The 172,431-nt window shown below is 36.9% G+C and carries 157 protein-coding genes, 5 pseudogenes and 2 other annotated features; of the genes and pseudogenes, 21 read left to right on the top strand and 141 right to left on the bottom strand.

Features of this window, described 5'->3' with window-relative positions; all coding sequences use genetic code 11:
• The 9 genes from HMPREF2542_RS06355 to HMPREF2542_RS06315 form a co-directional block, all read right to left on the bottom strand.
• A partial coding sequence (locus HMPREF2542_RS06355) for a mucin-binding protein (RefSeq protein WP_261674384.1) occupies window positions 1–2,472 on the bottom strand: 2,472 nt, incomplete at its 3' end.
• 335 nt (window positions 2,473–2,807) lie between these two features.
• Entirely contained in the window at window positions 2,808–3,101 is a 294-nt protein-coding gene (rpmA, locus tag HMPREF2542_RS06350; RefSeq protein ID WP_003032879.1) for a 50S ribosomal protein L27, read from the bottom strand.
• 17 nt (window positions 3,102–3,118) lie between these two features.
• Window positions 3,119–3,463, bottom strand: a complete 345-nt coding sequence (locus HMPREF2542_RS06345) for a ribosomal-processing cysteine protease Prp (RefSeq protein ID WP_049480524.1) — start codon at window positions 3,461–3,463, stop codon at window positions 3,119–3,121.
• Window positions 3,464–3,478: 15 nt separating this feature from the next.
• Window positions 3,479–3,793: a 50S ribosomal protein L21 gene (gene rplU, locus HMPREF2542_RS06340; protein ID WP_003068805.1), complete on the bottom strand. Its 315-nt coding sequence runs from the start codon at window positions 3,791–3,793 to the stop codon at window positions 3,479–3,481.
• Between the two features lie 35 nt (window positions 3,794–3,828).
• Window positions 3,829–3,918 (bottom strand) — a sequence feature (ribosomal protein L21 leader region).
• Between the two features lie 109 nt (window positions 3,919–4,027).
• Entirely contained in the window at window positions 4,028–5,242 is a 1,215-nt protein-coding gene (thiI, locus tag HMPREF2542_RS06335; protein ID WP_049480526.1) for a tRNA uracil 4-sulfurtransferase ThiI, read from the bottom strand.
• 4 nt (window positions 5,243–5,246) lie between these two features.
• Window positions 5,247–6,389, bottom strand: coding sequence for a cysteine desulfurase family protein (locus tag HMPREF2542_RS06330; RefSeq protein ID WP_058669601.1), 1,143 nt, complete (start codon window positions 6,387–6,389; stop codon window positions 5,247–5,249).
• 123 nt (window positions 6,390–6,512) lie between these two features.
• Window positions 6,513–8,435: a fructose-bisphosphatase class III gene (locus HMPREF2542_RS06325; protein WP_058669602.1), complete on the bottom strand. Its 1,923-nt coding sequence runs from the start codon at window positions 8,433–8,435 to the stop codon at window positions 6,513–6,515.
• Between the two features lie 31 nt (window positions 8,436–8,466).
• Complete coding sequence (locus HMPREF2542_RS06320) at window positions 8,467–9,291, bottom strand: pyruvate, water dikinase regulatory protein (protein WP_003068798.1); 825 nt, start codon at window positions 9,289–9,291, stop codon at window positions 8,467–8,469.
• 13 nt (window positions 9,292–9,304) lie between these two features.
• Window positions 9,305–9,934 carry a CBS domain-containing protein gene (locus tag HMPREF2542_RS06315; RefSeq protein ID WP_070484566.1) on the bottom strand — a complete coding sequence of 210 codons (630 nt, stop codon included), beginning with the start codon at window positions 9,932–9,934 and terminating at the stop codon, window positions 9,305–9,307.
• 181 nt (window positions 9,935–10,115) lie between these two features.
• On the opposite strand from HMPREF2542_RS06315, the gene ppdK reads away from it, so the two are divergent.
• Both ppdK and HMPREF2542_RS06305 read left to right on the top strand, forming a co-directional pair.
• On the top strand, window positions 10,116–12,725 hold the full coding sequence (ppdK, locus tag HMPREF2542_RS06310) for a pyruvate, phosphate dikinase (RefSeq protein WP_058669603.1): 2,610 nt from the start codon (window positions 10,116–10,118) through the stop codon (window positions 12,723–12,725).
• Between the two features lie 201 nt (window positions 12,726–12,926).
• Window positions 12,927–13,349 (top strand): DUF6556 family protein, encoded by a 423-nt coding sequence (locus tag HMPREF2542_RS06305; RefSeq protein ID WP_003068792.1) that lies wholly within the window; start codon window positions 12,927–12,929, stop codon window positions 13,347–13,349.
• A gap of 406 nt (window positions 13,350–13,755) precedes the next feature.
• On the opposite strand, the gene HMPREF2542_RS06300 is transcribed toward HMPREF2542_RS06305, so the two are convergent.
• The 7 genes from HMPREF2542_RS06300 to lepA form a co-directional block, all read right to left on the bottom strand.
• Window positions 13,756–14,826 carry an ABC transporter substrate-binding protein gene (locus tag HMPREF2542_RS06300; protein ID WP_058669604.1) on the bottom strand — a complete coding sequence of 357 codons (1,071 nt, stop codon included), beginning with the start codon at window positions 14,824–14,826 and terminating at the stop codon, window positions 13,756–13,758.
• Window positions 14,823–15,596 (bottom strand): ABC transporter permease, encoded by a 774-nt coding sequence (locus tag HMPREF2542_RS06295; RefSeq protein WP_003068790.1) that lies wholly within the window; start codon window positions 15,594–15,596, stop codon window positions 14,823–14,825. The genes HMPREF2542_RS06300 and HMPREF2542_RS06295 overlap by 4 nt, the downstream gene beginning before the upstream one ends.
• Complete coding sequence (locus HMPREF2542_RS06290) at window positions 15,593–16,399, bottom strand: ABC transporter permease (protein WP_058669605.1); 807 nt, start codon at window positions 16,397–16,399, stop codon at window positions 15,593–15,595. The genes HMPREF2542_RS06295 and HMPREF2542_RS06290 overlap by 4 nt, the downstream gene beginning before the upstream one ends.
• Window positions 16,380–17,537 carry an ABC transporter ATP-binding protein gene (locus tag HMPREF2542_RS06285; RefSeq protein WP_006269898.1) on the bottom strand — a complete coding sequence of 386 codons (1,158 nt, stop codon included), beginning with the start codon at window positions 17,535–17,537 and terminating at the stop codon, window positions 16,380–16,382. Before HMPREF2542_RS06285 ends, HMPREF2542_RS06290 begins: the two co-directional genes overlap by 20 nt.
• 98 nt (window positions 17,538–17,635) lie before the next feature.
• On the bottom strand, window positions 17,636–18,538 hold the full coding sequence (murB, locus tag HMPREF2542_RS06280; protein WP_003068787.1) for a UDP-N-acetylmuramate dehydrogenase: 903 nt from the start codon (window positions 18,536–18,538) through the stop codon (window positions 17,636–17,638).
• Window positions 18,539–18,785: 247 nt separating this feature from the next.
• Window positions 18,786–19,415, bottom strand: coding sequence for a hypothetical protein (locus HMPREF2542_RS06275; RefSeq protein WP_058669606.1), 630 nt, complete (start codon window positions 19,413–19,415; stop codon window positions 18,786–18,788).
• A gap of 222 nt (window positions 19,416–19,637) precedes the next feature.
• On the bottom strand, window positions 19,638–21,461 hold the full coding sequence (lepA, locus tag HMPREF2542_RS06270; protein ID WP_058669607.1) for a translation elongation factor 4: 1,824 nt from the start codon (window positions 21,459–21,461) through the stop codon (window positions 19,638–19,640).
• A 136-nt stretch (window positions 21,462–21,597) separates the two neighbouring features.
• Here lepA and HMPREF2542_RS06265 point away from each other — a divergent pair, with 136 nt between their 5' ends.
• Window positions 21,598–22,413 carry a Cof-type HAD-IIB family hydrolase gene (locus tag HMPREF2542_RS06265; RefSeq protein ID WP_058669608.1) on the top strand — a complete coding sequence of 272 codons (816 nt, stop codon included), beginning with the start codon at window positions 21,598–21,600 and terminating at the stop codon, window positions 22,411–22,413.
• Between the two features lie 136 nt (window positions 22,414–22,549).
• Complete coding sequence (gene pepT / locus HMPREF2542_RS06260; RefSeq protein WP_049481019.1) at window positions 22,550–23,773, top strand: peptidase T; 1,224 nt, start codon at window positions 22,550–22,552, stop codon at window positions 23,771–23,773.
• A gap of 53 nt (window positions 23,774–23,826) precedes the next feature.
• On the opposite strand, the gene HMPREF2542_RS06255 is transcribed toward pepT, so the two are convergent.
• Window positions 23,827–24,507: a YoaK family protein gene (locus HMPREF2542_RS06255; RefSeq protein WP_006270713.1), complete on the bottom strand. Its 681-nt coding sequence runs from the start codon at window positions 24,505–24,507 to the stop codon at window positions 23,827–23,829.
• A gap of 39 nt (window positions 24,508–24,546) precedes the next feature.
• Complete coding sequence (udk, locus tag HMPREF2542_RS06250) at window positions 24,547–25,182, bottom strand: uridine kinase (RefSeq protein WP_003068781.1); 636 nt, start codon at window positions 25,180–25,182, stop codon at window positions 24,547–24,549.
• Between the two features lie 104 nt (window positions 25,183–25,286).
• Between udk and HMPREF2542_RS06245 the strand changes: the two genes are divergently transcribed.
• Both HMPREF2542_RS06245 and HMPREF2542_RS06240 read left to right on the top strand, forming a co-directional pair.
• A complete protein-coding gene (locus HMPREF2542_RS06245) occupies window positions 25,287–26,276 on the top strand; it encodes a Gfo/Idh/MocA family protein (RefSeq protein ID WP_058669609.1) in 990 nt (329 codons plus the stop codon).
• Complete coding sequence (locus HMPREF2542_RS06240; protein ID WP_058669610.1) at window positions 26,263–27,348, top strand: DEAD/DEAH box helicase; 1,086 nt, start codon at window positions 26,263–26,265, stop codon at window positions 27,346–27,348. The genes HMPREF2542_RS06245 and HMPREF2542_RS06240 overlap by 14 nt, the downstream gene beginning before the upstream one ends.
• A gap of 476 nt (window positions 27,349–27,824) precedes the next feature.
• Here the strand turns inward: HMPREF2542_RS06240 and rplT are convergent, their stop codons facing one another.
• The 5 genes from rplT to HMPREF2542_RS06215 form a co-directional block, all read right to left on the bottom strand.
• Entirely contained in the window at window positions 27,825–28,184 is a 360-nt protein-coding gene (gene rplT / locus HMPREF2542_RS06235; RefSeq protein ID WP_000124830.1) for a 50S ribosomal protein L20, read from the bottom strand.
• Between the two features lie 46 nt (window positions 28,185–28,230).
• Window positions 28,231–28,431, bottom strand: coding sequence for a 50S ribosomal protein L35 (gene rpmI / locus HMPREF2542_RS06230; RefSeq protein ID WP_003080688.1), 201 nt, complete (start codon window positions 28,429–28,431; stop codon window positions 28,231–28,233).
• Window positions 28,432–28,464: 33 nt separating this feature from the next.
• Window positions 28,465–28,995, bottom strand: coding sequence for a translation initiation factor IF-3 (infC, locus tag HMPREF2542_RS06225; RefSeq protein WP_003025051.1), 531 nt, complete (start codon window positions 28,993–28,995; stop codon window positions 28,465–28,467).
• Between the two features lie 15 nt (window positions 28,996–29,010).
• Window positions 29,011–29,140, bottom strand: a sequence feature (ribosomal protein L20 leader region).
• A gap of 26 nt (window positions 29,141–29,166) precedes the next feature.
• Complete coding sequence (gene cmk / locus HMPREF2542_RS06220) at window positions 29,167–29,844, bottom strand: (d)CMP kinase (RefSeq protein ID WP_006270676.1); 678 nt, start codon at window positions 29,842–29,844, stop codon at window positions 29,167–29,169.
• A gap of 9 nt (window positions 29,845–29,853) precedes the next feature.
• Entirely contained in the window at window positions 29,854–30,306 is a 453-nt protein-coding gene (locus HMPREF2542_RS06215; protein WP_049477168.1) for an SAG1386/EF1546 family surface-associated protein, read from the bottom strand.
• Between the two features lie 45 nt (window positions 30,307–30,351).
• Between HMPREF2542_RS06215 and HMPREF2542_RS06210 the strand changes: the two genes are divergently transcribed.
• Window positions 30,352–30,549 carry a ferredoxin gene (locus tag HMPREF2542_RS06210; protein ID WP_102989258.1) on the top strand — a complete coding sequence of 66 codons (198 nt, stop codon included), beginning with the start codon at window positions 30,352–30,354 and terminating at the stop codon, window positions 30,547–30,549.
• Here HMPREF2542_RS06210 and HMPREF2542_RS06205 read toward each other — a convergent pair.
• The 6 genes from HMPREF2542_RS06205 to cdaA form a co-directional block, all read right to left on the bottom strand.
• On the bottom strand, window positions 30,536–31,030 hold the full coding sequence (locus HMPREF2542_RS06205) for an EbsA family protein (RefSeq protein WP_006270717.1): 495 nt from the start codon (window positions 31,028–31,030) through the stop codon (window positions 30,536–30,538). The genes HMPREF2542_RS06210 and HMPREF2542_RS06205 overlap by 14 nt on opposite strands.
• A 187-nt stretch (window positions 31,031–31,217) precedes the next feature.
• Complete coding sequence (locus tag HMPREF2542_RS06195) at window positions 31,218–32,330, bottom strand: glycerate kinase (RefSeq protein WP_058669611.1); 1,113 nt, start codon at window positions 32,328–32,330, stop codon at window positions 31,218–31,220.
• Window positions 32,331–32,333: 3 nt separating this feature from the next.
• A complete protein-coding gene (gene serB / locus HMPREF2542_RS06190) occupies window positions 32,334–32,969 on the bottom strand; it encodes a phosphoserine phosphatase SerB (protein WP_058669612.1) in 636 nt (211 codons plus the stop codon).
• A 106-nt stretch (window positions 32,970–33,075) separates the two neighbouring features.
• A complete protein-coding gene (glmM, locus tag HMPREF2542_RS06185; protein ID WP_058669613.1) occupies window positions 33,076–34,428 on the bottom strand; it encodes a phosphoglucosamine mutase in 1,353 nt (450 codons plus the stop codon).
• Window positions 34,429–34,452: 24 nt separating this feature from the next.
• Window positions 34,453–35,181 (bottom strand): CdaR family protein, encoded by a 729-nt coding sequence (locus HMPREF2542_RS06180; protein ID WP_006267682.1) that lies wholly within the window; start codon window positions 35,179–35,181, stop codon window positions 34,453–34,455.
• Window positions 35,168–36,025, bottom strand: a complete 858-nt coding sequence (cdaA, locus tag HMPREF2542_RS06175) for a diadenylate cyclase CdaA (protein WP_003068760.1) — start codon at window positions 36,023–36,025, stop codon at window positions 35,168–35,170. The genes HMPREF2542_RS06180 and cdaA overlap by 14 nt, the downstream gene beginning before the upstream one ends.
• A gap of 106 nt (window positions 36,026–36,131) precedes the next feature.
• Here cdaA and murT point away from each other — a divergent pair, with 106 nt between their 5' ends.
• The 3 genes from murT to HMPREF2542_RS09580 are packed head-to-tail and all read left to right on the top strand — an operon-like array spanning window position 36,132 to window position 38,535.
• Entirely contained in the window at window positions 36,132–37,475 is a 1,344-nt protein-coding gene (gene murT, locus HMPREF2542_RS06170) for a lipid II isoglutaminyl synthase subunit MurT (RefSeq protein ID WP_070484564.1), read from the top strand.
• Window positions 37,475–38,260, top strand: coding sequence for a lipid II isoglutaminyl synthase subunit GatD (gene gatD, locus HMPREF2542_RS06165; RefSeq protein ID WP_006270691.1), 786 nt, complete (start codon window positions 37,475–37,477; stop codon window positions 38,258–38,260). The genes murT and gatD overlap by 1 nt, the downstream gene beginning before the upstream one ends.
• Before the next feature lie 17 nt (window positions 38,261–38,277).
• Window positions 38,278–38,535, top strand: a complete 258-nt coding sequence (locus HMPREF2542_RS09580) for a LapA family protein (protein WP_006267878.1) — start codon at window positions 38,278–38,280, stop codon at window positions 38,533–38,535.
• On the opposite strand, the gene HMPREF2542_RS06160 is transcribed toward HMPREF2542_RS09580, so the two are convergent.
• The 9 genes from HMPREF2542_RS06160 to HMPREF2542_RS06120 all read right to left on the bottom strand — a co-directional run bounded on the left by HMPREF2542_RS06160 (window position 38,428) and on the right by HMPREF2542_RS06120 (window position 49,992).
• Window positions 38,428–39,735, bottom strand: a complete 1,308-nt coding sequence (locus HMPREF2542_RS06160; RefSeq protein WP_315940802.1) for an MFS transporter — start codon at window positions 39,733–39,735, stop codon at window positions 38,428–38,430. The two genes, HMPREF2542_RS09580 and HMPREF2542_RS06160, sit on opposite strands and share 108 nt — an antisense overlap.
• 78 nt (window positions 39,736–39,813) lie before the next feature.
• On the bottom strand, window positions 39,814–40,677 hold the full coding sequence (locus HMPREF2542_RS06155; RefSeq protein ID WP_058669617.1) for an Rgg family transcriptional regulator: 864 nt from the start codon (window positions 40,675–40,677) through the stop codon (window positions 39,814–39,816).
• A gap of 539 nt (window positions 40,678–41,216) precedes the next feature.
• Window positions 41,217–43,112: an ABC-F family ATP-binding cassette domain-containing protein gene (locus HMPREF2542_RS06150; RefSeq protein WP_070484561.1), complete on the bottom strand. Its 1,896-nt coding sequence runs from the start codon at window positions 43,110–43,112 to the stop codon at window positions 41,217–41,219.
• Window positions 43,113–43,185: 73 nt separating this feature from the next.
• Complete coding sequence (locus HMPREF2542_RS06145; protein ID WP_070484558.1) at window positions 43,186–43,551, bottom strand: hypothetical protein; 366 nt, start codon at window positions 43,549–43,551, stop codon at window positions 43,186–43,188.
• Window position 43,552: 1 nt separating this feature from the next.
• Window positions 43,553–44,257: a matrixin family metalloprotease gene (locus HMPREF2542_RS06140; protein ID WP_049492071.1), complete on the bottom strand. Its 705-nt coding sequence runs from the start codon at window positions 44,255–44,257 to the stop codon at window positions 43,553–43,555.
• 144 nt (window positions 44,258–44,401) lie between these two features.
• Entirely contained in the window at window positions 44,402–45,193 is a 792-nt protein-coding gene (locus HMPREF2542_RS06135; RefSeq protein WP_058669620.1) for an alpha/beta hydrolase, read from the bottom strand.
• A 95-nt stretch (window positions 45,194–45,288) separates the two neighbouring features.
• The gene (locus HMPREF2542_RS06130) at window positions 45,289–46,950 is read right to left on the bottom strand and encodes a ribonuclease J (RefSeq protein WP_058669621.1); all 1,662 of its coding nucleotides are present in this window, start codon (window positions 46,948–46,950) and stop codon (window positions 45,289–45,291) included.
• A gap of 697 nt (window positions 46,951–47,647) precedes the next feature.
• On the bottom strand, window positions 47,648–48,934 hold the full coding sequence (locus HMPREF2542_RS06125; RefSeq protein WP_003068743.1) for a peptidase U32 family protein: 1,287 nt from the start codon (window positions 48,932–48,934) through the stop codon (window positions 47,648–47,650).
• Between the two features lie 128 nt (window positions 48,935–49,062).
• Window positions 49,063–49,992: a peptidase U32 family protein gene (locus HMPREF2542_RS06120; RefSeq protein ID WP_058670387.1), complete on the bottom strand. Its 930-nt coding sequence runs from the start codon at window positions 49,990–49,992 to the stop codon at window positions 49,063–49,065.
• Between the two features lie 138 nt (window positions 49,993–50,130).
• On the opposite strand from HMPREF2542_RS06120, the gene HMPREF2542_RS06115 reads away from it, so the two are divergent.
• A complete protein-coding gene (locus HMPREF2542_RS06115) occupies window positions 50,131–50,418 on the top strand; it encodes a DUF3270 domain-containing protein (RefSeq protein WP_020997851.1) in 288 nt (95 codons plus the stop codon).
• Window positions 50,419–50,507: 89 nt separating this feature from the next.
• On the opposite strand, the gene HMPREF2542_RS06110 is transcribed toward HMPREF2542_RS06115, so the two are convergent.
• The 8 genes from HMPREF2542_RS06110 to HMPREF2542_RS06075 all read right to left on the bottom strand — a co-directional run bounded on the left by HMPREF2542_RS06110 (window position 50,508) and on the right by HMPREF2542_RS06075 (window position 56,720).
• Window positions 50,508–50,981 carry a YtxH domain-containing protein gene (locus HMPREF2542_RS06110; RefSeq protein ID WP_020997852.1) on the bottom strand — a complete coding sequence of 158 codons (474 nt, stop codon included), beginning with the start codon at window positions 50,979–50,981 and terminating at the stop codon, window positions 50,508–50,510.
• A 15-nt stretch (window positions 50,982–50,996) separates the two neighbouring features.
• Complete coding sequence (locus tag HMPREF2542_RS06105) at window positions 50,997–51,380, bottom strand: DUF948 domain-containing protein (protein WP_020997853.1); 384 nt, start codon at window positions 51,378–51,380, stop codon at window positions 50,997–50,999.
• Window positions 51,381–51,397: 17 nt separating this feature from the next.
• Window positions 51,398–52,171, bottom strand: a complete 774-nt coding sequence (gene lgt / locus HMPREF2542_RS06100; protein WP_070484555.1) for a prolipoprotein diacylglyceryl transferase — start codon at window positions 52,169–52,171, stop codon at window positions 51,398–51,400.
• The gene (gene hprK / locus HMPREF2542_RS06095) at window positions 52,164–53,096 is read right to left on the bottom strand and encodes an HPr(Ser) kinase/phosphatase (RefSeq protein ID WP_003068730.1); all 933 of its coding nucleotides are present in this window, start codon (window positions 53,094–53,096) and stop codon (window positions 52,164–52,166) included. The genes lgt and hprK overlap by 8 nt, the downstream gene beginning before the upstream one ends.
• A 110-nt stretch (window positions 53,097–53,206) precedes the next feature.
• Window positions 53,207–53,728, bottom strand: a complete 522-nt coding sequence (locus HMPREF2542_RS06090; RefSeq protein ID WP_070484553.1) for an NUDIX hydrolase — start codon at window positions 53,726–53,728, stop codon at window positions 53,207–53,209.
• A 49-nt stretch (window positions 53,729–53,777) separates the two neighbouring features.
• A complete protein-coding gene (locus tag HMPREF2542_RS06085; RefSeq protein WP_037591159.1) occupies window positions 53,778–54,050 on the bottom strand; it encodes a PspC domain-containing protein in 273 nt (90 codons plus the stop codon).
• Window positions 54,051–54,154: 104 nt separating this feature from the next.
• On the bottom strand, window positions 54,155–54,604 hold the full coding sequence (locus tag HMPREF2542_RS06080) for a SprT family protein (RefSeq protein ID WP_070484549.1): 450 nt from the start codon (window positions 54,602–54,604) through the stop codon (window positions 54,155–54,157).
• Window positions 54,591–56,720, bottom strand: a complete 2,130-nt coding sequence (locus tag HMPREF2542_RS06075) for a Tex family protein (RefSeq protein ID WP_070484546.1) — start codon at window positions 56,718–56,720, stop codon at window positions 54,591–54,593. The genes HMPREF2542_RS06080 and HMPREF2542_RS06075 overlap by 14 nt, the downstream gene beginning before the upstream one ends.
• A 120-nt stretch (window positions 56,721–56,840) precedes the next feature.
• On the opposite strand from HMPREF2542_RS06075, the gene HMPREF2542_RS09795 reads away from it, so the two are divergent.
• The 5 genes from HMPREF2542_RS09795 (at window position 56,841) to zwf (ending at window position 61,709) form a co-directional block, all read left to right on the top strand.
• Window positions 56,841–56,981, top strand: a complete 141-nt coding sequence (locus HMPREF2542_RS09795) for an SPJ_0845 family protein (RefSeq protein ID WP_102989260.1) — start codon at window positions 56,841–56,843, stop codon at window positions 56,979–56,981.
• Window positions 56,978–57,883: a permease gene (locus HMPREF2542_RS06070; RefSeq protein WP_049492056.1), complete on the top strand. Its 906-nt coding sequence runs from the start codon at window positions 56,978–56,980 to the stop codon at window positions 57,881–57,883. The genes HMPREF2542_RS09795 and HMPREF2542_RS06070 overlap by 4 nt, the downstream gene beginning before the upstream one ends.
• A complete protein-coding gene (locus tag HMPREF2542_RS06065; protein ID WP_049492054.1) occupies window positions 57,880–58,695 on the top strand; it encodes a TIGR03943 family putative permease subunit in 816 nt (271 codons plus the stop codon). The genes HMPREF2542_RS06070 and HMPREF2542_RS06065 overlap by 4 nt, the downstream gene beginning before the upstream one ends.
• A gap of 114 nt (window positions 58,696–58,809) precedes the next feature.
• On the top strand, window positions 58,810–60,174 hold the full coding sequence (locus HMPREF2542_RS06060) for an MFS transporter (RefSeq protein WP_070484542.1): 1,365 nt from the start codon (window positions 58,810–58,812) through the stop codon (window positions 60,172–60,174).
• 47 nt (window positions 60,175–60,221) lie between these two features.
• Window positions 60,222–61,709, top strand: a complete 1,488-nt coding sequence (gene zwf / locus HMPREF2542_RS06055) for a glucose-6-phosphate dehydrogenase (protein ID WP_006270712.1) — start codon at window positions 60,222–60,224, stop codon at window positions 61,707–61,709.
• 52 nt (window positions 61,710–61,761) lie between these two features.
• Here the strand turns inward: zwf and ftsY are convergent, their stop codons facing one another.
• The 13 genes and pseudogenes from ftsY to ccpA form a co-directional block, all read right to left on the bottom strand.
• Window positions 61,762–63,261 (bottom strand): signal recognition particle-docking protein FtsY, encoded by a 1,500-nt coding sequence (gene ftsY, locus HMPREF2542_RS06050; protein ID WP_058669625.1) that lies wholly within the window; start codon window positions 63,259–63,261, stop codon window positions 61,762–61,764.
• A gap of 12 nt (window positions 63,262–63,273) precedes the next feature.
• A complete protein-coding gene (locus HMPREF2542_RS06045; RefSeq protein WP_003068700.1) occupies window positions 63,274–64,086 on the bottom strand; it encodes a Cof-type HAD-IIB family hydrolase in 813 nt (270 codons plus the stop codon).
• Entirely contained in the window at window positions 64,086–64,880 is a 795-nt protein-coding gene (locus tag HMPREF2542_RS06040; RefSeq protein ID WP_003025135.1) for a Cof-type HAD-IIB family hydrolase, read from the bottom strand. Before HMPREF2542_RS06040 ends, HMPREF2542_RS06045 begins: the two co-directional genes overlap by 1 nt.
• A gap of 1 nt (window position 64,881) precedes the next feature.
• Complete coding sequence (gene smc / locus HMPREF2542_RS06035; RefSeq protein ID WP_058669626.1) at window positions 64,882–68,415, bottom strand: chromosome segregation protein SMC; 3,534 nt, start codon at window positions 68,413–68,415, stop codon at window positions 64,882–64,884.
• Complete coding sequence (gene rnc, locus HMPREF2542_RS06030) at window positions 68,406–69,104, bottom strand: ribonuclease III (protein WP_003068697.1); 699 nt, start codon at window positions 69,102–69,104, stop codon at window positions 68,406–68,408. The genes smc and rnc overlap by 10 nt, the downstream gene beginning before the upstream one ends.
• 135 nt (window positions 69,105–69,239) lie before the next feature.
• Window positions 69,240–69,553 (bottom strand): annotated as a pseudogene (locus tag HMPREF2542_RS10000) (DUF454 family protein).
• Window positions 69,554–69,586: 33 nt separating this feature from the next.
• Window positions 69,587–70,390 carry an MBL fold metallo-hydrolase gene (locus HMPREF2542_RS06025; protein WP_003068695.1) on the bottom strand — a complete coding sequence of 268 codons (804 nt, stop codon included), beginning with the start codon at window positions 70,388–70,390 and terminating at the stop codon, window positions 69,587–69,589.
• Window position 70,391: 1 nt separating this feature from the next.
• On the bottom strand, window positions 70,392–71,744 hold the full coding sequence (vicK, locus tag HMPREF2542_RS06020) for a cell wall metabolism sensor histidine kinase VicK (protein ID WP_037596825.1): 1,353 nt from the start codon (window positions 71,742–71,744) through the stop codon (window positions 70,392–70,394).
• Entirely contained in the window at window positions 71,737–72,438 is a 702-nt protein-coding gene (gene yycF / locus HMPREF2542_RS06015; protein WP_003035055.1) for a response regulator YycF, read from the bottom strand. Before yycF ends, vicK begins: the two co-directional genes overlap by 8 nt.
• Before the next feature lie 300 nt (window positions 72,439–72,738).
• Window positions 72,739–73,071: a hypothetical protein gene (locus HMPREF2542_RS06010; RefSeq protein ID WP_049481080.1), complete on the bottom strand. Its 333-nt coding sequence runs from the start codon at window positions 73,069–73,071 to the stop codon at window positions 72,739–72,741.
• Window positions 73,072–73,097: 26 nt separating this feature from the next.
• Window positions 73,098–74,411 (bottom strand): glycosyltransferase family 4 protein, encoded by a 1,314-nt coding sequence (locus tag HMPREF2542_RS06005; protein WP_058669627.1) that lies wholly within the window; start codon window positions 74,409–74,411, stop codon window positions 73,098–73,100.
• A gap of 1 nt (window position 74,412) precedes the next feature.
• Window positions 74,413–75,411: an LTA glycolipid anchor biosynthesis glycosyltransferase, IagA/BgsA family gene (locus tag HMPREF2542_RS06000; RefSeq protein ID WP_003068685.1), complete on the bottom strand. Its 999-nt coding sequence runs from the start codon at window positions 75,409–75,411 to the stop codon at window positions 74,413–74,415.
• Between the two features lie 91 nt (window positions 75,412–75,502).
• Entirely contained in the window at window positions 75,503–76,507 is a 1,005-nt protein-coding gene (ccpA, locus tag HMPREF2542_RS05995) for a catabolite control protein A (RefSeq protein WP_039677205.1), read from the bottom strand.
• A 264-nt stretch (window positions 76,508–76,771) separates the two neighbouring features.
• On the opposite strand from ccpA, the gene HMPREF2542_RS05990 reads away from it, so the two are divergent.
• Window positions 76,772–77,854 (top strand): M24 family metallopeptidase, encoded by a 1,083-nt coding sequence (locus HMPREF2542_RS05990; protein ID WP_003068682.1) that lies wholly within the window; start codon window positions 76,772–76,774, stop codon window positions 77,852–77,854.
• 522 nt (window positions 77,855–78,376) lie between these two features.
• Here the strand turns inward: HMPREF2542_RS05990 and HMPREF2542_RS05985 are convergent.
• From HMPREF2542_RS05985 to HMPREF2542_RS05835, 32 genes are all read right to left on the bottom strand, one after another.
• Window positions 78,377–78,958 carry a class I SAM-dependent methyltransferase gene (locus tag HMPREF2542_RS05985; protein WP_058669628.1) on the bottom strand — a complete coding sequence of 194 codons (582 nt, stop codon included), beginning with the start codon at window positions 78,956–78,958 and terminating at the stop codon, window positions 78,377–78,379.
• Between the two features lie 258 nt (window positions 78,959–79,216).
• Window positions 79,217–80,236 carry a UDP-glucose 4-epimerase GalE gene (galE, locus tag HMPREF2542_RS05980; protein WP_058669629.1) on the bottom strand — a complete coding sequence of 340 codons (1,020 nt, stop codon included), beginning with the start codon at window positions 80,234–80,236 and terminating at the stop codon, window positions 79,217–79,219.
• Between the two features lie 34 nt (window positions 80,237–80,270).
• Window positions 80,271–81,317 carry a dTDP-glucose 4,6-dehydratase gene (gene rfbB, locus HMPREF2542_RS05975; protein ID WP_058669630.1) on the bottom strand — a complete coding sequence of 349 codons (1,047 nt, stop codon included), beginning with the start codon at window positions 81,315–81,317 and terminating at the stop codon, window positions 80,271–80,273.
• 31 nt (window positions 81,318–81,348) lie between these two features.
• A complete protein-coding gene (locus HMPREF2542_RS05970; protein ID WP_020997880.1) occupies window positions 81,349–81,942 on the bottom strand; it encodes a dTDP-4-dehydrorhamnose 3,5-epimerase family protein in 594 nt (197 codons plus the stop codon).
• Window positions 81,943–81,945: 3 nt separating this feature from the next.
• Window positions 81,946–82,815 carry a glucose-1-phosphate thymidylyltransferase RfbA gene (rfbA, locus tag HMPREF2542_RS05965; RefSeq protein ID WP_003040344.1) on the bottom strand — a complete coding sequence of 290 codons (870 nt, stop codon included), beginning with the start codon at window positions 82,813–82,815 and terminating at the stop codon, window positions 81,946–81,948.
• Between the two features lie 142 nt (window positions 82,816–82,957).
• A complete protein-coding gene (locus HMPREF2542_RS05960) occupies window positions 82,958–83,428 on the bottom strand; it encodes an 8-oxo-dGTP diphosphatase (RefSeq protein ID WP_058669631.1) in 471 nt (156 codons plus the stop codon).
• Complete coding sequence (locus HMPREF2542_RS05955; protein ID WP_049477197.1) at window positions 83,429–84,526, bottom strand: NAD(P)/FAD-dependent oxidoreductase; 1,098 nt, start codon at window positions 84,524–84,526, stop codon at window positions 83,429–83,431.
• Between the two features lie 12 nt (window positions 84,527–84,538).
• The gene (locus HMPREF2542_RS05950) at window positions 84,539–85,336 is read right to left on the bottom strand and encodes a Nif3-like dinuclear metal center hexameric protein (protein WP_058669632.1); all 798 of its coding nucleotides are present in this window, start codon (window positions 85,334–85,336) and stop codon (window positions 84,539–84,541) included.
• On the bottom strand, window positions 85,323–86,012 hold the full coding sequence (locus HMPREF2542_RS05945; protein ID WP_003068665.1) for a tRNA (adenine(22)-N(1))-methyltransferase: 690 nt from the start codon (window positions 86,010–86,012) through the stop codon (window positions 85,323–85,325). Before HMPREF2542_RS05945 ends, HMPREF2542_RS05950 begins: the two co-directional genes overlap by 14 nt.
• Before the next feature lie 343 nt (window positions 86,013–86,355).
• Window positions 86,356–88,818, bottom strand: a complete 2,463-nt coding sequence (locus tag HMPREF2542_RS05940) for an alkaline phosphatase family protein (RefSeq protein WP_058669633.1) — start codon at window positions 88,816–88,818, stop codon at window positions 86,356–86,358.
• A gap of 114 nt (window positions 88,819–88,932) precedes the next feature.
• Window positions 88,933–90,693, bottom strand: coding sequence for a rhamnan synthesis F family protein (locus HMPREF2542_RS05935; protein WP_058669634.1), 1,761 nt, complete (start codon window positions 90,691–90,693; stop codon window positions 88,933–88,935).
• Window positions 90,690–92,441 carry a glycosyltransferase family 4 protein gene (locus tag HMPREF2542_RS05930; protein ID WP_058670388.1) on the bottom strand — a complete coding sequence of 584 codons (1,752 nt, stop codon included), beginning with the start codon at window positions 92,439–92,441 and terminating at the stop codon, window positions 90,690–90,692. Before HMPREF2542_RS05930 ends, HMPREF2542_RS05935 begins: the two co-directional genes overlap by 4 nt.
• 25 nt (window positions 92,442–92,466) lie before the next feature.
• A complete protein-coding gene (locus tag HMPREF2542_RS05925) occupies window positions 92,467–93,687 on the bottom strand; it encodes an ABC transporter ATP-binding protein (RefSeq protein ID WP_058669635.1) in 1,221 nt (406 codons plus the stop codon).
• A complete protein-coding gene (locus HMPREF2542_RS05920) occupies window positions 93,687–94,493 on the bottom strand; it encodes an ABC transporter permease (RefSeq protein ID WP_083278803.1) in 807 nt (268 codons plus the stop codon). Before HMPREF2542_RS05920 ends, HMPREF2542_RS05925 begins: the two co-directional genes overlap by 1 nt.
• A gap of 2 nt (window positions 94,494–94,495) precedes the next feature.
• Complete coding sequence (locus HMPREF2542_RS05915) at window positions 94,496–95,431, bottom strand: glycosyltransferase family 2 protein (RefSeq protein WP_058669637.1); 936 nt, start codon at window positions 95,429–95,431, stop codon at window positions 94,496–94,498.
• Window positions 95,428–96,576: a beta 1-4 rhamnosyltransferase Cps2T gene (cps2T, locus tag HMPREF2542_RS05910; protein ID WP_058669638.1), complete on the bottom strand. Its 1,149-nt coding sequence runs from the start codon at window positions 96,574–96,576 to the stop codon at window positions 95,428–95,430. Before cps2T ends, HMPREF2542_RS05915 begins: the two co-directional genes overlap by 4 nt.
• Window positions 96,577–96,678: 102 nt before the next feature.
• A complete protein-coding gene (gene rfbD, locus HMPREF2542_RS05905) occupies window positions 96,679–97,530 on the bottom strand; it encodes a dTDP-4-dehydrorhamnose reductase (protein ID WP_058669639.1) in 852 nt (283 codons plus the stop codon).
• Window positions 97,531–97,604: 74 nt separating this feature from the next.
• A complete protein-coding gene (locus HMPREF2542_RS05900; RefSeq protein ID WP_058669640.1) occupies window positions 97,605–98,531 on the bottom strand; it encodes a glycosyltransferase family 2 protein in 927 nt (308 codons plus the stop codon).
• A 102-nt stretch (window positions 98,532–98,633) separates the two neighbouring features.
• Window positions 98,634–99,284: an excalibur calcium-binding domain-containing protein gene (locus tag HMPREF2542_RS05895; RefSeq protein WP_058669641.1), complete on the bottom strand. Its 651-nt coding sequence runs from the start codon at window positions 99,282–99,284 to the stop codon at window positions 98,634–98,636.
• Between the two features lie 25 nt (window positions 99,285–99,309).
• A complete protein-coding gene (locus HMPREF2542_RS05890; protein ID WP_049477209.1) occupies window positions 99,310–100,854 on the bottom strand; it encodes a DUF2142 domain-containing protein in 1,545 nt (514 codons plus the stop codon).
• Between the two features lie 42 nt (window positions 100,855–100,896).
• A complete protein-coding gene (locus tag HMPREF2542_RS05885) occupies window positions 100,897–101,901 on the bottom strand; it encodes a glycosyltransferase family 2 protein (RefSeq protein WP_058669642.1) in 1,005 nt (334 codons plus the stop codon).
• A complete protein-coding gene (locus HMPREF2542_RS05880; RefSeq protein WP_058669643.1) occupies window positions 101,891–103,174 on the bottom strand; it encodes a lipopolysaccharide biosynthesis protein in 1,284 nt (427 codons plus the stop codon). Before HMPREF2542_RS05880 ends, HMPREF2542_RS05885 begins: the two co-directional genes overlap by 11 nt.
• Window positions 103,158–103,499 carry a DUF2304 domain-containing protein gene (locus HMPREF2542_RS05875; protein WP_049477212.1) on the bottom strand — a complete coding sequence of 114 codons (342 nt, stop codon included), beginning with the start codon at window positions 103,497–103,499 and terminating at the stop codon, window positions 103,158–103,160. The genes HMPREF2542_RS05880 and HMPREF2542_RS05875 overlap by 17 nt, the downstream gene beginning before the upstream one ends.
• A 7-nt stretch (window positions 103,500–103,506) precedes the next feature.
• Window positions 103,507–104,202 (bottom strand): glycosyltransferase family 2 protein, encoded by a 696-nt coding sequence (locus HMPREF2542_RS05870; RefSeq protein WP_049477213.1) that lies wholly within the window; start codon window positions 104,200–104,202, stop codon window positions 103,507–103,509.
• Window positions 104,203–104,529: 327 nt separating this feature from the next.
• The gene (locus HMPREF2542_RS05865) at window positions 104,530–105,015 is read right to left on the bottom strand and encodes an acyl-CoA thioesterase (RefSeq protein WP_058669644.1); all 486 of its coding nucleotides are present in this window, start codon (window positions 105,013–105,015) and stop codon (window positions 104,530–104,532) included.
• Between the two features lie 455 nt (window positions 105,016–105,470).
• Window positions 105,471–105,977, bottom strand: a complete 507-nt coding sequence (locus HMPREF2542_RS05860; protein ID WP_058669645.1) for a hypothetical protein — start codon at window positions 105,975–105,977, stop codon at window positions 105,471–105,473.
• 116 nt (window positions 105,978–106,093) lie between these two features.
• Window positions 106,094–107,815, bottom strand: coding sequence for a recombinase family protein (locus HMPREF2542_RS05855; RefSeq protein WP_070484536.1), 1,722 nt, complete (start codon window positions 107,813–107,815; stop codon window positions 106,094–106,096).
• A gap of 87 nt (window positions 107,816–107,902) precedes the next feature.
• The gene (locus tag HMPREF2542_RS09790; protein WP_009568435.1) at window positions 107,903–108,067 is read right to left on the bottom strand and encodes a hypothetical protein; all 165 of its coding nucleotides are present in this window, start codon (window positions 108,065–108,067) and stop codon (window positions 107,903–107,905) included.
• 486 nt (window positions 108,068–108,553) lie between these two features.
• Complete coding sequence (locus tag HMPREF2542_RS05850; protein WP_007516616.1) at window positions 108,554–108,964, bottom strand: sigma-70 RNA polymerase sigma factor region 4 domain-containing protein; 411 nt, start codon at window positions 108,962–108,964, stop codon at window positions 108,554–108,556.
• A gap of 301 nt (window positions 108,965–109,265) precedes the next feature.
• The gene (locus HMPREF2542_RS05845; protein WP_070484533.1) at window positions 109,266–109,895 is read right to left on the bottom strand and encodes an ABC-2 transporter permease; all 630 of its coding nucleotides are present in this window, start codon (window positions 109,893–109,895) and stop codon (window positions 109,266–109,268) included.
• The gene (locus HMPREF2542_RS05840; RefSeq protein WP_004804320.1) at window positions 109,895–110,743 is read right to left on the bottom strand and encodes an ABC transporter ATP-binding protein; all 849 of its coding nucleotides are present in this window, start codon (window positions 110,741–110,743) and stop codon (window positions 109,895–109,897) included. Before HMPREF2542_RS05840 ends, HMPREF2542_RS05845 begins: the two co-directional genes overlap by 1 nt.
• Complete coding sequence (locus HMPREF2542_RS05835) at window positions 110,736–111,116, bottom strand: GntR family transcriptional regulator (RefSeq protein WP_004804317.1); 381 nt, start codon at window positions 111,114–111,116, stop codon at window positions 110,736–110,738. Before HMPREF2542_RS05835 ends, HMPREF2542_RS05840 begins: the two co-directional genes overlap by 8 nt.
• A gap of 367 nt (window positions 111,117–111,483) precedes the next feature.
• Between HMPREF2542_RS05835 and HMPREF2542_RS05830 the strand changes: the two genes are divergently transcribed.
• Window positions 111,484–111,834, top strand: a complete 351-nt coding sequence (locus tag HMPREF2542_RS05830) for a plasmid mobilization protein (RefSeq protein WP_020998773.1) — start codon at window positions 111,484–111,486, stop codon at window positions 111,832–111,834.
• Between the two features lie 5 nt (window positions 111,835–111,839).
• A complete protein-coding gene (locus HMPREF2542_RS05825; protein WP_009568430.1) occupies window positions 111,840–113,171 on the top strand; it encodes a relaxase/mobilization nuclease domain-containing protein in 1,332 nt (443 codons plus the stop codon).
• A 20-nt stretch (window positions 113,172–113,191) separates the two neighbouring features.
• Here the strand turns inward: HMPREF2542_RS05825 and HMPREF2542_RS05820 are convergent, their stop codons facing one another.
• The 45 genes and pseudogenes from HMPREF2542_RS05820 to HMPREF2542_RS05600 all read right to left on the bottom strand — a co-directional run bounded on the left by HMPREF2542_RS05820 (window position 113,192) and on the right by HMPREF2542_RS05600 (window position 163,079).
• Window positions 113,192–116,965 carry a YobI family P-loop NTPase gene (locus HMPREF2542_RS05820; RefSeq protein ID WP_222562114.1) on the bottom strand — a complete coding sequence of 1,258 codons (3,774 nt, stop codon included), beginning with the start codon at window positions 116,963–116,965 and terminating at the stop codon, window positions 113,192–113,194.
• Between the two features lie 9 nt (window positions 116,966–116,974).
• Complete coding sequence (locus HMPREF2542_RS05815; RefSeq protein ID WP_009568426.1) at window positions 116,975–117,181, bottom strand: helix-turn-helix domain-containing protein; 207 nt, start codon at window positions 117,179–117,181, stop codon at window positions 116,975–116,977.
• A 124-nt stretch (window positions 117,182–117,305) separates the two neighbouring features.
• The gene (locus HMPREF2542_RS05810) at window positions 117,306–117,965 is read right to left on the bottom strand and encodes a DNA-binding protein (RefSeq protein ID WP_070484530.1); all 660 of its coding nucleotides are present in this window, start codon (window positions 117,963–117,965) and stop codon (window positions 117,306–117,308) included.
• Between the two features lie 42 nt (window positions 117,966–118,007).
• Complete coding sequence (locus HMPREF2542_RS05805; RefSeq protein ID WP_070484528.1) at window positions 118,008–126,731, bottom strand: helicase-related protein; 8,724 nt, start codon at window positions 126,729–126,731, stop codon at window positions 118,008–118,010.
• 85 nt (window positions 126,732–126,816) lie between these two features.
• Window positions 126,817–128,235 carry an AlbA family DNA-binding domain-containing protein gene (locus HMPREF2542_RS05800; RefSeq protein ID WP_070484572.1) on the bottom strand — a complete coding sequence of 473 codons (1,419 nt, stop codon included), beginning with the start codon at window positions 128,233–128,235 and terminating at the stop codon, window positions 126,817–126,819.
• A 17-nt stretch (window positions 128,236–128,252) separates the two neighbouring features.
• The gene (locus tag HMPREF2542_RS05795) at window positions 128,253–128,432 is read right to left on the bottom strand and encodes an AbrB/MazE/SpoVT family DNA-binding domain-containing protein (protein WP_006627217.1); all 180 of its coding nucleotides are present in this window, start codon (window positions 128,430–128,432) and stop codon (window positions 128,253–128,255) included.
• 79 nt (window positions 128,433–128,511) lie between these two features.
• Window positions 128,512–130,218, bottom strand: coding sequence for a DNA topoisomerase 3 (locus HMPREF2542_RS05790; RefSeq protein WP_070484525.1), 1,707 nt, complete (start codon window positions 130,216–130,218; stop codon window positions 128,512–128,514).
• A gap of 94 nt (window positions 130,219–130,312) precedes the next feature.
• Complete coding sequence (locus tag HMPREF2542_RS05785; protein ID WP_070484522.1) at window positions 130,313–131,806, bottom strand: CD1107 family mobile element protein; 1,494 nt, start codon at window positions 131,804–131,806, stop codon at window positions 130,313–130,315.
• A complete protein-coding gene (locus HMPREF2542_RS05780; RefSeq protein ID WP_009568420.1) occupies window positions 131,781–132,020 on the bottom strand; it encodes a hypothetical protein in 240 nt (79 codons plus the stop codon). The genes HMPREF2542_RS05785 and HMPREF2542_RS05780 overlap by 26 nt, the downstream gene beginning before the upstream one ends.
• A 12-nt stretch (window positions 132,021–132,032) precedes the next feature.
• Complete coding sequence (locus tag HMPREF2542_RS05775) at window positions 132,033–134,165, bottom strand: CHAP domain-containing protein (RefSeq protein ID WP_020998780.1); 2,133 nt, start codon at window positions 134,163–134,165, stop codon at window positions 132,033–132,035.
• 3 nt (window positions 134,166–134,168) lie between these two features.
• Window positions 134,169–136,598, bottom strand: coding sequence for a VirB4-like conjugal transfer ATPase, CD1110 family (locus HMPREF2542_RS05770; RefSeq protein WP_041823205.1), 2,430 nt, complete (start codon window positions 136,596–136,598; stop codon window positions 134,169–134,171).
• On the bottom strand, window positions 136,510–136,899 hold the full coding sequence (locus HMPREF2542_RS05765; RefSeq protein WP_011860787.1) for a PrgI family protein: 390 nt from the start codon (window positions 136,897–136,899) through the stop codon (window positions 136,510–136,512). Before HMPREF2542_RS05765 ends, HMPREF2542_RS05770 begins: the two co-directional genes overlap by 89 nt.
• Before the next feature lie 3 nt (window positions 136,900–136,902).
• On the bottom strand, window positions 136,903–137,166 hold the full coding sequence (locus HMPREF2542_RS05760) for a conjugal transfer protein (RefSeq protein ID WP_070484519.1): 264 nt from the start codon (window positions 137,164–137,166) through the stop codon (window positions 136,903–136,905).
• A 17-nt stretch (window positions 137,167–137,183) separates the two neighbouring features.
• Window positions 137,184–138,047, bottom strand: coding sequence for a VirB6/TrbL-like conjugal transfer protein, CD1112 family (locus tag HMPREF2542_RS05755; protein ID WP_070484516.1), 864 nt, complete (start codon window positions 138,045–138,047; stop codon window positions 137,184–137,186).
• Window positions 138,048–138,066: 19 nt separating this feature from the next.
• Window positions 138,067–138,282 (bottom strand): Maff2 family mobile element protein, encoded by a 216-nt coding sequence (locus tag HMPREF2542_RS05750; RefSeq protein WP_003042805.1) that lies wholly within the window; start codon window positions 138,280–138,282, stop codon window positions 138,067–138,069.
• Window positions 138,283–138,285: 3 nt separating this feature from the next.
• The gene (locus HMPREF2542_RS05745) at window positions 138,286–138,597 is read right to left on the bottom strand and encodes a single-stranded DNA-binding protein (protein WP_070484513.1); all 312 of its coding nucleotides are present in this window, start codon (window positions 138,595–138,597) and stop codon (window positions 138,286–138,288) included.
• A gap of 163 nt (window positions 138,598–138,760) precedes the next feature.
• Window positions 138,761–140,227, bottom strand: a pseudogene (locus HMPREF2542_RS05735) (VirD4-like conjugal transfer protein, CD1115 family); the annotation flags it as partial.
• A gap of 143 nt (window positions 140,228–140,370) precedes the next feature.
• Window positions 140,371–140,988, bottom strand: coding sequence for an SAP domain-containing protein (locus HMPREF2542_RS05730; protein WP_003030821.1), 618 nt, complete (start codon window positions 140,986–140,988; stop codon window positions 140,371–140,373).
• Between the two features lie 12 nt (window positions 140,989–141,000).
• Complete coding sequence (locus HMPREF2542_RS05725) at window positions 141,001–141,420, bottom strand: nuclear transport factor 2 family protein (RefSeq protein WP_003030827.1); 420 nt, start codon at window positions 141,418–141,420, stop codon at window positions 141,001–141,003.
• Window positions 141,421–141,481: 61 nt separating this feature from the next.
• Window positions 141,482–142,942, bottom strand: a complete 1,461-nt coding sequence (gene mobQ, locus HMPREF2542_RS05720) for a MobQ family relaxase (protein ID WP_049476796.1) — start codon at window positions 142,940–142,942, stop codon at window positions 141,482–141,484.
• A 244-nt stretch (window positions 142,943–143,186) separates the two neighbouring features.
• Window positions 143,187–143,504: a DUF3847 domain-containing protein gene (locus HMPREF2542_RS05715; RefSeq protein WP_004804145.1), complete on the bottom strand. Its 318-nt coding sequence runs from the start codon at window positions 143,502–143,504 to the stop codon at window positions 143,187–143,189.
• Between the two features lie 169 nt (window positions 143,505–143,673).
• The gene (locus tag HMPREF2542_RS05710; RefSeq protein WP_003030991.1) at window positions 143,674–144,045 is read right to left on the bottom strand and encodes an EXLDI protein; all 372 of its coding nucleotides are present in this window, start codon (window positions 144,043–144,045) and stop codon (window positions 143,674–143,676) included.
• Between the two features lie 55 nt (window positions 144,046–144,100).
• A pseudogene (locus HMPREF2542_RS05705) lies at window positions 144,101–144,420 on the bottom strand (TfoX/Sxy family protein).
• Window positions 144,421–144,440: 20 nt separating this feature from the next.
• Window positions 144,441–144,869, bottom strand: a complete 429-nt coding sequence (locus tag HMPREF2542_RS05700; RefSeq protein WP_003031522.1) for a VOC family protein — start codon at window positions 144,867–144,869, stop codon at window positions 144,441–144,443.
• Between the two features lie 96 nt (window positions 144,870–144,965).
• Window positions 144,966–145,157 carry a transposon-encoded TnpW family protein gene (locus HMPREF2542_RS05695; protein WP_003031519.1) on the bottom strand — a complete coding sequence of 64 codons (192 nt, stop codon included), beginning with the start codon at window positions 145,155–145,157 and terminating at the stop codon, window positions 144,966–144,968.
• Between the two features lie 80 nt (window positions 145,158–145,237).
• Window positions 145,238–147,076, bottom strand: a complete 1,839-nt coding sequence (locus tag HMPREF2542_RS05690; protein WP_070484510.1) for a DUF4368 domain-containing protein — start codon at window positions 147,074–147,076, stop codon at window positions 145,238–145,240.
• Window positions 147,077–147,135: 59 nt separating this feature from the next.
• Window positions 147,136–147,465, bottom strand: a pseudogene (locus tag HMPREF2542_RS05685) (type IV secretory system conjugative DNA transfer family protein); the annotation flags it as partial.
• Window positions 147,462–147,947 (bottom strand): PcfB family protein, encoded by a 486-nt coding sequence (locus HMPREF2542_RS05680; protein ID WP_020998783.1) that lies wholly within the window; start codon window positions 147,945–147,947, stop codon window positions 147,462–147,464. The gene HMPREF2542_RS05680 and the pseudogene HMPREF2542_RS05685, both read right to left, overlap by 4 nt.
• On the bottom strand, window positions 147,947–148,984 hold the full coding sequence (locus HMPREF2542_RS05675; RefSeq protein ID WP_070484505.1) for a DUF6017 domain-containing protein: 1,038 nt from the start codon (window positions 148,982–148,984) through the stop codon (window positions 147,947–147,949). The genes HMPREF2542_RS05680 and HMPREF2542_RS05675 overlap by 1 nt, the downstream gene beginning before the upstream one ends.
• A gap of 76 nt (window positions 148,985–149,060) precedes the next feature.
• A complete protein-coding gene (locus HMPREF2542_RS05670) occupies window positions 149,061–149,342 on the bottom strand; it encodes a CD1845 family protein (RefSeq protein ID WP_020998785.1) in 282 nt (93 codons plus the stop codon).
• An 18-nt stretch (window positions 149,343–149,360) separates the two neighbouring features.
• The gene (rlmD, locus tag HMPREF2542_RS05665; RefSeq protein WP_070484502.1) at window positions 149,361–150,992 is read right to left on the bottom strand and encodes a 23S rRNA (uracil(1939)-C(5))-methyltransferase RlmD; all 1,632 of its coding nucleotides are present in this window, start codon (window positions 150,990–150,992) and stop codon (window positions 149,361–149,363) included.
• Between the two features lie 73 nt (window positions 150,993–151,065).
• Complete coding sequence (locus HMPREF2542_RS05660) at window positions 151,066–152,400, bottom strand: LCP family protein (RefSeq protein WP_058669671.1); 1,335 nt, start codon at window positions 152,398–152,400, stop codon at window positions 151,066–151,068.
• A 12-nt stretch (window positions 152,401–152,412) separates the two neighbouring features.
• Entirely contained in the window at window positions 152,413–153,246 is an 834-nt protein-coding gene (gene pheA, locus HMPREF2542_RS05655; RefSeq protein WP_070484499.1) for a prephenate dehydratase, read from the bottom strand.
• Window positions 153,243–153,719, bottom strand: a complete 477-nt coding sequence (locus HMPREF2542_RS05650) for a shikimate kinase (RefSeq protein ID WP_003073063.1) — start codon at window positions 153,717–153,719, stop codon at window positions 153,243–153,245. The genes pheA and HMPREF2542_RS05650 overlap by 4 nt, the downstream gene beginning before the upstream one ends.
• Window positions 153,712–154,995, bottom strand: coding sequence for a 3-phosphoshikimate 1-carboxyvinyltransferase (gene aroA / locus HMPREF2542_RS05645; protein WP_070484495.1), 1,284 nt, complete (start codon window positions 154,993–154,995; stop codon window positions 153,712–153,714). The genes HMPREF2542_RS05650 and aroA overlap by 8 nt, the downstream gene beginning before the upstream one ends.
• 171 nt (window positions 154,996–155,166) lie before the next feature.
• Window positions 155,167–155,268, bottom strand: a pseudogene (locus HMPREF2542_RS10145) (L-lactate dehydrogenase); the annotation flags it as partial.
• Window positions 155,269–155,439: 171 nt separating this feature from the next.
• Window positions 155,440–155,778: a YlbF/YmcA family competence regulator gene (locus HMPREF2542_RS05640; protein ID WP_003073067.1), complete on the bottom strand. Its 339-nt coding sequence runs from the start codon at window positions 155,776–155,778 to the stop codon at window positions 155,440–155,442.
• Between the two features lie 11 nt (window positions 155,779–155,789).
• Entirely contained in the window at window positions 155,790–156,896 is a 1,107-nt protein-coding gene (locus HMPREF2542_RS05635; RefSeq protein WP_070484492.1) for a prephenate dehydrogenase, read from the bottom strand.
• 10 nt (window positions 156,897–156,906) lie between these two features.
• Window positions 156,907–157,287, bottom strand: coding sequence for a DUF1634 domain-containing protein (locus HMPREF2542_RS05630; RefSeq protein ID WP_003068576.1), 381 nt, complete (start codon window positions 157,285–157,287; stop codon window positions 156,907–156,909).
• Window positions 157,284–158,120 carry a sulfite exporter TauE/SafE family protein gene (locus tag HMPREF2542_RS05625; protein ID WP_048800618.1) on the bottom strand — a complete coding sequence of 279 codons (837 nt, stop codon included), beginning with the start codon at window positions 158,118–158,120 and terminating at the stop codon, window positions 157,284–157,286. Before HMPREF2542_RS05625 ends, HMPREF2542_RS05630 begins: the two co-directional genes overlap by 4 nt.
• Complete coding sequence (aroC, locus tag HMPREF2542_RS05620; protein WP_058669677.1) at window positions 158,120–159,286, bottom strand: chorismate synthase; 1,167 nt, start codon at window positions 159,284–159,286, stop codon at window positions 158,120–158,122. The genes HMPREF2542_RS05625 and aroC overlap by 1 nt, the downstream gene beginning before the upstream one ends.
• A 33-nt stretch (window positions 159,287–159,319) precedes the next feature.
• Window positions 159,320–160,387, bottom strand: a complete 1,068-nt coding sequence (aroB, locus tag HMPREF2542_RS05615) for a 3-dehydroquinate synthase (RefSeq protein ID WP_058669678.1) — start codon at window positions 160,385–160,387, stop codon at window positions 159,320–159,322.
• A 10-nt stretch (window positions 160,388–160,397) separates the two neighbouring features.
• Window positions 160,398–161,252: a shikimate dehydrogenase gene (locus tag HMPREF2542_RS05610; RefSeq protein ID WP_058669679.1), complete on the bottom strand. Its 855-nt coding sequence runs from the start codon at window positions 161,250–161,252 to the stop codon at window positions 160,398–160,400.
• Window positions 161,242–161,919, bottom strand: coding sequence for a type I 3-dehydroquinate dehydratase (gene aroD, locus HMPREF2542_RS05605; RefSeq protein ID WP_058669680.1), 678 nt, complete (start codon window positions 161,917–161,919; stop codon window positions 161,242–161,244). Before aroD ends, HMPREF2542_RS05610 begins: the two co-directional genes overlap by 11 nt.
• Complete coding sequence (locus HMPREF2542_RS05600) at window positions 161,916–163,079, bottom strand: class I SAM-dependent rRNA methyltransferase (RefSeq protein WP_039677255.1); 1,164 nt, start codon at window positions 163,077–163,079, stop codon at window positions 161,916–161,918. The genes aroD and HMPREF2542_RS05600 overlap by 4 nt, the downstream gene beginning before the upstream one ends.
• A 245-nt stretch (window positions 163,080–163,324) precedes the next feature.
• Here HMPREF2542_RS05600 and HMPREF2542_RS05595 point away from each other — a divergent pair, with 245 nt between their 5' ends.
• Window positions 163,325–165,496: an LTA synthase family protein gene (locus tag HMPREF2542_RS05595; RefSeq protein WP_020997944.1), complete on the top strand. Its 2,172-nt coding sequence runs from the start codon at window positions 163,325–163,327 to the stop codon at window positions 165,494–165,496.
• Between the two features lie 61 nt (window positions 165,497–165,557).
• On the opposite strand, the gene HMPREF2542_RS05590 is transcribed toward HMPREF2542_RS05595, so the two are convergent.
• The 4 genes from HMPREF2542_RS05590 to rpiA form a co-directional block, all read right to left on the bottom strand.
• On the bottom strand, window positions 165,558–166,313 hold the full coding sequence (locus HMPREF2542_RS05590) for a hypothetical protein (RefSeq protein ID WP_037596626.1): 756 nt from the start codon (window positions 166,311–166,313) through the stop codon (window positions 165,558–165,560).
• Window positions 166,313–167,023: a purine-nucleoside phosphorylase gene (gene deoD, locus HMPREF2542_RS05585; protein WP_020997945.1), complete on the bottom strand. Its 711-nt coding sequence runs from the start codon at window positions 167,021–167,023 to the stop codon at window positions 166,313–166,315. Before deoD ends, HMPREF2542_RS05590 begins: the two co-directional genes overlap by 1 nt.
• A 181-nt stretch (window positions 167,024–167,204) precedes the next feature.
• Window positions 167,205–168,014 carry a purine-nucleoside phosphorylase gene (locus HMPREF2542_RS05580; RefSeq protein ID WP_058669681.1) on the bottom strand — a complete coding sequence of 270 codons (810 nt, stop codon included), beginning with the start codon at window positions 168,012–168,014 and terminating at the stop codon, window positions 167,205–167,207.
• A gap of 222 nt (window positions 168,015–168,236) precedes the next feature.
• Window positions 168,237–168,920, bottom strand: coding sequence for a ribose-5-phosphate isomerase RpiA (gene rpiA / locus HMPREF2542_RS05575; RefSeq protein WP_003068551.1), 684 nt, complete (start codon window positions 168,918–168,920; stop codon window positions 168,237–168,239).
• 347 nt (window positions 168,921–169,267) lie between these two features.
• Between rpiA and mnmE the strand changes: the two genes are divergently transcribed.
• Window positions 169,268–170,641, top strand: a complete 1,374-nt coding sequence (mnmE, locus tag HMPREF2542_RS05570; protein ID WP_070484489.1) for a tRNA uridine-5-carboxymethylaminomethyl(34) synthesis GTPase MnmE — start codon at window positions 169,268–169,270, stop codon at window positions 170,639–170,641.
• Window positions 170,642–170,842: 201 nt separating this feature from the next.
• Here mnmE and HMPREF2542_RS05565 read toward each other — a convergent pair.
• On the bottom strand, window positions 170,843–172,431 hold a 1,589-nt coding region (locus tag HMPREF2542_RS05565; RefSeq protein ID WP_186822133.1), incomplete at its 5' end, for a GBS Bsp-like repeat-containing protein.

The following is a 172,431-nucleotide window of genomic DNA, read 5'->3' as shown; positions in this document are numbered from 1 at the left end:
CTTATCAGCTGTATAACCTGTAATCGTTGGGGAGGTTACTGCTGCGAACGTTCCTGTAACCGGAGACCAAGCTCCAGTTGTAACATTTGTAACTAAATCGGTAGTTGCTGTTCTGGTGAATTTTAATTCAGTAGTATGAGTTGGAGCTGCTGTAGCACCATCTTTTGCATAAATATATTTAATGGTTTCTTTAACTGTCTTAGTCTGAGTTTCAGTTTTAACTTTATGTTTTAAATGAACTTCAAAGGTTTGAAGCTTATCATTATATTTTACGCCATCTGCTGGATAATTATCTGAAACTAATTCATAATTTTTATCCGTATATTTTTTAATTGTTTCAGTTGTTCTGTATGGATCCGTTGTATTATAATCGCCAGTTAATTCTTTTGTTTCAAGAACTTTATGATTGTCATCATCATCAATATAAGTCACCTTAGCGTTAGATTTATTAACAGTATAGACGTAATAAAAGACTTGATCAGTATTAGTAAATGCGATAGATTTATCAACAGTCAGTTGCGTACCGGATACTGAACTAATTGGATTAGAAGTTCTTACAAGTGTATAACCAGGTATATTTTGCGGTTTAGCAGTAAAATTAGGTGACTGCGCATGTAATGGACCTCCTGGATAACCATATTGGTAAGTTTGTGTTGCAATTTGGTTCCCAGCTGTATCTACATACTGTACAGTTATCTTTGTTTGACCTTCTGAACGTGCGGTTGATGGTCTAGTAACATGGTTAATGTTTTCTGATTTAATTTCCTTTTCTGTTCCGTCATCTTCTACACTATAACTTTTTGAAGTACTTGTAATTTTATTATTGATAGATGAATCAGCAAAGGTAATCCGTGTTGAGTGTGCAGTCCCTTGAATCACACTCATCTTTTTCAAAATTTCACTAATTTTTTTATTAGTTTCATCTGTCCTATCAATTTCTTGGTATTGATCACCATGTTGAGCAAAATCATCTTTCGGCCAAATATCATGATAAGTTGTTGCACCATCACCAATCATTTTCCCTAAGTTAGTGGCAATAGTGTAGGTACCATCGCCATTATCAATGACAACTGAAGAATTTTTTCCTGCTTTCTTTAATGCCTTTAAAATATCTGCATCTGTTGATTTAGGTGGAAGAGTAATTAACTTATTTTCATTTTCATTAGTAATTGGTATAGATGTAGATGTATCATTCTTAACAAGGTATTTACCATCTTCACTAATGGCTAAAGTACTAGTGATGCGATGAGGCTCTGGCTTTATTTTAATAATCTTTGAACCATTTTCTGGCTTTATGCGATGAATTGTTATAATATCACCAGTAGGGATTTTAGTATTTCCAGGTTGTTTTCCATCGCTAGATAACATATTGTTATAATAGTTTGCATCACCAGTTGAGGTTCCTATTTTCATGGAATTTGCTGCATCACTAGAAAGGTTATGATAAACCGCGAAAGGAGCTTGAGCTTTTTCAAAGATTCTAGGCTTAGGTTTAAAAGTAAAAGTTGATCCGTTAATGTTCAATACAATATTATTTTTACTTTTTTGAGCTGTAAATTTGGCACCATTTGCAGCACTAAAATTAACATTAACCGTTTTTTCTTGCCCCTTTGAAAGTGATGCAAATTCACTATTCAATGTAATCTCATAAGCAAGATCGTCTTTTTTAGAAAAATCAAATTTGATAGTTCCAACACCAGGAATCGTTTCTGCTGTCCCAGAGCCAAGATTTGCATAATAAGCAGCATAAGCATTATTTTCCAGTTTAACTGGAATCCGAATCTTATCTCCAGCTTTCAGCGTTCCATCCTGCTTAATTTTAAAATTCATTTGAATTTTATCTAGAGAAATTTCCTGACCCGATAAATCTTTCGACGCCCCCGCATTCATAACTGTTCCGTCTTTCGTCGTAACTGTTACTGAAAAGTTTGAAATATGAGAAGAAGATTCTGCGACACTTCTACGGGTACGTGCTGCTCGTGTTTTAGGTATTGTGCTTTCAACAATTGTTTCGTCAGACTTTGGCGCTGTGTTTTCAGGAGTTGTTCTCTCAATATTTGGAGTTTTAGCTGATTTTGAAGATTCTCCATTTGTTGACAAACTACCATCGCTTGACATTGATGAATTCTCTGACGGAGCACTTTCTGTACTAGAATTTTGAAATTCTGAGGCAGTCTGAGTACTACTCACGCTTGTATTTTCTACTCTTGAAAAACTACTAGCTGAAGAAGCTTCTGTTACCGTTGATGATGTAGTAGTAGATACTTTTTCTGTCTTTGCATCCTCTGTGGGAGCAGAGACACTTGTAACTTGACCGCTAGTACTGTTTTGCTCTTCAGCATAAGTCGTTTGACTTCCTCCTACAATTCCATAAAGAGCTAGAGTAGCAATAGCAATGGAAACCAGACCGACATTCTTCTTCCGCAAAGAGAATTTATCTCGTTTCCCATTATAAAGTTTAAAACTTTTCACCTTGTGCATTCCTTTCGTCGTGAAATATTCATACAATTTTTTATTTAGGAAATGGATTGGTAACAAACTATATAAAACTGTTATCAATCCTTAAAAAATTGAATAAACCTACATATTATATTATACTTTGCTATTCCGAATAATTCAACTAATATTATTATAAAATACATAAAAAACATATAAAAAATGTAGTCAAAACAAAGATAGCTGCAAAAAATTTACAGCTATCTTAGAATATAGATAATTTATAATTATTTTATGTATACTTTCTCTTCTTTTCAGATTACCAGCTTCAAAAGAAAGGCCCACACCATAGGTGTAAGGGTCTTTACATTTTATTTCGCGATTGGATAAACAGAAACCTGTTTTTTATCGCGACCTTTGCGTTCAAAGCGTACAACGCCTTCTACTTTCGCGAACAATGTATCGTCTCCACCGCGGCCAACGTTAACACCTGGGTAGATGTGAGTACCGCGTTGACGGTAAAGGATAGATCCTCCAGTTACAGTTTGTCCGTCAGCTGCTTTAGCTCCAAGACGTTTTGCTTGTGAATCACGTCCGTTTGACGTTGAACCTCCACCTTTTTTGTGGGCGAAAAGTTGCAAGTTTGCAAGATTCATTTTTAACATAGTGTTTTTCCTCCGTGTTAGTTTTCTGTGATAACTCTGGTTTGGACGAACTCAGATGAGTCTTCTGATAAGTTTGCCATTCCCAAGAAGAATGATTCAAAGAAAAGTTGAGTCATTTCTCTTTGGTGTGGCGGAATATCCATCGGTATTTCTACTCGTAAAAATCCGCCTTCTTCTTCGTTTAATTCTAAGATTGGTTCGTAACCTGCAAATTTTTCAATTGAATTGATGAAATTTATGGCAAGCGTAGAAACCGATGCACACACGACATCAAAGCCGTATTCGCCACTTTCGGCGTGTCCAGTAATTTCCGCACTCCTCAGCTCGCCATCTTCGGCTTTCTCAAAGACTGCCTGTATCATGTGTTCTCCTATAAATTAAGCGTTGATTGCGTTGATGACAACTTTAGTATATGGTTGACGGTGACCTTGTTTGCGGTGGCTACCTTTTTTAGGTTTGTACTTGTAAGTAACAACTTTCTTTTGTTTTCCTTGTTTTTCAACAGTTCCAACTACAGTAGCTCCAGCAACAATTGGAGTTCCGACAACAGTTTTATCACCACCAACAAGAACAACTTCGTTAAAAGTCACTTCTTGACCAGCTTCAACATCCAATTTTTCAACGTAGATAGCTTGACCAACTTCAACTTTAACTTGTTTTCCGCCAGTTTTAACGATTGCGTATGTGCTCATTATGCACCTCCTATGATTTTTTGGGGTTTCCCCGTATTTTTGTGAAGACTCGCCTAGCATCGTGGGACGAACCACTTAATACTCACTAAATGCGAGCTACGATGTTCGAGCGGTTGCACAGGAATGTGCATAGTCAACTCTATAAGTATAGCACTTCCAGAATAGTTTGACAAGTATTTTTTATCAAAAGGTAGCTATCTAATGAATTTTTAAGCAAGGGCAAAACAATTTTCGCTACAACAATTCCTCAATTAGCTCATCCACTTCGTCAATCTCTGCTTCCGGTGTGATTTCTGTAATCACAATGCCTGCCACAGCACGTTCTACCAAGTTTTTGACATCCATACGTGCCTCATATTGCTCGGCATTTTTTATCTTTGGATTGGTTTTCGGACGGTCTGGTGCAAAAATGGTGCAACAATCTTCAAAGGGTTGAATCGAGATATTAAATGTATCAATCTTTTCAGCAATGTCAATGATTTCTAGTTTATCCATAGTCACGACTGGACGAATAATTGGAGTATTGGTGACAGCATTGATTGCTTGCATACTCTCTAGCGTTTGGCTGGCAACTTGACCAAGACTTTCTCCGTTGATGATAACGAGCCCACCGCGTTCTTCACGAATGCGATCCGTGATCCGCATCATAAAACGACGAGTTAAGGTCATAAGATAAGCTTCTGGTGCTTTTGCTTTGATTTCTTCTTGAATTTCCGTAAATGGCACTTCAATAAATTGGATATTACCACCAAATTTGGTTAACTTGCGTGTCAAATTCTGCGCCTTTTTAAGAGCACCTGGACTTGTATAAGGCGGGCTCGCAAAGTGAACCGCTTCAATATCCACTCCACGTTTAAGGGCTAGATAGCCCGCAACCGGGGAGTCAATTCCGCCTGACAGCATCAACATCCCTTTTCCAGATGTCCCAACAGGAAGCCCACCTGCTCCACGGATTGTTTCATAAGACAGATAAGCTGCTTCCTCACGTATTTCCACTTGTAGGATAATATCCGGCGCTTTCATCTTGACTTGAACATGTGGGATGGCATCAAACACGGCATTTCCAAGAGTTTGATTCAGCTCACGGCTATCCAATTCAAAATTGTGGTCGCTACGTTTGCTGGCAATCTTAAACGTCATTCCCTCTTTATAAATTTCTTTCATAATTGTCTGTACCGCTTCAATCAAAGCAGGAACAGACTTCTCAACTTTATAAGACGGAGAAAAATTTTGAAGCCCAAAAATTTGTTTGAGGGATTCTGCGACTGGTTGATAAGCCGTTCCATGAAGATAGACATGTGCGCGATCTCGATCTGCTTTCACATGAACCTCTGGATAAATAGACAGGACTGCTTGCATATTGCGTTTCAATTTGTTAATGAAGCGCATTCGATTTTTTCCTTTAGTTGAAAGCTCGCCGTAGCGAACCATAATTTCTGAATACTCCATTTGTTTACCTTACTTTTCTAGTTTTTTCATAAATGATTTTGAACGTTGTTAGAAATTGCTCAATCTGACTCATATCATTATCTGCATCCAGACTAATCCGAACAGCAGTTTGAGCTAGGGATTTTTTAACACCCATGGCTATCAAAGTTCCAGCTGGTTTGCCCGCTTTAGAGGAACAAGCACTCGTAGTAGAGATATAAATGTCATACTCTTCAAAAGCATGAACTACCACTTCACCTCGTACGCCTTTAATTCCGAAAGTCAAAATATGGGGCGCAAAATTTTCTATTCCTGAAAAAATTGTTACATCAGGGTATTTAGCTAGCTCTTCTAGAATAATCTCTTTCATCTTGGAGGTTCGTGTGGTGAACGTTTCCAAATTTTCCATAGACAAGCGCAAGGCTTTTGCAGTTGCTGCAATACCCGCCAAATTTTCAGTCGTAGATCGCTTATCTGATTCTTGACCACCACCATTCAACAGCGGACAAATTTTCTTGCCAGATTTGATATAGACAAATCCAACACCACGTAAACCATGAAATTTATGGCTAGAAAACGTCGCAAAGTCCACGCGATCAGTTAAATAATTTTCTGTTGAAATCTTGGCTATGGCTTGAACCGCATCCACATGAAAAGAAACTGTTGGCCTGTCCGCTAAAAGCTTTGAAATAGCTTTAATCGGCTGAACAGAACCGATTTCATTGTTGATAGCCATGACAGAAACTAGAGTAGTATCTGGTCGGATAAGGTCTGCTAATTTTTCAACCTCTACAAAACCTTTGTTATCGACAGGTGCAAAGTCTATTTCAAATCCTTGCTCTTTCAGCCAGAGTGCGGATTCTTTCACTGCTGGATGCTCAATAGCAGATACAATGACATGCTTGCCATAGCGTGCTTTTTCAAAAGCCACACCCTTGATAACCCAATTATCTCCTTCTGTCCCTCCAGACGTAAAAAAAATCTCCTGAGAAGATTTACCTAAAAGACCTGCAATCTGCTTGCGTGATGCATCTAACAAGCGCGTTGCTTGACTACCCAAACTATGAAGACTGGAAGGGTTCCCCCAGATTTTTGAAGCAACTTCTGTATAAGTAGCCAAAGCCTCTGGGTAAGGCTTTGTAGTTGCCGAATTATCTAAATAAATCATCTTAAACCTCTATATTTCAATACCCTTATTGTAACATGAAAAAGAAATAGGAACAACAGAGAAAGTCGTAAATAAAAGCTCTCTAAGCGGAAAACTTAGAGAGATGATAACTATATTATTTTCTTAATAGTCATAAAATTCATGTAAAAGAACAGATAATTCCTGTTGTTGTTCAATGAGAATTTTTCCGATTGTCGTTGATTTTATCAAGGTTCGTTCGCGAACGTGCTCAATTACTCTCTTCAAGGAAGATAAATCTAAAGCTTCCTCAATCATTTTTTGGACGTTTTGGAAAGGTTGATGCGTCACAATTTGGAAACCATAAGAATTATTAAGCAAGGAATAGCCAGCAATCCCTGTTTTCTTTTGATAAGCTTCGCACAAACCACCATCAATAACGAACAGCATTCCTTCACCTCGAATCGGCGATTCTCCCTTCAGCGTTTTCACAGGTGTATGCCCATTTACAATCCTAGAATGTTCTGAAAAAAGCCCAAATTCTTCTAAAATTAACTTGCAGATATTGGCAGAATTCCGATAAGAAAAATAAGGATTTTCTTTTTCAACGTGCGTCTGTTTATCCTCGATAAAATAACGTTCTAGAGTTGTCATTTTGTCTTTACCAAACAAAGGAGACAACTTTCCATTCCAACAGTACCAGATAAGATCAGTTGAGAAATCGTTCTGAATTTCTGGATTTTTAGAACTTTCCCGAATATGGTATTCAAAAAAGTCGAGCAATTCTTTACCAGCATAGCGGATTTGATTGATTTGCAAAGGTTGAAAGTCTCCTGATGTCTCTAGAGGAATACAGCCATGAAACAGGAGATGGTTGTTATAAATCTTATACATGGAACCCTTGTTCATCAAAAAAGAAATTTGGTTCTTGAGCTGAATAGAATGCTGGAATGAATCCAGCAAAGTAGCAACCACTTCTTCTTCTTCATCCGTTAATTCCTCTGGCTTTTGGGGATTAATCGTTTGAAAACAAGTATTAGCTAAGAAATGCTTCTTCTCTTCTATCATGACACTCTCTTCCCAGTAATCAATCTTATCCAGAGTAAGGTGTTGAGACATATTAAATTCTGGTCGTCTTTTGATGAGCTGATTTTCCAATTTAAACTGGATAATCGCTAAAGCTTGGTGAATCTTCTCCAACTGAAGAATTTCCTCAGGAGAATAATCGTCACTTCTTTTTCCTAACTTAGGTTTGAATTTTGCATTTTCCGAATAAGTCTTTTCAGCAAAGAGGACGAGTGGTCTTAGATTAAGACCATAAGCTCGCTCAATATCGTAAAGATACCCGTACCTAGCAGCTATTCGTAAGAGAATGAGTAAACATTCTTTTGAGCCGAAGAAAGCCCCCATCCAGATAATGTCGTGGTTGCCCCACTGAATATCAACAGAATGATAAGCCATGAGTTCATTCATTACTTTATCCGCTGCTGCTCCGCGATCAAAAATATCACCAACTATGTGAAGATGATCAATGATTAATTGCCGAATGACCGTTGATAATGTCGAAATAAACTGACTTGCTTCACCTAAATCAATCAAATAGTTCTGAATCGTTTCAAAATAAATATTGCTATCCGGCAGATTTCTATCAGTGTAAAGCAATTCTTCAATAATGTAAGCATATTGTGGCGGCAAGGCTTTCCTTACTTTAGAGCGTGTGTATTTGGCTGCTACAAAAGCTAGCAAAGTCAACAGATTTTGAATGATTTCTCCATACCAACTTTTATCTTTCAAAGGATAAAGGAACCCATCGCTCAAAACTTCCTGAGGATACGCAATTAGTAAGGTCAGCTTGTCTTTTTCCTCTTTTGATAATTTCTCTCCAAAGCAGTCATTGATTTTTTCGTTCAGGTTTCCTGCACAGGTTCTCAAGATATAGTCAAAAGCCTCAAACTCACCATGAATATCACTAAGGTACAACTCGGTTCCCTTTGGTAAATTTAAAATGGCTTCCAGATTGATTAACTCTGTGATGACCTTTTGCTTAGAATCAAACTCTTTTAATAGAATTCGTTTGTATTGCTCCATTCGTTCACCTCATTTCAATACAATACTATATTTAATACTTATTTGAAGACAGAGATTTCAAATGTTCTTCAATAATGCAAGCCGTTTCTTCAATAGATTTATCGGTAATATTGATGATATAGGCCTGATGCTTTTGAAAAACTTTCTTGGAATAATCTAGTTCTTCATAAATTTTTTCTACATCTGTATAGCTTGTAGCTTGTGTCAAACCGAGCGCATCCAAGCGATTGCTTCTCACTTTAGCCAATTTATCCGGATCACAGACCAACCCAATCATTCTTCTTTTATCTACTTTATCTAAAACTTGTGGTAGTGGAACTTCAGGGATCAAGGGAAGATTTGATACTTTATAACCTTTATTAGCTAAATAGATACTGAGTGGAGTCTTGGAAGTTCGAGAAACTCCCAGAATCACAAGGTCTGACTCCAAAAATCCTTGCGGGTTCTTGCCGTCATCATATTTAACAGCAAATTCAATCGCAGATATTTTGTTGAAATATTCCGTATCCAAACGATGTAGAACACCTGGAACTTCAATAGGTTGAGTATCCGTTTTTTCCTTGATGATTTCAAAGAATGGATTCATCAAATCTAGATAGGATAAATGATTGACTCTACTAAATTCTCTAGCTGCTGCTGCTAAATGGCTATCTACCAAAGTGCTGATAACAACTGCATCATCTTTGATAGCATCTTGCAAAATATCTAACAATTCAGATTCCTTATTAATAAATGGGAATCGATAACTATTATTGAAAATCAAATCTGGATATTGAGCCATGACGGCTGATAATAATTTTTGGGATGTTCCTCCCAAAGAATCAGAAATAGTATAAATAGTAATCTCTTTTTTCATGAAAACTCCTTTTTTAGCGATTTACTTCAGCATTTCTTGCTTCTTGGATAATAAAGTTCAGCAAAGCCGACTTAGTAATTGTTCCTATAATGTGATCTTCATTTTGCTCCTCCACAACAGGCAATGAATCAATGGCGAAGTCCTGCAAAAGTGCAGCTGCTTCAAGAATATTCAAATCCTTATGGCAAGTCTTAATATGTGGCATTCTGGTCATGCAAACGGCTACTGGGGTCACATCAATATTGGCATTGAGGGCAGCCCTTAACAAATCCTTTCGTGATAAAATGCCTAGCAGCCGCTTCTTTTCATCTATCACATAGAGAACATCTGCATCATACATAAATAATGTGATAATAGCATCTTGAATAAAAGAATCATGTGTTACTAATACGGGGGAGGTCATCACATCCTCTACTTTCTTCTGAAAAGTATCAAAGAAAAAGAGAGTTTCCAAATCTGAACCAGAATAAGTGTAGCCAACTTTCGGGCTTGCTTTTAAAATCCCTACTAAGGTTAGAAAGGATAGATCTGAGCGTAAGGTCGCCCTAGATACATCTAACAGTTCTGATATTTTTTCCCCGCTGACTGGCTGATCCTTTTTCACAATTTCTACAATTTCTTTTTGTCGCTTTGTTAATTTCAACTGTTACTCCTTTTAAAAACTTCAATCTTTAATAATCATCATTATGTGTCATATTATAACAAATAAATTCTGATTGTCAATGATTTATGACTGATTCTTTTCTGTTGACAAATATATATGCTATATATTACAATGTATCTGTCGTTTAATATGACACATATTTAATCAATCGGAGGCAAAAATGGATAAATGGATTTATTTTTTTGATGAAGGACGTGCTAGTGATAAAGCCTTATTAGGTGGTAAAGGGGCTAATTTGGCAGAAATGACTCATTTAGGGCTCCCAGTGCCAGAAGGCTTTACCATTACAACTCAAAGTTGTCTACGTTATTTAGAAACTCCTTCTTTTTTTGAATCTATTTTAAAAGAGGAAGTTTTGAAAGCGATTACGAACTTAGAAAGCAAGACAAATAAATTTTTTATGGGCAATGAGTCCTCGCTACTGCTAGTTTCCGTTCGTAGCGGTGCAAAAATTTCTATGCCTGGTATGATGGACACCATTCTCAATCTTGGTTTAAATGACTTACGTGTTCAGACTTTAGCGGACGTAACAAATGCTAATTTCGCTTATAATTGCTATCGCCGTTTGTTGCAGATGTTTGCAGATGTCGTCTACGGCATTCCCAAAGAAGAATTTGATCGATGCTTAGAAAAAACCGAAAAGCAATTGAATAAAACAATCAATGATTTTTCAAAAGAAGAGCACCAATCACTTATCCAACAATATAAAGAGATTTATCAAGAGCACTACCAAAATTTCCCACAGAGTCCCAAAGAGCAACTCTACGCTGCTATCAAGGCTGTGTTCAAATCATGGAACAATCCACGCGCTAAAGTTTACCGCGAATTGAATCAAATTCCTCACGATTTAGGAACGGCTGTCAATGTTCAAAGCATGGTGTTTGGAAATAGCGACCAAAAAAGCGGCACAGGCGTTGTTTTCACAAGAAATCCTGCCACTGGTGAACATCATCTGTTTGGGGAATTTCTACTCAATGCTCAAGGGGAAGATGTCGTAGCTGGTATTCGAACTCCAGAACCGATTGACTCTCTTAAACGAATCTTACCACAGGCCTATGAAAACTTTTGTAACTATGCCAAGATTCTTGAAAAACATTACAAAGATATGCAGGATATTGAATTTACCATTGAAAAGGAGAAATTGTACATCCTGCAAACTCGAAATGGGAAGCGTACTGCTAAAGCAAGCTTAAAAATCGCTTTGGATCTAGTCGATGAAAAAATGATTTCAAAAGAAGAAGCTCTCCTACGAGTCAGTCCTTCTGCTATTAACCAACTGATTCACCCTATTTTTGAAGAATCTGCTTTGAAATCAGCTCATTATTTGACTCAAGGACTTCCTGCTAGTCCAGGCGCAGCAACAGGAGAAATTGTCTTTACCGCCGAGCGGGCTAAAGAACTTCATGCACTAGGAAAAAACGTTATTTTGGTTCGCCAAGAAACTTCTCCCGAGGATATTGAAGGAATGGTGGTCAGTCAAGCAATTGTGACTAGTCATGGCGGAATGACTTCTCATGCTGCCGTTGTAGCTCGTGGTATGGGCACTTGTTGTGTCGCAGGATGTGGCGAATTGTCTATCAATGAATACGATAAAACAATTGTATGCGACAAAGTGACTCTAAGAGAGGGAGACATCCTTTCTGTAGATGGCACTTCCGGCAAGCTCTACACGGGCAATATTCCAACTACTATGATTGACAATAACGACGAATTACAGTTGTTCCTTTCTTGGGCAGACGAAGTGGCTCAACTGAGCGTTCGTGCAAATGCAGAAACGATTCAAGACTTAAAAACAGCCATGCAATTTGGTGCCAAAGGAATTGGCCTTGCTCGTACAGAGCACATGTTCTTTGGTGAAAAACGAATTTTAGAAATGCGCAGATTGATTTTATCAAACGACGAAGTAGAAACAAATTCCGCTTTAAAGAAACTCTTGGCTTTCCAAGAAGAGGATTTCTATCAAATGTTTCAAACAATTCAGGATAAACCGATGATTGTCCGTTTATTGGATCCGCCTATGCATGAATTTTTGCCAAAAAATAAACCAGAAATTGAGCAATTGGCTGAAAAACTACAAATCTCTGCTGAGACATTAACACAGAAAATTGCCTCCCTGCAAGAAACAAATCCAATGTTAGGACATCGTGGTTGTCGTTTAGGAATTACACAGCCTCAAATTTATAAAATGCAGGTGGAAGCTATTTTTAACAGTGCCATTAGACTGGCAAAAGAAGGCATGGCCATTAAGCCAGAAATCATGATTCCGCTGATTGCTGAAAAATCAGAACTCGTTTATCTCAAAAAGCTACTGGTTGAGCACATTGGAACTATCTTCAACAAGCATCATATTGAACCTTTCCCTTATGAAATTGGCACCATGATTGAACTGCCACGCGCCTGCTTTATTGCAGACCAACTAGCTGAAGAAGCAGATTTCTTTAGTTTTGGTACCAATGACTTGACGCAAATGACCTATGGCTTTTCTCGTGATGATATTGGAAAATTTATCCAGCATTACAAAGACAAAGAAATTATGTCTTTTGACCCTTTCCAAACCATTGATCAAGCTGGAGTTGGGGAACTCATGAAAATAGCCATTTCAAAGGCTCGCCAAGTGAATCCCAATCTTCCAATTGGAGTTTGTGGTGAAGTCGGAGGAGATCCTGCTTCTATTCCTTTCTTCCAAGACATTGGCATTACTTATGTTTCTTGCTCCCCTTATCGTGTCCCTGCTGCACGATTAGCTGTTGCACAAGCAAATCTTTCCTAGTCCTTCCTTATAATCACACCAGCTCTTTTCATCTGTCAACAAGGGCAGAAAAGAATTGAGCTGATTTTTTAGTCCTTATAGTAGAAAACCACATTCTCTTTCGATTAATTTACACGAAATTTTCAATGTTTTAAATTTTTTTAAGACAATTTTAAACAAAGAGGGTATAATGAAGATGAGAAAGGAGATTATCAACTGACAATGGAAAATTATTCTCGAAAAAATAAAACTTCAACTACTAAAGAAGAAAAAACACCTACTCGTCATCATATCAAAAAAGGTCTCTCAGCTTTTCAGAAGACCCTTGCTACGATCGGGAGTATCCTTGGGATTATCACTGCAACGATTACCATCATGACTTTCATGAATAACAATAAATCTGATAACAAAACAAAAACTAGTCAGACGACACAAACAACCATTATCAAAGAAATTCAGAAAGAAACTACAACTGAGGCCCCTAGCTCTAACAACACAACTGCTACTAGTCAAGGAGAAACAGAAACAAGTAGCGCTAGCTCTAACACTACGCAGTCTAGCAATACATCAAGCGATACTAGCTCTAGCCAAACAAGTAGCAACAGTGCTGATAAGGATACAACATCATCAAGCTCTAGCAATTAAAAAATAACGGAAGCAAGACTACTCATCAGACCAATGTCCGAGAGTTGTTCAACTTCCGTTTTTTATATCTAATTTTACACTCAATGAAAATCACAAAACAAACTAAAACAAGTCGTAGATAAATCGAAAGTTCCCGTGGAGCTTTTGAGATTGGAGATGAAACGTCCGTGAGGATGTGTCAACAGTACAGCTTTGAGTAGCGGATAGAACTTGCGAAGTAAGTATCAAGACGATTCGCTTGTCTATCTCGAAAGAGTACTTCTGACGAAAACTTCATTTTTTATCGCCACCTTTCACAATTCCCTAGATTGTTAAGAAAGCACTCACTGCATTCACTTTATCTGCAACCTTTCATAGTTCTCGGGCTGTCAAAGCTAACGAAGTTTGAAAAGATTTTTACAGAGTATCATTTCCGATACATTTTCACCTGAAGATATAAATCATTGTAAATTCCCAGCCATTTCGCCCCTAATTGCTGATAGACTTCCAAATGCTTCATCGTTTCTTCATCTGGATAAAAGGCTCTATCTTCCTGCACTTCTTTAGGAAGCATTGCTTTGGCTAGTACATTCGGGGTAGAATAACCAACATACAAGGCATTTTTATAGGCATTTTCAGGTTTTAACATAAAGTTAATGAATTGATAGGCAGCCTTTTTATTTTTGACCGTCTTAGGAATGACAATATTATCAAACCAAAGATTGCTAGCTTCTGGCGGTACGACATAACGCAATTTCGGATTTTTATCCAGCATCTGCCGCGCCTCTCCAGAGAAACTAACACCAATGGCAGCATTATTTTGAATCATATAGCCTTTCATCTCATCAGCAACAATAGCTTTGATGTTTGGTGTTAACGTATAGAGCTTATCAACCGCCTCTTGCAATTGCTTGGTATTCTTTGAATTTAAGCTATAGCCTAATGCATTCAATCCAACGCCCATTACTTCACGCGCTCCATCAATCATCATGATAGAGTTTTTATACTCAGATCGCCACAAGTCACTCCAATGCTTAGGTGCTGTTTTGACCAATTCCGTGTTGTAAACAATGCCTAGCGTTCCCCAAAAGTATGGAATAGAGTATTGATTGCGGGGATCAAATGATTGATTTAAAAATCGTTTTCCAATATTTTCTAAGCCTTTAATCTGAGAATGATCCAACTTTTCTAGTAAGCGTTCCGACATCATTTTAGAAATCATATATTCACTGGGGATAGCAATATCGTAGGTTGTCCCGCCCTGCTTAATCTTCGTGTACATGGATTCGTTAGAATCAAAGGTTTCATATTGAACTTGGATACCGGTTTCTTTTGTAAATTTCGTCAATAATTCTGGATCAATGTAATCTCCCCAATTGTAGATGACTAATTTGTCACCAGAACCGATTTTTGTCCGACTTTCAATGTGATGGCTCAAGCCCCAGAGGATAAGGATAATAGCAACAATGCCCATTAAAAATGAATAAAGCTTTTTCATGCCGCATCCTCCTTTTCACGAGAAATAAAATAATAACCAATCACCAAAAGAATACTGAAAAGAAATACCAAAGCAGAGAGAGCATTGATTTCTAGAGAAATTCCTTGACGAGCACGCGAGTAAATCTCAACCGACAAGGTTGAAAAACCATTTCCTGTCACAAAGAACGTCACAGCAAAGTCATCTAGAGAGTAGGTGAAAGCCATAAAGTAACCGGCAATGATAGCTGGTGTCAGATAAGGCAACATGATTTCCTTGAGCATCTGAACTTGGCTTGCTCCTAAATCATAGGCCGCCTTAATCATATCATCATTCATCTCTTTTAACCGTGGCAATATCATCAAGACTACGATAGGAATTGAAAAAGCAATATGACTGGCTAAGACTGATAGAAAACCTAATTGAAATTTGACGGTTGTAAATAAAATCAAGAAACTCGCACCAATCATAACATCTGGTGCTACCATTAAAATATTATTGACCGACAAAAAGGCTTCTTGATATTTTTTTCTTGCCTGATAAATATAAATAGCACCAAACGTTCCGATTGCTGTGGCAATCAAAGAAGACAAAAAAGCCAGAAAAAAGGTTTGTGCCAAAATTAGCATCAAGCGAGTATCACTAAACATATTTTGAAAATGCGCTAGACTAAAACCTGTGAACTTGTTCATATCGTCACCAGCATTAAAGGCATAGCCAATCAAATAAAAAATCGGCAAATAAAGAATTAAGAAGACAACTGTTAAATAAATACTAGCAGTTTTTTTCATCGTTCTCTCCTTTCTTTTGTTGCCCACATGATGATAAGCATGGCTACAATCAAGACAACACCAATGGTTGAGCCCATGCCCCAATTTTGTGTAGTCAAAAAATGCTGCTCAATAGCTGTACCTAGCGTAATAACACGGTTGCCACCAATCAAACGCGTCAGCATAAAAAGACTGAGGCTGGGAATAAAGACAGACTGCACACCACTTCTCACACCATTCATGGATAAAGGAAAAACGACACGACAAAAGGTTTCCCAACGGTTGGCACCAAGATCATAGCTGGCATTGATCAGATTTTGATCCATATCCTCTAAAACATTAAAAATCGGCAATATCATAAAGGGTAGCTCAATATAACTAGCAACAAAAATAAAAGAAAAATCTGTGAACAAAATTTGTTGAGGACCAATCCCGATAAAACTTAAAAACTGATTGACTGAACCATTTTGTCCAAAAATCCCGATAAAAGCGTAAGCTTTGAGAAGTAGATTGACCCATGTCGGCAAAATAATGAGCATCAGCCAAAGCTGTTTATGCTTTAATTGTGTCAACAAAAACGCAGTAGGGTAACTAATTACCAGGGTAACAACTGTGATAATTCCTGCATACAAGACCGAATTCAAACTCATTTTAAGATAGGTTAGATTTTGCGAAGCGAAGTAGGTCTTATAATTTTCAAGAGTAAAGTGACCTTCAATATTGAAAAACGACTGCCAAACAATCATGGCAACAGGCGCTAATACAAACAATAGAATCCAAAGAATATAAGGAGCAACAAAAAGATTAGAGGTTGTTTTCTTCATCGCGCTCCTCCTCAATAGCATTGATTAAGCCTGCTTCCTGCTCTTCCATTTCGACATATTCTTCAATCCGAGCATCAAACTCTTCCTCTGTTTCATTAAGCCGCATGATATGAATATCTTCTGGTTCAAACTGCAGTCCGATCTCTTCTCCGACAATGGCCTTGCGAGTCGAATGAATCATCCATTCATTGCCCAATTCATCATAAGCGATAATCTCATAATGCACGCCACGGAAAAGCTGCGTATCAACCTTAACTTGCAGTTTTCCTTCTTCCGGAAGTGTAATCCGCAAATCTTCTGGACGAATGACCACTTCCACCTGCTCATTAGGACGCATTCCTCCGTCGACAGCTTCAAATCGTTTGCCATTAAATTCAACCAAATAGTCTTCAATCATCTTTCCTGGAAGAATATTAGATTCGCCGATAAAGGTTGCTACAAAGTGATTGATAGGTTCGTCATATATATCAACAGGTGTTCCTGACTGAACAATCTCTCCCTCATTCATAACAAAAATCCAGTCACTCATGGCCAGAGCTTCTTCTTGGTCGTGGGTGACAAAAACAAAAGTAATCCCTAAACGCTGCTGCAATTCACGTAATTCATACTGCATGTCTGTTCGCAACTTCAAATCCAGTGCAGATAAAGGCTCATCCAGCAAAACAACCCGCGGTTCATTGACAATAGCACGCGCAATAGCCACTCGTTGGCGTTGTCCACCGGACAATTTGCGAATAGAGCGTTTCTCAAAACCATCCAAACGCACCATTTTCAGGACTTCTGCAACCCGTCGCTCTATTTCTTGTTTTTCAACTTTACGCAAACGCAACGGAAATGCCACATTTTCAAAAACAGTCATGTGCGGAAAAAGGGCATAGGACTGAAACACCGTATGCACATCACGTTTGTTGGTCGGAATATCGTTGATTCGGACGCCGTCAAGAAAAACATCACCGCTGGACGCATCCAACAAGCCAGCGATGATATTTAGAATGGTTGATTTTCCTGATCCAGAAGCACCTAAAAGAGTGTAAAACTTCCCTTCTTCTAATTCAAAATTGATGTCTTTTAAGACGACTGTATTATTATCCTCAAAAACTTTTGATACGTTTTTAAATTCAATGATTGGTTTGTTCAATTGCCATAAATTCCTTCTTTTTCATAGATTGACAAATTTAAGTCTTGTCTTGACTGATTTTCTTGGAGATTGTTATCAAATTGTACTAAACTATACTTTTATTTCTCACCGATTATTCGGACTTCTCTCTCCAAAGTCACACCTGAATGAGCTTTCACTGTTTCAATCACATGTGCAATCAAATTTTCATAATCAGCAGCAGTTCCGTTATCAACATTAACCATAAAGCCAGCATGCTTTGTCGAAACTTCCACCCCACCAATGCGATAACCTTTTAAATTTGCCTCGCTAATCAATTGCCCTGCAAAATGTCCCACCGGACGTTTAAAAACAGAGCCACAAGAAGGGTACTCTAAAGGCTGCTTTAATTGACGAAGATGTGTCAAACGTTCCATTTCTTGACGAATCACACGGTGCATACCTGGTGCTAAGGCAAACTTGGCAGAAATCACCACATCACCTGTCTGTTGAACATATGAACGACGATAACCAAATTTCATATCTTGTGCACTGATATTTTTGATTTCTCCATCACGTGTCAGCACCTTACAAGAAAGTAAAATATGGGCAATTTCGCCACCATAGGCTCCGGCATTCATAAAGACAGCACCGCCAATACTCCCCGGAATCCCACAGGCAAACTCAAAACCTGTCAGACTGTGATAAAGCGCAACATGGGTCGTCTCAATCAGATTGGCACCTGCTTCTGCTTCAATGGTGTAGCCATCCACTGCAACACCATTTAATTTATCAAACATAATCACAAAACCACGAATACCACCATCACGAACGATGATATTGCTAGCATTTCCTAGTACCATCCAAGGAATCTGCTCCCGATTAGCAAATTTTACCACTCGTGCCAATTCATAACGATTTCGCGGAAAAACCAGATAATCGGCGGCTCCACCTACTTTTGTGTAAGTATATTGTTTTAAAGGTTCATCAAAACGGATATCAATTCCGTTCAATTCAGATTTTAACGTTTCTAAAGTTGACATTTTCATTTCTCTCTTAAACAAAATTCAATCTATTATATCAAATTTAGGGCATATTTACGATAGAATAAAGAAAAATATTTCCCTTACAAATCCGAAAAATGCTTGTACGTTCTTATTCGTGATTTATATGAGCTATGAAAAAAGAGCGGGGAAGCTGTCATTGCATAGAAACCAACTTCTTCTCACTCTTTTCAATTTAAGTTTAAATATCACATTCTCTCAGGTCTTAAAGTTCTCTTTAAACTTTCTATTTACGTAAACTCCATGTCTTTTCAATATAAGGAGGAAGCTTTATTAGAGTTTCTCGATTGCCTTCAAGTGCAATAAGATAAACTTTCTCGTCCTTTTTGAAAATCCAACTAACCAGATACTGCCCTGATTTCATGATGACATTTACTTGATAGGCTTCGTTACCTGCAACCGCTCCTTTTGAGCCCCAAACTCTATTTACATTTTTATTGTTTTGCCAATTATAATAAATACGATTGGCAATTGTCTGAGCTGTAAACTCTTCTCTTTCTTGAATCTTAGCTTTTTCTTTCGTGTAAGCATTCATAGTTACAATATTGTAGCCAGAACCATCCGTATATTGAATACTGTCGCCACCATCGACATCCCTAAATTTCAACCAATTTTTTGGAATGTCAATATAGCCATAATCATCCGAGCCTATACGTTGTGTTTCTTCCGTCTTCACATCGTTTTTCTTAGTAGCTGACGAACTCAAACTACCATTTGCTTTTTCCGATACTTTGCTTGAAGACGAAATTTGGCTTGATGATTTTGATTTGCTGTTTCCACTTGAATTACATGCTCCAAGACCAACACTAACTAAAATGACTAAAAATAAAAGAAGATATTTCTTTTTATGATTCATAACGACATCTCCTCCTTGCTTTATTTTAGCATATTTTTTAGTAGCAGGAAAGCGTTATTTGTATTATTTAAAATGGAGTGAAGCAGAATTAAAGATTTACAAATCTTTAATTCTGCTTCACTCCTAAAAGACTCAAACTACTACTGTTCTCTTCATTTCTTACACAGCCAACTTTAAATCCGAAAACTTTTGTATCAGCTTCTTACGCACTTTGTTAGAAAATTATTCATCATCCATGCTGAGAACGCTGAGGAAGGCTTCTTGTGGTACTTCAACAGAGCCAATCGCTTTCATCCGTTTCTTACCAGCTTTTTGTTTTTCTAGGAGTTTACGCTTCCGGGATACATCGCCACCATAACACTTGGCCAAGACATTTTTACGCAGGGCTTTAATGTCTGTCCGAGCCACGATTTTCTGTCCGATAGCAGCCTGAATGGGCACTTCAAATTGCTGGCGTGGGATAATTTTCTTTAATTTTTCGACAATCAATTTCCCACGTTCATAAGCAAATTCCTTGTGAACAATAAAGCTAAGAGCATCAACCTTGTCACCATTGAGGAGAATATCCATCTTGACAAGATTAGATTTACGATATTCTGAAATTTCATAGTCAAAACTAGCATAGCCACGAGTAGAGGACTTGAGCTTGTCAAAGAAGTCAAAGACGATTTCCGCCAGCGGGATTTGATAGATGACATTGACCCGATTTTCATCAATATAGTCCATGGTCACAAAATCACCACGCTTGCGCTGAGCCAACTCCATCACCGCTCCAACAAACTCCTGCGGCACCATAATCTGCGCCTTGACATAAGGCTCTTCAATGGAATCAATCTTAGTCGGGTCCGGAAACTCGCTCGGATTGGACACATCAAGCGAGGCACCATCTGTCATATTGACCTTATAGATAACAGACGGCGCTGTCATAATCAGATCAATATTAAACTCGCGCTCCAAGCGCTCCTGAATGACATCCATGTGTAGCAAGCCTAAAAAACCACAACGGAAACCAAAACCTAGTGCTTGCGATGTCTCTGGTTCAAATTGTAGACTAGCATCATTCAGCTGGAGTTTTTCCAGAGCCTCACGTAAGTCATTGTACTTATTGGACTCAATTGGGTAGAGACCAGCAAAAACCATCGGGTTCATCTGCTTGTAGCCATGAAGCGGTTCATCTGCTGGATGATCTGCCAAAGTCACTGTGTCACCAACCCGAGTATCTTGAACAGTCTTAATCGAAGCTGCAATATAACCAACATCCCCAGTTGCAAGAAAATCTCGTCCAACAGCTTTTGGAGTAAAAATACCCACTTCAGTTACATCAAAAGTCTTGCCATTACTCATCAACTGAATCGTATCACCTGGCTTGACCACACCGTCCATAACCCGTACTTGCAGGATTACCCCGCGATAGGCATCGTAGACGGAGTCAAAAATCAAGGCCTTAAGTGGTGCTTCTACATTTCCAGTCGGAGCTGGAACTTTCTCCACAATCTGCTCTAGAATATCTTCAATCCCGATACCGGCTTTGGCCGAAGCCAACACAGCTTCGCTTGCATCCAAACCAATGACATCTTCAATCTCTGTTCGAACTCGCTCTGGATCAGCAGCTGGAAGGTCAATTTTATTGATAACTGGTAAGATTTCCAAATCATTATCTAAGGCAAGATAAACATTGGCTAAAGTTTGTGCTTCAATACCTTGTGCTGCATCGACCACCAGAATAGCCCCTTCACAGGCTGCCAATGACCGTGATACCTCATAAGTAAAGTCCACGTGTCCCGGCGTGTCAATCAAGTGGAAGATATAGGTCTCCCCGTCCTTGGCGGTATAATTGAGTTCAATCGCATTGAGCTTAATAGTAATGCCCCGCTCCCTTTCCAAATCCATACTATCTAAAAGTTGAGCCTGCATTTCCCGGCTGGATACAGTATCCGTTGCTTCCAAAATTCGATCTGCCAAGGTTGACTTACCGTGGTCAATGTGAGCAATGATGGAGAAATTCCGAATTCGCTCCTGCCGCTTTTTTAATTCATCTACATTCATTTTTCTCTTCCTTTTCGGGTATTCTATTTATTATAACATAAGAAAGGTGACTTTTACCAGTCTTGAAAAGGCATGCCATATTCCGTTTCATTTGTGCTATAATAAAAATAAATACATTTACAGAAACGAGAATGCTATGATTAAACTAATCGCATTAGACATGGACGGCACGCTTTTAAATAGTCAAAAAGAAATTCCCCAAGCACATATTCAAGCCATTCATCAAGCTGTCGAACATGGAGTAAAGCTGGTTCTTTGTACAGGCCGCCCTCTAGTCGGAGTGAAACCTTATTATGAACAATTAGGACTGAGTGGAGATAACGAATATGTCATTATCAATAACGGCTGCTCCACTCATCAAACAAAGGATTGGAAGCTTGTTAATTGGAAAGAGCTAAGTTCGGAGGATATGCTTTATCTGGATAGAATCGCCAAGCAAACTCCTGCCCAACTAACTCTTTTTGACGAAGAACGCTATTTAGTAGTTGACGAAGAGCCAACCGACCTAGTCACCTATGACGCTAGCCTTGTATTTACAACCCCAACAGAAATCAGTCTCGAAGAAGTTATCAGCGGCAAAAATATTATATTTCAAGCTATGTTTTTAGCCCAGCCTGATGAGTTAGATACCTTTGAAAAACAATTTGGTTCGCAGATTTCTCAACGTTTCAGCGGTGTTCGCTCACAACCGGTCATTTACGAAGCCATGCCAAAGGGCACTACTAAAGCAACAGCTCTTAAGCAATTAGCTCAACATTTAGAGATTAAACCTCAAGAAATTATGGCACTTGGTGATGCCAACAACGACATTGAAATGATCCAATTTGCAGGTCTTGGCGTGGCTATGGGCAATTCTAGCGACTATATTAAAAAACTAGCCAATTATGTGACAGATACCAATGATGAGAACGGTGTCGCCACAGCTATTGAAAAGTTTATTTTTAATAACTGATAGAATGAATCATGAACTTCCTTTCAAGTTCATGATTTTTATTAAAATATATTGTCATCCGATTTTCATTATTCGTACATAGCCTTCCCTCCCAAAATATGATACACTAGTTACATCTATGCAAAAAGGAGAACTTATGAAATACCCTAATCTTTTAAACCGTTTTCTGACTTATGTTAAAGTCAATACACGCTCAGACGAGACCTCCACTACTACTCCCAGCACCCAGAGTCAAGTGGACTTTGCAACTAATATCCTTATCCCTGAGATGAAGCGGGTCGGCTTGGAAAATGTCTACTACTTACCTAACGGCTACGCCATCGGTACTCTTCCTGCAAATGACCCAAGTTTCACGCGCAAAATCGGTCTTATTTCTCACATGGACACCGCAGATTTCAACGCAGAAGGTGTCAATCCACAAATTATTGAAAATTATGATGGTGAAGTGATTCCGCTTGGGCAGTCTGGTTTTAATCTTGACCCTGCTGATTTTGCTAGTTTGAAAAAATATAAAGGACAAACCTTGATTACAACCGATGGAACGACTCTTCTTGGATCTGATGATAAATCAGGTATTGCTGAAATTATGACAGCAATTGAATATCTAGCAGGTCACCCAGAAATCAAACACGGCGAAATTCGAGTTGGTTTTGGTCCAGATGAAGAAATTGGTGTCGGAGCTGACAAGTTTGATGCGATAGATTTCGATGTAGATTTCGCTTATACGGTTGACGGTGGACCTCTCGGAGAACTTCAATTTGAAACTTTCTCTGCAGCTAGTGCAGAAATCACTTTCCAAGGACGCAATGTCCATCCAGGGACAGCAAAAGGACAAATGATCAATGCTCTGCAATTAGCTATTGACTTTCATAATCAATTACCAAATGGTGACCGCCCTGAGCTAACAGATGGCTACGAGGGCTTCTACCATCTTATGAATGTAGAAGGAACTGTTGAGGAAGCAAAAGCAAGTTATATCATTCGTGACTTTGATGCAGTAACCTTTGAAAAACGCAAAGAACTCATGCGCTCCATTACTAATAAGATGAATGAAAAACATGGTGAACGGGTTCATTTAGAACTGAAAGATCAATACTACAATATGCGCCAAGTCATTGAAAAAGACATGACACCTATCAATATTGCAAAGGCTGTTATGGAAAAACTTGACATCAAACCGATTATCGAGCCTATTCGTGGCGGAACAGACGGCTCAAAGATTTCCTTTATGGGTATTCCGACACCAAATATCTTTGCCGGCGGCGAAAACATGCATGGACGCTTTGAATACGTCAGTCTGCAAACAATGGAACGTGCCGTTGATACTATTATTGGTATTGTTTCCTACAGAGACGAGTAGCTCCCAATCAAATAGAAAAAACTTTAGCTCTCATTATGTAGAGTTAAAGTTTTTTATCTTCTGCGAATGTATTGCACCATTCTAAAGTTCAAAAATGCTAGCAAAATAATAGCCACGAGCCAGATTGTTTTCAACAAATAAAATTGTATCAAATAAGTAGAGATAATCGCTCCTATCACAAAACTTCCTAATAAAGCCACGAAGAAAATGCCTTCCGTTAAGCAAGTTTTTTCTTTTGTACGCACATAAGTACCAAAGGCTACCATTGTTTTTTTGATATTGCCCGTCATAAAGGAATTATTGTAGACAATGCCATCCACTTCACCAAAAGCCGTTGCCACCAACCCCATACAAAAACCAATCGGCGGAACAATGAAAAGATTAGACACGGTTGCTGGTAGAAATCCTGTAAGCCCACAAAACAAAATCAGTGGGAGAATGCTGGACAAGCGCCATAAAGAATTTTCAAAGCTATTTTTGAAAATGGTTAACACAAAAATGCCTAACATAAAAGCCAGCATCGTTGCCAACTTCACTTCTATTTCTCCTGTCTCATGATGAATCAATTCAACTGACAAGAACACAACGTTTCCTGTTTGACCCGCAACCAATGTCCCGCCTCTTTCAATAAATGTATAAGCGTCAATAAATCCCGCACAAAAAGTCAGCAGACAGGCAAAAAATTTCGAGCGCGAATGAAACTTCCTTTTCCTTTTTATACTTTTTATCATCATTACCTAAAAAGTCTAGCACTTCCTCACTAGACTTCCTTTCTATGACTCTCTTGCTTCCTGCAAGATTTTTTCAATTTTCGTTGTAATCAGATCAATCGCCACTGTGTTAGAAGCTCCTTCTGGAATAATTACATCCGCATAGCGCTTGGTAGGCTCGATAAATTGATGATACATAGGCTTTACCACACCTAAATATTGCTCAATGACACTATCTAAACTACGACCGCGTTCATCCATATCTCGCTTAATCCTGCGAATGATCCGAACATCATCATCTGTATCCACAAAAATCTTAATGTCCATTAAATCACGTAAGCGTTTGTCCTCTAAAACCAGAATCCCTTCTACAATGAAGACATCTTGCGGATCTTGACGATACGTTCTATCACTACGCGTATGAGCTGTATAATCATAAGTCGGAATATCTACTGGACGCCCTGCCAACAATTCCTTGATTTGCGCAATCATCAAATCTGTATCAAAAGCAAAAGGATGGTCATAGTTGGTCTTGATTCGTTCTTCAAATGTCAAATGAGATTGGTCCTTATAATAAGAATCATGCTCAATCATAGCAATCTTTTCATTTGGAAAATTTGATAGAATAGCTCTCGAAACACTCGTCTTACCACCACCAGATCCACCAGTCACGCCAATAATAATCGGTCTATTTTGCATTATTCACTCCATTTTTTATCATCTTATCTATTTTACAACAAATCATGATATAATGAAAGAGGTAAATCAAAATAAATGACAAGATAAAAAATAAGGAGAAAACGATGTTAAAACTCGGAACGATTGGAACTGGAGACATTGTTCACCAATTTGTCAAGGCTGCTCATTCGACAAAAGACTATCAACTGACTGCGGTATATTCACGGACGATTCATGCTGCTCAAGCATTTGCCAGTTATTACGAAAATGTAGATTGCTACACAGATATGGCTAATTTTTTAACTAATGATATAGACATTGTCTATATTGCAAGCCCTAATTCTCTGCATTTCCCACAAGCAAAAGCTGCTATTTTGGCAAGCAAACATGTAATTGTAGAAAAACCTGCTGTCTCACGCCCAGAAGAATGGGCTGAATTGGTAACATTAGCTCAAGAACAGCATGTATACATTTTTGAAGCAGCTCGTAACTATCATGAGCAATCATTTGATGTCATTTCAGATTTTCTCAAAAACAAAACGATTCTTGGGGCACATTTCACCTATGCGAAGTATTCTTCCAAAATGCCAGCTCTGTTAGCTGGACAAGAGCCAAACGTCTTTTCTGCTAAGTTTTCAGGCGGTGCTCTAATGGACTTAGGCATTTATCCTGTCTATGCAGCCATACGACTTTTTGGAGTACCAGAAAATGCCTATTACACCGCTCATCAATTACCAAATACTGTCGATCTAAATGGAGTAGGAAGCTTAATCTATCCAGAATTTCAAGTGACTATCCAAACCGGAAAAAATATCAATAGTTTTTTCCCTGCTGAAATTTATACAACAGACGGTACACTGACCTTAAATTCGATTGAATTCATCACTTCGGCTGTTTTTCAAGATTTAAATAAAGAGAAAAAGACTCTTGAAATTGTGCGCTCTTCTCACACCATGGCAGAAGAAGCCAAACGATTCGCTCAAGTATTGAGCGGTGAGATAGAACAAGAAATTTACCAAAACTGGCTAGACGCTGCTGCTGCCGTGCATAAAACTCTGTTTAGCATGCGACAAGATGCCGGTATTAGATTTGAGGCTGATCATGACAACAACTAATTTCCCTCAAAGTTGGCAAAACCAACTTACCAAACTTGGCTTTGAGCATTTAACTCCTATTCAAGAGCAACTCTTTTCGCCTATTACGGAAGGTGAAAATGTCCTTGGGATAAGCCCTACCGGAACTGGAAAAACACTTGCCTATCTTTTCCCCAACCTTCTAAAGCTAAAGCCCAAGAAATCCCAGCAATTACTTATCTTGGCTCCCAATACTGAGCTAGCTGGACAAATTTTCGACGTCACCAAAACATGGGCTGAACTACTTGGCTTAACAGCTCAGCTCTTTCTATCTGGCTCCAGCCAAAAACGACAAATTGAACGGTTAAAAAAAGGCCCTGAAATTCTCATCGGGACGCCAGGACGCATTTTTGAACTGATTAAACTAAAAAAAATCAAAATGATGACTGTCGATACAATCATTCTGGATGAATTTGATCAATTGCTTAGTGATTCACAATATCACTTTGTTGACAAAATTATTCACTATGTACCTCGTGAACATCAATTGATTTATATGAGTGCGACTGCTAAATTTGAGCAGGATAAAATTGCTAAAAATACAATCCAAATCAAAACAGAAAATCAACAACTTGATAATATTCGTCATTTTTATATGCAAGTTAAACAGCGCGACAAAGCTGAATGCTTGCGTAAGCTAGCTCAAGTTTCAGAATTTCGTGCGCTTGTCTTTTTCAATGCCCTATCAGACTTAGGAAGTGCTGAAGAAAAGTTGCAATATCGTCATATTCAAGCTGTGTCCTTAGCTAGTGATGTCAACATTAAATTCCGTAAGATTATCTTGGAGCAATTTAAAAACGACGAATTTACTCTCTTACTTGCCACTGACTTGGTAGCTAGAGGAATTGACATTGATTCTCTTGAGTGCGTCATCAACTATGACCTACCTCGCGACCTTGAAACCTATACACACCGTGCTGGACGGACTGGCCGTATGGGCAAAGAAGGCTATGTTATTACATTCATCACTCATCCAGAAGAATTAAAAATACTAAAAAAATATGCTCACATCCAAGAAATTATCTTAAAAGATCGTGAACTTTATGTAAAATAGAAAACTGGTTTAGAACTAAAAAATATTAAAACTTTTAGTTCATTTGAACTGCACCCCAAAAGTTAGACATAAAAAATTAACTTTTGGGGTGCAGTGTTCATTATCCCAGTTTTTTTATTATTTATAACATTAAAATACTTGAAAATTTTTAAATCAATCTACAATACTTATCAATGTTTTTAATAAATCACATCCTGTTTTTCCATTATCTAAACTCTCCTGCCAATCTCTTATCTGTTTTCGTTATCAGAATAGGTGACTAATACTTTTGACAATGTTACTCCTTGATGGCACTTAAACGAATCTACTGTTTATTAATTTCTTCATTTGTCTTTCCTTCCATAAGATCATCATGATTTTTTATTGCTCAATTTTTGGTTGATTCCATATATTATTTTTTCTCCATTATCAAATCTAATTTCCACACCACAACACTATATTAAAAAGCTGGGATAAATATCTCAGCTTTGTAATTATTATTTACCTAACTTTGCTTTAGCTGCATCTGCAAGCGCTGTGAAAGCTGCTGCATCGTTAACTGCTAAATCAGCCAACATTTTACGGTTTACTTCGATTTCAGCCAATTTCAAACCATGCATCAATTGTGAATATGAAAGTCCGTTGAGACGAGCTGCCGCATTGATACGTGTAATCCACAATTTACGGAAATCGCGTTTCTTTTGACGACGGTCACGGTATGCATAGTAGTAAGAGTTCATTACTTGTTCTTTTGCTGTGCGGAACAAGATATGTTTTGCACCATAGTAACCTTTAGCTAATTTTAAAATACGTTTACGACGTTTGCGTGATACAACGCCACCTTTAACACGTGCCATTTATATTTCCTCCAATATTTCCTAGAATAATCTACTGCAAAATCTCTTATTTAAGACCTGTCAGCATTGATTTGATACGTTTGAAATCTCCTGAATGCACCATTGCTGCTTTACGAAGATGACGACGTTGTTTTTTAGTTTTTCCGTGGAAACGGTGAGAAGTGTAAGCACGGAAACGTTTCAAGCCACCAGAACCTGTACGTTTGAAACGTTTAGCTGATGCGCGGTGTGTTTTTTGTTTTGGCATGATATTTTTCTCCTTTTTTTAACTTCTAACAGATTACTTTTTGTCAGGGATTGGCGCTAACTGCATGAACATTTGACGTCCATCCATCTTAGCTCTTTGTTCAATAATCGCAATATCCTGCGTTGCTTGAGCAAAGTCGGCTAATACTTTCGCTCCGATTTCTTTGTGAGTAATCATCCGCCCTTTAAAGCGAATAGAAACCTTCACTTTATTTCCTTTTTCAAGGAACTTGCGTGCATTACGAAGTTTTGTATCAAAGTCACCTTTGTCAATAGTTGGACTAAGACGAACTTCTTTCACAGTAACAACACTTTGTTTTTTGCGTTGCTCTTTTTGTTTTTTCTGATACTCAAACTTGAACTTTCCATAGTCCATAATTTTTGCAACAGGCGGTTTAGCTTGTGGTTGAATCAGAACAAGATCCACATTTGCATCGTCAGCAATCGCTTGCGCTTCGCTAAGTGGTTTAATGCCCAATTGCTCACCATCAAGACCGATCAAACGAACTTCACGTACACGAATTTCATCATTGATGAATAAGTCTTGTTTTGCTATGGTTTTCACCTCTTTTTTATTTTTAGAGAAAAACAAGAGCGGACTTGCTAACGCAAGTCCGCACTACATGATAGTATTTCATTTCTGAAACTTAATCCGTAGAGCCAGACAACGTTAGTCGCAAGGCGAGAAGTTCTCACTTCTGCTTTTCTCAACTTTTATATGATAACAAGTTTCGGATTATTTGTCAAGGATTTTTTTAGCTTTTTCTTCGATAAAATTCACAACTTCCACAATTCCGACACCAGTCGTATCAAAATGAATAGCATCATCTGCTGGTTTTAAAGGAGAAACTGATCGGTGGCTATCCTTATAATCACGATCTGAAATTTCTTTTTGGAGGGTTTCCAAATCAGTTGGAATACCTTTTTCAAGATTTTCTTTATAACGGCGTTGAGCTCTTTCCTCAACTGAGGCTACAAGAAAAATTTTTAACTCTGCATGAGGCAAAACAACTGTTCCAATGTCACGCCCATCCATAACAATACCACCTTGAGTAGCAATTTCTCGTTGTAAATCAACCAACTTTTCTCGTACTTCTGGAATTGCAGACACCCAAGAAACATTGTTAGTTACTTCATTTTCTCGAATTGGATGCGTCACATCTACATCTCCAACAAAAACGAGTTGCTCTCCATCTTTACCACGTCCAAAACTAACAGGATAAGTATCTAATAGCGCAACAATTTCAGACCACTTTTCCGCCGATAAATCATTTTGTAAAGCTAAGTAAGTCGCTGCACGATACATCGCACCTGTATCCAAGTAAGTGTAATCGAAATCTTTTGCAATAATTTTTGCAACTGTTGACTTTCCACTTGAAGCTGGTCCATCAATAGCAATTTGAATCTGTTTCATTCGGCACTCCTATCGAATTTTTACTACATCACCTGGATTAGCGTACCACGCACCTGTTGTCATGTGAGATGGATTTAAACGCTCTAATTCCGCAATTGAAATCCCCGCACGCGCGGCAATGGCAGCTTCTCCTTCTCCAGCCTGAACGGTAATCGTTCCTTCAGATGATTGCGGCTGACTGCTATCACTTGCTGCTTTAGAAGAAGCGGGAGCACTAGAACTTTCACTTGATTTACTAGTAGTTTTTGCAGCATTATAAAAGCCCTCCGTTGCTGCCTTCTTACTACTTCCACCAGTAGACAAATAAATCATCATTCCTACCATTACAATCACTATAACGAAAAAAATAACAGCTAAAATCGTCAACACACGATTAGCTACTACACCGTTCATTTTTTTGCTTCTCGCCAATTCTTTTTCTCCCTTGTCATAAATATCTTCTTCCCATGGTTCCTTTGCCATGACTTCCTCCTTGTATTTTTTCCAAATTCCGATTACAATATGAGTATGAAAGTTACACTCATTCCTGAACGATGCATTGCTTGTGGTCTTTGTCAAACCTATTCTGACCTATTTGATTACCATGATAATGGTATTGTCAAATTTTATCAAGATGATGAGCTTCTGGAAACGGAAGTTCCCGAAACACCTGATATTATTGAAGCGATCAAAAACTGTCCTACAAAAGCTCTTATGAAAGAGTAGTCTTTTTAGGTTGAGCATAATATAGTTCAAAATAGTCTACATGGGTTAAATTATCCACTAATTCAACTTCCCCTTTAAAATGGTCATTCAAAGCCAAAGCATTTACAAAATACTTCTTAGGCCACTTGCGCATACAAAACGTACGGCCTTTTTCTTTGCCATCAAAGAAGAGAGTAATAGAGGTCTTTGTTACCTCTATCTTACGAATCGTTGAAATTTCTATCTTTGAAGGTGTAAATGGATTTGCTGTAGTAATCCTTAAAATCCCGTCGTCATATATCGTAAAATATCGATGTATGCCAATTCCCAACAATACCATGAACAAAAAGAAAGAGAAAAGGACTAAAAACGGAACTTCTGAACTCTCAAATAAAAATGCAAAACCTATAAAAATCGGAATGACCGATAAAGACCAATAGATGATTAGAAGAGAAAGATCTGGTTGCCAATGATAACGCAACTGACCAAAAATCTTTATCATGCTTGCACCTCCTCTTCTACTAGTTTATCATAAAAAAAAGAAAAATGGGAGTGAGATTGGATAACAAAGAAAAAAATTAGGAAATCAAGATATCGTTCTATACAAACCTCTACTTTTGCAATGACTTTTATACTTTTCAAGCAAGTCATCTGCGTCATCTTTCCGATTTTTAGAAAAAAATTAAATATCATATTTTCATTCTCAATAAATTTCCGATATTTTGTGCTGTTCGGACGAGGTTTTCTTCTGCCCTATCTAAAGTAATAACTAAAGGTTCGACTTGAGAAATGATTGGAAAAGCAGCCTGAATATTCTCTACTGGGAAATCCGGTAAATCATTCCTTAGACTACCACAAATAGCAATTACAGGAATATTGATTGGCGCTCTCCTTGCTACTCCAATAGGGGCTTTACCTGACAGACTTTGCTGATCCATTCGACCTTCACCCACAATCACTAAATCAGCCTTTTTGACACGATTATCAAAATCGAGCAAGTTGAGACAAGTATCAATTCCTGATACAATTTTTCCATGTGCAAATGTCACCAGCCCTGCGGCCATACCTCCTCCAGCACCGGCACCAGCCAATGAAAAGATTGTTGGATTCGCCTGTTTATAAAACGTTGCCATAGCTTGATCTACTTGAGAAAATAACAAATCAGGCAAGCCTTTTTGACCTCCAAAAACGTATGTAGCTCCGTTTTCACCACAGAGAGGATTCATAACATCTGTCAGAATCTGAATATCCAAATTTCCTAAAATTGCAGGAACTTTATCCGCTGAAATGCGAGCCACACGATCTAAAGACGAACCCTTTGCTTGGAGCAAGTGATTATCCTTATCAAAAAATTCATAGCCCAATCCAGCTGCCATTCCAATTCCACCATCATTGGTAGCTGAACCACCTACGCCAATATAAATTTGCCTCACACCTTCTTTGGCGAGATACAAAATTAACTCTCCTAATCCTCTGGTATCAAGAGTCAAAGGGTTTCTTTTTTCTAACGGGATATTCGCCAACCCAACCAAATCAGCCATTTCAAAGAGAGCTATATCGCCTTTTCGAGCATATTTCATCGTAACCGGCTCGCCGAATGGTCCGGTTACTGTCCTTTCATATTCGGATAATTTCATTGAGGCGACTAAAGCAGCAACTGTTCCTTCACCACCATCTCCAATGGGTAGCAAGTCAAATGTTGCTTCCGGGAGCGCCTTGGAAAAACCTGCTTTTATAGCCTCTGCAACTCTTTGAGCTGATAAACTTTCTTTAAAAGAGTCCGGTGCAATTAAAATATGCATGACCTAGTCCTCACTTTCTATCTTTTCTAAAAGGCTTACAACTTGATATAAGTCAGCTTGATCGATTTGATAAGGTGCTTGCTCTCTCACAATAGGCTTGGCATTAAAAGCAATCCCAATTCCTGCTGTTAATATCGCACCATCTCCTACAGCAATGGTTTGAGCAAGAGTCAAGTTGTTTTCCTCTGCCCATTGCTTTAGCATTGCTTTTTTGACTTCTTTTGTGACAACTGTCCCTAAAACCCTACCTGTCAGCTGGCCATCTTTTACTTCCAAGTGATTAGCTTTTACATAATCTATGTCCAACTTCAATGCTAATTCATCTACTATTTCATGAAATCCACCTGATACAATACCAACCTTATAACCACGCTGATGCATTTCTTCTATCAACTGTCGAGCCCCTTTGGTAAAATGAATTTTCTTAGAAACTTGTTTAAAAATGGCCTCAGGGAGTCCTTTAAGCAGGATCACACGCTCTAGCAGAGCCGCTTCGAAATCATATTCTCCTTGCATGGCACATTTTGTAATAGCTGCAACCTGCTCACCAACTCCTACTTCAGCCCCTAGTAAATCAATTACTTCTTCTTTCACCAAAGTACTATCCACATCCATTATCAATAATCCTATGGCTCTCATATTATTCCCTCATACATTTTTGAATATATAAAAATTTGATTAACAAAACAAACTACAATATAAAGTAAAAAATCTCTGCCTATATAATAAACAGAGATTTTTTACTTTATTCAATACCAATTTCAGCGCGTACAATATCTGCAATTGTATTAACGTAATAATCAACTTCCTCATGACTTGGTGCTTCTGCCATGACTCGTAAAAGAGGCTCTGTTCCGCTTGGACGAACAAGAATACGACCATTTCCAGCCATTTCTTCTTCCATTTTTTCAATCACAGCTTTAATAGCAGGAACTTCCACGGCCTTGTCCTTCATAGTATTTTCAACACGGATATTAACCAATTTTTGCGGATAAATAGTCACTTCTGAAGCTAATTCAGATAAAGTTTTACCTGTTTCTCTCATTACTTTTGTCAATTGAACGGCTGTCAGCTGACCGTCACCCGTCGTATTATAATCCATGATAATGACATGCCCTGATTGCTCACCACCAAGATTGTAACCCGATTTGCGCATTTCTTCTACGACATAACGGTCACCAACAGCTGTAATCACTTTATTAATACCTTCACGATCCAAAGCTTTATGGAAACCTAGGTTTGACATAACAGTTGTTACGATTGTATTTTGGGCTAGTAAACCTTTTCTAGAGAGATATTTCCCAATGATGTACATGATTTTATCACCATCAACAATCTCACCATTTTCATCTACCGCAATCAAGCGATCACTATCTCCATCAAATGCCAAACCAAGTGCTGAGCCTGATTCACGAACTGTTTCTTGCAATTTTTCAGGATGTGTAGAACCTACATTTAAATTGATATTCAACCCATCTGGATTTTCTCCGATGACTGTCAATCTAGCTCCCAAATCGGCAAACACCTGGCGAGCACTTGTTGAAGCGGCACCGTTCGCTGTATCCAGAGCAACTTTCATTCCGTCTAAATCAAGACCAGTCGATACGAGATACTGCTGATATTTGCGTAGCCCTTCTGGATAATCCATCAGGGTCCCTAATCCTTCCGCACTGGGACGTGGTAAATTGTCTTCTTTAGCATCAAGAAGTGCTTCAATTTCTAACTCGCGATCATCATCTAGCTTATAACCATCTCCGCCGAAAAATTTAATACCGTTGTCAAGTGCAGGATTATGGCTAGCTGAAATCATGACCCCAGCACTTGCTTTTTCTGACTTCACCAGATAAGCCACACCTGGTGTTGCGATAACCCCAAGCTTGTAAACACGGATTCCAACCGATAAAAGTCCTGCTATTAATGCACTTTCCAGCATTTCTCCTGAAATACGTGTGTCACGTCCTACAAAGACGCGCGGCACATCTTTCTCATGTTGGCTCAATACATAGCCGCCAAATCGCCCTAATTTAAACGCCAATTCTGGCGTTAATTCCACATTTGCTTCTCCACGAACTCCGTCCGTTCCGAAATATTTTCCCATTTTTTTAAAATCCTTTCAATACTTTTATTTGGATGAGCTCGTCGAACTTGAAGACGAGCTTGATGATTTTACTGTAATTTTTATCGTTGTCTCATAAGGGGTAATCACACTCGGCAATACTGTTCCGCTAGCATCAACCGCTTGCAAAGGCACAGTTCCGGTATAATTGTTCGAAATTTTTTCACTTGTGGGAAGAGCTGCTTCTACATGATCAACTTTTTCTAAAGTATCTTCATCACTTGTGACTGTTACTTTATTATCAGCAATACTTACCCGATCAACCGTTAAACCATCTGCCAACTGAGCAGAACTAATCGTTGTTTTAACTTCAAATGTTTTACTTGCCTTCTTACCGATCTTCACCGTAATCTTAGCCGGTGTAACAGTCGCAGTCAACCCACTTGGTAAATTTTTAATAGCTAAAGGTACCTCTCTTGTTCCTTCCGTAGCTTTTGTTAAATCCGCTACAACTTTAAACTTTCGAGTACTTTCTTGCATCTCACTAGCAAGTGTCACACGATTGGAACCCGTTAACACTACTGATACTTCGGACGCAAAACCACTAATAAAATACTTTTCACTATTGTATTTAATATCAATTGGGACACTAGGCAAGGCATTCGTGTACGTTTCAGACGTAGTTTGTCTAGCACTTGAGTTATTTTGGTAATTTGTCGTTGTTGCATAAATAAATAAAACAGCAGCAAAAAAGATGGAAGAAACGATATACCAAATCTGCTTACGATTTTTCATGTTTCCAACCTCCTAGCACACGATTTTTAAATGGTGATTTTGGTTGTTCATCTGAAATCAGCACTTTCCGCAATTCTGCTTCAAATTCTTCTAAGGTCAGATCGTGTTTAAAAACTCCGTTATGTGTGATTGAAATACCTCCCGTTTCCTCCGAAACTACAAAAGTAAGGGCATCTGACACTTCTGAAAGACCGATTGCAGCACGGTGGCGCGTTCCAAATTCCTTAGAAATTCCTGTGTTTTCTGTAAGCGGAAGATAAGCACAAGAAACGGCTATTTTATTATCTCTTACAATAACAGCTCCGTCATGCAACGGTGTATTCGGAATGAAAATATTGATTAACAACTCACCTGACACATCAGCATCCAAAGGAATCCCTGTTGCGATATATTCTTGTAAGGTTCTGCTTCCTTGGATAGCAACGAGAGCCCCAATTTTCCGAGGACTCATATAATTCACTGCTTTTACGAATGCTTGTACCATTTTTTCCTCTGAGCTAATCGGTGCTGTCGAAAACAAATCTGTTGCACGCCCCAGCCTTTCCAAACCTGTACGAATCTCAGGTGTAAAAATCACAACAGCCGCAATAACTCCATAGGTAATGACTTGATTGATTAACCAAGAAACCGTTGTTAAACCAATTGCATTGGCAAGAATCTGAGCCAGTACAAAAATTAAAACCCCTCGAACGAGAATCATAATCTTAGTGCCAGCGATTGCTTTTGTAAAATAAAATAAAATCCAAGCAACTAGTGCAATATCGATGATATTGATGACAATACTCCAAGGACTAGAAAATAAACTAGACCAATATTGGAGATTGGACAATTGCTGAAAATTCATTTCCAGTGTCCTCTCTTTCTCAACCTAAAAACATTCTTAATTATTATATCACTTTTCAAGATATTTTTCTGTAACCTTCTTTACTTTTTATGATAAAATATTTCTTATGAAGATAAATACATTATTTGGCAAACTTGCAGGGAAATCCTCCCACTTTGTTTTAAGTAAATTGGGGCGCGGATCGACCTTACCCGGAAAGCTTGCTCTAAAATTTGACAACGACATTTTAAATACACTAGCTCGTGATTACGAAGTGGTGGTGATTACAGGGACAAACGGTAAAACTCTGACCACTGCTCTTACAGTTGGAATCCTCAAGGAGGCTTTTGGCGAGGTTGTGACCAATCCCAGCGGAGCCAATATGATTAGTGGAATTGCGACAACTTTCTTGACTGCAAAAAAAGGGAAATCTGGCAAAAATATCGCTGTGCTGGAAATTGATGAAGCTAGCCTCTCCCACATCTGTGATTATATCAGACCGAGCCTTTTCGTCTTTACCAATATTTTCCGTGACCAGATGGACCGCTACGGAGAGATTTACACGACCTACCAAATGATTCTCGATGCTGCAGCGAAAGTACCTGAAGCTACTGTACTGATGAATGGTGATAGCCCACTCTTTAACTCGGTCAGCTTGAAAAATCCTGTCTGCTACTATGGATTTGACACCAAAAAAGGGCAAGCTGAGTTAGCTCATTATAATACCGAGGGCATCCTCTGTCCCACGTGTCAGCATATTTTAAAATACAAGCTCAATACTTATGCCAATCTAGGCGATTATATTTGCGAGCACTGCGATTTTAAACGTCCTGAATTAGACTACAAACTGACCCAATTGACTAGCCTCCAACACAACAGTTCAGAATTTGTCATTGACGGTCAAAGTTACCACATCAACATTGGTGGTCTTTACAATATCTACAACGCTTTAGCTGCAGTTTCTGTTGCTCAGTTCTTTGGAGTCGAATCGGCTACTATCAAGGCTGGTTTTGACAAAAGTAGAGCCGTTTTCGGACGTCAGGAAACTTTCAAGATTGGCGACAAAGAATGCACGCTAGTTCTGATTAAAAATCCCGTTGGAGCTACGCAAGCTCTAGAAATGATCAAGCTTGCTCCTTATTCATTCAGTCTGTCAGTTCTCCTCAACGCCAACTACGCAGACGGCATTGATACTAGCTGGATTTGGGACGCTGATTTTGAGAAAATTTTAGACATGGATATCTCGCATATCATTGCTGGTGGCGTTCGTCATTCTGAAATTGCTCGTCGCTTGCGAGTTACTGGTTATGATGCCAAGCGAATCAATGAAGTAGCTAATTTAAGTCAAGTCTTTGAAGAAATTAAACATCAGAAAACCAGACATGCCTATATCTTAGCAACCTACACCGCCATGTTAGAATTTCGTGAATTACTTGCTTCTCATCAGGTTGTCAGAAAGGAGATGAACTAATGGTTTATACATCCCTCACTTCTCCTGAAAATCGGGATTATACTTATTATTTAAAAATTGCCCATCTCTATGGCAATCTCATGAATACCTATGGTGATAATGGTAATATTCTCATGCTCAAATATGTAGCTGAAAAGCTAGGCGCTCGCGTTCAGATTGATATTGTATCACTTGAAGATGAGTTTGATAATGATTACTATGATTTGGCATTTTTCGGCGGAGGGCAAGATTACGAGCAGACCATTGTGGCACGAGACCTGCCAACAAAAAAAGAGAGCTTGGAAGAATTTATCAATCATGACGGCGTGGTGTTAGCTATCTGTGGTGGCTTTCAGCTTCTAGGGCAATATTACATCGAAGCTTCTGGTCGGCGGATTGAGGGGCTTGGAATTATGGGACATTATACTCTCAATCAAAAAAATAACCGCTACATCGGCGACATTAAGATTCATAACGAAGAATTCAATGAGACCTACTACGGCTTTGAAAATCACCAAGGACGGACCTTCCTCTCCGATGATGAAAAACCACTGGGCAAAGTCGTCTATGGAAATGGCAACAATCAAGAAGACGGCAATGAGGGCGTCCACTATAAGAATGTCTTTGGCTCCTACTTCCACGGTCCCATCTTGTCCCGCAATGCGAACTTGGCCTACCGTCTGGTGACCACCGCTCTGAAAAACAAGTATGGCTCAGATATTGAACTAGCCGCTTATGAAGATATCCTAGCCCAAGAAATCCCAGAAGAATATGGAGATGTCAAAAGCAAGGCAGAGTTTGAATAGATAATAGGAGAATCACTATGAAAGAAAAATTACACTATATCCTGCTTTTAATTACCATTCTATTGGTGGCCAGTATTTCCTTGGCCAATATGCAGAGTGTCAATGTTAGCTTTATCCTATTTAGCTTCAAACTGCCCTTAATCATCTTGATTTTGGTCTCAGTGCTCCTAGGCTCTGTCACGACCTTTCTCATCAGCATGCTGAAAAACTTCTCGCTGAAAAAAGAGCTTAAGAAAACCAAAGAAGCACTTAAAAATTCCCATACAGAAAACTAGGCTGGAATCACTCCAGCCTAGTTTTTTTTGTATTCTCTTTTGACAGATATAGGAAAGAAAAGCCAGTCCCATCACACCCAGACCAATCAAAAGAAAGGAAAGGGTGTGGACACTCGGCAGGAGAATCATCAGAAAAGTCGCAGGAGGCATGAAAAGAATTGCCAGCGTGTAGATCGTTGAGAAAACGCGGCCTAGATACTGCTTGTCCACCTTGGTCTGAACCTGACTGAAGAAATGAATGTTGAAAACAGTCATAAAGAGCTCGCAGATAAGATTACCAGAATAAGAAAAATATGGATGAACCGGTAGCAAAGCAGAGACGCCCATTACTGCTACACCAACTCCGGTCAATAACAAGGCTACAAGAAGATTTCCCATACTAGCTCTGACCTTACTGGCTAGAATAGCTCCAACGATTGAGCCTACAGCTCCCAAACTCAGAATGGTTGCATAAGAGCCTGTCTTTCCGTAGAGCTGATTGGTGAAAGGCAGCAGGTAATTAAAGGCTGCAAAGAAAAAGTTAACTGCAGAAGCTACCAAAAGCAGAAAGAAAATTTCTTTTTGCTGACGGATATAAACTAGCCCTTCCTTGATGTCTATCAGGATATTTCCAAGATTGATGGGAGACTGCTGCTTGCTTGGCTCATGATTGGGCAGAAAATAAACCAAGGCAAAAGCCAGAAAAAAGCTCAGCGCATCCAGTTTAAGAGTCACGCGCAGATTTGCAAACTGCATCACGATAAAAGACAAAACTGGAGCTGAGACACTGATAACCTGCAAGGCCAGTTCCAGATGAGAATTGTAGGCCACGATGTCTTCCTTATCCACAATTTCTGTAATGTAGGATTTATTAGCTGGCCGAGAAAAAGCAAAGGCTATGGCCTGAACCACATTGGCAAAAATCAGCGCTCCAATCATGAGCTGGTCATTAGAGATAAAGGAAATCAGCAGACAAAGTCCAGCACAAATCAAGTCCGTTACCATCAGTACCTTACGTCTAGAAAAGCGATCCGTAATGGCCCCACCCAAAGGATTAAATAAGATAGAAGTAACTAACTCCGATATCTGATAAATGCCCAAGACAGTCTGTCCCAGAGCTCCCAAAGAAGCAAGCCAGATGCTGTTCCCATAGTCATAAAGCATATTTCCGATTTTATTGATAGCAGCCCGTGTAATCAGCTGTGCTGCATGTCTATTCATAAAAATACCTCCTTCCATTTCTGAAACTATTGTATCAGGAATAGAGGGAGGTTCTTTATTTTTCCCATATTTGGGAAATTATACTTTAACAAACTTATCGAAATGCTCTTGATAATAGGCAACTTGCTCAGGTAGTTCCAGCACTTCAAAGATATACATGGCTTCCTGCATTTGCTTGATTCCCTGCTTCTTCTGCCCCTTCTGATAAGCTGCAAAACCCTTGATATAGAGGAATACATTGCGTTCATAGAGTTTGATGCCTTTGCCAATGATTTTCTCTACGTAAGCCTCAAAATAGCTAGCCTTGTCAAAAGAACAACTTTCCAAACAGTGCTGGTAACAATTGAGCGCTAAAATCAAGACTAGTCTCTTATGGCGACCGATTTCTCTGTAGTAGTCCTCCCGCTCCATAACTTCCTTGCCCAGACGGTAGATATAGTCCACATCATAGAAACTATAGAGATTGCCAAAGAGAATCAGCTCATACATAGTCCAGTCTTCTACTTGGAAAAGATAATCAGCCACCTTATCTAAATCCTCTTGCCTCATGCGAAACTGACTGTCTCGCTGACAAATCAAGCCCTGCATCAAAATCCAATTCAGTTCATAGTAAAGAGGCGCGCTACTAGCTTTGGCCTTTTCCAACTGTTCCGCTTGCAGGTCTTGAAATCCCTTGATGTCGTTTGAGTAGTAAAGAGGGATAATCTTACCCATCATGGCCACGTGCTCATGCTGCTGGAAATTCCGTGCCTTGTCCATAAAATTTTCAAGGGTCACATGAATATTATCCAAGAGATCTAAAAATTTCGAGAGGGTCATGTCCGACTCACCCAGCTCAAAACGAGACAGCTGAGAAGTCGAGCAAACCTGACCCGCCGCTTCCTTCAAAGAATACTGTCCATTTAAACGAAAATCACGAAAAACTTTTCCTAAATCTTCCATTTGTTTACCACTTCAATTCCTTTAATTGCTGTTTCGCTTCCCTAGTCGTTCTTTCAAAACCGCTTTCACCGCCCCTTGTTCGGATTCTACTTTCGGACGAAGCTCATTTCGTCAAAATCTTCTCGGCCGAAAATCGGAAAAGGCAGATTCTGCTAAAAGAACTCGTCCGAAAATAGAAAGTTCGGGATTTGCTCTCAGACCAACCGTCCGAAAATCTGACAGAGTCATTTTGCTCCAAAATAGCTTTTCAGAAAATCTGACGGGCTGACTTTTCTTTAAAAGAACTTAGATTACATGAAGAATGCTTTCTTTTCCTCGAAAAGATCTCAGAACACATGTAAAAGTTCGTCTTTTGCTCTCAGGGAAACAATTCTTCATGAAGGATTTATCTTTTTGTCACAGAATCAGAAATTTCATATATAAAAATTCGGGTTTTACTCTTTTAGGACTGATTTCACATGTGAAATTAAGTATTTTGAGCTCTGGCAAGCTCATTTCTCACAGAAACTAGGCATTCTTACACAGGTTCTTTTTCCTTCTCACACCTTCTCCGCTAGTTCTTCCCATTCTAGCATGGCTTCTTCTTGTTTGGCGGTCAGCTGGTCGATTTGCTGCTGGCTCTCCATGAGTTCACTGGCATCATTAGTAGCCTGCATAGCTTCCTGAAGCTGACTGATCTGGCTGTCCAAGTCCTCGATTTGCGCTTCCAATTGCTCTAAGCGGCGGGCCAGCCGGCGCTGTTCTTTCTGGTTTTCCTTTTGAAGCTGATATTCATTGGCAGGGGCAAGTTTGTCAGGACTGACCTGCTCCGACTCCTCACGCAAGGCTTCCTGCTCTGCCTTTTTCTCCAGATAGTAGTCATAATCACCCAGATAAAGGGTGGAGCCTGTCTCAGAAAGCTCGATAATCTGGGTGGCTACGCGGTTGATAAAGTAACGGTCGTGGCTGACAAAGAGCAGGGTGCCGTCAAAGTCAATCAGGGCATTTTCCAGCACTTCCTTGCTGTCAATGTCCAGGTGGTTGGTCGGCTCGTCCAGGATGAGGAAGTTGTTGTTTTCCATAGACAGCTTGGCTAAGAGCAGCCGCGCCCGCTCTCCACCCGACAGCATGCCGACCGACTTCTTGACATCGTCACCTGAAAAGAGAAAGGCTCCCAAGCGATTGCGAATCTCGACCTCTGGCGTCAGTTTGAAGTCATTCCATAGCTCATCGAGAACCGTATTGCTGGGAGTCAGTTTGCTCTGGGTCTGGTCATAGTAGCCCACTTCCACATTAGCCCCCAACTGCTCCTTGCCTCTGATGAAGGGCACTTGACCGATTAGTGATTTAATCAAGGTCGTCTTTCCAATCCCATTTGGCCCGACAATAGCTACCGCATTAAACTTGTGAATGTCAAGGTTAATCGGCTCTGACAGGACTTCCTCGCCGTAGCCAATAGCTGCGTCTCCCAAGGTCAGCACAACATTTCCTGAAACCTTATCAGATCTGAAGGTCATATTAGCCGAGCGGCCACCGGTTTCCGGTCTGTCCAAACGCTCCATCTTTTCCAGCTGCTTGCGTCGAGACTGAGCCCTCTTGGTAGTGGAGGCTCGGACTAGATTGCGATTGACAAAGTCCTCTAGCGCAGCAATTTCTTTCTGTTGCTTTTCGTAATTCTTAGCTTCAGTGGCCAACTTCTGCTCCTTTTGAACCACGAAGCTAGAGTAATTTCCCACATAGCGATTCAATGAATGCTTGGTCAAATCCAGCGTGATAGTCGCAACCTTGTCTAGGAAATAGCGGTCGTGGCTGATGATGATTAAGGCACCTTTATAATTTACCAAATAATTTTCTAGCCAAGCGATGGTCTCGATATCCAAGTGGTTGGTCGGCTCGTCCAGCACTAGCAGTTCTGGCTTCTCCAACAGCATCTTAGCCAGAGCCAGACGGGTGTTCTGCCCGCCCGAAAGCTCAGAAATCTTCATCTGCCACATGGACTGGTCAAACTTAAAACCATTCAAAATAGCTCGAATATCGGCCTCGTAGGTAAAACCACCTTTCTGGCGAAAGTCCTCTGACAGCTGATCGTACTGAGTCATGAGAGCCGTCAGCTCTTCTCCTGCCAATTCTCCCATTTGCAGCTCCATCTGCCGCAACCTCTTCTCCTGCTGACGCAGGCCATCAAAGACCAGCAGCATCTCGTCGTAGATAGTATTCTCCGACTCAAAGCGGCTGTCCTGAGCTAGATAGGACAGGGAAAGATCTCGTTTTTTATTAATCTGACCAGAAGTAGGCTCTTCCTCGCCCACCAAAATCTTGAGCAGGGTTGACTTCCCAGCTCCATTTTTACCGACGAGGGCAATCCGGTCACCCTCATCCACCTGCAGGTTAATATTGTTAAAAAGAAGCTCCCCTGCAAAAGAGCGTTCAATCTTATTTGCTTGTAAAATAATCATAAACCTATTATAGCAAATTCATGGCTCAACTACCATTCTAGAAAGTAAAAATGCGGTCAAGATAAGCCGCATTTCATCTAAAAGTATGTAAAATTTCTTGATTTTGCATCACAAGGTAAACACCTAATAGAACAATCAAAGCAAAAAGTACTAATTTGATGATTCCTTTTACAAAACGGATTATCCAAAGGATCATCATAGAACCAATCAACCACATAACAGCTGAATGATTGAAAAAGCCTTGAACTGCCTGACTGTTTTCGCCAAAAAAACTTTGGATAGGAGCTGGAATATGTTCTCGCCACGCAGCTGTCACTCCAATACGATTTGCAATATCAGAGCCACTTTTCCATAACCATGCAAAAATACTAGAATTAAAGACAAACAAAAAAACTTGCTCTGGGAAATATCTAATGACTTTAAATATATTTTTTAACATTTTATGATTGATACAACTCCTTTACTGTTTGAACGTCCACTGCTTGAATACTATAAAATGAACCAGAGGATTGCATGACAGATTTTTCTTCATTGTGTTCCAATCCAATCGCATGCCCCAATTCATGTTCTGCTGTGTTTACGATTCGCTCATAAGAGTAGCCATATTGACTGTTTAATAGATAATAACGATTTAGTCGAACAGTTACATTTGTAAAACGCTTGGTCAGCAAATTGGTTTTGGATTCTGCTTCGCCTGCCGCACTGACAGTGCTATTATTCATCTCTGTAGCTACAATATTAGCTTGATTTTTATCATTTACAATCTGGAAAGTAAAGGCACCCGTTTGATTCCAAGCACGAATAGCTTCCTGATAAGCTGAGCGAAATGTTTCGTCTTGTGTCTCTATATAAACCGTAGCGCTTGCCTTATCCCACCGAACACCAGAGGCTTGATGAACATGATCGTCCGATAACCGCTTGGTTAGGTCTTTCACATTTTGCCTGACACCTAGCTGACTATCTTGTCCACTTACGTATCGATAAATTTGGTTCACATCTTGCTGAAGCCCTGTCGCAAAATTGCTTTTAGAAGGACTCACGATATACAATATTCCTACAAAAATAAGTGCTGTCGATGCAACTGTGTAAACCAATCGCCAGAGCAATCGAAATAACCTTGAAATCAATCGAAACAAAAATCTCATACTCTCCTCCTAATCTAAAAGATAAAAAGTAAGTATAATGAGATTCACTTAAAAAATTCTTAAAATAAACGGTTGTAAAAGAAATGACAAATCTCTAAAAATCATTCCCTGTCAGATATAAGAACCAAAGATACCACCACACACTTAGGATAGGCGTTCCTCTACTTCAAAACCAATTGGCAACCATTTAAGAAATTCTTCTAACTGCTTTTCCCAATAATACCACTCGTGTTTCCCTGGAGCATGATGATACGTAATATCTAAACCACACTCGCGTAATTTTTTGACGGCTATTTCATTTGCTTGATAGAGAAAATCTTGCTCTCCACACCAAGTATAGAATTTAGTTCTTTTATCTGACTTCTTTGCCATCGTTGTTAAGAAATGCTGCTCAACACCAGCTGCTTTCAAATCACCAAACACACCTTGCCAATAGCTGAGGTTCCCACCAGGTAATTCTTCCATATCTATATCATCAAGGCCTATCCCGATTGCCCCAGAAAATGACCCCGCATAAGAGAATCGATCCGTCATCAAAGCAATTTTATAAGCCCCGTAACCTCCCATAGATAAGCCAGCAATAAATGTTTTTTCACGTTTCCGGCTCATATTTGGAAAGAACCGTTGCATGATTTCAGGTAATTCTTTTGCTAATGCATCGTAATAGTTCAAACCATAAGCAGTATTAGAGTACCAGGCAAGATCTGTTGACGGCATAATGACAATTAAATTTGTATGGCGCAATAAACGCTCAATATTGGTCCGCTTTCGCCACGAATTTTCATTGCCGCCCATTCCATGCAAAAGGTAAAGAACGGGAATATCAGTGTCTGTCACCTGATTAGGAGCTACTGCATCTGCATCAGGATAGATGACATTGACACGACGCTCCATTTCTAGTACTGTTGAGTGATACTCTATTTCAAAAAATGCCATTTTATCTCCTTTTCCTATAAATGTAGGAAAGGGGCTGGAACATGTGTCCTGACCCCATTATTTTTTGCTATATAAAATGTACTAATTTAGCCAGCTTAACGTACTTCCATTACAACGGGTAAAATGGCTGGACGACGTTTGGTTTGCTCAAAGAGGTATTTCGCAAGACTGTCACGTACAGCCCCCTTCAATTCACCCCAGTCAAAATTATCTTTCGCAAGGTAATCTTCAACTGTATTATTGATTAAATCAGCACTTTCACGTAAAATATCACGACTTTTCTTGACATAAACAAATCCACGCGTGTGAACTTTTGCTTTTGAAATAATCTTCTTGTCACGACGGTTCACTGTAATAGCTACGATAAAGATACCATCTTCAGACAGAACTTTGCGGTCACGAAGAACGATATTCCCTACATCACCAATCGCATTTCCGTCAATCATGACATCGCCAGCAGGGACTGCACCGGCAAGCAAGAAATCTCCTTTTTCATATTCCATAATGCTACCGCGTTTTGGAATAAAAATGTTTTCTGGCAGCATTCCAACAGCCATTGCAGCTTTAGCATGCGCTGCTAATTCACGATATTCTCCTTGAATTGGGAACAAGAATTTTGGTTGCAAGAGATTTAACATCAGTTGCAAATCGCGCTCATTTCCATGACCAGACACCCGCAAATCTTGCGTAATCAATTTAACAACACCACCAGCTTGATAAATCATATTTTCTACGCGCGCTACCAAGGCCTCTTTTGCGATAGACGGTGTTGTAACAATGTAAATCAAATCACCTTCTTTAATTTCTACATAGCGGTGACGACCAATAGACATTTTGCGCAAGCCATTGATAGGCTCACCCATTCGACCAGTTTCCAAAATGATCAATTCATGATCTTCAAATTTAGACATTTCTTTAGGTTTAATCAGCAAACGCTCATCTACAAGTGATAATTTCTTCAAGCGAATAGCCGTCCGAACGATATTTTCAATGTCAAACCCAGTCAACACAACACGACGACCTGTCTTAGCAGCGGCTTCAAAAACCTGTTGAATACGCGAGAGATTACTTGCAACTGCTGCAACTATGACGCGTCCATTCCAATCACCAATCGTATCGGTGATTTCTTTGCCGACTTCACTTTCACTTGCCACTTGAATACTACTATCTGCATTTGCAGAATCACTAAGAAGAGCTAGAACGCCTTCTCTACCAATTTCTGCTAAACGCGCAAAATCTGTTGCATAAGACTGACTAGCCGTTTGGTCAAACTTGAAATCACCCGTATAAACAATATTTCCTTCAGACGTTTTTAAGACAATCCCTAGACTCTCTGGAATGGAGTGCGTTGTTTTAAAGAAAGATACAATGGTACCTCCAAAGTCAATCTCTGTATCTTCATCAATCACATGAAAATCATTGAATTTTTTAACCGTATCATTTCCTTTGACAAATAGCTTAGCCAGTTCAATCGTTAATTCCGATCCAAACACAGGTACCTTTGTTTCCGCCAACAAATAAGGCAGGGCACCAATCGCATCTGCATGTCCGTGTGTCAAAAAGACCCCTGCAATGTGGTCCTTATTTTCAAATAAATAGTCCATATTTGGAATGACAAAGTCCACACCAAGCTGTTCATTTTCCGGATACTTTAGTCCGACATCAAGGATAAAAATAGATTCATCCACTTCAGCGATGTAAAGATTTTTTCCATTTTCACGTACACCGCCCAAAGCAATCAATTTAATATTGCTCATTGATTCTCCTTTTCATATTTTTCTTACTAACGGCCCTTGGCTTCCCAAGTCGAATTACAGTTTTGCAAGTATTTTGCATATTTTATTTATTATACTACTTTTCATGATTTTTTTCAAAGAGGAGAGCATACAAAAAAGCTCCTAGTTACTGTATTTCTACAGAAAGCTAGGAGCCGTCTCTATTTGCTAATAAGTGATAGATAGACTTTCAGAAAATAACTTTCTGAAAAGAGATTCTTATGATGATTCCATCGTTATTTTATTAAAGAATGATTTTCTTGTCCACAATATATCAAAAACAAGTTTATTCATCTAAAACAATAGTGGTTTTTTACCAAAGCGTGAAAATCATTAAAAAGCTTTTATCGACTACATCAAATAATATTCTTCTTTATTCTTTCACTGCGTTCTCGATACGCGATGCAGTTCTACAAACCACTACATGCTATCTTCAGAAATATTATCAAATACCTCCAATTAAGAAAAACAATTAGCAAATAGAAACTAATACATCATAAACGATTTAAAATATGAACGTTCTGATACCCATTGGAATCAGTCCTTTCTTATCTTTCTTTAATTATATTGTACACCTTCTTTTTTAAAAAAGCAAGCGTTTACATTAAGATTTTTAAAATATTTTTCACAAATGAAAAGAGGTAGAAATATAATTCCAACCTCTTTTTCAAAGTGAATTTTATGCCCGAACCGTGACACTTGTTCCGTCCTCTTTGTAAAGATTTATCAGCCCCTCCTTACGACTACGTACCATGTCTCCTGGATAAACTGGATGTGGCAAGGAAATCGTCAATAGTTCCATCGGATTAGGAGCTCGATCAATTTTATTTCCATCTGAATCATGTAAATCTGTAATTACTGCATCAAAATGCCGGAAACCAGGACCATAAAATTCGACTAGGTCACCCTCATTGATGACATTTCGTTGTCGAATAGTCGCTGTTTGTGTGGCAGGGTCATAAGCCACTACTTCTGCTACAAATTTATATTGCGGAATTTTACGACGTGCTCCAAAAAGCTGTTCATTTTCAGTTGGCGTATGATAATAAAATCCTGTCGCCAATTCACGCTGCGCCACTTTCCACATCTCATCGACCAAGTCTTGCTTGATTGCTTCAAACTTTTCTGGACTTTCAAGATAAGCATCAACTGCAGCTTTATAACAATTTGAAACAGTGGATACATAGTGAATAGACTTCATACGCCCTTCAATTTTCAGGCTATCCACACCATTTTTAATCATATCAGGAATATGATCAATCATGGACATATCGACAGCCGACATGGAAAATTCTTCTGGAATTTCACCTTTTAAACTCTTGCGCTCTTGCCCAAATGGCATATCGTACAAATCATATTTCCAACGGCAAGACTGAGAACATCCCCCACGATTGGCGTCGCGCATGCTCATGTGATTTGACAAGGTACAACGTCCTGAGTAAGAAATGCACATAGCTCCATGAACAAAAGCTTCAATCTCAACATCAGTATGCTTGCGGATTTCTGCTAATTCTTCCATGGAAACTTCACGTGCCAAAACCACACGCGTTAAACCTAAATCTTTCCAAAATTCTAGCGTTTCATAGTTTGTCGCGCTAGCTTGTGTTGACAAGTGCACTTCCAAACCTGGCGCTTCTGTGCAAGCAATGGCAATCAAAGCTGGGTCTGACACGATAACGGCAGAAATTCCAATATCACGTAAAGTGCGGAACCATTCTCCAGCTCCTTCTTCATTTCCTTCATGTGTTACCATGTTCGCAGCTACATAGACTTTAGCGCCATGCTCACGAGCAAATTGAACGCCCTCTTCCATTTCTTCAAATGTAAAGTTTCCTGCACGACTACGCAAACCATAGGCTTGTCCGCCAATATAAACAGCATCCGCTCCATAACGAATGGCAACTTTCAGTTTTTCCAACGTTCCAGCAGGCGCCAGAACTTCTGGTCTTTTCAAAGTTTTTGTCATATTCTCTCTTTTCTAAATTCTAGTACTTAGCTTTTTCATTTTATAGTAAAAAGGGCTTGAAATCAAGCTAAAGATGATAGATTGTGAAAGATAAACAAGCAATCACAACTCGCAACCACCGGTCTTCTTTATTTCACCTGATCTGGATCATACTCATAAAATCCTGTATCTAGAAAACGATTTTTGGGATGCAATTGATGAACTTGCTCATCTAATAGGAAAGCCTGATCATGTGTCAATTGATTGGTTTCAATCAATTCACGCGCTTGCACAAAGAGTTTGGCAATTTCAACAAAATTGCGTCCCGGTGTATAAATCCCTTCAAGCTTCCAATGTGTGAAGCCATATTCTACCAATTCTCCAAGTTTCGTCATCATATCCAAATCATTATTCGCAAAAATATGTGTCCCATGATTGTCCTCAAAAATAGAATAATGGCTATTCGGATCACTCGGCTCTGCCAAGAATAAGTCACGCTCACGACTCTTTTCGTCATCAATATGAGTGAAATTGTAATAATTCTGCAAAAGCGGTCGCTTAGAATGATGAATGACGCTAGCACCATAGACTAGTATCTCAACAGGAATTTCTAACACTTCCTGCATTTTAAACAATTCTGCCGATGGAATTTCCCGTGCTAAAACCGCCTCAGAAGCGCCTGCTTTCTGTCCCCAGAAGTTCACCTGACGACTGCTGGCAACCATAGTCGAGGCATCATAAATCGTCTTAAACGAATAACCGTCACGTTTTAACACATAAAACACACCAGCATCTCCCACAGTAATATAATCTGCCTGAATATCCACTAAAAAATCAAGAAAAGACTTGATATGATTCATCATTTCCTGATGCATTAACGCATTGACAGCTACTGTCAGCTTTTTACCAGCTTTATGAACCAAATCTGCAATCTGGCGTAATTCCTCATAAGAAAAAGCATGGGGTAGACGAAGTCCATACTCTTTTTCACCAACATATATACGATCTATACCTACTTCTAAAAGCTCTTTTACTTGTTCAATACTCTCAGCAGTTGCTGTAATGATTATCTTTTCCATGTTAAAATTATACCACATTTTTGATTTCACTTCTATTTTTTAAATTGAAAAGCATTTTTAGCCGTTTTGTAATCGTTATGTAATATTTATCTAATTGAAATCATGGTAAAATAAGAGAGTACTGTAAGGAGAGAGAACATGACCGCAAGAAAATATCAGTCCTATCAAGAGGACTACGCTTATCTAGAACAAGAACAATATCCCCTTTATCAAGATTATATTCCTGAAGCAAAAACAAATCCAAATCTGAAAGAATTGCTATTTTTTGTCAATATTGCTACATTTTGTATCTTGACAGTTTTGTTTAGTTTTTTGTTTTTGTCAATTAAAGTAAATACATTTCTAGCCTTTACTTTGGCAATCGCTGTTAGCTTAGTGTGTATCAAAGTGCAGCAAACATTTATTCGTCGAAAAAGAAATAAATAGTTTTGGGATTGAAGTGCCTGCTTTTTCAAAGGCACTGTTTTTATTGTGATGCAAATCGATTCAGTTAAACAGATAAAAAAATTGAGGTATTAATCCTCAATTTTTTTATCTTCGTTTTCCATTTCTGTTTCCTCAGTTTCTGTCAAATCAATGACAATGTCCTCAGGAGAATCTTCTTTTTCTGCTGATTCTGGAGCAGTTTTTTTTAATTCTTCTGGTGAAATCCCTTCTGGCGCCATTTTTTCTCGCCATTCTTGAAATTTCTCTTGTGAAAACTCAACTACTTGTGTCGTCGCTTCTTTAACAGAGCCAAGAATTGTTTCACCTGTAATTTCTCCACTCTCAACCTTTTCTTTAGCTTGGTTGACAACTTCGACAGCTTGATTAGAGAAATGATTGGCTTTTTGTACTACTTGATCTTTAACATTCTCTGGATTTTCTTTGACCTCATTCATGAAATCAGAAACTTTGACTGTCACTTCTTTTCCTTTTTTACTAGTGAGGAATACAGCTGCAGCTGCTCCAGAGAGTGTTCCTAAAAGGATTGATGAAAATTTACCCATAATAAACCTTCTTTCTTATTTTTTAAATAGTTTTGTAATCATCCGTAAGATCGATAAAGTTGTGCCAGCTTTTACACTATTTTTACCTGCTGTAGCAGCTTTTTTACTCAAATGACGAGCAGAATCATTTAAATCTGAAACTGACTCTGACAAATCTGCAACTGCAGTGAAAAGTGGATCAATTGTTGTCATTTTCCCGTTAATATCATCTGCTAAAACATTCACTTTAGTTAACAATTCATTTGTCTGATAGAGTGTCACATTGACATCCGTTGTCAATACCTGAATTGTTTTTTCTGTTTCATCAACGACAGTTGAGATTTTCCTGACTAAGAAAATCGTGTAAACAATCAAAGCAATCAAAGCAAGGGCCACTAAACTATAAGCAATTTCAAGCATCTTTTTCTCCTAACTTTTTAATAATAAGGGGTATCTACTTTTTTTCTTTGGTAAATGATAAGAATAATTCCTGCGACCACTAGAACAGCAGACAACCATTGTGACACACGCAAGCCCGCAAACATGAGACTATCTGTTCGCATGCCTTCAATCACCATGCGACCTATTCCATACCAAATAAGATAAAATCCAGTCATTTCTCCACGTTTGAGGAAATTTTTCTTTCTTCTCGCAACCATCACTAAAGCAAATCCTAACAAATTCCAAACCGACTCATAAAGGAAAGTTGGTTGCCGATAATGCCCATCAATATACATTTGGTTGCGCATAAAACTTGGCAAGTAATCCAAACGTTTAACAATCGCTCCGTAAGCCTCTTGGTTGAAGAAATTGCCCCAACGCCCAAGACTTTGAGCAATCATTACACCTGGAACAGCAATATCTAAAAAGTCTAGTGTGTTAATAAATTTTTGTTGGGAGAAGAAATATAAGACAATCGCTCCAGTAATTAAACCACCATAAATAGCAATTCCCCCGTGCCAAATAGCAAAAATCTCAGCAGGATTTTTAGCATAATAGTTCCAGTCAAAAATGACATAGTAAATGCGAGCCCCAACGATCGACAGAGGAAATGCAACAAGAATAAAATCAAGAATGTCATCTGGAATAATCTTTTTCCTTGGTGCTTCTTTCATAGCTAGATAGACAGCTAAAATCAAACCTGTCACAATACAAATCGCATACCAACGAATACTAAAAGACCCTATCTTAAATGCAATTGGATTAATCATGAGCCACCTCATTTTTACTAATAAGATTGGTTAAGCGTTCCTCAAAAGTCTTCGTTGCATCAAAGCCCATTTCTTTTGCGCGGTAATTCATCGCTGCCGATTCAATCACTACCGAAATATTGCGACCCGTTTTCACAGGAATGCGGATTCTTGGAATCGCTACACCTGATACTTCAAACTCCTCACCATTGTTTCCCAAGCGGTCAAACGTTTTATTGACATCATAATTTTCCAGATAAACAGCCAACTGAACCTGTGATGAATCTTTTACAGCACTTGCCCCATAAAGGCTCATAACATCAATAATCCCAACGCCACGAATCTCAAGTAAATGGCGCAAAATTTCAGCTGGCTCACCCCAGAGAGTCATTTCATCTTTCGCGTAGATATCCACACGGTCATCTGCGACTAAACGATGCCCGCGTTTAACTAGCTCCAGTCCAGTTTCGCTTTTTCCAATTCCGCTATCACCTTGTATCAGAACACCCATGCCATAAATATCCATTAGAACGCCATGAATACTGGTTCGTTCAGCCAAACGTGAATCTAGATAGCTAGAAATTTCACCTGATAAACGACTCGTCGGTGTGCGGCTGCTGAGAACAACAATTTTATTTTCCTTTGCAGCCTTCAACATCTCATCAGGTACTTTCAGATCACGCGCCACAATCATAACAGTGTCTCGTTCAAACATTTTCCGTAAAACCTGATAGCGATTGTGAGAGGTCATCTTCATCAAGTAAGACCATTCTTTCATTCCCATTAGCTGGATACGTTCTGGTGTGTAATAGTCAAAATAACCTGTCATTTCAAGTCCAGGACGAGAAATATCAGATGTTGTAATCTCTTTTTCCAACATTTTCTCATCACCATAAACCACATTTAATCTGACTTTTTTTAATAGATCTTTGATCCTTACAGCCATATTTTTCCCCTTTGATAATTTCTTTATCTATTATAGCAAATTTTCAGACTAAAAGAGAGTTTCATCTTTGATTTTGCAAAGAAAATGGATTCAAACATCTGTAGTACCCATCAATCCTCTGACTGAATCATTTGTTCTACAATTTGTTTTTGATTTTGAAATACAGGATACCGATCCATAAAATATAGAAGCTCACTAGACTTCAACCAAATGTGACCATCCGTTTCACTCTCTTGATACCTCACCGTTTTCTCTGCCACGATGGCCTCATAAAAATCAAAATGACAGCGATCGTTAGATGACGTCACTTTCTCAATCAGTTGTAGTTCTCTAGGAATTAGACCAGTTTCTTCCCACAATTCACGATAGGCTGCGGTCATGCTATCTTCACCAGCCAGCACACTTCCCCCTGCACCAAACTCATAATAATTAGGATGAATTTCTTTTTTTGGACTGCGGTGCATTAAGAGAAATTCCCCATCTATATGACGAACAAAGACATTGACACAAAGATGGTACTTCCCTTCCGGAATCTCTTCTCCTCTGAGCAATTTATATCCAACCTTTTCCCGATACTCATCATAAGCATCCCAATATTCCATCTCTTCTCCTTCAAAAATAAGAGAGTCCATTTCCTGACCCCCTTTTTACATATATAAACAAAGTCTCGTTCTATTATAGTCACCAAAACCAACCATCTTCTTCTTTGATAGCTTCTGCTTCTTTGCGCTTACGAGGTCCTGTTCCATACATTTCTTCTTCTACATCTTCCTTGTAAGGCATCACAGCGGCTAAGATAATATAGATGATAATCCCTAAGCCAAAGTTAAAGATAGTAAATAAAACGAATAAAAAGCGAACAAGCCCAACGTCCAAACCGAATTTGTCAGACAAACCAGCCAAGACTCCTGATACAGCGCTATTTCGGCGTAATTTATAAAATTTTGTTTTCATCATCATTTAGCCTCTTTCATTGATACTAAATCTAGTGTAGCACATTTTAGTCATCACGCCATCCGTCCCTAGGCGGATTTCTGATTATTTCTCCAAAATAGTCATTAAGACTGCAACTGTCTGACAAAAATGAGTTTTCCTTGGCAACTGCCACAGCAATACTGAGCAGTATTGATCCGTCTTTTTCTATGGTACTGTGCATGACAATGCAGACATTGGTAAATAAGAATTTTTGCAGTTGGTTGTCTTGATAAAGTTGGTGCGTAGCGCAAACCGTTCACAGCTTTCAATAATTGCTTAAAATCTCGATCCTTATGTCGATAGCCTTTCTTTTCAAAATAAAGATGATAGTGACAAAGTTCATGACGAACAATTTTTCGGAAGGTTTCTAAGCCAAACTGTTCATAGATTTTAGGGTTAAAATCGAGATGACCGTCTTTTGGAAAAAAGCGTCCGCCCGTTGAGAGGAGACGCTTGTTCCAATCAGCTTCATGATGAAATTCCTTGCCAAAATCTTCCAAAGAAACTTGTCTAACATAGTTAGTTAGATTCATGTGGCGATACCAAGGAAAGATTGACCTTTTCTCTTTCTATATCCAATTTATCTACCCAAACGGTTACCAAGTCACCGACAGAGACAACTTGACTTGGATGTTTGACATAGCTGTTGCTGAGCTTCGAAATATGAATCAAGCCATCTTCATGAATACCAATATCCACAAAAGCACCAAAATCAACGACATTACGTACAACACCTTCTAATTTTTGTCCAATTTGTAAATCTCTTATATCAAGAACATCTTGACGAAGAACTGGTGCATCAAACGAATCACGTAAATCTCGACCTGGCTTGAGTAAGTCTGCAATGATGTCTTTAAGTGTTGCTTCCCCTATTCCCAAGTCGGTAACTACCTTGGCTACATCCAATGACTGTAATTTTTCCTGACCATCTTGATTCAAGTCTTTAATTGCTAGCATTTGGAATAATTTCTCAACAGCTGGATAACTCTCTGGGTGAACACTTGTATTGTCTAAAATATTGTCACTTTCGGGAATCCGTAAGAAACCTGCTGCCTGTTCAAATGCTTTAGCACCCAAGCGAGGCACTTTTTTAATATCTTCACGCGAATGAATCATACCTTCTTCTTCACGATATTTGACAATATTTTCAGAAATCGTTTTGTTCAATCCTGCTACATGAGAGAGAAGAGAAGGACTTGCAGTATTGATATTAACGCCAACCTGATTGACAACGGTATCTACAACAAAATCCAAGCTTTCAGATAATTTCTTCTGACTAACATCATGCTGGTATTGCCCAACACCGATTGATTTTGGATCAATTTTAACCAACTCTGCAAGCGGATCCTGCAAACGCCGGGCAATCGAGATAGCCGAACGTTTCTCAACAGTCAAATCAGGAAATTCATGCCGCGCTAATTCGCTAGCTGAATAAACAGATGCACCACTTTCATTTACAATAACATAGCTGACATTGGGATGAGTTTTCAGCACTTCAGCAACAAACGCTTCACTTTCTCGACTGGCTGTTCCATTTCCAATAGCGATAATTTCAACGCCAAATTGTTCAATCAAGTCTGACAGTTCTCGCTTAGAAGCTTCAATTTGTGCTGCTTTTGCTGGCGGAACAGGATAGATAACCTGAGTTGTCAGCATTTTTCCAGTTGCATCTACGACTGCTAGCTTAGCTCCTGTCCGGAAAGCTGGGTCAAAACCGAGTACTACGCGCCCTTTGAGTGGCGCAATCAAGAGCAGATGACGAAGATTGTCTGAAAATAGCTGAATAGCACCGTCTTCCGCTGTTTCAGTTAATTCTGTTCGAATTCGACGTTCCATAGCTGGAATGATTTTCTTTTTCACTGCTTGCTGGATTGCTTCATGAATGTAGTTATTTTTAATCTTAAACCGTAATTCAAAAAAGCGGATGATTTTTTCTACATTATGTTCAAAACCAACTTTAAGAACACCTAGCTTTTCACCCCGATTTAAAGCTAAGGTCCGATAACCTTGCATATCCGCAATTTTTTCAGAAAAATCATAATAAATTTGAAATACTTGCTTTTCGTCCAAATTTGCATCTTTCAAAGTTGAAACAATGCTTGAATTTTTCAGTATTTCATGATAGGTCCATGCACGCAGTTGGGCATCTTCTGAAATGGCTTCCACCAAAATATCTACAGCTCCAGATAGAACCGCTTCTGCCGTTGGAAATGCTTCACTAGTTAAACCAATGGCTTCTTCTTGAAGATTGCTAATATTTTGTAATATAAGCCGTGCCAAGGGGAAAAGTCCTGCTGCACGCGCAATCGTAGCCTTTGTCCGACGTTTTTCTTTGTAAGGAAGATAAAGTTCTTCCACATCAGCCAACTTTTCAGCTGTTTCAATAGCCGCACGTAATTTATCCGTCAGCTTTCCTTGCTCCTCGATCTTAGCTAACACTGTTTCTTTACGTTCTTTGAGATTTGTCAGGCTTTTATCCAAATCAAGAATTGCCTTGATCTCTACCTCATCTAAATTTCCTGTCATCTCTTTCCGATAACGAGCAATAAAAGGAATGGTATTGCCTTCAGCTGTCAATTCAAGAACTTTTTCAACTTGTTTTTGACTAACATTTAAACTTTGTGCGATTTCAATAATATTTGTTTCCATAAGGAATATTATACCACATTCCAAGCCTTAGTACACAAACGGATAATGATTCTCGTGACTTTATTTCACCATAATCTTCAAAATGATAGTATAATAGTAAAAAAGAAAAAGGAGGCTGCTATGGCTATTAAATTTACGCGTTCAGATGATTTAGACAAAATGTTCGAAGAATTTGCAACGTTACCTAAAATTGAAAAAGTAGAATTTCCTGATGAAAAAGAAAAAAAGATGAAAAAAGAGCAAAAGGCTAAAAAGTCATGAACTTTTTCCATCAACTGCCGCCTAGTGTGCTGCAAGCCGGTGCGATTTTCCTCTCCATTATTATTGAAGCACTGCCTTTTGTGCTGATTGGGAGCATTATTTCAGGTTTTATAGAGGTTTATATCACACCAGACAAAGTTTATCGCTATCTGCCTAAAAATAAATGGGGTCGGATTTTCTTTGGTACGTTTATCGGCTTTATTTTCCCCTCTTGCGAATGCGGAATTGTCCCTATTATCAATCGCTTTTTGGAAAAGAAAGTACCGAGTTACACGGCTGTGCCTTTTATGGTAACAGCGCCAGTTATCAATCCTATCGTTCTCTTTGCAACTTACTCTGCTTTTGGAAATTCCTTTAAAATGGCGTTACTCAGAGCTTTTGGATCTGTTGTTGTAGCAATTGTTCTAGGAATTTTCTTTGGCTTTCTCAATACTGCAAATATTCAAAAAGAAAATCGAGTTATTCGGCATGAGCATGACTTTTCTCATTTGAATCAAGCGCAGAAAGTATTTCAAGTGTTTGTGCAATCTATTGACGAATTTTTCGATACAGGTCGTTACTTAGTCTTTGGCTGTCTCTTTGCCAGCATTGTCCAAGTCTATGTACCTACACGCATTCTGACTTCCATTAGTGCAACACCACTTATGGCTATTTTACTATTGATAGTGCTTGCATTTCTTCTCTCACTTTGCAGTGAAGCAGATGCCTTTATCGGAAGCTCACTCATTTCTAGTTTTGGCTTAGCACCAGTTCTGGCTTTTCTCGTCATTGGACCAATGCTAGATGTGAAAAATATCCTCATGATGAAAAATTACCTCAAAGGACGATTCATCTGGCAATTTATTGGAATTGTTAGTTTAGTTGTCGTCATTTATTCTTGGCTTGTGGGGGTAGTGCTATGATTCGTTTTCTAATTTTAGCTGGTTATTTTGAAATTACCATGTATTTGCAACTTTCTGGCAAGCTCAATCAATACATCAATATGCATTTTTCTTATTTGGCATATATTTCAATGGTTCTTTCTTTCGTGCTAGCCATTATCCAGCTCATTGTCTGGATGAAAAAAATGAAAGTACACAGCCATCTGACGAGTCGTTCGGCAAAATTTGCTAGTATTGCTTTTCTCATCGTACCGTTGCTGGTGGCTCTCTTCTTTCCAACAGTCAGTTTAGACTCTACGACCGTTTCTGCTAAAGGTTACCATTTCCCGTTAGCTGACGGTAGTTCAAAAAACATTCAAGCTGATGAAGGCACTACCAATCAGTATCTAAAACCTGATACCAGCACTTATTTCACTAAAAGTGCTTATGAGAAAGAAATGCGAGCAGCCGCCAAAAAATATCTGAAAAAAGATACCATCTCTGTTACGAATGAAAATTATATGGAGGTCATGGAAGTTCTTTATGATTATCCAGATGAATTTGCTGGAAAACGACTAGAATTTACCGGTTTTGTTTATAATGATCCAAGTGATGCTAAAAGTCAATTTTTGTTCCGCTTTGGTATTATTCACTGTATCGCCGATTCGGGGGTTTATGGACTTCTTACAACTGGAAATACTGAACATTTTGAAAACAATACCTGGATAAGAGCAAGTGGGAAAATTACGATTCGTTACCATAAACAACTAGGACAAAGCTTGCCAATACTTGAAGTAGATAGTTTCAAAAAAGTTGAGAAGCCTAGCAATCCTTATGTCTATCGTGTCTTTTAATCCATATTGAATAAACAAAAGAAGACCTGAGAACTATTTCTCTAGGTCTCCTATTATGCTCTTTTCTGAGCAATTATGATAAAATAAGAGAGATTTATAATTTTAGGAGATACTATGTCAGAACACAACCAACCTGTTTCAAGAAAAACCTTGCTATCCATTTTTGCCACAGCACTAATTGCTTTTGCTGGAATTCTTTCTGAAACCAGTATGAATGTCACTTTTCCGCATCTTATGAAAGTGTTTCATACAGACCTTGGCACATTGCAATGGATTACGACAGGCTACTTGCTTGCTGTTTCCATTACGATTACACTCGGAGCCACACTAGCACACAACTGGTCTGAACGAAAAATTCTCTTCACTAGCCTAGTTACTTTTACATTCGGAAATGGTGTGGCGATGCTTGCTCCTAATTTTGCCCTACTAATGCTAGGGCGGATTCTACAAGGCGCTGCCACTGGAATAGCCATACCGTTAATGTTTAACTTGATTGTAGAACGGATTCCACGCAGTCAAATTGGCTTTTATATGGGACTGACTGGGCTAGTGATCAGCCTAGCACCTGCAATTGGTCCAACTTACGGCGGCTTTATGATTGGCTTGTTTGATTGGCACATGATTTACACATTCATCATGCCAGTTTCGATCATCTCGTTCATTCTAGGATTTTTCTTTTTAGAAAATACCCCCAATAAACAAAAACGTCCTTTTGAGTGGATTTCTTTCTTGCTTCTTACACTTTCACTGACTTTTTCTATTATGATGATTTCTAGCTTAGAAGAAGGTAGTTTTAATTGGAGCTTCGTCATCATCTTTTTATTATCACTTCTACTTTTCATTTGGAGAAGTTTAACAGTGGAACATCCTTTTTTAGATATTCGTATTTTGAAAAATCCAGCTATTTTACTTGGAATCATTCCGTTCTTCCTTTACCAATTTTCAAATTTATCAGCCAATTTTCTGATTCCTAATTTCTTAGTTTTAGTAAAACACGAAGCTACCTCTGCTGCTGGTTTTGCACTGCTGCCCGGAACAATGTTGGGAGCTTTCTCAGCACCTTTTTTAGGAAAATTGTATGATAACAAAGGAGCAAAACTTTCCTTATATGGTGGGAATCTTCTCTTTTTCTTAGCTATTTCCGTTTTTGCATTCTTTACGGAATCCTTAACGCTACCACTGATTATTCTTACTTATATTTTCTTTACAATCGGGCGTAATATGGCATTCAATAACACTATGGCTCTATCTGTCTCACAGATTAGCCGTGAGAAATCACCAGATGCTACAGCACTCTTTCAAACGGCTCAAACATTTGCCGGTGCTTTGGGAACAGCTATCGCTGCTATAATCGTTAATCAATCTCCTAATACAACGACCGGTGTGCATCTTGTCTTTCTACTCCTGTTCTTCCTTGTTATCCTTATTTTTTATCTCTTTTACTCTTTATTTCGAGCTATCAAAACTCAGAAATTTTAATCAATTTATGATAAAATAAATAAAATATTAGAAAACAGGTGTTCAAAATGTCTTCAAAAGTGATTATTACAATTTTTGGTGCCAGTGGAGATTTAGCAAAAAGAAAACTTTATCCTTCTCTTTTTAGATTGTATAGATCTGGTAATTTGTCTAAACATTTTGCAGTTATCGGAACTGCTCGCAGACCTTGGAGCAAGGAATATTTTGAATCTGTCGTGGTTGAGTCTATTACAGACCTCGCAGACAGCCCTGAGCAAGCGCAAGACTTTGCTAGCCATTTCTATTACCAAAGTCACGATGTCCAAGATACCGAGCATTATATTGAATTAAGAAAACTACAAAATCATCTCAATGAGCACTATCAAGCAGAACACAATAAACTTTTCTTCCTATCCATGGCTCCTCAGTTTTTTGGGACGATTGCCAAACATCTCAAATCCGAGCAAATTGTAGACGGGAAAGGATTTGAACGCTTAATTGTAGAAAAACCTTTCGGCACAGATCTTGCCTCTGCTAGCAAACTAAACGATGATTTGTTAGCAACATTTGACGAAGAGCAGATTTTCCGTATTGACCATTATCTCGGCAAGGAAATGATTCAAAGTATTTTTGCCATTCGCTTTGCTAATCTTCTTTTTGAAAATGTCTGGAATCGTGATTATATTGACAATGTACAGATTACCTTTGCGGAAAAGTTAGGCGTGGAAGAGCGCGGTGGCTATTACGATCATTCAGGTGCCCTGCGTGATATGGTGCAAAATCATACGCTTCAACTCCTGTCTTTACTTGCTATGGATAAGCCCAAAGCATTTACTAAAGATGACATTCGGGCTGAAAAAATTAAGGTTTTCAAGCACTTGCACAAATCCACCGATAATGACCTGAAAAAACTCTTCATTCGTGGTCAGTACACTTCTGGAAAAGTGGACGGAAAAAAATATATTTCCTATCGCAGTGAACCAAATGTTGAGCCAGAGTCTACCACTGAAACCTTTGTTTCTGGTGCGTTCTTTGTGGACAGCGATCGTTTCCGTGGTGTGCCATTCTTCTTTCGTACTGGAAAACGTCTCACTGCCAAAGGAACCCATGTCAACATTGTTTTCAAACAAATAGAATCTATTTTCGGCTCCTCGCTTCAACCAAATGTACTGACGATTTACATTCAGCCGACTGAAGGATTTTCACTTAGCATGAATGGCAAAGAAGTAGGCGAGCAATTTAACTTAGCTCCGCTGACACTTGATTATCGTACAGATGCAACCGCTTCTGGCGCATCACCAGAACCTTATGAGAAGCTCATCTACGATGTGCTAAACAATGACTCAACCAATTTCAGCCATTGGGACGAAGTACGTTCTAGCTGGGAATTGATTGATCGCATTGAATCCCTGTGGGCAAACAACGAAGTCCCTCTTCATCAGTACAAATCAGGTACTATGGGACCCAAAGCTAGCTTTGATCTCCTTAACCAATTTGAAGCTCATTGGAATTGGCAACCAGACGAAACCTATCGCAAAGAAGGACGATTGGGTTAACGTAAATATATGCAAAAGACTTGCAAAATGAATGAATTGCAAGTCTTTTTTCTTATACCAATCCTTCCAAGAGCCCTTTCATAAAGTTTTCAGAGTTAAATACTCCAATATCGTCAATTTTTTCTCCGAATCCAATCAGTTTAACTGGAATATCGAGTTCTTGGCGGATTGCAAGAACGACACCACCACGCGCAGTTCCATCAATTTTTGTCAAAACAATCCCCGTTACTGGCGTAATCTTTGAAAATTCCTTCGCTTGAACAAGGGCATTTTGTCCCGTCGAAGCGTCCAGAGCTAAGAAAGTTTCATGCGGCGCAACAGGATCTACCCGTTTAATAATTCGTCCAATTTTTTCCAACTCTGCCATGAGATTATCTTTGTTCTGCAAACGTCCAGCTGTATCAATCATGAGAATATCTACATTTTCATCCTTTGCTTGCTCCATGCCATCATAAACAACACTAGCTGGATCACTCTTTTCTGGACCTGTCACAACAGGAACATCTACTCGACGTCCCCATTCCACCAGTTGAGCAACAGCTCCTGCACGGAAAGTGTCTGCTGCAACTAACATAACTTTTTTGCCAGCTTGTTTATATTTATAAGCCAATTTCCCGATGGAAGTGGTCTTTCCAACTCCATTCACACCTACAAAAAGCATAACTGTCAGACCGTCTTGTAAATTAATTTTTTCGTTAAATTGACCGTCTTTTTCATAGATGTCTACTAACTTTTCGATGATGACCCGACGAAGGGCATCTGGTTTTTTAGCATTTTCAAGGCGAGCTTCTTGGCGTAATTCCTCAGTCAGATTGGAGGCAACTTGCACCCCAACATCACTCGTAATCAAGAGTTCTTCTAACTCTTCAAAAAATTCCTCATCTACAGAACGGAAAGCTGCAAAAAAAGCATTAAGGCGGGCTCCAAATCCTGTCCGCGTCTTTTTGAGACTGCGGTCATACTTTTCCTGAACCGTTTCTTCCTGAATAGATGAATTTGCATCAACTGCTTCATTAGTTGATGTTAGGCTAGAAAAGTTTTCCGAGATTGTTTCTGCACTTGCTGCATTCGCTTCGTCCAGTTGCCTCATTTTTTCTTGTTCTGCTTGTAGTCGTCTAGCTTCCACTAAACGAGCCTGTAAATCAGCAGCACCTGCTTGCTGGGTTAGAGTCTGAGAAAAAGATTTTTCTTTGTTTACGGGTTGTGAATCTGCCATTTCACTTTGCAAGGCATGGCTTTCTGGAACTTGTGAATCTCTTTCATCTGACTCTATCCTTGCTTCTGTCTCGACCATATCCGAGTCTATTTCTTCTACTTTTTCTTGAATGGTTTCAAGACGCGTTTTATCCTCAGCAAGCCGTTCTTTTAGTTCTGTCTGGAGCTTTTGTTCATCTAGATTCTCAGATTGCGCATTCTCTACAGAATCCTTTTCTGCTATTTCTAGATTCTTTCCTTGATTATCCTCTGGTACTGTTGGTACAGCTTCTTCAAGAATATTTTCAACTGGTTTTTCTTCTTTTTGGCGACCAAAAAGGCGATTAAATAACCCCATCAGATTCCTCCTTTATTTCAGTACATATTTTTCTATAGCCCAAGCAACAGCATCTTCATCATTCGTCATCGGCGTCACCACATTGGCAACTTCTTTGACTGCTGCTACTGCATTTTGCATAGCTACACCAAGCCCTGCCCATTTTATCATAGATAGGTCGTTTGCTTCATCTCCGCAAGTCATGACTTCACTTTGTTCAATTCCTAAATGACTAATCAATTTTTCTAAGCCATTTGCCTTATGAACATTCTTTGGAGACCATTCTAACAGCATATCACGTGACTTAAAAATTTCATATTTGTCAAATAAGTCAGACGAAAATTGAGCAATACCACGATCAAGTAGATCTGGTGCATAAGCTGTCACACATTTATTATAAGTTTGTTGGCTAGATAAATCTGCAAATGAAACAGACTCAAATGTTAAAGCAGGGTTACAAGTTTGATAAAGCGACTCATGATCTGACTGGATTTGGTAAACAGTCCCTTCACAAATCGCATCTAACGGCAAGCCCAACTTTTCTGTTTCCTCAAAAATACGGGTCACATCATCATAAGCAAAAACTGTTTTATCAAGAATTTCACCTGTGTTGCGTTGCACCAAACCACCATTAAAAGTAATGGTGTATTCATCCTCTTGATTAGCAACACCCAATTCGTTTAAGAAAAGTTCCATTGCTTTAAGAGGTCGACCAGTCGTTAAAACAACCTTGATTCCTTGTTCTTGTGCCAGTTTAAGAGTTGCTAAATTTCGAGCAGAAATTTTTTTGTCAGAATTTAGCAATGTTCCATCTAAGTCTAGAGCAATCAATTTTATATCTACCATTATAAGCCCTCCATATAAGTCATGACTGAATGCGCTGCATGGTGTCCGATGACCTCTTTGGCTACTTCCAAAATCTCTGGACGAGCATTTTCAGGGGCAATAGGATAACCAGAAACTTGCATCATGTGTAGGTCATTCAGATTATCTCCAAATGTCATGACCTGATCCATCTCAAGATTTAGCTTTTTCGCTAATTCAACAATAGCAACTCCTTTATCCACATAGTCTAGAACAATATCAATTGACTTATAGCCTGTTGTCATGGCTTTGACACCAGGAACGTGTTGATTAACCCAAGCTTCACCAGCAGCAACTGTTTCTTCAGAAAAGTTGGTGGTAAATTTGAAAATTTCATCTGTAATATCCTCCAAGCGAGCAACTTTTTGGATATTTTCATTATAATGAGTGCTGAAAGCTAAATAAGCTGGATCAACTGTCTCCAAGACATAACAACCTTTTTTCCCTGTCAGAAGCAATTCATTGATATTGATATATGGAGATGTTTTTAATTTCTCAAAAGCTGATAGATAAAAATCCTTAGACATTGTTGCTTCATAAAGATCTTTTCCACGAAATTCTACCAAACTACCATTCTCAGCAATGAAGATAATCTCATCTTGCACATCCTCAAATAGCTTTTCTAATGACAGCAAACCGCGTCCACTGGCTACTGCAAAATAGATACTTTTTTCTTTAAAACGAAGCAATAAGTTCTTAAGTCGAACCATGTCAAACTGACCTTTGTCATCTAAAAAGGTGCCATCCATATCTGTTGCAACTAATTTTATATTCATTTTACATACTTTCTAAATCTTTTAATTTAACGGAAACAATCTTTGACACACCAGATTCTTGCATGGTCACTCCATAGATAGAATCCGCTGCAGACATTGTTCCCTTACGATGGGTCACCACAATAAACTGGCTGTCCTTATCAAAACGATTGAGATAGTCTCCGAAACGTTTGACATTGGCTTCGTCAAGTGCAGCTTCCACCTCATCCAAAATGACAAATGGAATCGTTTTGACACGGATAATGGAGAAGAGTAATGCCAAAGCTGACAGAGCTTTTTCTCCTCCGCTCATCAGATTGAGCGACTGAATTTTCTTACCAGGTGGTTGTACTGAGATTTCTACCCCAGCGGTCAGAAGATCACCTTCGGTCAAAATCAAATCAGCTGAACCACCGCCAAACATCTGTCTGAAAGTCACCTTGAAACTCTCACGAATTGCTTCAAAAGTTGTTTTGAAGCGTTCTTTTACTTCATCATTCATTTCTTCGATGGTATCCAAAAGCAGATTTTTCGCAGAGAGTACGTCATCTCTCTGAGTATTGAGGAAATGGAGGCGTTGACTGACTTCTTCAAATTGCTCTACCGCATCAAGATTGACTGGGCCTAGTGCCCGAATAGCTTTTTCTAAGTCCTTGACCTTGGTTTCAGAAACAGCTAGATTTTCTAGTGGGTGAGACTGTTTGCTAGCTTCATCAAAAGACATTTGATAATCATCTGTCAAATTCGTCAGAAGACGACGAAGGACGTCTGCAACCTTATCTTTTTCAGCTTCTGTTTTGGCTTGTTTGCGAATTAAATCTTCATTTTGGTGGCGCACTTGTTCCAAATGACTCGTAATGTCTTCGGTTTGACCTTCCAAATCGTCCAACTCAAACTGATGACGAATGCTTGCTTGACTCAAAGCTGTCTTTTCTTGCATTGCCTTTGCTAACTGCTCTTCTAAGATAGCAATATCTACTTTTGCAACCGTCTCTTCCTTTTGCTCCATCAAGAATTGTAAAGTTGAAATCTCTTTATCCAATTCAGCTTGTTCATGAGATAAACGGGTGAGATCTGCCTGAACATAACGCTGATGACCTGTCACTTCCGTACGAGCCAAACGAAGATCAGATAAGCGTGCTGTTAATTTATCTAGACGCGCTTGAACAGCGTCTTTATCTGACTTAATCTGTTCAATTTCTGTTTCTGTTTCTGTTTTTTCCTGCTCAATCTCTGCAAGACGCCTGATTAGTGTTTCTTTTTGTTCTGCCATGTCAGGAAGCACCTCGCGAGATAGCTCGCGTTCTTGCAAAGTCAGAAGCTCAGATAAATCTTCAACTTGTTTGTGTGTTTGCTCATAGGCAAATTGAGCCTTTTGTTCGGCTAACCGTGCTTCCTCGCCATCTGTTTTTATTTCTTCCAAAAGATTCGTGGATTGAATTGACAGCGTGTGCAAATCTTCCACTCTCTTCTCTTGTTCTGCTAAGATCACATTCTTCTCAGAAAGTTCCTTTTGCAAAGCTTCCAGCTCCGGCTTGATGAAAATCGTATTGTTATTCCGATGAGCACCACCCGCATAAGAACCACCTGTTCGCAACTCTGTTCCATCCAGCGTAACAATTCGTACTTGATAACGAACTTTGCGAGCAGCTGCTCTGGCATTTTCTATCGTATCAAAAATCGCTGTCGTTCCCAGCAAGTTTTGGAAAATATGCTCTAAACTCATATCATAACGCACCAAAGATGAAGCTAGACCAAGAAAACCAGTACTCTTTTCAATGATCGCTCGATGATGATCTGGCAAATGGCGTGCTTTAATCGTTGTTAATGGCAAAAAAGTCGCCCGTCCTGTTCGATTGCGCTTCAAGAATTCTATTGCCTGTGTCGCTGCCGGCTCATCTTCAACGATGATATGCTGGCTACTTGCTCCAAGCGCAATTTCAAGTGCCGTTTGATAATGTGGGTCAAAGCTCAATTTCTCGCTGACAGCCCCAATAATTCCACCTAATCGATCTGCTTCTTGCAGCACACTTTTTACCCCAGCATAGAAATGACTGTGATTTTTTAAAATAGCTTCTAAACTACCAATGCGTGCCTTTTTATTCTTTACATCATCCATCATATCAAACATTGCTGCTTGATTTTGTTGATAATCTTCTTTCACACTTTGAACTCTCTTAAGCTGCTCCTGGTAATCTACCAACAACTGCTGAACCAACTGTCGAGCTGTTTCCAAATCTTCTAGTTGACTCTGCTCGTTTGCTTGTATATTTTTTAAATTCTCTTGTAACTTGGCAAACTCTGCTTGCTTGTTTTCAGATAATTGCAATTCATTGGCTAAACGGCTTTCCAAAGCAGTTAAGTCATTTGACAAGTCTGCTTCTTCTTGCATCAATTGGACAAATTTGCCACGTAATTTTTCAATCATCTGATCGGGATTATTCGAAAAAGTCTCAATTTCAGCTTCCAATTTATGAATAGCCTGTTGATTTTGTTCTAACTCTTTCGAAAAATCGATCAGTTGCTCATTTTTTTCCTGCCATTCTTTTTGAGCCACAGCTCGTTTTTCTTCTAGTCCCTGTAAACGTTCTTCAGTTTCTTTCCGACTGCTGGCAGCTTGACTAGACTCCAATTTTGAAACTTCAATTTGACGTTCTAAATCACTGATTAAACGTGTTAATTCCAATAGACTTGCTTGATCATCTGCCATTTGTTTTTGCAAAGCATGTCGTTTTTCTTTTAGAAGAGCATTTTCTTGCTCCAGCTGATCTCGCTTATTGTAATAAGCAGATAAATCCTGCTGAATGCCTGCTAGCTGTCCCTCCGTTGTATTCAGCCGCATTTTATTTTCGACAATCTGGGCAATCAATACATCCAAATAAAGAGTTCGCCGTTCTTCGTCTAATTTCAAAAATTGCTTAGCTACCGTAGCTTGCTTTTCAAGCGGCTTTACTTGACTATCTAGCTCAAAAATAATGTCTTCCAAACGATCCAAATTATCCTGTGTTTGAGTTAGCTTGCTTTCGGTTTCCTTACGGCGGGTCTTATATTTCGACACTCCAGCTGCTTCTTCAAAAATAGCACGGCGCTCTTCTGGCTTACTGTTGAAAATCTCTTCTACCTTTCCTTGAGAGATAATAGAAAAACTATCTCGTCCAAGTCCAGTATCCATAAACAAGTCATGAATATCTCGCAAGCGCACTTTTTTGCCATCAATTTTATACTCACTGTCTCCACTGCGATAAATATGGCGTTCTACACGAATCTCATCTGCAGCCTGCTGGATGAAACGATCTTTATTATCCAATACGACCACAACTGAAGCATAATTTAACGGCTTTCTGCTCTCCGTACCCGCAAAAATAACATCTGGCATTTTGCCACCACGAAGGCTTTTAACACTAGATTCTCCCAGCGCCCAACGCAGGCTTTCTGTGATATTAGACTTTCCTGATCCATTTGGCCCAACGACAGCAGTCACTCCTGGGTCAAAAACAACTTTAGTCTTATCTGCAAAAGATTTGAAACCTTGAATTTCAATTTCTTTTAAATACATGAATAATTTTCCTTTTCAAACGCATTTTTTGCAGCTTCCTGCTCTGCTAATTTCTTAGAGCGACCTTGCCCTTGCCCAACCACTCTGCCATCTACTGACACAGATACATCAAATTCTTTAGCATGAGCTGGACCAGACTCAGAGATAACTTGATAGACAATATCAACATCACCATTGACTTGGAGCAGTTCTTGTAGCTTGGTCTTGTAATCAATCACCTGCTCAAAGTCTCCTGCTTCCACTTTTGGAATCATGATTTGATAAAGGAATTTCTTAACGGCTTCCACATCCTTATCTAACAGAAGGGCACCTAAAAAGGCCTCAAATAAATCGCCGAGAATGGTATCACGATTGCGACCACCTGATTTTTCTTCGCCACGACCCAATTTGATAAATTGATCAAACTGACAATCTCGACTAAAGCCAGCTAAACTTTCTTCACGCACAATCGTCGAGCGGAGTTTTGATAAGTCTCCTTCTGGTTTCTTCGGATATTTTTTATACAGATATTCTGAAATCAATAATTGCAGAACAGCGTCTCCTAAAAATTCCAAGCGCTCATTATGTGAAATGTTTAAGAGGCGGTGCTCGTTAGCATAGCTAGTATGAGTAAAAGCTGTTTCCAACAACCTCTCATTTTGGAAGACAATTCCAAATTGCTTACTCAAAACTTTATGTAAATCTCTCATTTTTTCTCCTTTCAAGAAGAACTTTTTTCTTTTAAAACGAAAACAAATTCTCTATTATTATATCAAAAAAATCCTTGATACTCCAACGATACCAAGAATTTGATAGTAAAAGTTCACTAGAGATGAAATGAATTTTCATTCCTTATCTGGAATAACTTTGAATAAATAGTAAGTTATAAAAAGAGTGAGTCCCACCAAAGCAAGTTTGACTCAAATAATTAGTGCAAAGAAGATTGAAATTCCCATTAGAATATAAATAAAAATGAGAATTCTTTTTTCCGCGCATAAGCAATAACTCCTGTTTCACGAAAGTCTGCTACATAAATTTGATACAACTTAGTGTGGTACAACCATTATTCAAACCGCTTAGAACTGCGTGAAAAACAAACAACAGACAGCAGTAAAAGGAGAGCTTCAACAAGAGCAGCCCCCAAAGCAGTGAAAGCAATGAAATGATTAAATAAAAATTCACATTGACTCTCCTAAATATCAGTCAATGGAGTTGCCGTATCTGGTGAGGTATCATAAATGTGAAAATCATGCTCAACTGCCAAATCAGCCTGTGCCAATTGATTGACCATTGTAATATGAGCCAATTCTTTAGTATTATTTTCCTTGCTGAGATGTCCTAGATAGATTTTCTTTGTCCGTATCCCTAGAGTGCGAATCATAGTTTCAGCACCATCATCATTCGACAAATGCCCTTGATCAGACAAAATTCGCTGCTTTAAACTCCAAGGATAAGTACCACTGCGCAGGGTTTCAATATCATGATTTGATTCAATCAAATAGCCATCTGCATTTTCAATGATTCCTGCCATCCGATCGCTGACATAACCAGTATCCGTCAGCAAAACAAAACTTTTGTCATCTTTCATCAATCGATAGAATTGTGGTGCAACCGCATCATGACTGACCCCAAAACTTTCAATATCAATATCACCAAATGTTTTCGTTTTTCCCATTTCAAAAATATGCTTCTGACTGACATCAATCTTTCCAAGTGCTGTTTCCATAGCATTCCAAGTATCTTGATTAGCATAAATATCTAAATGATATTTCCGTGCTAAAACACCCACACCATGAATATGGTCTTTATGTTCATGCGTCACCAAAATAGCATCCAAATCCTCTGGCTTACGATCAATTTCACTCAGCAAACTGGTAATTTTCTTTCCAGATAAGCCGGCGTCAATCAGCAACTTCTTCTTTGGGGTTTCTAAATAGAAACAATTGCCAGTAGAACCTGACGCTAAAATACTGTACTTAAATCCCTTCTCGTTCATGCTACCCTTCTAATTCATCTTCTTCCCAATCATCATCTTTGACAGCTTCCTTATCATAAGGCAGGACAATAGTAAAGGTTGAGCCTTTGCCATACTCGCTCTTTGCCCAGATAAATCCGTGATGTTGCTTAATAATTTCCTTAGCAATAGCTAAACCTAATCCGGATCCACCTTGTGCACGACTTCTTGCTTTGTCTACACGATAGAAGCGGTCAAAAATTTTCGGTAAATCTTTTTTGGGAATTCCTAAGCCCTCATCTGATATAGACAAAATCATTTGGGTCTCGGTTGTTTTCATACTCACTGTGATCTTACCGCCGTCAGGAGAATATTTAATAGCATTATTGATGATATTATCAATAACCTGTGTCATCTTATCTGTATCAATTTCGACCCAAATAGAGTTAATGGGGTAATCACGAATGATTTCATATTTTTTATCATCATTCTGACTTCTGATTTTGTCAAAACGATTTAAAATAAACGTGATAAAAGCTGTAAAATTCGTCAGCTCAATATCCAAATGACTGGTAGCATTGTCAATACGTGACAAACTCAGCAAGTCTGAAACCATTCGCATCATCCGATTGGTTTCATCTAATGAAACCTTAATAAAATCTGGTGCGACTGGTTCTGACAAGGCACCTTCATCTAATGCTTCCAGATAAGACTTGACACTAGTCAAGGGAGTACGCAATTCATGACTAACATTGGAAACAAATAGTCTCCGCTCACGCTCCTCTTTCTCCTGCTCCGTTGTATCGTGCAGCACAGCAACCAGCCCTGAAATAAAGCCTGACTCTCGACGAATCAAGGCAAATCGGACACGTAAACTTAAAAACTCTCCATTTTCATCCTGCGAATCAATGGTCAACACTGGAACTTTCGTAATCAAGTCTCGTAAATCATATTCGTCTTCAACATCCAACAATTTTAAGATATTCATCTTTCGTGCTTCAGACTCTTTGACTCCCAATTGCTTGGTCGCCATATCATTAATCATAATAATCTGCCCACGACGATTGGTCGCAAGAACGCCATCTGTCATATAGGACAAAATACTAGACAAGCGTTTGGTTTCTTGTTCTAAATTTTCATGCGTTAGGCGAATTACCTCAGATAAGTCATTGATACTATTTGTAATATCAGTAATTTCCGGACCACCTTGCATATCTAAAACTTCTGAATAATCTCCCGCGATTAAATCCTTCACTTTTTGATTCAATCGGCGAATACGAATATTATCACGTCTGTTTTCCAAGGAGAGCAGCGTAATGACCAAAATAAATCCTAAAATAAGTAAGACAAAAACAAAATCCCTTGATACAACAAATTGTCTAATATTATCAATCATTGTTTCTCATATAATATCCAACACCGCGCCGTGTTAAAATATACTCTGGTCGGCTAGGAATATCCTCAATCTTCTCTCTCAAACGGCGAATTGTCACATCAACAGTCCGAACATCTCCAAAATAATCATATCCCCACACCGTTTCTAGTAGATGTTCACGCGTCATTACTTGCCCGATATGCGTGGCCAAATGGTGTAGCAATTCAAACTCACGGTGTGTTAAATCCAATTCTTCACCATGCTTTTTCACGACAAAAGCATCGGTCAAAATCTGCAAATCTCCAATCACAATTTCTGTCGGAGCAGCTTCTGCTTCTTGATTTTCAATTGTCAAATCTGTGCGACGCAAAATAGCTTTGACACGCGCCTGTAACTCACGATTAGAAAACGGCTTTGTCATATAGTCATCTGCTCCGATTTCGAGACCAATGACTTTATCAAATTCACTGTCTTTGGCAGAAAGAACGATGATGGGAACATTGCTCGTTTTCCGAATCGTTCGCGCCACCTCTAAGCCGTCCAGTTCAGGCAACATCAAGTCCAAAATCAAAATATCTGGACGTTCTGCTTCAAACATCTCTAATGCTTCACGACCATTGAAGGCTGTCACTACTTCATAACCTTCTTTTACCATGTTAAATTTTATAATATCTGAGATTGGTTTCTCATCATCTACAACTAATATTTTTTTCATTTTATTCACCTTTTTCTATCTTTTCATTATACCAAAATTTCCTTAAAATTTACCAATTCAACCCATAAAACAGTATTTCTTTACTTTACAATTTTAGAACAAATATGTTAAAAATATAACACATTCTCTTCGATAGGGCGTTCTTTTGAATATCAAAAAAGGTCAAGACAAAAGTCTTAGACCATTCATTAAATTTTTATGAAAAGATTCCAAGACACGCTGCAATGATCTTAACTTTTCACTGCTACTGTAGTAACTTCCTAAAGGAGCAAATGTCCAACTGCTTAGTGATCATTTATCTCACTTTCTCCAGCGAAATACTCCATAACCCAGCAGCGTCCCCACTAATAAACATATAAAATAAGCCACATGATATAGTAAAATCCATTCACCAAAGGTCAAAATAGTCACAAAAAACATCAACGTCGCTAAAAGCACGAAACGACGAGAAAAACCGTACAAACCTGCATAAATAGCTGCCACAAAGAATGTTGCCAGTGGTGAATAAACAAGAAGATTATTCACCACCAAACTCTTTCGTAACAATTCGTCCATCGGTATCATCTGAACAATGACATCAAATAATAAATAGAAAAAGAGTAATATAGCTAAGAAAGGAAGAGCACGCCGCATTTTCTTACCTCACTGGTCTAGAAGTTTTATTTTAGGTATTTCTGTATATTTTTGATTTGTCGTTTTGAGGCTTTAAATATTCGCGCTGAACCGTTTACAGGAAGAGCAATTGCTTTTTGTGGCAAATGCATAACTGATTGTGCCAACCTCCTGCTGGCTGAAACTTCTGGATACAAGTCATTGTTGAAATCTTTTGAAATGGTCAAATCTAGATAAAATTCATAGACACGACGTCCAAAGTTTTCAGCAGAGATTTCGTATAATTTTGCAGCAAAATTCTTTTCATCTAAATCCGGTGTTGCAATAACAGCTTCCAAAATTGCTCCCGCCAAATCACGTTCTTCATAATAAAGCGTTCCAAACATTTTATTGTTGATAACATTGTCTAAATAAGGATTACCATGAGCAATAATCGGAGTGCCACTGGCTAGACTTTCTAAATAAGTCAAACCCTGCGTCTCACTAGTTGAAGCTGAAATAAAGAAGTCCGCCGCTTTATAATACAAGGCTGTCTCACTGGGTGCAATCATACCTGTAAAAATAATTACATCTATAATGTTCAACCGTTTGGCTTGTGCTTTTAAGTCAGACAAATAAGGTCCATCTCCTGCCACTACCAATTTCACATCTGGATTTTCTTCCAAAACAGCCGGCAGAGCAGCTAAAATTGCCTGAATATTCTTTTCATAAGAAACACGCGACAGACTGAGAAGCATGGTTTCATCTTTAGCAATCCCTAATTTGTCTCGCAAATCTGCAATATTTTCAGAAGTAATTTCTGGACGTTCAAATTTAGCCAACTCAATTCCAGTCGGAATAACACGTTTTTCTACTTTTACTTTGTATTTCATGAGCAAGTCATAAACAATTTCGCTCGGACAAATCACACCGTCCAAATCACTCATAAATCCGCGAACAATGTATTTGACCATGCTAGGACGAATAACCATGCCTTTAGCAATATAGCGTACATAATCCTCATACTGTGTATGATAAGTATGAACAACTGGAATTCGCAACTCTTTCGCAATCCAAACACCTAATAGACCCAAAGAAAATTCAGTCTGAGTATGAATAATATCCAATTGATATTGACGTGCAATTTCTAAGGCTGTTGAAAAACCACGATAGGCAATCCGACGATCTTTAAAAGCAAAAAATGGCACACTCGGAATTCGAATAATTTGCCAATCTTCATAGCGATTGACATCCTTATCTGTCGTTGTAAAAATAAAAACAGTATGTCCAAGCTTTTCTAATTCTGTTTTCAAAGTACGAATACTCGTTGCCACTCCAGAAACTTGAGGAAAATAGGTATCCGTAAAAAGACCAATTCGCATGCTACATCTCCAATACTTCTTGATAAGCATCCACAAGTTTATAAGCCACATCATCAATTGAACGACTCTGCGCCACCTTATAGCCAGCTTCTCGCTTATCTACTTTACCATCCAAAATCTTTTGGATAGAGTCTACAAATTCATCTACATTATGCCCCAATTCAGCTGATTGCTCATCAATCCAGCCCTCATATACGGGAATATCTCGCAAAACCACGTGTTGATGACTAGCCAACGCTTCCAACACAACGATTCCTTCCGTCTCTTCATAGCTAGGGAAAAAGAAGAGACTACTGCCGCTCATAGCTCCTTCAAAAACAGCCCCCTTGAAATAACCTGGAAATTCAACATTTTTAGGATGATTAAACAGTACAAGATTTCTGATTTTCCGTGGAATGATCCACTTGTTAATACTTCCCAGCCAAATAAAGCGAACATCTGGCATTCTGCGTGCTACTTCTACAAAGTCTTCAATCCCTTTGCGTCTGAAATAAAGCCCTGCACAGACGACAACCTTACCACCTTCTTGAATATTAAAATGCTTTCTAAATACCATCTCTTTATGAGGATCTTTTTTATATTTATTGAGATCAATCCCATTAGAAACAGCCACAATTGGTGTTGTCACGCCATAAGCCTGAATCAATTTTTTGGAATACTCAGATGGTGTAATGATAAAATCTGCCATTTGATACATATGTGCTAGATACTTACCAAAAGCAGAAGCAAAAAGATTCGACCCAATAAATGAATTGCGAAAATCCTCCTTAGTCGAATGCCCATGCATAATCACTTTTTTTCCTTGCTTTTTAGCTTTATGCAAAAGTCGCAAACTCCTAGGTCCATAGGTATTGATATGCACCACATCATAATCTCCCGAAGGGTCTGTCGTGTAGGGAATCCCAGCCAAGTCTAGAGCTTTCATCTGATGTTGCAAAGCTCGACCAATACCCGACTTTTCCAAAACGGCCTTGCCTTCTAAATAAAGTAATACTTTCATGTCTTCTATTATACCCAAAAGATGGAAAAAATTAAACCAAGAAGGTCAATGCATTATAAAAGCAAAAGAAAAAGACCTTGCGGTCTCTCCCTTACTTCCTTGTTGAACGGCGCTCAATAAGACCATGAGCTAACACCACTTCACGTTCTTCCAACTCTTCCTTGTGCATAATCTTAGTCAACATGCGCATACTAATCGCACCAAGATCGTACAAAGGTTGCCCAATTGTCGTCAAATTCGGACGAGTAAAACGTGCTACCTGCGAATCATCACTAGTAATGATTTCAAAATCTTCTGGTATATTTACACCTTTGTCTGATAAGCCATTTAACAATCCAGCTGCCAGTTCATCACCAGTCACAAAGGCCGCTGTCGCTTTAGAAGCAATGACACGCTCTGCCAATTGATAGCCATCCTCATAGCTGTATTTAGACTCAAAGACAAGCCCTTCACTATAAGAAAGTTTTGCTTTTTTCAACGCTTCTTTGTAGCCAATCAAACGAATCTTACCATTTATATCATCTACCAAAGGTCCACTCACAAAAGCAATTTTTTTATTGTTTTTAGTGAGGTGCTCTACTGCATCCATAGTTGCTTGTTTGTAATCAATATTAACACTTGGCAATTGATGTTCCACGTCAACCGTTCCTGCAAGTACAACCGGCGTCCTTGAACGAGAAAACTCAGAACGAATCTTTTCTGTTAGATGATATCCCATAAAGATAATGCCGTCCACTTGTTTTGAGAACAAGGTATTGACAACAGAAACTTCCTTGTCATCATCCTCATCACTATTTGCCAAAACAATATTATACTTATACATCTCTGCGATGTCATCAATTCCTTTTGCAAGCGTTGCAAAATAACTGCTTGTAATGTTTGGAATGACAACTCCTACTGTTGTCGTTTTCTTACTTGCAAGTCCACGAGCAACTGCATTTGGTCGATAGTCAAGGCGGTCAATGACTTCCAAGACTTTTTTTCTTGTATTTTCCTTTACATTTTTATTGCCGTTTACTACACGGCTAACGGTCGCCATTGAAACTCCCGCTTCACGGGCGACATCATAAATCGTTACAGTATCGTCTGTGTTCATAAATTATCCTTTCTATTATTGAAAATATCGTTTTCACATTCCTACCAAAATCATTTTATCACTTATTGGAAACACTTTCAAGCATTTTGATAACTTTTTGAAAAATCTTGTTCTTTCGGTAACTTCTTAGCAATTTTATCCATTATTTTACAAGAAAAATTTACTTAATTGATAAAATCTCTGAAGTATTAAAAAAGTTATCATTCTACCCTTGCTTTTTGCTCTATTTTTTGCAAAAATAGAGCATAGAAAGAAGGTAATAGAATGACAAAAATAAATCAAATTATTTCTTATCTGGAAACAGAAAAAGCAGACGTTGCTGTCGTTTCTGATCCTGTCACGATCAATTATTTAACAGGATTTTATAGCGACCCTCATGAACGCCAAATGTTTCTTTTTATTTTCACAAATCATGAACCGCTGCTCTTTGTTCCTGCTCTTGAGGTAGAACGAGCTAGTGCGATTGTTAATTTTAAGGTTGTCGGTTATGTTGACTCGGAAAACCCTTGGAAAAAAATCAAAGCAGCCTTGCCAGCGGGCAGTTTCCGAAACACTGCTGTTGAATTTGATAACTTGATTTTGACCAAATACAATGGATTACACACCGTTTTCGAACAAGCTGAATTTACCAATTTAACGCCTTACATCAATCGTATGCGTCTCATCAAATCAGCAGATGAAATCAAGAAAATGTTTGTCGCAGGAGAATACGCGGATAAAGCTGTCAGCATTGGTTTTGATACTATTTCTCTCGATAAGACAGAAACAGATATCATTGCTCAAATTGATTTCGGTATCAAACAACTTGGCTATGAGATGAGTTTTGAAACGATGGTTTTGACAGGCAATAATGCTGCTAATCCGCATGGCATTCCAGGTGCTAACAAAGTAGAAAACAATGCACTTCTTCTGTTTGACTTGGGTTGTATGGTCAACGGTTATGCCAGCGATATGACACGAACAGTTGCTGTTGGGAAACCAGATCAATTTAAAAAGGAGATTTACAATCTAACACTTGAAGCTCAACGGGCTGCTCTAGACTTTATCAAACCAGGTGTAACCGCTCATGAAGTCGATCGTGCTGCTCGCACGGTCATTGAAAAAGCCGGTTATGGAGAATATTTCAATCATCGCTTAGGACATGGTATCGGTATGAGTGTTCACGAATTTCCATCTATCATGGAAGGTAACGACATGGTTATCGAAGAAGGCATGTGCTTCTCTGTTGAACCAGGAATTTACATTCCAGAAAAAGTCGGTGTCCGTATCGAAGACTGTGGTCATGTCACAAAAAATGGCTTTGAAGTCTTTACAAGCACAAGCAAAGATTTACTCTATTTTGATTAAATGCTAAAATTAGGCTTGGTATAATAAAGTAACTACAAATTAAGTGGAAACGCAGAAATATTTTACCACGAAAAATGTTCAATAAAGCTTGCAATCTAACGGTTATTGACCTTATCTTAGAAGAAGTTTGACCTGTACAAACACCCTTGGGTGTTCATCCGACCAGCTTATATCGTTAAGCTCAAGAATATAAGAAATATAGAGAAAGTGCGTTCCCAAATTATGGGAGCGCACTTTGTTCTGCTCAATATGAAATTAAATAACTTGAAAACTCAAAAAATAAAGATGTACTATTCTAGTAGAATGCTTCCAGTTTAATGAAAAAGTGTCAGTCTGATATGCGTCGAAAAAATCTTGTGACAATACCTTCATAAACCCATAAACCCTTTATATATTGATACTTATTATAATATAAACAACTGATAGGAGCAGTAACTACTGTAAAATCCAAGAATATTTTTCATACTGAACTTATAAAGTAAAAGAAAATCAAAGTCTACAAAAAAAGATTTTTGTTCAATTCTATATTTTTTGTGCTAGTGTCAAGAAAAGCTCCGCATAATTTCCTAAAAAGAGTTTATCTGCACTATAAATAATCTGAGATTGGACTGATGAGAAACCGCTTTGAGACAGTTTTCCTTCCAAATCAGCAAGATGAAAACCATGATGATTTGTATCTGTTTTGACAAAATCAGCAATAAAAAGTTGTCCGTCATCAGCAAGATGATTTCTAAACACATTCAAAGTTTCTTCAATATTTGACATATGATGAAGAACACGACTGACTAAAATGATGTCAAACAATTGATTTAATGGAGTTGACAGTAAATCCTGCTGCAATAAATGAACGTTATTAATGGCTTGCTTCTTTACTTTTAGATGAGCCTGCTCAAGCATTTTGTCAGAAATATCAACAAGCATGACTGACTTGGATTGAGTTGCCAATGGCAGGCTCACCAATCCGGTACCACCGCCAAAATCTAAAATATGCTTGTCAGAAAAATCTACAACTTGCTTTTCCAACTCTTGACGAATGAGATCGGCAATAAATTTATTTTGGGAAGAATCAAATGATTCTGCTTTATGATTAAAATTATGTTCCATACTTTTAGTTTAACAGAAAGTAAGTCATTCTTCCAGAAAAATGCTTAACTGGTTTTCTAATTTCTTAGTAAATTCATTTTGAAATTACTATCAGCTTATCATTCATACAAGCTTCCTAAAAAAATAGCAAGTTCTTTCCCAAATCTCAAAGCAATAGGTTGAGCAATCAACTACTATGCGTCAGGCTTATTTCTATTAAAAAGCGAGGTTGAGAAACCATTATCCCGACCTCGCTTACTAGTTGAAATATCCTTTTATTTAGTCATCAAACCCATTTGGATGTTTTCTTTGCCAATGCCAAGCGTCTTGGCACATACGCGTAATATCAAATTGTGCTTCCCAACCTAATTCCTCTTTTGCTTTTGTAGAGTCGGCATAACAAATGGCAATATCGCCAGGACGACGGTCAACAATTTTATAAGGAATTGGCTTACCTACTGCTTTTTCCATATTCTGAATGATTTCTAATACAGAATATCCTTTACCAGTTCCAAGATTGTAGATATTCATTCCTGCATCTCTTTCAAGTTTTGAAAGAGATGCGACATGTCCTTTTGCTAAATCCACCACGTGAATATAATCACGCACACCGGTACCGTCAACTGTTGGATAGTCATTACCAAATACTTGAACTTCTTTTAATTTTCCAACTGCAACCTGTGTCACGTATGGCAAAAGATTATTTGGAATGCCATTTGGGTTTTCGCCCAGATCACCGCTTTCATGCGCACCAATTGGGTTGAAGTAACGAAGCAAAACAATATTCCAGCTTGAATCAGCTTTGTAAATATCTGTCAGCATTTCCTCAATCATTAGTTTTGTACGTCCGTAAGGATTCGTGACTGAAAGCGGGAAATCTTCCAAGATTGGAACAGTCTGCGGATCACCATAAACTGTTGCAGAAGAGCTAAAAATAATATTTTTGCACTTAACTTCTTCCATGACACGCAACAATGTCAATGTTCCTGTAATATTGTTTTCGTAATATGTTAGCGGAATCTGTGTTGATTCACCGACTGCTTTCAAGGCTGCAAAATGAATAACGCCTGTCGGTTGTTCGTCTTTAAAAATTTCAAGTAAAGCCTTCTTGTCACGAATGTCTACTTGGTAAAATGGAACTTTTTGACCAACAATTCGTTCTACAACTTCTACACTTTTTTTACTGCTGTTCACTAGATTATCAACAATAACAACTTCGTGTCCAGCATTAACTAACTCAATAACGGTGTGAGTTCCGATAAATCCCGCTCCACCTGTTACTAAAATTTTATGTTTCATGATTCTCCTTTAAAGACAAAGCTTCAATACTAGTTTATTTCAACACTTTTTGAGTCTTAGCATAGTTAGCTTCGACAGCTTCTTTTTCAGCTTTCCACCAATCTTGGTGGTCTGTATACCATTTTATAGTTTCTTTCAAACCAGCTTCAAAGTTAGTAAATTCAGGTTTCCAGCCAAGTTCATTACGCAACTTACTAGCATCAATAGCATAGCGCAAATCGTGTCCAGCACGGTCTGTTACACGATCGTAAGCATCAGCCGGTTGTCCCATTTCTTTGAGAATGAGCTCTAGCACTTCTTTGTTGTTCTTCTCACCATTTGCACCTATTAAGTAGGTTTCACTGATACGGCCTTTTGTTAAAATAGTCCAAACCCCTGATGAGTGATCATTCGTGTGAATCCAATCACGCACGTTCTTACCTTCGCCATAAAGTTTTGGACGAATACCTGAGAGGATATTGGTAATTTGGCGCGGAATAAATTTTTCGATGTGTTGATATGGTCCATAGTTATTTGAACAATTAGAAATAGTTGCCTTGACACCGAAAGAGCGCACCCAAGCTTTGACAATCAAGTCAGAAGCTGCCTTGGTTGACGAATAAGGTGAACTTGGATTGTATTTCGTTTCTGGGGTGAATTTTTCACCCGGTCCTTCACCGTGCCCTGGAAGATCTTCACGAAGAGGAAGGTCTCCGTAAACTTCGTCAGTCGACACATGGTGGAAACGAATGTCGTATTTACGAGCTGCTTCAAGAAGCGTATAAGTTCCAACAAAGTTCGTATCGATAAATGGACGAGGATCATTTAGCGAATTGTCATTATGACTTTCGGCTGCATAATGAACAATTGCATCCGCATTCTTAGCTACTTGATCAACAATTGCTGCATCTGCAATATCTCCAACGACTAACTCCACGCGATCACCTAGAATTTCTTCAATGTTAGCTCGATTACCAGCATAAGTTAGCTTATCCAGAACCGTGATATGCACATCTGGAAAGTTATTATAGACATAATGGACAAAGTTAGAGCCGATGAATCCTGCTCCACCTGTCACTACAATATTTTTATATTCAGTCATGAAAAGATTTTCTCCTATTTTTCTGAGGGTATTATAACATATCTTTGGTCAAAGGCTTAACATCCTTAAGCATTGGATGATTCTTATCTGCTTCAGAGACTTCTGCTTGATCAAGATTTTCCCATTTAATTTCAAGAGTAGGGTCAGCATAGTTGACAAAGGCATACTTAGGTTTCAATTCCAATGCCCAGTAATCATTGACCAAATAACTATAAGAAACCGTATCTGACAATACTTGGAAGCCATTTGCTACACCGCGAGGAACGAAAATTCCCTTGCTGGCATCAATAACCGTTTGGTAGGTATTTCCGAATGTCTCTCCTTCACGCAAATCAACCCAAGAACCAAGAACTTTACCGCCATCTGCGACAGAAATATACTTATCCCAAGGTTCTGCATGAAGACCACGGAGAACATTTTTACGAGAAAAACTGACATTGTTTTGCAATTTCCCTTCTGCAAAAAAGCTTTCCGGAAAACCAAGTGGCACCATTTTTTCTTTTTGAAAGTTTTCTTTGAACCAGCCACGGTTGTCCCCATGAACTGGAATGTCAAATTCCAGCATGCCAGGAATAGCTTCAATCTTATGGGCTGCTAATTTTTTTTCAAAAAATTGTTCAGACATGTCTTATTCTTCTCCAATCAAACGCAATAAGTAATGACCGTATTCGTTCTTTTTAAGCGATTGTGCCAAATCATGCACTTGCTCTTTGGTAATATACCCCATACGGTAGGCAATTTCTTCTAAGTTTGCGACTTGAACATTTTGCATACGTTGGACGGTTTCAATATATTGAGCAGCTTCTAACAAGCTCTCGTGTGTACCGGTGTCTAACCAAGCAAAACCTCGTCCCATCAGCTCAACAGACAAATCACCGCGGTCTAAGTAAGCCTTATTGACATCAGTGATTTCCAGCTCTCCACGTGGGCTAGGTTTGATATTTTTAGCAATTTCTACTACGTCATTGTCATAGAAATAAAGTCCTGTAACTGCGTAGTTAGAACGGGGTTGTTCTGGTTTTTCTTCGATAGAGATCGCATTCATATTTTCATCAAATTCAACCACACCGAAACGCTCTGGATCTTTCACTTGATAACCAAAAACAGTCGCTCCCTTTCCTTTAGAAGCAGCTTTTTGCAACATTTTGCTAAGGCCTGGACCATGATAAATATTATCACCTAAAATCAAAGCCACATGGTCATCTCCAATAAAGTCAGCACCGATAATAAAGGCTTGAGCCAAGCCATCTGGACTTGGTTGCTCAGCATAAGAAAGCTTGATACCAAACTCCGAGCCATCGCCCAACAAATCCTCAAAGCGAGGGAGATCTGTCGGTGTTGAGATAATCAAGATATCCTTGATACCAGCCAGCATGAGGGTTGATAGCGGATAATAAATCATGGGTTTATCATAAACCGGCATGAGTTGTTTAGATGCAGCTCTAGTCAAAGGATACAAACGTGTACCAGAGCCGCCTGCAAGAATAATACCTTTCATAATGAGTTTCCTCTCTTAATGTATTCTCTTTATTTTACCATTTTTGAAAGCGGATGTCACTTTTTACTTAAAAACTAAAATTTAAAAGCACACTCCTGTAAGAGTTTCTTGGATTTACATTTAACCTAAAATCATTGCTAACTCAGTCATACAATATCGTCTTGGTTTCTTTGATACAATGATTTTCTTCATCCCAATAGTGAATACGCTCAAAAGAGCCTTGTCGCCAGTATAAAGGAAGCCTATCCCTGATATCATCCTGCATAGATATTGAATTCAGTTCATCAATTGACCACCATTTTGGCTGACCTTCTCGTGATTTTGTTAGTAGTTCTCCTTCAAAATTCTCACATAGAAAATCATAATAGACATAACGCTCTGCTTTTGTCGGATTGGTAAAACCTGAAATGCCTTTAAGCTGTAAATTCAAAGCTATCAATCCTGTTTCCTCTTTCAACTCTCGCACAGCTGCTTCAAAAAAAGATTCTGGAAACTCAACTTTCCCACCTGGTTGAATCCAGCCTTTAAAATCATCATGCTGGCGGTTAAGCAAAAGAACTTTGTCCCTTTTTTTCACACAAATATTAACCCAATTTAAAATTTTTTCTGTCATCTATTTCTCTTTCTTAATGTATCTTTCAATGGGATAATCCGCTGGATTTAAGCTACCGCTTTTTCCCTGAACCATCTGAGCTAAATGATAACCGATGAGAGGACCTGTCGTCAAACCAGAAGAGCCTAAACCACTGGCTGCAAATACTTGCGAAAGATCTGGCACCTGACCAAAAAAGGGAGAAAAGTCACTGGTATAGGCTCGAATTCCGACCCGTTCGCTCATTCTGTTTGCTTGAGACAAGCTAGGAAAATAGTAAAAAGCTTCCTGTTCCATTTTATCCAGCAAGTCTTGATCCACTCTTAAATCATAGCCCATTTCATTTTCGTGAGTAGCGCCCATACTGATTTTGCCATTTTGAAAAGGAATAATATCTAGCTCTCCTTCTGGCATGACCACTGGATAATCATTTGTCACCAGACCAGTCTGATAATCTCGTAATTGACCTTTTTGTGGACGAATATCCACTTGATAACCTAGTGGTTTCAACAGCTCAGGCAACCACGCTCCTGTTGCTAATATAACTTGATCAAAACAAGAACGATTAACCCAGCAAGCATCATCTCGAATATCCAAATTTACTTTCTTTTGGATTAGGTTTGCACCACTAGCCGCAAGCAGAATCTGAGTCAATAAAGAACCGTCCACGCGTGCTCCTCCAGAAGCATAGAGCAGCCGGTCAAAACCTTGAAGCCCCGGAAAGTACTCCATTGCTTCCGCTCGTGAAAATAATTGCAAGTTACCAATTAGTTGCGACTCATGCCGCCGTTGATTTGCTAACTCATAGAGCGTCTCCAGACTCTTCTCTTTTTTCTTCAACAAAAAGACGCCAGTTTGCTGATAAAACTTCGTTGCAAAACCGTCCTTCTGTAAATCAGCTATCAAATCCAGATAAAAATCTGCTCCCAGTCGTGCCATACGATACCACGCTTTATTACGCCGTTTGGAAAACCATGGGCTGATAATACCAGCTGCTGCCTTGGTTGCCTGACCTATTCCATGATCAAAAATGGTCACCTGAAAGATAGAATTTTTCGATAGATAATAAGCAGCAGTCGATCCGACAATCCCTGCTCCGATAATCGCTACTTTTTTCATACAATTTCCTACTTAGATATGTTTAAACGGATTTGTAGAAACCTGACTGGCTAAAAATTCAACTTCCCAGCCCTCTTCTACTTTCCAGTCTTGAAACTTTTCAACTAATTTTTCTACAAAAAGCACTTCTATATGATGACCCGGATCCAAAGCTAAAAGACCATCACTTAACATATCTTGTGCTGTATGGTAGTAAATATCGCCCGTAATATAAACTTGTGCTCCCTTAACAAATGCCTCTTTGTACAAGGATTGACCACTGCCACCGCAGATCGCTACTTTCTCAATCATTCTCTCCAGATCCACAACCGAATAAGTCACCAAACGCAGGCTATCCAAATCAAAAACTTCCTTAACCTTGATTGCAAATTCTCCGAAAGTCTGAGGCACAATCTTGCCAATACGCCCAATACCGTGCCCGGGAGCCGTTTCACTAAGATAATCCGTATCGGTGATTTCCAGTAGGTCACAGAACCAGTCATTAAGACCATCATCTACAATATCAATATTGGTATGGCTGACATAAACTGCAATATCATGCTTAATCAGATCGATGTAAATCTGATTCTGAGATCGCTCCGCCACCAAATCTTTAATAGGACGAAAAATTGGAGCATGCTTAACCAAAATCAAATCCACTCCCTTTTCAATCGCCTCTGCAACTGTCTGCTCGCGGATATCCAATGCCACCAGCACCCGCTTAACTTCCTTATTCAGAGTTCCAATTTGCAATCCTCGAACATCTCCCTCCTCGGATAAGTCCTGAGGGCAGTAAGCTTCATAACGATTAATAAAATCACTCGCCAGCATGGAGCACCTCCTTGATTTGGTTGATTTTTTGGGATATAGCAGAGCGTTCTGCCAGATTTTTCATCGGGATTTTAGCCAGAGCTTTTTCTAGCTTATCTGCTTCCCGCTGCCATCTATCTTGAAAAATAGCCGACTGCTTTCTCATCAGATATGGTCCAAAACGTTCTTGATCAGCATTCAACACTTGCTTCCCCTGCTCAGCTATTATGATTTCGTAGAATTTCCCATTTTCTTCCACAAGAGTCTCCTCAATAATTTGAAAATCATGACCACACAACCACCTGCGAAGTTCATCTTCCCGATTGTTAGGCTGAAGAATCAGACGCTTAACAGATGCCAATTTCGCACTGCCATTAGCTAAAATATCTGCTATCAATCGTCCTCCCATCCCTGCAATGATAATAACGTCAATCTGATCTTTTTCATCAAAAGCTGCCAGACCATTTGCCAAGCGGACAGAAATTTTATCGGACAATTCATTGTCCGACACATTGGCAACTGCAGATTGATAAGGCCCATCAACAACTTCGCCAGCAATAGCCGACACAATTCGTCTCTGCTGCATTAAATAAATAGGCAAATAAGCATGATCACTCCCTACATCCAAAATTTTAGCACCCTGTGGAACAAAACTAGCCACTTTCCCCAATCGCTTTGAGATATTCTTTACTTGCATAACAACTCATTTCTAACATAATTGTTTTATTTTAGTATATCATTTTTAAAGAACTAAAAAAAGAGCTTATCCCAAAGGAATCAATCATCCACTTGTCAAGCCAAACAGAAGAAACTTTGTGATTATGTCCACCTTGCAGTACAGAGAAAACACCTATTCAAATTAGAGATTGTCTGAATTCATATAACTATGACAGACCATAAAAAATTAAAGACTTGACCTCTATGTGCATAGGAGTCAAGTCTTATTAACTAGTATAATTTTCGTCCATTTTAGATGGAGATTGATAATGGTTGGCTTTTTCCAACTAATGATGTAATTCCAAAACCACATATTACAACTTTTATTCACTATGTACTTTGAAAAAATTCTTTGACAAATAGCCTTTACCCGCCACCATATCATATTGAACAAGTTTCAGGTCTTCTGCAATTTGCCGCCCTTCCTCATCCAAATCTTTTTTATCAACACTTGCTTTGTGTAAAACTTCTGTTAATAAAGCATAATAAGGTGACACTTTTGAATTGGTTTGTTCTAATAATAGAGCTGTGAAGTCACTTGAATTTACAATCGGATAGTCCAATTTAGGTGTCTCATAATTACTCCACACAAAATAGTCTGTTAAATATTGACTCTCTGGATTATTTTTGAAAGCTGACTGTGGATAAAGCCCTGGTAAATGATCTCCATAAAAAACAACTGTAACTTTCTTATTGACTTTTGAAAGTTGATCAAGAAAATCTTTTGTGGCTACGTCCGTATGATACAATAAGCGAGTATAGTTACTTAATTGGTCGTTTTCCTCGCTAGAGAAGTTTGAACTAGAAGCTTTAATATTATTTGGTTCTTCTTCTTTCCAAGGAGAATGATTTTGCATCGTCATAACAGAGAAAAATTGGTTTTGATTGTCTTTCATATTATCAAGAATTAACTGATAAGAGGAACTATCACTATAATTTACTCCCTGATAATGAACATCTAGTCCTTTTGTCAATAGACTAACAAATTTAGCATATCCTAAAGATTTATAAATAACATTTCTAGAATAATTTGTTGGAGCAGCCAAGTGGATAGCAATGCGATTCTTGCATTCAAATTGGTCACTGATGACAGGAAATTTATTCATTTTAGGAACAACTTCTGTATAAGCAACAGAAATACTAGGTGACAAATTATAAAATGGTAGACCTGTTAGCGATTGAAACTCCATATTTGCTGTTCCACCACCATAGCCATCTGATTTCATTAAGCCACTTGTAGTTTGATTCTTAATTTCTTGAATATTTGAAATAGGGTTTTGAGAAAGCTTAACCCCTTCAACACGAGCAGGATCAGAAAAACTTTCACTCAATATATAAACAACTGTTTGTTCCTCTATCTTATTCGTTCGTTCTGCATTTAAAATTTGAGAAGTTTTTTGATATTTTTGCTCAATTGCTTTAATTTTTTTGGCACTATAACCCTGTGGCTTATACATAGTACTATCTGATAGTTGCGATAGCCATACAAATGCAAGTGAACGCGAACGAGCATTTACCGTGTTTCCATACCAAGTCAAATCTTCATAGTTATTAAGAACAGAAATTATAGGTATGTTTTCTCGGATTTTACCATCTTTTCTATTTGTAAATATCCCCACAATTGACATTAAGAATACTACTGTCAGCATCAAAACAGATAAGCGATATTTATAATTTGGTATAATCTTATTTGCCAATACTTTTTTTCTGAAAAAAATATACAAACTTACTATCACAAAAAGCCCTAATAAAATATATACTATATATGCAAAACCATTAATAAATTCTAATAGTAGTTTAGGTTCCTTTAACCAAACAATATCACTAGGTAATATCGGTTCTTGACGAAATTGAAATTTGAGGCTACTCGCTATAGTCACCCCACTAATAATTAGCAAAATAAATATAGTAGAAATTAAAAAATGATTAAATACTAGATAGATAATTAAAAAAGTAACAAAGAAAATAATAATTTGAAACGGTGTTGCTCCTGTTGAAAGGCGAAATTCTGCATCTCCTCTTATGCTATTTTGTATTGTAAAATTAAAAATAATTGCAAACAGTAAACTTAACAAACTAGCAACTGAAAAACTAGCTTTATTTTTATAAATATCCTTTATTGCTTTTACTGAGAAAAAACTAGGAGTGATAAGTAAAATAGTTAAATAAACAAGTAATCCTATTAAAGAAAAGGCAAAGTAATCAGTTATTTGAAATTTATTATTAACAATAAATTTATTTAAAAAACTGCTCTGTTTAAGAAACTCTAATGTTTTACTGTCTAATAATATGAAATTCAATAATATTTGTGATAAAAAGAATGTTTCTAAAATATCATAATTTTTTTCATCAATTGCCAAACTATCTAAAAAATTTATATTATTTAATTTTGGAGTATATTTAAAAATAATTGCTATCAATAATGTCGGAATAATAAAAATCAAAGAGTTAAATTGCAATAAATGGTTAGTTTTAAAATCCCATAAATCATAAGAAGGTACAGTTAAGTGTATGGATATTTCTAGTAAATAAGAAAAAATTAAATATCCTACATAAATAAATAATATAAAAAAATATAATTTTTTATTTAAGAGCTTTGATACAATATACCCCAAACATACTGTGATTATCAATACACATAGTAATCCCAGTATCATATAAGAATTGACTGTCTTGCTTCTATTTTCTTCTAGTATAAAATTTAACCAAGCCCCTATTACATTAAAAAATAAGAAGCTGATTAACAATATACTAAATTGTCTATAATATTTAATTAAAAATTTCATAATGATTGCTCAATAAAATTGATTTATCTTAATTACTAAAAAACAAATCTAAGTAGTCTTTAATAAAGAAATTTCCTCAATGTTTGTTATAAGATAAAATCAACGTGAAAAGCTTCAAGAAATAATTCTTCTTTTTAATCTTCTCAGCAAATATTTAATAGCACTCCCTGGTCCACGATAGATATATTTCAGAGCGCCTTTAATACCACCAATATTGTCAAAATTTATATAGGTATTTGGTAAGGTATCTGGACGAATATTTAAAACGGTATTGTCCACAAAAGGAGTGATATAAATCTCATTTTTAGAGATTGCATAGTCATAACGTTGAGACCAAGCTAAATAAACTAAAATTCGCTCAATGGAATGTAGAATGGTATGTTGAGGCAATGGTTCTGCTGGAATATCAGCATCTTGCAAATTCAAATCAAATAAAGGCTTTAGAGCATCATATTTGAACCAAATAAAGGTTCCATAACTCATGATAAATGTATTTAATTGATTGAAATCTATAGACCGTTTAATATTCATTCGTTCCCAGAGTAAATTCATATCATCTGCAAATTTATTTTCGTTCCACGGATCAACAATCTTTGTATAACGGAAAAAAGTTGGAATATCAGCAATAACTAAACCTAACCGTTCATCATTTTCCAAACTAGCTATAACTTTATCCGCCGGTTTGATTAACATATCAAAAAGTTCATTTCTCCATGAATCTCCTACCCAATGCGGATACTCTGGAGATTTTTTCGTATGAAAATGACCAATATAATCATATTTTGATAGTTCTTTTTTGAGTCTCAACATTGGAATAACATCACGACCGCGATTTCCAGTAATATAAACTTTACCTGCTTTACCGTGTTCTGTTAAAATCTTCTCAATTTCTACTTTCTTTTTCTCAGAATCTGTTGTTAAAAATAAATCATAAGTAAAATGAAAATTTTCAAAAGCCATTAAAAATTCTTCCAACAGATCCACATAATAAGTATGGAGATGCACCGCCACTTTTTTTTGATTTGAATACTGAAGTTGATTATCTTTTAATACTTTTCTATCAAGCAAATATGGAGGTGTTGGTAAACTCATATCAGACATATGAGATAAAATAAATTCTATTGGATAATCTGATACCTGTTCAATTGCTTTCAGTAAGTAAGGAGCTAAATGTTGAGTCAAATCAAATGTTTTTATCTTAATAAAAGGAACATGGTTTTCCAACAAAACATGCGGATAATGAATTGTGAAGTTACTATGGAAAAAGTCATCTTTTAAAGGAATCGTATTCAAAATTGTCTGATATTTAAAACCTGCATCTACAAATTTCTTGGTGTACTGGGTTTCATAATTATCAATAACCTTTTGTACATCTATATAATTTTCAACCGATTGCCAGAACTTTTGAAATACAGTTGACTGAATTAGTCTATTTTTAAAAGAAATAAAATAAGATTGAAGATGCTCATTAATGAACAGATTTCTTTGTTTCACTTCCTGATGATTCGTCATTCCCCAAAAGTCTACTTCTGAATCAGACTCATACTTTTGATAAATAGGTTCCATATCCCAAAGTGGACCAAAACAAGTATCGTTCATCACAGTAATTGAATCGTATTCTTTCAACTCATCAAAACCAACTAAAGCCATACCATCATGCCATGCTCCAAAATCATAACCAGTATTTTCACGTTGAATAAATTCATCAATTAACTTTTTTTCACGAAGTTTTTCTACTTCAGATAGACTTAACTTGCTATTTGAAATAAAAACAAGCTTTTCAAATAAAGGCCGCATATGTTCAATTTGGTAAAATACATGTCGACTGATATGATCGTATTTATTAAAATGAACATAAATTAATAATCGTTTCATTGTCTTCTCCTAAAAAAGTTAATAATTTTAGTGGGAATTATCCAACGTCGGCTTCCTATAACTACATTGTGTTCATGAACTAATTTTTGATAGTTATATTCTAACTGTTGAATGTGTTCTTCCAAATCCGTAATGTTATCCAGCAATTTCTGGTTAAGTCCATTCGCCTCTGATAGTTCAGTCAAAACTGAACCTTCTTTCATAGGGTCAAAAATATCTTTCATTTCATACGAAAAAAGAAATTCTGAATCACCAACAGCATCAATCTGATAATGAAGCTGAGGATCATTTTTCCCGAAAAGTAATTCATTAGAAAGCAAAAGTCCATTTGTAAAAGTAACTTCCACTTCTGTCTGCTTATGGTAAGTTTTTAGACTAACGTTTTTATAATAATTGGGAACCTCAGATAAATCAACTCTCAATTTAGCCGCTTCATATGGAATCTGAAAATAAATCTCATCTGCATATTGTAATGGAAATTTCAGACTATTTGTTTCTGAAAATTCTTCATCTGCTCGTGCATAAAAAATCGTAATAGGCTGCTTCTTTATATTCAATATGGAATGATTTGGCAATGTTTCTCCTAACAAGGAGCTAAGAGCTTGTAGGGATTTTTCTGTTCTTGTTGAAAGGGATGCTATATTTGCAAGTAAACTATCATAACACTTATCAAGCGTATAAAGCTGTTTAGCTCTCTCGCTTGCAAGAACTGCATTATTCTTATTTATATCGAAATTTTCAAGAAAGTCTGCCATCTTATCAGCCAATGAGTCGATATTTCCCAACTGATATGTCGTACCGCTATGAAAATATTCTTTAGCTGATTTATAGCCATCATTATTTGAAACTATTGTAGGAACTCCTCTTAAAATAGATTCAACAAAAACAAGAGAAAAGGATTCAGATTTCGAGGTGCATACACAAATATCTGAGTTTGTCACTTTTTTCCATGGTTGATCATTATAACCCCAAAATTGGACATTAGTTAATTCATATTTTTCAATATAAGCATCACACTCTTCTTTTGTCTCTTTTTGCCAATCACCAATAAAAATTAGGGGAATATCATTGCGCCTAAGTTTTTTATATGCTTTAAGAAGCTCAATTTGATTTTTATTTTCATTTATTACACCAATTGAAATGATTCTTCTTTGATTGGACTCTGCCAAAGCTTCAGTTGTAAATTGTGTATAAGGAATAAATGTTTCTAAATTAGCAGGATTGTTATTTAACTCAGCTAATTTTTGGGCTAGATTTCCCCGTACAGAAAAAACTTTATCCGAATTCTCAAAAATAAACTTCATTTTTTTTGCATAATATTGAAATTCTCTCTCTGGAAATTCATGGATAAGCCAAAAATGTGGGATATCCTCACAGGCCGCTGCTACAGCTCCTTGAAAAACATTGGCTGTATTAGAAATAACTAAATCAATATCTTGCTCAACAATAATATCTCGTATTTCTTTAATATTCTTTTGATAAAAAACAATACGTTCTTCTCTAGAAAATAGTAATTCACCGGGTGCTTCTTCCCACCACCATTTTATCGTAGATAGTGGAAACAAGTGAATATTGGCATTAGACAGCTTGCTTTTATAACTTGTATGAGTCGGGTGCCCATTTTCAGGATAAACATTATAAATATCATAGCCTATTTCAGATAAATAAACCATTAAATTCGTTATTGATTTTTCGGCTCCATTATCTAATGTTCCAGTTGGAGAGATAAATAAAATACGCTTTACCATAATTAAGCCCTCGCTTTGTAAAGTTTTATGTGTGCGATTCTTGCCAACTTCCATTTCTAACAAGTAAGCCCGTTGCAGAATCTAATGCAGATTCGTCATCCTCTGGAATATCATTCCGTTCAATAAAGACGATTGGAGCTTTTGAAGATACTGCAAAAGCTAAAACACGTTTGTCAGCATCACGAACTGTTGCTTCTAATCTTAAACGAGCATGGTTTAAATAAGGAAGCTTACATGTATAGATGACTTTCTTTTCGCCTGTCCCATCAATTTTTAAATCCATAGAATTATCATTATAATATCCATAATTAGTGTTAATATCAACAAATGACATAGCAATATGGGTTTCGATATTTTGGAGTTGTTTAAAGGTAAATTCAAATTTCAATTCATCGTCTGGCGTTACTTGATTTGGAGATAACAATTTCACTTCAAAGTTCTCAACCAATACAGCTTGCTTCGTTTTCTTCTCTGAAGCAGTATCTTTCTCTTGCGTTGGTTGAATAGCGTTATCAAAACTATACTGATTCGCAACATCATCAGGATTTCCAATCGCCTTAATCAAGCCATCCTCAATCAAAACAGCTTTATTACAATATTTCTTAACAGCGCCCATATCATGCGTAACAAGAATAGTTGTTTTCCCAGATTTTTTTCGTTCTAAAAAATAATCGTTACACTTTCTCTGGAAAGCTTCATCACCGACTGCAAGAACTTCATCAAGAATAAGAACATCACCTTGTGCTTTAATCGCGACCGAAAATGCCAAACGAACCTGCATTCCGCTTGAATAATTCTTCAATTTTTGATTCATGAATTCATGTAATTCAGCAAAATCAACAATGTCATCGTACATAGCATCAATTTCTTCTGTTGTAAAACCAAGCATAGCACCATTCATATAGACATTTTCCCGTCCAGTTAATTCTGGATTAAAGCCAACACCAAGTTCAATAAAGGAAACCATTTTCCCATTGACTGTGACTTTTCCTTTCTCAGGAACATAAATTTGCGAAATGATTTTTAAAAGAGTAGACTTTCCTGAACCATTACGACCCACAATCCCAAAGAAATCACCTTCCTCAACCTCAAAGTTAATATCTTTTAAAACATGTTGTTCCGTATAGCCTTTAATCCCCTTAAAATAATTGACTAAATTGGTACGTAAACTTTGCGTTGCTTCAGTAGGAAGTTTAAAATACTTGCTGACATGATCAACTTTTACTGCAATTTTTTTATCTGACATTATAAAATCTCCGCGAATCTCTTAGCATTTTTGTGGAAAATATAATACCCAATTCCAAAGATAAAGAAAGGAAGAATGTAGGACACCATAGCGACACCTTTATGACCAATTAAATCCCAACCACGCATGCTTCCTGAAAAAACAATATAGTGCCGCAAATCTTGAATGATCTGTGCCAAAGGATTTAACATCATGAGTTTTGCAATTGTCACTTGACCACGTTGCAAAATAAAGGTAAGAGAGTAGATAATAGGTGTCGCATACATTCCTGCTTGCATCACTACTTCCCAAATCGGACCAATATCTCTATATTTAATAAATAACGTTGCTAACATAAAAGCGATTCCTGTTGAAAATAAAATCAATTCAACAAATAACGGAATAACTGTAAACCAGCCCATTGATACTGCTACTCCATTAACTAAAGCAAAGATGAAAACAACCAATAAATTAATAGAGTAGTTAATTGCTGCACCAACAACTGAAGAAATAACAATGATCTCTTTTGAAAAGTTAAGTTTTCGAAGCAAATCACCACGAGCAACAATAGACATCATCCCCATATTTGTAGCTTCTGAAAAGAAATTCCAAGTTACCATACCAACTAAAAGACCGATAGCATAGTGTGGTGTTCCATCATCAAATCTCAAAAATCGCACAAAAACTAAATACATAATCGTAAACAAAAGTAAAGGTTTCAAAATGGACCATAAATGCCCAATCAAACTTCCTTGATACCGTAATTTAAAATCTGTTTTAATCATCTCGCGTAAGAGAATCATATTTTTTCGACTAAATAAGTCCATCATTACTCCTTATAAGCAAATTTTGTGAGAATCAAAGTGGTGAAGACAAAAGTATGGAAAGCACGATTTTTTTGGAAACCATATTTCCGTAGACGCTTATATCGTTCTGTCAAAGGTACTTCCATGATTGTCACAAAATTTTCAATCATTTCTTTATTTTGAGTAGTCAGAGGCAAGGCTAATAAATTCTTTGCTTGTTCTTGGCTATCTTGAATCAATTTCCAATACTTGGCAAAAAGGATATGCGGGCGAATCCAATTTTGCATTCGTTTTCTGAGTGTTCTTGCACCTAAAACATTATTTGAATGTTGCCGATACAATTCACTTGGTCGATCTATATAGACTAAGTGGCCAAAGGCTGCTGCCAGCAAAGCCAAATACCAGTCGTGCATGAGTAAGTCATACTCCTCCTGCCCAGTCCATAAGTCAGCCAGAGCTTGATTAATCATCGAAACGCCACCTGTAACAGTATTTTCTGTTAATTCTTGGAGCAGTTCCGTGTTTGCATGGTCAGACTGTGTACGAATCATACTTTCATGTACGACATTTAACTCTTGATCTACAACTTTTAAATCCGTGTACACCAGTAAAGGCTGATTATCATCATATTTAATCGCTTCTTCTAGCTGCATTTCTACTTTCTCAGGCAACCAAACATCATCCTGGTCACTAAAAAAGTAGACATCTGACATTTGATGTTTCAAAAGATGAAAGAAACTTTTGATAACACCAAGATTTTCAACGCTATCAGGATTGACAAAATGAATGCGATTATCTTTTTGACAAAAATCTTGAATAATCTCACGTGTCCTGTCCTTAGATCCGTCATCTCGAATTAACAGCTGCCAGTCTGTATAGGTCTGTTGCCTAATGCTCTCAATTTGTTCTGCTAAAAACCGCTCACCATTGTAGGTGGACATGAGAATAGTCACTTTCATGATAAAAATAATTCCTCGTATTCACCCACAATTTTTTCCCAAGTGTAGTGTTCTTTCATGTTTTCTTTCGCAGCTTGACCTTGGTCTGAAAAGTCGGACTGTTTATCTACCTGATGAAGGAGATCAACTAGGCTGCCTTCTTTCTTATCCCAATAGAGGGCTGTCTCTCTCGCCACCTGTTTGTTGAAGTCAACACCCAAGACCAAATTCAAATTTGTCTGAGCTAGTGCCTCTAGCAGTCCAGGATTGGTGCCGCCGACCTCATGACCATGGATATAAGCAAACGCTTGATTGCGAATATACTTCAATAATTCTTGATCATAAACAGTACCGACAAACTTAATCCGTTCATCTTGGTCAAAATTTGTTTTTTGTCGTAGTTCTTCAAAATAAGAACTGCCTTGATGATTGCAGACAATCAGTAAATCTCGTTGCGTCTGTGACTTCATAAACTCACGAATGATAATTTCATAGTTATTTTCTGGAACAAAACGTCCAACAATCAAATAATAGCTTTTTTCCTTACTTGCCCATGTATCAAAAAAGTGTCGGACTTTTTCATCTTGAACAGTTAAAGACGACAAGCGCAAATCTGTTCCATAAGCGATAAAAGTCGTTTTAGACCATGGATAGGACTTTTTGATATAGGTTTCAATTCCTTGATTGTCCGAAATGACTAAATCGGCATGTTTAGTCATCATTTTCTCAGAATATCTAAGGTAATTTTGAACGGACTTGGACCACTTAGCTCGTTTCCATTCAAGTCCATCAGGATTGATATACAAGACACCACCAGCATGATGAATTTTTCGAGCAAAAGGTGCGATAAAAGCTCCAATTGTATTCCCTAAAATATAAAAAATCGGTTGATCAATTTTTTGATTTTTCACTAACTTCAAAGCATAGTTAATTGCCATCATATCATAGGCAATAACGCGAGCTGGACCAAGTTTTGGTGCTTTAATCGTAAAACAATCTACGCCTTTGTAATCAAAATGATGATAAGCTTCATCATCTGATAAACAAGCCACATGATACTGAATCTGTGATGAAATTTGATGTTCAACCAAATTTTCTACAAAAGTCTCAAATCCACCGTACTTTGCAGGAAGACCACGACTTCCAATAATGAATACATGTTGCATGATTTTCCTCATTTCAAGATTTTGCAATCTAATCTATTATATCACTTTATAAATCGTTTGTGTAACATAAAATAGAAAAGCAACCTTTCGGCTGCTTCTACCTTATTTCTTCCCTTGTTTATAAAATTCCTTGAGGGCAGCTTGCCAAGTTGGAATGACAAAGCCGGTTGCCTTAGCTTTAGCTAGGCTCATAGTAGAATTGAATGGTCGCTTCGCTTTCGCTGGAAATTTACTAGAATCTACTGGTAAAACTTCAACATCTGTATCTTTTAAAATTTCTACTGCAAAATCATACCAAGTCGTATCTTCTATAGCATCATTTGACAAATGGTAATAACCAAATTCTTTTTGATTTTCTGCTAAGTAAGTCATAAATTCAGCCAACGTTCGCGTCCAAGTTGGACGACCATGCTGGTCATTAACAACCGTCAGGGTTTTATGTGTTTTGGCTAAATTCTGCATGGTAAAAACGAAGTTCTTTCCATAATTTCCAAAAACCCAAGCTGTGCGGATAATGTAGAAACGGCTAGAATATTTTTCAACCAACTCCTCTCCCATACGCTTCGTGCGACCATATTCTGTTTGAGGATCTGGTCGATCATCTACTTCCCATTCTTGCCCAACTGGCTTATCTCCAGCAAAGACATAGTCTGTAGAGATGTAAACAAGTGTTGCTCCATGGGCTTCTGCCGCTCTTGCGACATTCTCTGTCCCGGTCACATTGATGACATAGTCCAGTTCTTTACCTTCGTCTTCTGCTGCGTCTACAGCTGTATAGGCAGCGCAGTGATAAACCAAACTTGGCTTCACTTCTGCAAAAACCTTCTCTACCATTTCGGCATTGGTAATATCCATTTCTGTCACGTCAACTGCCACATACTCTTCATTGCGTTCATCTAAAAGATAACGAAGTTCTGTCCCAAGTTGTCCGTTAGCTCCTGTAATTAAAATCATCTGAAATTCCTTTCTGAACAATAAACATTCAATGAATTTATTATATCAAAAAAAGCAGAAAAAATCTGGTTTTTCTACTCGCTCTTTTCTTTAATAACATAAATTGGCCTTTTTTTGGTTTCCATAAAAATTTTCCCAATATACTTACCAAGAATGCCAATTGTCAACAACTGAAAACCACCTAGAAAAAGAATAATCGAAACCATAGAAGGCCAGCCAGCTGTAGGATCCCCAAAAATCAAGGTACGAATAATGACAATAATGATAAGGAAAAATGCCAATAAGCAGGCAACAATACCTCCCCAAAAAGCTATTGTCAAAGGAGCATCTGAAAAGTTTATAATCCCTTCTAGAGAATAATTCAATAATTGCCAGAAATTCCAACTGGTTTTTCCTGCAACTCGCTCCACGTTCTTATATTCCAAATATTTTGTTTTAAATCCAACCCAAGCAAAAATCCCTTTGGAAAAACGATTATACTCAGAAACCTCTAAAACAGCATCTACCATTTGTCGACGCATGAGACGGAAATCACGCGCTCCATCTACCATCTCAACTTGGCTAATTTTATTAATCAATTTATAAAACATCTTCGCAAAAAAACTACGAATCAGAGGTTCTCCCTCGCGTGTTATACGACGCGTTCCTACGCAATCCAATTCAGCATTTTCATCTAGCATATTTTTCATTTGAATCAATAATGCAGGTGGGTCTTGCAAATCCGCATCCATGACAGTCACTAAATCACCAGTTGCATATTTGAGACCTGCATACAGAGCTGCTTCTTTCCCAAAATTTCTCGAAAAAGAAAGATAACGAACACTATTATTTTTCTGACTGAGCTCTCGTAAAATAGATAAAGTTCTATCTTTTGAGCCGTCATTGACAAAGATATATTCAAAATGATCATTTATCTGAGATTTAATTTTTTCCATTTCCGCATAAAACAACGGAAGCGACTCTTCCTCGTTAAAACAAGGGATAATGATTGAGATTGTCATTTTAGCCTCCTTATATCATTAAATATATTCTAACACAAAAATAAAAAAGTTAGGAACAAAGCCCAACTTTAAAAGGGATATTTAAAATAAATGATTTGCTAACTATTCACAAGCAACCCCATCTCCGTCTCTATCCAATTTACTACTATAACCAGGCTGTCCACGATAAATAGGAGTTACACCGGCTCTTCGGGCAGCTTCACAATTTGGATATATATCCGGATTCGCTATATTTCCTGAATTAGAAGACGATTGATGAGAAATTGGAGCCCCTAACCCAACAGCATACCAACTAATGCCTTCATAACGCCAACCAACATGAGTTAAATGCACTTTTTCTGCTTCAGATAATGTGTAATGATGACTACCCGCTCTAGCATTTGGATTATAAAATCTATACAATGGATACTGACCGGAAGATTTCCAAGCTACTCCCTCATATTTCCATCCTGACTTAATAAGGAAATCTCTTTCATTAGCATTCAAAGTATAATGGTGATCGCCAGCATTAGGGTTGTACATTCTATATACATCCTGTCCTTTCAAGGAAGCAATCCAGCCTCTCCCCTCATAACGCCAGCCAACTCTTGAAAGCATTTCTTTTTCATTCCAATTCGCTGTATAAAAATGTTCGCCACTATTTGGATTATACAGACGGTACATTTCTAAACCTTCATTATCAGCCTTTGCCTTTTCAATTCCCAACAACATTATTAATGTTAAGAAAACAAAACCGCTTAGTGCTTTTTTCATTTAAAATCACTCCTATCTTTAGCTATTAAATTTTAAAACCATAATATTGAAGTACTGTTAATACGACAGACATCATTATAAAGACCAATGCAATAAATAAAACAAAGGTATCTCTTTTCTCCTCTTCTTCTGAAGAGAGTGTCGGATATACTGGCACAAATAGTTTAATATTATTAAACGTTAAACCTAAAAGTAAAATAACCCCAGTAAAATATCTCCCTTGAACACCTTGAATAGCAATTTCATTAACTTTTCCCCACATTAAATAAGCCGTCATTAAAATGCCAAACGTAACTCCAATCCCGACTAAAAAAGTTCCATATTTACTAATTTTAGGTAAAGGATTATATTGAGGTATCATAAATATGACACAACTGATAAATATTAAATAGAACCATAGTAAATTTCCTAAACCATAGGTTAACCAACCAAATGTAAATAGGGAGGGGATTTTATTTGGAATTAAATTCACCCACTCTTGCACAATCATTCTTGTAAATTCACTCATATGCTCTAATGTGTATTTAATCTTTTCAACTGGATTTACATTAGAAGTTACCTGATTCATATTAATATTACTAGATAAACGTAACCAAAAGAAACTTAAAATTCCTACTAACAAGATTAATCCAATAATAAATATATAAGCATACTTATCTGGTAATTTCTTTCTTGGTATAAATAATAACAGTCCTACCAATAATACATAAGGCAATTTCATGGTAGCCATTATTAAACACAATATTGCAAATAAAAGGATATTTGATACGGAAACCTTATCTTTTTGAATATACTCACAAAATAAAGCAATAATTAGGAAGAGAAGCCCATTCACCATGCCATCTGTGCTAAAAGAAGATGCTAAATATACACTCATTGGTAGCATCCCTAAACTTGCAAACAATAATTCTTTCCCCTTAGCTTTTTTTATAGCTAATCTAATTAAAAATGCATAAACAAGAAGATTACATAAACGTCCTAAAATGATTGAAGATAGAACACTCAATCCTAAAATCTTAGAAATTATCAAACCAAATACTTGAGGCAGATAAGGAATAAACGAAGAAGCATTTGTTGCTAAAAATTTAGGATAACGTGCAGTTTTTGAAGAAGTTCTAACTCTATCTAACCCTGAATGGATTAATGGTTTTTTAAATGCTTTTTCAGCTTCTACGGCATCCTTAGAAACTCTAAACTCTGAAGACTTTTTGGGTAGATAGAGATGTGCTTCTGATATATACAAAGCTCTTGAGTAATGAGCAGTCTCATCAGGAACATCCAAAACGGGAGTTAAAATAACAAAAAGTCCTCCCGAAAAAAGAATACTCAAAAATACCTTATTATGTAATTTTCCAGGTAAACAGATAGTTATGCTAAATACCAGGCCTGTTATAAGCAATAAAGTTCTTGGAATGGTAGCCGTTGAACCACCTAAATAAAAATAAGTAAGGAATAATATCCCCCATAATCCCAATAAATATTTCCAGCGTTTTGTTATATTCAATACAAAAGAATAAAACCAGTCTTTTATATTGAACGTAAATAACCAATTAGTAGACTTCTTTATCACAATTACTCATTTCTCCAATCTTCTTTTATTTTAAATAGAATATTAGCGCTTTCTCGCTAACATTAGTAACCCAAACCATTCATTCTTCAACACTTTTAAAAACAGTGGGACAATGTAGGCTAATTTAGAGTGAATGTTCACTTTTTGTACACCTTGTTTGATATATTTATTCGTCTCCCAGTTTTTTCCAAAATACTTTTCCATAAAGAGAATGATATCTTTGAAATCTTGCTTTTTCACTGCCGGATATTTTAATAGTCTGTAGGTATGACCAATGCATAGATGCTCCAAGGCTAAATATTGTAACTCTTCTTTATAGCTATCAAAATTATCACCAAACAAAGCAAACAGATATTTTAAAGCATCATAGATATCAAAAATATTTGACTTGCTTGAATTCATAATTGATCCAGAAGTATCAACTGTATATCGATATAAATATTTTTTTATGTAAGAAATACTAGAGCACTTTGAAGTCATATAGGGCATTAAGGCAACATCTTCATAAATTTTCCCTTTTGGAAAATAATTGGAATCAAAAAAATGTGACTTGTAAATTCTAGTCCAAGAAGCGTGTTTTGTTAGCATGAATGAACGAATATTATTATCTGAATCTTTACTATTATCATTAAAGAAAGGATTGACATTTAAATGTTTCATCAATTTCTCATCACTATCAATTAAATCAAAATCAAAATAAATAACATCATTTCCTTTTGCTGACAAAAACTCTGTTAAATAATTAGGATATATACAATCATCCGGATCAATAAAAGTGGTATATTCACTATCAAAAACTTGATTTAATCCATAGTTTCTTGCATCTGACACTCCTCCATTTTCCTTTGAAAACAATTCGATAAATGGATATTTTGCAGCATATTCCTTAATAATCTCTTCCGAATGGTCCGTACTCCCGTCATTAACACAGATAACACGTAGCGCACATTTTTCTAAATTGTCTTGATTGACAATACTATCTAAGCATCTTCTTAAATATTTTTCTGTATTATAAACGGGAATAATGACAGTTAAATCATATTTCATCCTTATTTCCTTTTCTTCTCCCAACTACCATATAAATACCAAAAATACCGACTAAATAAGCGGTCATAACAATCAAAAAGCTGAGTGCTGCACCGAACATATGATAACGATAAATAAATAGTTCCGTTACCAATTTAGTAATAACTAATAAAACAATATATAAACCTACTAATAAGTGTTGCTTTCGAATAATGGTTAGAATATTTTCAAAAACAATGGCTAAGGCATATAGAACTCCCGCAAAGATTAGAATTGCAAAAGGAAGAGTGTATTGTGATAATGCCACTCCAAATACTAAACTAAGAATTGGAGTACCTATGAAGTAAACCACTATCGTAATGGCTATACCACCTATGAATAAATAAAACAAGAGCTTTTTAACAATTAGAGAAAATTCTGCATACTTTTCTCTATTCCACAAAATAGCCATTTGGGTTATTAAGGGTCTCACCATTAAAATGATGAGACTCATAAAAAAAACAGGCATAAAAAGAATATTAAAATCACGTTGCATGCCAGTCTGTAAAACTCCTTGATTTAAGCCTTTTTCAATAATAATTTTAGGTTCATTTAAAATATACAATAAAATAAATCCATTTACAAATAATGGCCAACAAGCCAGAAAAATATCTTTTATATCTTTTTTGTAATTGCTAGAAAAGAGTTCTTTCCAATGAATCGTTTCAAAATACTTAAGAAAACTGGTTTCATAAAAAATGATCACCAAGCCATTCCAAATGACTAAAGAAAATAGACCTACAATCACAGACTTGGAAAGCAAGATACTAAGAAATAAAATAACTGCACTAGTGGAATAACGGTAAAACATTGTTTTCCCAGCTATATCCATACGTTCTCTTTGTTGAAATAAGCCTTGAAATAAATCAGACACCGCATCCCACATACGATAAAAAATCATTAAAAATGTCAATAAAATCGTTTCAAAAGAATAACGGCCTTCTCCTATAATATATAAATAGGGATACAATGTGACCAGCATTGCTAGAATTGTTATCAACCTAGTTTGAAAATACCCTATAAAAGAATGCTTTTGACTCACATCCGTTCCTTGATAATTTCTGACTTGAAACAATCCAATAACAATCCAAAGAGTCCCAATGGAATTAGCTAAGCTAAATTGGTCTGCTACTTTAGCAGAAGTTAATCTTGTTACAATTAGTAGATAAAGAACAGAAACTCCTGAAGCTGCTAAATTCCCCAGTAAATTCCAAAAATAAATCTCTTTAGCAGAAGGATTAGTTTTTATTTTCATCTTTCTCCCTCAGTGCGATTGTTTGAACTAAATTTTTAAATTTCGTATCTAATTTAGATAATCTAAGAGTGAGTTGGAATTGATTGATGAGCAATAAGAAAATGACAAATAAAAAGATAAAATTGACTGCTGATACAATTCCTAATGCACTTGCGATAGTTTCTGCTAGACTTGGGAAAATGCTAAATACTAATAAAATTAAAGAGAAAAATACCCAAAATATAGCATCGTTGATTTGAACTTGTGATTTTCGAATGCTACGTAAAATAAAGGCACAAGTCATAATAGAGACAAAAATCAATACAATTTGAAACCAAATAGTCATTTAATGTCTACCCTCTCTTTCTGAAATTCTGAATAATCAAGATAGATACAAACATGTGCGTCATATATTGAATAGAGCGAGAAAGTGTCAGATAACTCTCACCAGCTTGCCTCTCTTCCATTCGTACTTGGGCTTCTGCCACTTTCACACCATGGCGAATTAGATATGAGACGGTATCTGGCTCAGGTCCATAATTGATATTGAGAGCAAATTCTTTGATAAGTCCTTCAGAAAACATCCGCATACCAGAAGTTGGATCATTGATTGTCTTTCCTGTGGTTAATTTAATGGCTGCGCTAATGAGAATATTCCCCATCATCCGTAGAGACGTTTCGCGCTTTTCTGTCACAAAGCGAGATCCGATAACCATTTCGTAGCCTTCATCCATTTTCTCTTCTAAAACTGAGATATATTCAGGCAAATGTTGCCCATCCGCATCGAACTGCACTGCCTTTTTATATCCTTGCTCATAAGCATATTGAAGTCCTGTTTGAAATGCACCTGCCAATCCTAAATTGACCGGCAAATCCACAATATTATAACCGTTTACATGGCAAATAGCTGATGTTCTATCCTTTGATCCGTCATTGATAATCACATAATCATATTGTGAATAATTCAAGATAATATTTTTTACAACATTTTCGATAGAGCCTTCTTCATTGTAGGCAGGGATAATAATCAATAAATCCGAAGATTTCACTTATTCTCATTCTCCTTAAAAATTATATAACCCCATTATACTATATCCACACGGCATTTTCTACTATTTCCATAAAAGAAACAAGAAATTCTCAATTCTATAAATCAAGATACTTTTATTTTATACCAAAAATTCCGCATTAAAAAAACAAATTTTACATAGACTAAATGCTGGTTAAATATTTTTGCGATGAAATCCATCGTTTCTAAAGCTTTATTGTCATTTCTTCATCGTTTTAACTGAGATGTTTACTATTAATTTAATATCAAAGAGATTTTTTAAATAATCAAAATAATCCCTTGGTATAATGAACCAAGGGAAAATCCGTTACATATTATCTTTCACTGCTACTGCTACCATTTTTGCTTTGGCACGTACCTGATCCGCTACTATCATCTCCATTGTCACAATGACTTTTCTTTCACCCAATTCTTCAAGTCGAGAGACAACCGTAATTTCCTCATCAATAGGTGTTGGACTTTTATAATCTACTTCCAATCGAGCTGTAATAAATCGTCTAATCACCGTTTTTTCTGTCAAATCTAACCCCTTATTTTGATGGGCAAACCAAGCTGCTGAAGCGGTACCGTGACAATCAAAAATCATGGCAATCATGCCACCAAATAGATTAACTGGAACACCACCAGTATACTGGCGAGCTGGTGTTATCTTACTAATACAGCTTGTTCCATCAAGACTAGGATAAGTTTTTAAATGCAAGCCTGACTCATTTTTAGGACCACATCCCCAACAATGTTGGAATCGATCGCCATAAGTATCTTGAATGGCAATGTTTTTTGTTTCTAAAGTCATTTAATCTCCTTTTTAAATTGAATTTTTAAGCGCTTCCAAAGCTATTATATCAATCTTTTTATGAAGAGTAAATACGAAGTAGATTCAAAATATTTTAATCATTCGTCTAAGCAGAATTTATAGAAAAGTGGCGTGAGAAAGGCTCAGCTTGAAAATATTCAGTTCGTTTAGTCTGAATGAGAGTGCTAAAAATTTAGACTTGACAAAGAGGAGAATGTTTCCTATATATGCTTGACGATTATCTATGCTGAGAAATAAAATTGATTGATTTGCCCTTGGAATTCAACAGATTTAAATCAGGTAAATGTTACACCTACTCAAAAATACTTTTTATTCATTTAAATATCTTTCTAGGATATCTGTTTTCTGTTTTTGAATTTCTACAATCTTACTTTCTTCAATCACAATCAAATCTTCTAATTTTTCTATTTGTTTTATTGCTTCATTCTGATGTTCTATATTACAATTTTTGCTAAGAAGAGATTGACGAGTTTATCGAAGGCATTTTCACGTCCGCCAACATTATACTTATGAAGAATTGTTGCAAATTGATTATATTTTTTTTGAACTTCATCATGTGCGATTTCTTTTAAATCAGCAATTGAATATTTCGCTTGTTCAATTTCAAAAGGCTTAATGTTAGCTTCTAATACTCCATTTGTAACATAATCTTGTTGATAGACATCACGCCAAATTTCGAATTTGTCATTTCCTCCTTTAGCATCATTATATGATTTTGGATTATCCAGAGTTGAAAGAAAATCGGTATTATCAATCAAATGAATTGCATGATACAGCCGTTTAATCTCACCAGCTTCAATTTGAGAAGCATATAAAACTAGAGCTCTTGCCTTATTTTCTTGTTTTTCATATGAGAAAAGTTGACCACCATCAACTTCTGTATTTTTCCACTCTTTATCAAATTCATTTCCAAAAGTCTTAGCTTCAAGGTGTACCTTCATTATCTTCAACTGTTATATCAGTATTCCCAGATTTCGTATTACGTCCTAATTCCCAAAATTAAAATATAATCTACATATCAATACAATACTTCAATAAAAACTTCTTATCTAAAGTCTTATCTTATCTCAGAACAGACCATTTCCTTACACTTCGCTGATAGATCATCTCGTATAAGCAGTGATACTACCTCGGCTTGCTCATCATTGTCCAAACTTATATTTAGATTTTCATCAATAATAGGTAGCTTAAAAGTAATGGATTTTAGCCATTGCCCATTCGCCTGTTTCTCTTCATAAATTTGAACTTCTGAAATGAGTGCTTCTATTAACTGTCTGCGTTCAACATCGTTCATGACTTTATAAAGTTTGTCAAAATAAATCAAAACCTTATATATATTATCGCCAGTAAGTTTCTCAGCTTCTATTGTTTCTTTTTTTGCTTTAGCTTCTATTAACTGACTCTCTAAATCCTCAATTTTATCGTACATACGATAAAGTCTATCATCTAAATCATTCTTCCTTCTCTTATAGTGTTTATCCTCAACATCTAAATTATCTATTTCTTCAATGAGCTTAAATTTTGTAGAATGACTTTTTCTCAGCTCTTTTTGGTAATTATCTATCTCATTTTCAATAGCAGATGTATCAACCTTCATCTTAATTTTTTCTTGTATCATAGACGCAAATTTAGGATTGCTTACTAACTTGATTATTACCTCAGCAACGGCATCGTCTAACAATTCTTCTCTAATTTGTTTGTTATAGGTGCATTTATGTCCTCTATTCATAAGTCTATGCTTACAACCATAGTAATAGAAGTCTTTATACTTCGTCCCATCTTTTTTATATTTTATAGATTTGTTCCCAAACATTCCAGCTCCACATATTGGACACTTTACTATTCCTGATAATAAGTGTGTCCTTATGTTCTTGCCCTTATTTACATGTTCATACTTTTTAGCTTGTGCTTTCAGTTTAACTTGTGCAGCCTGCCACAATTCATCTGGGATTATCGCTTCATGAATGCCTTCTGCTACTAAATAATCGTCCTGCTCTACTTGTCTGTATTCATTCCTTGTACCATGAACTTTTTCTAAAGTTCTTCTTCCAAATGCTATTTTCCCGTTATACACAGGATTCTTTAATATTTTTCTTATAAGACCTGCGTCAAACAATGGATTTTTCCCATTTTGTCTTGGTATTTTCCTTATACCATGCTTTTCTAAATATTTAGAAAGACCATTAGCTCCAATACTTGTATTTACATATTGATCAAAAATAGTTCTTATTGCAATTGCTTCTTCCTCATTTATTAACAACTTTCCATCAATCAGTTGATAACCGTATGGAGCAAATCCACCATTCCATTTACCCTCTCTTGCCTTTTGAATACGACCTTCCATTGTTTGGACACGAATGTTTTCTCTTTCTATTTCAGCCACTGCTGATAAAACAGAAATCATCAATTTACCTGCATCTTTAGATGAATCAATTCCATCTTCAACACAAATAAGATTTACTCCAAAATCTTGCATTATTTGCAAAGTCGAAAGTACATCAGCAGCATTTCTTGCAAATCTCGATAATTTAAATACAAGAACGAAAGACACTCCATCCTTTCCGGATTTTATATCTTCCATCATACGAGTAAACTGAACTCTACCTTCTATAGATTTTCCAGACTTACCTGCATCTTCGTATTCACCAACAATCTCATAATCATTATAGAGAGCAAAAGCCTTCATTCTTGATTTTTGTGCCTCTAAAGAATAACCGTCTATCTGTATTGATGTAGATACTCTTGTATAGAGGTATACTTTTATTTTTTCTTTTGACATAGCATTAACCTCAATATCCTTTTTCTATATCTTTATATTTTTACCAATTATGGTTTGGACTTATATATCAAGTATATTATATCACTTTTATTGCTTTTTCTCAATCTGTGTTTTTGCCATGTCAAATTTATTTTTACCTTCTGTACTTTTTACTGGAGTTGGATTTGGAAGATTATCTAAATCTAAAACTCCAGCATATTTTGTAATCAGATTTGCTATCAAATCAGCCAATCCATTCCAGTCATTATCCACTAATACACCTCCTCCGCTTTAAATCATCTATAATCACATATTATTTTTCTTACTAAGTTTTATGACATTGGTAGGTGCATTGGCTGCTACATAGGAATCTCACCTCTGCCCCTTGTTCCAGACGAGGCAGCTTAAACTATTGAAGTATCATTATCACTACTCGTATCATCGAACAGATTGCCACCTCTGTTTTTTATGTATTCTTATTTACCGCTCGCTTTCTTGTATCCTTGGTTAACACAGTATTCATAAAACCGAAATTACTTTCAGCAGAAAGGTCATGGCGTAAGTCATAATTCTCCACAAGTAGATAAAGTCCTACCTTGGTCTATTCAATTGTCAAAGAGCAATATTTGAAAGGGATTGTTTTCTTTACATTTTCCTATTTGCCATAAGCAGGCGTATCTCTTACTCAAGAAAGTAAAGGAGGTCAAACTCCCCTTCACTTTACATAAGGAAAATTTGACCCCTTTGGTTACCGAAGTTTTAAAGTTCTTCGATAAATTTTTTCAGCTTTTCAAGAATTTTGTTTCTTCTTTTGATTAAAGCTGGATGTGTAATACTTTTGAGCTTTGCTACTGAACGAACAGTTTCATCATTAAAATACAAACGTTCAATAATATCCTTTTCTTCTGCATTAAGTCTTGATATAGCATTTCTGACTGCTTCAATCATCATCTGTGTTTCAACAATCTTTTCTACATCAACACTTTCATCAACAATATTATCTACAAAGTGTCCGTCATGATCCAATGATGAAAAAAAGAGCAAGTGGTTTTTCTTGTCCACCTGCTCTAAATACTTTTCGTGTTCTTTTTCCTGCCAGTAGACTTTATAAATATCTTCACTGACTTTCACCTTTTGTCCTCTGACATAAAGGTAATACTCTTTTGCCATAAAGTTTCCTCCATTCTTTTTTGTCTGCTTGTTTTCAGGCAAAAAAGGAGGACTCCTGCATCTAAGCATAAGAAGTCCTCTAAAATGAAAGAAATACTTTCTTCTAAGAAATGTTTTTAATTGTTCAACGGAATATGCATAAGGATGAGATATTGTAGAATGCAATATAAGAAAAAGGGTTATTCATAATCTTATCAATCTTTATAATGCAATAAATGTTTTTTTGCATTTTCCCATCCACTCCTTATATCTTTTATAATTCACTCCTGCTAAATTCTTTTGTAATCCATCCTAATTTTCTCTAATATTCTTTTTTATCCATAATTGAAATAGATATTTTTATGGCAATCCCTATAATAACAAGTCCTACCAAGACTATTCCAATAAAAATCATTACCATTGAATACTTACTGAAAAGCTCCACCATATTCGCAAGTAAATCTGATTTTTCTTTTAAAAAAGTAGATAGAGCAAATATTACAAAGTAGGTTATCACCATAATCAGCCTGCCCTTTTCAGCACCATATTTTAGGATAAACGGTAGTTGAATCGCTGACATTAAAACACTTGCAACTAATGTAATCAGTGAGATAAATACGATGTTATCTATCGACATCTCATTTTTAACTACAAATAGAACAAATAAACATACTGAACCAACTAACCCAAATACAAACGCAAAAAACAATTTACTTAATACAAAGCTGCTTTTTTTAATAGGCATCGAAAAGGCGAATTGTTCAAACTTCGATTTCGTATCATAGCCAAAAGCGATAGCAGTTAAAATTAACGGTATCATTGCACATATAAGTGGAATCATAAAAATCGCATTTTCATATATCCCATACACAGCGAGTGCAATACAAATAGTAATCGTCAATAGCAGCGTCTTTTTTAAAGTAGCTATATCTTTTAATATCAATGCAGTCATTACCTTTTATCTCCTTTCACAAAATAAATCATAATATCTTCGATAGACGGTTTTTGTAATGTTATTCCATCCGGAATAAGATTTCTTTTAACAAGCAGCTCTTGTCCAAATGAGTGTACCCTTCTTCCAATAATGGCTTCTTCATCAAGATTTTTAACTTCTTCATTAGATAAAGTACAGATACCATAGTTTTCCTTTAGTTCATCCTTTGTTTCCACAAAAAGAACCTTACCATCATTGATAAAAGCGATATAGTCTGCCACCTTCTCTAAATCCGATAAAATATGTGAAGAGATTAGAATTGTGTGATTTTCTTCTTGCATAAAGTCAAGAAGCAAATCTAAAATTTCCTCCCTTACAATTGGATCCAATCCACTTGTAGCTTCATCCAATATAAGAATTTCAGCATTATGAGATAAAGCTACTGCCATAGATAATTTCATTCTCATTCCACGAGAATAATTTTTAATAGTCTGTTTTTCAGATAAATTAAATTTCTTTTTTAGTTGATAGAAAAATTCTCTATCCCACTTTGAATAGACCCTTGAACAAAATTTTTCCAAATCAACAAGTGTCATCTCTTCCGGCACTAATAACTCATCGAACACAACTCCAAGTTTATCTTTCAACTCAATACTGTTAGGATTATCATAACCTAAAATTTTAATTTCTCCTGAATCTATTTTAAGCAATCCTAATAACAATTTTATTGTTGTACTTTTACCTGCTCCGTTTTGACCAATGTATCCGACGATAGTCCCTTTAGGAATAGACAAATCTATCGGCCCTAATGTAAAGCCATCAAACTTTTTAACCAAGTTTTTAATTTCAATAGCATAATTACTCATATTTCCCCTCCACATAACTCCTAAGCATCTGTACCAATTCATCATTGGATACACCTACAATTTCTGAAAGCTCAACAACCTCTTGCAGCTTTGATTCAATTCGCTTTAAATATTCTTCACGAATAAGTTCTCTATTCTGAGCCGCAACAAAATTACCTTTTCCTTGCACTGAATTAATGAAACCATCAAGTTCCAGTTCATCAAAAGCTCTTTTAGCAGTAATCATACTCACTCGAAGTTCTTTAGCTAAAAATCTAATGGATGGCAATTGCTCCCCAACCTTTAATTCTCCCGAAATAATCTGTGCCTTTATTTGATTTTTTATCTGCAAATAAATCGGATCATCACTTGAATTATTAATCTGTATATTCATCTTCCATATCCTCCGACTGTTATTTCTGTTCTATCTGTTTCTATTATACCATAACAGTTATATAAGTTCAATATTTAAAAATCAGTAGGAGCGATCATGTTTAAAAATGATTACTTTTCTTTTGCAACTCCAAATTTTTTTTATGCTGACATTATCACTCTTATCTGGTATAATTAAATCATAGATTTTAAATTAGCTTAATGCTTGCTATCTAATTCATTCTTTTGTAGCAAGCACAGTAAGTGTACGGACACTTACGGAAAATTTGATGAAGCAGCCCTTTGGGATCTGCTTCTTTTTTTATCAATTTTTGACTTGTTAGGGAGAACCCTAAGACCCCGAAATACATCTAAAGGAGGAATTACTTATGGCAAATAGAATACGAAATGAAAGACTTGAAATTAAATTGACCGAAGAAGAAAAGGCTCTTTTTGAAGAGAAACAAAAACTTGCGAAGTGCAGAAATATGAGCCATTTTATCCGCAAATGCGTTTTAGAAAAGGAAATATATCAAGTAGATTTAGAACCTTTCAGAGATTTACAAGGTTTGCTTTCCAATGCTACAAACAACATCAATCAGATTGCAAAGAGAGTAAATTCGACAGGTATAATCTACAAAGAGGACATCAGCGGTATAAAGAAAGAGATTGAACAATTCTCAAAAGAGCTATGGCAAATTCATTCCCTGCTCCTTAACAAGACTTCAGGAGGTGATTAGTTTTTATGGCTATTACAAAAATACACCCTATAAAATCAACCCTTAATCTTGCCATTGACTACATCGTAAATGGAGAAAAAACAGATGAACAAATCTTGGTAAGTACACATAAATGTCATCAAGAAACTGCTCATACACAATTTTTAAGAACACGAAATGATGCAGGAACAAAAGGAACTGTTCTTGCAAGACATCTTATTCAATCCTTTTTACCGGGAGAAACTACGCCTGAAATAGCACACCAGATTGGTATGAAACTGTGTAAAAAGATATTAAAAAATGAGTATGAATTTGTCTTATCTACTCACATAGATAAGGGGCATATTCATAACCACATCATCTTTAACAATGTAAATATGGTTACCGGCAAATGCTATCAGTCCAATAAGAAAAGTTATCATAAAATCAGATATCAAAGTGATAAACTGTGCAAAGAAAACAACTTATCTGTCATTGACGAATTTTACGAAAGCTATAAGAAAAAATATAAAATTAATGGTAAGTCTTGGTATGAAAACGAACAGGCAAAGCGTGGTACTTCTTGGAAAAGCAGACTTCAATTTGACATTGACAGAATGATAAGGCAATCTCATGATTGGGATGAATTTCTAAAGAAGATGGCTGAGCTTGGCTATGAAATTAAGTATGGCAAACACATTGCTTTTAAGCCGAAAGATAAGCCGAGATTTACAAGAGCTAAAACAATCGGAGAAGATTATACCGAAGAAAGATTAAAAGAACACATTGCAGAAAGAGTGTCTATTAAAACCCCTGCTGTCAAAAAACGCATTGGAAATGTCATTGATATGAATACCAATGCGAAGGTAAAGGAGAGTAAAGGCTACAAATATTGGGCAACCAAACATAACCTTAATACAATGGCAGAATCCGTTATCTTTATCAGAAAACATGGCATTAAATCCGTTAAGCAGCTTGATGATTATATCAGGAAAGCAGCCGATGAAAGGCAAGATTTACAGGATAAAGTCAAGGCTATTGACAAGGAAATACAGCAGCTTTCTTCCAATATGGAGCAAGTTCATACTGTAAAAAAATATAGGCAATACTACAAAGAATATACGGCAAGTCCGTCTGACAAGGCATTTTTTGAAGAGTACAAAGCTCAGATTACCCTATATGAAAATGCTCTTTCAGAGCTTAAAAAATCCTATTCCAAGCTCCCAAATTCAAGGTATATTTTAGATAAACTTGATAAATTGCAAGAAAAAAAGAATACCCTCATGCAAGAGTATTCTTCCTCCAAAACCACGATGGACGAACTTTACAAGATACGCAAAAACTATGGGATTTATATGGGTAAGGAGATGGAAAGGTAGAAAAAAGCCTACCTCTCTTTCTACAATAGACGTGTATCAACAGTAATATTTCTCAGTCGCTTTATGAGCATAATTCGTTTACCATACTTGTCTTTACGAGGTCTAACATAACCTGAGTTTATTAACGCTTGTCCTATTCTTTCTTTATACTCATTATCTAATAATGGTTGTCTCCTATTCCAAACACTTGATAAATCAGCTATTTCCAAAACTGAAGATATATACTGTTTCAAAGTATTTATATCAGAGTGATTATTTATCTTTGTTTTAATCAATGATACCTTCGTATCTATTTTTATGTTTGATGAGTTTAAGACATAATTCATAAAATCTTCATTAAGATTTTCGTCTTCCAATTTCTCCAATTTGTCTTCATCATCTAATGACTCTATAAACTCATCTTTTAGCTCAAACATCTCAAAGGATTTACATATATAGTTAATGTTTTCCAAAGATAAATCTTCCTTTATAACGGCTTTTATGATAGATCTTTTATCCGGATTTATCCTTTCTACTAAAACACTGTCCTTTATTAAATTTATTAAATTCAAAGAATTTTCATCCGAAAGTTTGCTATTAACTAAACTATATATTAAATTATCGGAAAGGTCATATTTTAATAGCGTATTAATAACGATATCCTCTACCTCTTCATCACCATTTGCCAACAAAGTCAATTCGGTATTGTATGTGTTATTCCATAAAACTTCTATATTCTTCTCTGTCACTTCAATCAATCTATGGGTAACTAAAATATTAACTCTATTTTGCGTTAGTTTATGATTGATATTACTTATTGGTTCATCCGCACATTTTATGACGAATTCAAAAATTTTATCGCTTACTCTCGTACTATTTATAAAGGTATTACAAATCGATACATTATTTCTTAGTATATCTTCATAGTTATTTTCATCTAAGTTGTTGTCAAGATATTCAATGAAATCATCACTATATTCTTCAACCATATTCCAATATGCAGCTATGTTATCTGAGCAGAACTTAACCTTATTTTTACGAAATAAGCAATCCAATATTTTTGTATTTACAGAGCCGTTCTGTAGATCAGCTAACTTTGAAATTACTGTTTCGTTCTTCTCTACATACTCAAATTTATCTTCATCTGAAATATCTGAATTAAGAATTTTAAACAGTATCTCTTCGTTGTTGGTATAGTTTTTTTCACTCTTGTTTTCATCTACATAGTTAGATACAATGCTCGAAAAATTATCCTCTATATACTCTTTACTTGACGATAATTGCAAAGATTTAAATATCTCATTCAATAAACTTCCGTAGTTTATCGTCTTTTCCAATATCGCTTCACTTATAAATATCAAATTTCTAACGTTCAGCTTATATGCCTTAATCTGCTCAACAGCTACCAATCTTGCTTTATCACAATTTGCTTCTGACACATCTTCAAACTTGATGTCCGCAGAACAAATGTTGTCAATGAAAACATCAAATTGTCCCTCGGGTATTAAAGAAATTAAGTTCTCGTTTTGTTCTATATATTCCTTAAATACAACTAAATTATCTAAAGCTATAGTTTTATTTGTTGCAACTGAAATCAGTATGTTTTTAAATGTTTCAACACTTTCATCTTCACAATATTCCAAAATGCTAACAAGTCTATCTGACTTATCATTAATCAGTATATTAGAATATGTTCTTACTAACTCTAAATCAAACTCGTCTAAAATTCTAACTAAATCCTCATACTTGCCATTAACATCAACTGAATCTGTTATGGCTATTACGCATTTAATATTATTTTTCTCTATACATGTTTTTAATACTTTCTTATTGAGTATATTATCACGGCTAAAATCGGTTAATTTCAAGCGATTTATAATCTGTTCAGGTGTTTCTACATCTAAAAAGATATCAAGTTCTTTTCCTTCTTTTAAGCCCTTTACATAGATTATGTCATTACGCTTCAATGTATTTGATCTATCTACATTAAAGTTTCCTTTATAATACCAGTATGTTTCATCCAATAAACCATCTAAAATTAAAACTCTAATTAAAGGAAAGTAATGGCTTTCTACAATATCAAAACCATCAATTAAAAACAACTCATCTTTTTGCTCAGCACTCATAATAGATATCAGCTTTTTATAGCTATATATCTCAATATCTCTGATTTGTTTTTTGATTTTTTCTCTATCAGAATTATGTTTATTTACTTCCAGCGAAAAATCTTCTGGCAATTTCTCAATTAATACCCTTTTTTCATCATTATTCAAAACAAATCTGTTTATAAATTCATTATATGAAAAAGATGACCTCCCTCCAGAATACATGATATAAGCCTGCTCATCTGGCTTTTTACTCCATTCTTTTAGATACTCAGCCCAAGTTCTTGTTTCCTGATAATAATGTCCGACATCTGATTGAATCATCAATGCCATTGCTTTGAATTTATCATTATCAACTCTATCCCTAATAAATTCAAGATCATCATCAATTTTTATCAATTTCTGATTAAGATTATTAACAACTTTTTTCTTATTAGCTTCTAATTTATCAAATACAGTTCTTATAAATCCTTTATCTTCCTGCAAAAGATCAAATTCATTGGGGAATATATTCTTTAAAGTGATTAGAGCAAATAGCTTGTTGCTCTCCAAATCAATCTGTCCTAATGGTATAATTTTAGAGTACACAATATATTCATTAACTATATTTTTAAGGAGTCTCATATCATCTACATATAAAGAAATATCCGCTAATACGCTCCGATCTGGTGCATTTTCAACTGCTTTAAAAAGTTCGATAAGCTCATTTTCTGATGTCTTTGAATCCACAATAGGAACAATAGGTAGAATAAAGTCAAAGAATTTAGTTCTGTTTTTAGAAAAAAACAGACTATCTTTGAGCATGTATATAAACCTCACAGGATTCTTATCTCCACTTATTTTTACATAGTGATTTAAGAGAAAATTCAGTTCTCTCAACTTTGTATAAATAGATGTACTGTTATATCTATCTAAATCTTCAAAAACAACAATTTTTGTACCAGCGCTTCTTAGTAAATAAACTAACTCCTTTATGTCTCTATCTAATACTGACTCATCGCTCTTATCATCATTTAAATTTGCTTCTGCACCTTTGAATGTTATTTTAGAAATCCTAATCTTACTTCCTCTATAAAATATATACAAATAATAAAACAACGGCACAAACAACAGTAAAGCACATAAAAGCATTAATGACCCTTCATTAAAATTTTTATGTGATTCATTAATAAAAGGTATAAAAGTATCTTTTGTTATCCAAAGTAATATTGAACATATTATTGATAGAAACGCCAATGACTGTAAACATATATTAGGAATGCTTTTATTTGATTTAAAACCATATTTGCTAAGTGGTATTTTCTTTGATTCTATCTGAGATAGTATCTGATTAATGATCTGTCTTTCCACTCTATTGTCATCATCTATATCCACTGTTCTTTGATTTTCATTTCTAAGCCTATCCTCAGCACTATCAGTTTCTGAATTAGCAAACTTAGTCACCGATACTTCTTTTAGAATATCGTCATCATTAATATTATTTTTATATTTTCCCAAAGAAACGGTAATTACATTGCTTAATCCTTTTTGATGAACATAAGTGTTCCATACGGTACTTTTCCCTGCACCATATATACCAGTAATAGCGATATTTTTTATATCGTTATTACTAAAAACATAATCAAGTGCTTCCGTATATATTTGCTTATTTTCTTTTAACCCTTCAGGGGTAAGTGCATTGAATTTATTATGTTTTGTATCTTCCATCATCCATATCACCTATCTTTCTTTATCAAGACAAATTAAGTCTCCTATATCTGAACCCAAATCCTCACAAATTTTACCAAGAATAGCAAGGGAAACAGCTTCGCCTTTAGTCATCTTTGATACCGTTGTTGGTGAAATCCCTGTTCTGTCAATTAAGTCTTTCTTTTTCATGTTTTTATCAATCAACAACTTCCATAAACCATTGTAACTAAATTTCATCAAACCACCTCTTTTCTCCATGAATCTGTATTTTTCATACATTATTATAGCATATTTCACAAACAACTTACAAAGCACAACAAAAAAGAGCCGGTGCAGTCCTAAGACCACACCGACCATAAATTTATCTCTCAGCTTCTTTTCTTGCTTCTTTCTTTTCTTTTGGCTTTTCCTTATCTTCAGCCTGATATTTTTTAATAGCTCCAAGTACAGATTCTTTCTTTTTCTCCTGTCCTTTCATTTGTTCCTTTGCCTTTAAGAGCTTTGAAGAAATTATTCTAATATTACTATGCTCCTTACCATTATCGTCAATGGAAGTTCTAATCTGTCCAAAGAGTTTTACGAAATCTCCCTGCTTAAAGTCTTTTGAAATACCACTTTTCTCTCCATAAGCAGAGCAATTATGATATACCTTATTACCCTCATCGTCTTTAGATACAACGGAAAAATTTGCTACCTTAAAGGCTTCTCCATTCTTATTCTCTCTTTCAACTACATCAACATTGCCTATAATATTACCCACAATATTTATAAGGTTATCTTTCTCCTCCTGAACATAAGGCAGGTCTTTTATCTGTCCCTGTTCTTTTAAATCTTCAATCATATAGTCAAATTCCTCATGTAGTAAATTGATGGTGTCATTGTCCATATATGCATCATATAGTTTGTCTAATGCACTTTCATCGTTAATGCCTTTTTCCATACTGATAACCGCTTTTACAAAGTCTTTATGGTTATCATTTATCATATCTTCGATTCTATCTCTCATTGTTTTGTAATCCATGTTTTTATCTCCTTTCATGGTAAAAGGGAGCTTTTCGCTCCCTTATCTTGCATATTCCTGTTCTTTTGTAGTTTGTTTCTCTTCCGTTTCGCTTTCACTTTGATAAGCTCTGATCTGTCCTAAAATAGACGGTTTATCTTCTGTTCTTCGGGAAGTTTCTTCTTTTGTGTGTAGATTATCTTCCACATCATAGGTTGATTCAAAGTAATCGCTGTCCCTAAAGTCATTGTCATATCTATCAGGAATACCGTCATTATCGAGGTCTTTTGTAAGCGGATCATAGAAGTTTCCCTCATCATCAATGTCCAGTCCGAGAGCTGCCTTTAAGTCCTCGGAATCCACATAGACTAAATCTTCAAAAGAGGATAGCTCTATTTCATTTTTCATATTCCTTAGAGCTTCATTTTCTCCCTTGTTTTCATAGTCGAAGCTCTCGGTTTTGATTGGTATATCATCAATATACTGTGTCCATGTCTTATCCTCTAAATTTAACTCGTACTGAATACTATGTCTTTCATCCGGAGTATTGGTGTAGGCAATACCTATATGCTTTAAATCAGGGTATAACTTGTCAAACTCATCATAACTGTGGTTTTCTTCATACTCTATGTTACAGAAGTCAATGATCGCTCGTTTTACATCTTCCACAAGGGGATTGTCATTTCTCTTTTCTTCTACCTCTCCCATATCAAGCAGCTTATTCAGTTCGGCAAGCCTTAATACTTTAGTTTTCAATTCATCTGCCTTTTCAAACGGCTTTTTAAGTTCTTCTTTGGCATTTTCCAGTTGTTCCTTTGTGCTGATAAGTTTTTCTTCAAGTCTATTTAATTTCTCAGGCATTTTCTCAATGGCATTATCCAGTCTTATGATATTACCGTCTGCACTTGTGCCAAGCTCTCCTGAATGCTTTGCAGCACCGTTTAAGCTGAAATTATGCTCATTGGTAAAGAAATTATAACTGACCTCTAAATCCATATTTCTATACTTGCCTATCATCTTACTTTCATTGATTTTTACAGTTTTGATAGCTTCAAGTAGCTTTTCTCCTGCAATCTTTTTATCAAATATTCTCTCGCCTTTTATGGTAATCGAAGTAAACTTTTCCTCACCCTCTGCTTTAGGTTCTGCATTTGCTATATCTTTCTTTACAGCCTCAATTAACTTTTCCGTCCTTGCGATTTCTTCCGGATAATTTTTTGCGACCTTATCTTCTAACCTATAACGGTTGGACTTGAAGTTTGCTTCAAGCATTTTAAGTTTTGTAACCTCATTATCCAAGTCCATCTTTTCCTTAATCTTTGCATCTCCTGTTGCAAGGGCTTTTATCTCTGCATAGTTAAGTGAGCTTTCGTCCACATCTTCCGCCACTCTGACAGGTGTTTTACTGGTCATTATCTGGGAAATGAATTTCTGCTTATTCTCTATGGTCTGCCAAAGGTACGCATCAAAGGTATTCTCCGTTACATAACGATAGATATTCACTTCTTTGTTTTCATTACCCTGTCTTACAATTCTTCCTGCTCTCTGTTCTAAATCAGCAGGACGCCAAGGGACATCAAGGTCATGGAGTGCAATCAGCTTGTTTTGAACATTCGTGCCGGCTCCCATCTTCTGAGTAGAACCCATTAAGATACGAACTTCGCCTTTTCTTACCTTTGCAAAGAGTTCATCTTTTTGTTTATCGGAGTTGGCTTCATGGATAAAGGCAATTTCTTCTTTTGGAATACCTAAATTTACAAGTTTTTCTCGAATATCATCATAGATATTAAACTCTCCATCGCCTTTCGGTGTGGACATATCGGAAAATAGAAGCTGTGTTGACCTATCATCTTTTGTCTTATCCCAAATGGCAAACACATTTTTCACGCAGACATTGACCTTGCTGTCAGGATTATCGGGTAGTAGAGGATTGATTAAACGCTGGTCTAAGGCAAGTTTCTTACCGTCATTGGTGATTTTCAGCATATTATCCTCATCAGGCTCTACCACTCTGTTTCTGACATCATCAGCTCTTTCAGATAGGCTCTTTAGGATTTCCTTTTGCTCTTCACTTGGCAAAGTCTTAATAACTTCATAATGTGCTTCAGGTGTTGGAAGATTGAGCATATCTGCTGTCTGAATATCTGCAACCTCCTTGAACATAGACATAAGCTCCGGAAGATTATAGAACTTTGAAAATCTTGTTTTTACCCTGTATCCTGTTCCTTCAGGAGAAAGTTCAAAGGCAGACTGTGTTTCCCAAAAGGTAGAAGCCCAAGAGTCAAAATGCTCTAAATTATTCTTTTTAAGGCTTTCGTACTGAAGATAACGCTGCATAGTATAAAGCTCTGTCATGGAATTTGATACAGGAGTTCCTGTGGCAAAGACAATACCTTTTCCACCTGTCATTTCATCCATATATCTACACTTCATAAACATATCGGAGGACTTAAATGCTTCAGACTGTCCGATACCTGCTACATTCCTCATTTTTGTATAAAGATAGAGGTTTTTGTAGTTATGTGCCTCATCGATAAAGAGCTTATCAACACCAAGTTCCTCAAAAGTAATGACATCATCTTTCTTAAAATCATCGTTTAGTTTTTCAAGCCTTGTTTCAAGTTTCTTCTTTGTCTTTTCAAGCTGCTTTACCGTAAAGTTTTGATTTCTGTCGTGTTTGTATTCCTCAACATAGTTGATGATTTCATCAATCTGATCCTGAATATGCTTTTCCTGATATTCTTTACTCATCGGAATTTTTTCAAACTGCGTATGCCCGATTACAACGGCATCGTACTCGCCTGTGGCAATTCTGCCGATAAATCTTTTTCTATTTTTCGGCTCAAAGTCTTTTTTATCTGCCATCATAATGTTAGCTGATGGATAAAGTTGCATAAACTCTCTACCAATTTGACCTGTTAAGTGATTCGGTACTACAAATAATGACTTGGAACACATCCCAAGCCTTTTAGATTCCATTGCAGAAGCCACCATTTCAAAGGTCTTTCCACTACCAACCACATGAGCAAGCAGGGTATTTTCGCCATACAAACTTCTTGCAATAGCATTTTTCTGATGAGGTCTAAGCTCTATTTTCGTATTCATTCCCTCAAAAGACAGGTTACTGCCGTCATATTCACGATTTCTGATAGAGTTAAAACGCTCATTATACAGTTTTACAAGTCTGTTTCTTCTTTCCTGATCGTTAAATATCCAGTTCTTAAATTCTTCTTTTAATAGTTCCTGCTTCTGCCCTGCAAGGAGAGTTTCTTTTTTATTTAGCACAGAAGTTTTAGAGCCGTCAGGATTTACAAGCTGGTCAAATACCTTTGTTTCTTTAAGGTTTAAAGCATCTTCAATCAGCTTATAGGCACTTACTCTGCTCGTACCGTAAGTCATTTCAGCAAGGTCATTTCCTCTGTCTTTGCTTTTTCCTTCAATATTCCATTCGCTTGTGAGATTTGAAAATTTAACCTTAATATCCCATCTTGCCCAGCCCGGTGTTTTCAGTGTTTCAAAGATAAACTTTTCAATATCCTTAATCGGTATCCAAGTTGCTCCAAGACGAACATTTATCTCACTTGCTTCAAGCTCCTTTGGTAAAACTTTTGTAAGCTCCGCCTTTTGGTATTCCAAGCGGTTCATCTCATAGCTTATCAGCTCTTTTTCTTTGCCATCTTCCGCATAGCCAAGATGAGGCAGTTCTCTTTCCGTTTGTCTAAGTTTTGATAGATAACTGTCAACAATCGCAATTTTTTCTCTGATATTTCCTGATAGGTACTCATCTTTTGTTACATAGCCATATTTATATGAATTACTGCCATTTGCACAGGCAAAAGGTAAATCCCCATCTTCGAGATTAAAGGATAACGGTCTATAAAAATTTTGTTCTTCTCTGATGTTTAAGTAAATCTCTCCTCTAAGTTCTTCTATCAAAGTCGGTCTGTCTTTTCCTGTAAGACTTCCCATATAGTCAAAATCCACATAACCTTTTTCAGACATAGATAACACAAGAGCTTCAATGGAAGTATCTACATGGTCGATTGTCTTTGCCTTTGTTATTGTTCTTTTTGAAAAAATATCTCCCTTAGCCTTAAAGTTTTCTTCTTCATCAAGGATTTCTATGGAAGATACAAGCGGGAAGTTACTATCTTCTTTTAAGGCTCTGGTATTGGAAAGGTTATTGACATACCCATGCTTTTTAGAAAAACTGTCATAGACTTCATTTAGCTTTTCCTGAGCTTTCCTTACTTCATCATCGGAAAAATCTTCCTTTTGCTTATAAATAACATCTTTAAGGGCAGTATTCAGCTCAAGATAATCCTTAATCTTTTCCTTGTTTTTATCCGTTACTTCTTTCTTTACGAAAAGTGAGTTTTCTCTGTAATACACCTCATTATCAATAATGGTGTAGGAGAAGTTTTTAACATCATCTGTTGCAGGTATTGTGCTGATTTCATCATCTAAAAGCTCTATTTCTTCATACTTTGCGGTCTTTGATATTTCTGTGCCTGCTTTTGCAAGTAATTCCTTTAAGTCAGCATTTTCTTTGGGAAGGCAAGCTATCGTATTTCCAAATCTGCCTGATACTTCCTCCATAGATCCAAGCACTTGCTCCGGATTATCCACAAAATATTTATTGTAGGTAAGACCATTTTCATCTTCAGATAGATGTATCCAGTCCTCATCCCTTTCTCTGATACTGTCTCTTTTCTTTAAGAAGATAATGTCCGATGTTACTTCCGTTCCGGCAACTCCCTTAAAGGTATCATTCGGTAGTCTAATTGCTCCTAAAAACTCTGCTCTTGCTGCAATGTATCGTCTGACACTTTCGTCCTTTTTATCCATTGTTCCGCTTGATGTAATAAAGGCGATAACACCGTCATTTCTGACTTTATCAATGGATTTCGCAAAGAAATAATCGTGAATAAGGAAATTATTTTTGTTATACTCCCTGTCATTTACCTTATATTCTCCAAAGGGGACATTACCGATAACCGCATTAAAGAAGTTATTGGAAAAGGTAGTTTCTTCAAATCCCTTAATCTGCACTTCACTTTCAGGATATAAGAGTTTTCCAATGCGACCGCTTACTGAGTCAAGCTCTACACCGTAAAACTTTGACTTACTCATTTCATCGGGAAGATTTCCGATAAAGTTTCCAACTCCCATACTTGGCTCTAAAATATTACCGTTCTTAAATCCCATACCTGCAAGTATCTTATATACGCTGTCAATCACTGTTTTAGGTGTATAAAAAGCTGTTAAGGTTGACTCCCTTACAGCTTCATATTCAGATGGTGATAGATTTTCCTTTAAGAAACTTCTTGCAACTTCCCATTGTCCCTCTTTGCTTTCATCAAATACATCAGCAAGTCCGCCCCATCCTACATACTTTGCTAAAGTTTCTTGAGCAGTAGTATCAAGCTCTCTTTGTCCACTCTCTACACGATTAAGCATAGAGATTGCTTCAAGATTATTGTTTAATCTCTCACTTGGAGATAACTTTTCAGGTAGAGTTTCTTCCGTAATCTTAAAGTTATGAGCTTCTGCTCTCTTTATTTCACTTTCTTTAGCAATAGTTTCAGGCTTTTTATATGTTAGATTTTCAAATATCCTCTCAAGATCGCTTTCAAGACGATAAGGGATTACATCGGAGCCTGTTATCATACCGCCAAGATATTCGGTATTGTCCTTAACCGTTACTGTCTTTAAATTATTTCCCATATCATCAAAGCCTGTGATGGTATAGTTTTTGTCCTTGTGTATAACCTCATCTCCAACAATAAAGTTAGGTCTTTCAAGGCTTATCTGCTTTAATAAGTCCTCACTATCTTCAAACGCTATGATAGGGATTTGATGGTTTCCACTTCTTACCGGATCAAGCCATAAATCATTTCTTCCTGTGATTTGATTTTTAGCAATCTCCCTAACCCTGTATTCTTCATGGTTGAAATAGACGGTATCACCTTCTTTAACTGTAAATTCATCGGTAAGGCTTTCCTTTTCTTCATTAAGTTCTACTTCTTCTCTTTCTTTGAAATAATCAAATAGCGTACCTTGAACAGGTGTTGCAGCTATTCTTTCTTCTACTTCTTTAGGTACTTCAAGCTCTGTTTCTTCTTCAAAGCTAAGCTCTCCATTAAAGACTAATCGAAGCTCCTGTTCATCCATTTGTTTTATAAGCTCTGTATCTTTAAGTTCTCTAAAGGTCTTTGGAAAATCTTCTAAAATAAGCCTTTGGGCATTTAATTCTTTCAGCTCCTCAAGGTTAAAATAGCCCCATTCAGGTTCAATCCCAAGTACAAGTCCAAAGGCATCTCCACTTTCCCTATCGTATTCTGTCATATACCAAGTCCAATTACTTCTAAACGGAATGATATATGCAGCATGAACTTCCTTGTCAGCTAAAGACACATCTTCCTGTGCATAAAGCTCAGGCACTCTTTCAAGCATTTCATCGGTCATTAAGTTTTCAGGATCATCTTTAGAATAATATTGTGGTTCTTTTGCTTCTTCTATCTCTGAATTACCTTCTATTTTCTTTTCCTCAAGATAAAGATTTTTAGAAAGCAGTTCATCAATATGCTTTGCCACACTTGACCAAGTAAGAAAAACATCACTGCAATCTTTCTTCTGTAATTTAAGTCCCTTAGCATCGTGCCATTCATCACTTCCCATTGCACCTGAAACAGCATGAGAGCTTCCACCTATGCCATACTCATCTTTTAAGAAATTTGCTTTTTCTTGAAGCGTATGATTTTCCTTGAAAAATTTTGTAATTCGCTCTTTTCCCTTATCTATTCCGCTTCCTCTTGAAAGACTTTCAAGGACTTCATCTTCTGTAATAAACGGCTTTACTTTAGGAAGCTCTATCAGATTGGTACTGTATTCCCTTCGTGGCATCTCAAGTTCCTGCAATCTTTTATAAAGGCTATCCACCTTATGATAGTGAAATCTTAGTACATTTCTATTTTCTTTATATCCTGCTAAAAACCTACCATATTCTTTGATCGTTTCTTTTAGATATTCAGGATTTTTTAATGCTTCAGACAATCTTTTCGTTTCTTCCGGAAAGCCACCACCTCTTTCTATAAAATCAAAATACCCCTGTGCTTTTCCTTCTTCGCTTAAATCGTGATATAGATACCATAGGGATTCTGAAATTCTATCTCTTTCATAATCAAGGGATTCAGAAAGTTCTACATTTGTGGCAAACTCTCCGGTTTCCAAAAGCTCATTTATCCTGCTTGCCGCATCACTCCAGCTTAAAATTTGCGTATCATCTTCTCTTGCCGAAGTCCCATACGCTAAATGAATGCCTTTATCCGAATACCAGGAAGATACCTCTCTTTCATCAATGTAAAATCCATTTCCACCTCTAAAGGTATCTTTAAGGTATTCTCCCAATTCTTCATTGTTCTTTCCTTTGGAAAACTCTGCTATAACGGGAAGCCTACCACCATCATGGTTTCCTCCGTTAATAAGGATAGTGTCTATGTCTTTCTGATTAAGAGGAATAGTAAGCCTCATCTGTCCATAAGAATTTTCGGGCAAAGAAAAAGAAGCCTTATCAGCTTCTCTTATCTCTGCTTCCGTATTCTCTTTTAGATTTCCACTACTTCCTTGATTGTCATTTCTTTGAGTGCTGAAATCATCGCTTTGTACTGCAGATGGTTCTCGTCCTCTATCTTCCAAGCCATCATCAGTTTCGGCTTCTCTGCTCTCATAAACTCTATCGCCTGTTTCTGAATATCCATCAGGTGATTTGTCAGCTTCTTCTCCTTGTGAAGGTCTACCAACATCTCGAAGTGGCTCTGCTCCTCGCTCTGTGAAAGATAATCCAGCCTCATCACTGCGAAAGTCGGATTCGGGAATTCCGCTATAAAGTCCGTCTGTTCCTCCAAGCTGTTTAGCGTATTCTCCCTGATTTTTTCTATTATCTCGTCCGTACTCTCCATTTCGGAGAATTCGCTCGTTTTCATTTCTTTCCTGATCATCTCGTCGAAGTACATTTTCTTCTACCTCCTCAATTTCTTCTCTAATCCTATTATATCCTGCTTCTTTACCTCTTAAAACTTCTTTATCAAGCTCTTTCCTTTTCTGAATGGTTGCATCAATAATATTTCCACTAATATCCGATACGGTTTCACCAAGACTCATAAGGGAAATGCTGTCAAGTCTTTGAAAATTCTCTCTCAAAAGTTCGTTATCTATCGGATAATCAAGCTGAAACCTTGAAGCTACTGCATAGCTCACTGAATCTCTCACAAACTTGGTAAATGATATTCTATCTTCATCTGCTATTCTAAGCTCATTCATAAGCCTGTCTATCTTTTCATCACCGTAAAGTCTGCTTAAAGAAAAGATATTTTCTAAGGTGCTTTCGCTTTCTTCGTAGCCCTCACTGTTTATCATTTCCTTTAGGACATCCTTATGAACTTCTTTGTCAAACTTCCAAAGATTTACTTCATTGACATCTCTGTTTCTTGAAACTGTCTGACCTATATCAAAGATATAGTGCACTTTCTTATGTGTGCCATAGTCCTCTAAAATGGGGATACCCTTTTGACCTCGCATAACGGTTCGGTTAAAGCGTTCCCTCCAGTAATCGAACTTGGCACAGGCTGTCGCTTCAGGATTTCTATCATAGATACTTAACTGACTTCTAAAGTCATATCTCTGATTGTTTCCGACAACCTTTAAGAGCTTTAGATATTCTGCTTCACTTTGAAGCACATCTTGTTTTACAAGCTCCAAAATGTTATGAAAATCATTTATTCGCATTTTTACCTCCTTCTTTTTTACAAACAAAAAAGGTGGTTAGATTTTACTCTAATCACCTTTTGATTCTGTGTATTGCAACTTACTTTTAATCATTAAGTTCCCAATGGCCATTTTTCCCTTTACCAACATACTGAATATTAGGAATTTCTTTTATATATCTTGTAATAGTTTTTTCACTAACTCCCAATATCATAGCTATATCTTTACGGCTCACTCTATTGTCCTCTTTAATCATATCTTTGATTATGTTTTCAATTTCTTCGAGGGACATTCGAGAGACATCTTGAGGGACATTTCGAGAGACATTCCCTCCACCCACCTTTTGTGTCGCTATCTTCTTTAGAGGAATAATCGTTCTGAATATATCTCCCTCCTCAAATAGCGGGTTTTGTCCTGAATAAAGCTGTGTGTACTTGTAGGTATTTCTCATTCCTGAGCCTAATTCATCGGCAAGACCTATTTCTCTAAACACCTTTGATATAGCTGGATTTTTGGGAAACGGTTCAAACTTTTGTAAATCCAAAGCTCCCATACCATGAGCCAAATTGCTGTTTTCAACAGTAATTTTCTCATCATCAATAATCATCTTTGCAGGATACCCACTTGAATAATCTCTATGAGCCAATGTATTGGAAACTATCTCTCTAAGTATCCTGTCTCTTGCATTGACATTGACAATTCCATCTAAAACAAATAAATCATTCAAGTGCTTCTGCCCAAACTCTATAAGCCTGTCATAGCTATCAATCAGATTTGTTATGACAACATCTCTATCATCATATCTATCCTTATTTTCAACCCTAAATATTGCATCTGTTTTGTGTTGTGGAAGAACGGACATAATCGAGTTGTCTTTTCCAAATAATAGAATAGCAGCTAATGTAATTCCCTCACACTTTGTTTCCGGATCAGTTAAAATCAAATTTGCACTTCTAAGAAGTTCTTCATTGCTCATATTCTCCCAAACATGATTTTTATTTCGGGAAACAGCCATTTTCTTAGCCTTATCAATGACAGAAGCATCAAGAAAATCAATATCAAGATTCGGATATACTTTATTTACAAAATAGCTTCCTTGCTTTCTTGCGTATAGCTTATATACAAGTTCGGCATGGTCTGTTATATTGATGTCTCCCTCATAAGACCTATCCCAAATCCTTCCGTTATGTCTGCACACCTGATAGCCTTCCGGCACTCTGATGTAAATTACTTTTTTCTCATCTATATCAAAGACTTCAGGAAGTAAATAAAGTGGTGGATACATCTTTTGCGAGTTATTGATTGCCGTAGTAAATTCCTTAATCACTTTATCAACTTTGTCTTTACTGACACCGACAATCTCTCTTTTATCATTTACACCAAGTAAAATATGTCCGCCATTTCTATTATTGAAAGAGCATACTGTATCAAAGACATCTTTGGTTAAAGCATTTTTAGATTCTTTAAACTCAACATCTATCTTCTCTCCATTTTGAATTAACTTCTTTATTTCATCTATCATCATCTGCTTTTTCACCACCTTTATTTTCCAATATTTTCTTCAATAAAAACTTTGGAATTTTGAATTTCAACTTTATCTTTATTAACTACAAAAGTAACATAATCTCCATTTTCTAAATTCAAAAGTTCCCTTATCCTTTTCGGAATAGTAACCTGTCCTTTTGCCATAACTTTTGCAGTATCCATAAATATATCTTTCATACTTACTTCCTTTCGCCCTACTTTTCCTACAAAAGATTATAGCACTTTTAAGATATTTTTTCTACTCTGAGATTAGTCACTACTTACTATATGTCAGAACAGCCTCTTTTAGCTCATTTTCAATCGCTTCTAAAAATTCTTCTTTTGAAGATTTCCCCTGTGCAATATCTGATAGCTCCATTTCCCACTTTGCAGTAGTTTCTGCCGACTTAAAGTTATCAGCTACAATCGTTACAAGGCTGATCCCCTTATGCGTGGCGATAAGATTTTTCTTATCCCTTTCTACAAATCCCTTAAAGATTAGATTTTCAATAATCCCTGCCCTTGTTGCAGGAGTACCGAGTCCTTTTCTTTCCACTTCTACACCTTTTTCAAGTGCGTCATTTCCTGCAATCTCCATAGACTTTAGAAGCGTATCTTCAGTAAAGTGTTTCGGAGGTTGGGTAAATTTTTCTTTAATCTCTTTATTTTCAATGCTCAAAATATCACCAACACTCACATCAGGAAATTCTGCATCCTCATTCTTCTTGGACTTATACTCTTTAAGATATTTTGTAAACCCCTCATCTTTAATTACTTTTCCTGAACTTGTAAATTCAAAGCCGTCAAATTCAGCTACAATCTTTGTTGTGCTTTCCACTAATGGATAACCTACGCTTGCGTGAAGCTTATTAGAAATAAGCCTATATACCTTTACTTCACTCTCAGGAATATTTGATAAATCTTCACTCAGCGAGCTTACTGTTGGAATAATAGCGTGATGATCTGTAACCTTTTTGGAATTAAATACTACCTTGATACGCTCTGTATCAAAGTCATTTTTACCCAAAATGTTGTTGACTGTACTCACAATCATATCCTCTGTTAAACATCTGCTATCTGTTCTTGGATAAGTGATCAGTTTCTTTTCATACAGGCTTTGAGCATAATCAAGGGTCTGCTTGGCACTATATCCAAAATATTTATTGCACTCCCTTTGAAGCGTTGTCAAATCGAAAGGCAAATTAGGTTTTGTAATTTTCTCATTCTGAATGACATCAGTAATTTCAATCTTATCGCCTACTAAATTTAAGAGCTGTTCAACAGTAACCTCATCATCAATTCTATCTGTTGAAAGGGTAAAGCCATTTGTAGAAAGCTCTACTGAATAATATTTTTCCTTTTTAAAATTTGCTATCTCGTCATCTCTTTTTACGATCATAGCAAGAGTAGGCGTCTGAACTCTTCCAACACTATAATTTTGCTGATACAGGCAAGAATAGAGTCTGCTGATATTCATTCCTACAAGCCAATCTGCAATTGCTCTTGCCTGTGCCGATTCAAAGAGATTATCATAGTCCTTTCCGTCTTTAAGATTCTCAAAACCCTCTTTAATGGCACTATCTTCCATAGATGAAATCCATAGACGCTGCATTTTATTTTTGCATTTAGCTTCATTATATACAAATCTAAAAATACTTTCTCCCTCACGCCCTGCATCGCAGGCATTGACTACTGTTTCAATATCTTTATCATTCATCAGCTTTTTAAGAATATTAAACTGTTTCTTTGTGGACTTTGATACCTCATATTTGTAGTCGCTCGGAATAATCGGTAAATCAGCCATATTCCACTTGGCGTACTTTTCATCATAAGCATCCGGATTTGCCATTTGAATTAGGTGTCCAACGCACCAGCTCACCCTATATCCATTTCCTTCATAATATCCGTCTTTCTTTTTATTTGCTCCAATAACCTTTGCAATGGAGATTGCAACACTCGGCTTTTCTGCAATAACTAACTTCATCTGTGTTTTCCTCCTGTTATAAATTAAAATAGGGCGAAAGATGTTACTCTCCCGCCCTAACTTTGCACCCAAAATAATATGTTTTTAGGTGCGTTTATTCTTCATCTTCTACTTCATCTGCATCATTTGTTTCTTCTTCACTTTCAGCTTCAGAAAAGAAATCGTCATCTTCCTCCTCTAATGCTTCAAGCTCTCTATCTTCTTTCTTTTTCACAACCTTAAAGTAGTAGCCTGCTCCCAATGCTCCGCCTATAACAAGAAGCAGTATAATATACATCCCTAAATTACTCTTTTCTTCTTTTTTCTCAGGCTTTGTTTCTTCCTTAACAGGCTCCTCTTTGGTAATCTCCTGTTTTGGACTTTCTTTTTTCTCTACCATGTTAAGTAAATCATCTTCAGATACCTCTGTTAGAAGCATTACATTTTCTCCCTGTTCATCGTGATTAATGATCAAATGAAAAGTCTTTCCGTTTTTAGTCTGAAAGGTAATAAACTGCCTTGCATCGGCTGAATGCTTGTCGGTTTCTTTACTATCCTTATTATCGCCATGATGAATTGGATAATCCTTATTGGCATTATCCTTATTTCCCGTAACAGAAGCTCTTGCCTTTGACGAAGTGGAAGCTACGCCTTTATTAGTATTTACATTTTTACTTGTTCCATCCATAGATGAACCCTGATTGTTGTTGGCAGGAATTTTAGGTGTCAGCTTATTCGGATAGCGAACTTCCTTTTCTTTTGTTTCTGTATGAGATGTATCTTTTGTAGTAGTCCCTGAATTTGTCTGCGAAGTCATTTCTTTCCCACCATTATTTACAGGTGTTTGACTTGAACCTCCTGAGCTCGCCTTAATTCTGGAAATAGGACTGTTCGGTGTAGTCGGATTAGATGTTACAGGAGACTTATTTGCTTCATTTGCCTTTTTCTCAAGTTCCCTAATCTTTTCAGTAAGCTTATCCATTTCCTTTTTCATATCTGCTGATAAGTCCTTATTTCCCTTATCTTTTTTAAGCTTATCCTTTAAGCTCTCAATTTCAGCTTCAAGGTCTTTGATTTTTTCTTTCTGCTTATCACTTATCTTGTTTTTATCCTTGATTTCGTCATTTAATTTATCAAGTTTTTCTTGAAGCTCCTTAGCCTTTTTTTCCATTTTGGAAATATCGTCTTTACTAAGTTCTGTCTGAGTTTCTTTATCCTTGACATCAGTCTTTGCTATCTTACGAATAATTTCATCTTTTCCATCACCCTTTACCTTATAAAATAGAAACTCATCAATGAATTTCATATCATCTGGGAGCATTGGAAGATCTCCACTATCAAGAAGCTGCCCTTTCTCCGCTTTTACCTTTTCTTCCTTATAAACTTTTTCATCTTCAAAGATATACTTTACATTCACTTCCACTTCCCTTTGAACAGCTTTATCGTTTGTAGGTATTTCTGTCGGACTGATAAATGTTGGAATTAGATGCCCTTGTGCAAATACAATCCCACTGCTTGCAACCATTCCAACAACTATGGCGGTAATTATAAACAAAATTCCAAGTGCTGACGACCAAAATTTCTTATTCTTTCTCAAACTGGTTTTCATTTGTTTTCTCCTTTTTCATTTCTACTTTTTGTCTGTTTACTTTTGCCATCAAATCACTGATTGTGATGTTATTTTTTCTGCAAATCGTAATGATTTCTTCATTTTCAAGTTCTTCTTCACGAATAAACAAAGACTCCAATTCTTTATCAATCAGAGCCTTTTTATCCTTTAACTTCTTTATTTTATTTTTAACTGCTGTGAGTTCTTTTTTCACATTATTCCCTCCTTATCTTCTTACATTTGGCGGAAAACCGAAACCTACAGGATGATGTTTACAAAATGTTGCAATCCAATCATCTAAAGTGGTTACTCTTATTCGTCCAATGTTATCAATGACCTTACCGTCCCCGATATAGATCCCGACATGACCATAGGTAAGTCCTGCACTGCCTCCACTGCTACTGCTTTCCACTGCTACAAGCATTCCAACCTTTAGTTTTGACCTGTCTGACGTAAAGGTATAGTTTCGATACATATCACAGGCATTTCCGCCTATATATCCAAGTCCTGCATTTTGATAAACCTGAGATACCCACATGGCACACCAGCCTGCACCCGGAGATGGCGTAATGTATGCTGCTCTTACTATTTTCTTTTGAACTTCATCAGATGCCTCATATTCTTTACCTCCACCAACACCTCCATTTGAAGCACTTAAGTCGCTATTTCCAAATGCCTCTCTCATGTTTCCTTGTGCAACAAATAACGCTTCATAATGCTTTAGATTATCAGGATGGTTTGCAAATACCTTTCGGATAATGCTGTCCATCTCTTTTTTATGAAGTGTTACAATAAGCTTTTTATACTTATAAGGTTCTTCATGGCTTTCGGTATGTTCATTCCCATTTTTATCGGTATAAGTTTTTGTAACTGTTCTGTACCTGATTTCTACTTCTTCCCTGTACTCAAGGTCATACATGGATTCAAACAATTCTTTTAGTATGGAATTTACTTCAAAAGCTTCTTTTACTTCTCCGCACCTTGATGTAATGTAGGATAAAAGCTCATGGACATTATGACCGATGTACTCTGTGTTATTTAAGATGTACTCATCATAGCCGGGATGGTTACTTTTAACATTATCAACTTCATTTTGAAGTTCCTTTTCCATAGCAGAAAAGTTCTGATTGATTTCACTTAGAACATTCGGCTTTGACAAATAGCTTGTTGTAAGAACTGAACTTGTAGAGTTCGTAAAGCCTGTCATTCCTGTTCCTGCAAAATTAATAAAGAAAGTTCCCAAAATAATAAGACCTATGAAAATAATCATAAGTCCCTTTGCTTTTCTTACTATAAATTCCTTTGAGCTTTTCAGTGTTCCGATAAGTCCCTCTTTAATTCTATCTCTAATCCTTGACTTATTCTCCCGACGAATCGCTGCCTTTACTTGATTTTTCTTTTGAATTCTTTTATAGGCACTTGCTCTTTTATACTCATCTGTCTTTTTAAGATTCTCTTTGGCATCACGAAATTCAAGTTTTGATTTACGCTTCCTTATTTTGTAATCCTTTTTTGTAAGGTCACAGCCTTTTTTCGCTCTTTTCCTATTTGAGTAATTCTTTATGCCATGAATTAGTTTAGAGCTTGCGTCCGCTGTCTTTTCTCCTGCTTCTACCCCTTTATTTTCATCACTTCCATGAGATAAATAATCTCTTACCGTTTCACTTCCTTTGGCAAGTCCAGAAAGTGCAGATACTTTTACCATATCTTTCTTTAGCTTTTTCTTCTGCTCTTTATAAATACTGCTATGAACTTTTTTGCTTGCAGTATCTTTTCCAGTCTTTTTATCTTCAGGCTTATTCTCCTTTAACACATCATCCTTTTTCCTTGTATAAAGGCTTTCGGTATAGTTTTTTCTCTTATAATTTTTCTTTTGAGCTTTTTGGCTTTTTGAGAAGCTATTTGTATTTTCTGCTTTATGATGAAGATTATCCTCGACATCATAGGTTGACTCAAAATAATCGCTATCCCTAAAGTCATTGTCGTATCTGTCTATAAACCCATCATTATCAAGGTCTTTTCCTAAAGGATCATAGATTTTTCCATCCTTAACCTCCGTAATATAATCTGATCTTCCCGTTTCAATTGCGGAATTTACGTCTCCCTTATCTGAAGCCCTATATTTTTTGTTTCTCTTGGATGTTCCATAAGACTTTTCATTATCAGCACTTACCTTACTTGTTTTTTCATGCACTTTATCCTGAAACCGTTCTTTCTCATGAACGATTTTACCTCTGTAATCATCGTTATGTTTTAGCTTACTTTCTTCAGGTATCGTATCTGTTTTACTATGAAACATCTCTCTTTCAAGGCTTGCCTTATGCCTTTCCTTAAAGTCCTTTTTCAGCTTCTTTCCCATAGGCTACCTCACTTCTTCCGGCTTGGTAGTCATCTTCTGATATAAAATTGTATCTTTCGGAAACTTATCAAGGAAAGGCACAATGGTATTTCCAAAGAAAAGTAGTCCCTCACCTTCATTTGAATTAGTAACATATCTGAGCTGTGGAAGTGAGATTTTAAGTTTTCTTGCAAGTATCTCTCTATCTCCTGATGCTTGATTAAGCATTAAGACAAAGTCAGTATTGTCAAAGATATTTTCTATCTCCTTACTCATAAGTAGGTCTTTGACATTCTGCGTAATACCTGTTGGAATACCTCCCCATTTACGAAATCTTTTCCAAATCTCTACGGAATAGGATGCTGTCTGCTCATCTTTTAAAAGCAAATGGAACTCGTCGATATAGTACCTTGTAGCCTTGTTTCCTCTGTTTTGTGACACCTTATTCCACACCTGATCCTGAATAACAAGCATTCCTATTTTCTTTAGCTGACTTCCAAGTTCTTTAATATCAAAGCAAAGGAGCTTCTTATTCAAATCCACATTTGACCTATGATTAAAGACATTAAGAGAACCTGATACATAGATTTCCATCTCTGTTGCCAGCTTCTTACCGACCTTTTCTTCCTGCCCTTTTAACATATCGTATAGATCTTGGAGTATTGGCATATTATCAGAAATCGGATTTTCAAAATACTTTTCATAAATCTTTGGCAGGCATCTATCTATAACGGACTTTTCTTCTGCTGTAAGACCACTACCGCCTACTACAAGCTCAAGCATACTCATGATAAAATTTGCCTTGTCTTTCAGCGGTGCGTCCCCATCGCCGTAGTTCATATTTATATCAAGTGGATTCAGGTAATCTTTTGACTTACTGCTAACCTTAATGACTTCTCCCTTAAACTGCCTTACGAGGTTTCCATATTCTCCTTCCGGATCGCAGATAATTACATCATCATCCGTTACTAAAATCGCATTTGCCATTTCTCTTTTGGCACTAAAGGATTTACCGCTGCCCGGAGTTCCGAGGATTAGACCGTTTGGGTTCTTTAATTTCTTTCTATCTGCCATAATCAGGTTATGGCTTAGGGCATTTAGTCCGTAGTAAAGACTATTACTTGAATTGATAAAAAGCTCCTCTGTGGTAAATGGCATAAATACTGCCGTTGATGAGCTTGTCAGTCCTCTATCTATCTCAATCTTATTTACACCAAGAGGCAGCACGCTCACTAAACCTTGTTCCTGAGAATGGTCAAGTCTTTTCAGCTTACAGTTATGCTTATTTGCAATGGAGCTTATTTGAGCAATTGTGTTATCGAGCTTTTGCACTGTCCTTGCAAAGTTCATAAAGACAATACTTACCACAAACATTCTCTCATCTCTTGTCTGTAAGTCTTTTAATAGGCTCTTTACATCTTCTCCATAGGTAATTAAATCACTTGGAAGAATATCCATATCATAGCCACTTCTAACAGCCTTCTTATTTTCCTCAATCTTCATCTTATCAATATCAGTGTTTTTTCGTTTTACCATCTTAATGGCTTCCGATTGGTCGATTGCCCTAATATGAAAGGAAATATTGATGTTATCGTCAATATCCAAAAACTCGGATAACATCCTATCTGAAAGCTCACTGGCAAGGATTTGAAAATGACTTGTTGCTCCAATAAATTTGCCAAACTTAAAGTATCTACTCGGTGTAAAGTTAAACTCATCAGGCACAATATATGTCTTTGTGCTTTCCCTTTTCTTTAGGTCTTTGTAGGAAAATTCAAAGGTCTTATTCGGATTTAAAACATCGTGGAGTATCTTTAGCCTTTCTTCTCCGTTTAGGCTTTCTGCTCTCACACCCATGCTCTTTAGATTAGATAATATATCTATCTCCAGTCTTTCAAGTTTTGATGTTGCCTGTTCTAAATTATCCGCTTCCACAGTAAAGGTTACATACTTTGATTTTTTAAGTCCGTTATTTCCCTTTACAATCTGGCTTTTAAGCATCTCTCTAAATTCAAAGCGTATATCGTCGAAACCGTCCTTTTTATCCGGTATCTGAATTGCCGACTTCATTTCTTCGTTTCGTCCGAGCTGATTGATATATGAAAACTCAATGCTGATACTTGGATCAAAAGAGTTTAGGAAGTTTGCAAACTGATTAAAAATCAAGTCCCTATCTTCATCTAAGGCAAGCTGATAGTTAATGTCCTGAAAGGCTATACTTTTACTGAAGTGCTTTTCATCAAGCTGGCATATTCCGCTTTTTAAAAGCCTTAGATAGGGAATGGTATCTTCTACCGTATATCTTTTCGGTTCTTTCTTAAAGATAAGGTCAAGGATTCCTCCCTTATCTTTTTTTGACTTGCAATTACTTTTCTTTAAGTCCCGCTTTTGACTTCTCAATGCCTTTTCGTTTTGCATGAGTTTTATTTGCTGAATTTTTCTTTTCTTGTTCAAGGTAAACCTCCTTTCTCACTCTCTTTTTTGGCTGATAAAACTTATGAAGGTAGATGTGCTTAAAATATTTCTCAAAGGTCAGTCCGTCCTTTTCAAATAGTGTGATGAAAAAGATAGGAAGCGTGGACACGATAAGGAATATGACAGCTATGTCATTTGGCACAAACTTCCTTATAAATAAATAGACTGGTATTCCAACCAGTCCTGCAAGTGTGAAGCCTATGAGCTGCCTTTTCGTTAGGTTAAAAGCAACCTTTGTCTTTACCCTATTTAAGTCTTTAGGGATTGGTACATATGCCATATCTTACCTCCCATCTTCTTTACCCTTTGACAGCTCCTCAAAGTGTTCATATACAGAGCCGATTTCTTCCTGAATACTCTCTATCTGTTCATTCGTACTTTTGTTATATCTTTGCTGCATTAGGTAAAAATCGTTATGGCAGCGACCAATGTCCTCTGTTTTTTCTTCCAATTCTTCCACCTTATTATGAAGCCTGATCCTATCAATTATCGCCATAATACCCGCTCCAATTACTACTGCTGTAAATACTGTTTTTCTTTTATTCATACTATCTTTCCTTTCTTTTAGTGTGCATTTAATATGCTTTTGGCCAGTGTTCCGCTCTTTAGCATCATTAACCCCAGCAAAACCGCATAGCCAAGTATCGTCATTGTACTTATGTGGATATCTGTTATCTTAATCGTCTTAACTAAAACTGCGTAAATTCCAAGACAAACCATTAAAAAGAGTCCTTGTAGTCCAAGTGCAAATAGTCCTTTGATGTAGTTTGTTCCAATCTGTCCCCACTCCTTGTTTCCCATTGTGGCAAATGGAATGGCTGAAACCGATGAGTAAACATAAATCTCAAACATTCTTCCGTAAACTACAAGCATAATCACAACGGATATTACCTGTATAGCAACCTTGATGAGTGAGGTTTCAAAGAGAATCATGACAAGTTCTCCAAGCCCCTTTTCTTTTAGGGTATCCATCATTGCCACTATCTGATCTCCGGAAACGGTAGCAGAGGTGTTTATAACCCCTGCCGCCTTATTTACCATGTGCTGTGCCACATCAAAAACCGCCATCGAAAACTCAAAGGCATGGGATACTAACCATACAGCAATCCACATCTTGATGATGTACTTGAAAAATTCAAAGGTATCTGTATCGTGCATATTGTTCTTTTGCATTACCATATTGATAAGCTCGATACAAAGAACTGCTGTGATGATTAGTCCCGCTATTGGAATGATAACGGAATCGTTAATGCTTTTGATAAAGGCAAATACATCTCCGTTCCACCCCATAGGCGTTTTACCTACATCTGTTGCAACCGCACCAACTTTGTCGTTGATATCAAGAAACATGGACTCTAAGTTTGCTTGGATACCGCCCAGTAGAAGCTCCTTAAAGAATTCTTCTATCTTGTCGAATATTCCAAACATCTAAGCTCTCCTTTTCTTCTTAATTGAGTACACCCGCAAGTAGTGGAATGAGCTTAAGTCCGATAAGAACGATACCTCCACCTGCCATAAGCTGCTTAATACCTTGGCTCTTAGCACCGGGATTGTCATTACCATATCCTTCCATCAGGTTGATAACACCCCATGCTCCAAGTCCTGCACCTACTGCCATAACCAAAATCTTTAATACATTAACTGCCTGTGTAAAAAATGCCATAAGTTATTCCTCCTCGTTTTCTTCTTTCTTTTCAATTTTGTTGTAGGACTTCACTACAAAGTTTTTGTAAGTCTTTCCCTCTTTTTCACGCTTCTTAAAGTAGCCAAAGATATGGATTAAATCACCTTTTTCAAAGTCCTTTGCCTTCTCTTCTTTTTCTCCATAGGCTGCACAGTTGATGTACTCCTTACCCTTACCGTACTTTTTTACAAGCGTGAAGTTTGCAACTTCTACCGTTTCTCCGTCTTTTTCAAAGTTTGAGAAAGTAGGTTCCGCCACTAAGTTGGCGTTGATGTTAATCATTTCTTGTTTCATCTTTTTAAATTTCTCCTTTTCATTTCAATAAAAAAAGCGACCAGAAGTATTACTTTTCCAATCGCTGATACTCTTTCTATTTAGTTTTTTCTTAGTGGGACTTCTGATCCTTATCATCTTGCCTCCTGATTTTGAATAAAAAAACAGCAAATCTTTTTAAGACTTACTGCATTCTTGTAATAACCGTTTCTCTATTTAATTTTGCTTTTCCTTTTCGCTTCATATAGCTTTCTATATCAAACAAATTCTTCTTATCATAGTCCTCAAGTAATCTATAGTTCTTATGCTTTATAATATCGAATTTGTCTGATAGAAATGGTCTGACACCACGAAGCTGAAAAATACATTTGCTACCGTCCATTACGGTAATCTCATCTTGGCTCATAAGCTCCTTACCTGTCTTTTGGTAATTAAGTCCAAAGCTCTTTTGATTACTCCTTGTTTCCGATGTGTTATATAAATCTATCGTTTCTTTTCCCAGTGTTTCAGAAAGTTCCTTTAATGTGGTCTTTTCCTTGCCACCAAGAAACAAGGTACTATCACAGTTACCTACGATTGTATCGGCATTATCCTTGTAGATTGCCTTTAGCTGAGATTGTGCTTGAAGTATGATGCTTGCTGATATTTCTCTTGAACGGATTGTTGCAATTAACTTCTCAAACTTAGGTATTAAACCAATGTTCGCAAACTCATCAAGCAAGCATCTCACATGGACAGGTAATCGTCCGCCGTATACATCATCTGCCTTATCACATAAGAGATTAAAAAGTTGTGAGTACATAATGGATACTACAAAGTTAAAGGTATCATCTGTATCAGAGATAATAACAAAGAGTGCCGTTTTTCTATCTCCGAGTGTATCAAGCTCAAGTTCATCTTCACTCATCAAGTCCCTAAGTTCCCTAATATCAAATGGAGCAAGCCTTGCACCACAAGAGATAAGAATAGATTTTGCCGTTTTTCCCGCAGCCAATTTGTACTTTTTATATTGCTTCACTGCAAAGTGTGTAGGCTCTTTCTTTTCCAGTGCTTCAAAGAGTCTGTCTATCGGATTCATATAGGTTTCATCATCTTCTCTAACTTCTGAAGCGTCTATCATATCGAGAAGTGTTGCAAAGTTCTTTTCTTCTCTTGGAGCTTCATAGAAGATGTAGCCGATAAGGGCTGTATAGTAGAGCTTTTCAGCTTTGACCCAAAAATCTTCACCTGCTTTTTCTCCCTCGCCCTTAGTATTTGCAATGATTGTCTGAACGAGTTTCAAAATATCTTTCTCAGAACGGATATAAGCAAAGGGATTGTACTTCATGCTCTTTTTGAAGTTGATAGTATTTAAGATTTTTATCTCATAGCCGTTATCTTCAAGCATCTTGCCACACTCAATGACTATTGTTCCTTTAGGATCTGTAACACAATATGAAGAGTGCATTTGCATTAAGTTCGGTTTGACATAAAATCGGGTTTTTCCGCTTCCGGATCCACCGATAACAAGTACATTTTTATTCCTTGCATACTTTGGATTAGCCGGTCTGCCGTTCATAGTTAGGCGTTCTGTTTGCGTAAGCAGGATATTATTTTGAAACTTTTCATCCATATATGGCTCTATATCTTTTTTAGTTCCCCAGGAAGCGTTTTGTCAAGTACCTTTTTATATATATGGATGCTTTTTCTATAAGGCTTTTTTCTTTTGGGCAGAGAAAAACAGTAAACCTTTTTTGATTTACTGTTCATGTGTTAGTTTTTATTAAATTGTTAGTTTATCAAGCTGAAAATATCCTACTTGCAATACTCTTTTATTTTATGAGCATATTCAGTCAAAAGATTCTTTGAATAAATTTTTTCATTTCTTGAATTTCTTACTTCTTTCCAAAGAATGGAAGCTACTTTTAATTTATTTGAATAGTTGCAACTATTTTCATCTGCACAGAAATCCTTTAAAAATTGATTCCATTGACAAACCGAATTATCATACTTGGCATAATCCGATTTTCCATAATAAACTTTCAGCATATCTTGAATTGTAAAACTCAAATCATTTTCTCTTTTTATTTTTCTCCAAGCAGTAGCCATATCAGCAGTAAATTTAAATGGTGAAACATCTGTTAAAATTGAAAAATATTCTCTAAATTGTGTGTTAAAGGAGAACCCACATTCAAGTAATGGCGTATCTAAGGTAATAGTTTCTACTTGTTTCTTTTCATTTTTTATTGATGATTTTTTAATCAAATTGCCCTTAAAGTACTGCTCAATAATATAATTGAGTTCTTGTTTTATACCTCTATATTCTAATCCTAATGACTTGCATATCTGTGAAAGTTCTTCACGATACCAATAGTATTTACTAAATTCATCAAACGATGTAATTTTATCAAACTCAGGTCTACTTTCTATCAATATTTTATCTCCTCAAAACCAATTTGCTTTTTCATCTCTAAATAAGGGTGTTTCACTCTCTTTATAAGGATTGTAGTTATTGCAATTACAGCCAAACTCTTTTAATGCTTTTATCTTATTATCGACTGTCCAAACAATCAAAGAAATACCGTCAAATTCTTCAACTTTCCCCTCATTCATTTTATTTTTGAAGTGCCATTCTACAATAGTTTGATTATCCTTATGAAAAAATTGCTTTATATCCCACGCAAGCACTATTCCTCTTGTATTCCACTCGTTAAACCAGTGCTTTACTGTTTGACGGTTTTCATACTTAGGACACCAACTCTCAATATAAATTACATCATCAGAAAAAATTTCATCTATCCCTAAGTCTTGTTGTGTAAGCCACATGTCAAACCATAAACGAATGATTTTCTCTCTTTCATTCATAAATTTAACCTCCTCCAAAATCAAATAACTATTTATAATTATACCATTTTTCCGATTGATTTTATAGGTCTAACTCATTCCTCTTTACCTGTGATAGTTGCCTTTTTTGTTCCTGTAACTGCTCTATACAGGTCTTAACTTTTTCTGCTTGTTCTACTTCTTCTCTTATCTCTAATATTTGATTGTAAAGGCTCTTTTTCTCTTTCTTCAAAGTGCTAACTTCTGTTTTCCATTTACTGATGGCTAAGGTTTTACTTTCTCCTAAATAGTCTTTCAAATATTTCTTAGTACTTTCAAATAAAATAAGCTCAGCCGTATGCTCGTTATAAAAATCTTCCTGTTTACTTTTCTTTAATTTTGCATAGACTTTGTAGGTGTCTTTATTCTTCAAATATTTTTCTGATTGGTCTATGAGTTGTATTCTATCATCAATCTTTTTCTCGGTATCTTTTAAGGCTCTTGTGGTCTTGTAGTTCTTATCTCGTAAATCGGTGATGCTCTCTTTTAATTGATTGATACTTGTAATGTTTTTTTCTTTGAGTAATTGATAACTCTCAATATATTTCTCTAAGTCTGCATTATTCTTATCTGCGTTTTTATGTATAAGATTTTCAAAAAATGATAACAGATTTTCTTTAGGTGGGAGGGTGGACTTTGTATTTTCGTTTTCTGCTTTTTCTTCTTTTCCTATTCCTCTTATCCAATTTAACAAGGCTTTTATTCTTCTTGAGATTTCTCTTAAAATTGCATTTTGATGTTTGATTTCTCGGTTGATATTCCCTCTATCTGTAGCTATGCCTTTCTTCTCCATTTGGGTTGCTGATACTCCTAAATGAATGGTCGGTATTTGTTCTATTCCTTGCCTTAGATAAGAGCGATGATCCACTTTGTTCTGTATACTGTTTTCTTCAAGATATTTGTTTGTAATGTCTGCCCATGCTTTTCTCCATTCTTCTGCTTTGTCTTGCTCGTTCCAATCTGTTGTATTGATTTTTCTTGTTTTGTAATTGCCATTTTTGAGTTTTATCTTTTCTCCGTTTTCATCAAGGATATATTCCTTTTTTGATTTTGCTCCCCATGTTGTATCTTCATTTAGTGGTCGCATAGTAAGTAAGATATGACAATGTGGGTTTCCGTCATTTTTATCATGTAGGGCAATATCGGCACACATACCGACTTTTACAAAGTTTTCTTTTACATATTCTCTAATAAGTTCTATTTGTTTTTCTCTATCCAATTCTTTAGGCAATGCAACTTCAATTTCTCTTGCAAGTTGGGAATTTTTACTCTTTTCTATTTTCTCAACACTGTTCCACAATGTCCCTCTATCTAAAAATTCCTGTGGTGCATTTTCTGGCAAAAGAATTTCTGTATGAGCTATTCCGCCTTTTCTTGTAAAGTCATGGACTATGCCGTCATACTCGTTTTTTATCTTTTCGCCACTACGATAAGCAGAAGCTGCAACTGCACTTTTGCCTTTGCCTCTTGAAATAATCTTTATGCTAAGATGATATATCGCCATAAGAAAAAACCTCCTTTCCATTTTTCGATATGGTTATGGTGGCGATAGATAAGACTTCCTAAAAAAATCGGATAGCTTTTTATCCGATTTCTTTTGGGAAGTACACAAGGGGTAGGAAATTTATTTCCGTAGGGGAGTGTAGCTCCCCTATATCAGCGTTAGCTGATATGCCCTCTGCAAGAGCCTTCGGAGAACGCACGCACCCTTTAGGGTGTATAAGTGCGCCCTTGTAAGCAAGGGACTATTACTCTATCTCCGTTTCTTCATCTTCTTTTTCTGCATTCTCTACTTCTGTTTCTTCTCTGCTTTCTATAATTTTTTGTATTTTGAGATTTGCTTCTTCCTTACGAATTAAAGATGTAATTAGCTGATAAAATTCATCTTTGGTTAGATTTTTACTTTCTATAAATATACTTTCAAAGACTGCTCCTTTTTCATATATCCTTTTATCTCTCTTTTTTCTTTCTTCCTGTTTCTGTTGACTGATGAGTTTTTTTCTTTTATTTTGTAACTGCTTGATTTCTTCATCTGCCATTAAGATTTTTTCTTCAATGTTTTTCATTTTCTCGTTTCCTCTCTTTCTATTTTTAGCAAATAAAAAAACAGTAAACCTTTTTTGATTTACTGTTTTTATACTATTTTTTATTTAATCGATATTACTAAAAATAGAAATTTTACGTGCTTGAGTAGATATTATATTTTCAGTCAATGCTTCATTCTTCATAACACAATCAAATATCTAATATCTCAACAATTTCTCCATTGTGCTGTTTCAATTCAATCTTCCGAATTATTTCTTCTCCCAAATATTTAATAAAATCGCTTAATTCTGATGAAACTTCAAATATAATGTTGTGTTTACTATCATTCTCCGGATTAAATGTTGAATTATAATTTCTTTCGCTTGACCAATAATTCCAATTTACATCTGTTCTTTCGTAATAAACATAATTCTGTTTTTTTGTAACATATATTCTTTTGTTAATCAATACCTTTTCATCTTCAGATTTAAAAATATCAGAATATAATTTTAAGCCCTCAAATTGCTTATATTCTTTAATTTTATTATTTGAAACATTAAGCTTTATTTCTTTATAATCCATAATCTTTCCTCCTTAAACTTGTTGCCTATACAGAAAAATATTATACCGCTTTGATTTACCGTTCATTTTTTCTTTTTAGTGCCGGTAATTCTTTATACATAGAATTGAATAACCCTGTTAAATATTCTTTGTTGTCAACATCATCTACCAATAGCATTTCCTTTGCTCCATCATATGGTAACTCATACTTTGCATTTGGCATATATGCTATTGCAGATTTAACAGGCTTCACTAAAAACCTATCATCATAAATTCCACCAACAATTTTTCCGCGATAATAAACAATATATTCGCCCATCATTAATCTATATGTTATTTCTTCCAACTCGGATAGTTGTTCTAAAATGAAATCTAAATATTTTTACTTGAAGCCATTTTTCTATCTCCCTTAATTACTAAAATTTCAATAGTCCATTTTCATCAAACTTGAAATTTGGACCCCATGCAACTTCCCAATAATATCCATCTAAATCCGAAAAATATGCGTGATATCCACCCCAAAAAGTATCTTGCGGTTCTTTTACAATGGTTCCACCAATATTGCGTACTAAGTCAATTACACTATTAACATCTTCTTTATGTTCAACATTGTAAGCTAATGTAATTCCGAAAAATCCATTTCCTTTTGGCGGATTATTTTCATCAATGTCTTTTGCTAATTGTTCCAAAGGAAATAGTTCGAACTTTGTTCCCGGAGTATCAAAAAAACATACCGCCGGATTATTTTCTTTGCAATCAGTCTTATATCCTAAACCATCTCTATAAAACTTGATTGACTTTTCCATATCTTTAACACCTAAACAAATACAAGTAATTTTGTTCATTGTTACCTCCTTAATTCGTTATTTCTCTCTTAATAGTTATTGATATTATAGCATTTTTTAGGCATTTTTTCTACTGCCAGATTTCCCTACTCACTACTATTTGCCCTTTGAATATATTACTTTGAACAGCTTATCTTGAAATGTCTCTTTACTCTTTTTATCAAAATATATCTCTGTTACAAAGGTCTTTCCATTTATCTTTTTTGTTAGAATACCGTCAGGCTTTGGGTGGAGTGCTTGTTGTTCTGCCTGTATTTCTTTAATATCTGTTTTCTCATTTTCTGCCATTTAGTTCCTCCTTTCGACTTGCACAAAAAAAGATTTCCTGTAATTAGGAAACCTCTTTTGCGATTGGTTGATATTTAGTTTTAAGTTGTTGCCTGTAATTTCTTTTTTGCTCGATATTCTCTTGCTTTTAATTTCTCATACTCTCGACATTTTTCGATGTTTTTGGCTCGATACTCTTTAGAATATGCCCTATGATAAGCTCGTGATTTTTCTCTCTTTGCTTCTTCTATTTCTTCCCTCATTTGTAGCATTTCTTCTTTTGTCGGCTCTATCTGTTTTGTAAGTTCATTTTCAAATTTTCCGATATAGTTAAAATAAACCTCTATTCGCTGAACAACATATTTTGCTCTTTTTACATCTCTTTCATGCACAACAATTTTACTGATAAACTCATTGATAATAGTTGGGGTAAGTTCTTCAAAGTTTGAATAGCTTTCTGCCAGTCTGATAAATTTCTTTGCCCTTTGATTTGCATTTTCGCATTCGGATAAGCGTTCTTTGATTTCTTCTTTTTCTGCTTTTAAGGTGTAATATTCTTCTGCATACTTTCTTGATAACTGCTCATAGCGTTCTGTATCCATATTTCCAAGTGCATTATCTTCATAGAGCTTATTCATCACTCTTTCTATCTGTTCCATTCGGTCTGTGATTTGGGGCATACGCTTTTGATTTTTCTTGACTTCTTCCGTCTGCTCTTTATACAGACTCTCTTTTACAAGCTTTTCAAACTCTGCTTTATTTTCTAAGGAATATTGTGCTATCTTTCGTAAGACTTCTGCAATATTTTCCATAACTTCATCGACATCAATACGATGTGGAGAATTGCATTTTGGGTGCTTTGCTTTTCCTTTGGCATATTCACTGCAATAGGTTACATGCTGTACTTTTTTGTTTTTGTGTATGGTGCGAATGTGCATTTTTGTTCCGCAATCTTTACAGTACATCAAGCCTGAAAGTGCGTGAATTTCTCCATCTCCATTTGGTCTTTTTACAGGTGCATTTTTTAACATACGCTCTACATTTTCAAAGGTAGTTCTATCTATTATCGGCTCATGCACATTTTCTGTTATTTGCCATTTGCTTTTATCTACATAATGGTTTCTTTTATCCCTATAATGCTTTTCGGTCTTGAAGTTGACTACATCGCCACAATACTCTTGTCTTTTCAGTATGCGTGTTATGGTTGCTTTGTTCCAGTTATATCTGTTTTCTTCGTTTAGGGGTCTGCTTTTGGCTGTTCCTCTGTCTTGCTGTTTCATATAAAAGGTTGGGGTTAGTATTTCTTTTTCTTTCAGATAAACAGCTATCTGATTTCTGTTTTTTCCCTCCATAAATAGCCTAAAAATAAGTTTTACAACTTCGGCAGCTTCTTTATCGACTATCCAATAATCTTTGTTCTTAAGGTCTTTTATATAGCCGTATGGGGCTTCTGTTGCGACAGGCTTTCCGTTTGCTCCTTTTGTCTTAATTCCTGTCTTTACTTTCTTGCTGATGTCTCTTGCATACCACTCTGACATGATGTTGATAAATGGGGCAAATTCCAATGTATTTTGGTCAATGCTATCTATACCGTTGTTGATGGCGATAAAGCGTACATTGTTTCTTCTGAATATCTCCATCGCATTTCCTACTTGAAGATAATCTCTTCCCCATCTCGTCATATCTTTCATGATTACAATTCCGATTTTGCCTTGCTCTACATCGCTTATCATCTGTGTATAAGCTGAACGGTCAAAGAACCTACCGCTTTCATCATCGTCGATATAATGGCGAATGTTTATCAGCTTTTTACCTCTTGCATATCTTTCTAAAAATGCTTTTTGATTGACAATACTATTACTCTCGCCACCGTCTCTATCTTCATCACCAACTGAAAGGCGGGAGTATAGTGCTGTGATTTTATTATGATATTCTATCATGCAATATCCTCCTTTTCTCGTGTCTATATATCACTCCTGTTCAGTTAATATTATGCAACCCATCTTGCCGATCCATACTCTTTTCCCTGCCTAAACTTTTTAGCGTTTTTCCCTTTTGTATAGACAACGAATTTGATTAAAGTAGCCATTCCTATACCTATTAAAATATCCGCCGGATGAATACTCGGAAGAAAGCTCATTGTGTTAAGCTCCAATATCCCCTGAAATATTTTATCTATCACATCTCCTCCAACATAGCTTCTTACATGATGGGAAAAGATGTTTCCTAAATAGAAAAATGCAAGATAGGGAATGTTTTGCTTTGCAAATTTCGCCTTATCCTGCACCTTAAATAAGCCTCTGATGTCCTTTAATATCTTATCTATCATAGGCTCTGCTCCTTTTGTTTATTCTTGATTTTATCCTTTGAAACAGAGTTATTTGCCATCTCTTTGAACTTCTCAATATTCTTATGAATGGACTCTTTCCTTTCCGTTTTCTTTTCTGATTCTGAGAGGGCGTGTTTAAAGGCTTTGTCCATAACCTTTATATCTTTAGCTTGAAAGAATACTGAGTATTTCCCACTCTCCTTATCTTTCATGACTGAAAACTTAACACCATATCTATTTAGCTCTTTTTTCAGTTCCTTAAGCTCCGCCTCTTCTACCGGAATTTCTTCAAGCTGTCCTTTCTTAACCATATCTTTAAGTTTTACTTCATTACCTTCAGCTTTAATTAATTTCCCAAAACCTCCATGTTGCTTCGATCGATGATGCAATTTATTGATATTATTTAATATCTCTTGATATGTTGCTTTTAAAACATTTATTTCAATACTTACTACTTTATTTGCAATTTCTTCGTTTATCATCAAAGTCCTCCTTCCCTCATGTCATAGCTAACAAGTGCCGTATAATAGGCATCCATATTACTTGGTGCATTGTATGCTGCGGTTAGAATAAATGCCCTAACATTTCTTATTTTGGCTTCATTTTCTGATAACGCATTTACAAGATACTCCATATGCGATGAATCTAAACTTCTAAACCTCTCTTGAACTATATATGCCGGTAACTTTGTTTGGTTGATAGTAACTGTATCATCTGCATTTAATATCATTACATCAGCTAAAACTCTAATAATTTCATCGTATGTTCGTGCAATAATCTTATTTCCCAATTCCATATATTCGTTATATCCTGTACTTTCTCTAAGTTCTTCTAAACAGGATTGATATGATTTTATTTTTTTATTCCCTCCATCCAATCCGCCCATCGTGTACAAATCTTTATCTTCATAGATGGGTAGGTGGGAGGAAGTCCCTGAAGAAATATATGAAGTATTCTTTGATGAATTCTTTGTATTAATCTCTGGTAACGGTTCATGCAAGTTGCCATAATGCGTTGGTAGATTTTCATTGAATGCATCAGTGCTATATGCATCATTGCATTGGTGCATTTTGCCATCTTCCATTGGTGCATTTTGCCCTAATGCATTGTGCATGGTATTTTGACTTTCTTTCTCTAAAATGCTTCTTTCATGTTCCAGCTTTTTCTTATTCAATTCAAGATATAATTCTTCTAATTTTTCATCATTTATCGTATACCATTTTGTTTTATCTCTTGGATCTTTATTATAGTTTCCAACCAAAAGATAACCCGCCTTTTCAAGTTTGGCAAAAGTTCGTTTTACTGTATCAACACTCATATAGTCAAAATCATTTTCTTGCCATGCCCTTATAGAATTGTATGTCCAATATTTCTCATCATGATAGTTTTTACCGGACTTCTTATTTATCTCAATCCAATAGTTTATCTGTTGCAATACTAAGGCTTCATTTAACCCTAATGCTCTTGCTAATGCTTTATTTGCAACAATAGGCTGTTCATCAAATAAATACATACTCATATCGTCGCCTCCTTTCTTTTCAATTTTTAGCATGAAAAAAGACGATAGTATTTTATCTATCGCCTCATTAGTTTCTTTATATTTCTTTCAATCTATCTCTTGCAAATTCAATATATGCTGTAACCCATAATGCAATTTTAGGTAATCCATAGGGACTTATCAAAAATGCTATTATCAGTGCTTGAATAAAAGTAGTTGTGTCTTTTTGCACAAGTGCTGCAATCGAACCTAATACCACTAAGAATGATAATATTCCTAAAATCATTCCACTAACGCTGATTATGAATTTTAGAAAAGAAATTAGTATTGATAGAAGTAATATTATTGGAAACAAAATTATTTTTATTATCCATCTCATAAATACCCTCCATTTCTACTAAATCATTTTAAAATGCTTTAACGCATCCATGATAGCTTCCTCTTTTTCCGGTGTGCATTGTGGAATAACCTGTTTCTCTTTTTTTGATTTATTATAATGCTCCCTCAGTATAATTCCACATTTCTTTTTAATCTGTGCAATATAGAGTGTCGAAACCTTTAAATCAAACTTTTCCAATATATATTCCTTGATTTGTGCATAAGTCGCTTTACTTTCAGCACTTGTCAAATCAAGCTCATCAAGCTTAATTTCAACTTCTATATGCTTATCGACATCAAGTTTGGACAATAATGCTACCGTTTCCACATGATGCGTTTGAGGAAATAAGTCAACCGGCTGGACTTTCTTCAGTTTATAACCCAGTTCTTGGTAGAGCTTGATGTCACGCGCCATGGTTGCTGGGTTGCAGGATATGTAGATAATTTTCTTTGGTTCCATACTAACACTGGATTCGATGAAGCTTTCTGTCAAGCCTTTTCGTGGTGGATCAACCAGAATAACGTCTGGTTTGATGCCTTGCTTGCTCCAGTTAGCCATAGCATTTTCTGCTGAATCACAAACATAATGGGTATTAGTAATGCCGTTGATTTCCGCATTCTTTTGGCTATTTTCGACAGCTTCTGGAATCACTTCTACACCATAGACCTGCTTGACCTGCTTAGCGACTGACAGACCGATAGTCCCGATGCCTGAGTAAGCGTCAAGCACCACATCATCTGCGGCCAGCTCGGAAAAGTTAATGGCTGTCTGATAAAGCTTTTCTGCCATCTCGGTATTAACTTGGTAAAAGGCTGGCGCAGCAATCTGGAAGTCATTATTCAGCATGCGGTCTGTGATATAGTCTCGACCGTGAAGCGTTTGCCAGTCTTTTCCAAAAATAGTATTGGTATTCTGATCATTGATATTCTGCATGATGGACTCGATAGCTGGAAAGGCCTCTACCAAACGCTCAATCAGCTGCTCCACTCGGAAAATCTTGGACCTGGTTGTCACCAAAATCACCATGATTTCACCAGAATAATGGCCACGGCGAACAACTAGATTGCGAATGAGACCAGTCTTTTCCTGCTCATCGTAAGGTTTAAGGTCAAAGCGACGGAGCAAGTCACGTGTAAAGAGGATAACTTGGTCAATGACTGGATCCTGAATATAGAACTCTTCAATCGGCAGGAGGTCATGGGAATTTTTGCGGAAAAATCCTGTTTCCAATTGTCCATTGACACGACGAACAGGTATCTGAGCCTTATTGCGGTAGGCCAGTGGCCGCTCCATACCAAGTGTCGGCGACACTTCCACATTGGACAAACCAGCAATCTTATAGAGACTGTCTTTGACTTGCTTGCGTTTGAAGGCCAGCTGGGATGGATAGCTCAGATGTCCCAAGTCCGCAATTCCCGTACGCAGATAAGCCATATCAAGATTCTCATTACGCTGGTCTGAAGTGCGAAGAAACTCCTCTACTTTACCAAAGCCGATTTTTTTATTGACCTTGAGCACACGCATGCGGATGAGCTCGCCCGGCAGGGCATTCTCCACAAAGAAAACCAGGCCTTCTGCCTTAGCTATTCCTGCACCATCATGACTCAAATCTACAATTTCAACTTCTATCACATCATTCTTTTTTAACATATTTTCTCTTTCTATCTGCTCTGCCATTTCCCAAAAAAAGAAAGCGACAGAATTATCACTTTCTATTATATCATTATCTGAGTCCAAGTTTTGCTAATTTAGTCTTATAAGCTTCAAAATCAACAAGCAATCCTTGACCACCATACATATCATAGGCATCTATCCAATCACCATTTTTAGGAATAGTCATCTTTTCAACACCATTACGAGCATTGGTAAGAGAAGATAAGCCATGTGTTAGTAAAAAGCTATAGGGAATATTTGTCGAAGTTAACGCAAAGACTTTTCCAAGTGCTTCAGATCCTGTAAACAGTTTCGTTGGGTCTTTTATTTGCTGAATAATCGCACTCATCACCTCTTGCTGGCGACGTGTACGTCCAAAATCTCCCTCATCATCCTTACGGAAACGCGCATAATTCAAAAGCGTACGACCGTCCATTCGTTGTTTGCCAACCTTAATCGTCTGCTCTGGAACCACGCCGTCTTTCATATTAAGATCATCCGGCACCTGAACTTCACTCACTTTTTCGCCATTGATAGTTGAAAAGTTCGCATTCATTTCAACACCATTTGGAAAAAGTGTATCAATCGCTGTTGCAAAGGTCGAAAAATCAACCAAGGCATAATATTTAATGTCAATATCAAAGTTGTCTTTTAACACTTGGCGTACTAATTCAGCGCCTTGATTCTTATTTTGCTCTCCAATGGCATACGCTACATTTAACTTTTGATCATAACCCGATCCTTGGCTGACTTCATCAATGTGAACGAGCGTGTCCCTCATGAAACTGACGAGTTTCATTTTTTTATTTTTTCCACCGACATTTAAGACCATGATCGAATCTGTCCGCGTTTCAGAAGAAGATTGCCCAATTCGTCCATCTGTACCCAAAATAAGTATACTCACGCCGTCTTTTGTATCTTTCCCATGAAAAATCTCTGTTTGAGCAGCTTTTGCATTTGGATTGCTTTTAGAGGTGTTCAAGCCTTTTATAAACATAAAAAGCATCCCTCCAATAATCAACACCACAAAAAGTGCTAACCAACCTAGAATCCGCTTCACACGTAATTTTCTATGTCGTTTTTCCTTTTTAGGCTTGGGCAGATTTTCTACATTTTCGGTTGTATAGTTTGGTATGCGCTCAATTTTAGATCGTTTACTACGGCGACTTCTTTCTGGATATTGAGGTAATCCTTGTTCAGTATAGCCAAAATTCTCAGGAACCTGTTGGTCAGAAAAGTTACTTCTCACTGCTCGAGCTGGCTCTATTGTTTGGTTTCCTTCTTGCTTGCTAAGAAGATATTGATACTCTTTTTTCTCGCGTTCATTTAAATAATGGATATTTTTGTAAAGATAGTCCAGTCTCAACTGCTCATGGTGGCTGAGATTATCAGATTTTTTACCCATGATTTCTCCAATCTACTTTTCTGAAATGGTATAAACAGTATAATTTCCTAAAATTTTATAAGTAATACCAATTGTTTCTAACTCTTTTATCGCAAATGATACCAAATTCGCTTTTTCATTATTGATATCCACAATGAAAAAATATTCTCCCAAAGCTGTCTTCAATGGACGGCTTTCAATCTTTGTCAAATCAATTCCCCGCCATGCAAAAGTTGCAAGGGCTTTGTATAAAGCACCAGGTAGATTATCTGGCAAAGTTAAAGCAAGCGTCATTTTCTTTTCCTTCGGATACAATGGCAAATCCGAGATTGACTGTCCAAGCAACCAAAAACGAGTGAAATTCTCATCCATTTCTTGAATATCTTCTGCAATAATCTGCAAATCATATTCACTGGCTGCAGTTTTAGGAGCAATGGCTGCATAATTTTCTTCAGGATGTTGAGCCACAAAACGGGCTGCATAAGCTGTGCTAGCTGTTATTTCGATTTTAGCTTGTGGATAATGCTGACGGATATACTTTTTGCCTTGCGCAATTGCCTGCGGATGAGAAAAGATTTTTTCTACTGGCTTATCAGTTGCTGTGACCAATAGCTGTTGTTGTATCGGTTGCACAACTTCCGCCACAGCATAAATGGCAGCCTGATGAAAAAGATAATCCAATGTTTCATGGACACTGCCTTCAATTGAATTTTCAACCGGCACCACAGAATAATCTACTTCACCTATCTCATAAGCCTTTACAACTTCTGTGATATTTTCAAAAGCAACTAAAGTATCTGCTGGAAAGGCTTCTTGTGCCACATGATGAGAAAAAGACCCTTTCGGACCTAAAAATCCAATTTTCATTGCAACACCTCCACAATTTGTTTCGGTGTCAAAGTAGTCACATCAATAACTTTTGTAGCTACTTCTTCATACCAAGCCTGACGTTGATTAAAAAGACTTTTTAAATCAGCTTTGCTATTGTTCAAATAAAGCGGGCGCTGGTGTTTCTGATCTTCTTCAAGGCGCTGGTAAAGTGTCTCAAAATCCGTTTTCAAATAAATGTTTTCAGGATTTTGTTTTAATAACTTGCGATTTTGAATACTGCTTACGATTCCGCCACCGGTTGAGATGACTTGTTCTGACTGCAGCAATTCTTTTAATAATTCACTTTCTCTTTGTCGAAAAGCTTCTTCACCATACCGCTCAAAATATTCTTTAATCGGCATCTCTAGTTTTTCTGACAAAGACTCATCCATATCAATAAAATTCTCATCTAACAAGCTAGCAATTGTTGATTTTCCAGCCCCCATGAAACCAATCAAAATTTTAGGCATGAAGTAAATCCTCCAAATCATGAAAGAAATTCGGATAACTCGTATTGATAGCTTCGGCTCGTTCCAGTTCTGCTTGATCGTCGTTTACCAAAAGAGCTGCAATAGCTGCCATCATACCAATTCGATGATCGCCAAATGTATTCACTTTAGCACCATGAAGAGGGCTTTTCCCTTTGATGATCATGCCATCTTCTGTCGGAGTAATATCGGCTCCCATGCTATTTAGTGTATCTGCCACAACTTGAATACGGTCTGTTTCTTTTACTTTTAGTTCCTCTGCATCACGAATGACCGTTTGCCCCTTAGCTTGAGTAGCTAAAAGTGCAATGATGGGCAATTCATCAATCAAGCGTGGGATAATTTCTCCACTAATTTCTGTGCCAACTAATTCAGATGTTTCCACCGTCATAGTTGCAGACTTAGCAATATTGTCTATATCCGCCACACTTAACTTCCCACCCATTGCTTGAATGACATCCAAAATGCCAGTCCGCGTTTCATTGATTCCAACATTTTTCAAAATAATCTTAGAATTTGGAACAATAAGTCCTGCCACCAACCAGAAAGCTGCACTAGAAATATCTCCTGGTATTACAACATTCTGTCCTATAAACTCTTGTCCACCCTGAATACGAATTTCCTTACCATTGATAAAAATCTGACCACCGAACTGCTCAATCATATCTTCTGTATGGTTGCGGGTCATCTCTTTTTCAAGAATGACGGACTCACCTCGAGCTTGCAAAGCAGCAAATATCAAAGCAGACTTAACCTGAGCAGAAGCCACAGGTAATGTATAATGAATTGGTTGTAAGGTCTTATTTCCATGAATTGTAAGCGGCGGCAGATCACGATTGGTTTGCCCGGCGATTTGGACTCCCATTTGACGGAGAGGAATTGTTATACGATCCATAGGACGTTTCGATAAGCTATCATCGCCAACCATTGTTGCTGCAAAATCCTGTCCAGCCAGTACGCCCGAAATCAAGCGCATGGAGGTGCCAGAATTTCCCATGTTCAGTGTGTTTGTCGGAGCTTTAAGGCCAGCAAAACCCACCCCGTGAATCGTTACTACATTGCCATCATCGTCAATCTGAACACCTAAATCGCGAAAGACTTGCATGGTGGATAGAACATCTTCCCCTCGCAAAATATCATGAATCGTTGTGACTCCTTTAGCTAAACTACCAAATATAATTGAGCGATGACTAATAGACTTATCCCCTGGCACATGAATGCACCCTGCTAACCCACTTGCCTTTGTTCGTAATTGCATAGAAAACCTCATACCTGATCCTTTTTACATATTGTACCATAAAAAAAGGAGGGAAACAAAAGTGAGTGGGAGAAGACTTCATTTCTTCAGATTCTACTTGCCCTCAACCTCTTAAGACGATAAACTTTCTAAAAATTTTTGCTTGATGAATTGTGCAGAACGAGCTAATTTTCATTTTCTTCTTCTGTTAAGTTGAACTTGTTCCAGAATTCCCTCACGTCCTACAATGGCTGGATATCTCAAATAGGTGTCTAATAGTTGATAATATACTGAAAATTTGTCCAGTAGATATAATTCATTATACTCAGAAATCATTAAAAAACAAGCATTTCCCAAAAACATGCAGAAAATTCACATATTTCTGGAAGACACTTGTTTTACAAAGTTTCTTCTTATCCAAAAAAGCTGATTCAAAATTTGAATCAGCCAACCTGTGTATATTTTTTATTTTAGCAATTCTTGAACTGGATCAAAAATGATACGTTCAATGTCAGCCAAGTAAATAGATAATTGCTGTTGTTTGTTGAAAAATTCAGTCAGAGCAGGATTTACTTGAATTTTTTCCCCAAAGGATTTCATCTTATCTTGTACTTCTTGCGTGGGCATTTGACCTGATTGTGCCATCGCTTGCAATTCTTGTTGAAAAGCTAGATAATCCTTTAAAAGAGCTTTCGCTTCACTATCAGCATCTACTGCTTTTTTACTTTCGACAACAGCTTTGTACTCAGGAAGGTCACGCAGAGTACGGCTAAGTTCATTTGCTAAATCATAAATATTTGACATAGTCTTCCTCCTTAATCTAAAAAGACTGGATAATGTGTCTTTTCTCTTATTATTTTAGCAGATTTTTCCAAATCTTCACGATTTTTAAAGGTGATTTGGAGAATTCCGTTAATGTCTTCACGATTTTCTTCGTTGATGTGAATGTTAACAATGGACGTTCCTCTTAGAAGTTCTAGGATACCTAAAATAGCATCTTCTTCATCAGGAACATTGATGAAAATGTCATAAAAGCTATCCACACCAGCTCGTTTATGAATTTCCATAGCTTTTCGGACTTGCCGCCCATGTTGAAAAAATTTCCAAATTAGATCTTCATTTTTATTCTGAATAGCACTTGAAATGATATCTAATCGCTTCTTAAAATCCTCTATTCTCTCTAAAATAGCATCTGGATTGGTCAACAAAATCGAAGTCCACATGCTTGGCTCACTCTCTGCAATCCGTGTCATATCACGAAAGCCTCCAGCAGCGAAATGTTGTGTCATTTCGTGCTGTTGAGTATATGCAGCTGCTTGATCCATAAGACTCGAAGCTAGAATATGCGGAAAATGACTAATTTGGCTAGTTACATCATCATGCTCTTTGGCATCAATCTCGATAAACCGAGCATGCAAACCCGATAAGAGATCTTTCATTTCCTCTATCGTGCCATCTTTTGTCAAATGAGACGGAGTAAAAATATAATAGGCATTTTCAAACAGATTCACATCTGCTGCACGAGCCCCCGTTTTATGGCTACCAGCCATCGGATGAGCACCTACAAATCGGATATCTTTCTCCCTTAGGGCTTCTTCAGCAGCAGCCACAATTTCAGCTTTGGTAGAGCCTACATCTGAGATAATAACAGCTTTTTTTAAATCTAGAGTGGCTAATTGCCGGATAAACTCAATCGTTTGCTTGATAGGGATAGCAAGAATAATCACATCTGCCAGAGAAGCAAATTCAGCAAACTGGTTGGTCACTTTATCCACTATGCCTTTTTCAAGGGCGATCTTTCTTGACTCTTCTCCACGATTATAGCCTAATATGATATAGTTTGGATGACCACGTCGAATTCCAAGTGCGATTGATGATCCAATCAAACCAAGACCTGCAATGTAAATAACTTTCTTTTCCATGCTCACTCCTTTACTTTGGTTCAATGATAAACCCTAGAACAATCGACACCAAAATAATAATCATAACAATCGCTGTGAAAATCATATACATTTTATCTTTTGTTTTCAAAAAAATGATAAATGTCGAAATCACTCGAAAAATTGGTGTCAAAATAAGCATAAAAGATCCTAGTAACATAAACGTTACTGCATCAAAAATGGAATGGCTCTTCACGTAGTCAACTGGATTAAACTGTTCTAAATTCCCTAAAGAAATCACCTGCTGCCCACTAAAAAAGTAAAAAATCAGACCAAGGAACATAAAAAGAAGGGACAGTAAAATTCCTATGCGAAGAATTTTCCCCATTACCAAATCCAGCTGCTCTTTTTCTTCTCGCATCTTATCTGTCATTTCATACCTCGTATAAACATTTGCATACCAAGAGCTAACAAAGCAACAAGAAAAATCCATCGCAAAACTTTTACAGGCACATATGGCATGATGCGGCTTCCGATAAAAGAGCCGACTAGAACACCTAAGGCGATTGGTGTCACTAATACCGGATTGATTTGTCCTACAAAAAGATAAAAGATGGCTGAAGCAGTTCCTGTAACTCCCATCATAAAATTAGCGGTTGCTGAACTAGCTTTTAAAGGCATTTTCATCACCGTATCCATAGCCAAGACTTTAAAAGCGCCTGCACCAATGCCTAAGAGAGCCGACATAACGCCTGCAAAAAACATAACAATGGAACCACCTGGAACATTAGCTACTTGGTATTTAATCGTCCGATTTAAGCCTTTATCAAAATATTCCCCACTGAGATTCAGTTTTTCAGCAATAGCATCATTTTGACTAGGTAAATGCTCTTCTTTTTTAGAACGAATTTTCTGGTACATATTAAATGCTTGAAAGAGCATAAGAGCTCCATAAAGTAAAAAAAGAAACTGTGAATCTGTTATCACTGATAACACCGCACCTACAAAGGCGCCTAAAGTTGTAAAAATTTCTAAAAACATAGCAATCCGTAGATTGAGCATATCATCTTTAAGATAAGCAATAGCAGAGCCTGAACTAGTTGCTAAAACTGCAATAATAGAAGCTCCTACCGCATACTTAATGTCTACTCCAAATAAGAGAGTGAGTACAGGCGTGATAACAATTCCGCCTCCAAGTCCTAATAAAGCCCCCAAAATCCCCGCAAACAGTCCTACGAGTAACATGGTACAAATATAAGTAAGCATTAAAAACCTTTCACATAATCACGGTATTGTTGAACTGCTTCTTTTAATTCGTCTAGGTTATCCGAAGAAAATTTCTCCAAGATCTCCGTTGCAAGTACTGTGGCAACAACAGCTTCCATTACTACACCAGCAGCTGGCAAAGCAGTCGGATCACTCCGTTCTACTGTTGCCTTGTAAGGTTCGTGTGTTTCAATATCAACACTCATAAGTGGTTTATAGAGAGTTGGTATCGGCTTCATCACTCCGCGTACTATGATAGGCTCTCCGTTAGTCATGCCACCCTCAAAACCACCAAGATTATTGCTACGACGAGTAAAGCCATCCTCTTTAGACCAGAGTATTTCATCCATAACCTGACTGCCCTTAAGCCGCCCTGCTTCAAAACCAACCCCAAATTCCACACCTTTAAATGCATTAATAGAAACTACTCCTTGAGCAATTTTAGCATCTAATTTTCTATCCCACTGAACATAAGAACCTAGTCCAACTGGCACACCACCGACAATGGTTTCAACAATTCCACCAATGGTATCGCCATCTTTCTTTATCTGATCAATATAGGCTCTGATTTCCTCTTCCCGTTCTGGATTGACAATCAAAACTTCTGATTGACAAGCTCGTTTCTTGATTTCAGCAACGGTCAAATTTTCCGGAATTTCAACATCAATACCACCAAAACTTACAATATGACTGGCTACTTCAACTCCAATTTCTTCTAAGAGTCGCTTAGCAACAGCTCCTACTGCAACCCGCATGGTCGTTTCACGTGCAGAAGATCGCTCCAAAGAATTGCGCAAGTCATCAAAACGGTACTTCATACCTCCAACCAGATCTGCATGACCCGGGCGAGGCTTGGTAATCTTACGCAGTTCTTTTTTTTTGTCGTTCACATCTGCCACATTCATAATGTCCAACCATTTTTGATGATCCAGATTCGTCACATTGAGTGTAATCGGCCCGCCCATGGTTCGCCCGTGACGAACACCGGAAGTAATTTCCACTTTATCACTCTCTATCTTCATGCGAGCTCCACGACCGTATCCGCCCTGACGGCGTTTGAGTTCTAAATTGATGTAATCTGTCGTAAGAGGAAGTCCAGCTGGTACTCCCTCAATGATAGCTGTTAAACGCGGCCCATGTGACTCCCCAGCAGTTAAATATCTCATTTAGTTACCTCATATTTTATATACACTAAGCTCTTATTTTTCTAAATAATCCTTCATTTCTTCTAAAGGAATCTGATAAATGGTTGCCGTGCCCAATTTTGGAACAAGAACCAATTTAATCATCTTTCCTCTAGTTTTCTTATCATGAAGTAAAGCTTGATAGAGTTCTTCCTGACGCCAAGGTTGGTAATCAGTCGGGAGACCAAACTTACAACACATCTTCTCAATCTCTGTGGTTATTCCCTTAGGCATTAGTTTTTCTTTTTCTGCCACGCGCGCAACCTGGACCATTCCAATAGAAACAGCTTCTCCATGCATGACTTTTCCATAACCTGCAGTCGCTTCTACTGCATGACCAATAGTATGCCCAAAATTTAGATAAAGACGCACTCCATTATCAAGTTCATCTTCTACTACTAATTTGCGTTTGACATTGCAAGAATGATAAATGATACTTTCTGCGTGCTCTAAAATAGACTCTGGACTACCGTCCATATCAGCCAGTTCCTTCCACAACTCTACATCTTCAATCAAACCATACTTGATAATCTCTCCCATACCTTCAATCAGCTCCCGTTGTCCCAAAGTTTTTAAAACATCTGGATCGATCAGAACTCCGTCCGGCTGAGTAAAAGTTCCCACCATGTTCTTTGCCCACGGTGTATTGACACCCGTTTTCCCACCGATTGAAGAATCTACTTGAGCAGTCAAACTAGTCGGTATCTGTACAAAATGAACACCCCGCATATAAGTTGAAGCCGCAAAACCAGCTAAATCACCAACCACACCACCTCCCAAGGCTACAATACCATCGCTACGGGTCAATCCAACTTTTGCTAAAAATTCATAAACGTTAGTAGCTGTTGTTAAATTTTTACTGGCTTCACCTTCCAGAAAATTAAACACAAATACTTCAAAACCTGCAAGCTCTAAACTACGTTTGACTGTTTCAGCATATAGACTTGCCACATGATTATCAGTGATGACAACAAGTTTTTGATCTGACCACAAACTTGCCAGCCATTCTCCAGCCTTTGCTAAAATCCCCTTTTCAATGATAATATCGTAAGGATGATTGGGGAGGTTCACATTTAATTTCATAGGCAACTCCTTAATTGTACTTCTGTTCCAATGCCTGCCAAATTTCCTTAGTTGGCATATCTTTTCCTGTCCACAATTTAAATGCTTCCGCGGCTTGATACAGTAGCATACCTAAACCATTAACGACTTGCACATTTTGTTTTTTTGCCCATTTTAAAAATGGTGTTTCAAATGGCTGATAAATCACATCCGCCACAAGGAGTGATTTTGATAAACGAATAGTGCTAGGTACGGGTGATGTCTTTTCGTCCATCCCTAGACTGGTCCCATTGACCAACAAAGCGGAAGTATTAAGCTTTTCTTGCAATAATTCTCTTTGTTCTAATGGTAACACTGAAATTTTCGTGCTAGCTGCCTGCTGAATTTGTTTCATTTGCTGTAAAACACGCTCAAAAGAAGTTTTCCTCGTAAACACAAAAATCTCATCAGCACCTTCTAAAACAGCCTGTACAATAATGGCTGTTGCAGCTCCACCAGCCCCAAGTATAAGCATTTTTTTGCCTTTGATGACAAAAGATGGCAAGCTCATAAAAAATCCCTTACCATCTGTATTATAACCAATTAATTTCCCGTTTTGATTTACGACAGTATTCACTGCCCCTATCATCTGTGCAGCCGGTGTGAGCTCATCTAAAAAAGGAATCACAGCCTGTTTATAGGGCATGGACAAATTAATCCCAAACATATTATAGCGGCGAATATTTTCAACAGTCGTTTTCAAGTCATCTTCTGAAATTTCCCAAGCTACATAAACTCCATTAACGCCCGCTTGCTCAAATGCCGCATTATGAATAAAAGGAGAAATACTATGTTTGATTGGATTGGCAACAACTGCCGCTAAACGAGTATAGCCGTCAATTTTCATTCAAAATCTCCTGAATTTGTTTCATATTAGCAAGAGAAATTTGCCCTAGAGCACTAGACTCATCTAAACTAGCAAAAGACCAGCTTGAGCCTGTCAAATCCGCTGTTATTCGTGAAATTTTTCCAATTTGTCCCATAGAAATCGTCACAAAATCCTGATCTGGATTCAATGTTTTAAAGCCACGCGTATAGTTCATCAAATCCAGTACATCTTGCTCACTATGCGCCATAACAGAAACTTTTACTACTTTTGGAGTCAAACTGGTCAATTCGGATAAAATTTCCATCATATTTTCAGGCGTTTCTTCAAAATTGTGATAACTCAAAACAAGATTTGGAAAATCCAACATTTCCTCAAATCTATCTTTATGAGAAAAATATTCAAAATCAATATAATCGGGTTGATATATTGTTGAAACTTCCTTAAGGATAGAAATATATTCATCATCCGTCAATTCAATCTTTCCACCCTCCCCAATTGTTCTCAGAGTGAAAATCAATTCACGACCAGCAAATTTTTCAAAAATAGCAGGCGCAACAGTCAGAATATCATCTTTTGCTAAAAAATCAGCGCGCCATTCAATAATATCCGCGTCATTATAGCGCAAACTATCAATATTTTGCGCTTCTTCTAAATTTTTAGGCATCACTGATACGACTAATTTCATTTGTCCACCTTAATGGTAAATACCTTGAGGTAATTACTTCTTTCATCTTTCTTATTATAAGTAAAATCTGCTGGCAAACCGTATTCTTTCAGATAACGGTGCTTGCTTCCTGCAAAACCTTTTTCAATTTCTTTTTTAAACTTACTACGTGAAATATTTGCGGCATTCGTACTAGCAATAATCATTCCGTGAGGATTTAAAATTTCTAAAGACTGAGCAATCAACTTATGATAGTCCTTAGCCACTGAAAAAGTTTGTTTTTTATTTCTTGCAAAACTCGGCGGGTCTAAAACAATCACATCATAGGTCAGACCATGTCGCTTTGCATATTTAAAGTAGTCAAACGCATCCATCACAAAAAATGTATGATGACTCAGATCCAAACCATTCTCTTTAAAATGCGCTTCAGATAGCTCACGACTCCGTTTTGCTAAATCGACAGAGGTCGTCTGACTTGCTCCTCCCATGGCTGCCGCAACCGAAAAAGCTGCCGTGTAAGAAAACATATTTAATAGAGACTTGCCAGTTGCTAGACCATCTGCCAGGCTACCACGAACCTCATGCTGGTCAAGGAAAATTCCTGTCATCAAGCCATCGTTTAGAAAGACTTGATACCGAACACCATTTTCTAAAATAGTGAAAAAAGCCGAAGCCTCCTGCCCATACAAATGAGCAGACTCAACATCTAATCCCTTAAATCGAATTTTCTCATACGCTCCTGCAACTTCTGGGAAAACGTGTTGAAACGCTTGAACAACGGTCTCTTTCATTTCGTAAACAAAGAGATTATACCAAGAAAAGACAGCATAGTCTTGATACAAATCTATTGTAAAACCGCCAAATCCATCTCCTTCTTGGTTAAAAAGACGGTAAGCTGTCGTCTCTTCAGATTGTTGATAAACTTGTCGTTTTTCTTTAGCACATTGGAATAGCTGACAGAAAAACGAGACATCTAAAGTTACTTTCTTATGTGAAATAAACCACCCAATCCCTTTATTTTGCTCCGATAAGTATCCGATGCCTATAAATTGTCCTTTTGTATTTGCCAATTCTACGGCTTGATCATGAAAAGGAAGAGAAGGGAAATCTTGTTTTTCTAAAACAAATTGTCCTTTTTTTATCTTTTTTTCGGTGTAAGAAGGAATCGTAAGCTGTTTCATAAACTCTATTATATCAAATGTTATGAATTTTCTCAAAAAAATGTACTGCTTATTACAAAATGATTGCAAGAAAATGGTGATTTGTAAAACTTCTATTTATTTTCAGTCTATAAAAGTTCTACTCTGTTTTTTATCTGATAAAAGCAAATGCGACATTTTAAATTACCTACTTAAAACGAAAATATGTTATACTTAATAGTGAAAATTTTAGGAAATAAGACAAGGAAGTACAATTTGTGAAAAATATGACTAGGAAGATACTCAACTTCATGAGTACAAGACTAGGTTTTGTCTTGACCTTACTGACTCTTTATTGGCTTAAAACCATGTGGGCCTATTCTGTTGATTTTAATCTTGATATTCAAGGTGCATATCAAGTCTTTCTCGCTATGATCAATCCTATCCCATTAGGGTTGTTATTAATTGGGCTAGCGCTTTACATTAAGAAAACCAAGATTTTTTATATTCTAGCCTTTTCTCTTTACACTTTATTGTTTGTTTGGCTCATTTCAAACTCCATCTATTATCGAGAGTTTAGTGATTTTGTCACTGTCAATACTATGCTGGCTTCAAGCAGTGTTTCTGCTGGTCTAGGAGAAGCTGCGCTTGAATTATTTAGAGTGAGTGATTTGATTTACATCATTGATTTTCCAATTTTAGGTTTTCTTTTTTATAAAAAATGGATTCGATTGGATGACCGTTCTTTTAATAAGCGAGCTAGCTTTGCCATTACCGCACTATCTAGTATGCTCTTTTCTGCCAACCTCTTTTTGGCAGAAATTGACCGACCTGAATTGTTAACGCGCGGTTTTTCAAATTACTATGTTGTCCGTGCATTGGGCTTACCTGCTTTTCTTGGGTATAGCGCCAATCAAACATACAGTGCCAATAAAGAACGCTCCAAAGCAAGTGCAAATGATTTGAAGCCTGTTGAAGAATATGTCAAGTCACACTATGCGGAGCCAAATAAAGAATATTATGGTATTGCTAAAGGAAGAAATGTCATCTACCTTCACTTAGAAAGTTTCCAACAATTCCTGATTGATTATAAATTGAAATCTGAGGGTAAAGAATATGAAGTAACACCTTTCCTTAACTCACTTTACCATTCAAATTCAACTTTATCCTTCTCCAATATCTTTAATCAAGTCAAAGCTGGGAAGACTTCTGATGCCGAAACCATGTTAGAAACTGGATTATTTGGACTCAATCAAGGTTCTTACATGGTAAACTATGGTGGAACAAACACGCAGCAAGCTGCTCCATACATCCTTTCAAAAAACGGTTATAATTCTAGTGCTGTTTTCCATGGAAATGCTGGTAGCTTCTGGAATCGAAATACCACCTACAAACAATGGGGATATAATTATTTCTTTGATGCAGCTTATTTCTCCAAACAAAATAAGACCAACTCTTTCCAATATGGTCTGAATGATAAGATTATGTTCAAAGATTCCATTAAATATCTTGAACATTTGCAACAACCTTTCTATGCAAAATATATCACCGTTTCTAATCACTATCCTTACACTACTAGTTTGATTGGTGATGAGACTGGCTTCCCGCTTGCGACAACAAAAGATGAAACCATTAACGGCTATTTTGCAACAGCAAATTATCTGGATTCTGCGGTTAAATCATTCTTTGATTATTTGAAAGCGTCTGGACTTTACGAAAATTCCATTATCGTACTATACGGAGATCACTACGGTATTTCAAATTCTCGCAATCCATCACTTGCACCTCTGCTTGGCAAAAACTCTGAAACTTGGTCTAGTTATGATAACGCTATGCTCCAAAGAGTTCCTTATATGGTTGTTATTCCAGGAATGACAAAAGGGAAAATTGTCAATACTTACGGAGGACAGATTGACCTCTTACCTACTTTGGAACATTTGCTCGGTATTGACTCCAAACAATACTTACAAGTTGGACAAGACTTATTGTCACCCAAACATCAACAAACTGTTGCCTTTCGTTCATCAAATTATTTCGTGACTCCTAAGTATACAAGCTACAGTGGACGTACTTACTATACTGAAACAGGGCAAGAAATTACCAATCCTGATGAAACAACCAAAGCAGAACTTGAAAAAATTCGCAACACAACTAATGAACAGTTGAAGATGAGTGACTTGATTCAAACAGGAGACTTGCTTCGCTTCTACAAAGGAAATAATTTAGGAAAAGTGAATCCTAAAGACTATTCTTACACTAATTCACTTAAATCATTATTGTCCATTGAGAAGAAAAAAGACACCGAATCTACAAGTCTTTATAGCAAACGCGGTGGAAATTCAACTGTTGATTTGTTCAATTCACCAAGTTATCGAGCTCTTCATCCGGAACAATTTGAATCAACCAGTAGTAACAGTTCTTCCTCATCGACAGAAGAATCAAGCTCTTCATCTAAATAATTAAAAATCCCATACAAGAAATTTAATGGCTTGTATGGGATTTTATAATGGAATGAAACATTTAATCAAGAAACGTTTTGATGACTTGATTAACACGATCAAAATAAAACTGCTCTTTATCATAAGTGATACCGGTTGCTTGTGCTAGCAAAATCAATATTTCCATAAAAAATTGAGAAGAAAACCCGGTAGTGGAGTACAATTCTTCTTCATCAAAATGCTTAATCAAATGTGCCAAAGGATTTCGAACAGATTTCTCCAACTTTCGCAACTCTTTGACCATTATCTTGACTTGCTCTGACAAATCCAGTAGCAAAATCAAACTGGCTAGACTGGAAGAATGAACAGTGCTTTCGGCATGAAAAGTGCTCAAAATGGGGTGCCCTGTATTTTTCATCTTTTCAAAATTCCAACGATCGTAACTCGCTTCTCGAGAATTATGAATATAAGATTCAATATCAGGAATTTCCATCTTGATCAAACGCATAAAAATCCGATAAATAGCTGGACTAACGGCACGAATAAAATCAATCACTTGTTCATTTTTAAGCTTCGCTTCTAAATCATAGAGATAATTTGCTAATTGCTCATCTTCCTCAGACTCATGACAAAAAAGTTGAAAATCATTTCTAATTTCCAACTGACATTCCATAGCAGGGCGGATATTTAACTCTCTCCGTTCTGCCATAATATACAAAAGTTCAATTAGCTTTGATCCTGCATCGTTCAATCTTTGGGCTAATTTATAGGCATGAGCATAATCATAGCGAGAAATAGCATACACTATCTCTTCTTTTAGATCTAAATTTCCAAGCATCACTCTGAAATAATCGTTTCTAAGCCGACTTTCATCATATCTGTGAAAGTCGTTTGTCGTTCTTCTGCTGTTGTATCTTCATCTGGATTCACCAAGCTATCTGAAATAGTCATAATACCGAGTGCTTCAACATTATATTGAGCAGCTAAATAATAAAGAGCTGCCGCTTCCATTTCCACAGCCAGAACCCCCATTTTACCAAGTTCGATATTTTTTTCACCATAGTTTGAATAGAAAACATCTGACGATAGGACATTTCCAACATGCGTTGTCATACCAAATCCCTTAGCAATATGATAAGCCTTATCCAACAGATGAAAACTTGCAATTTGCGGAAAATCATATTGAGGCCAATCATTACGAATGATATTTGAATTTGTCGCTGCTGCTTGCGCCAACACCAATTCACGTACATGAACATCTTTATTCAACGAACCAGCAGTTCCTACACGAATTAAACGTTTCACACCATAGTTCACAATCAATTCATGCGCATAGATAGAAATGGACGGAATTCCCATTCCAGTTCCCATCACACTAACACGATGACCTTTATAAGTCCCTGTATAACCAAACATGTTGCGAACTTCATTGAAGCACACAGCATCTTCTAAGAAATTTTCGGCAATAAATTTAGCACGAAGTGGATCTCCAGGTAGTAAAATTTTATCAGCGATTTCGCCTGGTTTTGCTGCAATATGGATTGACATAATTAAGATACCAAACCCGTAAAAATCTGAATCAAAAACACTCAAAGTTATCAATTTCTTAAAAACTTTTTCTTTTCAGAATGGATTTTGTACAGGTTTTATTCCTTTCGTTTTAATTGATTATAGAAAAGCGAAAATAAAGCAAGCTCCACTCTCCTTTTCTTCTAAATTTTAGTTATTTTTACAATTCTGCAAGGATTGCTTTTACAAGTCCTTTGAAGTCTTCTTTGATTCGTTCAGTCACTTCCACCACTTCTTCATGGTTTAGCTCGCTTTGGAAACCAGCTGCAAAATTGGTGATAGCAGAAATTCCCAATACTTTCAAGCCTGAGTGGGCTGCCACAATTACTTCTGGAACAGTTGACATACCGACAGCGCTAGCTCCTAAGGTTTGGAAAGCGCGGATTTCAGCTGGCGTTTCATAGGTTGGACCGGTAACACCCAGATAAACTCCTTCTTTCAAGTCAACACCTAATTTTTCGGCTACAGCATGCGCTTTTTCACGATAAACTTTTGTATAAGCATCAGACATATCTGGGAAGCGTGGTCCAAATTCGTCTAAATTCGCTCCAATTAGAGGATTTTGTCCAGTTAAATTGATATGATCTGAAATAGCCATTAAAGTGCCAGGACCATATTCAACCCCTCCGGCAGCATTTGTGACAATGACACCTTCACAGCCTAGTGCTCTCATCACACGAACAGGGAATGTCACCACTTCCATCGGATTTCCTTCATAAAAATGGAATCGTCCTTGCAAAGCTAATACTTTCCGGCCTGCTAAATCACCATAGACCAATTTACCGGCATGCCCCACTACTGTTGAGCGACCCCAATTGGGAATATCCGCATAGTTAATACTGACAGCATTTTCAATCTCACCAGCTAATTCTCCCAAACCAGATCCGAGAATCAAGCCAAATGCTGGTACAGTAATTCCTTTGTCTTTTAAAAACTGTGCTGTTTCGTTAATTTTATCCATTAAATTCATATCATTTCTCCTCACTCTTATCATTTATTTCCCTTTTAGCATTTTGTCTGTAAGGGTAGTGAAATATTAAGCTATTTGTGACATTTGTTAGAACAACTTATTTATATACTCTAACATTTTTACTTTCATAAAAATCAGCATTTAATGTAGTACCAATTCAGTCTGAATCCATGACAACGACATGAAGATAATTCCATGTGACATAAAATTTTACTCTCCTTTTTATTTTGCTTTAGTTGATTTTAAAATTTGCACGCCATTTTTTCCAGCAACAATGACCATATCCACCATTTGATTAAAGAGTCCATGTTCCACAACACCGACTACATGATCTAATTCTCGCCCAAATTCAACTGGATTTTCAATCACACCTAAGTCAAGATCGATGATAAAATTCTGCATATCAGTGACATAGCGCTTGCCATCTTTTTCACGAAATGATGGTTTGTAGCCTGCATGTTCAAAACGACGAAAAAGCTGTTCTGCACCATATTGCACCACTTCTACCGGTAATTTGAACGCACCTAATTCATGAACCATTTTACTTTCATCCACTACCCAAATGTAGGTCTTTGTTGGAGTTGCAACAACCTTTTCCATAAGCAGGGCGCCACCGCCACCTTTGATACCATTAAAGTCAACGTCCACTTCATCAGCTCCGTCAACTGTCACGTCCACTTCTGCTACTTCATCAATCGCTTTCAATGGAATTCCCAAATTTCGAGCTTGTTCACTTGTCTCACTTGAAGTAGTGACAGCAGTAATATTTAACTGTTCTTCCTTGATACGGCGGCCAATTTCTTCTACAAAATAATAGGCAGTCGAACCAGTGCCTAAACCAACTACCATTCCATCTTTCACATATTCTGCAGCTTTGATTCCTGCCATTTTTTTGAGGTTTTCCATTTTTACTCCTTTAATCAATCTGCTTCTAGTATACCATGATTTAGCAACTTTAGCACAAAAAAATGAAACCACTTTCTTGTAAAATTATTATTTTTTACCAAAAATTCTAAAAGCCGAATATTCCTTTTTTCTTTATGATAAAATGTTAAAAATCCTTAATTTTTTCTATTATAATTTGATATTTCAAATGAATAACCGAATAATCTTTTTTATTTAGTTTATCTTGTTGAAAAAATGATGAAGAGCTCTCTTGACTAAAAATAGCATGTGAAAATCTTGCGACAAGCATTGTTTTGCGTTACAATGAATAGAGAGTACATTTGAATACATTATATAAGGAATAAATGATGATTACCAAAGAATTTGATACGATTGCTGCTATCTCGACTCCTCTTGGTGAAGGAGCTATCGGCATTGTTAGACTAAGTGGAACAGAGAGCTTTGCGATTGCCCAAAAAATCTTCAAAGGAAAAGATTTAAGCAAGGTTGCCAGCCACACACTTAACTACGGTCACATTATAGACCCTCATTCAAACCAAGTGCTAGATGAGGTCATGATTGGAGCGATGCGTTCTCCCAAAACATTCACACGCGAAGATGTGATTGAGATTAACACTCACGGAGGGATTGCTGTGACTAACGAAATCCTCCAATTAGCTATTCGAGAAGGAGCCAGAATGGCAGATCCTGGTGAATTTACCAAGCGAGCCTTTCTCAATGGACGTGTAGATTTGACACAAGCTGAAGCGATCATGGACATTATCAGAGCAAAAACGGATAAAGCTATGAATATTGCTGTCAAGCAATTAGATGGGTCTCTATCCGATCTCATCAATAATATACGTCAAGAAATACTTAACACGCTGGCTCAAGTTGAAGTCAATATTGACTATCCAGAATATGATGATGTTGAGGAAATGACGACCAAACTTCTGTGTGAAAAAACGGCTGACTTTGAAGAATTTTTAACTCAACTTTTAAAAACAGCACGCCGAGGTAAGATTCTACGTGAAGGAATTTCTACCGCTATTATCGGCCGCCCTAATGTTGGCAAATCTAGCCTACTCAACAATCTTTTACGTGAGGATAAGGCTATTGTGACAGATATAGCTGGCACCACTCGTGACGTCATTGAAGAATATGTCAACATTAATGGCGTGCCATTAAAATTGATTGATACTGCCGGTATCCGTGATACAGATGATATTGTCGAACAAATTGGAGTAGAGCGATCCAAAAAAGCTCTCAAAGATGCTGACCTTGTACTTCTTGTGCTAAATGCAAACGAGCCCTTAACAGAACAAGACCATAAACTTTTAGAAATCAGCCAAAACACCAATCGTATCTTGCTACTGAATAAGACAGACTTGGACGAAAAGATTGAAACTACTCAACTCCCAGATGATTTTATCAAGATTTCGGCTCTTCAAAATCAAAATATTGATAAAATTGAAGAACGAATCAATCAACTTTTCTTTGAAAATGCTGGCATTGCAGAACAAGACGCTACTTATCTCTCGAACTCTCGTCATATCTCTCTAATCGAAAAGGCCATCGAAAGTCTTCATGCTGTTAATGAGGGACTAGATTTGGGAATGCCGGTAGACTTAGTTCAAGTCGATCTAACTCAGACGTGGAGAATCCTCGGCGAAATCACAGGGGATGCAGCTCCTGATGAACTCATTACTCAGCTTTTCAGCCAATTTTGCTTGGGAAAATAACAAAAGATAAATTCAGTTGAAAACAATCAAACTCCATGATTTTTAAGAGTTTTTCTGTAGAAATCATAGAGTTTTTTATTGTGTTCATAAAAAAAATAGAGTGATTCAGGCAATCCGAGTTGTCTGAATCACTCTTTTCTTATACTAAATTAATAAAATATCAAAATATATATTCTTCATTCTTATCAGAACAAGTACAACCTACGCTCTGATTGTCATAAATGGTGATCCCTCTGTATTGTCAGTTGGATCCAAACTCCGTACTCTAAATAAATAATCTACTGAATAATAGCCATTATTACTAGCATTATAAGGATCCATTACATAGGTCATTCCGTTGTTATAACCTTTCATGATTAATTCATGTGTGACAGGATAATTTGCAAACACGCTGGTTCCTACTGCACCAAGCACATGATGTCCCATAGCAAGTGCTTCTCGCACAGCTGCAGTTGACCCTAAAGTCTCTGTTTTTAGGCCCCAATGCCGTGCTGCTAATACAATTCCGTGGCTCGTTGTTCCGTAACTTCTCTTATTAAATTCATTCGTAGAGTGATAGAGATAGTCGGCCACAGTCGTTGGCAAGACAGTCTGTCCTGTAATACCAGAAATTGCCATAGCGACTGTCGTTGGAACGCAGCCTGTTGCGGCAAACGTATAGCCACCATAAGTTCGTCCTGCCCAACGACTATCACGTTGAGAATAATATGGTGTTTCATAGACTCTTTTGCTAACTTGAAGTTTAATTCCCCCCACACCAACTAATTGACCATCATTTTGGACATAATATAGATGGACATTGTATTCACCAGTGGAGTTTTTATGATTACTAGCATTGACAAATAATTTATAAGTTCCATCAGCTTGTTTTGTGGCTGTGTACCAAATAACATCATCTTGTCCATTGACACTAGACCAAGTTGGTAGTTTCACTTCACGAACACCATTGGGACTGAAAACATTGGATACGACAACTTCAAAAGTTCCTGTGTTGGGATTGTTGTTTTGAATAGTGATTTTTCCAGTTGGTTTCAGTTTTTCTGGAGAAATTGTGACATTGGTTGATGTACCACCTACTCCAATCAATGTTCCATTATTTTGAACATAGTATAAATGAACATAATATAAACCGGTTGAATTCTTATGATCACTTGCTTTAACGGTAACTTTATAGGTTCCATTGGCTTGCTTGGTAGCAGTGTACCAAATAATATCATCCTGACCATTGACACTAGACCAAGTCGGTAATTTTACTTCACGAACGCCATAAGGACTGGAAACACCTGATACAATCACATCAAAGGTACCAGTATCTGGATTATTGTTTTGAATGCTAATTTGTCCTTGTGGCTTAGCTAAAGAAACAACTGTTTGTGTCCCTGCTACACCAACAATTTGTCCATTATCCTGAATATAATACAAATGAACGTTATATATACCTGTTGAATATTTGTGATCACTAGCTCTAACAGTTACCTTATAAGTTCCATTGGCTTGCTTAATCGCCGTATACCAGATAATGTCATCTTGACCATCTACATTAGACCAAGTCGGTAATTTTACTTCACGAACGCCATAAGGACTGGAAACACCTGATACAATCACATCAAAGGTTCCTTTATTAACATCTTTATTTTGAATCGTTAATGTACCTTTTGGACGTGCAATTGAAACTTCTGTCGTTGTCCCGCCTATCCCAACGATTTTACCATTGGCTTGAATATAATACAGATGAATATGGTATAAACCTGTACTTCTTTTATGATCACTTGCTTTAACGGTAACTTTAT

The sequence above is a fragment of the Streptococcus sp. HMSC034B05 genome, assembly GCF_001809055.1.
GTDB classification, from domain to species: domain Bacteria; phylum Bacillota; class Bacilli; order Lactobacillales; family Streptococcaceae; genus Streptococcus; species Streptococcus constellatus.
The sequence above is the reverse complement of the archived record's forward strand: the minus strand, read 5'-3'. Positions and strand labels throughout refer to the sequence as shown.

Coding starts and splice junctions, on each gene's coding strand:
- HMPREF2542_RS06000 (WP_003068685.1), bottom strand. CDS start 75,411: ATGAAAGTATTACTTTATTTAGAAGGCAAGGCCGTTTTGGAAAAGTCG.
- HMPREF2542_RS06345 (WP_049480524.1), bottom strand. CDS start 3,463: ATGATACAGGCAGTCTTTGAGAAAGCCGAAGATGGCGAGCTGAGGAGT.
- rnc (WP_003068697.1), bottom strand. CDS start 69,104: ATGAGAGATTTACATAAAGTTTTGAGTAAGCAATTTGGAATTGTCTTC.
- HMPREF2542_RS06005 (WP_058669627.1), bottom strand. CDS start 74,411: ATGCGAATTGGTCTTTTTACGGATACCTATTTTCCTCAAGTTTCTGGA.
- HMPREF2542_RS05920 (WP_083278803.1), bottom strand. CDS start 94,493: ATGGACTTATTTAGTCGAAAAAATATGATTCTCTTACGCGAGATGATT.
- HMPREF2542_RS05800 (WP_070484572.1), bottom strand. CDS start 128,235: ATGATGATAGATGAAATAAAGAAGTTAATTCAAAATGGAGAGAAGATA.
- smc (WP_058669626.1), bottom strand. CDS start 68,415: ATGTATTTAAAAGAAATTGAAATTCAAGGTTTCAAATCTTTTGCAGAT.
- HMPREF2542_RS05865 (WP_058669644.1), bottom strand. CDS start 105,015: ATGACTTTAGAAACAAAAAACATTGCCATTCAAGATACTTATGGCGAT.
- HMPREF2542_RS05875 (WP_049477212.1), bottom strand. CDS start 103,499: ATGACTATTTGGTTTCAAATTGTATTGATTTTTGTCTCTATTATGACT.
- HMPREF2542_RS06320 (WP_003068798.1), bottom strand. CDS start 9,291: ATGAAAAAAGAGATTACTATTTATACTATTTCTGATTCTTTGGGAGGA.
- HMPREF2542_RS06210 (WP_102989258.1), top strand. CDS start 30,352: ATGAAAGTTACACTCATTCCTGAACGATGCATTGCTTGTGGTCTTTGT.
- HMPREF2542_RS09795 (WP_102989260.1), top strand. CDS start 56,841: ATGGCTATTAAATTTACGCGTTCAGATGATTTAGACAAAATGTTCGAA.
- HMPREF2542_RS05635 (WP_070484492.1), bottom strand. CDS start 156,896: ATGGAAAAGAAAGTTATTTACATTGCAGGTCTTGGTTTGATTGGATCA.
- HMPREF2542_RS06060 (WP_070484542.1), top strand. CDS start 58,810: ATGTCAGAACACAACCAACCTGTTTCAAGAAAAACCTTGCTATCCATT.
- HMPREF2542_RS05955 (WP_049477197.1), bottom strand. CDS start 84,526: ATGAAAAAAGTAGCGATTATCGGAGCAGGGATTGTCGGATCGACTGCT.
- galE (WP_058669629.1), bottom strand. CDS start 80,236: ATGAAACATAAAATTTTAGTAACAGGTGGAGCGGGATTTATCGGAACT.
- HMPREF2542_RS05930 (WP_058670388.1), bottom strand. CDS start 92,441: ATGGTAAAGCGTATTTTATTTATCTCTCCAACTGGAACATTAGATAAT.
- HMPREF2542_RS05640 (WP_003073067.1), bottom strand. CDS start 155,778: ATGTCAAATATTTATGATTTAGCAAATGAACTTAGCCGTACTCTGCGT.
- HMPREF2542_RS06150 (WP_070484561.1), bottom strand. CDS start 43,112: ATGATTATTTTACAAGCAAATAAGATTGAACGCTCTTTTGCAGGGGAG.
- HMPREF2542_RS06275 (WP_058669606.1), bottom strand. CDS start 19,415: ATGAATCATAAAAAGAAATATCTTCTTTTATTTTTAGTCATTTTAGTT.
- HMPREF2542_RS05885 (WP_058669642.1), bottom strand. CDS start 101,901: ATGAAATATGATTTAACTGTCATTATTCCCGTTTATAATACAGAAAAA.
- rfbD (WP_058669639.1), bottom strand. CDS start 97,530: ATGATTTTAATTACAGGAGCTAACGGACAACTTGGGACAGAACTTCGT.
- HMPREF2542_RS05765 (WP_011860787.1), bottom strand. CDS start 136,899: ATGGCATATGTACCAATCCCTAAAGACTTAAATAGGGTAAAGACAAAG.
- HMPREF2542_RS05985 (WP_058669628.1), bottom strand. CDS start 78,958: ATGGAACATAATTTTAATCATAAAGCAGAATCATTTGATTCTTCCCAA.
- cdaA (WP_003068760.1), bottom strand. CDS start 36,025: ATGAATTTTCAGCAATTGTCCAATCTCCAATATTGGTCTAGTTTATTT.
- rpmI (WP_003080688.1), bottom strand. CDS start 28,431: ATGCCAAAACAAAAAACACACCGCGCATCAGCTAAACGTTTCAAACGT.
- HMPREF2542_RS06120 (WP_058670387.1), bottom strand. CDS start 49,992: ATGGAAAAGATAATCATTACAGCAACTGCTGAGAGTATTGAACAAGTA.
- HMPREF2542_RS05680 (WP_020998783.1), bottom strand. CDS start 147,947: ATGATAAACGAAGAAATTGCAAATAAAGTAGTAAGTATTGAAATAAAT.
- HMPREF2542_RS06090 (WP_070484553.1), bottom strand. CDS start 53,728: ATGGACTCTCTTATTTTTGAAGGAGAAGAGATGGAATATTGGGATGCT.
- HMPREF2542_RS06180 (WP_006267682.1), bottom strand. CDS start 35,181: ATGAAAAATCGTAAGCAGATTTGGTATATCGTTTCTTCCATCTTTTTT.
- HMPREF2542_RS06135 (WP_058669620.1), bottom strand. CDS start 45,193: ATGGCATTTTTTGAAATAGAGTATCACTCAACAGTACTAGAAATGGAG.
- HMPREF2542_RS06040 (WP_003025135.1), bottom strand. CDS start 64,880: ATGAATATAAAATTAGTTGCAACAGATATGGATGGCACCTTTTTAGAT.
- HMPREF2542_RS06045 (WP_003068700.1), bottom strand. CDS start 64,086: ATGGTAGATATAAAATTGATTGCTCTAGACTTAGATGGAACATTGCTA.
- HMPREF2542_RS05745 (WP_070484513.1), bottom strand. CDS start 138,597: ATGAAACAAGAAATGATTAACATCAACGCCAACTTAGTGGCGGAACCT.
- rpmA (WP_003032879.1), bottom strand. CDS start 3,101: ATGTTAAAAATGAATCTTGCAAACTTGCAACTTTTCGCCCACAAAAAA.
- HMPREF2542_RS05990 (WP_003068682.1), top strand. CDS start 76,772: ATGACAAAAATAAATCAAATTATTTCTTATCTGGAAACAGAAAAAGCA.
- HMPREF2542_RS05820 (WP_222562114.1), bottom strand. CDS start 116,965: ATGATGGAAGATACAAAACATAATAAATTCAATGCACTTACCCCTGAA.
- lepA (WP_058669607.1), bottom strand. CDS start 21,461: ATGAATGTAGATGAATTAAAAAAGCGGCAGGAGCGAATTCGGAATTTC.
- HMPREF2542_RS05700 (WP_003031522.1), bottom strand. CDS start 144,869: ATGAACAAAATTACTTGTATTTGTTTAGGTGTTAAAGATATGGAAAAG.
- HMPREF2542_RS05970 (WP_020997880.1), bottom strand. CDS start 81,942: ATGTCTGAACAATTTTTTGAAAAAAAATTAGCAGCCCATAAGATTGAA.
- HMPREF2542_RS06195 (WP_058669611.1), bottom strand. CDS start 32,330: ATGCATATTTTAATTGCACCGGACTCTTTTAAAGAAAGTTTATCAGCT.
- HMPREF2542_RS05660 (WP_058669671.1), bottom strand. CDS start 152,400: ATGGGTAAAAAATCTGATAATCTCAGCCACCATGAGCAGTTGAGACTG.
- HMPREF2542_RS05695 (WP_003031519.1), bottom strand. CDS start 145,157: ATGGCAGAAAATGAGAAAACAGATATTAAAGAAATACAGGCAGAACAA.
- rlmD (WP_070484502.1), bottom strand. CDS start 150,992: ATGTTAAAAAAGAATGATGTGATAGAAGTTGAAATTGTAGATTTGAGT.
- HMPREF2542_RS05880 (WP_058669643.1), bottom strand. CDS start 103,174: ATGAAAATAAAAACTAATCCTTCTGCTAAAGAGATTTATTTTTGGAAT.
- aroA (WP_070484495.1), bottom strand. CDS start 154,995: ATGCAATTACGAACAAAGGCAAGTGGGTTAGCAGGGTGCATTCATGTG.
- HMPREF2542_RS09580 (WP_006267878.1), top strand. CDS start 38,278: ATGAAAGAAAAATTACACTATATCCTGCTTTTAATTACCATTCTATTG.
- HMPREF2542_RS05790 (WP_070484525.1), bottom strand. CDS start 130,218: ATGAAGTTAGTTATTGCAGAAAAGCCGAGTGTTGCAATCTCCATTGCA.
- HMPREF2542_RS05810 (WP_070484530.1), bottom strand. CDS start 117,965: ATGGATTACAAAACAATGAGAGATAGAATCGAAGATATGATAAATGAT.
- HMPREF2542_RS05950 (WP_058669632.1), bottom strand. CDS start 85,336: ATGCTGGCGAGTGATTTTATTAATCGTTATGAAGCTTACTGCCCTCAG.
- aroD (WP_058669680.1), bottom strand. CDS start 161,919: ATGAAATTAGTCGTATCAGTGATGCCTAAAAATTTAGAAGAAGCGCAA.
- rplT (WP_000124830.1), bottom strand. CDS start 28,184: ATGGCACGTGTTAAAGGTGGCGTTGTATCACGCAAACGTCGTAAACGT.
- HMPREF2542_RS05715 (WP_004804145.1), bottom strand. CDS start 143,504: ATGAAAAACATTGAAGAAAAAATCTTAATGGCAGATGAAGAAATCAAG.
- HMPREF2542_RS05580 (WP_058669681.1), bottom strand. CDS start 168,014: ATGAATTTAATGGATAAAATTAACGAAACAGCACAGTTTTTAAAAGAC.
- HMPREF2542_RS06245 (WP_058669609.1), top strand. CDS start 25,287: ATGTTAAAACTCGGAACGATTGGAACTGGAGACATTGTTCACCAATTT.
- HMPREF2542_RS05900 (WP_058669640.1), bottom strand. CDS start 98,531: ATGACAATCTCAATCATTATCCCTTGTTTTAACGAGGAAGAGTCGCTT.
- HMPREF2542_RS05625 (WP_048800618.1), bottom strand. CDS start 158,120: ATGCTTACTTATATTTGTACCATGTTACTCGTAGGACTGTTTGCGGGG.
- HMPREF2542_RS05650 (WP_003073063.1), bottom strand. CDS start 153,719: ATGCCTAAAATTTTGATTGGTTTCATGGGGGCTGGAAAATCAACAATT.
- HMPREF2542_RS06215 (WP_049477168.1), bottom strand. CDS start 30,306: ATGGCAAAGGAACCATGGGAAGAAGATATTTATGACAAGGGAGAAAAA.
- rplU (WP_003068805.1), bottom strand. CDS start 3,793: ATGAGCACATACGCAATCGTTAAAACTGGCGGAAAACAAGTTAAAGTT.
- HMPREF2542_RS05725 (WP_003030827.1), bottom strand. CDS start 141,420: ATGAATGAAAGAGAGAAAATCATTCGTTTATGGTTTGACATGTGGCTT.
- gatD (WP_006270691.1), top strand. CDS start 37,475: ATGGTTTATACATCCCTCACTTCTCCTGAAAATCGGGATTATACTTAT.
- HMPREF2542_RS05630 (WP_003068576.1), bottom strand. CDS start 157,287: ATGACAGATAAGATGCGAGAAGAAAAAGAGCAGCTGGATTTGGTAATG.
- udk (WP_003068781.1), bottom strand. CDS start 25,182: ATGCAAAATAGACCGATTATTATTGGCGTGACTGGTGGATCTGGTGGT.
- mnmE (WP_070484489.1), top strand. CDS start 169,268: ATGATTACCAAAGAATTTGATACGATTGCTGCTATCTCGACTCCTCTT.
- HMPREF2542_RS06160 (WP_315940802.1), bottom strand. CDS start 39,735: ATGAATAGACATGCAGCACAGCTGATTACACGGGCTGCTATCAATAAA.
- HMPREF2542_RS06265 (WP_058669608.1), top strand. CDS start 21,598: ATGATTAAACTAATCGCATTAGACATGGACGGCACGCTTTTAAATAGT.
- HMPREF2542_RS06295 (WP_003068790.1), bottom strand. CDS start 15,596: ATGAAAAAAACTGCTAGTATTTATTTAACAGTTGTCTTCTTAATTCTT.
- HMPREF2542_RS05675 (WP_070484505.1), bottom strand. CDS start 148,984: ATGAGTATGTATTTATTTGATGAACAGCCTATTGTTGCAAATAAAGCA.
- HMPREF2542_RS06145 (WP_070484558.1), bottom strand. CDS start 43,551: ATGTTAAAAAATATATTTAAAGTCATTAGATATTTCCCAGAGCAAGTT.
- HMPREF2542_RS05755 (WP_070484516.1), bottom strand. CDS start 138,047: ATGTTTGGAATATTCGACAAGATAGAAGAATTCTTTAAGGAGCTTCTA.
- HMPREF2542_RS05600 (WP_039677255.1), bottom strand. CDS start 163,079: ATGAAACAGCTTACGATTCCTTCTTACACCGAAAAAAAGATAAAAAAA.
- HMPREF2542_RS05595 (WP_020997944.1), top strand. CDS start 163,325: ATGACTAGGAAGATACTCAACTTCATGAGTACAAGACTAGGTTTTGTC.
- HMPREF2542_RS05845 (WP_070484533.1), bottom strand. CDS start 109,895: ATGACTGCATTGATATTAAAAGATATAGCTACTTTAAAAAAGACGCTG.
- yycF (WP_003035055.1), bottom strand. CDS start 72,438: ATGAAAAAAATATTAGTTGTAGATGATGAGAAACCAATCTCAGATATT.
- HMPREF2542_RS05750 (WP_003042805.1), bottom strand. CDS start 138,282: ATGGCATTTTTTACACAGGCAGTTAATGTATTAAAGATTTTGGTTATG.
- HMPREF2542_RS06300 (WP_058669604.1), bottom strand. CDS start 14,826: ATGAAAAAGCTTTATTCATTTTTAATGGGCATTGTTGCTATTATCCTT.
- rfbB (WP_058669630.1), bottom strand. CDS start 81,317: ATGACTGAATATAAAAATATTGTAGTGACAGGTGGAGCAGGATTCATC.
- HMPREF2542_RS06080 (WP_070484549.1), bottom strand. CDS start 54,604: ATGAATCTAACTAACTATGTTAGACAAGTTTCTTTGGAAGATTTTGGC.
- HMPREF2542_RS05670 (WP_020998785.1), bottom strand. CDS start 149,342: ATGAGATGGATAATAAAAATAATTTTGTTTCCAATAATATTACTTCTA.
- glmM (WP_058669613.1), bottom strand. CDS start 34,428: ATGGGAAAATATTTCGGAACGGACGGAGTTCGTGGAGAAGCAAATGTG.
- HMPREF2542_RS05860 (WP_058669645.1), bottom strand. CDS start 105,977: ATGAAGGTACACCTTGAAGCTAAGACTTTTGGAAATGAATTTGATAAA.
- zwf (WP_006270712.1), top strand. CDS start 60,222: ATGTCTTCAAAAGTGATTATTACAATTTTTGGTGCCAGTGGAGATTTA.
- HMPREF2542_RS06330 (WP_058669601.1), bottom strand. CDS start 6,389: ATGATTTATTTAGATAATTCGGCAACTACAAAGCCTTACCCAGAGGCT.
- HMPREF2542_RS05590 (WP_037596626.1), bottom strand. CDS start 166,313: ATGCTTGGAAATTTAGATCTAAAAGAAGAGATAGTGTATGCTATTTCT.
- HMPREF2542_RS06075 (WP_070484546.1), bottom strand. CDS start 56,720: ATGGAAACAAATATTATTGAAATCGCACAAAGTTTAAATGTTAGTCAA.
- HMPREF2542_RS06140 (WP_049492071.1), bottom strand. CDS start 44,257: ATGAGATTTTTGTTTCGATTGATTTCAAGGTTATTTCGATTGCTCTGG.
- rfbA (WP_003040344.1), bottom strand. CDS start 82,815: ATGAAAGGTATTATTCTTGCAGGCGGCTCTGGTACACGTTTGTATCCT.
- HMPREF2542_RS05785 (WP_070484522.1), bottom strand. CDS start 131,806: ATGAAAACCAGTTTGAGAAAGAATAAGAAATTTTGGTCGTCAGCACTT.
- HMPREF2542_RS05915 (WP_058669637.1), bottom strand. CDS start 95,431: ATGAAAGTGACTATTCTCATGTCCACCTACAATGGTGAGCGGTTTTTA.
- HMPREF2542_RS06085 (WP_037591159.1), bottom strand. CDS start 54,050: ATGAAAACAAAATTTTATAAATTACGCCGAAATAGCGCTGTATCAGGA.
- HMPREF2542_RS06325 (WP_058669602.1), bottom strand. CDS start 8,435: ATGGAGCAATACAAACGAATTCTATTAAAAGAGTTTGATTCTAAGCAA.
- HMPREF2542_RS05815 (WP_009568426.1), bottom strand. CDS start 117,181: ATGAAATTTAGTTACAATGGTTTATGGAAGTTGTTGATTGATAAAAAC.
- HMPREF2542_RS06240 (WP_058669610.1), top strand. CDS start 26,263: ATGACAACAACTAATTTCCCTCAAAGTTGGCAAAACCAACTTACCAAA.
- HMPREF2542_RS06105 (WP_020997853.1), bottom strand. CDS start 51,380: ATGCTTGAAATTGCTTATAGTTTAGTGGCCCTTGCTTTGATTGCTTTG.
- HMPREF2542_RS05925 (WP_058669635.1), bottom strand. CDS start 93,687: ATGTCAGATAAAAAAATTGCAGTAAAAGTTGATCATGTCAGCAAGTAT.
- cmk (WP_006270676.1), bottom strand. CDS start 29,844: ATGAAACAGATTCAAATTGCTATTGATGGACCAGCTTCAAGTGGAAAG.
- HMPREF2542_RS05775 (WP_020998780.1), bottom strand. CDS start 134,165: ATGGGAAAGAAGCTGAAAAAGGACTTTAAGGAAAGGCATAAGGCAAGC.
- HMPREF2542_RS06130 (WP_058669621.1), bottom strand. CDS start 46,950: ATGAGCAATATTAAATTGATTGCTTTGGGCGGTGTACGTGAAAATGGA.
- rpiA (WP_003068551.1), bottom strand. CDS start 168,920: ATGGAAAACCTCAAAAAAATGGCAGGAATCAAAGCTGCAGAATATGTG.
- ftsY (WP_058669625.1), bottom strand. CDS start 63,261: ATGGGGTTATTTAATCGCCTTTTTGGTCGCCAAAAAGAAGAAAAACCA.
- HMPREF2542_RS05690 (WP_070484510.1), bottom strand. CDS start 147,076: ATGATAGAATATCATAATAAAATCACAGCACTATACTCCCGCCTTTCA.
- murT (WP_070484564.1), top strand. CDS start 36,132: ATGAAGATAAATACATTATTTGGCAAACTTGCAGGGAAATCCTCCCAC.
- aroC (WP_058669677.1), bottom strand. CDS start 159,286: ATGAGATATTTAACTGCTGGGGAGTCACATGGGCCGCGTTTAACAGCT.
- mobQ (WP_049476796.1), bottom strand. CDS start 142,942: ATGGCGATATATCATCTTAGCATAAAGATTATTTCAAGAGGCAAAGGC.
- HMPREF2542_RS05610 (WP_058669679.1), bottom strand. CDS start 161,252: ATGAAAATTGACGGCTATACTCGTTTAGCGGCAGTTGTTGCCAATCCA.
- murB (WP_003068787.1), bottom strand. CDS start 18,538: ATGTCAACTTTAGAAACGTTAAAATCTGAATTGAACGGAATTGATATC.
- cps2T (WP_058669638.1), bottom strand. CDS start 96,576: ATGCAACATGTATTCATTATTGGAAGTCGTGGTCTTCCTGCAAAGTAC.
- HMPREF2542_RS05855 (WP_070484536.1), bottom strand. CDS start 107,815: ATGTCAAAAGAAAAAATAAAAGTATACCTCTATACAAGAGTATCTACA.
- HMPREF2542_RS05935 (WP_058669634.1), bottom strand. CDS start 90,693: ATGAAACGATTATTAATTTATGTTCATTTTAATAAATACGATCATATC.
- HMPREF2542_RS06290 (WP_058669605.1), bottom strand. CDS start 16,399: ATGAAGAAAACAACCTCTAATCTTTTTGTTGCTCCTTATATTCTTTGG.
- thiI (WP_049480526.1), bottom strand. CDS start 5,242: ATGGAGTATTCAGAAATTATGGTTCGCTACGGCGAGCTTTCAACTAAA.
- ccpA (WP_039677205.1), bottom strand. CDS start 76,507: ATGAACACAGACGATACTGTAACGATTTATGATGTCGCCCGTGAAGCG.
- HMPREF2542_RS05840 (WP_004804320.1), bottom strand. CDS start 110,743: ATGAGTAATTATGCTATTGAAATTAAAAACTTGGTTAAAAAGTTTGAT.
- HMPREF2542_RS06110 (WP_020997852.1), bottom strand. CDS start 50,981: ATGGGTAAATTTTCATCAATCCTTTTAGGAACACTCTCTGGAGCAGCT.
- hprK (WP_003068730.1), bottom strand. CDS start 53,096: ATGGCTGTAAGGATCAAAGATCTATTAAAAAAAGTCAGATTAAATGTG.
- ppdK (WP_058669603.1), top strand. CDS start 10,116: ATGGATAAATGGATTTATTTTTTTGATGAAGGACGTGCTAGTGATAAA.
- HMPREF2542_RS05960 (WP_058669631.1), bottom strand. CDS start 83,428: ATGACAGAAAAAATTTTAAATTGGGTTAATATTTGTGTGAAAAAAAGG.
- HMPREF2542_RS05895 (WP_058669641.1), bottom strand. CDS start 99,284: ATGAAAAAAGCACTAAGCGGTTTTGTTTTCTTAACATTAATAATGTTG.
- HMPREF2542_RS06125 (WP_003068743.1), bottom strand. CDS start 48,934: ATGACAAAAACTTTGAAAAGACCAGAAGTTCTGGCGCCTGCTGGAACG.
- HMPREF2542_RS06010 (WP_049481080.1), bottom strand. CDS start 73,071: ATGCGGCGTGCTCTTCCTTTCTTAGCTATATTACTCTTTTTCTATTTA.
- HMPREF2542_RS05760 (WP_070484519.1), bottom strand. CDS start 137,166: ATGAATAAAAGAAAAACAGTATTTACAGCAGTAGTAATTGGAGCGGGT.
- pheA (WP_070484499.1), bottom strand. CDS start 153,246: ATGAAAATTGGATTTTTAGGTCCGAAAGGGTCTTTTTCTCATCATGTG.
- HMPREF2542_RS06305 (WP_003068792.1), top strand. CDS start 12,927: ATGGAAAATTATTCTCGAAAAAATAAAACTTCAACTACTAAAGAAGAA.
- HMPREF2542_RS06205 (WP_006270717.1), bottom strand. CDS start 31,030: ATGATAAAGATTTTTGGTCAGTTGCGTTATCATTGGCAACCAGATCTT.
- HMPREF2542_RS06255 (WP_006270713.1), bottom strand. CDS start 24,507: ATGATGATAAAAAGTATAAAAAGGAAAAGGAAGTTTCATTCGCGCTCG.
- lgt (WP_070484555.1), bottom strand. CDS start 52,171: ATGATTAATCCAATTGCATTTAAGATAGGGTCTTTTAGTATTCGTTGG.
- HMPREF2542_RS05825 (WP_009568430.1), top strand. CDS start 111,840: ATGGCTATTACAAAAATACACCCTATAAAATCAACCCTTAATCTTGCC.
- HMPREF2542_RS05835 (WP_004804317.1), bottom strand. CDS start 111,116: ATGAATATACAGATTAATAATTCAAGTGATGATCCGATTTATTTGCAG.
- serB (WP_058669612.1), bottom strand. CDS start 32,969: ATGAGAGCCATAGGATTATTGATAATGGATGTGGATAGTACTTTGGTG.
- HMPREF2542_RS05830 (WP_020998773.1), top strand. CDS start 111,484: ATGGCAAATAGAATACGAAATGAAAGACTTGAAATTAAATTGACCGAA.
- HMPREF2542_RS05850 (WP_007516616.1), bottom strand. CDS start 108,964: ATGGCAAAAGAGTATTACCTTTATGTCAGAGGACAAAAGGTGAAAGTC.
- HMPREF2542_RS05940 (WP_058669633.1), bottom strand. CDS start 88,818: ATGAAATTTTTAATTAAATATTATAGACAATTTAGTATATTGTTAATC.
- vicK (WP_037596825.1), bottom strand. CDS start 71,744: ATGATTGATAATATTAGACAATTTGTTGTATCAAGGGATTTTGTTTTT.
- HMPREF2542_RS06155 (WP_058669617.1), bottom strand. CDS start 40,677: ATGGAAGATTTAGGAAAAGTTTTTCGTGATTTTCGTTTAAATGGACAG.
- HMPREF2542_RS05795 (WP_006627217.1), bottom strand. CDS start 128,432: ATGAAAGATATATTTATGGATACTGCAAAAGTTATGGCAAAAGGACAG.
- deoD (WP_020997945.1), bottom strand. CDS start 167,023: ATGTCAATCCATATTGCAGCAAAACCAGGCGAAATCGCTGATAAAATT.
- aroB (WP_058669678.1), bottom strand. CDS start 160,387: ATGAAATTAAATGTGAACCTCCCCAATCATCCTTACGATATTATCATT.
- HMPREF2542_RS05805 (WP_070484528.1), bottom strand. CDS start 126,731: ATGCGAATAAATGATTTTCATAACATTTTGGAGCTTGTAAAACAAGAT.
- HMPREF2542_RS06070 (WP_049492056.1), top strand. CDS start 56,978: ATGAACTTTTTCCATCAACTGCCGCCTAGTGTGCTGCAAGCCGGTGCG.
- HMPREF2542_RS06065 (WP_049492054.1), top strand. CDS start 57,880: ATGATTCGTTTTCTAATTTTAGCTGGTTATTTTGAAATTACCATGTAT.
- HMPREF2542_RS06115 (WP_020997851.1), top strand. CDS start 50,131: ATGACCGCAAGAAAATATCAGTCCTATCAAGAGGACTACGCTTATCTA.
- HMPREF2542_RS06025 (WP_003068695.1), bottom strand. CDS start 70,390: ATGAACGAGAAGGGATTTAAGTACAGTATTTTAGCGTCAGGTTCTACT.
- pepT (WP_049481019.1), top strand. CDS start 22,550: ATGAAATACCCTAATCTTTTAAACCGTTTTCTGACTTATGTTAAAGTC.
- HMPREF2542_RS05710 (WP_003030991.1), bottom strand. CDS start 144,045: ATGGATTATAAAGAAATAAAGCTTAATGTTTCAAATAATAAAATTAAA.
- HMPREF2542_RS05945 (WP_003068665.1), bottom strand. CDS start 86,012: ATGCAAGTAAAGAATATCTCAAAGCGATTGGGGAAAGTGGCTAGTTTT.